The sequence below is a fragment of the Microbispora sitophila genome, assembly GCF_014892245.1.
GTDB lineage: Bacteria > Actinomycetota > Actinomycetes > Streptosporangiales > Streptosporangiaceae > Microbispora > Microbispora siamensis.
In genome coordinates, this window is record NZ_JADBGC010000015.1 from 14,301 (window position 1) to 238,170 (window position 223,870).

The window sequence follows — 223,870 nt, forward strand, 5'->3', positions numbered from 1 at the left end:
CCGCCCGGCCATGGCGGCGGCGCTGGCGGGGGGGCTCGATTTGACGGGCGTCGGGGCGGCGCGCGCCGCCGCGACGTCCGCCAACGCCACCACCAGCGCGGGCGGCACATTTGGCCCGTACGGCTATGGAGGGGTGCGGCTCGGGATGACTCTCAAGCAGGCCGAGGCGACCCGCAAGATCGTGAAAAAGCTCGACGAGGGTCAATGCTCGGGGTGGGATCTCAAGGCGCACCCGACCGGCCGCGACGGTGTGGGCCTCTACATCTCCAAGGACCTGGGAGTTGCCCTCATCGAAGCACCCAAGGGCGTCAAGACGCCCGAGGGCATCAAGGTCGGCTCCACCCTGAAGCAGGTCAAGAAGGCCTACCCCCGACTCGACACCACGGGCAACTACCCCGTCGCTGTCGTTCCCGGTAACCCGAAGGCCCTGTACTACTTCCTGTCATACCGAGGCAAGGTCTACGAGTTGGCTCTGGCCCTGAAGAACCAGGACTGCACCAACTAGGCCCGGCCAGTCTCGCAGAACCCCCTCGCCCGGGGAGTTCTGCGAACGGCGACCTGCGCGAGCAGGGCTGCCCGGCGCGCGCTCGCCGGTCTTGCAGAACCGACCATCAGGAGAACGCCGAGTTCGACACGTCCTTGCCGCACTGGCTGGGCGGGCGCCGACGGCGGCGTGGTCGAGCTTCTCGTCCTGTTCGGCCTGTAAGGGGTGCGTTCGCACGTACGCACCGACCCTCATCGGTCGTCCCAGGCCGGGGGCCGGCGGTGAACTCAGCGACTCTGCGTTCGCCTCAGTAGCGAGCCCTGCCGCGCAAAAGATGATGACCCTGTCCGCGTATGAGCCCGTGGCTTCTCCGCCCCGACGGCAACCCGCCCCGCTGGTCCGCGCACGGCGGCTCGCCGACAGCCCGAGCCATCAGGGGGACCTGACCGCCCAGCGCGAACGCCCAGAGCCCGAGGGCGTCTGGAGTGGCGAGGCACGTGACCGTCAAACGATCCGAGATGCCGATCGATCGTGGTCAAGCTCGACCTCAAGGAAAAGCTAATGCTCAGCGCTCAGGTCACCGTGGGTTTCGAGATGGCTGTTCAGTTCAGCCGTTTGTGATCCGACACCCGTCCGGGTGGGTGTCGCCTGGGCCATGGAGGCGAGGAGGCGTAGTTTCTCGTCGCTCTCGCTGCCCTGATCGGCGTAGTAGAGGACCAGGAGCAGGTCGTCCACGGGGAGCTTGTCTCGGTGCAGGCGCAGCTCACCGACGACGGGATGGTTCACGGTAGTGGTGCCGCCCTCGATGTTGCGGATGTCGTGGCGCGCCCAGAGGGTTCGGAAGCGCTCGCTCGACAGGGCGAGCTCGCCCACCAGTTCCACGAACCGCGGGTTGTCGATGTCGTCCGCGACCGACTTCCTGAAGGCGGCGATGAATCCTTCCGCGGAGCGCGTCCAGTGCTGCTGGAACGCCTGCTCCTCGGGATCGAGCAGCAGCGACCGCAGACGGTTGTACCCGGGCTGGAGGCGCGGAGAGAACGCGACCGCGAGCCGGTTGGACGCGAGCACGTCGAACGCGCGCCCCTCCACGAAGGCGGGAACCTGCACGCTCGCCAGGAGCTGGTGCAACCGTGCGGGGACACGTTCGGGCTTCCTACGCCGTTGAGGCCTGGGGCGCGCGGCGGCCAGGCCAAGAAGGTATTCCTGTTCGAGCTCGTCGAGGTGCAGGACCCGCGCGAGCGATTCGAGGACCTGTGATGAGGGATTCTTGTCGCGGCCGCGCTCCAGCCGCAGGTAGTAGTCGGCGCTGATGCCCGCGAGCATGGCGACCTCTTCACGGCGAAGACCCGGAACCCGGCGGTTCGTACCCGGCGCAAGCCCGACCTGCTCCGGGGTGACCAGGGCCCGCCGGGCACGGAGGTAGCCGCCGAGCAGGTTGGTGCGGTCGTCGTCGCTCATATTCGCCATCGTATTTCGGGCTCTATCGGCCAAGGGGGGCCCTGACAGGACCCCGGAATACGGGGGCACTGCCTCCAGCCGGACAACGGCTCAACACTGAAGGTGTCGCCGCGCAGGAGAGGAGCCGGAAGCGGCGATGGCGAAACCGCGCTGGTCGCAGACCGCACCGCCCTGTCGACGCGTTGGTTCGGATCCGAGCCGCTGCGATACGGCTACGCGCTGCGCCCGGGCGTACGCGGCCCCGGCCGGGAAGCAGCCGTGTGTCCCCGATCGCGGCGCGCGCCCAGGCGGGCGGCGACGGCCTGTTTCCCGTCCGCGTGACGCGGCCGACGGGAACCGTGACCCAGAAGTTCACCGACCGCGCCCACCGGCTTGCCGCCGAGGGCGCGTCCTGAGCAGGAGCAATCAATGGACATCACCAACCGCACCGTTTTCATCGCCGGCGCTACCTCGGGAATCGGTCTCGAGCTCGCTCGCCGCTTCGCCGCGGCCGGCAGTTCTGTCGTCGTCGGCGGCCGACGAGCCGACCTGCTCGACCAACTCGCAGCTGAGGGGTTCGACACCGTTCCCATCGACGTGACCGACCAGGACAGCGTCGACCGTGCCCGCGACACGATCCTCCGCAGCCACCCGGGCCTCGACACGATCGTGACGATGTCCGGGATCGGGATCCCTGAGGACCTGCGCGATCCCGCGCACTTCGGTGCCGCACAGCAAATGATCGACACCAACCTCCTTGGCACCATACGCGTCATCGACGCATTCACCCCGCACCTGGTCGGGCGCGGCGCCGGCACCATCATCACGGTCACCTCGGGTATCGGGTTCCTGCCGTTCCCGGTCATGCCGACCTACGCAGCCTCGAAGGCCGGCGTGCACGCCTACTCCGAGGCGTTGCGCGCGCAACTGGACGGCACGGGCGTCGAGGTGTCCGAGCTGGTCCCCCCGGCTGTCGCCACCACGCCGGAGCAGGCTCAGCGCAACCCCCGCGCGCTCGACCTGGCCGAGTTCGCCACCGAGGTGATGGACCTGCTCCAGAGCAACCCCACTCCGCACGAGATCCTCGTCAAGGGCGTGCTGATGCACCGGTGGGCCGAGCGCGACGGCACCTACGCCGATCTGGTCGCCCAGCGGTCGCAGGCGCTCGCGATGCTCCCGGGCCGTCAGTAGGCGCGACAGCCGCTCGGAGCGTCGAGACGCGCCATCTGCCGGGTCAGGGTTCGGTGGCGAGGACGGTCACTGGGTCGCCGACCTGGATCTCGCCGTAGTCGCGGGGGACGAACCGGACACCGAACCAGGTCTTCCCGTCCCAGCGGCGGTGGCGGGCCAGGGTGCGGAGGGGTTCCTTGCCCTTCTTCAAGGTGGTGGGGTCGTAGGTTGGCACGGCGCAGCGGTCGCAGAGTTCGGACATGCGGAAGCGGAGGGCGCCGATGCGGATCTCGCGCCAGGTGTCCTCGACGTAGGGGGGAAAGCCGTCCACGACGAGGTTGGGGCGGAAGCGGGCCATGTCGAGGGGTGCGGGGACCTCCTCCTGACGTTCGAGGGCCCCCTCGGTGATCCAGTCGTCGAGCCGGCGGAGGGAGGAACGGGAGGTGAGCAGGAAGGGGGCGTCCCCGGCCAGGCTGACGACGTCGCCGGGGAGGCCGCCGTGGGAGGCCGGGAGGGTGCAGCGGCGGGGGTCGTCGAGCCAGACGAGGCGGGCGGGTTTCCCCAACAAGCGGGTGAACCAGGCGTGGGCCTCCGGATGGGCGAGGACCGCCGTGTCCAGTTCAAGGAAGTAGACAGGAAAGTGCTCACCGGTGGCCGGGGGGACCTTCAGCTGCGGCAGGCCGGGGGCCTCAAGCAGGAGGCCGCCCTCGGCGGTGGGTGTGGCCACGACGGAGAGTAGCCGCGGATTCTCCCCGACCCAGTGCAGGTTGCCCGATTCGTCCACCACGGCCCACCGGCGATCCCCCGCCAGCCCCCAGGGCTCCACGACCGCCGAATCAACAACCCATCCAGAAACCGACTTAACCGGATATCTATGGATCTCGGCCAGCTCCATTCCGCCAGCCTACGTCCGAGGATCACTGCTCGAAAGCCGTGAGTTCCGGCCGTTTCGCCGGCACATTTCCCCGACGACGTGCCGCGCCGCCGCCCCAGCCACGGCTCGAAACGCTCCCGCAGCCACGCCGCGGCCTCCCGGCGCTTGACCCGCGCGACCACCCGCGTCCTCCCGGGCCGGCCGCACGGGTGGAGGTCGCCGAGTTCCTCCGGGAGGCGCTCGCCGGAGGACGGGACGCCTCCTCAGGGGCGTCTTCCAGCGGCGTCCTCTCCGCAGCATCGCTCGCCGGCGAGGGGAAGACGCAGGACGAGGCGGGCTCCGCCGTGGTGTTCGGCGGCGTACAGCCGGCCGCCGTGCTCCTGGGCGATCTCCCGCGCGATGGACAGGCCGAGCCCGGACCCGCCGGGATCCTGTACGCGGGCCTCATCCCGGCGGTAGCGGCGCTCGAAGACGCGTTCGCGGTCCTCCGGCGGGATGCCGGGGCCGTCGTCGAGGACCTCCAGGACGGCGTCGGGAGGGTCGGCGGTGACCACGACCTCGATCTTGGTGTGGGTGTGCCGCTCGGCGTTGGCGATCAGGTTGCCCAGCAGGCGGGCCAGGCGGATCGCCGAGGCGCGTACGTACACCTGAGGATCGAGGCGGGTGAGGACGGCGGCGCACGGGGTGCGGCGGTCCAGTTCCTCGCTGACGAACTCGGCGAGGTCGATCAGGCGCTCGTCCTCGTGCGCCTCGCTGCCCAGGCGGGCGAGGTCGAGCAGGTCGGCCACGATGTCGTTGAGCCGTTCGGCGTCGCGCAACAGCTTCCGCAAAATCCTCTGCAGGTCGATGCCGGGTTCGGACAGCGCGACCTCCAGCTCGGTGAGCAGGCCGGTGATGGGGTTGCGCAGGTCGTGGGAGGCATCGCAGACCAGCCGCCGCTGCCGTTCGATGGCCTCGCGCAGGGCGGAGGTCGTCTCGCGCTGCTCCCGGTGCGCCCGCCTGAGCTGGTCGTTGAGGGTCTGCAGTTGCAGGGCCAGGGAGTCCTGCTCGCCGCCCACACCGGAGCGCCGCAGCGCACGGACGAATTCGGTGACCTCCTCGCTGCTGAGGACGATCCACTGGACCTCACCGTGCGGGCCGAGCACGGGCGTGTTGACCGTGCTCCAGTACCGCTCCTCGAACACGCCGGGCCGGCCCGCCGCCTCGATGTCGTACCTCTGCAGGGGCATGAAGTCCCGGCGGCGGGTGGTCACCACCTGCTCCAGGGAGTTCCGCAGCATCCGCGCACCCTGCTGCTCGGCTTCCTGCGGCGCCGCCGGGTTGGGCGGGAAGACGTCGAACAGGTTGCGGCCCAACATGTCCTGCGGGCTGCGCCCCGCCAATTCGAGACAGGCGTCGTTGACGGCGAGCACGACGAAATCGGCGGTCAGCAGCATCGACGGGGCCTGGCCGGCCCTGAACACCGCCTCATAGTCGATCTCGGACCTCATGACCACGGTGCCCTTCCCACACCCCGTCTTCCAGCCCCCGCAGTCGGCATGACTCCCGGCCGCCCGTTCCGCGGCCGGCTGTGTGTCCCATTCCCGCGAGGCCGCTGGTCAACGGGCTACGGCCCCGAAACGGCGAAGGAAAAGGAGATGAACGCGTCCACGGCCATCACGACGGCCGTCTATCGGCGGCGCCTCATCCGGCCGGGCGCCGCGCCGTCCGGGCGACGGCGACGGCCGCCGCGGCGCAGACCACGGCAGGCACGATCAGCGCGTACGCCGCGCCACGGTGTCCCTGATCGGGAACGCCGACGGTCACGAACGCGCCCGTCACGGCGACGCCGATCGTGGCGCCGCACTGCCGGGCCGCGTTGAGCAGCCCACCGGCCGCGCCGGCGGCCCCCTCGGGAGCCGCGGTCACGACCAGGGTGGCCAGGGCGGGCAGCGCGAACGACACGCCGAAGCCGGTGGCCACCAGCCCGGCCAGCAGGAACGGGTAGGAGGCGCTCGCCCAGACGGCCGCGCCGAACGCGACGCCGCCGGCCGCGAGCAGGCCGAGCCCCGCCAGCACCGGCGGCCTCGGCCCGGACCTGGCGACGATCCTGCCGGTCAGCAGCGGGTTGACGGCGAAGGGCAGTGTCATGGGCAGGAGCGCCGCCCCGATCTGCCCCGGCGTCAGGCCCAGCGCCTGCTGGAAGAGCAGCGGCAGCACGAACAGCACCCCGCTCATCGCGAAGTTGACCGCCGCGCCAGCCAGCAGCGCGCCGGGGACGCCGGGTGTCCGCAGCACGGCGGGCGCCAGCACCGGGGCGTGGCCGCGCCGCTCCCGTACGGCGAAGGCGCACACCGCCACGGCCGTGGCGCCCGCGGACCAGGCGGCGTGGACGAAGGAGTGGGCGCCGAGCGCGATCAGCGTGTCGGTCAGCAGCGCCACCGCCGCGCAGGCCAGGATCTGGGCGGCCCAGTCGATACGCCGGTCGCCGCGCGGGCAGCGTACGGCCGCTCCGGCCGTGAGCGCGAGGGTGACGGCGGCGAGTGGGACGTTGATCAGGAAGATCGCTCGCCAGCCTGCCAGGTCGGTCAGCGCTCCGCCGGCCACCGGACCGGCCACGAGCGCGGCGCCGCTGGTCGCCGCCCAGACGGCCACCGCCTTGGCCCGCTCGGCGGGCACCGGGTACAACCGGGCGATCATGGCCATCGACGCGGGGACGCAGCCCGCCGCCGCCAGGCCGAGCAGCGCCCGCAGCCCGACGAGCGCCCACAGCGACGGCGCGAGCGCGCTCAGCAGGCTGCCCAGGCCGAAGGCGGCGACGGCCACCCGGAACACGCGGTGCGCGCCGTACCGGTCGGCCGCCGACCCGGCCGTCAGCAGCGCGGCGCCGAACACGAGGGTGTAGCCGGTCACGGTCCACTGCAGCCCGGCGACGCCCGCGCCCCCGAAGGACCGGGCGAGCTCGGGCTCGGCGACCGACAGCACGGTGGTGTCGAGCAGCACCATGAAATAGCCGAGCGCGATCCCGGCCAGCGCGCGGGCCCGGGCGGGTGCGGGCCGTACGGGTGGCGCGGCCGGGGCAGAGACGGGGGACGTCATCAAGGGATCTCCAGAAGGTAGACAACCTGGGCCCACTGTGGAGTCCGCCGCCGTACGGCTCCACCGGCCCGGCCGCAGGGAGCGTTCGGAATAACCGAACGCTCGGGGCCCGTTCGGTCGGCATGGAACTGCGGCAGTTGCGCACCTTCGAGGCGGTTGTGACACATCGGACGGTCACCGACGCCGCCGTCGCCCTGGACCTCGCACCGTCGTCGGTATCGGAGCAGATCAGGACGCTGGAACGGGACCTCGGAGTCGCGCTGTTCGAGCGGGGTCCCCGGGGAATGCGCCTGACCGCCGCCGGCGAGCGCCTGCGCGGCTGGGCACGCCGCCTGCTGGACCAGGCCGACCAGGCCCGGCGCGACGTCGTGGAGACCCGCCCGGTGCTGCGGCTCGGCGCCCTCGAGACGATCGCGGCCATGTACGTGCCCGCCGTCCTGGCCCGGCTGGCCGAGCGCCGTCCCGACCTCGTGGTGGAGGTGCGGTCGGCCGGGGCCCGCGACCGTCTCCTTGACGCGGTCGCCGCCGCGGACCTCGACGCGGCGCTGCTGCTCGACACCGGGCAGGACCTGGGCGGGCTCGGTTTCGGCGCGCCGGACGCACCGCTGGCCTTCCTCGACCTCGATCCCGTGCCGCTCGTGCTGGTCGCCGCGCCGGATCATCCGCTGGCCGCCGCGGCCCGGCTGCGGGAGGAGGACCTGTACGGCCAGCGGTTGCTGGTCAACGTGCCGGCCTGCTCGTTCTGGCTGGCGGGGGAGCGACTGCTGGGCGACCGGGTGGAGCGGGTGCGGGCGGGCGGCGTGCCGGTCATGCGGGCGTGGGCCGAGCGCGGCCTCGGGATCACGCTGCTACCGTGGTTCGCGGTCGCCGATCAGGTCGCCGCCGGTGCGCTCGCCCGGCTCGCGTTGGACGTCCCCGGCCTGAGCCTGCGCCTGGTGTGGCGGGCCGACCGTGAGACCCTCCCGGGCATGCGCGAGATCCTCTACGCGAGCGCCGCCTCCGAGGCGGTCAGCCTCCCCGCCGATCACGGCGCTGCGCGGCGGTGAGCCAGGCCGCCCCGGCGAGGCCGAGCGCGGAGGCGGCGGTGAGCCACCAGAAGGCGGTGTGGAAAGCGCCCTCCACGCCGTGGGGCAGTCGGCCGGCGAGGACCACGGCGAACACGGTCCCGCCGAGCGCGCCCCCGAGCCGTTGCAGGATGTTGACCTGCGTGGTGGCGTCCGGGAGTTGCTCGGGGGCGACCGCCTGATAGGCCGCGATACCCGCGGGCGTCACGGCGACCGCGAGGGCCATGCCACGCAATAGCAGCAGGCCTTCCACCGCGATCACGTTCATGTCCGTGTCGAGCAGTGCGAACGGCACGGTGGTGGCCACGGCGGCGAGCCCGCCGTACAGGCTGACGACGCCGCCGCCGAAGCGGTCCACGAGCCGGCCGCTGACCGGCAGCAGCAGAGCGGTGCCGAGGCCGAGCGGGATCAGCGCCAGCCCTGTCCCGGTCACGCCGGCGTCCCGGCCGACCTGGAAGTACAGCGGGAACAGCAGCGCGGCGCCGAACATCGCGGCCCCGGTGAGCGCGGCGGTCGCCGTGGCGGCGGCGTACGCCGGGTTGGCGAACAGCCGCAGGTCGAGCACCGGGTGGGCGGTGCGGCGGGCGTGCCAGGCGAACGCGGCGAGCGCGACGGCGCCGGCGGCGACCGGGCCGAGCGCGCCGCCGAGTCCACCTGAGGAGACGCCGCGCTCGCCCCAGGCGCTCAGGCCGTAGATCAGGAGCGGGACGCCGGTGGCGACGAGCACCAGCCCCGGCCAGTCGAGGCTCCCCGGGTGTACGGGCGGCCGCTCGCGCGGCACGTGACGCAGGCCGAGATACAGGCCGAGTGCGCCGAGGGGGAGGTTGACCAGGAACAGCCACGGCCAGGAGCCGACGTGCAGGACGAGGCCGCCGAGGGCGGGGCCGAGCGCGGGCGCGAGCGTGACCGCGATGCCGAGGGTCGCCATCACGCGGCCGAGGCGGTGTGCGCCGACCGCCTGGCCGAGCACGGTCTGCCCGGCGGGCAGGAGCAGGCCGGCGGTGAGCCCTTGTGCGACGCGGAAGGCCACCAGCCAGCCGATGTCGCCTGACAGGGCGCACAGTCCTGAGGTGAGCGTGAAACCGGCCAGTGAGGCGAGCCAGACCCGCCCGGCGCCGTACCGTCGCCCGAGCCAGCCGCACGCGGGCAGCGACAGCCCCAGGGCGATCAGGTACGCGTTCGCCGCCCATTGGGCGTCGGCGAGACCGGCACGCAGATCCGTCGCGATGGTGTCGAGGCCGACGTTGACGACCGAGGTGTCGAGCTGGCTCATGAACGCGCCGAACGCGATCACCAGGGCGAGCCGCCAGACGGGCCGGGGGATGGGTTCGCCGGTGGCCCTCACGCGGGCGCCGACGGGGCTGGTCATCGCGCCACCGCCGGACGACGCAGGGCCCGCAGCGCACCGCCCCAGGCGGTGAGCTGGTCGAGCAGGACGTCCAGCTCCCGGTCGCGCCCGGGTGTCGGGGTGAAGTCCTCACCGTCGAAGTCCGCCGACAGTGACAGCGCCACCTGCGCCCGGACGTCGGCGATCTGCAGCTCGCCCATGACCACGCGCAGGTGCTCGACCGCGCGGGCGCCGCCCGCGTCGATGCCGTAGCTGACGAAACCGGCGGCCTTGTTGTGCCACTCCCGGTACAGGTAGTCGATCGCGTTCTTCAACGGGCCGGGGATCGACCTGTTGTACTCGGGGGTCACGAAGACGTACGCGTCGAAGGGCTCGATCGCGTCCGCCCACGCCTTGGTGTGCGGCCTGTCGTAACGTCCGTAGGCAGCGGGCCAGGGCTCGTCCAGCACCGGCAGGTTGTAGTCGGCGATGTCGACGACCTCGGCCGCGAGGCCTTCGCGGCGCGCGGCGCGTCCCTGCACCCAGCGGGCGACGGCCTCGCCCCGGCGGCCCGGCCGGATGCTTCCCACGATGACGGCGAGAGTGAGTTCGGGCTGCATGGCGCTTCCTCCAGATGTAAAGTAAACCGTGTACGGCAAAAATTAGCGTAACTCGAACGGAGGGCACGTGGACGGGTCAGATCGGCCGGGCGGACCGAGGCGTGGAAGGCCGGCCAAGAACGAGGCCATCACGCGGGCCGCCCGCGCCGTCTTCGGCCGCGACGGGTACGCCCGCACCAGCACCGACGCCATCGCCCGCGAGGCGGGTGTCTCCACCCGCACGCTCTACAAGCATTTCGGCAGCAAAGAGCGGCTGTTCTCGGTGGTGCTCGCCGAAAGCGCGACCCGGGTCGCCGACGCCTTCGCCGAATACGTCGAACGCGGGCTGCGCGAGGCGAGCGGGCTGGAGGAGCGGCTCATCGCCGTCGGGCGCGCGCTGGTGGCCCATCGGGTCGACTTCCCCGAGCACTTCGCGCTCGTCGAAATGATCAACGTGGAGGGTCCGCACTTCCCCCGCCAACTGCTGGAGGAGTGGCGGGAGGCCGGACCGCTGCGTGTACGGGGCGAGGTCGCCCGCCGTCTGGGGGAGCTGGCCGCCGAGGGCCTGCTCAGGATCGCCGACGCGCGGCGCACGGCGCTGCACTTCATCGCTCTGGCGACGTTCGAGGCATCCAACCTGTCCGCCGAGGGACCGCTCACCGGCGAGCAGATCACGGACATGGTGACCGCAGGCGTACGGGCCTTCCTGGACGGTTACCGCAGGGGAGAGGACTGAACGGCGGACGACTCCGCGTCGGCCGCGGCCGCACCGGAAGGCGGACCTTCGCCGGTGAAGGCGTCGGGCCGGGTGCTGGTGCGGGTCGCCCAGGCCGCCCGGCTGTGCGCCTGTTGATCTCCGTGTGAAGTGCGTCACCTCCGTTCATGGGCTGCGACGGCATTTCGTCTCCAGGGGGTGAGCGCACTCTGGGGAGCGCGACGAACGGAGACGGCATGAGAATCTTCATCGCCGGAGCGTCCGGCGCGATCGGCGGCCATCTTGTCACCCAGCTCGTGGCGCGCGGGCATGAGGTCGTCGGCACGACCCGCTCAGCGGCCAAGACCGACGCGCTGCGCGCGCTGGGCGCCGAGCCGGTCGTCGTCGACGCGCTCGATCCCGACGCGGTGGCCGACGCTGTGGCCGACGCTGTGGCCAAGGCCGCGCCCGAGGTGATCGTCCACCAGCTCAGCGCCCTGAGCGGACCGTCGAGCATGCGCGACGTCAAGCGGATGGCGGCCGCCACCAACCGGCTGCGCACCGAGGGCCTCGGCGCGGGCACGGCGCGAGCGGTACGTCGGCGAGTGGCTCCCCGAACCACTGGCCAAGGATCCCTCACCCGGCGAGCACGCCGAGACCGCCGACGCGCTGTCACTGGCCGTCCTGATGCTGCTGGAGAACCTGTCGCCGCGACAGCGGGCCGCGTTCCTACTGCGCGAGGTGTTCCAGTACGCCTACCCGGAGGTCGGCCCGGCTGGCCGTTGACCTCGGTGCGGTGGAAGCGCACGCCACCGGCACGGGCCAGCATTGGCGCCGTCGCCGCCAGGACGCGCGCCACGTGCTGCCGTCCGTTGACCGGTTGCCCCAGCGCCGGCACCTTGCCGCCGCCGTCACCGTGCACGCCACGTCCTGCGCCAGCAGTTCTTCGCCGACCCGGCAGAAGTGCTGGAGTTTGTGGGGTTGACGATGGAGTGGATCGTCTGGACCTGATCATCGGCGATGTCCAGCGCCATCACCCCCACCAGCGGGTCGCGGGTATCGAACACCAGGGCCGGCGTGGCCGGAGGTTCTGCGGTCGTCGTCGGATCGGCGGCTTTGGCGCACCAGTGCGCCGAGGTTCGGCACATGACCAGTCGTCACCCTGCTATGCCGCAGCGCGAGCACCACGGCATTCCAGCGGCTGACCGCTTTCGGCGTCTGGCTCAGGTGCCCGGACGCGCCGCAGGTCAGACAACGAGTGCGGGTCGCCGGCACGCTGGAACTGTCGGTGGCGCGACGTACGATTCTCGCGTGAGCAGCAGACCCGCCTCGGCCCAGCATCTGCGCGACCTCGCGCTGCTGCGCCGGGTCCGTGACCGGATCGACCGGGAGTACGCGCAGCCGCTGGACGTCGAGGCGCTCGCCCGCGGCGTGAACATGTCCGCGGGGCACCTCAGCCGCCAGTTCCGGCTCGCCTACGGTGAGTCGCCGTACAGCTATCTCATGACGCGGCGGATCGAACGCGCGATGGCGCTGCTGCGCCGTGGCGACCTCAGTGTGACCGAGGTCTGCTTCGCGGTCGGCTGCTCGTCGCTGGGCACCTTCAGCACACGCTTCACCGAGTTGGTCGGTGTGCCGCCCAGCACCTACCGGCGCCAGGCGGCGGGTGCTACGGCCGGGATGCCGCCGTGTGTGGCGAAGCAGGTGACCAGGCCGGTCAGGAATCGAGAAGTGCCAGTCACCGAACCGCAGCTAGCGTGACTGCCATGGACGTCACCATTCACTCGGCCTTCCTCCCGCACGACGACCCGGACGCGGCCCTGGCCTTCTACCGCGACGTCCTCGGTTTCGAGGTCCGGGGCGACGCCGGTTACGGAGGCATGCGCTGGATCACGGTCGGCCCCGTCAACCAGCCCGGCACGTCCATCGTCCTGTACCCGCCTGGCGGCAACCCCGGGATCACCGAAGACGAGCGTCGGACCATCGCCGAGATGATGGCCAAGGGCACCTACGCCATGATCACCCTGGCCGCCGAGGACCTCGACGGATTCTTCGACCGGCTGCAGGCCGGCGGCGCCGAGGTCGTGCAGGAGCCGATCGAGCAGCCGTACGGGGTGCGCGACTGCGCCTTCCGCGATCCCGCCGGCAACCTGATCCGCGTCAACGAGCTGCGCTGAGCCGGCACGCCCCGACCGCTGACCCGCGTCCGCCCGCGCCGGCGAGAGAACCAGACGTACTGGTCGAAGCTGGTTAGATCGAGCCTGGCGACGCCGACGGGAACCGCGAAGGCGGCCCCACCCGATCAAATGGAGAACACGATAAGCATGGCCACGAGGACGGACGCGCAGTCCCCTGCGCTGCACGTTGCCGACACCCACGACCTGATTCGCGTGTACGGCGCGCGCGAGAACAACCTCAAGGACGTCAGCATCGAGATCCCGAAGCGCCGGCTCACGGTGTTCACCGGCGTCTCCGGCTCGGGCAAGAGCTCGCTGGTGTTCAGCACGATCGCCGCCGAATCGCAGCGGCTGATCAACGAGACCTACTCCGCGTTCGTGCAGGGCTTCATGCCGACGCTGTCCCGTCCCGAGGTCGACGTGCTCGACGGGCTGACGACCGCGATCGTCGTCGACCAGGAGCGGATGGGCCCCAACCCCCGCTCCACGGTCGGCACCGTCACCGACGCCAACGCGATGCTGCGCATCCTGTTCAGCCGGCTCGGGCGGCCGCACATCGGCTCGCCCCAGGCGTTCTCCTTCAACGTCGCCTCGATCAGCGGGGCGGGCGCGGTCAAACTCGAGCGCGGTGGCAAGACCGTGAAGGAGCGGCGCGAGTTCAGCATCACCGGCGGCATGTGCCCGCGCTGTGAGGGTATGGGCCGGACCTCCGACATCGACCTGTCCCAGCTGTACGACGACTCCAAGTCGCTCAACGAGGGCGCGCTCACGATCCCCGGCTACAGCGTCGACGGCTGGTACGGCCGCATCTTCAGCGGCTCCGGTTTCTTCGACCCGAACAAGCCGATCCGCGAGTTCACCAAGAAGGAACTCCACGACCTGCTCCACAAGGAGCCGACCAAGATCAAGGTCGACAACATCAACCTCACCTACGAGGGTCTGATCCCGCGGATCCAGAAGTCGATGCTGTCCAAGGACAAGGAGGCGTTGCAGCCGCACGTCCGGGCGTTCGTGGAGCGGGCGGTGAAGTTCATGACCTGCCCCGAGTGCGGCGGCACCCGGCTCAGCGAGGCCGCCCGGTCGTCCAAGATCAAGGGGATCAGCATCGCCGACGCCTGCGCGATGCAGATCAGCGACCTGGCCGACTGGATCCGCGGCCTCGACGAGCCGTCGGTCGCGCCGCTGCTCACCACGTTGCAGCAGCTCCTCGACTCGTTCGTGGAGATCGGGCTGGGCTACCTGTCACTCGATCGGGCGTCGGGCACGCTGTCGGGCGGCGAGGCGCAGCGCGTCAAGATGATCCGCCACCTCGGCTCCTCGCTCACCGACGTCACCTACGTCTTCGACGAGCCCACGACGGGCCTGCACCCTCATGACATCCAGCGGATGAACGATCTGCTGCTCCGGCTGCGGGACAAGGGCAACACGGTGCTGGTCGTGGAGCACAAGCCGGAGATGATCGCGATCGCCGACCACGTCGTCGACCTCGGTCCCGGCGCCGGTACGGCGGGCGGTACGGTCTGCTTCGAGGGCAGCGTCGAGGGGCTGCGGACCAGCGGCACCATCACCGGCCGCCATTTCGACGACCGGGCCGCTCTCAAGGAGACGGTGCGCAAGCCCACCGGCACGCTGGAGATCCGTGGCGCGACGTCGAACAACCTGCGAAACGTCGACGTCGACATCCCGCTCGGGGTGCTCGTCGTCGTCACCGGAGTCGCCGGGTCGGGCAAGAGCTCGCTCATCCACGGGTCGATCCCCGCCGGCGCGGGCGTGGTGTCGGTCGACCAGGGCGGCATCCGCGGCTCGCGGCGCAGCAACCCGGCGACCTACACCGGACTGCTCGACCCGATCCGTAAGGCGTTCGCGAAGGCCAACGGCGTGAAGCCGGCGTTGTTCAGCGCCAACTCCGAGGGCGCCTGCCCCACCTGCAACGGCGCCGGCGTCATCTACACCGACCTGGCGATGATGGCCGGAGTCTCCACCACCTGCGAGGAGTGCGAGGGGAAGCGGTTCCAGGCGGCGGTGCTGGAGCACCGGCTCGGCGGGCGCGACATCAGCGAGGTGCTCGCGATGCCGGTGACCGAAGCCCAGGAGTTCTTCGGCTCGGGCGAGGCGCGCACGCCCGCCGCGCGCGCCATCCTCGACCGGCTCGCCGACGTCGGGCTGGGCTACCTCACCCTCGGCCAGCCGCTCACCACGCTGTCCGGGGGGGAGCGGCAGCGGCTCAAGCTGGCCACTCATATGGCCGACAAGGGCGGCGTCTACGTCCTCGACGAGCCGACCGCCGGACTCCACCTCGCCGACGTCGAGCAGCTGCTCGGCCTGCTGGACCGGCTGGTCGACTCCGGCAAGTCGGTCATCGTGATCGAGCACCATCAGGCGGTCATGGCGCACGCCGACTGGATCATCGACCTCGGCCCCGGCGCCGGTCACGACGGCGGCCGGATCGTCTTCGAGGGCATTCCCGCCGACCTCGTCGCCGACCGCTCCACCCTCACCGGTGAGCACCTCGCGGCCTACGTCGGAGCCTGACCCAGGCTGTCGGGGGACACCGTGAAACGGCCGGCCATTTGAAGGAAAGCCGCCCCGGTGCCGGGGCGGAGGCCGGCCGTGGCGGGCGGAGCAGGTGCTGGGTCGTGCTCGGCGGCCCCAGACACTTCGGTAGGACCGGCGTCTTGCGCCAGCCTGCCCGGTCCACCGTCCGCGGCCGGACGCCGGAGGGAGAGAGGCTGATGTGACGTCTCCGCTCCTTGCTTCAGGCGGTACGGCTGTCATACGTCGCGCGGTTGGCGAGCACATCGTCCATGTGCATCTCGGCCCAGGTCTTGAGGCCGCGCATCATCTGGTGCAGTGAGAGACCGAGCTCGGTCAGCTCGTAGGAGACCGTTACGGGCACGGTCGGCGTCGCGGTGCGGGTGATCAGACCGTCACGCTCCAGGGAGCGCAGCGTCTGAGTGAGCATCTTCTGACTGACTCCGGCCAGCAGACGGGACAGCTCCGAGTAGCGCATCGACCGGGGCTCACCGGCGCAGTCGGCGCCTGGCTGGTTCGAGCCGTCGCCGCCCAGCGCGGCCAGGATCAACGTGACCCATTTGTCGGAGATCCGGTCGAGCAGCTTGCGGCTGGGACACGCCGCCAGGAAAGCGTCATATTCCGCCTTGGCCTGTGCCCTCTTCTGGGCCGCCGTCATCGTTGCCATCGACCGCTCCTCCAACCCGTGGGTGCCTTACGCACTCCGAAGTGCCTACTTCCCGTCAGGAAGTTACCTGTCAATACTGCAGCAAGGAGCCGTGAGGCACCACCACTCAGCTCAACACGAAAGACAGAGGCATGAGCACGCTCTCCACGTCGCTTCCCGGCGGCACCTGGACCCTGGGCGACCTGACCGTAACGCGGTTCGGCTACGGCGCCATGCAGCTCGCCGGCCCCGGGGTCATGGGCCCGCCCGCCGACCACGACGGCGCACTCGCAGTCCTCCGCGAGGCCATCGAGCTCGGAATCACGCACATCGACACCGCCAGCGCCTACGGGCCGCGCGTCACCAATCAGCTGATCCACGAAGCGCTGCACCCATACCCAGAATCGCTGCACATCGTGACCAAGGTCGGCGCGACCCGCGACGAGCACGGCGGCTGGCCCCCGGCCCGACAGCCCGAAGACCTGCGCCGCGCCGTCCACGAGAACCTTGAAACCCTCGGCCTCGAGGTGCTCGACCTGGTCAACCTCCGGCTCGGCAACGCCCAGGGACCCCAGCCCGGCTCGCTCGCCGAGCCCCTCGAGACGCTCGTCGAACTCCAGCAGCAGGGTCTGATCCGCCACCTCGGAGTCAGCAACGCGACGGCGGAACAGGTCGCCGAGGCACGCGCGATCGCGCCGATCGTGTGCGTGCAGAACATGTACAACCTCGCCTACCGCCAAGACGACGAGCTGATCGACGAGCTCGCCGAAGAGGGCATCGCCTACGTGCCCTTCTTCCCGCTCGGCGGCTTCAGCCCGCTGCAGTCCTCGGCGCTGTCGGCCGTAGCCGCCCGGTTGGACGCGACGCCGATGTCTGTCGCCCTGGCCTGGTTGCTGCAGCGGTCGCCGAATATCCTGCTGATTCCTGGCACGTCGTCGGTGGCGCATCTGCGCGAGAACCTCGCCGGCGCCCGGCTCTCGCTCTCCGACGAGGAACTCGCCGAGTTGGACAAGATCGGCCGCTAGCGGGGTAGCCGCGGGTCCACTGCTCGTGGCAGGCGTGCCCGACGCCCCGCGGCGCCCACCCTGCCGTGCCTGGTAATCAGGGTTTGATGAGGACCTTGAGGCTCTTGCGGTCGGCCATGTCCTGGTAGCCGGCCGGGACGCCGTCCAGGTCGGTGGTGGCGTCGAAGACCTTTCCCGGTTCGATGGTGCCGTTCAGGATGTCGGGCATCAGTTCGTCGATGTAGGCGCGGACCGGCGCGGGTCCTCCGGCGAGTCGGATGTTGTGGCGGAACAGGCCGCCCATGCCGATCGGCGCGTCTTCGTACTGCGGAACGCCGACGCGGCTGATGACGCCGCCCGGGCGGACGACGCCGAGAGCCTGCCGGTAGGCGGGCATGGTGCCGACGGCCTCCAGGACCACGTGCGTGCCGTGCCCGCCGGTGAGCTCGCGGACCGCCTCGATGCCTTCCTCTCCGCGGGCGGAGACGACGTCGGTGGCGCCGAACTCGCGGCCGAGGCCGGTGCGCACCTGGTGGCGTCCCATCAGGATGATCTGTTCGGCGCCCAGGCGCTTGGCCGACAGCACCGCCAGCAGGCCCACAGCGCCGTCACCGATGACGGTGACGCGGGTGCGCGGGGTGACACCGCCGGCCACGGCGGCGTGGTAGCCGGTGCCGAACACGTCCGAGAGTGTCAGCAGGGACGGCATGAGGGCCGAGTCCGCTTCTACGGGGAGCTTGACGAGGGTGCCGTCGGCGAGCGGGACACGGACCGCTTCGGCCTGCCCGCCCTCGTCGGGCAGGCCGTCGAAGAAGGTGGCCTGCGGGTGAGTGCAGGAGGTGTGCAGGCCCTCGCGGCAGAAGTCGCAGGTGTTGTCGGAGATGGCGAACGGCGCGACGACCAGGTCACCCCGCTTGAGGGTGGTCACCTCGGAGCCGGTGTCCTCGACGATGCCGATCAACTCGTGCCCCATCCGGGCAGGGCCGTCTTCTGACTTCATCGAGCCGTAGGGCCACAGGTCGCTGCCGCAGATACAGGACGCGGTGACGCGAACCAGCGCATCGGTGGGCAGCTTGATGACCGAGTCAGGCACCTCCTCGACCCGGACGTCACCGGCGCCGTACATCAAGGTTGCACGCATCAAAATGCTCCATTCACAGATGGTTGTGTTTCAGGTGGTGGCGGCAGGACAGCAGCCCCGGGCCGTGACCGCGAGCTGGTTTCAGCGTTGTGGCTCCTTGCCGCCTTCCCCCAGCTGACCTGGCCATACACCCGGTGGCGGGGACCTAGTGCGCGGGTGGCGCAGAGCGGCGGCGCTGGATGACGGCGATGATGATCGTGGGGATCAGGGTCAGCGCGGCGATGGCGGTTCCCACCCCGGCAGGACCGATGGCGCCGAGTGTGGAGCCGAGGGCGCGCCCGGCGATCCAGGACCCGGCCGCGGTGCCGAAATTGAACGCTGAGACGCTCAAGGCGGAGGCCAGGGTGGGCGCCTGACCGGCGAAGCGGACCGACAGGGAGATCAGCACGGGGTTGGCGCCGAGCCCGAAGAACCCCAGCAGCGCGACCAGAACGACGGCGGCCCAGGCATGGCCTGACAGCAGGCAGATCGCCAGCAGCAGGATTGTGGCGCCCGCGGCCGCCGCGATCGTCGTGGTGTGCGGACGGACATCCCCGAGCCGGCCCCCGACCAGCGAGCCCGCCAGGGCTCCGGTGCCGAAGCCGACGAGCACCAGCGGCACGAGCCCGGCCGCGATGCCCGCCCGGCCGGTCAGCAGCGGCGCGATGTAGGAGTAGGCGGACAGCACCCCGCCGGTCGTGGTCGCGCAGGCGGCCAGCACCAGCCACAGGCGCCCCGAGCGCAGGGCCGCCGCCTCCGACCGCACCGACACCGCCCGGTGATCACCGTCGTCGTGCGGGACGGTGCGGGCGATCAGGACGGCGGCCGCCACCGCCAGGACCGCCAGCGCCCAGAACGGGCCCCGCCAGCCCATCAGTTGCCCGGCGAACGCGCCGATCGGCACCCCGACGACGTTGGCGAGCATGCCTCCGGCACCCACCAAACCCAGGGCTCGGGAGCTTGCCCCAGGGCCCGCGGCGCGGCCGGCGGCCACGTTGGCCACCGCCCAGAACGCGCCGGTCGCCAGCGCCGTCACAAACCGTGCCGCCAGCAGCAGTGCGAAAACTGGAGCCGACGGCGACGACGAGGTGCCCGGCCGCGAACACGCCCAAGGCGAGCATCAGCGTCAACCGCCTGGACAGCCGCAGCGTCAGCATCGCCATCGACGGCGCACCGATGATCATCCCGACCGCGAACACCGTGATCAGCAGTCCCGCCTGGGGCACGCTCACTCGCAGGTCGCCCGCGATCTCCGGCAGCAGGCCCGCGACCACGAACTCGGTCGTGAGCATCAAGAAGGTGCCCACCGCCAGCGCATAGACCACCAGCGGGAGCCGCGCGGGCACTCGCCCGCGCTCGCGGAACGGGCCGGCGGCCCGCTCGGCGACTTCTCCACACGTACTCCTATCCGTCTCCGTATCGGGGGTCGCGTTCAACGTGCTGATCCAGGAAACCCGCGTGGCCGCGCGCGAGGCAGAGCGCGTTTATAGGGGGGACAAGCTCAACCCCCTTACCCCTGCCACCTGCGGAAACCCTGCGGCTACCGTGGAGGGCATGGATCACCGACCCGACAACCGCGACCAGATCCGGGATTTCCTCGCCACCCGGCGCGCGAAGCTCACACCGGAGCAGGTCGGGCTGCCCACCAGCGGCCGGCGCCGGGTCCCCGGGCTGCGCCGCGAAGAAGTCGCGGTTCTGGCCGGAGTGAGCACCGAGTGGTACACCCGGCTGGAGAAGGGTCACATCAGCGGCGTGTCCGAAGACGTGCTCGACGCGGTCGCCCACCGGTTCTTCGTCGACTGGGACGCCGCCGCCGTCGCCACCGCCGCGCTGCTACGCGCCGAAGCCGGACGCGAGCCCCGTGACCGGGCCCTACGTGATCTCGTCGGAGAACTGTCCACGCTCAGCTCCGAGTTCCGCAGCCAGTGGGCCGCCCACGACGTCCGGATCCGCCACGACGGCACCAAGCGGCTATGGCACCCACAGGTCGGCGATCTGGAGCTGACCTACCAGTCCCTCGATCTGCCCGTGTCCAACCGAACGGTGTACGACCTCACCATCTACACCGCCGAGCCGGGCACCGCCGCCGAGGACCGGCTCAAACTCCTCGCCAGCCTGGCAGCCACCCAGCCCCAGGCAACACACCCCACCAGCCAGCCGCGCTGAGCGTTCTCGCCGGCGGCCTGCTGGCGAGCCGGCCGGGATCATCCGCCACGCCGCCTGACGGGAGCCGTCGCATCCGGCACCCGCCGATTCACGGACGGGCGTCGTCCCGCAGGCGGCGCTCCCGCCTGCCGCGGGCGAGTTCGGTGCCCAGGGCGTCCAGGCGCTGGTTCCAGAAGCTGCGGAAGTGGTCGAGCCAGGTGTCGACCTCGCGCAGCGGCGCGGGATCGACGGCGTACAGGCGCCGGGTGCCCTCGGCCCGGACCGTCGTGAATCCGCTCTCCCGCAGCACGCGCAGGTGCTGGGACACCCCGGGCTGGGAGATCCCGAACTCCTCCTGAACGATCGCGCCGATCTCTCCGGCGGAGCGCTCGCCCTCGGCGAGCAGTTCCAGGATCCGGCGGCGCACCGGGTCGCCGAGGACGTCGAACGCGTGCATGCCGCCAGGCTCGCAGCTCACGCTCTTGTAGGTCAATTTGCGGCAGCCGGGCGACTTTCGGCGGGTACGGCGAAGCGCGCCGGGATCACCGGCGCGCTTCTGGGGCCGTCGTCCCTCAGGAGGAGGCGGTGGTGGACGCGGAGGTGTCCGCGGGGTACATCGGGTAGCCGTACCCGGCCACCTGCCAGGTGGGACGGGTGCGGGCCTCGACGGCGCCGCCGTCGCCGGTGTTGCCCTCGATGGTCCGGATCGTGCCGTCGCCGTTGTCCTTGACGACGAAACCGACGTGCTGGACGTCGTCGATGTCCTTGCTGCCGTTCCAGTTGAAGAACACCACCGCGCCCGGCTTGGGCGTGCGGCCCCAGCGGCCGTGGTCGGCGAACCACTGGGCGTGCTTCACGGTGTAGGCGTCGGAGCCCATGACCGGCCCGATGCCGAGCTGCTGGCCCACCCAGGAGACGAACATGTCGCACCAGGGGGCGTTCAGGTAGCCGTCGATCGTGCCGCCGTCGCGGGCGAGGGTCTCGCGGGCACGGGGCGTGGACATGTACCAATGCTGGAACTTGGTTCCGCCGCCGTTGGCGTTCTCGCTGATCCCGATCTGGCTCCTGGCCAGGTTCAGCACGTCGGCCGCGCTGACCTTGGGCAGCGTGGAGGCGATCTCGGCCATGGACTTCGCGGCCGCCGGGCCCTTGCCGGTGGTGGGGTTGTCTGCTGCGTGCGCGGCCGGCGACGCGATCAGCACGGCAGAGGCGAGGGCCCCGCCCGCGAGGGCAGCGCGAACACAGGTGTTGAGGACGTGCATGGTGGGGCGTACTCCCTTACTTCCATGCCGCCTACCGGGTTAGCTGACGGGTTCGGGCTGGAAGTCGCCCTACGGCAGGTATGCCGATTCACCCCAGGAGAGGTGGGTCCCCGGCTCCGCGCGGACGCGGACTCGGCGGCCGGGCGGCAGGCCGGGATGGCCGGCCGCGTCGGTCTGAGGAGGGCTTCTTGACCATTGAGATGAGCAAGTGCGCCCTGAGCTGCCTAAAACGTAATAGACCAGGTCAAACCGGTCAAGTTAGAACAACCCAGATTTTACTGGCCAGTAGGCAGCAAACCCGGCATAGCGGGTATCCGAGCCGCACTTCGATCATCGGCGGCAGGAGAACCCCGGCTCACCTCGGCAGGCGTACGGTCACCACCAGGCCGCCCTCCGGCCGGGCGAGCGCCTCCACCCCGCCGCCGTGCGCCACGGCGATGGCCCGGACGATGGACAGGCCGAGCCCCGCCCCCCGGGCGGAGCGGACGCGGTCGCCGCCGAGCCGCCGGAACGGCTCGAACAGGTCGTCCACCTCGTACGGCGGGACCAGGGGCCCGGTGTTCTCCACCGTCACGCTCACCCCGGCCTCGTCCTCCCGCACCCGGACCCAGACCTCTCCGTCGCGCACGTTGTACTTGATCGCGTTCTCCAGCAGGTTGACCAGGCAGCGTTCGAGGAACAGCGGGTCGCCGTGCGCGACCGCCGGGCACAGGTCCTCGTGGACGACCACCTTCCTGCGGCGCGGCTGCAGGTCGATCTGCTCCATCGCCATACGGACGACCTGCCGCACGTCGACCGGCTTGCGGGCGGTCAGCTCCTGCTCCGACTGCGCCAGCATGAGCAGGCCCTCGATCAGCCGTTCATACCTCGCGTTGGTGCCGAGCAGCGCGCGGGCCAGCGCCTTGAGGTCCTCCGACGCCGCGGGCTCCTCCAGCGACACCTCCAGGACCGTACGGTTGACCGCCAGCGGGGTGCGCAGCTCGTGGGAGGCGTTGGCGATGAACCGGCGCTGGGCGTCGAACACCCGGTGCAGCCGGTCGAGCATCGCGTCGAAGGTGTCGGCGAGGCGCTTGACCTCGTCCTGCGGGCCGCGCAGCGCGATCCGCTCGTGCAGCGTGCTCTCCGACAGCCGCTGCGCGGTCTCGGTCACCCGGTCCAGCGGGCGCAGCGCGCGGTCGGCCACGAGGTAGCCCAGCACCACCGCGACGGCCCCGACGAGGACCATGACCACCACCGACGAGCGGAGCACGTCGCTCAGCACGTCGGCCGCCCCCTGCTCGACGTTGGTGCGCACCCGCTGCGCGAGCATGTCGCTGTCGGGCAGCCTGCCCCCGAATACGGCATCGGGGGCACCGGTCACCTTCGACGCCACCGCCACCACGAACCGCTGGTTGAGCGCCCGCGCGGTCAGCAGGTGGGTGAACCACAGCAGCACCGATCCCGCCAGGAAGAACAGCCCGCCGTACAGCAGGGTGAGCCGCATCCGCAGGCCGAGCCGGCTCCACAAGGACAGGACGCGGGTCACAGCCGATACCCCCGGCCCGGCACGTTCTCGATCACCGCCGGCTCGCCGAGCTTGCGGCGCAGCGAGGTGATCGTGACGCGCAGCACGCCCGTGCCGGTGTCGGCGTGCTCGTCCCACACGCTCGCCCGCAGCCGGGCCGAGGTCACCAGCCCTCCGCCGGCGCGCATGAGCTCGTGCAGCACGTCGAACTCCTTACGGCCCAGCGCCACCTCCCGCCCGTCCCGCATCACCGTACGGCGGGCCGGGTCGAGCCGGATCCCGGCCCGCTCGATCACCGGAGGCACCGCCCGGGGCGAGCGCCGGGCCAGCGCCCGGATCCGGGCCACCAGCTCGGCGAACGCGAACGGCTTGACCAGGTAGTCGTCGGCGCCCAGGGACAGGCCCCCGACCCGGTCCCGCACCCGCCCGGCCGCCGTCAGCATGAGGATGCGGCTGGCCCCACTGGCCGTGACCAGTTCCCGGCACACCTCGTCGCCGTGCACCTCGGGCAGGTCGCGGTCGAGCACCACCACGTCGTAGTCGACGTAGGCAGCCAGCTCGAGCGCCTCCTGACCGTCGTAGGCCACGTCCACCGCGATGGCGTGCAGCCGCAGCCCCCGGGCGACGGCCTCGGCCAGCTGTTCCTCGTCCTCGACCACGAGCACCCGCATCCCGACCTCCCGCTCGCCTCCGAGAGTGGCGCAGGCGGTGTTAGCCGCGGATAAGCGGATCTCGCTTATCCGCGTTTAGCACCGCCTCCGCTGGAGTTGGGCCCCGTCCCGGGCGAACGCCCTGGATGAGAAGAGCGACAGAGGAGGAACGACCCATGCGCTTACGACCGCTGCGCGCCGTGGGCCCGGCACTGGGGCTCACACTGGGGCTCACATTGGGGCTCGCCCTGGCACTGACCGGCTGCGGCGCGGCCCCCGCGGACGACGGGATCGCCAGCGCGGGCGGCGCCACGTCGGGCACCGCGTCAGGCGCCGCGGCCAGGCCGTCCGCCACGAGCACGGTGGACCGCCAGGAGGCCCAGCTCAAGTTCGCCCAGTGCATGCGCGAGCACGGCGTGGACATGCCCGACCCCGATCCCGACGGCCGCGTCCGGATCATGAGCAAGAAGGGCGACGAGGCCTCGATGCAGAAGGCCATGCAGGCCTGCCAGCACTTCATGAAGGACGCGGTCGGCGACAAGCTCGGCGGCGACGATCCCCAGGCGCGCGACCGGATGCTCAAGTTCGCCCAGTGCATGCGCGAGCACGGCGTCGACATGCCCGACCCCGAACCCGGAAAGGGGCTCCAGGTCAAGATCAAACCGGGCCAGGAGAAGGCGATGGAAGAGGCGCAGAAGGCCTGCGAGGAGTTCGCGCCGGGGAGGAAGCCGTGAGGAAGGGCCTCGTGGTCGCGGGCGCCGGAGTCCTCGCCCTGGCCGCCGCGGGAACGGCTGTCGCCATGGCGGGCGGCGACGGCGCCGGCGCGGCTGAGCCGTCTTCGCCCCCAGTCCCCGCCACCGCGTCGATCACCCGCCAGGACCTGGTCGACACCAAGACCGTCGAGGGGTCGCTCACCTACTCCGGCGAGCGGCAGGTCAGCACCGACGCCTCCGGCACCGTGACCTGGGTGCCCCCCGAGGGCGCGGTCGTCCGGCGCGGCCGCGCGCTGCTCAGGGTCGACCGCAGGCCGGTGGTCCTCATGTACGGCTCGCTGCCGATGTACCGCCCGCTGCGCCAGGGCGTCGACGACGGCCCGGACGTCGAGCAGCTCGAACGCAACCTCAAGGTCCTCGGCTACGGCGACGACCTGACCGTGGACGACCACTTCAGCTACGCCACCTACCTGGCCGTCAAGGAGTGGCAGGACGACGCCGGGCTGCCCGAGACCGGGCAGGTGGACGCCTCCCAGGTGGTCTTCCTGCCCGCCGCCGCCCGGGTGACCGACGCCAAGGTCGAGCTCGGCGACAGGACCACCCCCGGTCGTCCGGCTCTCACCGTGTCGGGCGTACGGCGGCTGGTGCACGTGGACCTGTCCACCGACGACCAGTCGCTCGCCAGGAAGGGCGCCAAGGTCACCGTGGAACTCCCCGGCGGCGAGCGGGTCACCGGGAAGATCACCTCGGTCGGCACGGTGGCCGAGGCCGTCCCGTCCGGGCAGGGCCAGGACGAGGGCAGCACCATCGACGTCGACATCACCCTGAGCAAGACCCCCAAGACCCGCCTCGACAAGGCCCCGGTCGAGGTGGAACTGGTCAGCGAACGGCGCGAGAACGTGCTGGCCGTGCCGGTGGAGGCGTTGCTGGCCCTGCGCGAGGGCGGCTTCGGCGTCGAGGTGGTCGAGGGCCCCTCCACCCGCGTGGTCCCGGTGGAGCTCGGCGCCTTCGGCAGCGGCATGGTCGAGATCACCGGCGCCGGGCTCGCCGAGGGCATGAAGGTCGGGGTGCCCGCCACATGAGCATCCCGCGGCCCGAGCAGCCCTACGTGGTGGAGCTGCGCGAGGTGACCAAGGAGTACGGCGGCGGCGTGCGGGCCCTGCGCGGAGTGGACCTGCTGGTCGAACGCGGCGAACTGGTCGCCATCGCCGGGCCGTCAGGCTCCGGCAAGTCGACCCTGCTGCACCTGATCGGGACCCTGGACCGGCCCACCACGGGCACCGTACGGATCGCCGGGCACGACGTGGCAGGGCTTTCCGACCGCGAGCTGTCCGCGCTGCGCGCCCGCCACCTGGGCTTCGTCTTCCAGCAGTTCCACCTCGCGCCCGGGGTGAGCGCGCTGGACAACGTCGCCGACGGTCTGCTGTACACCGGCACGCCGCTGCGGGCGCGGCGGGAACGCGCCGCCGCCGCGCTGGAGCGGGTGGGCCTCGGCCACCGGCTGGGCCACCGCCCCAACCAGCTGTCCGGCGGCGAGCAGCAGCGGGTGGCGGTGGCCCGCGCCGTGGCGGGCGACCCGCCGCTGCTGCTGGCCGACGAGCCCACCGGCAACCTGGACTCGGCGGCGGGCGCCGAGGTGCTGGGCGTCCTGCGCGACCTGCATGCCGCCGGCACCACGATCGCGGTCATCACCCACGACTCCGAGATCGCCGAGTGGTGCCCCCGGCAGGTGCGCGTACGCGACGGCCGGGTCGTCGCCGACGCCGGGGCGGGCGCCGGACGCCGCCCTCCCGGAGCGAACCCCAAGCTCAACCCGGAAAAGGCGCCGAATGCCGAAACCGCGGGGGCGGCGAAGGGAGCACCACGATGACCCGTCAACGGCTGACCCCCGCCAGGCTCGGGCCGTCCGACGTCCTGCGGACCGGCGCGGCCGGGCTGCGCACCCGCCCCGCGCGGGTGGTGCTGTCCGCGCTCGGCATCGCCATCGGCATCGCCACGATGATCGCGGTGCTGGGGATCTCGTCCTCCTCCCGCGAGCAGTTGCTGCGCCAGCTCGACCGGCTCGGCACCAACCTGCTCACCGTCGCGCCGGGGCAGACGATGTTCGGCGAGGAGGCCAAGCTGCCCGTGGAGGCGCTCGGCATGGTCCGGCGCATCGGACCGGTCCGCACGGCCTCGGCCACCGGCACGATCGACACCACGATCCGCCGCACCGACCGCATCCCCAAGGCCGTGACCGGCGGCATCGCCGTCCAGGCCGCGACCGCCGACCTGCTCACCACCCTGGAGGGCCGGGTCGTCAAGGGCGCCTGGCTCAACGCCGCCACCGAGGCGCGGCCCGCCGTCGTGCTGGGCGCCAAGGCCGCCGAACGGCTCGGCATCACCAGGATCGGCGTACAGGTCTGGATGGGCGAACGGTGGTTCACCGTCGTCGGCGTCCTGGGCCCGATGCCGCTCGCCCCGGAGATCGAGCGCTCGGCGCTCGTCGGGTTCCCGGCCGCCGAGAAGTATCTGGGCTTCGACGGCCACCCGACGACCGTCTACGAGCGGTCCGCCGAGGAGTCGGTGGAGGCCGTACGGGCCGTGCTGCCGCGCACGGTCAACCCGGAGAACCCGGAGGAGGTCACGGTCAGCAGGCCCTCCGACGCGCTGGCGGCCCGGGCGGCGGCCGCGAGCGCGTTCACCAACCTGCTGCTCGGCCTGGGCGCGGTCGCGCTGCTGGTCGGCGGGGTCGGCGTGGCCAACACGATGGTGATCTCGGTGCTGGAGCGGCGCAAGGAGATCGGCCTGCGCCGCTCGCTGGGCGCCACCCGCGGGCAGGTGCGCCTGCAGTTCCTCGCGGAGTCGCTGCTGCTGTCGGCGCTCGGCGGGATCGCGGGCGCGGCGCTGGGCGCCCTGGCCACCGCCGGCTACGCGCTGTCGCGCGACTGGCCGCCGGTGGTCCCCGCCTGGGCGTTCGCGGGCGCCATCGGCGCCACGCTCGTCATCGGCACTCTCGCCGGTCTCTATCCGGCGATGCGCGCGGCCCGCCTGTCGCCGACGGTGGCGCTGGCCACCACCTGACCGGTCACGTGACGGGTCATCGCCAGCCGGCCGGGTCGACGCCGCCCGGCACCGGGGCCGCCGGGTCGTACGGCTCACGCGTGAAGATGAACGTGTTGAGGTCCAGATGAGTCACCCCGCCGGGGGAGCGGACCACCCGCAGGGTCTCCCCGGCGTAGTAGCCGTCGAGCCCCACCCAGGTGCCGTCGGCCCGGGCGGTGAACCGGGAGGCGCGGCCCTGCCCGCTCACCGGGGTCAGCGACAGGCCCCGGTTGGGCAGGACCCGCAGCACGTACGGCGTCGGCCCCCAGTACCACGGCCCGGTCAGCGCCAGCAGGTCCTCGTCCACGGGGGAGGGCGACCACTCGGCCGGCAGCGGCGGTTCGTGCTCGGCCAGGATGTCCAGCAGGGCGGTGTCGAGGTTGCGCACGCCCGAGGTGGTGTTGGCCATCCACAGCACGGCCACGCCATCGGCGGGGTCGGCCCACACGGTGGCGAGGAATCCGGGCATCGACCCGGTGTGGCCGGCCAGCCGCCGCGGGCCGCCGGGCCCGGTGTGCCGGGTGAGCTGCAGGCCGAGCCCGTAGCCGCGGGTCCAGGTGTCGCCGTCCTCCACGACGGCCGGCTCGCGCATCTCGGCGACCGTGGCCGGGCGCAGCACCTCGCCGGTGTCGCCGCCGACGAAGGCCGCCCAGCGGGCCAGGTCGGCGGCGGTGGACCACATCTGCCCCGCGGGGGCCATCGCGCCGTGGTCGTTTTCCGGCTCGGGCAGCAGCGTGTCGGCCCAGGGATGCACGGCGTACCCGGTGGCGTGCGGCGCACGGGGGCGCGGGGTGGTGTCGCGCATGCCGAGCGGCTCCAGGATCTCCTCACGTACGACCTGGTCCCACGGCGCCGACCGCTTGCGGGCGACCAGCTCTCCGAGCAGGGCGAACCCGAGGTTGGAGTAGTGGTAGCGGCGGCCGGGCCGGTGCCGGGCGGATTCGGGGCCGAGCGCGGCGACCAGCTCGCCCACCGGCACGCCCGGGGTGCGCTCCCACCACTGGCCGGGCGACTCGGCGGTCAGCCCGCCGCTGTGCGACAGCAGCTGGGCGACCGTGACGTCGCCCAGCGGTGTGCCGGGCACGTGCTTGTCCAGGGGGTCCAGCAGGTCGAGCCGGCCCTCGTCGCGCAGTCGCATGACGGCGGTCGCCACGAAGGTCTTGGTGATGGACCCGATACGGTACTGGGTGTCCCGGGTGGGCGGCTCTCCACCGACCCGGCCGCGCGTCCCGAACCAGGCGATCTCGCCGCCCCGCACGATCGCCGCCACCACCGACGGCAGCCGCGACTCCGCCTGCTCGGCCGCCAGCCTGCGCAGCAGTGCGCGGGCCGTCCCCTCCAGCACCATTCCGGTCGTCCCCTTTCCGTGATCCGCACCAGGCTAGCGTCCCGCCGTCCGCGCGGCCCCGGAGTCGGCCCAGGCCGCGGTTCGCCTTGGGGACGCGATGCGGGGGAGCGGGCTCTCATCCGCTCAACCATTGGTCGATCTCGGCGTTGACCTGTGCCTTCACCTCCGCAGGTGCGAAGCTGGCCTGGACCGAGGCGCGGGCCAGGTTCGCCAGTTCGGCGTCGCCGCAGCCGAAGGTCTCCCGAGCGCGCTGGTACTCCGCCGCCAGCGACGTCTCCCCGTCGGTGTTCACGGTGACCACCAGACCGGCCTCGACCAGGCGCGGCAGCGGATGCTCCGCCAGCGACGGGACCAGCCCGAGCAGGACGTTCGAGGAGGGGCAGACTTCCAGCGGCACGCGGCGTCTGCGCAGCTCGGCAACCAGATCCGGATCCTCCAGCACGCGGATGCCATGGCCGATCCGCTCCGCGTGCCCCACCGTCAAAACCTCCCAGACGCTGGCCGGGCCGGCCGTCTCCCCGGCGTGGTGCACCAGGTGCAGCCCTGCCTCGCGGGCGGCCTGGAACACCTCGGCGAACGGCGCCGCCGGATAGGACTCGTCTCCCGCCAGGCCGATGGCGATCACCTGCGGGTGCCGGGCGGCCAGCTTGAGGCTGCGCCACAGCCGCTCGGCAGAGCGACGGCGGGAGTGGTCCAGGATCACCCGCGTCTGGATGCCGTACCGCGCCGCGCCGGCGGCGAGTCCCTCCAACACGGCCTCCAGCGGCATGTCCGGATCGCCGAGACGCTCCCCGTGAGCCGCCGCCGTGAAGGTGACCTCCGCGTAGCGAACGCCTTGGGCCGCCTCGTCCTGGCAGAACTCCTCGGCGATACGACGGAAGTGCTCGTAATCGCGCAGCAGCGCGCGCACCGTGGCCCGTTGGTCGGCGAACTCCCTGAAACCGGTGAACGGCCGGTCCTGGACGGGCGGCTCGCCTCCCAGATCGCGGATCGTAGCGGGACGGACGGTGCTTTCCAGGTGGGTGTGCAGGTGAGCCTTGGGCAACAGGCGGAGGTCTCTCACGGCAGAACCCTAAGCAATCGGCGTCCGCGATACGGACATGATTTTGACCTGCGGTGACGGCGACCACGCACGGCTGGTGCGCGGAAGCCGGCGGTGCCGCTCAGCCGATGCTGTCTTCCTGTCCTTCCAGGCGGGTGCGGGCCGTGGGCGCACGACGCCGGCGACCGCGTGCGCCGTACGGCCATGGACCCGCGTGCCTGCGGGTGCAGCAGGCTGCCCGCCTCAGGGCCGAGCAGGTGGTTGCCCAGGGTGGCGGTGGGCACCATGCCGAGGGATCGATGGGCCTGATCCTCACAGGAGGAACGGCAGAGCCCGCTCGGCCACGACCGGGCCCGATCTCGGTTCTGTCGGCGAGAGATGGCCGAGACCGTCGACGGTTTCGAGGGTGGCGTCGGGAAGGGTGTCGCGGACCATGGCGAACTCCGCTCGGTGCTCGGGCTTGGAACGGCCGCCGACGAGGAGCAGCACCGGGGCGGTGACGTCCGCGAACTCGGCGAGCCGGCCATACTGGGCGGCGAGCTGCTCGTGCTCGGCCAGGCATTCCCCCAGAAGAGACCGCATGCGCTCCCAACTCGGCCCGCGCAACACCAGGCGCATCACCGTCCGCAGATACCAGTGCGGCAGCGTGGTCATGAAGGCCGGCGCGCCGCCGGAACCTCGGATGAAGTGGACGAACGCGCCGTAATGGTCGCCCGTAGCCAGCCGTTCCCGGAACGGGGCCATCCAGCCGGTCGGCACGGGGGAGCAGGGCACTCCGGGCTCGTAGACCGCTATGCGGTCGAACAGCGGGAACGTACGCGCGGTCTCGAGGACGACGAGCCCGCCGTAGCTGTGCCCGAACGCCAGTCGCGCCCCGGTCGCGGCCTGGACGGCCCGCAGATCCTCAACTTCCTTGGCCAGGCAGTAGTCGGGTCCCTGGGGGCCGCTGGCGCCACGTCCGCGCCGGTCGACGACGTGCACCGTGAACGAGCGGGCCAGCGTGGCGGCCAGCGGCAGGTAGTCCTCCGAGGTCCGCAGCGTGCCGCCGAGCACGATGAGATCCGGCCCGGCGCCCATCGTCCGATAACCGATCGCCGTGCCGTCGGCCGAACGGACCGTGCCCTGGTGTAAGGGCGGGATGTCGATGTTCCGGCTCACTTGCCCGCCTCCCGCTCCAGCCGGTCGAACGTCGTCAGCAGCCGCGCGGTGTGCTCGGCGTACTCGGCGTACGGCACGCCGCTCTCCGCGACGACCGCGGCCAGCCGGTCCTCGAACTCCCGCCGGATCGAAGTCACCCGCCGCTTTCCCTCGTCGGTGAGGCTCAGCCGCCGGCGGTTCCCCCCGGCGGGGTCGGGCTGCACGTCGAGAAGACCGTCGGCGGCGAGGACGGCCGTCATGCGGCTCACCGACGGCTCGGTCACGCCGAGGTATTCGGCGAGGGTCCGCTGCGTCGAGGCCCCCAGTTCTCCCACCAGGGTCAGCGCCAGGAAGCGGCTGTAGGAGATGTCGTGCTCGGCCCGGAGGATCCGGTCGGCGGCCCGGTCCAGCCGGGCGGTGAGCACATGCAGATTGAGGCTGAGGTTCCGTTCCATGCCTCACAACTTAGCTTTCTAACTTAGCTAAGGCAAGATGTAGTCATCGGCAAACGGTCGGTGACGGATCGACGGGGCGGCGGGCTCCGGTTCCGGCGGGGCGCGGTGTTCACCAGCTGATTCCGGCCGCCACCGGCAGGTGGTCGCTGCCGGTGGCCGGCAGCACTCTGGAGCTCTCCAGCTCAACGCCGCAGACCAGGATCTCGTCGGCCCGCACCACCGGGAAGGACGCCGGCCAGGTGAAGCCGAAGCCGCCCCCGGCCGCGTCCTGGGCCGAGTGCATCTGCGAGGTGATGTCGGCGAACGCGCGGTCGTCCATGGTGCCGTTCAGGTCGCCGAGCAACACCACCCGCTTGTTCTTCTCGGCGGCGATGGCCTCGCCGAGCGCCTGGACGCCGATGTTCCGCGAGGCCGTCCAAAAGCCCGCCTTGAGATTCACCCGTACGGACCCCAGGTGGGCCACATACACCCTCAGCGGCCCGTGGTCCGTGGCCACCGTGGTGCGCAGCGCCCGGTTCGGGGCCATCTTCTTGTCGGCCGGTATCGCTTCCGCCAGTGGCCCGTAGTTCATGATGTCGATCGGCTGGGTGTCCGACAGCGGCAGCTTGCTCCACAGCCCGACCGTGCCCAGCACAGTGTGGTAGGGGTAGGTTTTCGTCAGTTCCTTCTCGTACGTGCCCGTGGTCTGCGGGATCAGCTCCTCCAGCGCCAGCACGTCCGCCCCGAAGGCGGCCAGGTCGCGGGCGGTGCCGGCGGGGTCGGGGTTGGCGGCGCCGACGTTGTGGCTGGCCACGGTCAGGTCGGCACCTGGCTGGGACTTGTCGACGAACTGCCCGCCGAAGAGGTACACCCACACCACCACCGGCAGCACCAGCGCGGCCACCGCGGAGGCGGAGCGGCGCCACAGCGCCCCGGCCAGCAGCATCGGAATGCCCAGGCCGAACCATGGCAGGAAGGTCTCCACCAGGCTGCCGAGGTTCCCGGGCCGGTTCGGGATTTCCGCGTGCAGCAGCATGAGCAGGCCCAGCAGCAGCGCCAGCGCTGCAAGCACCAGGCCACGCCTCCAGGGCTCCGGCCGGGAACCGATCAGGATCGCCCGGCGGACGCCCGCGCGCCGGCGGCCGACGCCGCCCTGCCCTGACTCTGCCCTGCCCACCGGCGCCTGTCGTCGCATACTGTCAGTCACTTCCGCATCCGGGGGTCCTGGGTGGGGTCGGCGTACATGCGCGGGCAGCCGTGATCGATCGCTTCGGGGCGAAGTTCGTAGTGCCAGGTTTCGTTCCTGTAGATCTGGCACAGCCCGTACTCGGCCCCGTGTTTCGACAGCCACACCGTGGCATCGGAGTGCCCGATGTCGACCGCCTCCCCTTTCACGTGAAGCGAGGTGTCCGCGGTTGCCACCCATCGGGCGGCCTCTTTCTCAGAGCCGTACTTGGAGACCGCTTCGCGTAAAAGCTGATTCTGGTACGCCGGGGAACGCCAGCCGCTATTGACGTAGAATTCGATTCTGTCATTCGCGGCGTCCGTCGCGGCCCGGCGGAGCGCCGTGAGGAGATCGGGATCGAGGTTGGCCACGGCCGGAATCGCGTCGTCGAAAACGGTGACACCGTCGGGGACGACACCGTCGGCCTCGCCGAGCGGACCACGCTGTTCACCGCGAGGACCTTTCTCGCCGGGCGAACCACGGTGCGCACTGCGAGGAACATGTGACGGCGATGCGGTGGGGGAGGACCACGACGCGGCCGAGGAGGGCGAGGAATTCTGCGACTGACAGCCAAGGGCCGCGCCGATCATCGCAATGACGAATATCAGGCCGACGCCGAGAATCCAGTAATTCTTGCGAAACGCTTTCCGTGTCGAGGCTGGTATTCGAGACATGCTGCCAGTCAAGGCAGCGGGAAGTTGCCGGCACGTATGGAATTTTCCATACACCGACGATATGCGCCGGCCCGTAGCATCGATCGTATGCGTGTGTTGATCGTCGAGGACGAACCTTTTCTCGCGGAAGCCATCCGCGCCGGCCTGCGCCTGGAAGCGATCGCGTCCGACATCGCGGGCGACGGTGACACCGCTCTGGAACTGCTGAGCGTCAACGCCTACGACATCGCCGTCCTCGACCGTGACATCCCCGGGCCGTCCGGTGACGAGGTCGCCAAACGCATCGTCGCCTCCGGCAGCGGCATGCCGATCCTCATGCTCACCGCTGCCGACCGGCTCGACGACAAGGCCTCCGGGTTCGAGCTCGGCGCCGACGACTACCTCACCAAGCCCTTCGAGCTGCGGGAGCTCGTCCTCAGGCTCAGAGCACTCGACCGCAGACGTGCCCACAACAGGCCGCCTGTGCGGGAGATCGCCGGTCTGCGGCTGGACCCGTTCCGCAGAGAGGTCTACCGGGACGGCCGCTATGTCGCGCTGACCAGGAAGCAGTTCGCCGTGCTCGAAGTCCTCGTCGCCGCCGAAGGCGGTGTCGTCAGCGCCGAAGAACTCCTGGAGCGGGCGTGGGATGAGAACGCCGACCCGTTCACCAACGCCGTGCGCATCACGGTCTCGGCACTGCGCAAGCGACTCGGCGAACCCTGGATCATCGCCACCGTTCCCGGCGTCGGCTACCGCATCGACACGCAACCAGAGGCCGGGCACGAGGGAGGCGACCGTGGATAGAGCGCCCGGGCTGAGCGTTCGCCTCAAACTCACCCTCAGCTACGCCGGATTCCTCATGCTCGCCGGCGCTCTGCTGCTCGCGGCGGTGTGGATCTTCACCCTTCGCCACCTGCCCGACTACACAAGTGTCCCCGGGGGAGTGCTGGTCCGCTCGACCCTCCTGCGCGACTTCGCGTCGGCCGCGGGCGCGGTGCTGTTCTTCCTGCTGATGTTCGGCCTCGTCGGCGGGTGGATCCTCGCCGGCCGGATGCTCGCCCCGCTGACCCGCATCACGGACGCCACACGCATGGCCACGAAGGGGTCACTCTCCCACCGAATCCGGCTACCGGGCCACAAAGACGAGTTCCGCGAACTCGCCGACGTCTTCGACGGCATGCTCGAGCGGCTCGAAGCGCACGTCGCCGAACAGCGGAGATTCGCAGCCAACGCCTCTCACGAACTGCGCACCCCGCTGGCGATCTCGAAGGCACTTCTCGACGTGGCCCGCACCGATCCGAACCACGACACCGGCGAAGTCATCGAACGCCTCCACGCCGTCAACACCCGGGCGATCGACCTCACTGAAGCATTGCTCCTGCTCAGCCGCGCCGACCAGCGGTCCTTCACCCGGGAACAGGTCGACCTGTCTCTCCTGGCGGAAGAAGCCGCCGAGACGCTCCTCCCCCTGGCGGAAAAGCGCGGCGTCACCATCGAGACCTCCGGTGACATCACCCCCGCCATCGGATCGCAAGCGCTCCTGCTGCAGCTGACCATGAACCTCGTGCAGAACGCGATCGTCCACAACCTGCCTGAACAGGGCACCGTGTGGGTGAATACCAGCGTCCGCCCCAAGACTGTGGTGCTCACTGTCGAGAACACCGGCGAGAAGCTCACTCCACAGCTGGTCTCGACGCTCACCGAACCATTCCGGCGCGGCACCGAGCGCATACACACCGACCATGCGGGCGTCGGCCTCGGCCTGGCAATCGTCAAAACCATCACCCAGGCACACGACGGAACGCTCACCCTCACCCCGCGCTCTGCCGGCGGCATCCGCATCACTGTGGAACTACCCGCTCCGTGAACAGGTGCCAGGGCTGCTGGAGCGCTACCAGCTCCGCATCACCGGGCTCACCGGCCGGCTGGGAGCGATCACCTGCGGAAGCGGCGCCCGCCGCCCCGGTCCTCCAACGGCTTCGCCAACGGCCTCAAAGTCGCTAGTCGCGCTGCCAGGCGAGGTTCAGCCGAATCTCGATGTCGTCACACGCCGTCTCCGGCGCCGGCTCGGCGGTTACGCGGACCCGTATCGGGCGGCCGGTGTCGGCCTCGACGAACGACAGGGGCGGGCGGCCTTCCTGTAGGTACGTGTCGCCCCACTGCACCAGCGACAGAAACACCGGCAGCAGGTCCTCACCGGCCTCGGTCAGCCGGTACTCGTCGCGGGCCCGGCTCCCCGGCTCCCGATAGACGACAGGCGCGACGATGCCCGCGGCCTTCAGCTGTTTGAGTGCCCGCGACACCGCAGGCGCCGAGGCCCCGATCCGCGCCACGAAGTCGTCAAACCTGGTTGTGCCGTAAAAGCATTCGCGGACCACCAGGAACACCGTCTTGGTGCTGAGCAGGTCCAGCACCCGCCCCGCCGAGCATCCGTCGCCGATCGACCACGCATCCCGGTCGCGCAGCCGTTCCTCGAACTCCATCGTCACCCAACCATTGTAACTAACGCTTGCGTTATCCAGCCGGGCGTGCTTGAATCGTCTCACTAACGGAATCGTTACTCAGGGGGGCGGCTGTGGTCGCGGTAGCGGGCAAGGTGGTCGTGGTGACCGGGGGCCGACGTGGACTCGGCGCGGCGCTGGTCGACGAGGTGCTGGCGCGCGGGGCGCGAAAGGTGTATTCGACCGCGCGCTCGGCGTACACCGACGACCGTCCGGAGGTGGTCACCGCCGAGCTGGAGGTCCGCTCGGCGGCGTCGGTCGCCGCCCTCGCGGAGGTCGCCACCGACGTCGAGATCGTGTTCAACAACGCCGGGATCCTGCTGCCGGCTCCACTGCTGACGGGCGACTTCGAACGCGCCACCGAGACGTTCGACGTCAACGTCTTCGGGCCGCTGCGGATGGCACGGGCGTTCGCGCCGATCCTGGCCGCGAACGGCGGCGGCGCACTGGTGAACATGCACTCCGTGCTGTCCTGGCTGGCCGGCAGCGGCGCCTACGGGGCGTCCAAGGCGGCGGCGTGGTCCCTGACGAACTCGCTCCGGCTCGAGCTGGCGCGGCAGAACACCCAGGTCGTCGGAGTCCACGCGGGGTTCATCGACACCGAAATGGTCTCCGCCATCGAGCTGCCGAAGGCGACGCCGGCCGAGGTGGCCGCGCGGATCGTCGACGGCCTGGAGGCCGGGGCCACGGAGGTCCTCGCCGACGACGTCACCGTCACCGCCAAGGCGGCGCTGTCCGGCCCCGTGGAGCGCCTGACCATCTCGGCCGCCCGCTGACATCGCATCCCGACACCTGACGGAGTAGGGAACCGCCATGCCACTGTGGACCATTCATCACACGCCCGGAATCTTCACCGACGAGGAGAAGCACCAACTCGCCTCCCGTATCGCCGACCACTACGAACGGATCGGGCTGCCCCGGTTCTATGTGATCACGCTGTTCCACGAGACCCGGTCCGAGGATTTCTACGTCGGCGGGGAGCCCACTCCGGTGGGGGTCCGCATCGTCGTCGACCACATCGCCCGCCACAACCCCGATCGGGAGAGCCGGCGCAGGACCGCCCAGTGGATCAAGGGCATGCTGCAGCCTCACCTCGAACGGAACGCAGGGCTGCACTGGGAGTTCCACGTCGACGAGACCAGCGAGGACCTCTGGATGATCAATGGGATCGCGCCACCCCCGGCAGGCTCGGACGCCGAGTTGCTCTGGGCCCAGAGCAACTCGGCGTCCCCCTACTGACCGCGCCGCCGGTACCGCTCCCGGAACAGACGAGTAGATCTCCACGCCGGAGGTACGCAGGCTCTCCGTTCGGAGCGTGAGCTCGCCCGGTGAAAGTGCGCTCGGTGGTTTGTCAGGGATTCACCGTGATTCGATCCGGCCCAGCGGATCGCCGGCCTCCGCCAGAGCGGCACGCGCCGCAGGCCAGCTCGAATCCTCGAGGCCGAGCGCGGTGCGAAGGTAGGCCCACGTGAGCCGCCGGATCAGGGCGACTCGTCCGGGGTTCTCGTCCGTCGTCTCCGTGACGTTGTATCCGGAGATCCCGCCGAGCGAGTGTTCCGCTCCGAACAGCGTGAGCAGGCTCTTGCCGCCCGGGCTCAAGAAGTACGCGTCGGTGAACCAGTCCGGCCCCCGGACCGACAGCAGGGACTGGTCGCGATCTCCCGCGACCAGGAGGGCCGGTGTGGTCATCTCCGCGAAGCTCGGGTTCATGAACGGGAAGTGTTCGGCGGCGAACGGAGTCAGGTCCGCTCCGCCCAGCCCGGGAAGGGCGAGCAGCACACCCGCTTTGATCCGTGAATCGGACATGTCCTCTCCCGGCTCGCCCTCGGCATCGAGGACGCGCGCGCCCAGGAGCATGCTCGCCGTCTGGGCGCCCCAGGAGTGTCCGGCAACTGCGATGCGGCCTCGGTCGAAACGCCCGTTGAGGCCGGGAACGGAATCCTCGATGAGCTCCAGCCCGTCGAGGACGCGCTTCAGGTCCTCGACCCGGAAACGCCAGATCAGCGGCGTACGGGGATCGTCGGGAGCAAGGTCCAGCGTCCTCGAGTCGAGGTGGGTGGGCTGGATCACCACGAAGCCATGGGCGGTCCAGAAGTCGACCAGAGGGCCGTAGCCGTCCAGCGATCCGCCGAAGCCGTGCGAGAAGACGATGACCGGCAGCTCGCGCCCGATCGTCGGCGCGGACACGCGTACGCGCAGATCCTCGCCACGGCCGGGGGCCGGCAGCACCACCGGCTTCACCGAGACGACCGGATTGGGCGCGCTGACGGCCAGATCGGGAACCGCCAAGGTTGCTTCGCTCATGGATTGGTCTTCCTTTCAGGTAGTTCGCGAGGTGATGAGCTCGTCGGCGACCCACCGTGCGACGCCGTCGGGGTAGGGCGTCGGCAGTCCGAGCACGATGTGCCGGAAGCCCGCGTCGATCGCCTCGCCGATCGCTTCCCGGGTGGGGCCGGGCTGGTCGTAGGAGACGGGCAGGTGGATCGAACGGGTGATGGAGGCGGGGTCGCGGCCGATCTCGGCGCAGTAGCGGTCGAGCAGTGCGCTGCGGCGGACGACGTCGTCGATGTCGCCGCCGGGGATGTTCCACAGATCGGCGTGTTCGGCGACCACGCGCAGCGTCGCAGACGAGCGTCCGCCGATGAGGATCGGCGGATGGGGGCGCTGGACGGGTTTGGGGTTGCAGAACGCTCCGGTGAGCCGGACGTAGGTGCCGTTGAAGTCGAACGGTTCGGCCTCGGTCCACAGCCGCCTGATCACCGTGCAGGCCTCGGCGAGGCTTCCCACGGCGTGCGCGGCGTCGTGGAAGGGCAGGCCGTGTGCTTCGTACTCACGCCGGGCCAGCGGGTGGCCGGGCCGTGAGCCGGCGCCGATGCCGAAGTCGAGCCGTCCGCCGCAGATGTCGTCGACGGTCGCGGCGATCTTGGCCAGCATCGCGGGCGGCCGGAACCGGTTGCTGGTCACCATCACGCCGAGCCGCAGCCGCCGCGTCTGCGCGGCGAGGGCCGCGAGCAGCGTCCAGCCTTCGTAGGCCGGCCCGTCCGGGTCGCCGCCGATCGGCATGAGGTGATCGAACAGCCACGCGTGCTCGATCTCCGGGATCGTGTCCGCCTCGTGCCAGACCCGCAGGACGTCGTGGTAGCCGACCTGTTGCGGGGCGGTCATGATCCCGAAACTGGGGCGGAGGGTAAGCGGCATTGGGGTCGTCGGTCCTTTCGAACAGCGGCAGCGCCGGAGTGAGGTGCGCCACCGAGGTTCAAGCGGGAGGGGATGCGGAAGCGTGGTGGCCACGCACGGCTTGGTCGCCGGCCCCCTGCTCTGGCATCATGAGCAAACGGGACCGTGTCCCGTTTTGACAATACGGAACCATGTCCCGTTTAGCAACCCGGGTAGTGGAGGGAGCCGCGCGATGAACGACAGCGACCGGGGCGCGGGGCGTCCGGCCCGGCCCAGACGGGCGGACGCACGGCGCAACGAGAAGACCCTGCTCGACGCGGCCGCCGCGGTCTTCGTCGCCTCCGGCGTGGACGCGCCCGTACGCGACATCGCGGCCAAGGCCGGCGTCGGGACGGCCACGATCTACCGCCACTTCCCGACGCGAGCGGACCTCATCATCGCCGTCTACCGGCATCAGGTCGAGGCCTGCGCCGAGGCCGGGCCGGCCCTGCTGGAGACCAGCGCGACCCCTTACGCCGCGCTGGAGCAATGGATCGGCCTCTTCGTCGACTTCCTGGTCACCAAGCACGGGCTGGCCGCCGTGCTGCGCTCCGACGACGCCGGCTTCGACGCCCTGCACGCCTACTTCCTCGACCGGCTCGTGCCCGTGTGCACCCGGCTGCTCGACGCCGCGGCCGCCGCCGGCGAGATCCGCTCCGACATCCCGGCCATCGCACTCATGCGCGGCGTCGGAAACCTCTGCATCGGCGCGGAAAACGACCCGCACTACGACGCGCGCCGCCTGGCCGGACTCCTCATCGCAGGGCTGCGCCTGCCGTCGGTCACACGCGCGGAGTGAGTGTCTCCCGCCGTGGCCCCAGACGACGGCATGAATATTGGGGCCGGATGAACCGGGCTTGTGCAGCCCTCAGTGACAAGCCTGTCGTCTGTGCCTCGATGCACCCGCGATGCCTTCGCCGAGTAGCAGCGCAGTGGCCGCCTCCGGGGCCTCGTGCATTGTGTCGTGGCCGGTTCATCTCGGCTCCCGACGGTGGTCACATCCTCGGGGTGATTCGCACTCGCACCCGGGCGGGCGGCCCAGGGCACTCGGCGGGGTTTGAGCAGCTATGCATGCCGCCGGTGGGGTGAGACAGTTCGGGGGTGGCAACCGATCTCGAAGCGTGGACTCAGCGCTTGTTCGTCCTGCGGGACGACGGCGACTTCCCGGACGATCCCCTCGACAGCGTGCTCTCGCTGACGGAATTCCTCACCGCTGCCGGTCGGGTGGCGGAGACGTACTCGACCCAGCGGATCGCAGATGGCCTGTGGTTCCTCGCGGGCGACTCCGAGCTGTTCCGCGAGCTGTACAACCCGTCCGTGCCCGAGAACCTGCGAGTGCGGTGCGCCGCCGCGATCAGGCAGTTGTACGCCCAGTTGTTCGAACCTCTGTGTCAGAACATGTTGAGTCACGGCGATAACGGCGATGCAGTAGAAAATCCCCTGAATAGCATCTGCTACATGTGGTGGGACGTCTTTCCCACCTGGGGCAGGCCGGGTGACCCCGTCGCGGACAGGATCGACGAGGTGCTGCTCGGAGTCATGCGTGACACGCTGTCCAGTGAGAACGTCGCCTGCGTCGAGAGCGCTCTGCACGGGCTGGGCCACTGGCACATCACCTACTCCGACGTGACCGAGAGCATCGTCGACGAGTTCCTGCGTCAGCGGGCCACAATCGGGGTATCCCTGCGCGACTACGCCCGCGCCGCCAGGCGCGGCAGGGTGCTGTAAACCGGCACTGAGCAAGGTGTCCCAGGTTCGCTGCCGTCGTTTTCGCACGCTTCGGACATCGGCATGTGCCCGGCACCGGGCAGCAGGCCGAGGCCGGACTGCACGCCGCTGTCCAGGGCCCCGGCCTGCTCACAACCGGGTGCGGTGTCCGTCCCCTGCGGCGCCGGTTCCGGTCAGGAGTGTCCCGCCGGGTGGGAGACAATGCGACCCATGACGAATCCTCCCGGAGGCGCCGCGGGCAGGCCGCCCGGCGTGCAGCTCGACGCCGTGCTGGAGCGGATCACGTACGCCAACGAGGAGACCGGCTACACGATCGCCAGGGTCGCCACCGAACGGTCCGGCACCGAGCTGCTGACCGTCGTCGGCCCGCTGCTCGGGGCGCAGGTGGGCGAGTCGCTGCGGCTCACCGGCCGCTGGGGCTCCCACCCCAAGTACGGCAGGCAGTTCGAGGTCTGGTCGTACACCACGGTCCTGCCGGCGACGATCCAGGGCATCCAGCGCTACCTGGGATCCGGGCTGATCAAGGGCATCGGCCCGAAGATGGCCGAGCGGATCGTGGACCACTTCGGCACCGACACGCTGCGGGTCATCGAGGAGGAGCCCAAGCGCCTGGTCGAGGTGCCCGGCCTCGGGCCCAAGCGGACCAAGATGATCGCCGCCGCCTGGGAGGAACAGAAGATCATCAAAGAGGTGATGATCTTCCTGCAGGGCGTCGGGGTGTCCACCTCCATCGCCGTGCGCATCTTCAAGCAGTACGGCGAGGACTCCATCGACGTGGTTCGCAAGGAGCCCTACCGGCTCGCCGACGACGTGTGGGGCATCGGGTTCAAGACCGCCGACACGATCGCGCAGGCCGTGGGCATCCCGCACGACAGCCCCGAGCGGGTCAAGGCCGGGCTGCGCTACACGCTCTCCCAGGCCGCCGACGACGGCCACTGCTACCTGCCGGCCCCCAACCTGGTCGCCGACGCTGTCAAGATCCTGGAGGTGCCGCCCGACCTGACCTCCGCCTGCCTGGAGGAGCTGGTCGCCGAGGAGGGCGTGGTCCGCGAGGAGGTCCCGGCCAGAGGGAACGGCGAGAACGGCCAGGGCGACGAGAACGGCGAGAGCACCGTCCCCGCGATCTACCTCGTCCCCTTCCACCGCGCCGAGCTGTCGCTGGCCGGCACGTTGCGCACGCTGCTGACCTCCGGCCACGACCGGCTCGGGGCGTTCGCGGACGTGGACTGGCCGGCCGCCTTCGACTGGCTGCGCGGCCGGACCGGCGCCGACCTCGCGCCCGAGCAGGCCCAGGCCGTACGGCTCGCGCTGACGGAGAAAGTCGCCGTCCTGACCGGCGGCCCCGGCTGCGGCAAGAGCTTCACCGTCCGCTCGGTGGTGACACTCGCCCGCGCAAAGCGCGCCAAGGTCATCCTCGCCGCCCCGACCGGCCGGGCGGCCAAACGGCTGGCGGAGCTGACCGGTCACGAGGCCACCACCGTGCACCGGCTGCTCCAGCTGCGCCCCGGCGGGGACGCCACCTTCGACCGCGACAACCCCCTCGACGCCGACCTGGTCGTGGTGGACGAGGCGTCCATGCTCGACCTGCTGCTGGCCAACAAGCTCGCCAAGGCGGTCGCCCCGGGCGCGCACCTGCTGTTCGTCGGCGATGTCGACCAGCTTCCCTCGGTCGGCGCAGGAGAGGTGCTGCGCGACCTGCTGGCCGCCCCCGGCATCCCCCGGGTGCGCCTGACGCAGATCTTCCGCCAGGCGCAGGAGTCCGGGGTGGTCGTCAACGCCCACCGCGTCAACACCGGCCAGCACCCCCTGGTCCGGGAGTTCCCCGACTTCTTCCTGTTCCCCTGCGAGGAACCCGAGGAGATCGCCTCCCTGACCGTGGACGTGGTCGCCCGGCGCATCCCGAGGAAGTTCGGGCTCAACCCGCGCAGGGACGTCCAGGTGCTGGCGCCCATGCACCGCGGCGCGGCCGGCGCGGGCGCGCTCAACATCGCCCTGCAGGAGGCGCTGACCCCCGCCCGCGAGGGCATGCCTGAGCGCCGGTACGGCGGGCGGGTCTTCCGCGTCGGCGACAAGGTCACCCAGCTGCGCAACAACTACGACAAGGGCGCGGCCGGGGTGTTCAACGGCACGGTCGGCGTCGTCACCGCCATCACCCCCGAGGAGAGCAAGCTGACCGTGCTCACCGACGAGGACGAGAACGTCGACTACTCCTTCGACGAGCTCGACGAACTCGCCCACGCCTACGCGGTCAGCATCCACCGCTCCCAGGGCAGCGAGTATCCGGCCGTCGTCATCCCGCTGGCCACCAGCGCCTGGATGATGCTGCAGCGCAACCTGCTCTACACCGCCATCACCCGGGCCAAGAAGCTCGTGGTCATCGTCGGGTCGCGGCGGGCGCTCGGCCAGGCCGTGCGCACGCGGGGGGCGGGCCGCCGCCACACGGGGCTCACCCACCGCCTCCGCGTGCCCTGATCTTTCGTGTCCTGGCCGGCGCGCCCGCCCCCCCGTCCTGCCTCGTCAGTACACCGAGGTGTACGTCACGAACGACGCCTGGTTGACCCGGGTGGTGCCGTTGTAGCAGGCGACGTCGCGGACGTAGACGTCCGACCCCGAGGTCGTCCACAGGGTGAGCAGGTTGCAGAACTCCGGACCGGGACCGAACGCCGTGACCTGCACGTCGTTGGGCAGCGCCCCGACCGCGGGGAAGGTCACAAGGCGCAGGCCCGTCCCGGCCGACTGGATCTTGTTGATCGCGCCGGGGTAGTTGAAGTTGACCCCGGCGGGGAGGGGCGCGTACGGCCCGGGGTTGGCCGGAGTGTTGTCGAAGGTGTAGGCGAACAGCTTCGGCGGCGCGAACGCCCCGGTGATCGCGCGCTCACGCTGGTAGGTGAGGGTCCAGCCGGTGTCGCGCGGCAGGCTGGTCGCGTCGTGGCACAACACCTGGATCTTCTGCCCGTTGGGAGACCAGCCCCAGGCACCCACCTTGCACCGTGCCGGTGACCCCGAGTCGACCGCGGTGACCTGGATGTTCCCCGCCGCCGTGGTGGAACCGAGCCCCGGCAGCCAGACCGTCCAGTCTCCGGTGGCGTTGTGGAACACGGCGTTCACGCCGAGCGAGGAGTTGTAGTCGGAGGCTATGGACGAGCCGTCCCAGTAGACGTAGCCGAACGCCTGCGTCCCGGCGGGCAGCGCCCCGCTGCTGCTGGCGAAGACGATGGAGAACAGTGCCTTGGCCGGGCCTCCGCCATACCGGTAGCACCGCACCGCCACGATCTCGTCCGTGCCGACCTGACCCCACTTCTCGATCTGGCACCACTCGGCCGTCTGCGAGATCGCGGTCACGTGCGCGATCCCCCCCTTGGGGATTCCGATCTGCGGGAACCGTACGAAGTACTCCCCGGGGACGCCGGGGGTGACGGTGACCGTGCCGGACGTCCAGCTGCCCGCCTGGTAGGACAGGTTCGGCACGCCGGAGTTGGTGTTGACGTAGGCGAACCCCCACACGTCGGGGACAGCCGCGTTCGCGGCCCCCGCGCCGGCGGCGGCGCCCGCGGCGACCATCGCGCACAGCAGGAGTAATCGAGTGACCACGGTTCGTAACAGGCGCATGCCGTCCTCCATCGCGGTGGTGCCCAGCGGGCGTACGAGATGTCGACGCCGGGATGGCCCGGCGCGTGGTGCCCAGTCGTGGAGCCGTGGAACGCTCTTGGGAGGCGCGGGGATCACAATCGCCCTCCCGCCCTGTGATAACCCGCGCGCCGATCGTTGAGAAGGCCCAAATGCCTACGGGCCGCCGAGCCCCAGCCCGGCCGTGAAACGTTCATCGTTCGACCGGAGCCGAAGGATCGCGACCCTAGCCTGCCAGAGAGGCGACGACCACCCAGGGAAGGGGGAAGGGGGCAGGCCTCCGCGCGCCCCCGGCCACCGATGACAGCAGATCCGCCCGCCGGAGGGGACCGGCATCTCACCCGGCACGCGGACGTGCGCGCCGTGCTCGCCGATCCCCGCTTCCTCGTCCCTGCCGCCCCCGCCGCGCAACCGGGAACGGGGATGGCGTGGCTGCGGGGAGCGGTCAGCAGGTTCAGCAACGGGGACGAGCACGCCCGCCGCCGCGCGCGGGTTGTGGAGTTGCTCGACGCACTCGACCCCGTACGGCTGCGCCGCGAGGCCTGCGAGCGGACGAGCACCGAACTGGCGGGCGGGGCCCGCGTGGATGTGATGGCCAGGATCGCCCGCCGCGTCCCGGTCGGCGTCCTCGCCACGCGCCTCGGCGTTCCGGAGGACCGGCGGGAGGAGGTGGCCGTCGCGGTGACGGCCATGGCCGCCGCCTACCACCTCCCGCCCGCTCCCGGTGAGGCGTCCGCGGGGGACGCGGCGGTGGGCGTGCTGGCGGCGGCGCTTGGCGAAGGAGGGGAGGAGCCCGGGCCCGGCCTGCTGGCCGCGGTCGCGGGGATGCTCGTGCAGGCGTGCGACGCCACCGCCGGCCTGGTGGGCAACACCCTCGCCGCCGTGACCCGCCTGCCCGCCGACGTGGCCGTACGGTGGCCGGTCGAGGCGCTGCTCGCCGAGACCCTGCGGTGGGACCCGCCCGTACGGCTCACGCGCCGGGTGGCCGCCGAAGACGCCACGGCCGGGGGAGTTCCCGTGCCCGCGGGGGCCGTCCTCGTGCTGGACCTGGCAGCGGCCAACCGGGACCCCGAGGTTTTCCCCGACCCGCACCGCTTCGACCCTGCCCGTTTCCGGCAGGGACGCGGCGAGGGCGGCGGGCACCTGGGATTCGGCAGCGGGATCAGGCCCTGCCCGGGGGAGCAGGCCGCGCTCGCCCTGGCGGCGGGCGTCGTTGATGCCGCTCTCGGGCACCGCCTCGCCGATCCCGAGATCCCGTACGAGCCGTCGCCGAACCTGCGCGTGCCCGCCGGCCTCCACCTGGAGGGCGCCGAGACCATGGAAGGACCCCGATGAGCACACACGCCGAGAAGTTCCGCACACCACACGGTGCCGATTTCCGTGCGCTGCACCGTGCCGATTTCCGTGCGCTGCACTATGCCCAGAACCCGCTGGTGCTGCCCAACGCCTGGGACCACGCCTCGGCGGCCGTCCTGGCCGCCGCCGGGTTCGCCGCGATCGGGACCACGAGCCTCGGCGTCGCCGCGGCGGCGGGCAAACCCGACGCGACCGGCGACACCGCGGCGGAGACGCTGGCGCTGGCCCGGCGGCTGGCCGGACTGCCGTGCCCGGTGTCGGTGGACATCGAGGGCGGTTTCGCGGACACGCCGGAGGGGGTGGCCGAGATCGCCGCCGAACTGGCCGCCCTCGGCGTGGCCGGTATCAACATCGAGGACGGCCGGCCGGACGGGACGCTGGCGGACCTCGCCGAGCAGTGCGAGACGATCGCCGCGGTCAAGTCGAAGGCGCCGGGGCTGTTCGTCAACGCCCGCACCGACACCTACTGGCTGGGCGCCGGGGATCTGGGCACGACCATCGCCCGGCTGCGGGCCTTCGCCGAGGCCGGGGCCGACGGGGTGTTCGTCCCCGGGGTCGCCGCCGACGACGACGTGCGGACGCTGGTGGACGCGGTCGACCTGCCGCTCAACGTGCTGTTCCTGCCCGGCCGCCACACGGTCGCGGGTCTGGCCGCGCTCGGCGTCCGCCGGATCAGCACCGGGTCGCTGCTGCTGCGGGCCGCCCTGCACGCGGTGGCCGAGACCGCCCGGACGGTCGCGGCAGGCGGGCAGATCCCCGCAGGCCTCCCGTCGTACGGGGACGTCCAGGCTCTCGCGGTGAGATGAGCGCGTGTCATCGCCACCGCCTCCACGCCGTCCCGCCGCCGCCCGGCCCGCTCACTCGGCGCCGGCGTGGCGGTGTCCTCCCGACCCCGACGGCTACGCCGGGCGGATCCTGGGGGCCGACGACGGCGCGCCGGTGGACGTCGTCCTCGATTCGGTCGGCGGCCGGGTGTTCGCCGCCGCGCGCGCGTGCGCGCGCATGGGTCGCTCATGAGCGGAGACCCCGGGGCGCGCCTTACTCGCCGCTTGATCAGTCTTGACGCGCACCTTACCGTCTACAGAGACGAGTCCACCGGAGAAGCGACCGAAATGTGACCTAAGCACAGGAGAAAATGCCAACATAAGAGGCAACCCCGAATAAGGTCTTATGGTGCCCTTCGCGCTCATGGGGGAGTAGTTGTGCTGAGCACTGGAAGTCGTTCGAGGTGGCCGATCGCCGGAGTCGCCGTGGCGCTGACCGCGGCTCTGTCGGCATGCTCCGGCGGATCGGGCGCGCCAGGCTCGGCGGGCGGAGACTCCGGCGACGCCGCGCCCGCCGTCCCGGCTCCCGCGATCAAGATTAGTCCTGCGGCGAACACCACCAAGGTGCGCCCCGACAAGACCGTGGTCGTCACGGCCGCCAACGGCGAGCTGCAGGAGGTCACCGTTCAGGCGGGCGGCGAGACGATCGAGGGCGAGTTCGACTCCACCCACACCAAGTGGACTTCCAAGCAGCCGCTCAAGCCCTCCACCCGATACACGGTGTCGGCCAAGGCCGCAGGCAAGGGTGGCCCGGCCACCGCGACCAGCCGGTTCACCACCCTCAAGCCCAAGGTCGGGCTGGAGGTCGTGGACGTCACCCCCGGCATCAAGGGGGAGACCGTCGGCATCGGTATGCCGATCATGGTGCGGTTCAACGCGCCGGTGCAGGACAAGGCCGCCGTGGAGCAGGCTCTCGAGGTGGACGCGGAGAAGCCGGTCAAGGGCGCCTGGCGGTGGATCGACGACAAGTACGTGATCTACCGGACGGCCAAGTACTGGCCCGCCCACCAGAAGGTGAAGTTCACCGCGCACCTGACCGGCGTGAAGGCCGGCCCCGACACGTACGGCGTCGAGGACCACGCCACGACCATCAAGATCGGCGCGGCCTGGATCAGCTCGGTCAGCACCAGGACCCACATGATGGTGGTCCGGCGCGACGGCAAGGTCGTGCAGACCATGAAGATCAGCGCCGGCAAGGCGACCACCCGCGAATACACCACCACCAGCGGCATCCACCTGACCATGGAACGCGGCAACCCGGTCACGATGATCTCCCCGGGCAAGAAGGAGGGCGACCCCGGGTACTACAAGGAGGTCGTCAACCACGCGGTGCGCATCTCCAACAGCGGCGAGTACGTCCACAGCGCGCCGTGGTCGGTCGGCTCCCAGGGCCGGGCCAACGTGAGCCACGGGTGCGTCAACGCCAGCCCCGCCCAGGCCAAGTGGTTCTACGACAACTTCCACCGGGGCGACATCGTCAAGATCGTCGGCACCAACCGGCTCCTGGAGTGGGACAACGGCTGGGGCTTCTGGCAGATGCCGTTCAGCAAGTGGAAGCAGGGCAGCGCCCTGGAGTCGTGATCCCGAGGTCGGCGTGCGCGTGAGTCACCATCCAGGCCAGGGCGGGGCTCGCGCAGCCGACGGTGTCGGCGTACATGGCCGAGTTGCAGCGGGCGGGCCTGGTGAAGGCTGCGTGGGTGAGCAAGTGGACCCACTGCAAACGCGACGAGCAGCGCATCGTCCAGCTCGTCGCCACCTTGGGGGAGACGCTCCAGAAGGCCCACTCGGGTCGGCGTCATCACGGGCAAAGCAGCGCGAACCGCCGGTCATGACGGGACTGGGCGACGGCAGGCCGGCCGTACCCGGACGAAGAGCGCCGCTGGTTTGACCTTGACGTTGCGTCAACTTCTAGCATCGCGGCCATGTCGATCACTGTGCCGGCACTGGGGGCCCCGGACATCACCGTGCTGTTCGTACTCGGCGATCCGGGTGACGAGCACTTCATGGGTCCCTGCCAAGGAGTGACCGGGTTCGGCGGCATCTCGGGCCACATCGTGATCACGCTCTGGCCCTTCCCGGAGAACGTGGAGCGGCTGGAGGCCACCGCCGTGCACGAACTCCACCACAGCCTGCGGTTCGGCCCGGGCGGGGTTGTGCGGGACCCGATGACCGTCACGGTCGGCGATCACATCGTCAGCGGTGGCTGGGCAAGGGGCCGGTGGAGGCCTCGCCCGCGGCGGTGAAGGCCGAGATCGCGAAGCTGGAGTTCCTGCGCGGGATGGGCGCTCACGTGCTGGATCTGTCGGTGCTGCCGGCGGAGCGGCGCCGGTTTCTGGCCACCGTGGGCCGCCGGTTGACGGCGCAGGCGTTGCAGCGGCGTGAGCCGGAGCGCCGGTATCCGATCCTGTTGACGCCGGTGACCCAGTCGGCGACCGAGGTGTTGGACGAGGTCGTGCAGTTGTTCGATCAGGCGGTCTCGGCGCGGGAGAGCAAGGCCGCGCACCGGATGCGGGAGGCGCTAGCCGAGCGCGCCAAATCCAGAAAAGACCGGCAGACGCTGCTGGATGCGATCTTGGCTGTCGTCGCCGATCCGGCGGTGCCGGACGAGGAGGTCGGTGGGCTGCTTCGCGGGGAGCGGATCGGGTGGGAACGGCTGCGCTCGGCGCAGTCGACCGCGTTGCCTCCGCTGCCGCGCGATCATGGGCACCTGGCCGCGCTGGACGGCTCCTACGGGTATCTGCGGCAGTTCACCCCGCAGGTTCTCGACGCGGTAGCCTTCGCCGGCGGCATCGCCGCCACCGACCTGCTGAAGGCGGTGGAGATCCTGCGGGAGCTGAACGCCACCAGCGCCCGCAAGGTCCCCGGCAGACGCGCCGGCCACCTTCGTGCCGGCCCGCTCGCGGGGCTGCCTGGACACTGCGGCCACCAGCGGGTCCACGCTCGGCGCCGCGACCGCGGCGTTCCTGGCCACGATCGCCAACCCCAACACCGCGCGGGCGTACGGCATCGCGTTGCGCGCCCTGGTGGCCGAGTTCGGCCCGCAGCGCCGCTCGCGGCGTTGGAGGGCGAGGCCGGCGCCGACCGACTGGCCGCCTGGTTCACCGCCCGGTGGGCAGGCTCGGCGGCGGCCACGTTCAACGCGCGGCTGGACGCGCTCGGCTCGGCGTGCACCTGGTGGCGGGATCAGGACTGGCTGACGGGGGATCCGCTGCGTCGTATCCGCCGCCGGACCCGTATTCCGGACCGCACTCGGGCGCTGGCGCGGATCGACATCGAGGTGCTGCTCACCAGCTCGCGCCTGGGCTTGCGTGAGCGCACGCTGTTCCGGCTGCTGTACGAGAGCGCCGCCCGCGCTCAGGAGGTCCTGGCCCTCGACGTCGACGACCTCGATCTGCGCAACCGCCGTGCCCGGGTACGGCGCAAGGGCGGCACCGTCGACGTCGTCATCTGGCAGACCGCCACCGCCCGGCTGCTGCCCCGCCTGCTGGACGGCCGCCGCGGCGGACCCGTCTTCCTCACCGATCGCCGCGCCCGCGTCGAGCTGCCGTCCGGCGACCTCGACCCCGGCTCGGGCCGGGCCCGGTTGTCCTACCGGCGCGCCGCCGAACTGTTCGAGGCCGCCACCGCCGGCCTGCCCGGCGGGCCGTGGACACTGCACCAGCTACGCCACTCCGCTCTGACCCACGCCACCGAGGACGGCGCCAACACCTCCACCCTGCTGGCCTACTCCGGCCATACCTCCGTCGCCTCGCTGGCCCGCTACGCCCGCGTGTCCCCCGAGGCGCTCGCCCGCTGGCAGAGCAGCCGGGATCCGGCGACGCGACGCCGGTAACGCATACAGCGCATCAGGTCAGGGCCATATCCGCCCGATTTCCCGCGAGTACTACGGGGACCCCCAATGGTGAGCGCCAAGTTTCTGTCACTGCCCACGCCAGGTTTTGTCACCGGAAGCGACGAGTTTTGACAGTGGAGGCGCAGGGTTGGCCGAGCGTGCCGTGGCCACGCTCGTATGCGGGTGCCGCAACGAAACGGGCTCACGAGAGCTGTTGCAGCCCGTGTAGTAGCCGCCCTGTACAGGTGGCGCCGCACCGAGCCCGCTGGCCGCCGACGGGCGATGGCAAGGCCGTGTCAAGTCGGCGTGCCGATGCTCCCGACTATGAGACACCCTCGCCGGTTGCTCCTCATCGGCGCCACGATCGCCGCCAGTCTGGCCACCCTGCTCACCCCTGCGACCCCCGCGCTGGCCGAGCCGCCCGCGCCCTCCCCGACCCCACCGCCGCAGCATTTCGCATCGTCGTCCGTCCAGCCGGAGCAACGCGACCGCGTGCTCGGCGCGAACTGGCAGAATTCGGGCGACCTTGCCGTCACCACGGCCGGTGACGCGACCGGGTTCCACGTGTTCACGGCAACGGCCGCTTCGGGCTACCACTGGCGGACTGCCGCCACCCTCACCGAGCCCGGTATGGACACCGACCAGTGGATCGGCAACGCCTGCCTCACCGGGTCCGGCACCAGGATCGTGGCCGTCTACGCGCCGCGCCACTTCACCAACCGCGACTGGCTCTTCAGCCGGGGCGCCTTCGCCGCGATCATCGACGTCAAGACCGGCGCCGTCACCAAGCTCCGGGACCAGGTGACGCTCGCCTACTTCAACCCGGGCTGCGGCGCCGGCGACACGGTCACGCTCACCCAGGGCGTCAGCGAACAGCACGGCACCACCCGCCTGCTCACCGTCGACACCGCCGCCAAACGCGTGACCCGGGCCGTCGTGGCCACCGGCCAGCTCACCTCGGCCGTCCCCGTGGGGACCATGGTGGTGGCGGCCGACGGCGCCCGGCTCGTCGAGGTGCGGGCGGGCGGCGAGCTCGCGCAACTCGCCGCGACCGAATCGGTGCCCTTCGACCTACGGGCGACCGCCGACGGCGGCGTGGCCTTCGCTACCCGCGACGGCTCGTCGGTCAAGGTCCGCCAGTATCTGGCCGGGACGACCCGCGAACTGGCGTCGGGCCGCCTGGGCGAGCTGACGGTCAAGTCGGGCACGAACGGCCGCGTCTTCCTCGTCGGCCGGGCCGACCGGCAGGCCGCCCTGCCGCAGGGCGTGTCACTCCTGGACGCCCCGGCGGCGGCCGACGTCTCCTCCGAGGGCGGCCTCGCGGTCACCGGCGCGGCGATGCGGGGGCTGCGCGCGGGCCCTGGCGCCCCGCCCGTGGGACCGCCGGACGCGACGACCCTGGGCAATGACAAACCCGGTGTCAGCCCCGACGTGCCTGACGCCGAGCCCGTCGACATCACCGCACAGGTCGTCACGACCAAGGCCGACGTCGGCTTCGAGGTGCAGCCGGGCGAGGATCTGCTCCCGGCGGCGGCCTCGGGACGCGCCACCAACCCCAAGCTGGCGCTGGCCCTCAGACCGGTGGGCCCCGCCGTGACCACCGCCGTCAACGGGACCGTCGACACCGGCTACCGGTGCGCCATCCCGCGTAACGACCCGTCGATCCAGGTGTACCAGCCGCACTGGCGGCAGGTGGAGTGGGCGGTCGACCAGCTCGTCTTCAAGAACCGGCTGAACGTGACCCGGCCGCAGGGCTGGAAGGGGTCGAGTCAGCTGCCCGCGTGGAACCCGCAGACTGAGTTCCCGGTCCCGGACCTGCAGGGCGGCGGACGCATCCCAGTTTCGATCATGTTTGGCATCCTCGCGCAGGAGTCGAACCTCTGGCAGGCCCAGCGCAGCGTGTTGGAGGGCGAGACCGGCAACCCGCTGATCGGCAACTTCTACGGCGTCAACATCTACGACTCCAACCCCGCCAACGACTGGGACGTCGACTTCACCAAGGCCGACTGCGGCTACGGCATCTCCCAGCAGACCGACAACATGCGCGGCGACGCGACCCTGTGGAGCGCGAACACGCAGAGGCGGGTGGCGATCGACTACGTCACCAACATCGCGGCCGGCATGTCGACCCTGGCCCAGAAGTGGAACCAGATCTGGACCGACACCGACGGGCTGGCGAAGGTCAACGACGGTGACCCGGCGAAGATCGAGAACTGGTACTTGGCGGTGTGGGCGTACAACTCCGGCTGGCACGCCAAGGCCGACGCCTGGAAGATCGACAACAACGGCACGCCGAACAACGGCGCCTGGGGGGTGGGCTGGCTGAACAACCCCGCCAACCCGTCCTACCGGCAGGACCGCCGTCCCTTCCTCGACAACAACAGCTACGCCGACGCGGCGCACCCGCAGGACTGGCCCTACCAGGAGAAGGTGCTGGGCTGGGCGGCGTGGCCGATCACCAAGACCTACTTCGACGCCGCCCAGAACAAGAACGTCTCCGAGGGCGGCTACAACTACGCGTGGTGGAGCACCGAGGGCTACCGCACCATGATCGTGCCGACGGTCTCCAACACGGGGATCGTCGACAACAACGCCTTCTGCGTGCCCGGCAACGAGTGCCAGCCGCCGTCGTCGGGGAACGGGCGCGGCACCTGCCTGCGGTCCGACTCCAAGTGCTGGTGGCACTTCTCCAAGGTGTGGAAGGATTGCGCGTCGGCGTGCGGGCATGAGGCGGCTCTCCGGTACGACTCGACCTGGGCCTCGACCGAGCGCGCCGAACCCACCGACCAATGGACGCCCTGCAAGACGCCCGGGCTGCCCGCTGTCGGCGGAGACACGACGAAGGTCCTCATCGTCGACGACGTGACAGTCCCGGCGGTGCGCGGCAACTGCGACAACAGCCAGTGGACCAACAGCGGGACCCTGTCGTTCGAGTTCGCCCAGGACTCCGCCGGCCGGGTGCCCGCCCGGGCCGACTTCCAGCAGCTCGGCAACGGGTTCGGCGGCCACGAGTGGTTCGGGTACACCCGCACCAGCGCCAGGAACGGCAACGTCATGCGGGTGACCGGCACCTGGAAGCCGAACGAGGACATCAACGGGTGGGCCCGGGTCCTGGTCCACATCCCGAAACGGCGGGCGGAGACCCAGCAGGCCCCGTACACGGTCCATCTGGGCAACGGCGCGCAGGAGACCCGCTACCTGAACCAGAGCCGGGAGCAGAACCAGTGGTACAACCTGGGCGTCTTCCAGTTCGCCGGGCGGCCGCAGGTGTCGCTCACCAACCTGAACCTGGAGGGCGACGGGTCGGCGGCCATCTCCTGGGACGCGGTCGCCTTCCAGGTGCTGAAGCAGCGGCCCAAGCACTTCGTCGTCGCCATGGGCGACTCCATCACCTCGGGTGAAGGAGTTGGGAGCTACACCGCCGAGACCGACTTCGGCTACCAGACGCCACGCTGGAACGCCTGCCGGCGCAGCAACGACGCCTGGATCAGGCAGACCGTTCTCCCGGGCGAGACCCAGACCGTTGGCCAGCTCGCCGACTCCTTCGACCCTCGGCTGGACTTCGCGTTCGTGGCGTGTTCCGGTGCCACGGCGCAGGACCTGTCCGTGTCGCAGTACACGTACATGGACGAGCCGATCGGCGCCTGGTCTGACTATCGCGGGCGTGCGGAGGGCAGGTTCCGGGAGGCGGCCCAGATCGAGAGCGGCTTCCTGACCAAGAACACGACCCTGGTCGCCCTGTCGCTCGGAGCCAACGACGCCGCCTGGTCCGACGTCCTGGCCGGCTGTTACCTGATCAACTGCAAAGCTGGCGGCAGCCCCTACGAGGACCAGCTCAGGGCCCGCATCACCGACGTGCTAAACACCAAGACGGAGTACGGCCTCCCGGCCAACGTCGCCGACATCCTTCAGCGGATCGAGAGCAGGACGGAAAACAAGGACGGCAACCGGGGGAAGAAGGCGAAGATCGTCCTCATGGGCTATCCGAACGTGGTCGGCGGCACCGTCTGCCAGCGCTTCGACCAGGACGAGATCGGAATGCTGCAACGGCTCGGCGAGCATTTCGTCATCGAGGCGAAGAACACGGTGCGGGTGCTGCGGGACGCCGGGAACGAGGTGTCCTTCGCGGACTCCCTGCCGGCCTTCGCCGGTCACGGAGCGTGCGACGCCGACCCATGGATCAACCAAGTGATCTTCACCAAGACCGGCCCCGGCGACTTCACCGACATCCGGGACGGCTGCATCACCGACGGGGTCCGATGCGCGAGCCGCTCTGCCCTGCACCCCACCAAGAGAGGCGCCCAGGAGTTCGCCACCGTGTTCAAGAACCACCTCAGCAGCCCTGAGGTGAACTACACCGGCTGGTAGCGGCTTCTCAGCCGGTCGCCGGCCACGACCAGCGCCGCGCGGACGCCCTCGACGGCTTGAAGTCGAGCGAGGGGTCCGCGCGGGCCATCCGGTCGTGGAGCTCGTGGAGCTCCCTGGTCGGTTCCAGGCCGAGTTCCCGCACGAAGTCGCCGCGGGCCCGGCGATACCCCGCCAGCGCGTCGGGCCTGCGGCCGTCGCGATAGAGAGCGATCATGTAGGCCCGGATCAGCCGCTCCCTGAGCGGATGCAGCCGCACCAGATCGGCGAGGTCGGGCAGCAGCTCCCGGTGCCGCCCACACTCCAGCTCGGCCTCCGCGCGGGCCTCGATCGCGCCCAGCCGCAGCTCCTCCAGCCCGACCCCCAGCCGGTCACGCAGCCGATCGCTCGCGGCGTCGGCCAGCAGCGGCCCCCGCCAGCAGGCCAGGGCGTCTTTCAGCAGCCGCGACCGGACCCCCGGCGCGGCCGACCGGCGGGCCTGCCCGACCAGGTCCCGGAACCGGTGGACGTCGACCGCGCCGACATCGGTCTGGGCCAGATAGCCCTCACCCAGGCGCAACAGCCGGAACCCCCGTGACCCCGTCCGCTCGGGGTCGAGCGTGCCGCGCAGCCGGGCGACGTGGCTGTGCAGGATGCCGCGGGCGTTGGCCGGCGGGTCGTCGTCCCACAGCAGCTCCAGCAACCGGCCCACCGGGACGACCCGTCCCCCTTCGAGCAGCAGCAGGCCGAGCAGGCAGCGCTGGGCGCGCCTGGCGACCGTGATCGTCGTGTCCCCTTGCCCCACTTCGACCGGCCCCAGAAGCCGGAACTCCCAACCCCGATTCGACATGACCACGAGCATCCGACACCCCGGTATAGACGAGGTATACACGCAGGTGAAACCCCTTCCGCCGGTCACGATCGGCAGCGGCAAGGCCGTGTCAAGAGGGGCTGCCGAAGCTCTGGGTCGTGCTGCGAATTCATTTCACCGCCGACGACATCGCACGAACCCGCCTGGCGACCGCCCCACGCGCAGACCACCACGATGACCTGATTCGCGCCAGCGTCGAGGCCGACGTCGCGGCCCGCGTCGGCGCGCTGCTCGCCGGGGGTGTCGAGGCGCTGCTACGTGGCTTCGAACCGCTGATGCGCTGGCGTGCACCGGTGCTGGAGGTGCGCCACCCCGTCGATCACGACCTGCGCCTCCAGGGCCGGGGCCTGTGGCTGATGCCGTCGTTCTTCAGGGGCGCGACGCCCCTGCCGCTCGCCCACCAGGACCTGCCACCGGTCCTGGTCTACCCGATCGCGCCCGAACACCGCCGGAACACGATCACCGACCCGGCGGACTCACTCGCCGACCTCATGGGCGGCACCCGCGCCGCCGTCCTCGCCGCCCTCCGCGACAGCGCCTCGACGACGCAACTCGCCACCAGGCTCCACACCTCACTCGCCGCGATGAGCAGGCACACCAAGACCCTCAGGCAGGCGGGCCTGATCACCAGCACCCGGTGTGGTCCGGCCGTCCTGCACAGCCTCACGCCGCTGGGCCGCAGGCTCCTCGACGGACCCCTTTGCGTTACCGCGCAAAGGTCTTCTCCGAGGTAGGGCGCTGATCGACTCTTACGGCTATGCGACTCACACGATCAATGATCTCGACGGCGATCGCCCTCTTCATCGGCATCTCCATCCCGCTGGCCGTCAGCCAGCCCGCGAACGCGGCGTGCGGAACCGTGAACAGCGCCAGCAGCTACTGGGGCTGGGACGGCACCTGGAGCACGCACGTGGTCGGCACCAACTGTTCCACACGGTATGGACGCTTGGTCTGGGACACCAGCGACAGCTGCTGCAACCCGTGGTGGGTGAAGATCGAGCGGCAGCTGTGGGGCAGCTATGGCTGGCTGACCACGCACACGCAGTCCAAGCGGGTGGAGTTCGGCAACTTCGGCACGCACAACACCGGGACCGTTCCGTCGCGGCCCTCGGAGGGCAGCGAGCGGTTCCACGCCTGCTGGGGCATCGGCTACCAGTCGAACCCGCCCAGTTCCTGGACGTGCGGCGGCTGGGTCAGCTAGCGGGACGTCTCAGGTCAAGGCTCGGTCGCCGGTCGCGGCCGAGCCTTCTGCCTCTGTCGGAGGTACGGGGACAGGCGCTTCTCAGAAGGAGGCGTTCTGGCTGTTTCGTCTGCCATCGAGCGATCAGCACCTGCCTTTACTGCCCGCATGTGTCCTCACATGAGCGGATCTCGTACACGCGGCGCGCAGTTTGACAGGGCTCCGAAGCTCCCGCTGATCGCCAGGGGAGTCACCCAGTCGGTCGCCTTGCACCGCCGGGGCGACCACCTGTTCAGTACCTTGGCCGAGGTGTGCGGGTTCGTTCCCATGCAGGGTGAAGGGGCGCGGCCCGAGCAGATCGCGACGAGCGGCGCCTGCACGTCCGGCTCCGGTTCGAGCCAAGAAAAGTGCTCTCTGAACTGGGAGGATAGGGCTTGTCGAAGGTCATATCCGTGCCGAGTTCGAGCACTTTCCCGTGCAGACTACCGCTTCCAGCCACAAGATCGTCGTGTCATCGGACGGGCGGGGAATCCTCAGCCAGGCCGGTGGACTGCTTCTGATCGAGACCCTGCGGGTCTGAATGACGCAGGCAAGAGCCTCTTCGGCTCCCGGAGGGTACAGCGGCTGCCCCAGCCTGAATCCATTCGTGATGCGCATTCGTATGCTCCTCCTCTGGCCTGCGCGAACTGGACCAGCTGATCACCGAACTCGATACCCAGGTGGTGACCAGTGATCCCGTGCGGACACCCAGACCCGGCTGGAGCACGCCCTGACCCGCCTGCTGGCCGGCCGACCAACCTCCAGCGACGGAGCTTTGACTATCTCCAGCCTGTGCCGCGACCCGAGAACGACGGGCAGGGCCACGGCGGCAGGCGGAGCATCCCCGCGTGCGCGGGGCCGACACTTGCTGAGCTGGGAGTTCTCGGCTCCTAGTGTCGTTTCTCATTCAGTTCGATTCAGCTCTGCTCGGATCACCATGACCCTATCTGCTGCCCCGCCTGCTCGCCGGCCGCTCGCTGGCCCGCTACGCCCGTATCTGCCCTGAGGCACTGACCCATTGGCAGGACCCGAGCCCCGGCGACGCGACGCCGGTAACGCTTACAGCGCACCAGGTCATGGCCATATCCGCCCGATTTTCCGCGAGTACTACGGTGACCCCGAGATCTTCGGCAAGGTGCTCACCGGGCTCGACGTGACAGGCATGCAGAACTTCACTGCCTGGGTGCACGGCGACCCCAGCGCCGAGCGCTTCGGCCTCACCCCGGTGGGACTGCCGATGGGCGCCGGATACGCCGCGGGCAACCGGCTGGTCGACACCTACCTGGCGGCGACCGGGCAGACGGCGGCGCAGGCCCTGCACGCCGACAGCTCGGAGATCATCGCCGCCACGCTCCGCCGCGGCGACTGACCGTTTCGTTACTACTTGTCGCGCGCGGCGTACCGTTTGGTGATCAGGCGCCGGGAGGGGGCTGGGTCAGGCCGGTCAGGCGGGCCAGCGCGGCAAAGCCGTCGTCGGTGCCGGGCCAGTGCCGGCGTACGGCGTCCAGGCCGGCGCGGCGGACGACCGAGCGCAGGACGACGGTGACGATGATGGCGTCGTCGGCGTAGCCGAGGACGGGGATGACGTCGGGCACCAGGTCGATGGGGAAAGCCAGGTAGGCCAGCAGCAGCGCGAGCCGGATGCGGACGCCGCGGGGCAGGCCGGGATCGGCGGCCAGGCGGCGGACCAGGCGCAGCGTGTCGGGCAGCAGTCGCAGCGCCTCGCGCAGCAGCCCGTCGCGGGGGCGGGCGATGGCCAGCGCGGCGATCAGGGCCAGCCAGGTGACCACCAGCGCGGCCCCCAGACCGATGAGCAGGTCCCATCCCTGCGATCCGGTCATGCCTGCCCGCCTTGGGGACGGCCGGGCACCGCGGCGCGGGGTTCGATGGGGGGCGCCTCGGCCGCCAGCGCGGCCTGTTCGAAGGCGGCCAGGTCGGCGGCGGCGTCCTCGACCGCGGCGCGTGCCGCGACGCCGGCCGGGGCGGCGAAGTAATCGCGTGTGGCGATCTTGGCCAGCCAGGAACGGAAGCGCTCCAGGTCGGCCTCCGACTCCTCGACTTCGGCGTAGGTGGCCCGGCCGCGGGCGCGTTCACGGGCCAGTTCTTCGCGGAAGGCGGGCAGGCGCTCCAGGACCTCGGCGTACTCGGCGTCGCGGGCGGCGTTGAACTCGGCGATGATCTGCCGCTGCTCGGCCGGGTCGGTGAGGGTCAGGTGCAGCATCCGGCCGGCGCCGCCCTGCTGGTGGACCCGGTCCAGCAGGCGCCGCACCGGCCGCAGGGTCTGCTCACGCTCGGGCAGCAGGCACACCGACTGCTGCAGATACAGCGCGCCGAGCGAGCGCAGCTTGCGCCACACCTGCATGCGCAGGTTCGGGGCTGCCCCGGCGGTGGACACGCTGATCAGCAGCCAGTCCAGCTGGTCCGAATGGTGCGTCACGCGTGCATGTTACACCTGTAACATCAATTGACAATGCTGATCAGAGCGGGATCCGGGGAGGCGCGGTGACCGTGCATCAGCTGGCCGTGCTGCTGGCGGCGTCCGGCGCCGCGTTCGTGCTGGCGCTGCTGTCGGCCGTGGCCGGGTTCGGCGGCGGGGTGCTGCTGCTACCGGTGTTCACCGCCTTGTTCGGGCTGCGGGTGGCGGTGCCGATGCTGACGGTGACGCAGCTGTCCAGCAACGGCTCGCGGGTGTGGCTGAACCGCCGCGACTTGCGCTGGCCGTTGATCGGCTGGTTCGCCCTCGGCGCTGTCCCTTCGGCGGTGGCCGGCGGGCTGCTGCTGGCCCACGCCCCGCTCGGGCCGCTCAAGCGCCTGCTGGGGGTGTTCCTGATCGGTGTGGTGGTCTGGCGACGGCGCACCCCGCATCCTCGTACGCCCGGCGACCGGGCTTTCACCGCGGTCGGTGCCGCCTCCGGGCTCGGCTCGGCGCTGCTGGGATCGGTCGGCCCGCTCACCGTCCCGTTCTTCCTCGCCTACGGTCTGACCCGCGCCGCCTACATCGGTACCGAGGCCGCCGCGGCTTTGACCATGCATCTGTCGAAGATCGCCGCCTACGGCGCCGGGGACCTGCTCACGAGCCGGGTGCTGCTGTACGGCGCCGCGCTGACCCCCGCCACCCTGGCCGGGGCCTGGGCCGGTAAGCGGATCGTCGGGCGCATCGGCGACCGTGTGTTCGTCATCCTGGTCGAGATCGGGCTGGTCGCCGCCGGTGTGCTGTTCCTCATCGGCATGTGACCGTGCGCGGCGGCGAAGGCCGGGCCTCATACCGGCCGGCCACGGGACGCGGCAGAGGCGCAGGCGCGTCGCCAGGCGGCCTTTCGCAGCAGGCGCAGCCCGTTGAGGCCGACGATGACGGTGGAGCCTTCGTGCCCGGCGACGCCGAGCGGCAGCGGCAGCTCGCCGAGCAGGTCCCAGGCCACCAGCACGGCGATGAACGCGGCGGCGATGGCGAGGTTGGCGACGACCAGGCGGCGGGCGCGGCGGGCCAGGGCGATCACCGCGGGTACGGTGGCCAGCTCGTCACGGGTGATGACCGCATCGGCGGCGTCCAGGGTCAGGTCGGCGCCGGTGCGGCCCATGGCGATGCCGGTGTGTGCGGTGGCCAGGGCGGGGGCGTCGTTGACGCCGTCGCCGATCAGCGCCACCCGTGCCCCCTGCTGCTGCAGGTCGCGTACGGCGTCGACCTTGTGCTCGGGGAGCAGGCCGGCGCGTACGTCGCTGATGCCGGTCTGGGTGGCCAGCCGGGCGGCGGCGCGGGGGTTGTCGCCGGTCAGCAGCACCGGCGCGGCGTGTGTGAGGACGGTCAAGCGGGTCACGGCGTCGGCGGCACCGGGCCGGACGCGGTCGGCCAGGGCCAGTACCGCGGCCGGGCGGCGGTCCAGCAGCATCACCACGGCGGTGTGTCCGCCGCCTTCGAATTCGGCCACCAGGGCGCGGGCCGGGCCGCCGGTTCCTTCGGGTAGCAGGTGGGCGGGGCTGCCGATCTCGACCAGGTGTCCGCGGATGTGTGCCCGCACGCCCCGTCCGGGCACCGCCACGAACCCGGTGGCCGGGGGCAGGTGCAGGCCCTTGTCTCGGGCGGCGGCGACGACGGCACGGCCCAGCGGGTGTTCCGAGCCGTCCTCGGCCGCGGCGGCGAGCGTGAGCAGCTCGCCCTCGCCGAGGCCGCTGCCGGGCAGAGCGCGGATGTGGGTCAGGTGCGGGCGCCCCTCGGTGAGCGTGCCGGTCTTGTCGAAGGCCACCTGGGTGACGTCGGCGAGCTGTTCCATCACCACCGCCGACTTGACCAGCACGCCGTGGCGGCCGGCGGTGGCGATGGCGGCCAGCAGCGGCGGCATGGTGGCCAGCACCACCGCGCACGGCGAGGCGACGATCATGAACGTCATCGCCCGGAGCAGGCTGCCCTGCAGGTTCTGGCCCAAAGCCAGGGGGATCGCGAACAGCGCGAGGGTGGCGGCGACCATGACCACCGAGTAGCGCTGCTCGACCTTCTCGATGAACAGCTGGGTGCGTGCCTTGGTGGCGCTGGCTTGAGTGACCATGGCCACGATCCGGGCGATCACCGTCTCACCGGCCGGGCGGCCCACCCGCACCCGCAATACCCCGGCGCCGTTGACGGTGCCGGCGAACACCTCGTCCCCGGCCTGCTTGTCCGCCGGGAGGCTCTCCCCGGTGATGGACGCCTGGTCGACGTCACTGGCCCCGTCGATCACCTGGCCGTCGGCGCCGATGCGCTCCCCGGGCCGGACCACGATGACGTCGCCGACGGCCAGGGCGGCGGTCCCGACGACCTCCTCCTGTCCCGCCGGATCCAGGCGCGTCGCCGTGTCAGGGGCAAGGTTCAGCAGGGTGCGCACCGAGTCGGCGGTGCGCTTGGTCGCCACCGCCTCCAGCGCGCCCGAGGTGGCGAAGATGACGATCAGCAGCGCACCGTCGAACACCTGCCCGATCGCGGCGGCGCCGATCGCCGCGGCGACCATCAGCAGGTCGACATCCAGCGTCCGCTCAGCCAACGCCCGCAGCCCGGCCACCCCCGGCTCCCACCCGCCGACGGCGTAACAGGCCAGATACAGCCCCCACCACAACCAGGCGGGAGCCCCGGCCAGCTGGCAGATGCCACCGGCGGCGAACAGGACGGCCGCCGCAATCGCCCAGCGCATCTCGGGCAGCGAGCCGGCCCCCGACCGCCACCACGCCAATCGGCGGCCGGGTGCGGCTGCGACCCCGAGGGTGGGGCGTGCTGTCAGCTCTGTCGTCACCCTGGCAGCTTATATGCGCACCCATGCAGGTACGCAAATAGCAGGGTTCGAGGCTATGCTGGCGGCATGCACACCTCGCTGCCCGACTTCGAGATGCCGAACGAGGAACAGGTGCACCTGGCCGCCGAGTCGTTCCGGCTGCTGTCCGACCCCACCCGCATCAAGATCTTGTGGGCGCTGTTGCAGGGCGAGTCGTCGGTGGCCTGCCTGGCCGAGCTCGCGGGCGCCGCCCCGACCGCGGTCAGCCAGCACCTGGCCAAGCTGCGTCTGGCCGGACTGGTCAAGGGCCGGCGCGAAGGCACCTTCGTCTACTACAGCGCCGCCGACGAGCATGTGCGCCGCCTGCTGGCCGAAGGCCTGTTCCACGCCGACCACATCGACCGCGGCGACCACGACCAGGACTCCTCCGCCGCCACCGCCCAGCCCGCACGCGCCGCCTCCTGACACGCGCCGCGCCCGGCCTCTGTGATCAGCCGCAGCGCCGACACCGCGTTCCCGGCGCTCCGAAGCCGACCACCAGGGCCGACAACGGCTCAGCGCCGGTTTTCGTTCCGACGTTCCGCAACCCGCGGTAACACTGGAACATGGAGTGGACGATCCAGGAACTCGCAGCGAGGGCCGGCATCACCAGCCGCACCCTGCGTCACTACGACCGCGTCGGGCTCTTGACCCCGTCCCGGGCCGGCGCGAACGGGTACCGCTACTACGACCCCACCGCGGTCGCCCGCCTACAGCGGATCCTGCTCATGCGCCGGCTCGGCATGGGCTTGCCGGCCATCGCCGAGGTCCTGGCCGACGAGGTGGACACGTGCGACGGGCTCCGCGCCCACATCACCGCGCTGGAAGAGGAACGGGACCGCATCGAACGGCAGATCCGGTCTGTGCGTCACACGCTCGAGGCCCTGGAGGCGGGGGCGGAACCGCGGATGGACGTGATGTTGGCGGGGTTCAACGACCGCTACAAGGACGAGGTGATCTCACGCTGGGGCGAGCGCGCCTTCCAGGTGAGCAACGACTGGTGGCACGGCAAGACCCTTGACCAGCAGCGGGCCTGGAAGCAGGCCACCGAAGACCTCGTCGCCGCATGGGTCGCCGCAGCGAAGGCCGGGGTTTCTCCGACATCGGACCACGCTCAGTCGCTGGCTGCCCGGCACGTCCAGTGGCTGAGCCGGATCCCGGGTACCCCCACGGCCGAGGGCGACCGGGAGCGCTCGATCGAGATGGTGAAATGCCTGGGGGACATGTACGTCGAGGGCCCCCGCTTCGCCGCCATGTACGACGACGCCGCGGGGGCGACGTTCGTCCGCGACGCGCTGCAGGCGTACGCGCGGACCCGGATGTAGCTCGTGTGGTTCGCAGAAATGACCAGTTCAGGGCGCCGGTGTCCGATCCATGGCGTGCGAAGAGGCCACGGTCCTACTGGACACCCCACTTCATGAGGACGAAGGCGCCCAGGATCTTCAGCACGACGAGCGCGATGATCACACAGAACACGATCAGCGCGGGGCGGTGCTCGAAGTGCTTGCCCTCCTTCAGTGGAGGGCGCTTGGCGACGCGCTCGGCGATGCGCTCTTCGATCGGCTTGCGGTGGAACATGAACGCACACTACTGCCGGCGTCGCTCGGTCCGTCTGACGACCTTGGCCGCAGCGGCGCGTCGGCCAGCGTGACGGTCCGCGGGTCGTCGGGGTTCTTGTCGGCCGCGGCCTGGAACCGCCCGAAGATGTCGCGCGCCTCACGCTGCCGGCCCACGAGCAGCGTTCGCACGCCGGGGCGGGTGAACAGCAGCCAGAGGCTGTTCCGCTCCTCCTCCGGCAGGTCGTCCAGTCCACCGACGAGGTCGGCGTACGCGCGGTTGTACGCCAGCAGGTCCCGGCACGGGCTGATCACGTGAGCCTGTGGGGTCGAGTGTCTCCAGCGGTGTGCGTAGCGCCGGACTGACCGGCATCCGGCCCGCCGGTTCGGCCGGGAGGGGCGCGCCGGCGAGGGCGAACAGGTGACTGCGCTCGGCCGGTGTGAGCCTCGTGCGCACCCGGCCCGTTGGGCCGCTCACCGTATCCCGTGCAGGCCGGGTGCCGCCGGGCGACCGAGGCGATGCCCGTCAGCCTGTGGGTGTGCCGATCTGGTTGCCTTCGAGTAGGGAGCGCAGCTTCGAGATGGCCTGCAGGGCGGCCGATCCTGAGGAACCGTCGAGAGTGCCTCCGATCAGCTCGGCCAGCGCGTCGGTGACGGTCGCCTCCGCCGCGTCGGCGAGCCGCGAGCCGTCGTCGGTCAGGGCAAGCAGCGAGGACCGGCGATCGGACGGGTTCGGCTGCCGGACGGCCCATCCCCGCTTCTCCAGACGGTCGACGCTCTTGCTGGTCGCGCCGATGCCGATGGCGAACTCGGCGGCAAGGTCCGCCACGCGAGATCCGGGGTGGTCGCGCAGGTAGCGCAGGGCCTCGAACTGTGAGGTGACGATCCCATGCCGTTCGCGGAGACGGTCGTTGAGTGCGTTGTACAAACGCGTCTCGCATCGGACCAGATCGGCGAAGAAGCCCGGAAGGTCGGCTACGTCACCGCCGCTCGATTTAGATGCCACGGCATATAGTGTAGCGGCATCTACTTACGGCGGGAGCACAACCATGAGCAAGGAACAGCGCGCCCAGGTCGACACGATGCTGCGGCAGCCGCGGCCCGAGGGCCCCCGGTCGGTCGAGGCGATCCGATCCGGATTCAAGGCGCTGATGTCCCGGATGATCGTGCCCGGCGACATCCGCGTCAGGCAGACCACCCTGGGCGACCGACCCGCACTGCATGTCGAGCCGGACAACGGGCGACGAGGCGGGACGATCCTGTACTTCCACGGCGGCGGCTGGGTGTTCGGCTCTCCCGACACCGCTCTGTCGCTGACGGGAAACATGGTGGCCAAGACCGGTTTCGCGGCGTACTCGGTGGATTACCGGCTTGCCCCCGAGCATCCGTTCCCGGCCGCGATCGAAGACACCCTGGGCGCCTACCGCGCCCTCCTCGACAGCGGCACAGACCCCTCGGCCATCGCGTTCGTCGGCGACTCCGCCGGCGGCGGCCTCACCGTCACCACCTGCCTCGCCGCCCGCGACGCGGGCCTTCCGCTGCCCGCCGCCATCGTGGCGTTCTCCCCGGGCCTCGACGCCACCCGAACGGGCGAGAGCATGGACACCAAGGAAGGCATCGACCCGATCTTCACCCGCGAGACCGTGGGACACACCGGGGCCATGTACCTCGCGGGAGCCGACCCGCACCAGCCCCTGCTCAGCCCGGCCGTCCTCGCCGATCTGACCGGCTTCCCCCCGATGCTGCTCCAGGTGGGCACCAACGAGATCCTGCTGGACGACTCCACGCGCCTGGCCGCGCGCGCGAGGGCGGCCGGAGTGGATGTCATCCTGGACGTCACCGCCGACGTGCCGCACGTGTTCCAGTCGTTCGCCGGCGTCCTGGACGAGGCGGACGAGGCACTGGACCGCGCGGCTTTCTTCCTCGGCCAGCGCATCCGTGCCAGGGGCACGGCGCACCCGTCAGCGCCGGCCGCCACCACCCCGTCTCGCTGAGCAAGAGCGAGATCAATATCACCGCGGCTTCCCGCACCTTGGCTGCTCACGCCCGGCCACGTGAAGGGTCAGTCCCCGACCTGCCCGGTCAGGCTCGGGCCGCCGAGTCCGGCGAGCAGTTCGCGCAGCAGGCCGGCGAGCTGCTCGCGGCGTTCGGGCGAGAGATGGCCGACGAGGCGGTCCTCGGCCACGAGCAGGTCGGCGACGACACGGTCGAGCAGGGCGTTGCCCGCGTCGGTGAGGGCGACTGCGCGCGCGTGGTAGCCCGACCCGGCGGTGGTCCGTTCGACCAGCCCGGCCCTGGCCGCCCGCTCCACGCGCTGGGTGATCGCGCCGCGCGTCACCATGCACGCCTCGGCCAGCTCGCCCGGGCTCATCCGGTAGGGCGGGCCGGAGCGCCGCAGCGTGGACAGCAGATCCAGGGTCGCGACGTCCACGTCCAGGGTCGCGAGGAGACGGCGGCGCTCGTCCCCGAAGAACTTGGCGGCCCACCAGATCCGGGTGATGACCCCGATCGACTCCACCGGGACGCCCGGCAGCTCGCGCCGCCAGGCGTCCTGGATGGCGTCGGCGCCGTCGCGTGGCGGCTCAGCGGCCACGCTCGGCCCCGCCGTTCACCTGGATGATCTGCGCGGTGACGTGCCCGCCGCCGGGCGAGGCGAGCCAGTGCACGGTCTCGGCGATGTCCTGCGGCGACCCGGCCCGGCCGGTGTGGGTCTGCCCGACGAGCATCGTGCGGCGTTCGTCGTCCATGGTGCCGCGGAAGAACTCGGTGTCCTCGATGAACCCCGGGGCGATCACGTTCACCGTGATGCCGCGTGGCCCGAGGGCGGAGGCGAGGTCGAACGCGTAGGGGTGCAGGGCCGCCTTCATCGGGCCGTAGGAGGTGCCGCCCGACCCGCGGAAGGCCGCGATCGAGCTGATGAACACCACTCGCCCGTGCGGGTTCAGCAGATCGCGCAACGCCTCGGTCGGCAGCACCGCCGTCAGCACGTTGGCCCGGAAGTTGCCGGTCCACCGCTCCGCGACGCCGCCCGAGTCGCCGTGCCTCTCGATGTTGCCGCCCGCGTTGTTGACCAGCACGTCGATCGCGCCGAAGCGCTCGGCCAGGTCGGTGCGCACCCGTTCGACCTCCGCGGGCTCGCTCAGGTCGGCCACCAGTGCGGTGCCGCCGATCTCCTTGGCCGCCTTCTCCAGGACGTCGGCGCGGCGGCCGATGATCGCCACCCGGTCCCCGTCGGCCGCGAAGCGCGCCGCCACGGCCTTGCCGATGCCGGTGCCGCCGCCGCTGACCACTATCGTGCGCGTCATTGCGATCCCCTCTGAGTTTAGCCCTAAACTCAGCCTAGCTCGCCGGAGGAACCGGATCGCAACGGTGGGCTGAAACCATCGTCGCGGAGGCGCGGCCGGTCAGCCGCCGAGCCCGAGCCGTACGGCCCGGGCAAGGGGGGTGGCGTCGCCGGGGGCCAGCGCCTCGGTCAGGAAGAGCGGAATCTGGGACATGAAGCGAGGCCGGGCACCATGGTGGGGCTGCGCGGCGTGGACGAGGTGCGGGTGGCACAGGTAGACGTCGCCGGGCAGTCCCGTGGCGTGGGTCTCGGGCCGGTGCGCGGTCGCCTCGTCCAGTACCGGGCCCGAGGCGAAGAACTCCAGCCCCTGCTCGCCGTACGGTTCCAGGACGCGGACGGCGTCGAGGTGGGAACCGGCCCTGATGCGGGTCGGCGCGTCGTCGGGGCCGACCTCCGACAGCAGCACCAGCACGAGCATCGTGCGGGACGCGAGGGTGACGGTCCCCCAGGCACCGGCGGGTCCGGGGTCGTTCTGGTCGATGTGCCAGCCGGTGTCCCCGGCGTCGGAGGGGTGGGGGAACCGGACGGGCGTGTTGCCGATGGTGCCGCGCGGCACCCATCCGCCCTTGCCCGCGACGAGGTCCAGTGCCTCGGTCAGGCGCGGGGCGCGCATCGCCTCCCCGAACGGGCCCCGCCCCGCAGGGTCGGGGGCGGCCCACACCACCGGCTGCGTCCAGTCGTCCGGCCGGTCGGGGGACAGCCCGATCTGCCGCCACAGCAGATCCCTGATCCGGTCCCCGGTCTCGCGAGGGAACGCCTCCTCCACCTTGAGGAAGCCCTCGGTGACGAACCGGTCGAGGTCGGCGTCGGTGAAAACAGCCATGGCCGGACGCTAGCGACCTCCCGCGCGGGTGTCGATCGAATTAACCCCGGCACGGCCGGCCCCTGATGCCGATGAAAGGCGGTCGTGGTGTCCCTGTGGCACGGCCCAGCCGCCATGCCCCGTGCCGGGCGAGCCCGAGGGCCGCGACGAGTTCGCGTACCGTCAGCGCGCCGTCGCGCAGGGGCAAGGCACCCGCCGCCGCCCCGGCGTACACGATGGGCGGGGCAGGCCGCGGAGAACGCCCGCAGGTGACCGTTTGGCGCCCCGTTCGGCGAGCAGGAGGCCGCAGGCTCCGTTCGCGAGGCCGATGCGCGCTGCGTCGGCGATGTCGGCCATCGCGTCATCGAGCAGACGCCGTTCCCGGGCGTCGGGGAACAGGTGAGGGCCGCGGGGCGTCATCCCGTGATCACGCGGATGAGTCCGGGGATGACGCCCCGCCCGGTTCACCAGGTCTTGCCGGCCTGCTCCCGGATCGTGCGGTTGATTCGGTTGAAGAAGTTGGTCATCGCGATGTTGAGGATGATCGCGGACAGCTGCTTGTCGTCGAAGTGGGCGGCGGCGGCGTCCCAGATCTCGTCGGTCACGCCCGGCGCGCCGTCCTGGATCCGGGTGGCGGCCTCGGTCAGCGCGAGCGCCGCCCGCTCCGCCTCGGTGAAGAACGGCGTCTCGCGCCATGTGACCACGTTGTGCAGCCGCTCGTCGGTCTCTCCGTGCTTCTTCGCCGACGCGACCCCGGCGAAGACGCACGGGCTACAGCCGTTGATCTGGCTGGCGCGCAGGTGGACCAGCTCGAGGACGCGCGGGTCGGCGCCACCGGAGTGAATCGCCTTGTAGAGGTGCTGGATCGCCGTGGTCACGTCGGGATTCGCCGGGCTTTTCATGCGTGCTTCCATTGGTGCGGCTCCTTCATCGGTTACCTCGGCCCGTCCGGGCCCGTCATTCCCATGACGGAGCAGATTCGAGGAAGGTAACAAACATGTCCGACACCAGCCCGGCGGACCTGGTGACCACGACGTTCGAGGCCCAGCGCGACCGGCTGCGCGCGGTCGCCTACCGCATGCTCGGATCGCACGCCGACGCCGAGGACGTGGTCCAGGAGGCCTGGCTGCGGCTGTCGCGCCAGGACACGGCGGCCATCCACAACCTCGCCGGCTGGCTGACCACGGTGGTCGGCCGGATCAGCCTCGACGTCCTGCGATCGCGTCAGGCCCACCCCGAGGCGTCCTACGACGACCGGCTGCCCGAGTTCGTCGTGACGGTCGACGACGGCCCCGCGCCCGAGGACGATGTGGCGCTCGCCGACACGGTCGGGCTCGCGCTTCTCGTCGTCCTGGAGTCGCTCGGGCCGAGCGAGCGGCTGGCGTTCGTGCTGCACGACCTGTTCGCGGTCTCGTTCGACGAGATCGGCCAGATCCTCGGCAAGTCCGCCGCCGCCGCCAAGATGCTCGCCAGCCGCGCCCGCAGGAAGGTGCAGGCGGCCGAGCACCCGACGGCCGCCGGACGGGAGCAGCGCGAGGTGATCCAGGCCTTCCTGTCGGCGGCTCGCCGCGGCGACTTCGAGGGGTTGCTGCGCGTGCTCGACCCCGAGGTGAAGCTGACCGCCGACACACCCGGCGGTGTGGTCGTCGTCCTCGGCGCCACCGAGGTCGCCGCCGGCGCGCAGCTCCGTCTGCGCGCGGGCGCGGCCGCGCGAGGCCGAGCGGTGCTCGTCAACGGCCTTCCCGGGTTCGTGGCGTGGCGCGAGGACGGCACCCCGCTGTCGGTCATGGCGTTCACCGTCGCCGACGGCCGGATCGCCCACATCGCGGTCGTGGCCGACCCGGCCAGGCTCGCGGCGATGGACCTGCCGGACCCGGAGTGAGTCACCGACGGAACCGGCTTCGTCCGTGGTCCGCGACCTTCAGCTTCCGCAGCCCTGCGTGGTGGGTAGTTGCTCGAACTCCGCGGCGAACGCGGGATCCGCCACGCCCGGCGCTGGGCGGCTGGCAAGGGAAGCGTGCACGGGGGGTGCCGGACCAGCGCATCCCGTTCACCTGACCAGCCTCGGCACCAAGCACGTACCGCACGTTGCGCCCGAGCACACGCCGCGCGGGGGCACGGCAGCCGCGCGGCCGGCGCCCAGGGGCGAGGCGGATGGCGATGGACACAGCGGGAAGGAACCGGGACCGGGCCACGGCCGGGCCACGGTGGCGCCGCCACCCCCAGACCGCCACCGGCAAGACGACGACCACCCTGACGATCGACGACCGTCAGTCCCCGCGGTGTCTCTGCCGTCTTTGCGGCCGCGCCCTACTGGGTTCTCACCTTCCGGAAGAAGTCCCGGATGTCGGTGACCAGGAGGTCCGGAGCCTGCAGCGAGGCGAAGTGCCCGCCGCGGGAGAACCGCGACCAGTGAACGACCGTGTTCGACAGCTCCGCCAGCCCGCGGATCGCCCGGTCGCCGAGGAAGTTCGCCACCCCCGTCGGCACCGGCGAAGGCGCGGGGCGCCGGCCCCACGCCTGCGACCCGATCTCCAGGTACAGCCGCGCGGCCGATCCCGCCGTCGCGGTCAGCCAGAAGATCGTGACGTTGGTCAGGACGGTGTCGCGGTCTATGGGGGTTCGCTCGGTACGGGTGGGGTCCCAGTCCACGAACCACTCCAGATTCCAGGCCAGTTGCCCGGCCGGGGAGTCGTTGAGCGCGTACGCCAGGGTCTGCGGCCGGGTGGACATCTGGGTGGCGTAGCCGGAGTGGGCATACCACCACGTCTTGTTCTGCTCGGCCTGTTCGCGCTCGTCGTCGGAAAGCCTGTCCAGCTCGCCGGGGTCGATCGGCGTCGAGGCGGTGGCCAGCGCGTTGACATGGACGCCGATCACGCGTTCCGGCGCGATCCGGCCGAGTTCCGGGGAGACGATGCTGCCGAAGTCGCCCCCCTGGGCGCCGTAACGCTCATACCCCAGGCGCCGCATGAGCTCGGCCCAGGCCCGCGCCACGCGTCCGGCGCCCCAGCCGGTCTCGCGGGTCGGGCCGGAGAACGCGAAGCCCGGCACCGAGGGCGCGACGACATGGAAGGCGTCCGCCGGGTCCCCGCCGTACGACCGCGGGTCGGTCAGCGGCCCGAGGATGTCCAGGAAGTCGTACACCGTGCTCGGCCAGCCGTGCGTGAGGATCAGCGGTGTGGCGTCGGGCTCAGGGGAGCGTACGTGCAGGAAATGGATGTTCTGGCCGTCGATCTCGGTGGTGAACTGCGGGACCTTGTTGAGGCGGGCCTCGTACTCGCGCCAGTCGTAGGCGGTGCGCCAGTGTTCGACCAGCTCCATCAGGTAGTCCTTGTTCACCCCGTAGGACCAGCCGACACCGGGGAGTTCGTCGGGCCAGCGGGTGCGGGCCAGTCGGCCGGCCAAGTCGTCGAGATCGGCCTGCGGGATGTCGATGCGAAACGGTTCTAATGTGCTCACGCCAGTCAGCCTCCCGTCCGTGTAGGACAGGTCCGGTCCTACACATCCGTCACCATGGACAGAATGTTGGATACCCCGGGCCGCCTGCTCCGGCTGCTGTCGTTGCTGCAGACCCACCGCGACTGGTCGGGCACCGAGCTCGCCGAACGCCTGAACGTCACGACCAGAACGGTGCGGCGCGACGTCGAAAGGCTGCGCGAGCTGGGATATCCGGTGCACGCCACGGGGTCCAGTCGGCCCGGACAGCCGAACCCCATCGCCTGGTCTCCTGGGGCCGCAGGTGGTACCTGATCGCCTGGGACGCCGGCCGGGGCGACTGGCGCACCTTCCGCGCCGACCGCATGTCGCTGCGCACACCCAACGGGCCCCGCTTCACCCACCGCGAGCCACCCGACGGCGATGTGGCGACCTACCTCCGCAGGACGATCGGCCGTGACATCTGGCCGTACCGCTCCCGGCTGAGGGTGCACGCCCCCGCGGCGCGGATCGCCGGGCGCGTCGACGGCGTCGTCACCCCCATCGACGACGACACCTGTCTGCTGGAACTGGCCTCCGACTCATTCGACCTGGTCGCGCTCGTGGCAGGCATGCTCGACGTCGACTTCGACGTCGACTTCGACGTCGAATCGCCGCCGGAACTCGCCCGGCACCTTCGCAAGCTGTCCGACCGCTTCGCCAGTGCGGCCGGACAGCGGTGACAGGAGTTCCGCCGCAGCGGCTCCGGTCAGACGAGGGCGAGCTGGCGGTCGGGGGAGCGGCGCCGCCGCCAGCGCCGCGCGTCCCTGCCGATGCCGTAGGTCTCGGCGAGCGCACGCACCTGCTCGGCGATCCGCCGCCGGTAGCCGTCCTCGGCGACCTGGCCCCTGCCGTACAGCGCCTGGTAGCGCGGCACGAGACCGGGATGCTCGCGCTCCAGCCACCCCATGTACCACTCCCGCGCGCCGGCGGGCAGGCGCAGCACGACGGGCGTCACGCTGACCGCGCCCGCCTCGGCCGCCCGCCGTACGGTCGCCAGCAGGTGATCGGTGGAGTCGGTGATGAGCGGCAGGATCGGCGCCATCAGCACACCGCAGGGAATGCCGGCCTCGTTCAGCGCGGCGCAGATCTCCAGGCGCCGCTGCGGTGTCGCCGCTCCCGGCTCCACCGCGCGTCGCAGGCGGTCGTCGACGAAACCGACCGATACCAGGGCGCCGACCTGGGTCACCTTCGCGGCCTCGCGTAACAGCTCCAGGTCGCGCAGGACGAGGGGGCTCTTGGTGAGCACGGTGAACGGGTTGGCCGCGTCGGCCAGGGCCCGGATGACGCCGGGCATCAGGCGGTAGATCTCCTCGGCCGGCTGGTAGCAGTCGCCGGTGAGGCCCAGCGCGACCGGCTCGCCGCTCCAGCGGGGGGAGCCCAGCTCGCGCCGCAGGCGCCGGGCCAGGTCGGTCTTGACGACGATCTTCGTGGAGAAGTCGCGGCCCGGGTCCAGGCCGAGGTAGCGGTGGCCGCGCCGGGCGGTGCAGTAGCCGCAGCCCGCCTCGCAGCCGCGATAGGGGCTCGCACCCCACGTGAAGGGCAGCTCGGCGGCTTCGGGCACCCGCTCGAGCGCCGCGCGGGCCGGCACCTCGAAGCAGGTGATGCCGTCGAAGACGCGCGTGACGGCCTGCCGCTCGATACGCGGGCGGGTGGGGCCCTCACCGACGAGCGACTGCTGCACGGACTCTCCGGGCTGCCTGGGCTGCCGCACGGGCTGTCCAGGCCGCCGCGCCTGCTCTTGCTCGGGCTGCCGCGCCTGCTGCTGCCCCTGGGGCCGCGCAGCGGGCTGGTCCTCCGCACGGGAAGTGGCGTCGCGACGCATGAGGTTCAGTAGAACACGCATTCGACCCCTGCGCCAAGTGTCCACGCCCGCGCGCGTCCCCGCCCGTACAGGGCCCCGCGGCGGTCAGGGCACGACGGCGGTCAGGGCTCGATGGAGGCGGCGGCGTGACAGGCGCCGTACCCGTCGGCGCGCGCGACCACGCGGCCCGACCGCACCCGGACGGCCGCCTCGGTCCCGTCGCTCACGGCGGTCACCCCGGCCGCCGCCGCGACGGCCCCCTCGTCGTCGTGCACCACGCACAGGCGCGGCCAGGCCTGCGCGGGCAACGCCTGCCGCAGGCAGGCGCGCAGCTCGGCGAGGGTCAGCCGGGCGAGCGGCCCCAGTTCGCCGGGGTCGCCGGTGACCAGGACCGCGGTGACCTCGCCGCCGGGCGGCGCGGCCCGCACCGCCTCCTCCACGGCCCCCAGGTGGTGCAGCCCGAGGACCGCCACCACACCGTCACGTGTGAGCGGGGCCGGCCCGCCCCGCAGCGCGTCCACCGCGGGCGGCGGCGACCAGGGCTCGCCGGCGGGCCGTGCGCGGGGGACGAAGGGCAGGTGCGGGGCGTCCCACCGGTCGCCGAGATCGAGGTCCGCCAGCGCGGCGCAGGCCGCGACGATGTCGAACGGCTCGGCGAACCCGGGCGCCGCGTCGGCCATCTGGCTCGCGCCGTGCAAAGTGGTCAGGGCCGTCTCCGCGATCCGCACCCGGCGCCGCGCGGAGGCGTCCCCGTCCAGCCGTTCGAGCGCGAGCCCGAGCACGATCGCGTTCAGCTTCATGAGCTGCGCGAACGGCTGGCGGACCCGCTGGTCGGCGAGCACCTCCGGCATCAGATCCATGCCGAGCCTGGCCGGGCCGTCGGTGGCCAGCGGAAGCCGGGAGACCCACGCGCGGGCGAACGCCGCGAGCGCCTCCCGGGCCGTGGCCGCGCCGGGTGTCCGGGCATGGAGTGTCTCGGCATCGGGCGTCCCGGGATCGGGTGTCTCGCCGGACGTGGGGGAGGGCCGCCGCCCGCCGTCCGGCCCGGCCTCCCGCTCGGCCAGGTCGGCCAGCACCGAGAAGTACAGGGCCCGCTTGCCCGGGAAGTTGGAGTAGACCGCGCCGCGGGTGAGCCCGGCCCGGTCGGCGATCGCGTCCACCTTGGCGTCGCGGAACCCCCGCTCGGCGAACTCGTCGCGGGCGGCGGCCAGCACCCTGGCCCGGTTTCGCGCCTGAAGCTCGGCCCTGGTGAGGCGTTCCATCCCTCTCCTCGTCCCCGTACGCCCGCTTGCCGTACGGCGGGACCCAAGATACCGTCACCACTCAGATGACAAGAACATCTGGGATGAACATCTGGAGCTGCCCGTGATCACCCTGCCCGAGGTGGACCTCACCGACCCCGAGGTCCTGAGCGACCCCTTCACCGCGTACGGACGCGTGCGCGAACGCGCGCCGCTCGCGCGGCTGCTGATCCCCGGCCTCGGCCCGATATGGGCCGTGACCAGGCACGACGGCGCGCGGGCGATGCTCGGTGACGCCCGATTCGAGCTCACCGCCGACAGCTTCATGCGCCCGCAGGTCCCCGACGACTGCCTGCCGTACATGCGGACCATGAGCGAGATGAACGGCCCCGACCACGCGCGGCTGCGCAAACTGGTCGCCCCGGCCTTCACCCCCCGTCGCGCCGCCGAGTTCCGGCCCCGGATCGAAGCCATCGTCGACGCCCTGCTCGACGACCTGCCCGCCCGGGCCGACGGCGGGCAGGTGGACCTGCTGCGGCACTTCGCCCGGCCGCTGCCGATGGACGTCATCTGCGCGCTGGTCGGCATCCCCGATGAGGACCGCCCGCGCTGGCGTGAATGGGGCGCCACCGTCGCCGCCGGGGCGGGCCAGGACTTCGCGCGGGCCATTCCGGGCATCATGGCGGGGGCCAGGGACGCCGTCGCCGCCGCCCGCGCCGGTCATTCCGGCGAGCCCGGGGGCGTGCTGGACGAGTTGGTGCGCGTCCAGGCCGAGGACGGCGACCGGCTGAGCGACACCGAGATCGTCACCCTTGTCTGGCACCTGGTCCTCGCCGGACAGACGCCGACCAACCTCATCGCCAACGCCGTGGCCGCCCTGCTGTCCCACCCCGACCAGCTCGCCGCCGTACGCTCCGACCCCGCGCTGATGCCGGGGGCCGTCGAGGAGCTCATCCGCTGGTGCGGCCCCACACTGCTGGCGATCCCGCGCCACGCCCGCCAGGACGTCGAACTGCACGGCGCGACCGTGCCCCGGGGCGCCAAGGTCACCGCCCTGGTCGCGGCGGCCAACCGCGACCCACGGGTGTTCACCGACCCCGACCGGCTCGACGTCACCCGGGCCCCCGGCGCCGGCCACCTGGGGTTCGCCCACGGCCCGCACTTCTGCCTCGGCGCCTCCATCGCCCGCGTGCAGACCCAGGCCGCGCTCACCGCGCTGCTGCGCCGCTTCCCCGGCCTGGCCATGGCCGCTCCGCCCGGCGAACTGCGCGCCCCCGACCCCGGCACCTGGCGGCTGACCGCGCTTTCGGTGACCCTGTAGACACGGCCCGCGGCGCGGCGCCCACTCTGCGCCCGCTCGGCGGCCGGGAGCGGGCGGCGCTCGGGCTCACCAGCGGGTCAGGCGACGGGGATCCAGGTGAACCTGCCGTCGGAGCGGCGCTCGGCGCGCCCGAAGACCACGTCGGCGAAGTGACCGCCGTAGCCGACGGTGTCCGGGCGGCTCAGCTCTTCGACCAGGCGGCGGCGGTGCTCGGCGGACTCGCCGGGGTCGTGGTCGATGCCGCAGGACCATTCGGGGTGGGTCACCTGGACGGGGGAGTGGAGTGCGTCGCCGAACGCGATGAGCCGCCGGCCGCCGCCGGTGATGGTGTAGGTGGTGTGGCCGACGGTATGCCCCGCCGCGAACGAGGCCCGGACGCCGGGGAAGATCTCCTCGCCGTCCGCGGCCGGGTGAACGCGGGCGGCGAAAACGGCCAGGCGTTCCTCGGTCGCCCCGCCCGCGGCGGCGAGGTCGCGCCGCTCCCACTCGGGCGCCGCGACGAAGTGGGTGGCGTGCGCGAAGGGCGGTGTGCCGGTGCCGGGCGCGGCGCTCCAGGCCCAGCCCAGGTGGTCGGTGTGCAGGTGGGTGATGGCGACGGCGTCGATCTGGCGCGGCTCCCGGCCCAGCCGCCGCAGGCTGTCCAGCAGCCGCCCGCCGTACAGGTCGCCCAGGAAGGGGTTGGCCGGGTCGTCGGGGTGGGACTCGGGGCCGAATCCGGTGTCGATGAGCAGCGCGCGCTCGCCTCGCTCGACCAGCAGCGCGCCGATGCCCGCGACCAGGAAGCCGCCGTCGTCGAGGTGGTCGCGGTGGGCCGCCCAGTCGGCGGCGGTGGCGGCGGGCAGCCAGCCGCGCGGCTTGAGCCGGACCAGCCCGTCGGGGACGTAGCTGATCGTCAGCTCGCCCAGGCGGAGCGTACGGGTGCGCGGCGCGCTGCTCAGCCGTGCCCGGTCGAAAACGGTGGTCGTGGTCATGGACCCTGCCTTGCGCTCGGTGGATCGCCGCCGGGCGGCGACGCGAAGCAAAAGCTACAACTAGAACGATTCTAATTGCAATCATTCGAACTGCAGTAGACTCCTGCCGTGACCACCGAGCGCGAGACCCGGGCCCAGACCGATCGAGAGCTGTGCGGGCTGATCAACGGTCTCGCCAAGCAGATCGAGGCCCACCTGCGGGTCCGCGCGGCCACCCTCGGCCTGACCGCCTCGCAGGGCGCCGCGTTGCGCGAGCTGACCCGTCCCATGACCCTGCGCGAGCTCGCCGAGCGGATGAGCTGCGAGCCCTCCAACGCCACCTTCGTCGCCGACCGGCTCGAAGAGCAGGGCTATCTCGAACGTCACCCGCACCCCGGCAACCGCCGCGCCAAGCAGCTCGTCCTCACCCCCGAGGGCGCCGAGCTCCGTGAACGCCTCCTCGGCCTGCTCTCCGAGGACTCCCCGCTGGCCCCTCTGGCCTCCGAAGAGCAGGACGTCCTTCGGCGCCTGCTCGCCCGTGCCGTCATCCGCTGAACCCGCGTCGCCGGCATGATCGATTACAAGCCTGGAGCGCCTGGTCGGCCCGCGCATGGCTTTGCGGAGCCTTGCCGCGTAAAATTGGGACAAGCGTTCAGTTTTCATCGAAGAGGTTCCCATGGCCTGGCTCCTGCTCGTCGCCGCGATCGCCTCGGAGGTCCTGGCCACCTCCGCGCTCAAACTCAGCGACGGCCTGACCCGCTGGGGCTGGACCATCGTGGTCGCCGCCGGGTACATCGCCTCGTTCATCCTGCTGGCCTGGGCGCTGAAGCTCCGCATGCCCGTCGGCATCGCGTACGCGGTGTGGGCGGGCACCGGGACCGCCGCGATCGCGCTGATCGGCGCGCTGTTCCTCGGCGAGCACATGAACCTCGTCAAGGCCGCCGGCATCGCCCTGATCATCACCGGGGTCGCCGTGCTCAACCTCTCCGGCGCGCACTGATCGATCGGCCCGGCGCCGCCCGCCGGCACCCGCGCGATCGGCACGGTCGGCGAGCCGGCCTCAGGGGGCTGTGCCCGGGCCGAATCGATGCCGGTACTCCATCGGAGTGAGCCCGATCTTGCGACGCATCAGCGCACGCAGATTGGCGGCGGTGCCCAGCCCGCTGTGCCGCGCGACCTTCTCGAAGCGCGACTCGCCCCGCTCGATCAACCGGCAGGCCAAGGCAAGCCGTTCCCCTGTGAGCCACGCCAGCGGCGTGGTGCCCAGCTGCGCACGGAAGCGGCGATGCAGTGTCGCCGGACTGACCGAGGCGCGCGCCGCGAGGTCGGACACCGTGAGCGGCGCGTCCAGCCGCTCCTGCGCCCAGGCGAGGACGGGCGCCAACGACTCATCCGGCACATCGGGCACAGGCCGCTCCACGAACTGCCGCTGCCCGCCGTCGCGGTGCGCCGCGAAGACGAGCCGCCGGCTCACGGAGTTGGCGACCTCCGTGCCGTGGTCGCGGCGGACGATGTACAGGCCGAGATCGAGCGCGGCGGCGCTCCCCGCGGATGTGAGGATGTCACCGTCGTCCACGAACAACACGTCCGTCTCCAGGCGGACGGAAGGGAAGCGGGCCCGGAAGGAATCGGCCCACTGCCAGTGCGCGGTGGCCCGGCGCCCGTCGAGAACCCCGGCCTCGGCCAGAGTGAACGCACCGCTGCAGAAGCCGACCAGGCGGGCACCGCGCGCATGCGCCCGCCGGACCGCGTCGAGCACGGCGGGGCGGCGGGGCACCTCGACGTCGGGACGGTTGGGGACGATCAACGTGTCCGCCGATTCGGCCGCCTCCAGGCCGGCGACACCCGCGAGCGTGAAGAACCCGTCCCGCATCGGCGTGCGCGGTTCAGGGGCGCACAGGCGGAAGTCGTAGAGATCACGCCCGAGCTCGGGCCGGCGCAGGCCGAAGATCTCGGTCGCGCAGCCCAGCTCGAAGGGGTTGGAGTTCGCGTCGACGATCACGACGACCCGGTGTGGGCCCGCCGTACGAGCCGTATGCGAGGATCCTTGCGCCATGTGCTATTCCTAGCACTCACGCCGATCGTGCCCGGCGGGCCAGGATTCACTCGTGAGCAACGAACCCATCGCCCTCGGCGAGGCCCTGGCCTCCTTCGACGCCCTGTGGAGCCCGCGCATCGTCACCCGGGTCAACGACTACGACGTACGCGTCGCCAAGGTCGAGGGCGAGCACATCTGGCACGTCCACAACGACACCGACGAGTTCTTCCTGGTGCTCGACGGGGAGCTGCACATCTCCTTGCGTGAGCCCGGCGGGGAGCGCACGGTCCGGCTCCCTCGGGGCGCGGTGTTCACCGTCCCCCGCGGGACGGAGCACAAGCCGTCCGCTCCCACCGGAGCCTCGATCCTCATGTTCGAGCCCACCGGGACATCGACGGTCGGCGACCGCCACGCCGAGGTTCCCGACCACATCGACGCGACGACCGGGCACGCGCTCGGCTCACAGTGAGGCGCCACCTGGGCCGGCCACAGCAGGGCATGATTTGTCAGACGACTCAGGAGTGATCCGGACGGCTCCGCGGCCGACGGCGGAGCCCCGACGATCCAGGGGAGGATCACGGCGTGCCCGATCAGGACCGGCCCGCACCCGTCCCGGCGGCGGCCCCCGCACGCGGGGTCGCCGTGCGGGCCGCCTCACCCCAGCCGCGGCGCCCGCAGGAGCGCGCCGTACGCCGCAGGGAGGCGCTGCTGGACGCGGCCGTCGACCTGCTCGGCGACGGCGGCTTCGCCGCCGTGACGCACCGCGCCGTCGCCCGCCGGGCAGGTCTGCCCCTCGCCGCCACCTCCTACTACTTCACCAGCCGCGACCAGTTGCTGGCCGAGGCGTTCGCCCTGCTCGTCGAGCGCGAACTCGCCCGCATGCGGGCGACGGTGGACCACCTCACGGGCCGTACGCCGCCGGCGGTCGCCGAGACGCTCACCGGTGTGTACGCCTCCGACCGGCTGCGCCAGCTCGGCCTGTGGGAGCTGTACCTGCAGGCGGGCCGCGACCCGGCGCTGCAGGCCATCGCCCGTGCCTGGACCGACGGCTGCGACGGCATCGTCGCCGCGGTGCTGGACGGCGCGGGCTACCCCTGCGGGCCCGGGGAGGTTCGCTTCGTCGCCGGTCTGCTGTCGGGACTGTGGGTGGAAGAGGTCGTCGAGGCCCGCCCCGACGGCAGGCAGCGGGCCCGGGAGGCGGTGGCCCGCGCGCTGACCGCGCTCGGACCGCCCGCTAGGGTCGGCCCATGATCTTCCATCTCGCGCTGGCCGCCGACTGGGACGCGGCCGTCACTGCGGGCGAGTACCGCGTCTCGACCCTCGGCCGGACCCTGGAGGAGGAGGGCTACATCCACGCCTCGGCGGACCTGGCCCAGGCGCGCGGCGTGGCGGACCGCTACTACGGACACGTCACCGAGCCCCTGGTGCTGCTGGAGATCGACGTGGACCGGCTCGGCTGCCCGGTGAGGCTGGAGGTGCCCGAGGGGGCGGACGAGGCGTTCCCCCACATCTACGGGCCGATCCCGGTGACCGCCGTGACGGCCGTCACGCGCTTCTCCCTGTAAGTGTCGGGCGCTGAGTGTCCGATACGTTCAAGACGGCGGACCCGCCCGCCTCCTACCGTTGCCGTCATGGCTCCTGCGTTCGATCTCATCGGCCTGGTCGTGACCGACATGGCCGCTTCCCTGTCCTTCTACCGCCGGCTCGGGCTGGACATCCCGCCCTCCGCCGACACCGAGCCCCACGTGGAGGTGACTCTTCCCGGCGGGCTGCGCCTGGCCTGGGACACCGTCGCGACCGTCCGTTCGTTCGACCCTTCCTGGTCACCCGCGTACGGCGGGCCGCGCATGGGGCTCGCCTTCCGCTGCGACAGCCCGGAGGAGGTCGACCGTCTGTATGAGGACCTGGTCAAGGCCGGATACGAGGGACACCTGCCGCCGTGGGACGCGTTCTGGGGGCAGCGCTACGCGACGGTGCACGACCCGGACGGCAACGGCGTCGACCTGTTCGCCGCCCTGCCCACCGGCTGACGGGGGTCAGGCGGTCAGCGCGCCGAGGGTCACGCCGGTCAGCGACCTCACCTCACGAGACAGGTGGGCCTGGTCGGCGTACCCGGCCACGGCGGCCACCGTGGCGAACGGCATACCCCCGCGGGCCAGGTCCACCGCCCGGTTCATCCGCAGGATGCGGCCGAGCGTCCGCGGCCCGTACCCGAACGCCTCCAGGCAGCGCCGGTGCAGCCGCCGCTCGCCGATCCCCGCGTCGGCGGCGATCCGCGCCACCGGCAGGCCCGCGCGCACGCCGTCCACGACGGCGCCGACGAGAGCGGCGTCCACAGGTCGGGGCGCAGCGCCCAGCCGGCGCGCCGCCTCCTCTTCCAGCACCGCACCCAGACAAGGGCCCGAATCGGCGGCCTCGCCCGCCCGCTCCGTCAGCCGCCGCGCCTCGGCGCCCGGCCACAGGTCGGCCAGCGGCACCCGCCGGTCGCGCAGTTCGTGCGCCGGAACCCCGAAGACCACCGGGCCGGTGCCCGGGCCGAAGCGCAGCCCCACGTAGCGGGCGCCGGGACGGTCGGCCACCACATGCGCGGCGGTGTCCGGCCCCGCCACCAGCAGCGCGCCGTCCGCCCAGATCACGTCCATGCACCCGTCCGGCAGCACGCGCCGCTCGGCGGCTCCCGAGCCGGGGGAGGTGCTCCACCACAGCACCGCGTCCGGCACACGCGACGCCCTCTCCCCGTACATGCCCGGCATTATCCCGCGCGTGGCGACAGCGGGGGTTGCGGGGCGTGACGAGATCCGAAGATTTCCAAGACGTCGCCTCACCGGGCCTATCGACCCCACGCCATAACGGCTGACCTGGGACCTGTCGTGCTTCTACTGCGGCGGCAACGCCAGGATCGGGCTCAGCGGGTCACGACGGTCTCCCGCTCCACACGCGACAGCTTCTCGGGATTGCGCACGTGGTAGGCACCGGTGACGTAGCCGTTCTCCACGCGCACCGCCACCACTCCGTCGATCTCCCCGTCGACTCGCACGAGCAGCCCAGGGCCGCCATTGATCTGAACCAGCTCGACCGACCTTTCCGCGTCGCGTTTCCACCAGCCGACGGCCAGCAAGCGAGCCACGTTGTCGATCCCCACAACGGGCCGCAGCAGGGCATGCCTGACTCCGCCGCCGTCGCTCAGAGCGACGACATCCGGCGCGAGGACGTCGAGCAGGCTCTGCAGGTCGCCGGTTTCGACCGCTCGCTGGAAGGCCTGAAGTGCGGCTCGGGTCTCGGCCGGGGAGGCGATGCCGCGCGGCCGGCGCGCGGCGACGTATGCCCGCGCCCGGTAGGCGATCTGGCGGACCGCGGCCTGGCTTTTGCCGACGGCTTCGGCGATCTCGTCGTAGTCCAGGTCGAACACCTCGCGCAGCACGAACACCGCCCGCTCGGTCGGCTGAAGCGTCTCCAGCACCAGGAGCATCGCCATCGAGACGCTGTCGGCCAGCTCGACGTCCTCGGCCACGTCGGGTGTGGTCAGCAGCGGCTCGGGCAGCCACGGCCCGACGTAGGACTCCCTGCGCCGACCGAGCGTACGCAGCCGGTCCAGCGCCTGCCGGGTGACGATCCGCACCAGATAGGCACGCTCCTCCCGCACGGTGTCGAGGTCGACGTCCACCCAGCGCAGCCAGGTCTCCTGCAGGACGTCCTCGGCGTCCGCGGCCGAACCGAGCATCTCGTAGGCCACGGTGAACAGCAGGTTGCGGTGGGCGACGAACGCCTCGGTGGCAGAGTCCACGGAGTCCACGGAGTCCACGGAGTCCACGGAGTCCACGGAGTCCACGGAGTCCACGGGGTCGACGCGGTTGGCACGATCGAGCGGCTCGGCTGGGTCCGCACCTCGTTCGCTGCGCTCGCTCACGCCCGGCTCCTGCCTGTTCGCTCTTGGCACCGCCACACGCACAAGACGCCGGCCCCCACCGCTTTGTAACACCCACGGTAGGTGGCCTATGTCACATGGCCGCTCTGTTACAGGGCTCGTGGCGCCGGCGTCTCGTGTTCGTCAGGACGCCGCGCGAACGATCCATACGGCACTGCGGCACGCGCCGTCACGAGTTGAGATTGAGAAGGGAAGACCTCGCCATGCCCACACCCGCGACGACCGACGCGACGACCAAGCGGGAGGACCTGCGGTCGCGTATGCCCACCCCCTTCGGTTCGTCCCCGAGATGGCGGTAGTCGGCGAAGGCCTGCACAAGGTCATCAAGAACGGCTCGATTCCACAGGTCACCATCCACCTGCTGCAGCTGCGCGCCGGGCAGATGCTCGGCAGCACGTACTTCACGATCAGGGAAACCGGCAACCTCCGCAGGATCGGTGAATCAGAAGAGCGCATCACCGCCGTGGCCACCTGGCACGACACCACCTACTTCACCGACGCCGAACGGGTCGCGCTGGAGCTCGTGGAGGCGGTCCTCACCCCGAACCCGTCCGGCGAGCGTGTCCCCGATGAGCTGTACGCCAAGGCGTCGGCGCACTACGACGACAAGGCGCTCTGGACGCTCATCATGGCGATCGCCCACATCGACTTCTTCACTCCCGCCGCTCTCATCGCCAAGCCGATCCCCGGCATGCCTCCCGGCCAGAACTACAGCGAGTAGGAAAGGCATACAGCATGAGGATCACCACGTTCGCGGTGGCAGGAGCGACCGGTCGGCTGGGCCGCCACGTCGTCGACGTCCTGGCTGAGAGGGGACACCAGGTCGTGCCGATGTCCCGAGCCACCGGCGTGGACATCATCACCGGTGAGGGTCTCGCCGAGGCCCTGACCGAGGTGGATGTCATCATCGACGTCGCCTCCTGGCACGCCTCGGACCAGGAGGCGGCGACGGAGTTCTTCCGCACGTCGGCCCGCAATCTGCACGAGTACGGTCAGAAGGCGGGTGTCGCCCAGATCGCCGTGGCGTCCATCATCGGCGTCGACAAGGCCACCGCCGGTTTCCTCGCCGCCAAGAAGGTGCACGAGGAACTCCTCCTGTCCGGCCCGATCCCCGTCCGCATTCTGCGGGCGGCGCAGTTCCACGAGTTCGTCGGTCAGCTCCTGGACTGGCAGCAGGGCGACGTCGCCTACATCCCGGCCCTGCCCGCCCAGCTCGTAGCCTGCCGCGCGGTGGCCGAGGAACTGGTCGACCTGGCCCTCGACCCGGGCGAGCCCACTCCAGGAACGCCGATCCCCGAGATCGCCGGACCCCGGAAGGAGACCTTGGCGGAGGCGGCCGCACTCCTCGGCGCCCGCCGAGGCATCAAGGTCGTAGGCGTTGACGGCTCGGGCATGCCCGATGCCGAGATCGCCGCCGAGGGCGGGTTCCTGCCCAGCCCGCACGCCAAGCTCGCAGGACCCACCTTCCAGGAGTGGCTCGGCACCCAACCCTGAGCAGGCCGTACGGCACGGCTTTGCCCTTGTTCTCGACGCTCCAGAGCCTCGAGAACAAGGGACTTCCCCCTCGACGCCCCCTGCACCGACTCTGAGGTGGTGGCCCCTGCGGTCGAACTGGCTGACAACTTTCCCCACCACGGTGCTCCGGTTGTCCTGGTCCGGCTCACGACCGGCGCGGACGGATCAGATGCCGCGCCAGGACGCACCGAGATCCCGCATCCGCCCGGCTCCCTGCCCGCCGGCTGGGACGTCATCGCCGATTGCCCGCCCGCAGCCAGCCGACGTAGTCGGTCACGGCCCGGTCGAGGTCGTACTCGGGGGCGTAGCCGGTGTCCTCCCGCAGCCGGGAGATGTCGAGACAGGCGTCCACGGCGGGCGCTCCCGGGGAGCGCCCAGGAAGCAGCACGGGCCCCGCCTCCGGCACGGCCCTGCCGATGGCGGCGGCGACCTCCTGGTTGGCGACGGCCCGTCCGCCGCCGACGTTGTAGGTGCGGTGGCGCAGCGTCGCGGTGGTCTGCAGGAGCGCGAGGGCCCGCCCGCAGTCGCGCGCGTAGCACATGTCGATCGCGTCCCCCGCATAGGAGGGCGCCGCCTCGCCTGGTGTGCCGCCCTCGCCGGGGGCGGCGGGGGAGACGCTCGCGCCGCCGGCCGCCGCGTGGCGCGCGGCGGCGTGGACGAGCCGGGGAGCGGCGAAGAACGGCGAGGACGGCCTGCCCAGCGGGCCCCAGATCGCCCCGATCCGGGCGGTGACCACGTCCAGCCCGGATGACGCGGCGACGTCGGCGACGACTTCGGCGATCTTCTTGCCGGCCGGGATCGGATGCGGGCTCGCGATCGGCAACGGCCCGTCCTCGCGGAGGGAGGGGCCCGCGACCCCCGCGTACACGCCGATCGTGCTCGCGACGACGACGCGGCCGACGCCCCACTCCCGCGCGGCGCGCAGCACGGTGAACAGCCCGGCCGTGTTCGCCGACAGTTCGTCCAGCGGCGCCGAGGCGCCCATCCCCGCCGCGGCCAGGTGCACGATGCCGGTGACGCGGTGACGCCTGCCGGCCGCCAGGACGGTGCCGAGGTCGGTGCAGTCCATCGGCTCCACCACGGCCCGCCCGTCCCGCACCTCCCGCTCACTCACAAGGGGCGGCGGCGGTCCCGCCGCCCGCTGGCCGAGCACGCAGCGTTCGCCGAGGTCGAGCAGGGCCCGCACGGTGTGCGCGCCGATGAAGCCGCGGCCGCCCGTCACGAGGATCATCAGGATCCCTCCTAATCGATAGCAAGCTAATGATCAGCATAACGGCGAGGTCATTAGCAGGCAAACGAATCGTAGGATGGCCAGGTGACCGAAGTGCTGAGACTGCTCACACGGGCGCAGAAGCTGTTACGGGCGGCGGCGGACGAGGCCATGAGCCGCCACGGCGTGCGCGTGGGGCAGAACCTCGTGCTGGAGGTCCTGTGGGAGACCGACGGGCTGACGCCGGGGGAGCTGGCGGCCCGCCTGCAGGTCACCACGCCGACCGTCGTCAACACCGCCACCCGAATGGAGGCGGCCGGACTGCTCGTACGGCGCCGTGATCCGGCGGACGGCAGGCTCGTCCGGCTGCACCTGACCCCGAAGGCCCGCGCCGCCGAACAACCGATCGCCGAGGCCAGGCGCCTGCTGGCGGAACACGCCACCGCCACCCTCACCGACGAGGAGCGGCGCCACCTGCACAGCGCACTGGAAAAGATCATCGAACGGATGACCGCCTCCACACCACCTCCCGGCCCCGGTGAGGACGAGGATCCGCCGCGCGCCGGTGACGCTCTTGACGAGTGAGCGGCTGAGGCGTGCGGGTGATTCGTGGAGGCCGGAACGAGACAGCCCTGTCCGGCCGCCACCGCAAGAAGGCCGACGAACAGGTCACAGGGGTCCTTGGCCCGTGAGGAACCTCCGCGAGAAATCCGGCGTTAAGCGACTACCGCGTGAGGGGCGACCTGGCACGATGATCTCGTCCGGCCGGGGGGACTCCGGAAACTATCTGCGGTAGCGCGGGAGGCGGGTCGGATGGCCACGGTGCGGACGCTTCCGGTGCCGGCGGCGAGCGTGCGGCTGGCGGACGCGGTGGCCACGTTCCTGGACACGATCGCGGTGGCGAACACCCGCCGCGGCTACGAGGTCCCGCTGGACAGAATGGTGCGTGACTTCGGCGCGGACACCAACGTGGCGCAGCTGGACCCGGACCGGGTGGCCGGCTGGTTCACCTTCGCAGGGGGCGGCTGCTCGGCGAAGACGTTCAACACCCGGCTGACCGCACTGGGCTCGGCGTGCGGCCACTGGCGCCAGCAGGAGTGGCTGGCCGGGGATCCGTTGGTGCGGCTGCGGCCCCGGCCGGTGCCGCCGGACAACAGCAAGGCGCTGACCCGCCCGCAGGTGGCCACGGTGCTCGAACTGGACGTGCCGCTGCGGGAGCGGGTGCTGTGGACGCTGCTGTACGAGTCCACCGCCCGCACCGAGGAGGTACTGCTGCGAGGGTGAAATCGAGATCCGGTCGGTGGTGCTCGAGCCCGCCGAGTACGCCGTGCTGAGTCCGGAACGCGAGGACTACCTGCGGACGCAGATCGCGCACCGATTAGGTTTCCGCGCCGCGCCCGTCTGTATGTGTGAGATCGACTCACGGGAGGCTGGCACGATGCGGAAACTGATCTTCGGCATGAACGTGACCCTGGACGGCTACATCGCCGCGATCGGTGACGACATCGGCTGGAGTGGAGGGGAGGGACCGGACTCATCGCCGAGCGCCGAGCTGTTCCAGTGGTGGTACGACCAGATGCGGGCGAGCGAGCTGTCGCTGTACGGGCGCAAGCTGTGGGAGGCGATGAGCTCCTACTGGCCGGCCGGCGACCAGCAGCCCAACGCTACCCCGGCGGAGATCGAGTTCGCGCGCCTCTGGCGGGACATGCCGAAGGTGGTGTTCTCGTCGACGATCGACAAGGTCGACTGGAACTCCCGCCTGGTCACGGGCGACGCGGTCGCCGAGATCGCCCGGCTCAGGGCCGAGGACGGCGGCCCGATGGACATCGGCGGCGCGACGCTCGCCGGGGCGGCCATGCGGGCCGGGCTGATCGACGAGTACGCGCTGGTCACCGTGCCGGTCCTGGTGGGCGGCGGCACGCCGTTCTTCACCGCGCTGGACAGCTGGGTGAACCTGAACCTGGTCGAGACGCGGACATTTCCCGGCGGCGTGGTGCTGACCCGATACGAGACGAGGCGATGAGCACGGGCCACATGCTCGGCTCGTAAGGCCAGGTCGAAATCCTTCCTGGCGTGCTTACCGTGACCCTCGGCGAGCGTTCGAGTGAGCTGTGGACCGCCTCGCTGAAGATGAGGACGACGGTGACGCCGGCCCGTGCGCTGGACTCGTCGACGATGGGGACTTGTCTGATCACAGCGTCGCGGGCAGGCTCAGCCATGGTTTGTCGGTGGCGTCGAATCCGGTGAGCTCGGCGATCTTCCCGTCGACGATGTGCAGGACCGCGATGGTGAACAAACGGTATTCCGGGTCGTCGGGGGTGCGGAGGTACAGCGCGGCGGCAGGCATGCGGTTGACCGTGGTGGCGGTGCAGCGCCAGTCGTCGTGGCCGCGCTGGAAGAGCCCGCCGGAGACCCAGCCGTCCACTGCGTCCTTGGCCGTGACGATCAAGGTGCCCGGCTCGGGCAGCATCGCGAAGCGCAGGTCGTCGCGCAGCAGGGCCATCAGCCCGTTGAGGTCGTTGCGCTCATGGGCGTCCATATACGACTTCACCACGCCGCGCTCGTCATCCGACAGCTCGTGCGGGGCAGGGCTCCGCCAGTCGAGGCGGCGGTCGGGCAGCTGCTCGCGCATCGTCACGCGCGCCCGCTGCAGTGCGCTGGTCACCGATGCGACGGTCAGCTCGAGGGCGTTGGCGGCCTTCGACGCCGGCCAGCCGAGGACGTCGCGCAAGATGAACACCGCCCGCTGCCGCGGCGGAAGGTGCTGGACGGCGACGATGAACGCCAGCTCGATCGTCTCCCGCGCCACCACCGATTCCTGCGGGTCCTCCGGGAGCATCCGGTCCGGGTAGGGCTGCAGGTAGCGCAATTCCGAGCCCGCGCCCGGCAGCTCGGCAGGCACGGGTGTGCGGTCGTTGCGCTTGTCCAGGAAGTCGAGGCAGGCGTTCGTGGCGATCCGGTACAGCCAGGTCCGCAGCGCAGCGTGGCCCTTGAACGACTCCCGCTTGTTCCACACCCGCAGGAACGTCTCCTGCGTCATGTCCTGGGCGTCCTCGTAGTTCGCGAGCATCCGGTAGCAGTGCACCTGCAGCTCACGCCGGTAGCGCTCCGTGATGAGCGCGAACTGTGCCGCGTCATTCGAGCGGGCCGCCGCGATGAACGCGGCCTCGTCGTCGCCTAGCAGTCTGGCGTCGGTCATGGTCGTCAATCCTTCCACCGGTGGCGAGGGGCTACCGGAACTGACGACGTGGCGGAGGATTTCTGAGCGGTGAAGCCGCTGAAACCGGGCCGTTCGTCAGGCCGGATGGGTCGGGTCGATCCAGGGGACGTGCTCGGGTCGGGCACACCCTCGATGTCGAGGTGGGGTCCCCGTAGTACTGGGGAAAAGATCGGGCGGATATGGCTGGTCTGGCTGATCGCCCAGTGCAGCGGCCGATCCCGGCCGGCCAGCGGCAAGCCCTATGCGTCACCGTGACCCGGCGCATGTCCTCCCAGTGCTGGGTAATCCGGTCGAGGTCGATGCGGCCGCGGGCGGCGCGGTCTGTAGGACCCGGTATCGGTGATGATCGCCTCCGGCGCTACGCCGCCCTGCTGGCCTAGCACCACATCGACGGCGTGCAGTGAGTCGCGCGGGGGTACCGGACAGCACCTTCGCCGTGAGACCAGCGGCCTGGTCGTTGATCATGTTGGGCCAGGTGATGCCGCGTTTGCGGCCGAAGTACTTCGGGTTCGGCCAGGCGTAGAGGGTCCGGACCGGGACGACGAACCGCAGCCCGTCCACCGAGGCAACCAGCCCACCACCCCACGCCTGCGCCAGCTCGATTTCCGCCTGGGCCTCAACCAGGGGCACGTTCGCGGCGGCCATGGTCTCGAATCGCACGTAGTTCTGGTCGACGTGATGCAGCCGGTCACGGGTGAGGGCCGTGGCGTGGCCGGTGAGCATCGGCGCCGGTTGCTCGGGCAGGCCGAGCGCGTTCATCCCCGGCCCGCGGGCGGTATCCCATGCCGCGCCGGACAGCAGATGAGCGCGCGGGTCGCGCCAGCGGGAGGACGCGGCGGCGAAGATGTTGCGGTGCTTGATGTGCCGGCGGCCCGCGCCGACAACGCCACCACCGTGGCCACGAGCACCGCGAGCTTGTGCTCCAGCGGCAGCCGGCGCAGCAGCGTCGCCTTTCCGGACATGCCGTGCGTGGCCAGGGCGAGCAGCCTCCGCGGCGGCACCGCCGACACGTTCAACCGGGCCGCGCCCAACGCCTCGATGTCGCCGAGCCGGCGCGGCGCGGCCACCATGCCCTTCGACGACGAGCGGAACACGCCGCGCCGCGGCCGTTCCAGCTCGCTCACTCGGCGCCGCTTGTCCTTGCCCTCCGGCACATCCAGCAGCGCGAGCAGTGCCCCGGCCACCTCCGGTATCACCTGGTCGGCCAGCGTCCGCCACAACCGCCGCTCGGCGGCCTGCCGTCCCTCGGCGACCAACCGCTCCAGTGTGGTGATGCCGGGCAGCAGCGCGTGCCGGTCCCGCAGCCACACGATCGCACCCTCCAGGATCGCCTTCGGCCCGTCCCCGGTCACCTACGCCTGGTCGGCGATCCACGCGGACAGCTCGGACTCCACTGCGGCGAACGAGCTCAGCCCGTACTCCTGCTGAATTTCCCAGGCGTGTTCGAGCTTGGTCTTCTCCCGTTCGGTCAGCTCGACCGGCACGTCCAACGGATCGGCCAGGAACATGCCCAGGTGCCGAACCGTGACGATCTGGAGGCCGAAGCCCAGGCGCGGGTGATCACCACGTCGTTTGCCGATCAGCCGCCGATCCTCGTCATCGAGATGGAAGAACCGCTCCACGTTCCACCCGCGACAGCGACCCGAACCGGCCGTAGCCCTCCAGCCCCTGGCTGATCACGGCGACATGATCGCAGACCTGCCTGAATAGCCCACAACGAGGGCCCTTACCGCCGGATCTCGCGGACTTGTTCCTCACGGGCCCCCTTGGGCGGTGATGCGCGGACAGGTGGTGGCCTGCCCGCGCGGATCGCGACGGGTGAGACCGTCCCTCACTTGATCACACGGTAGGTCAGGTGCTCGGCGGCCGGGGTGGACACGGAGTCGAGCGGCTCCAGACGCAGCGACTCCGGCATCCCCTCGGGGAACAGCGACGTGCCGCCGCCGAGGATGATCGGGGCGAGGTGGATCTTGAGAATGTCCACCAGGCCGGCCCGCAGGAACTCGTGCGCGATCGTGCCGCCTCCCATGATCACGATGTCTTTGCCGCCGGCGGCAGCGCGCGCCTTGTCCACAGCACTGTCGAGGCCGTCGGTGACGAAGATGAACCGGTCGCTCAGCCGTACCTTCTCGGGCCGTGCATGGGTGACGACGAAGGCGGGCGGAGCGGCGGTCTGGTCCTGGTCGTGGCCGTAGCCCACCTCGTCGTTCCATCCGTGCGGCCCGTCGACGATGTCGAAGGTGCGCCGGCCCATGATGACGGCTCCGGTGTCGGCGAAGGACGCCCGGAGGATCTCCGCGTCGCGCGGCGTACGTTCGTCCGTCACCCAGGCGTGCAGCGGTTCGCCGCCCACCCCCAGGCCGCGTTCGAGGTCGACGTCCGGTCCGCTGACGTACCCGTCCAGCGACATCGAGATGTCGACGACGACCCGGCTCGCCTCCGGGCGGCCGGCGGCGGGGCTGTGAGCCAGCTCGTCGAGGCGGTCCATTGAGTCGAGGATGCCGCGTTCCATCCCGTAGGCGATCATGGCGTCACGTGCGTCGACGGTCGGGAACACGGAACGAGTCCGCAGCCGGGTACGTCCGCCGAGGTCCTCGAACGTCGTGTAATCGATGCTGACGACATCGGGCGTGCCCTCGTGCTCGAAGGTCTGGATGATCCGCTCGTCGGGGGTGACGGTGTGGAAGACGCCGTGGAAGCCGTGCTCGTTGCCCTCGGTGTCGCGGTGCACGTAGCGGTACGCCCCGCCCGAGCGCGCGTCGTATTCGATGAGGCGCATCTCGAGCTCGCGCGGGCCGAGCCAGCGGGTGACCAGCTCGGGGTCGGTGTACGCGCGGAAGAGCTGCGCGGGTGTCGCGTCGAAGTCGCGGATGACCTCGATGAACGGGTTGCCGGGCTGGGCCGTGATGGTGGTCGGGTTCTCGGTCATCGTTCCTGCTCCCTTATCTCGTCGAGTACGTCGTCGAGGCGCCGGAACTGTCCCTCGCGTATCAGACGGTAGGTGTCGATCCAGCTCGTCAGCTCCTCGAGCGCCGCCGGATTCAGGTGACATGGACGGCGCTGGCCGTCACGGCTTCGCGTGATCAGCCCGGCCGCCTCCAGCACCTGGATGTGCCGCGAGATGGCCTGCTTGGTGATCGAGAACGGCTCGGCGAGCTCGTTCACGGTCGCCTCACCTCGCGACAGCCGGGCGATCAGCGCACGCCGAACCGGGTCGCCCAATGCGGTGAACGCCCGGTCCAGGCGGTCCTCCGCGTCATCAAGCGGCATCTTTATCAACCAACCTCTTTATCAACTGATTCATTGACAATAGGGCGAGGGTGTCGCCGGGGGCAAGGGGCGGCAATGGCTACCCGCGGGCGTCAGGGGCAGGTGCAACGAGATGATCCTCCTGTGGCGGAGGTGGTTTTCTTCGATCCGGACGGCACCCCGGTCGATCACCGAGGCGCAGTCTTGGAAGCGATCGGCCAGATCGTCCAGGCCGCGCCGAAGGCGACGGCTCCACCGGACGAGCTGGTGACGTTGTGGTGGACGCTGAAGGGGCGGCACATGCAGGAATACCTTGCTGGCCAGTGCTCCTTCGCTGAGCACCACCGGCGCAGGCTCCGTTCCTTCCTGCCAATGCTCGGCGAGCCGGTTCCTGAAAGTCCCGGCCTTCTGGACGCCTGGTTCGCCGAGCGCTACCTCACAGCGTTCGAGGAGTCCTGGCGGAGCTATCCCGATGTCCAGCCTTGCATGGAGACCCTGAAACGGCTTCCCCGAGGACCGCGTCTGGCCGTTCTCACCAACGGGGACCCCGAGCAGCAGCGCGCCAAACTCGCCCGCTTCGGCCTCCTCGAATACTTCGACGCCGTCCTGACCCCGACCGAGCTCGGTGCGGCCAAGCCCGACCCCGTCGCCTTCGCCACCGCCTGCCGGTGGATGCGGACGGACCCCGCGCAGGCGGTCAACGTGGGCGACATGCTGAAAAGCGACGTGAACGCAGCCCCCCTCGCCGGGCTCACCGGCATCCGGCTGGACCGCGGCATCGACTTCGTCACCGGCGGGCCATCGCCAACGGCAGACGAGACGGTGCTCCGCATCGAACGGCTAACCGACCTCCCCGACCAGCTATCACGGACGAACGCCCGACCGGCTCTCACGCCCGTCGTAACGCCGTCGATCAGCGCGGCGGCGTGACGAGCCCCAGCTCATAGGCGGTGATCACGAGCTGGACCCGGTCGCGGGCGCCCAGTTTGGTGAGCAGCCGTGACACGTGCGACTTGGCGGTGGCCACCGTGATGAAGAGGTCCTCCGCGATCTCGGTGTTCGACCGGCCGCGTCCGACCAGGGTCAGCACTTCGCGTTCCCGCTCGGTGATGCCCTCGATCGGCCGCGGGGAGCGCTCCGGGGCAGCTCCGGGGCGCCGGACGAAGTCCGCGATCAGCCGGCGCGTCACACTCGGCGCGATCAGTGCGTCTCCGGCGGCGACCACGCGGATCGCCGCGAGGATGTCGTCCAGCGCCATGTCCTTGACCACGAAGCCGCTCGCGCCGGCCCGGAGCGCGCCGTACACGTGGTCGTCCTCATCGAAGGTGGTCAGGACGAGGACGCGGGTCGTCGCCGGGCCGGCCGTGATCCGGCGGGTGGCCTCGATCCCGTCCATGCCGGGCATCCTGATGTCCATCACCACGACGTCGGGGCCGAGGTCGCCGACGAGCCGAACCGCTTCCGAGCCTGTGGCGGCCTCACCGACGACCTCCATGTCGGGGTGGTCGGCGATGAGCACGCGCAGCCCGGACCGCACCAGCGGCTGGTCGTCGGCGAGCAGGATCCGGACGGTCATCGGGCCTCCACCGCGACTGTGGCGGGTTCGGGCAGCGGCAGCCGGGCTGCCACCCGGAAGCCGCCCTCGGGGCGCAGCCCGGCGCTGAGGTGGCCGTCGAGCAGGCCGGCCCGCTCCCGCATGCCGACGATGCCGAAGCCGTGCGCCGATCCGTTTCCGGTGGTGCCGCGCCCGTCGTCGACGACCTCCACAAACAGCTCCTCATCCCCGAAGTCGATGGCCACCCGGCAGTGGCCGATGCCCGCGTGGCGGACCACGTTGGTCAGCGCCTCCTGCACGATGCGGTAGGCGGCCAGATCGACATCGGCCGGCAACGAACGCTGCTCCCCACTGCGGCGCACGTCGACGCGCACCCCCGCGTCCGCGGTCGCCGCCGCCAGTTGTTCGACGTCCGCCAGGCCCGGCGAGGGTGCGAGCGGTGACCGCTCCGAGCCGATCGCGCCCCCGTCGGCCTGACGGAGCGCCACGAGCGTGCGCCGTAGGCTCGACAGGGTCTGCCTGCTGGTGGCCTCGATGGTGCGCAGCGCCTCGCCGGCCTCCGCCGGCTGCGTCTGGATGACCCGGCTCCCCACACCGGCCTGGATGGCGATGATGCCGATGCTGTGCGCGACCATGTCGTGCAGTTCCCGTGCGATCCGCAGCCGTTCCGCGGTCACGGCCTCGGCCACCTCCTGCGAACGCAGCGCCGCCGCGTGCTCGCGGCGCTCGCGAATCAGCAGACCGGCCATGCATGACGCGGCCATCGCCAGGAGGGCGATCACCCCGTTGACGGTCAGGTCGTTCCCCTGCGAAAAGCCGCCGATCACCAGGAGTTGCACAGTGAAGGACACGGCTACGGCGACGATCGAAGCCCGGCGTGCGCACGTGGCGACGACGAAGCCCAGGACGAGGTCCACCGCCAGATACGACAGGAACCGGCCCTGATACGCCGCTGCCAGGCTCTCGGCGACGGGGCTCGCAGCGCCCACCACCACGGCGGTGGATCCGAACAATGCCATTGCCAGAGCCGACAGCGGAGTCCGCCGCACCACACCGACGAGCAGGCCCACGGCAAGCAGGGAACCGGCACCCTGGACCGTGCCCGGCGCCCCCGCCGTGCCCCCCACCAGCAGGCCCACCATGAGGAGGTAGGAGGCGCTCCCCGCCCAGGCCGCGGCCTTCGTTCTCGTCATCGGCGGCGTGCCCTCGCGCGAACAAGGACGCGGCACGCGACGCGCGCAGGCCACGGGATGGTCGTCACGGAGTCCATGCCGCGAGATTAACCGGCCACCGCCCACGCGGCATCGGCCCGGGGACGTACGCCCGCAGGCGAACCCCGGCTGCGCGATGGCCGCCCACGGCTCCGGGGCTCGGTCACCTCGACCGGTTCCCGGCCCGGACGGGGGTCCTGTCGGCGGCATCGCCAGCTCACCCGTGCGCGAGCCACCGGGGGATCGGCCGTCACCGTTCGCCGACGCCCTTGGCCATGACGTACTTGCGCAGGCCCGGGTCGAAGGGATGGAGTTCGTACTCGCCCGTGTCGTGGAATCCGAGCCGCCGGTAGACGCGTTCGGCGGATTCGTTGCCGGAGACGACCCACAGCTCCACCCGGGAACGTTCCGTCTCCCGCGCCCAGGCCACCACCTCCAGTGCCAGACGCTCGGCGATCCGCCCGCCTCTGACCTCGGGACGCACCCACATGCCGAAAAGTTCCACGGCCCCGGCCCGGTCCGCCGGGACACGCCCCGCGGCCACACCCACCGGCATGTCCGCGTCGAACGCGGCCACCTTGACACCGTCCTCGGTCCATGCGCGCCACCGCGCCTCGTCGTAGGCCCGTTCCTCATCCAGGTCTCCGTGGAAGACGCCGGGCGCGTCGGCGAGTGCCGCCAGTCGCAGCCGGCGCCAGGTAGGCCAGTCCTCGCCGCCGAGACGGCGTATGACAACCGGGTTCATGCGGGCGATCCCTGCCTCTTCCTCGAAAGATCCTCCTTCTGCCATGGTCGGGATCCGTACCGGCCTGGACAACGGGTCCAGCCACGATCAATCGGTACGCCGAGAGGGAAGAATGAGCATTCGCCTGGGTGGCGTGGTCATCGACGCCAACGACCTCGACGGGCTCGCCGGGTTCTGGAGCCGGCTGCTGGAGCGGGACATCACTCGCCGAGAGGACGACTGGATCAGTCTCGGCCCCGGCCTGGCCCTGCAATCCCCGAACCCAAGACAGTGAAGAACCGCATCCACCTGGATCTGGTCACCGATGACTTCGCCGGCGCCGTCGCCCGCGCCGCCGCGCTCGGAGCCACCCCGGTAGGGGAGATGCACGAGAACCTCTGGCAGGTCTGGCGGGATCCCGAAGGCAACGAGTTCTGCGTCTGCGTCTCCTGAGCGCATCACGCCCGTGCCCCGCCCCCGGCTCCCGCGCCCGGGACGCCGCGCGGTCAGTGGCCACGCCTGACCCGGGCCTCGTCCCACACCGGCTCGGCGCTCTCGTACACGGTCCCGTCGGCGCCGAAGACGAGGAAGCGGTCGAAGTCGGCGGCGAACCAGCGGTCGTGCGTGACGGCCAGGACCGTGCCGGAGAAGGACGCCAGCCCCTGCTGCAGGGCCTCCGCACTGGCCAGGTCGAGATTGTCGGTCGGTTCGTCGAGCAGCAGCAGGGTCGCACCGGACAGCTCCAGCAGCAGGATCTGCAACCGCGCCTGCTGCCCGCCGGACAGGGTTTCGAACCGCTGCCCGGCGGCCGGCGCGAGCTCGTAGCGGGCCAGCGCGGCCATCGCGTCGTTCAGCGTGAGCGCATATCCGGACGTCACCAGTTCGGCGGGAGTGCGTCCGTGCAGCTCGGGCCGGGCATGGGTCTGTACGAAGTGGCCGGGCACCACCCGCGCGCCCAGCCGTACGGAACCGCTGTAGCGGACCGGGGTGGCCGTGCCTTTGGGGACCGCGCTGCCGGCGGCCTCGGCCAGCAGCCGCAGGAAGTGCGACTTGCCCGAGCCGTTAGATCCGAGGACGCCCACGCGCTCGCCGTACCAGATCTCCACGTCGAACGGCCGCATCAGCCCGGTGAGCTCCAGGCCCTCGCAGACCACGGCGCGTTTGCCGGTCCGGCCGCCGCGCAACCGTATCCGCACGTTCTGCCGCCTCGGCGGGCGCTCGGGCGGGCCCGCCTCCTCGAACCGCTCCAGCCGGGTGCGGGCGGCCCGGTAGGCGGACGACAGCGCGTCGTTGTTGGCCGCCGTCTGCCGGAGGGTTTGCACCAGGCGCCTGAGCTTGGCGTGCTCCTCGTCCCAGCGGCGGCGCCGCTCCTCCAGCCGGTCGATGCGGTCACGGCGGCCCTGGGCGTAGGTGGCGAAACCCCCGCCGTGCACCCACACGCCGCGCGACTCCACCGTGACGATGCGGTCCGCGGCCTCGGCCAGCAACCGCCGGTCGTGGGAGACCAGCAGCACCGTCTTCGAGGTGGCACGCAGCCACCCTTCCAGCCATTGCTTGGCGGGCACGTCCAGGTAGTTGTCCGGCTCGTCCAGCAGCAGCACCTGGTCCGGGCCGCGCAGCAGCGCCTCCAGCACGACCCGCTTCTGCTCCCCGCCCGACAGGGTGCTCACCGGCCGCCGCCGTACCGCGTCGTAGGGCAGGCCCAGCGCCGCCGTCGCGCAGGTGTCCCACACCACCTCCATGTCGTAGCCGCCGGCGTCGGCGTAGTCGCCGATCGCCTGCGCGTAGGCCAGCTGCGCCGCCTCGTCGTCACACGCCGCCAGCGCCGACTCCGCCCGCAGCAGGGCCGCCGCGGCGGCCCTGACCCGCTCCGGAGCCACGGACAGCAGCAGGTCGTGCAGGGTCCTGTCGTCGCGGACACCACCGATGAACTGCCGCATCACCCCCAGCCCGCCCGAGTGGCGCACCCGGCCGTCGTCCGGGCGCAGGTCTCCGGCGATCAGCCGTAGCAGGGTCGTCTTGCCCGCGCCGTTCGGCCCCACCAGCCCGGCCTTGACGCCGTCGCCGACGCGGAACGACACCTCGTGCAGGAGCAGCCGCCCGTCCGGCAGCACGTAGGTGAGCCGGTCCACCTCCACATGTCCCGCCACCGTCGTTCCTCCCCGCCTCCGGACCGACGTTCCAGTGACTAGATCAATGGTCCAGTGCTCGATCACCATACTAGACTCGCCTCCGGACGAGGAGGAGGACAGAAGTGGCGGGGAAAGGCTCGGGATCGGCCGGGGACGTGTGGCTGCGGCCGCCCGCGCGGGCGGCGCGCGAGGCGCCCCCGCTCAGCCGGGACCGGATCGTGGCGGAGGCCGTCGCGCTCCTGGACGAGGAGGGCGCCGACCGGCTGACCATGCGCCGGCTCGCCGAGCGCCTCGGCACCGGTTCGACCACCTTGTACTGGCACCTGAAGACCAAGGACGACGTCCTCGACCTCGCCCTCGACGCGATCTTCGCGGCGGTCGAGATCCCCGGGGACGACGGCCGCGACTGGCGCGCCGCCGTCACCGCACTCATCACCGGGTGGCGCACCGTCCTCCTGGACCACCCCTGGTCGGCGGCGCTGCTGGGCCGCCCGATGCTCGGCCCCAACGTGCTCGCCCGCAGCGAGTTCCTGTACGCCACCCTCGTGAAGGCCGGGGTCGCCGAACCCCACCTGACCGCCGCGGCGTACGGGCTGTCCAACTACGTCATCGGGTCCGCGCTGATGCAGGAGACCTGGACGGCCGGGGGAGAGCAGGCCACAGGACAGGCCGCCCGTGAGCGGTTCCGTGCCGAGAGCGACCGGTATCCCGTCCTCGCCGCCCATGGTCCCCTGGTCGCGGACGGCGACTGGGACACCAGCTTCACTCTCGGCCTCCAGTGGCTCCTGGACGGCATCCAGGCGAGCGCGGCCACCGCCGGCGAGGCGTCCACGGAGTCCCGGCGCGAGTAGCCGGAGCGATCATCCCCGGAACGAGGCCCGCGCCGACCCCGGTCGTACCGCCATCACCATGGCCGCGCCGAATCGCGGCGATCGGGGGGCGGGGCGGCGGGCGCGCCGCTCGCGGCCTTGGCGTAGCGGCGGGCCAGATGCGCGAAAGCCTCCCTGAGCTCGGCCGGGCCGACGACCTCGATGTCGGCGTCGAACCTGCCGACGGCGGCGGCCAGGCCGACCCATGACCACGAGCCCAGGACGAGCCGGCAGCGGTCCGGGTCGAGCTCCTCCACGACCCCGTCGCGCGTGTATCGGGACACGTCGGCGGCGGGCAGGCCGAGGATCACCTCACCGCGGCAGAGCCAGTCACCGGAGCCGTCGAAGCCCCGGAACCTGCCGGTCACGAAGGCGGCCACATCACCTCCGGGCAGCTCGCGGGGGGTGAAACGCGGCCCCGTAGGGGAGCGCGGGGTGATCCGATCGGCGCGGAAGGTGCGCCAATCCTCGCGGTCGAGGTCCCAGGCGACGAGATACCAGCGCCCGCCCCAGGTGACCAGATGATGAGGCTCCACCCGGCGCGGCGGCGTCAGCACGCCGCCGTCGTCCGACTCCGGCGGTGATGCGGCCGCGTAGTCGAAGCGCAGCACCTCACCGGCGTGGACGGCGGCGCTGAGCGCCATGAGCACGCGGCTGTCGACCTGTGCGTCCGGCCGCGTCGCGGGCCGCTCGACGGCGGTGACCTGGAAAGTGTCGATCCGGCGGCGCAGCCGTGCGGGCATGACCTGCCGGACGGTGTTCAGCGCACGCGCCGCGGCTTCCTCGATGCCGACACCGGTCGCGGTGGCTGTTTGGAGAGCCACGGCGAGGGCGACGGCCTGGTCGTCGTCGAACAGCAGCGGAGGCAGCTGCGAACCGGCATCGAGCCGATATCCGCCGTCGGGGCCTTTGAAGGTTGTGATCGGGTAACCGAGCTCGCGGAGACGGTCCACGTCACGGCGCACCGTGCGCGCACTGATCTGCAGCCGCGCGGCCAGGTCCTCGCCCGACCAGTTACGACGGGTCTGCAGCAGCGAGAGAAGCGCGAGCAGTCGCGCGGACGTCTTCGGCATGAGACCCATCCTGCTCCGGTAGAGGACACATCCTGTCCTCTACGCATGCAAATGTGAGGTCATCGACGCCGACCGAGGTCGAACACAAGCACGATCACCGCAGGTCACCATCCTCCCGGACAGAGGGCGCCCGTCCGCCACTCCGGGGTGGTGACGCCAACGGGGATCACCCGGAGCACCATCGCCGCAGCGGGCAGCCGCCGCGGCGGCGCACGCCCGGCCGCTTCCGACGCGAGCTCGTCCGGCGCTTGTCCGAGTGATCGAATGCTGGGAGTCATCATGTCCATCACCACCACGACCCACCTGAACTTCCGCGGCGACGCCCGCGCAGCGCTCGACTTCTATCACTCCGTCTTCGGCGGAGACGTCGTCGCCGTCACCTACAAGGACGCGGGCAACGTGCAGAACCCGGACGAGGCGGACTGGGTGATGTGGGGCCAGGTGGTCGCGGGCAACGGCTTCCACGTCATGGCCTACGACGTGCCCTCCCACACTCCGTGGAACCCGGGCGAGAACGCCGTCTTCGTCTCCGTACGCGGCGAGGACACCGACGAGATCACCGCCCTCTGGGGCAAGCTGGCCGTCGGCGCGACCATCGTGCAGCCGCTGGGCCCCGCGCAGTGGGCGCCGCTCTACGGCATGGTCAAGGACCGCTTCGGCGTCGTCTGGGTCCTGGACGTCGCGGCCCCCTACAACGGCTGACCCCACGGAGGGGTGCGGCGGACATCCGCCTGCCCGCCGCACCCCTCTCCCTTCCCGCCCCCGAATCGAAGAGGAATCGGACCACTGTGAGAATGCGCGAGCTGGGGCGAACCGGCATCGAGGTCAGTGCCTACTGCCTGGGCACCATGATGTTCGGCCCAGTCGGCAACCCCGACCACGACGACTGCGTCCGCATGACCCACCGGGCGCTGGACGCCGGCATCAACTTCGTCGACACCGCCGACGTGTACGGCTACAGCGAAACCGAGGTGATCGTCGGCAAGGCCCTCAAAGGCCGGCGTGACGACGTCGTGCTGGCCACCAAGGTCAACGGCCGGATGGGCGACGGTCCCAACCGCCACGGCAGCTCACGTCGCTGGATCACCGCCGAGGTCGAGCACTCGCTGCGGCGCCTGCAGACCGACTACATCGACCTCTACCAGATCCATCACCCCGACCCCCGCACCGACATCGAGGAGACCCTGTCCGCGCTGACCGATCTGGTGCGCAGCGGCAAGGTCCGCGCCATCGGCTCCTCGAACCTGCCACCCTCGGAGATCGTCGAGGCGCAGTGGGTGGCCGAGCGGCGCGCTCTGCACCGGCTGCGCACCGAGCAGCCGACGTACTCCATTCTCAACCGCGGGATCGAACGAGAGGTCCTGCCCGTCTGCCGGCGCTACGGCCTGGGCGTGCTGGTATGGGGCCCGCTGTCGTCGGGCCTGCTGAGCGGCCGCTACCGCAAGGGCGCCCCCCGGGAGGAGAACGCCAGGATGCACTGGGTGCCCAAGCACCTGACCGACGAGCGCAAGCTCGACGCCGTCGAACAGCTCATCACCGTGGCCGAAGAAGCCGGCATGTCCCTGGCCCACATGGCGATGGCCTTCGCCACCACCCACCCCGACATCAGCGCAGCCATCATCGGCCCCCGCACCATGGAACAGCTCGATGACCTGCTGGCGGGCGCCGCCGTCACGCTCGGCGACGACATCCTCGACAAGATCGACGAGATCGTCCCGCCCGGGACCGACGTCGGCCCCCTCGACATCTCCTACGACCCGCCGGCCGTCACGCACCCGGCGCTGCGCAGGCGCCCGGCCGGTGACCGGGCCGCGGCCTGACACCATGACGGTCCTCGACAGCCGCGCCCTCAACCGCGCCACGCTCGCCCGTCAGTTCCTGCTCGCCCGTGCCGACGCACCGGTCCTCGACGTCGTCGCGCACCTGTGCGGCCTGCAGGCACAGGAACCGCAGGAGCCGTTCGTCGGGCTGTGGTCGCGGGTGCGAGCCTTCCACCCCGCGGCCTTGGACGGCCTGCTGACCGGACGGGACGTGGTGCGCACCCACCTGATGCGCCGCACCGTCCACCTCGTCACCGCCGACGACGCACTGGCCTGGCGTGCCCGGCACGACACCATGCTGCGCGGGCGGGTGCTGACCACCTACCGCCGTGAACTGGCCGGACTCGATCCCGATGAGGTGGCGGCGGCCGGCAGGGAGGTCATGGCCGACGGCCGGCCCCGCACGATGGCCGAACTCGTCGACGCGCTCACCGACCGCTGGCCCGCGCCGCCGCGCCGGGCGCTGGGTGAGCTGCTCGTCGCCGCGCTCATCCCGATGGCCCAGCTGCCCCCGCGCGGACTGTGGCGCACCAAGGCAGGGGTACGCAACGTGCCCCTCGCCACATGGCTGGGACGCGACGTCACCCCGCTCCCTCCGGACGGCCCCGACGAGGCCGGCCAAGCTCTGGTGCGCCGCTATCTGACCGCCTACGGGCCCGCCGCGTCCGCCGACCTGCGCGCCTGGTGCGGTCTGGCCGGGCTGCCCGCCGCGGTCGAAGCCCTACGCGAAGAACTCGTCACCTTCCGCGACGAACGGGGCCGGCAACTGCTGGACCTGCCCGACGCACCGCGTCCCGACCCGGACACCCCCGCGCCCGTGAGGTTCCTGCCGGCGTTCGACAACGCGCTTCTCGGCTACCACGACCGCAGCCGCATCGTCGACGACGCCCACCGCGGCCTGTCGGTCACCGGCACCCGCGTCGTCCTGGTGGACGGCCGGGTCGCGGCGACCTGGACCGCCACGGCCGGCACCGTGATCGTCACCCCGCTGCGCCGCCTGTCCCGATCAGACCGCGCCGCCGTGGCCGAGGAGGGGCGGTCACTGGCGTCGTTCCTGTCGGACGACGACAGCGACCGCGTACAGATCGATTCGTCTCCCGCCTGAGCGCCGAGACGCCGGCGCGGGTGAGGGTCGGTCGCGCCGTCAGTCACACAGTCAGTCGCACAGGACCCGGCTCAGGCGCCGGGAGGCGAACCAGACCCCCGCCCCGGCCAGCACGACCAGGTAGGCCGCATGCCCCAGCAGCCCCCACCCCAGCACGCCCATGCACAGGCCGCGCACCAGCTCCACCGCGTGATAGAGCGGCGTGAGCTGGATCAACACCTCGACCCCGACCGGATAGTCCTGCACGGGGGAGAACGTCCCGGAGAACAGGAACAACGCGAACTGCCCGGTGCCCATCAGGTCGAAGTCCTGCCAGCCGCGCATCAGCGTGCTGACGGCCATCCCCAGCCCGCCGAAGGCCAGCCCCACCAGCGCGGTCGCCGGGAACGCGGCCAGCGCCCAGCCGGGCTCCGTCAGCCCCATCGCCACCATCACGACCAGGAAGATCGCGGTGTAGAGCGAACCCCGGACGATCGACCAGACCAGCTCGCCCACCGCGATCTCGATAGGCCGCACCGGCGTCGCCAGCACCGCCTCGAACGTCTTCATGTATTTCAACTTGAAAAAGAAGTTGAACGTCGTCTCGGCCAACGCCCCCGACATCGCCGACACCGCGAGCATCGCCGGCGCGACGAACGACGCGTACGACATGGTCCGCCCGTCCACCGTCAGCGCACCGATCAGCGCGCCGACGCCGACACCGATCGACAGCAGATACAGCAGCGGCTCGAAGAAGCCCGACAGCAGGACGATCCAGTACGACGGCCCGGAGCGCAGCGCCCCCACGTTGCGGCCGATGACGGCGCCCACCCGGCCGGGGGAGAGCCGGGACGCCACCAGCGTCGTCACCATCAGTCCTCCAGCTTCCGGCGGAACGCCCGCACCGCCAGGAAAAGACCCGCCACCGCCCACACCAGCAGATATCCGGCATGCACCGGAACCGGCCAGGCCGGAGCCGTGCCGAGCGTCGCCGCCCGGCACAGCTCCACCGCATGCCACAGCGGCGAGGCGTACGCCAGCGGACGCAGCACCGCCGTGAGCTGCTCGACCGGGAAGAACACCCCCGCGAACAACGTCGAAGGGATCACCACGAACCGGAACAGCAGCGAGAAATAACTGTCGTGGTCGATCGTGGCGGCGAACGCCGTCACCGGCGCCGCCACCGACACCGTCAGCACCGCGCACACCAGCGGAGTGACCAGCGCCCACGGCGAATGCAGCCCGCCGAAGAACACCACCACGACCAGGAAGGCCACGACCGCGATCGTCACCCGGAAGACCAGGTAGAGCAGATGACCCCGGACCATGTCCGCCGGCCCCACCGGCGTCGCCCGCATCGCGTGATAGGCCCGGACCCACTTGAAGTCACCCAGCACCGCGTAGGTCGACTCGCCCACCGCGATCTGGAAGGCCGTCGACGCCAGCACGCCCGGCACGATCCACGACAGGTAATCGACCCCCTGCACCCTTCCGACATAACCCCCCACGCCGATGCCGATGCTCAGCAGGAACAACACCGGCAGCACGAACGAGGAGAACACCGACGCCTGCCACAACCGCCGGTAGAGGGTCAGGTGCCGCTCCAGCACCGCGATCGTCGGATGCACCGCGTGGGTCACAGCCATCTCAGTCCACCAACGTCCGGCCCGTCAGGTGGAGGAACACATCCTCCAGCGTCGACCTCCGCACCAGCACGCTCGACGGCTCCAGCCCGCGCCGCTGGATCTCGTTCAGCGCGGCGTCGCCGTCGTCCACGTAGACCAGCACCCGGTCGGGCAGCGGATCGACCCGCTTGCCCACCCCCTCCAGCGCCGCCGCGTACCGCGACCCCGCCTCGGGCATGCCGGGGAAACGCAACTCGACCACCTCGGCCGTCGAATAGGTCTCGATCAACGACCTCGGCGACCCCTCCGCCACGATCCTGCCGCCGTCCATCACGACCAGCCGGTCGCACAACTGCTCGGCCTCGTCCATATAGTGCGTCGTCAGCACCAGCGTCGTGCCCCGCTGCTTGAGCCGGAACAGCCGCTCCCACAACAGGTGGCGGGCCTGCGGGTCCAGCCCCGTCGTCGGCTCGTCGAGCAGCACGAGATCAGGCTCGTTCACCATCGCCCGCGCGATCGTCAGCCGCCGCTTCATGCCGCCCGACAGCGGCTCCACCTTCCCGCCCGCACGATCGCCGAGCTGCACGAACTCCAGCAACTCGTCGGCCCGCCTGCGGCTCTCCGCCCGCGACAACCCGAAATAACGAGCGTATGTCACCAGGTTCTCCCGCACCGTCAGGTCGGGATCGAGATTGTCGAGCTGAGGACACACCCCCAGACGCGCGCGGATCCTCGGCCCGTCGTGCACCGCGTCCATGCCCAGGATCCGCAGCTCCCCGGCGGTCGGCGTGGACACGCACCCGATCATCCGCATGGTCGAGGACTTGCCGGCCCCGTTGGGCCCGAGGAAACCGAACGCCTCTCCCGGCGCCACCTCAAGGTCGATCCCGTCGACGGCGGTGAACTCCCCGAAGCGTTTGACCAGGCCGCGCGCGTAGATCAGAGGTTGATCAGCCACGATCCGAGACCTTAACCAACGGCCCCGACATTTCCGCAACAGGTTATCCGCGCCCCCCGACCGGGCCTCGCCCCGCCTCCCCGGCGGCCCCGCAGAAGACCTCACACCGCCACCTGGCCCGGCAAGCCCCGCCCCCGGCCCGGGGCCCGTGTCCGGACGCCCCCCGGTGGCCGTACGCTGACTTGCGTGAACACGTTCGAGCTGGGCACCGACGGCCCGCGAGTGATCCTCGTCGGCATCGACGGCTCGGAGACCTCCCTGCGCGCCGCCGCGTACGCCTGGGGGCTCGCCCGCCGCCAGGGCTCGCACGTCGTCCTCGTCTACGTCACCAATCCCGGAACGATCAGCACGATGATGCCGGCCGCGTCGGCCTCGGTGATCGAAGCGGGGGAGGAGATCGCCGCCGACCTACGCGCACAAGTGGAGCGCTTCGCCCAGACCACCCACTCGCGGGTCGACTACACCTTCCGCACCGAGTACGGCGACGCCGCCGGCGTCCTCGCCAAGATCGCCGATGAGATCAGGGCGGACGCGGTCGTGGTGGGAGCCTCCACACAGGCCGGCCACCGCTTCATCGGCTCGGTCGCGCTCCGCCTGGTCCGCGCCGGCCGCTGGCCGGTCACCGTCGTCCCCTGACCCACCGAGCATCCTCGGCCGGGCCGGCTCATCGGTCCGGGCCCGACACGTCCAGCGCCCGCAGGCCCTCCAGCACCCGCAGCAACGTCGCCTCGTCCGGGCCGTCCGCCCGTGCGCCCACCGGATGCCGCCGCACCCGCCGCGGCAGCGCCGCCGCCGACGCCCCCGGCCGCCCGCGCGGTCCGGGACCGGCGGCCGGAACACCCGCCCCCGATGGACGCGCCCCCTCCGCCGGCGAGATGGCCAGCTCACACCACACGATCTTGCCCCGATCCGGCGCCGAATAGTGGCCCCAGCGCCGGGCCAGGCTGCCCACCAGCACGAGCCCCCGGCCGCTCTCGCCCAGCTCGCCCCCCACCTCACCACGCGGCACCGGCTCACGGTCGCTGACGTCCCACACCTCGATGAACAGGCTGCGCCGCCCCGGCCCCACCCGGACCCGCAACGCCACCGTACGCAGGGCCACCGGGAACATCGACGAGGCCACCGGCGGGCTGACCACGGCGTCCGTCGCCCGCACCGCGTTCGTCACCAGCTCGGAGACCACCAGCTCCGCCGTCTCGGCCAGATCCGCGAGCTCCCACCCCCGCAACTGGCACCGTACGAACGCGCGCGCCCGGCGCGGGGCGGTCGCGGCCGACCCGAACACCTTGTACGCGGTCCTGCGGCCCTCCTGCGAAGGGAAGGGAGAGATCAGCATCGCGCCGGCCGGGCCTGGACAAACCGGCCGGCGAGGACCGGGACGGCCGGTCGGGGAAAACCCATGCCTCCGATCATCTGTCATGAACGGCTGCAAAGTGGCCGGCTTCACGGCATTCGCCTAACTTTCTCCTTCCCCTCACCCAGCAGACACCGCCATACCTGACAGAGGATGACAGGAACACGGGGCACGCTGGACACATGAACGGACACGCCACCGGCACCTTCGACATCACCAACTGGACCGACCTGGCCACCGAGGACAAGGAAGGCGCCACCTTCGGCCGCAACCACATCGCCAAGACCTTCCACGGCGACCTCGTCGGCACCAGCACCACCGAGATCCTCACCGTCGTCACCCCCGAAGGCCCCGCCGCCTACGTCGGCGTCGAACACTTCGAAGGCACCCTCCACGGCCGCAAGGGCACCTTCGCACTCCAGCACAGCGCCGCCAGCCACAACGGCGAACAGTGGATGAAATGGCAGATCGTCCCCACCAGCGGCACCGGCGAACTGGCCGGCCTCACCGGCGAAGGCACCATCCGCGCGGAGGACGGCCACCACTACCTCCTCGACTACACCCTCCCCGACGCCTAACCGGCCGCCATCCGGGTAGCCGCCGTGCATGGTGAAATCCGCTGACCGGCCGCCCACGGACGAGGCCGCCGCCCCGGCAGAGCCCGCCACCGCCGCGCCTGCCACCCCCCGAACCCCGGCCCCCCGCGTCGCCGTCATCGCGCACCGCAAGAAGACCGTCGGCGGCGGCCTCGACGAGCTCCGCAAGCTCATCACGGGCTACGACGTCGACGACCTGCTCTGGTATGAGGTCCCCAAGAGCAAAAAGGCCCCCAAGAAGGTCCGCCAGGCACTCAAGGACGGCGCGGAGCTGTTCTTCCTCTGGGGCGGCGACGGCACCGTGCAACGCTGCGTCGACGCCCTCGCCGGCAGCGACGCCACCGTCGCCATCATCCCCGCCGGGACCGCCAACCTCCTCGCCCGCAACCTCGGCATCCCCGAAGACCTCCCCGAGGCCGTACGGATCGGCTTCGAGGGCCGCCGCGCCAAACTCGACCTCGGCAAGATCAACGGCGAGCACTTCGCGGTCATGGCAGGCGTCGGCTTCGACGCCGAGATGATCGCCGACGCCGACCGCGGCCTCAAGGACCGCCTCGGCCGATTCGCCTACATCTGGACCGGCCTGCGCCACGTCGGCGGCGCCGTCACCCCCATGACCATCACAATCGACGGCAACGACTGGTTCGAAGGCGACGCCAGCTGCGTACTCGTCGGCAACGTCGGCACCGTCACCGGCGGAATCGACGTCTTCGAAGACGCCCGCTACGACGACGGCTGGCTCGAAGTCGGCGTCTCCACCGCCGAAGGCCCCATCCAATGGGCCCGCACCCTCGGTCGCATGAGCGCAGGCAACGCCGAGAAATCCCCCTTCGTCCGCATCACCCGCGCCAGGAAGGTATCGGTCAAGCTCCGCACCCCCATGGCGTACGAACTGGACGGGGGAGCCCGCGACCGGGTCAAGCGCATCACGGTCAAAGTCGTGCCCCAGGCCGTCACCGTCTGCCTGCCCGACACCACCTCCTGACCACCGCGGCCCCGGAATCCAACGCCCCGCGCCCGGTCCGGGGACGACGTCACCGGCCGGGCGCCTCGGACGGCTTCGCCGGTCCGCACGACCTACGCAGGCCGCACGTTGTGATTGCGGGCGAACAGATTGCCGGGGTCCCACTGGCGCTTCACCGCCGCGAGCCGCCGGTAGGTCCGCGCCGGATAGACGGCGGCGACATCCTCCTCGGTGGCGGAAGCGAGGAAGTTGGCGTAGGCACCGTCGACGTGAGGCGCGAGCCTGCTCCAGATCGTCTCCAGACCGGGCCGAGCGGCCTGGATGACCGGCATCGGCCCCGCGACGGTGGTCACCACCATCAACTCCGCCTGGCGATGCGCGTACGCGGTGGCGTCCTGGGGGACTCGGGATACCGCGCCGCCGACGCTGCGAACGGCGATGAACGGCGTCCCCTCCGCCGCCCCGGCCTCGGCAAGGATCCGAAGGACCTCGGGCACCGACTCCTTGCCGACGAACGCGCTTCGAGTGACCAGGTGAATGCCCGGCGGCGCGATGGCGCCGTCCACGAGCGTGTCGGCGTAGGGTTTCAACGCGACATCGTCGCCGATCACCGTGCCGAGCCGGCGGATCGGATCGACGGCCTGGGCCGCGAGCCGCGGGTCATCGCCGTCGAAGGCGACCTGGATCTCGATCGGCGCCTGGGGGCCGCCGGCGAACGGATTGGCGAGGTTCGCGATGGAGGTGAGTTCCTCCGGGGCGGTGCGGAGGTGTTCCGCCCACCCCTGGAGCACGGCGGCCGCCTCCGACGCCGGGAAGGCGACCCTGCCGAAGAAGACGTCCGTCGTCGGGTGGGCCGCGAACGTGAAGGCGGTCACGATGCCGAAATTGCCCCCGCCACCGCGAATCGCCCAGAACAGCTCGGGGTTCTCCTCCGCACCGGCACGCACGACCTGCCCGTCCGCGGTGACCACCTCGGCCGCGACCACGCTGTCCAACGCGAGTCCGTACCTCCTGACCTTCCAGCCGATGCCGCCGGACAACGTCAGCCCGCCGACACCGACGCTCTTGGTGTCGCCCGAAGAGATCGCCAGCCCATGCGGGGCCAGGACGGCGGCGACCTGGCCCCAGGTGGCGCCGCCGCCGATCCGTACGAGATGACGCTCCTTGTCGATGATCTCGACGTTCGCGAGCCCGCTGAGGTCGATCACGACGCCGTCGTCGTTGGTGCCGAAGCCGGCGAAGGCGTGGCCGCCGCCTCGCACCGACAGCGCAAGCCCTGTGTCGGCGGCGAATCTGACACCTGCTTGCACGTCCCCGACGCTCCTGGGCCGTAGAACACAGGCCGGACTGCCCGAGGCCACTACCGAGCGACTGGCCGATGCGTACCCCGGTGCTCCCGGTTCGACGATGTCGCCGCCGAAGTCACGGCGAAGGATTTCAAGCGCTGAGTTCATGACATTCCTCTCAGTTCGCCATGCCGGCGAACATGCCGGGCTCGTAGGAGCCCCCAGGGTTACGCACGATCACGTTGAGCCGGTTGTTGGCGTTGATCATGGCGATCAGGGAGACCAGCGCGACGATCTGGTCGTCGTCGTAGTGCTCGCGCACCCCGGCCCAGGTCTCGTCGGACACACCGCGATGGGCGTCGGCGATCCGGGTGCCCTCCTCGGTGAGCGCCAGCGCGGCCTGCTCGGCCTCGGTGAACACGGTGGACTCGCGCCAGGCGGCCACCAGGTGGAGCCGGACCGCGCGCTCTCCGGCGGCCGCGGCGTCCTTGGTGTGGTAATCGACGCAGAAACCGCAGCCGTTGATCTGACTGGCGCGCAGCATCACCAGGTCCTGGGTGGCCCGGGGGAGCGGCGACTGCTGGATCGCCAGGGCGACGTTATAGATCCGCTTGGCGATCCTTGCGCCGAGCTCGTTGGCCATCAGGTCGATACGGGGTTCCATGAAGGGGTCCTCACTCGTGACGTCGCGTACCGCGCCGATCGCCGGCGCGGCGTCCTGACGAGCAAGAGATCCCGGCGGCCCGGCCCTTGTGACAGCGGGATCGTGTGACGTGCGTCACCGGCTGTGGGTGTCACAAAGCGATGGGGACCGGGATCGTATGCACAGCACGGTCGAGAACCAACAGACAGGAAACGGCGAATGAGCGACAGACACATGGACGCGACCGAGCCGCTCGCCGGCGGCGGCCGGATGGACTCCACCACGAATCCGGCCACGGAAGCGTTCGTCGCCCACCGCAACCTGCTGTTCACCGTCGCCTACGAGATGCTCGGCTCGGTCGCCGACGCCGAGGACGTCCTGCAGGAGACCTGGCTGCTCTGGGCGGGCGTCGACCTCGACACCGTGCGGGATCAGCGTGCCTATCTGGTGCGGATCGTCACCCGCCAGGCGCTGAAACGGCTCCGCACGCTCGGCCGCCGCAAGGAGTCCTACGTCGGGCCGTGGCTGCCCGAGCCGCTGCTGACCACACCCGACGTGGCCGAGGACGTCGAGCTGGCCGACAGCGTCTCGATGGCGATGCTGCTGGTGCTGGAGACGCTCACCCCAACCGAGCGGGCGGTGTTCGTGCTGCGCGAGGTGTTCGACCTGGACTACGACGAGATCGCCGAAGCCGTCGGCAAAAGCCAGGCCGCGGTCCGCCAGATCGCCCACCGCGCCCGCTCACACGTCGCCGCCCGGCGCCCCCGCGAGACCGTCTCCCCAGCCGAGACCCGCGACGCCCTCCAGGCCTTCCAACAGGCGGTCGAAACCGGCGACCTGCAACGCCTGCTCGACATCCTCGCCCCCGACGTCGTCCTCCTGGCAGACGGTGGCGGACTCAAGCAGGCCGCGCTGGCACCTCTCGTGGGAGCCGACCAGGTGGCCTACGTGCTGAGCAGGATCACCCCGGGGATGTCGCTGCAGCCGGCACAGGTCAACGGCCACCCGGCACTGATCGTCCGGATCGACGGCGACATCGACACCGTCATCACTCTGCGCATCGACGACGGCCTCATCACCGCGCTCTACGCCGTACGCAACCCCGAGAAGCTGTCACACATGGAGCGGGAGACCACCGTCACCCGCTGAGCCGCGGCTCACGCACGCGGGCGCGAGCGGCTGATCTGCGGGGGAGAGGGGAGTGGTCGCTGTCTGTAACCGACGGCGTAGGCCGCGCAACGCCGGCCAGGGCGAGCAGGAGCAGCGCGACCAGCCCGGCCTGTCCCGGCCGGGCGAGGGCAGACACGACCGCTCTCAGTCCCAGTGGTGGAACAGCAGCTGGCCGAGGGTCTCGGGCCGCCAGTAGGCGATCTGCCGGAGCTCCGCCTTGTCAAGATCCGACACGTCGTACGAACACAGGGGAGTGTCCAGCTCACGTCTGGTCAGCAGGCGTACCGACGGCCGGTGCCGCAGGCACTGCGCGAGAGCGGCGTCGTCGTCCGCGAAGATCACGGGAATGGTCACCGGAACCCGTGCGAGTGCGATGATCGGCAGATCCCCGTGGCCCAGCACCGCCACGTCGAGCGGCCCGCCGCTCAGCACGGCCACGTGGAAATTCGGCGTGACATTCCGCGGCGTCATGTCCACGACCCGGCGGCGGGTGAGCCGCGCCGCCTCGTGGCACAGCGACACGAAAGCCCGCCAGTCCATCGCCGCCGGGCGCTCGGCTCGGGCATCCGCGAAACCCGTCACGCCCCGCGGCAAACGGATCCCGCTGAACGAAAATGGCACAGCCTCCATGACGACCCGAGGGTACGGACCTGCGGGAGGAGCGAGCCACGTTGGGTTACTTGACATAATGTTCATTATCGAGCAACGCCGGAAGGGGGTTCGAAGGGCGGATGGCCTGGAGTTTCGGAACGCCCTTCGAGGTGCACATGACACCAATCTCTGCGCTGTTGCCGCGACGAGGTCGTCAGCCGATCTGCTCGGCCAGCGCGACGACGATGCCCTCGGGGCCGCGGATGTAGCAGAGCCGGTAGGCGTCCTCGTACTGCACCACCTCGCCGACGAGTTCGGCGCCGTGGGTGCGCAGGCGGGCGATGACGTCGTCGATGTCGTCGACGGCGAACATGATGCGGCGAATGCCCAGCGTGTTCGCCGGGGCGTCCTCCGGCACGCCGCTGATCGCCGTCGGCGCGTGGTACTTCGCCAGCTCGATCCGCCCGTGGCCGTCCGGGGTCCGCATCATCGCGATGTCGACTCGTTGGTCGTCGAGCCCGACGAGACGTGCCGCCCAAGGCCCCTCGATCAGCGCCTTACCCTCCAGCTCCATGCCGAGTTCTACGAAGAACGCAATGGCGGCCTCAAGGTCGTCGACGACAATGCCGACGTTGTCCATCCGCTGAATCGTCATGGTGATCCTCCTTTGTCGCACGGCCCGTCGTGGCCACTGGCGTACCTGAGACGGAGCCGGTGCCGCGTTATCGACACCCGGATCCCGAGATTTTCCTTCTGGGCGCCCACATCGCCGAACGAGAACGCTCTCGCCCCTCCTCTGGTACGAGAAAGGGCTCCCTGCGGGCCAAAGACTCCTATTCAGTCCTATACCGGACAGAAGGCGAATTCTGTCCGGTATAGGTAATACCGTCCAATCTCTCCCCGGCGATGTCCCATGTGGTCCTAACCGAGGTGCCGTTCGAAGAACCGTAGCGAGCTGTCGGTCTCGAACTCGGGGATCTCCCCGTGTTTGCCGGGGTTGGCGTGCAGGGTCTTCTCGGTCGAGGCCAAGGCGTCGAACAGCGCCAAGCCCTGGGCTCGCGGCACCCGCTCGTCGTCCCACTGCAGCAGGAACTCCACCGGGACGGTGATCCGCGCGGCGGTCTCGGCCGATGCCGGCACCCCGCCCAGCCCCAGCACCGCCGCGCGGACCCGGGGCTCGGCGGCGACGAAAGGGACGCCGAGACCGCACCCCAACGACACACCCCAGTAGCCCACCGGGCCGGCGCCGACGTGCTCGAGTCGCTGGAGCGCCTTCAGCACCGCCCGCCACTCCGGGACGGTCTGGCGGGCCACGAGCGCCTGGAAACCGGCGATCAGCGGAGCCGGCTCCTCCCCTGCCGCCACGCGCGCCTGATTCTCGGTCGCGATCTTGTCGTACCTCTCGTCCTTCGGCCGGTCGCCGTGGCCGGGCACGTCCACCGCCGCCACCGCGAAACCACACTCGGCCACGAAGCGGCGCGCACGGGTCACGACGTCGGGGGCCTTCTTGTGCCGGCCGCCGCCGTGTCCCATCAGGATGAGGGGCCGAGCGCCGACGGCGCCTTCCGGCGTCCAGAGCGCGCCGGGGATCTCGTCGAGGGTGAAGAGTTGTTCGCGGACGTCGTCGGATGACGTCTCAGAGATGAAGCGCAATGCGATGTACGCCTTTCGGGATGCCTTCTGCGGGCACTCCCCTAGGCCATGTGAGGGAGGGAGCCCCGACCTGCCACAGCGTTGATCGGTCTCACCTCCTCAGTTCGCAGCGATGCGCAGTGACGGCGACATTATCACGGATCTCGTGAGGCAGGGCTCGCCCCCATCACGTCACGAATAGGCACAGATGTGGTGTTGCCACATTCTTGAGGTGACGATAACGTGAAAACCGTGACTGCCGGGTCGGCCATGGGCCACAAGCGAGTGAGGCACCCGGCCCCGGCGTGAGGGCCGGGCGGGCGCGAGGCCCGCCGTATCTCTGACCTCCTGATTCGGAATTCTCCTTACCGCGTATCGGCGCGGCCTGCGGCATCGGCGAAATCACCGCCACGCCGCTCCTTTACTGCCGCGCGTTTTCGCCATTCCTTCGCAACCGCCGGCCCTCATGCGGCGAGGCGGTCGATTCGCCATGCCCGAAACCAGAAAGCAGAGAATGCCGTACGACTTCAACCAGCAGGTCATTCAGGAATTCCGCGCGAACCGCGGAAAAGTAGGCGGCCCTTTCGAGGGAGCCAGGCTGCTCCTCCTGACCACCATCGGTGCCCGCTCGGGGGTCCGCCACACCGTCCCCCTCGGCTACCTGCATGACGAGGGGGGCCGCATGCTGGTCATCGCCTCGGCCGGCGGTGCGCCGCACCACCCGGCCTGGTATCACAATCTGCGTGCCAACCCTCACGTCACCGTAGAGAGCGGCGTCTTCACGATCGAGGCCGAGGCCGCCGTTCTGGAAGGCGAGGAACGTGAGCGGCTCTTCGCCCGTGCTGTGGAGGCCGACTCCGGTTGGGCCGACTATCAGGCGAAGTCCGGCCGTGTCCTGCCCGTCGTCGCGTTGACTCCGCGCTCCGGTTCCTTCCCTGACCTGCCGGAAGGCGAGGTGCTGAAGGCGCTTCACGACGCCTTCCGGCGGGAACTGGCTCTGATCCGCGCCGAAGCCGCCACCGCGGGCCCGCGTGTGGGCGCGCAGCTGCGCGTCAACTGCCTGGCCGTGTGCGGCGGGCTGCACCACCACCACACCGCGGAAAGCAACCAGTTGTTTCCGTACCTGCGTGACCGCCATCCCGAGCTCGACGTGGTCCTCGATCGTCTGCACGCCGAGCACACCGTCCTGGCCCGCCTCCTCGACGACCTGCGGCGGCTGCTCTCGGAGGGACCGGCCGGCCTGCTGACCGAGGTGGACCGGCTCATCGAGCGGATCGAAAACCATCTCTCCTATGAGGAACGGCACCTGGTCCCCCTGTTGAACGCACTACCGCCCCGGCACGAGAATCATCTGAACGTCACGCGCGTCCCCGCCACCTCCGACGACCACGCTGCCGTGATGGCCACGATCCGGGCGCTGGTCACCCGCGCTCCGGCGCTCGCCGCCGACGTGACGCCCGCACTCGCTCATACCGGAGGCGTACCGGGACAGTGGGTCAGCGCCGCCGCAGGCTCGGCCACCGCGGACGGTGTCACGCTGTACGTGCACGGGGGTGGCTTCGAGCACACCCAGCCGGTGCTGGAGCCTCTCATGGCGTGCCGCCTGTCCCAGGCCACCCGGCGTCCGGCGTTCAGGGTGGACCAGCGTCTGGCCCCCGCCCATCCGTACCCTGCCGCCTTGGACGACGTCGTCGCCGTCTACCGGAGCCTGCTCCTGCAAGGCGTTCCCGCCGATCGCATCATCGTGTGCGGCGAGTCGTCGGGCGGCACGCTCGTCCTGTCGGCGCTGCTGGCGCTCAGACAAGCGGGCGATCCCCTGCCCGGCGCGGCCGTCGCGATCTCCCCGCTCACCGACCTGACCCTGTCCGGCCGGTCCCTGGACACCAACGACGGCCGGGATGTGATCAATCGCCGTATCGCAGAACACGTGATCGCCCAGTATCTGGCCGGGGCTCGCGCCGATCAGGCTCCTCAGTCTCCATTGCACGGCGATCTGCGCGGCCTGCCTCCGCTCCTGCTCGTGGCCGGGACCGCTGAGGTGCTGTTGGATGACACCCGTCGCTTCGCCGCAGCCGCCTCGGCCGCCGGTGTCAACGTGACCCTCGACCTGTACGAGGGCATGCCGCACGCGTTTCACGCGAGCGTGATGGCGCAGGACCCACCCCGCGTCGCCATGACGTTCCTGCGCCGCCTCACCGACTGGATCGAAAGAAGTCACTGAGCGCGTTCCGAATGCTTTTCCCCGAATCTGTGAGGTCGCCGCCTTCCGAAGATGCGACGATAAGCTCTCTGATCAGCAAGGCGTCCGCGTCGGCCGTCGCTCAGGGGCCGCTCTGGACGGGCGATACGCGGGTCGGAGGGATCGGCTGCGTCGCGGCGAGAGATTTTTTCCGGGGCCGTGTCGATCCGCGGGCCGCTCGTTCGACGTGTGGGTGCGAGGGCCGAGAGGCGGCCCCGCCGGACGAGGAGAACGCGATGCCGAAGTACCTGCTGATCATGCGAGGCACCGACGAGTCGAACGCGGCCATGATGGCCAACATCGACGAGATGATGGCCACGACCCGCCGGTTCATCGAGGAGATGGTCAAGGCCGGCGTTCTCCTGGCGGCGGAAGGGCTGGACGATCCGGGCCAGGGCGTTGTGGTCGACTTCAGCGGCGAGGCCCCGGTGGTCACGGACGGGCCGTACGGGGAGACCAAGGAACTGTTCGGGGGCTTCTTCCTGCTCGACGTCGCCTCGAAACAGGAGGCGGTCGAGTGGGCCAAGCGGGTCCCGGCGGCCCCCGGGGCCAAGATCGAGGTCCGGCGGGTGCCCGGGAGCGACGAGGTCCCGCAGGTCGGCAAGTGATCAGCAAGGACTGGGCCGGGCGCGAGAGCGACGGACAGATCTGATGGGTACGGCCGATGTCGAGGCCGTCTGGCGGATCGAGTCGGCGCGGATCGTCGCCGCGCTGACCCGGTTCACCGGCGATTTCGGGCTGGCCGAGGACGCGGCCCAGGAGGCGGTGGCCGAGGCGCTGGTGTCGTGGCCGCTCGCCTCTCCGGCGAATCCGGCCGGCTGGCTGATGGCCACGGCCCGGCGGCGGGCGATCGACGCGATCCGCCGCCGGACCGCCCTCCAGGACCGATACGCCCTGCTGGCGGCGGACTTGGCGACCGGCTCGGCGGTTGACGAGGAAATCGATCCCGACAAGATCGATGACGACGTGCTGGCGCTGATGTTCGTCAGCTGCCACCCGGTGCTCTCCCCCGAGGCCCGGGTGGCGCTGACTCTGCGCGTGGTCGGCGGCCTGTCCAGCGAGGAGATCGCCCGCGCGTTCCTCGTACCCGTGCCGACCGTGCAGGCCCGCATCACCCGGGGCAAGAAGACGATCGCGGCGGCCGGGGTGCCGTTCGAGCTGCCGCCGGCCGCCGAGCGCCGGGAGCGGCTGGGCGGCGTGCTCAGCGTCCTCTATGTGATCTTCACCGAGGGGTCGACGGCCACGTCGGGCGACCGGCTGCTGCGCCCCGATGTCGCGTACGAGGCGATCCGGCTGGCCCGCACGCTGGCCGCGCTGCAGCCGGACGAGCCGGAGGTGCACGGCCTGCTGGCGTTGTGCGAGCTGACGGCCGCGCGTTTCCCGGCCCGGACCGGCCCGGACGGTTCACCGGTTCTGCTCGACGAGCAGGACCGGCGGCTGTGGGACTTCTCGGCGATCCGCCGTGGGCTGGCCGCGCTGGCCAAGGCATCCACTCGCGGCCTCGGCCCCTACGGCCTGCAGGCCGCGATCGCCGCCACCCACGCGTCGGCGCCCTCGGTAGAGGCGACCGACTGGGACCGGATCGTGGTGCTCTACGAGGCGCTCGGCCGGGTCGCGCCCTCGCCGGTGGTCGAGCTCAACCGGGCCGTCGCCGTTGCCATGGCCTCGGGCCCGGCGCAAGCCCTGGTCATCGTGGACGAGCTGATCGCCTCGGACCGGCTCCCCGGTTCGCATCTGGTCCCGACCGTACGCGGTGAGCTGCTGGCCCGACTCGGACGGCGAGCGGAAGCGCACGCCGAGCTGGAGCTGGCGGCCCGGCTGTGTGCCAACCAGCGCGAACGCTCAGTGCTGCTGCGTAAGGCGGCCTCGCTGAGCTGACTTCTCCAGCTCGGCCGGCCGGGACTCGAGCGCGGCCCGGATGCCGTCGATCGCATCGCGTCAACCCGGGCGGACGCCGAGCGCGACTTTTCGTTCCGATGCTGGTCGAGCCGCGAGGAGCAGTGAGGCCGCTGTCAGCGCCACACCGAACCAGACGACACTTGTGACGCCCAGGTGATCGGCGAACAGTCCGCCGACAAGTGCCCCGATGGCGATGGACGTGTTGTATGCCATGGTGTTGAGCGACATCGCGGCTTCGAAGGTGTCGGGTGCGGCGGCTTGCGTCATGTTGACCTGGGAGAGCTGGACGACGCCGAAGGAAACGCCCCAGAGAATCAGCGTGACGATTGTTCCGGCGTGGCCGTGAGCGATCGTGAGCAGCGACAGCAGGGACGTCACGAGTCCCACGCAGCCGACGATGAAGCTGCCCCTCAGATTTCTGTTCACTGTGTATCCGGCGATGAAGTTCCCGGCCGCGCCTCCTGCGCCGTAGACCATCAGCGCCACGGTGATGAAGAAGGGCGTGGCGGATGCGCTTTGCTCCAGGTAAGGGCGTACGAATGTGTACGCGCCGAAATGGCCGAGCACGAAGAGCACGACGGTGAGCAGCACCAGTCGTAGCGGCGCGTTCTTCAGCGTGAGCCCGAAGACTTCCCGCACCGAGACCGCGTTCGTCGACGGCAGCGATGGAATGACGGCGACGACCGCGAGGAACACCAGCGCACCGAGGCCGGCCCAGATCAGGAACGTGGTTCGCCAGCTGGTGAGGCTTTCCAGGACTGTTCCCAGTGGTATGCCCACGACCGCGGCGATCGAGATGCCGGACATCACGATCGCGGCCGCCCTGCTCGCGTGGCGTTCCGGAACGAGGCGCATCGCCATGCTCACGCCTATGGCCCAGAACACGCCGCTGGCGAAGCCCATGATGAGCCGTGTCGTCAGGACCAGCGGATAGTTCGGCGAGATGGCGGTGATCGTGTTTCCCAGGGTCAGTATCACCAGGAGCGCGGACAGCAGGACGCGCCGGTTGACGCGCCTGGTCCATGCCACGATGAAGGGGACGCCGAGCCCGGCTGACACGCCGTACAGGGTGACCATCAGCCCGGCGGTGCCCACGGATATGCGCAGGCTTGCGCTTACCGGAGTAAGCAGGCCGACGGGCATCAGCTCGGTCGTGAGGAAGACGAAGAGGCTGGCGGTGATGGCCGCGACGCCCAGCCATGATCTCAAGGCCGCATGCGGGTGTGTGTCGTAGGTGACCATTTCGTTCTTTCTGATGGTTGATCGTCCGCAGGTCGGCAGCACCTGGCCGCCCGGCGTCGGGGAGGTAGTCATCGGCGGCCGAGAGCCCGGTGGCCGCCGACGTCAAGGGTGCGCGACGACCGATCGATGAGTCCAACGCATACTTTTCATCGATATCGATCGTGGTTCACTATGGTTGGGTGGAGCTGCAGCAGCTGAGGTATGTCGTCGCGGTCGCGGAGACCAGGAACTTCACCCGGGCGGCCGAGCGCTGCCGTGTGGTGCAGTCGGCGCTCAGTCATCAGATCGCTGTTCTGGAGCGGGAGCTGGGCGCGCGGTTGTTCGAGCGGACCAGCCGGCGTGTACGGCTGACGCCGGCCGGAGAGGCGTTCCTCGCCGCGGCGCGGGAGTGTCTGGAGGCGGCGGACCGCGCGCGGGCCGAGGTGGCGGCCGCCGCCGGGGAGATTCGCGGGCGGCTTGCCGTCGGCACCATCCCGACGGTGGCGGCGGTCGATGTGCCGGTCGCCTTGAGGGACTATCGGCGGCGCTATCCGCGGGTGCATATCACGCTTGTCGCGGCGGGCAGTGGAGAGCTGATCGAGCGGGTTCGGCAGGGCGGTGTCGACGTCGCGTTCCTCGGCCTGCCTCCGCGCACGGAACCCAAGGGCGTCCAGAGTCGCCGCCTCGGCGGAGGCGATCTGGTCGCCGTGGTCGCGCCTGATTACCACCGGGCGGAGAACGAGGTGGACCTGCGGAGCCTGGCGGACGAACCGTTCATCGACTTCCGCGTCGGTGCTGCCGGTCGAGCACAGTCGGACGAGGCCTTCGCGGCAGCGGGGGTGCGACGTGAGGTGCCCTTCGAGGTGTCGTCCGCCGACCTCATGGTCGATCTGGTACGGCAGGGCCTCGGGGTGGGCATGCTGCCTGCCGCGTACGCGCCGCGATTTCCTGATCTGCGTGTCATTCGTCTTCGCGATGCTCCCACGCGGGTGGAGCACCTGATCTGGGACAACCGGCCGTCCCCGGCGGCCACAGCCTTCCTTGAGCTGATCCGCGCTGATCGTGCCGACTCCGCGTGAGCGGTCACGTGTAGCGGGGCCGGGCTGGTCGGCGTCGTCGGCCTGCGGCTTCGTAAGGGGAATTACATTATTACAATGAATCGTGATCTTATTTTCCGATGGTGCGGCCCCTGGGGTGGTGCTCACATGATCGTCGAGTACATCCGTTACCGCATCGACCAGCAGGACGCGGAAGAGTTCGAAGCCGCCTACGAACGCGCCGCGGTGCCCTTGGCGGCCGCGCCGCAGTGCGTGGACTACGAGTTGTCCCGATGCGTCGACGAGCCCGAGTGGTACATCCTGCGCATCACGTGGACCTCGGCCGAGGATCACCTGCAGGGTTTCCGTGGTGGCGAGCACTTCGGGGCGTTCTTCTCCGCGATCGAACCGTACGTCCGGCAGATCGAGGAGATGCGGCACTACGGGCGCACCGCCGTGCGTGGCGCCGGCTCCTCGGTCCCGAGCCTGTACGACTGGGCGGGCGGCACCGAGGCGTTCGAGCGGCTCACCGAGACGTTCTACGAGCAGGTTCTCAAGGACGACCTGATCGGCCCCCTCTTCGCCCACATGGACCCGGGACACCCCAGGTACGTCGCGATGTGGCTGGCGGAGGTCTTCGGGGGTCCGTCCCGCTACAGCGACGAGCGGGGCGGCTACCACCACATGCTCGTGCAGCACCTCGGTAAGGCGATCACCGAACCTCAGCGCCGCCGCTGGGTCGATCTCCTCATGGACGCCGCCGACGTGGTCGGCCTGCCGGCAGACCCCGAGTTCCGCGCCGCCTTCGCGAGTTACATCGAGTGGGGCACGCGGCTCGCCTTCGCCAACTCCCAGCCCGGTGCCCGACCGCCGCAGCAGGCTCCCGTCCCCCGGTGGGGTTGGGGTGTGGCCCCGCCCTACCTCCCTACCTCGTGATCGTCAGGGCCCGTGTCCTGGTCTCGTACGGTGAAGCCGCCCTGGTCGTCGAAGGTCACCGTGTGGACCGCGTCGAATCCGTCCGACAGCCGGGGGCGGCGGAGGCGTTTCATCGTGGCGTGGATGCCGATCTCGGGCACCCGCGCACGGCCGGGTCGCCGCGCGTTGCGGTCCAGGGAGGCGGGAAGGTCGGGAGGGAACCAGTAGGCCACGACCCGGGCACCGTGTTCCTTGGCTGCGACGATGATCGGGCCCCACTCCTCCGGGGAGGGGTTGGTGTTGTCCACGGCCACGTTCCGCCCCTCCCCCAGCGTCTCGGCGATGACCCGGATCTGGCGTCGCTGCCGGTGGCGGGCGTTCGGCCAGTTGTCCTTGCTGACGTGGGCGTGCGTCGCCGCCAGGCGCTGCAGGTAGAAGGTGGTCTTGCCCGATGCCTGCAGCCCGACGAGGACGGCGACCTCCCGGCTCGTCATGGCCGTGGGTTTCGTGCCGGGGTCATACCTCATCCTCCCGCTGCGACGTCCCCGTGGGAGCCGCGCACCGGTCAGGCGTCGTGGTCGGCCAGGACCTCGTCGATCACACGGAGCTGGTCGGCGGCCTGCGCCCCGTCCGTGTCGACGACCCCGGCGAGGACGATCAACGCCTTCCACAACGCCCATCCCCTGGCCCGGGCCCAGGTGGCCGGGTCCTGGCGTACGGCCGCGCGGAAGGCCTTCCTGCTCTCCCCCGCGAACATCGTCCACGCGATGACCAGATCGCATGCGGGGTCGCCCACGCCCGAGGTTCCGAAGTCGATGACGGCGGTCAGCCGCCCCTCCCTGACCAGCAGGTTTCCGCTCGCGACGTCGCCGTGGAACCATACCGGCGTGCCCTGCCAGGTCGCCTCCAGCGCGGCGTCCCAGACGGCCGTGGCCCGCGCGGTATCGACACGGCCGTCGAGCGCGGCGAGGGTGCGGCGGGTCTCGTCGTCGTAGTGGGCCGGGGACGCGCCGCGATAGAAGCTGTGCGCACCGGCCCGCGGCCCGTCCGTCGCGTCGGCACTCTGCAGGGCGAGGAGGAATTCGGCCACGGCGACGGCGAACGCGGGCAGGTCGTCGATGCGGCCGGCGGAGGCGGTCTCGCCCTCCAGCCACCTGCGGACGGACCACTCGAACGGATATCCCGCCCCCGGCGTGCCCTTGGCCAGTGGCTCGGGCACGGCGACAGGCAACGACGGTGCGAGGACCGGCAGCCACCGATGTTCCTTGTCCACGGCCGGTGCGTAGCCGGCGGCGGTCGGGAGCCTGACCGTCATCTTCTCGCCGAGGCGGTAGGTGCGGTTGTCCCAGCCGTCGACCTGGACCGGTGTCACGGGCAGGTCGCGCCACTGCGGGAACTGGTCCGCGATCAGTCGCTTCACCAGTGCCGCGTCGATTCCGGCGCGTCCGTCCGGGGGGAGATGATCGGTCATCTCGGGAGTGTCGCCGCCGCTCCCGTGGCCGTGCAACGGGATTTCCCCGCGCCGGGTCTCGTACGATCACGGCATGGCGGAGCTCGACCGGCACCATCCTCAGGGGTGTGGGCAGGAGGGGCGCGAGCAGGATGGGCCGCTCCCCTACCCGAGGGAAGACTTCGATGTCGCCGCGTACGCGCGGCGTGTCAGGGGCGGTTCCTGCGCGGTGGTGGGGGGCGACCCCGCGTACGACGAGGAGGAGCTGACCGGGGGCGGGGTCAACCGTGTCGTACGCGTCGGCGGTACGGTGCGCCGGCCCGCCCGCCGGTGGACGCCGGCGGTGCACGCTTTGCTGGATCATCTGGCGGCGGCGGGGTTCGAGGGCGCGCCGAGGGCTCACGGGTGTGACGGCGAGGGGCGGGAGGTGCTGGATTTCCTCCCGGGTGAGGTGCCGGACTATCCCCTGCCGCCGTACGCGATGGCGGATGAGGCGCTGGCGGGTGTGGGGGCGTTGCTGAGTGACTACCACGACGCGACGGTGGGCTTCACGCCTCCGGAGGGCGCCGAGTGGTACTTTCCGCCGCGTGCTCCGGCCGAGGTCGTGTGCCATGGTGACGTGGCGCCGTACAACTGCGTCTTCCGGGAGGGGCGGCCGGTGGCGTTCATCGACTTCGACACCGCGCATCCGGGGCCGCGGGTGTGGGATGTGGCCTACGCCGCCTACCGGTTCGTGCCGTTGCATGATCCCGGCCGTGACGGGAGCGCTCCCGGGGTGGAGGAGCAGGCGCGGCGGCTGCGCGTGTTCGCCGACGCCTACCGGCTCGGCGCGGCGGACCGGCAGGTGCTGGCGGAGACGGCGCGGGCCCGGCTGGGGCATCTGGTCGCCCATATGCGTGCGGAGGCCGCGGCGGGTCATGAGGCGTTCGCCGCTCATGTGGCGGAGGGGCACGATCTGCTGTATCTCACCGACAGCGCGCACATCGCGCGTCATGAGGCGCTGTTCCTGGCGGCGCTTTCGTCGGAGGGGCAGGGCGGCAGGGTGGGGATGTCGGCGGGGTAGAGCGAGAGCAGCAGCCCGTACGGCTCGCCGCCGGGGGGTGGGGTGCGGCCGGGAGGGGGCAGGAGGTCGCGGAGACGGGCGATGAGCGCGTGGGCCTCCTGCTGGGTGAGCCAGAGGTGGTTCAGCAGGGTCTGTTCGGCCTGGCCGGGCCGGGCGGGAAGCATCTCGGCGAGGGCGGCCCTGACGAGGAAGTCGGGGCCGGCCGCGGCCTCTTCGTGCAGCCGGAAGCCCCGGCTGACCAGGGCGAGGGTCTGTTCGGTGCCGCCGCGTACGTGCCGGGTGCCGGCGAGGCAGACGATGCCGGCTTCGCGCAGGACGCGGACGTGGTAGGCGATGGTGCCCTTGGCGGCCCGCAGTGCCGCGGCCAGTTCCCCCAGTGTCGCGGGGCGCTGGCGGAGCAGGTTGACGATGCGGTGACGGACGGGGTGGCCGAGAGCCTTGAACTGGGCGGGGGTACGTAGCTCCAGTAGGTCGGGGTCGTGCGGGGGTGTGGCAGGGCGCTCCCCCGTCGTCGTCTCGTCGGTCACGGGAGAAAGTGTCGAGGATGGTCGACGCTTTGACAAACGGGTGAGCGGGCCAGCAGAATCGCCGCGCCGGAAGCGTCGAAAAGTCTCGACGCTTGATGTGTCAGATGGAGGAAGCCGATGCCTCATTCGACGGCGTACGTCGTCACCGACAGGCCCGAGCGCTACATCAGGCAGCTCGTGTCGCACATGGGCCACAAGGTGGAGACCGTGCTCGGCGGCGACGGCCGGGCGGTGATCGAGCTGCGGTCCGGGCGTTGCGTGCTGCGGCCGTGCGCCGGCGGGTTCGAGATGATCGCTACCGCGGCCGTCGAGGAGGACCTGCAGGGCGTGCGGGACGTGGTCACCCGTCACCTGCTGCGGTTCGCCACCCAGGAGGAGCTCGTGGTCGACTGGTCGCCGCCGGTCGGGGGTGACGCGGCGTGGACCCTGTCCCCCGTCGTGGACGACTACCTGCTCACGCACTGCTCTCCGGTGGACGAGGTGCTGCGGGATCTGGTGGTCAGGACGCGGGAGGAGACGGGCGGCGCGGCCGGGATGCAGGTCTCGCACGACGAGGGCGCCCTGCTGACGATGCTGGCGCGCATGTCGGGCGCCCGCCTGGCCCTGGAGGTGGGGGTGTTCACCGGCTACTCCTCCATCTGCATCGCCCGCGGGCTGCCGCCGGACGGGCGGCTGCTGGCGTGCGACGTGAGCAGGGAGTGGACGTCGATCGCCAGGAACTACTGGGAGCGCGCGGGGGTGGCCGACCGCATCGACCTGCGGATCGGGCCGGCGCTGGAGACGCTGCGCGCGCTTCCGGCCGAGCCGGTCGTCGGGTTCGCCTTCATCGACGCCGACAAGGAGAGCTACCCGGACTACTACGAGGAGGTGGTCACGCGGCTGAGCCCCGGCGGCCTGGTGGTGCTCGACAACGTGTTCCAGGGCGGGCGCGTGTTCGACCCGGCCTTCCAGGGCGACGCGCAGGTGGCCGTACGCCGCCTGAACGAGACGATCGCGCGGGACAGCCGGGTGGAGTCGGTGATGCTGCCGGTGCGCGACGGCGTCACGATCGCCCGGCGGGTGGGCTGACCGGGAAAGGCCGCCCGGTCGCCCGGCATGGTCGCCCGGCATGGTCACCCTGCCCGGTCAGGCGCGCGGGGCGACCGGCGCGGGCAGGCCCATGCCGAACAGGCGGGCGTCCACCTCGTCGAGGGCCAGGCGCAGCGCGCCCAGGGCGACGCTCTCGGCGCCGAGGGTGGAGGCGCGGATCTCGGGGACGCGCAGGCAGGTGCGGCCGAGTTCGCGGGCCAGCGGGCCGAGGATGAGGTCGGCGGAGCGGGAGAAGCCGCCGCCGAGGACGACGACCTGCGGGTCGAGGGTGAGGACCAGGGCGGCGGTGCCGACGGCGAGGTCGCGGGTGTAGCGGCGGACGGCGGTCCTGGCCGCCTTGTCTCCGGAGCGGGCGGCGTTGAACACCCAGGCGGCCGCGTCGTCGGTGTCGATGCCGGCGGGCAGGCTGGCGCAGTTCTCCAGGTGGGAGGGCGCGGTGAGCCAGCGGACGGCGCGCAGCGCGCCGATCTCGCCGGCCGCGCCGCCGTAGCCGCGGCGCAGGGTGCCGTCGATGATCAGTCCGGCGCCGGTGCGCATGCCCGCCAGCAGGTAGACGATGTCGTCGGCGTCGCGGGCCGCCCCCTGCCAGCGCTCGGCGAGCGCGGCCAGTTTGCAGTCGTTCTCCACCTGGATGGGGCAGGAGAAGCGGGCGGCCAGGTGCTCGGCCGGGTTGACGCTGGCCCAGCCGGGCAGCGGTGTGAACAGTGTGGTGCGGCCGCTGGCGTCGACCGGCCCGGTCACCCCGACGGTGATTCCCCAGATGTCCTCCGGGCGCAGGCCGGACGCGGCCAGGCACTCGTCGACGGCCGCGTCGGCGACGGCGAGCCGCGCCGCCGGGTCGGCGCCGGGATCGACCGGCAGCCGGGTGGTCCACATGACGGAGCCGTCGAGGTCGGCGAGCATGGCCAGCACCTTGTGCGCGCCGACGTCGACGCCGATCACGTGCCCGGCGCCTGCGTTGAACCGGTAGCGGCGGGCGGGGCGCCCGACGACGCTGCTGCCGTCGGGCTCCACGACGGTGAGCCAGCCGTCGGCGACCAGGCCCTGCACGATGACGTCCGTGCCCGGCCTGGACAGTCCGGTGCGGGTGGCCAGCTCGGTGACGGTGGACGGCGGGTTGCCCCGCAGCGCCCGGACGATGCCGAGCGCGTTGAGCTCCCGCATCCGGGTCACGTCCGTCCCGGTCGTGACCAGCGTCCCGGTCGTGACCTGTTCCGTCACCGCCGCCCCCTCGATCCCCTGGATGCGATCCCCTGAATGATGCTGCGCGGAATAATGCTGCGCTCTTTACAAAAGAGTAGTGGGAAGTCAGGAGATCGGATACAACTGGCCGCCGGGTGCGACGGCGGGGCCGAAGTCCACCTCGCGCCCGTCGACGGCGAACACGTAGCGGCCCTTCCGCTCGACGGCGGGCCGGGCCGACAGGTACGCCGTCATGTCCGCCAGTTCCTCCGCGCGCAGCCATCCCGGCGGGTCGGACACCGCCCGGAAGCCGCACACGTCGGCCAGGTCGCGCAGCCAGCCGAGCTGCTGGTCGGTGAGCAGGTTGAGGCGGCTGCGGAAGTAGACGACGTCGGGGTCGACCTCGGCCAGCGGGGCGTGCCACAGCCGGTGCAGCGTGTTGACCACGGCGTTGCGCGCCATCGCGTCGGACGGGTCGTCGCTGGCGTAGTTCTGCCACATCGGCGCCACGTCGGGCCCGCTGCGCAGCCCGTCGAGCAGGCCGAGCGAGGGCAGCAGGATCGCGCCGCTGCCCAGCAGGTACACCTCCTGTCCCGCCGTCCGCCTGATCAGCTCCAGCGCCTGCCGGTAGGCCTGCTCGCGCCCGATCCCGCCCTGCCGTACGCCGGGGGCGGCGCCCGCGTTGACGAAGTCGAGCTTGAGGTAGCCGAAGCCCCACTCGTGCACGACCTTACGGATGAGCCGCTCCACGTGGTCGAGCGCGTCGGCGCGGGACAGGTCCAGCGCCCAGTAGCCGCTCCCCCAGTTGTAGCCGGCGACCACGGGTTCGCCCCGTTCGTCGCGCAGCAGCAGTTCGGGCCTCTCGCGGGCGGTGCGCGAGCCGGGCAGGACGATGAACGGCGCCAGCCACAGCCCCGGTGTCATCCCGGCGTCGGCGATCCGGCCGGCGAGCGCGAGCATCCCGGACGGGAACTTGGCGTTCGGCTCCCAGTCGCCGACCATCTCCTCCCAGCCGTCGTCGACCTGCACCACGTCGAAGGGCAGCCCCTTCAGCGTGGCGATGTCCTCGGCCAGCCCCGCCTCGGTGATGCCCTCGTAGTAGGCGTACCAGCTGCACCAGACGTTGCCGGCACGCCGGTCGCGGCTGCCGAGGCGGGCGGCGAGCGCGCGGGTGTAGGCGCCGAAGACCTCTTCCTCTTCGCCGTAGGCGAGGAACCACGGCGCCCCGTCGTCTTCGTACCAGCCGGCGAGAGTGTCGTGGTCGGCGGCCAGGCGCGGGGTGCCGATGCCGAGCGCGCCGAGCAGCAGCACCCGCCCGTCGCCGCCCTGCAGGGCGGCGACGGCCGAGGAGTGGTGGCGGGACGGGTCGTCCCAGGCGGGGTCGTCGGCGGTGACCCGGCGCCGCGGGTCGGCGATGCGCAGCGGCGGCTCCGACAGCCGCCGCCAGCCGCACGGGCTCCAGGAGTTCTGCCCGTGCCGATAGAACAGCGCGTCGCCGAGGCCGTGCAGCACGGCCACCCGGCCCGGCGGCAGCACGACCCCGCCCTCGATCTTCTGGGGTGGCTCGGAGCCGGTCGGCTCAACGGCTACGGTACGGCCTGCCAGCTCGACGAGCAGCGGCATGATGCTCCTTTTTCGGTAGGTGCGGGGGTCTCAGGTGAACAGCGCGTTGACCTGGTCGTTGGCCTTCTTCAGGGCGTCCGCGGCGCCGGCCTGGCCGAGGATGACCGACTGAATGGCGTCCTGCACGATCTGGCTCACCTCGTTGCCGTGGTCGGTGATGGGCAGCAGGAAGGTGCCGCCCGGCGTCTTGGTCGGGTCGAGGTAGGCGTGCACGTCACGTCCCTTGGCCTGGTGGGCGGCCGCGGCCTTGTCGCTGGCCGTCTTGATCGCGGGGAAGACGACGGCGTTGCCGGCGACGATGTCCTGGCAGCCGGCCGAGCCGAGGAACTTCACCCACTTCCAGGCCTCTTCCTTATGCGGCGTGCCGGCGAAGATCGCGTCCGACAGGCCGTTGATGGCGGTCGTGCGCGTGCCGGCCGGGCCGACGGGCACCGGGGCGAGGGCGAACTTCTGCTTGGCGTCGGTGCCGAGGTAGGTGTTGATGGTCCAGGATCCGGCGAAGGTCATCGCGCCCTTGCCGGCGGTCATCACCGCGTCGCGGCCGAGGGTGGACTGCTTGTCGAACTTCGGCGCGTAGCCCTTGTCGATGAGCCGCTTGAACCAGTCGATGGTCTCGGCGAGCTTGGGGTCGTCGTATTTGTAGTGCGTTCCCCAGGGGTTCTTGTCCAGGTACGTCCAGCCGTTGGCCACGGCCAGGTCGCCCCAGCCGTTCTGGCCCTGCGACCCGTCGGCCCACTCCGGCAGGAAGCCGTACACCTTGACGTGGTTCTTGTCGAACGCCGGATCGAGGCCGTTGTGCCCCTTCTCGTCGACGGTGAGCTTGGCGATGACCTGCTGGAGTGTGCCGCCGTCGGCCGGATTCCAGGTGAGGTTCGCCATCTCGTCCGGCTTGATGCCCTGGTCGGCGAGCATGGCGCTGTTGTAGACGAGCGCCTCGGTGTCCCAGTCCTTGGGCAGGCCGAACCGCTTGCCGTCCTTCACCCACAGGTCGGGCAGGCCGTCCTGATACCGGGTCAGGTCCACCTTGTCGCGGCTGACGTACGGCTGGATGTCGAGGATCTGCCCGCTGGCGACGAACTGGGGGTAGTAGGAGACGTGGTCGGTCCACACGTCCGGGGCCTGGCCGGCGGCGAGCTGGGTGGTGAGGTTCTGCCAGTACTGGTCCCAGGCCGTCTGGGTGATCTTGACGGTGATGTTCGGGTTGGCCGTGTGGAAGGCGTCCGCGCAGGCCTGGTAGGACGCCTGCTGGTTGTCGTCCCAGAGCCAGTAGTCGATCGTGACGTTGCCGCCGGCCGCGTCGTCCTGCGCCTGGCCGCCGCCGGACCCGCAGGCGGCGAGCGTTCCGGCGAGCGCCAGCGACAGCAGTGCCGTGCCTGCCCGCTTGGTGGTGTTCATGGGTTGGTGCCTCTCTTGCAGGGGGGTTATTTGATCCCGGAGAAGTTGAGCGACTGGACCAGCCGCCGGCCGAGGAAGACCAGCAGGAGCAGGACCGGCAGGACCGAGAGGGTCGACCCGGCCATGAGCCCGGTCCAGTCGGGGCGGGTGTTGGGCGACTGCTGCAGGAAGACGCCGAGCGCGACGGTCAGGACGCGGGTCTGCTCCTCACGCCCGACCAGCAGCGGCCACAGGTAGTCCTTCCACGCCCACACGGTGGTGGTGAGCCCGATGGTGATCAGCGGCCCGCGGCTCATCGGCAGCACGATGCGCCAGAACACGCCCCAGGGGCCGTTGCCGTCCAGCCGGGCCGCCTCCTCCACCTCGCGCGGGATGGACAGGAAGAACTGCCGCAGGAAGAAGACCGCGAACGGGGTCATCAGGATCGTGGGGGCCACCATCCCGGCGAAGGTGCCGACCAGGTCGAGGTTCTTCACCAGCACGAAGTTGGGCAGCAACGTGAAGATCGGCGGCACCATGAGCGCGGCGATCATGACACCGAAGACGACCTCCCGCCCGGGGAAGCGCAGCCGGGCGAACGCGTACCCGGCCATGGCGCAGAAGAAGGTCTGCAGCGTCGCGATCAGGCCGCTGTAGACGACCGAGTTGAGCAGGTAGCGGGCGAAGTCGAGCCGCGCACCCGATCCGCCCGCCGCGCGGGCCTCCTCCTGGCTGGTGAGCCCGAGGATGCGCAGGAAGTTCACCGTCGTCGGGTGCCGCGGGAACAGGGCGCCGCTGTCGGCGTAGAGGTCGGCGGCCGGGGTGAGGGCCGTACGGACCATCCAGTAGAAGGGGAACAGGGTGAGCACGAGGGCCACGGCCAGGATTGCCCAGGCCGGCAGCCGGCCGATGTTCGAGTTGCGCCGCAACGTGTCGCCTCCTCAGGCCAGGTCCGAGCGGGAGGCCCGCAGCAGCCGCATCTGCACGACCGTGAGCACGCCGAGGACGAGTGCGAGCGCGAGTGCGGCCGCCGAGGCGTAGCCCATGTGGAAGTACTGGAAGGCCTGCTGGTAGATGAAGTAGTAGATGACCCTGATCGCGCTGCCGGCTCCGCTGCCCTTGGACGCCACCGCGATCGTGTCGAAGATCTGGAACGAGCCGATCAGTGACACCACCAGCACCAGGGCGAGGACGGGCCGCAGCATCGGCAGGGTGATCGAGCGGAACATGCGCAGCTCGCCGGCGCCGTCGAGGGCGGCACTCTCGTACAGGTGCGACGGGATCTGCAGCATGCCGGCGTACAGCAGGAGCGCGGTGTAGCCGGTGTACGCCCAGGTGTTGACCATCGCGATCGTCGGCATGGCCCAGTCGGGTGAGACGAAGAAGCCGACCGTGCCGAGGCCGAGCGTCTTGAGCAGGTGGTTGACGAAGCCGAGGTCGGCGTCGAGCAGCCAGATCCAGATCAGGCCGACGGTGACGTTCGGCACCAGCCACGGCAGCAGCAGCATCGCGCGGAGCATCACCGACCGGGTGAGGCGGTGCATGAGCGCGGCCAGGACCAGCGCGAGCAGCATCTGCGAGCCGATGTTGAGCACGACGTAGTACACGGTGACCGCGAGCGAGTGCCAGAACTGCGGGTCGCGCACGAGCTGGGCGTAGTTGTCCCCGCCGACGAACGCGGGGGCGCTGAGCAGGTTGTAGTCGGTCAGGGAGTACCAGAATCCCCGGACGGCCGGATAGCCGAAGAAGATCAGGAAGCCGGCGAGCGCGGGGATCAGGAACAGCCACGCCGCCCGGCGGTCGTCACGCGGCCGGGCCCGTTCTCGCCCGGGTGCGCCGGTATCGCTCGGCTCGGCGACCTGCGACCGTTCCTCGGCCCGCATCGTTTTCATCATCGTCCTCGGCGATCGGTGAAATTGACCTCTTGTCACGGGGTGACTCCCGAATAATGATGTGGGGCATCGGAAGTTTGTCAATAGCTCCTCATATCTTGGCGAGCGTACGGCAGCGTCCCCGAACCCTTCCGTTCCACGTCAACCCCCATGTGGCGGGGCCCTCGCCGGCCCGCCGCAGGCTCCTGCCGCCCACGTATCCCGGAGGTTCCTCAGTCATGCCTGCCCTTGTCCTGCCAATGAGGCGGGCCCTCGCGACCCTCGCCGCCGTCGCGCTGGCCCTATCAACGGCGCTATCAACGGCCCTGTCGCCGGCCGCTCAGGCGCGGGCGCTCGCGCCGGTCGCGGCCGGGGCGCCGCCCCGGCCGCCGGCTCCCGCCTCACCCGACCCGTCGCTGCAGGCGCATCCACTGGCGTCCGCGCCCGCGCCGCTGGACAACCCGCTCAAGGGGTTCGCCCGCTTCTACTGGCCCGGCAGCGACGAGAACACCGGCTACCCGCACTCCCTCATGTGGAGCTACTTCGGCCTGTCAGAGGTGATGACCGACCCGGCCGACTGCTCGAAGTACAACTGGTCGATCCTCGACAACGCGCTGAACGAGATCGCCTCGTACGGCAACCAGGCGGCCGTGCGGTTCTATCTGGAGTATCCCGGCGGCAGCGGTAGCCACCCCGGCAACGCCATCCCCCACTGCTTCGACGGGCACGTCACCTACCGGACCAACACCTTCTGGGGCACCACCAGCCCGGACTACGACAGCCCCTACCTGCTCACCGCGCTGAAGGACTTCATCGCGGCGTTCGGCGCCCGGTACGACGGCGACCCGCGCGTCGGGTTCATCCACCTGGGCCTGATCGGGCTGTGGGGCGAGTGGCACACCTGGCCGTTCGACACCGACACCAGCGGCGACACCTACCCGAACTTCATGCCGACCGACGCGCACGCCGCGCAGATCGTCCAGGCGTACGACGACGCGTTCGCCAAGACCAAGCTGGAGATCCGCTACCCCGACTCGGCGGCGAGCGCGGCCACCAACCGGGACATCGGATACCACGACGACTCCTTCTGCTACAGGGAAGGCTCGCCGCTGGCCGGCGTCACGCTGCCGCGGTCGCTCGGCGGGGCCGGCTACGCCCAGCTCCAGCGGGCCCTCGACCAAGGCGCCGAGAACAAGTGGATCACCGACTCGATGGGCGGCGAGGTCCGGCCGGAGATCCAGTCCTCGGCGTTCGCGTCCTGGCCCGGCGGCTCCGGGCAGGTCGACGACATGAAGGCCTGCGTCGAGCTGGAACACACGACCTGGAAGATCAACGAAGGCAGCCAGAGCTACGCGCCGGGTGACCCGAACGTCGCGGCCGCTGTCCGGCTCATGGGCTACGACCTCACCGTCGACAACGCGTACTTCACCAGCACCGCGAGCGGGACCGCGAACGTGGGCGTGCGCATCCGCAACAACGGCGTGGCGCCGTTCTACTACCCGTGGACGGTCACCCTCGGCGTGAAGAACGGCGCCGGGACCGTGGTCAAGACCTTCGACACGTCCTGGGACCTCCGCACGGTCATGCCGCTCAAGATCCGCGCGTTCCCCGACTGGGGCAAGGGGCCGGACCCCACCTATCTGGACTACGGCTACCCGCAGTACTTCCAGACCGGGGTGAACCTGTCCGGCGTGCCCAGCGGGAGCTACCAGTGGGTCCTGCGGGTGAAGAACCCCCTGGAAGCCGTCTCCGCGAACGCCAAGAAGCTGCGCTTCGCCAACGCCGCCCAGGGCGCCGACGGCTGGCTCGGCCTCGGCGCGGTCACCGTCGGCACCGGTGGCGGGCAGGACACCACGGCGCCCAGCGCGCCCACCGGGCTGGCCTCCCCGTCGCGCACCGCGAACTCGGTCACGCTGTCCTGGACGGCGTCCACCGACAACGTCGGCGTGGCCGGATACCGGATCTACCGCGGCTCCACCCAGGCCGGGACGGCGCAGACGACGTCCTTCACCGACACCGGGCTGAACCCCGCGACCTCCTACACCTACACCGTGAAGGCGTACGACGCCGCGGGCAACACCTCTGCCGCGTCGGCGCCGGTCACCGTCGTCACCCTCCCGTCATCGACCGCGGGCCTCGTGCTGGACGACTTCGACGGCGACCCCGCGTACCCGTCCGCCGCGCGCAACGACCTCGGCAAATGGACCGGAGGCAACTGCTTCCTCAACGGCGGCGGCTCCGGCACCGTGTCCGGCGGGGCGCTCAGCCTGAGGTACGACAACTGCGGCTGGTTCGGCAGCGACGTGAACACCGACCTGTCCGCGTACACCTATCTCGTCATCCGCATCAAGGGCGCGGCGGGAGGCGAGCAGGGCCACTTCAACGTCAGTCTCGGCGGGGTGACCAAGGTCTTCGGCGACTTCACGCTCGACGGCGGCGGCCACCCGGCCGTCACCGCGGCGTACCAGGACATCAAGATCCCGATGTCCGCCAACGGGGTCAACCGCGCGTCCCCCGGGCAGTTCGCGATGGGCTTCTGGTACGGCGGCAGCAGCACCGTCACGATCGACTCGATCTCGTTCCAGTGACGCACAGGAGCCAGTGACGCAGGAGAGGCCGTGATCGGGAGTGGAGGACTCCCGATCACGGCCTCCCCGGTGGGCGCGGGACGCGGGCTCAAGCGCCGCGACTCCGCCGAGGACGTCCGGGACTTCTTCCTTGCCCACATCGGGAGATCGGCGGCCTCGGCGCGTTCTTGTGCGGGCGCGTCAGTCGATCACGCGGGCGAGGAACTCCTCGAAGGTCGCCGGCGTCGCGGTTTCGGCGTCACGCGGCTGAGTCATCGCGATCCGGCGTTCGGCGACGTCGATGGTCATGGCGGTGGTGCCGTCTGCCATGTGGGTGGAGAACCCGCAGCGAGGAGACCCTCGCGCATGTAGCAGCAGGCCAATGTGTCCGATCGCCGTGCGCGCCGTGGGGGCGCCCTGATCACTGGTCGGGGTGGCCGGCGCCGGTCAGCCGCGTCGGGGAATCGCGGGCGGAGGCTTCACGCACGCTCAGGCGACGGAGTGGGTGACGGTGCCGGTGTAGAGGCCCGGGGCGGTGGTGGAGGGGATGGTAACGACGAGCGTCGGGGCCCAGCCGGTGGACGTGGGATATGCCCACCAACTTCGCGAGGAGAACGCAGTCACCGCCGAGGGCAGGGGCACCCGCTGATCCTCCTCGCGGCCGGGGGGATTCGGTGCGCGGCTTTCGGCTGCTGTCCCCGTCAGGCCGGTGGTCGTTGTGGGCGGCGTTGCAGGGTGAACCGGGAGGCCATGAAGCGCCACATGAGGTACAGCGTGGCCAGCGCCGCGATGAGCCCGCCGGCCGGGTAGACGGGGAAGCGGACCACGGTGGCCTGCAGGGCGTGCGGCGGGAGGCCTTCGCGTGTGATGGCCACCGTGATGTGGCAGATGCATGCCAGCGGCGGATCGGCCCACTGGGTGGTCACGGTGCGGGTGGAGCCGCGAAGGACGGTGAAGTCCGGGAAGGCGATCGCGTGGCCTTCGGCGTGGGCGAGCAGGTTGTGGTCGGGGGCGAAGAAGTCGTGGTGCACGGTGCCGCTGTCTTTGACCACTGCGGTGAGGGTGATCGGCCCGCCGGGGCTGAACCCTTGGGTGTGCAGATCGGCCAGGGTGACGGTGTCGTTCACCGGACCGGGCACGGTGACCAGCAGCGGCACCGCGACCCCTCGGTTGAGTCGCACGGGTCCGTGTTGCTGCTCGGCGGGCACCAGGGACACCAATGCCACCGCGTGCTCGCCGGGTTCGGGCTGGGCGGGCATGGTGAGCCGGACCGTGACTGTGCGTGCGGCGCCGGGGGCCAGGTGGAAGTGCTGTGGAGTCATGCCGACCCAGTGCGCGGCCGAGTACGGCGCGGCGGGTGGATAGGACAGCGACCCGTCGGGATGTTGCTCCAGCGATCTGGTGGTCACATCCACATCCACCCCGGCCCGGCCGGTGTTGGCCACCTGGAAATGCTGCGGGTCGCCGGCCTGTGACGGGGTGATGACCAGCCGCGTGGGACTCACCTTGAGCGAGAACGCCGGAGCCGCCGACGGGGAGGGCTCGGGCTGCGCCCGCGCCGGCGCGGCGGTGCCGAAGGTGGTGAGCGACCACAGGACGCTCACCACCAGGCCCGCGGCTCGCAGAGCCCGGATGGCGGCCATCACTGGTTGAGGCACGAGCCCGCCTGCCTACAGCGTCGCGGCGATGTAGTCCAGCGTGGTGCGGTAGGTGTCGGGCTGCACCACGGGGATGTTGACCATGTAGTCGTTGCTCAGGTTGTCTCCGCCGGGCGCGGAGGGGGTGTGCTGGGTGTGGACGGTCACCGGCGTGGTGTTGGACATCTGGTAGAACAGCGGCCCGCTGCCGGTCTCCCGCACATACAGGTTGCCGATGGGGATGGAGTCGGGGTTGCCCGCCGAGCCGGTCAGCGTCGGTGTGGTCGCCTGCACCGTGACCTGGTACCCGGCGGGGTTGTTGGTCGTCACCGTCATCGTGACCGCGCCGTTCAGCGTGACCGTGGTACCGGGGTCACCGGTCAAAGTGAATGAGCCGGTCAGGTCGGACAGGGTGATGGACCCGGTGACCGAGACGTTCGCGGTCGTGCTCCCGGAGGAGGTGTCGGCGTGAGCCGGAACGGCGGGCCCGGCCGCGGCGACCCCCAGGATCATCGCAGCGGCCAGAGCTCCAAGCAGCGGTGCCCGCGACGACGAGACGGCCATGTCGGCCATGTGACCTGATCTGCTACCCACAGGTTCCCCCCGAAACCGATCCAGTGGTGAAGATGACCCCAGATGATCCGCCGGGACCTTCGAGGGGGGTTGCCCGGTGATCTGCTGCATTTCTAGCAGGCTCAGGCGATCTTGCAGCAGCGACATGCCGATCATCGTCATCGTCAATAAGCGCAGCTCGCCTGCGATCCCCCTGCTGCACCGGGCCAGGGACGGTGCCTTGCTGGTCGGTGCGAGCGAGCCGGGCGAACACAGGGCTCGCTAACTCATCCACACCGTCGGCGAGGCGTTGCTGCTGGCCATCCTCATCGCCGCGGGACTCGCCTACGCCGCGACGGTGAGCTGGCGCGACCACCACCGCACCGGATGAAGACCGAACCGGTGCTCGCTCGCCCTTACTCGTCGCCGGCGTCGGGCTTGCACAGGGGCCGCAGACCCCCGGGCAGCTCGGGCAGCGGGAAGGAGTAGCGGCCCAGCATGTTGATGTGGTGGCGGACGAACGGCGACAGCCGGGCCGCGCCCTCGTCGCGAACGTCGAAGCCTTCGGCCTGCAGCTGCGCCAGGGCGGCGTCCATGTAGCGGGTGTTAGACAGCACCACGGCGTTGAGGACCAGGTCGAGCGCGCCGACTAGGTCTTCCATGCCTTCGTGGTAGCTCTGATACAGCTGCCCGTTCTTGCCGTGGAAGATCTTCCGGGCCAGAGCGTGGCGGCCTTCTTGCAGGTTGGTCTGGGCCTTGATCTGCCGCCGGTAGCCGGGTTCGTCGGCCAGGCGCAGGATGGCACGCGACGGCGGCATGGCGCTCACCCGGAAGGGCTGACTGTTGCGTGGGGCGGGGTTTACGATCACCGCATGCCCAACATAGGTCCGTTCGAGCTGTTGGTCCTCGCCGTCATCGTGATCGCGCTTCTCGGTGTGGGGCTCGCCGCCGTGCGGGCCGGTGCCCGCCCCGCCGGGCCGCTGGCATGGCGCAGCCCCGGGCTGCTGCCGCCGGTCTCGGCCGAGCTGCAGCACCGGGTGCGAGAGCTGTACGCCGACAACAAGAAGATCGAAGCGATCAAGCTGATCCGCGAACAGACCGGGCTGGGATTGAAGGAGGCCAAGGACCTGGCCGAGGCCCTGGCCTCCGGGCGGCCGCTGCCGGTGGCCCCGGGCCACGCGCGGCCGGATCTGGCGTCGCGGGTGCGAGAGCTGAAGGCGGCCGGACGCGGCGAGCAGGCGGTGTTCCTGGTGCGCGGCGAGACGGGGATGGGCCAGGCGGAGGCCGAACGGTTCGTCGACGCGATCGACGCCGTCGACGTGGAGGGCGGCGAGGCGTAGGAGGCCGTCGCCGCGCGGCGTTCGCTGTCGGTGCGGCTCGGTACGGTGTCGATCATGCTGCCCGTACAGGTGAACAGGCTGACCGTGCAGGAGGCCGGGGACCGCTATGTGGAGCTGGTCCGGGCCAAAACGGTGACCGGTGCGCTGTCGCCCGCCACGGCCGAGGTGTACGCGCGGGACGTGGCGACGTTCGTACGGCTTGCCGGGCCGGACCGGGTGCTGGACGACCTGACCGGCGAGGACGTGGACGCGGTGCTGCTGGCCTTCGCGCGCAAGCCGGACGAGCGCAAGAAGAGCGACGTCCAGGGGAAGGACTCGGGGAAAGAGACGGGGCAGAGCGCGGCGTCGCAGGCGAGGTTCCGCCGGTCGGTGTCGGCGTTGTTCCGGCATGCCGCGTCGGCGGGATGGGTGCATCTGGATCCGATGGCGGCCTCGTCGGTGCGGGCGCGGGAGCGGGGCGGGCTGCGGCCGGAGCGCCGGGCGCTGACACGGGAGCAGGCCGAGGGCCTGATCGAGGCGGCGGGCTCCCCCGCCGCCCCCTCCGGAGAGGCGACCGGTTCCGGCGCGGGGCGCCGCCGGCGGTCCGACCAGCGGACGGAGGTGCGTGACGCGCTGGTGGTGCTGCTGCTGACCACGCTGGGCCCGCGGGTGTCGGAGCTGGTGCGGGCCAACGTGGAGGACTTCTACACCAACGACGGGGTGCGTTACTGGCGGATCTTCGGTAAGGGCGGGCGGACCAGGGACGTTCCGCTGCCCGATGCCGTGGCGGCGGCGCTCGATGCGTACCTGGCGGTGCGGGCGGGCGCGGACGGCGAGAAGGCGCTGTTGCTGTCGTGGCGGGGCAGGCGGCTGGCGCGGGGGGATGTGCAGGCGGTCATCGACCGGGTGCAGCGGCGGGTGGATCCCGGGCGGCGCCGGGCGGTGACGCCGCACGGGCTGCGGCACACGACGGCGACGCACCTGCTCGCGGACGGCACGGACATGGACGCGGTGCGGCGGGTGCTGGGGCACAGCGATCTGTCGACGCTGGGCCGTTACCGGGATGACCTGCCCGGGGAGCTGGAGGTGGCGATGGGGTCGCATCCGCTGCTGCGCCGCCGGCGCGGCCAAGCCGGGCGCGACGGCCAGGCCGCGCCGGACTCCTAGTTCCGCGCGGTGCGTACGGGCTGGCGCAGGATGGTGCGCAGGGCCGCGGGGTCGGTCTCCTGGACGCCGCTCAGGTAGATCTCGTGGTGGAGGCCGGCCGGGACGAGGCCGCGGGCGCGCATGAACTCGTCCATGAGCGCGAGCGATTTCGGTTCCTCGGCGAAGGAGCCGTGGTGGGTCATCTGGACGCACCGCCCGTCGGTGAAGGTGACGAGCAGGACGGTGTCGACGCCGGGGGCGGGGCGGGCGGCCTCGCGGGCCTGATCGGCGAGGGCGGGGTCGAGGTCGTCGGGCAGGCGGAGGAACAGGTGCCAGTGCCATTCGTCCCTGGGCACGTCGAGGGGGTGGCGGGTGGTGTCCTCGACCCACCAGCGGCCTTCGAGCACCGGCATGGGCAGTCCTCCGGCGAGGCCGGTGAGGGGTCCCGCGACGGCGTACAGGGCGGTGATCGCGGCGAGGTGCGCGGGCCCGCCGGGCGCGCCGCGCCCGGTGACGCCGAGTCCCGTGACGGGGCCGAAGTCGGCGAGTTCGGGGGTGTCGGCGGCGGAATACCAGTTCATTCTTCGTCCTCGAGTCGGATCATCAGGTGGGTGACCAGCCGCTCGGGCGGAGTGGTCGCGGGGTCGGAGACGTAGGCCTCGCGGAGCGGGCCGGTGGGGGCGTGCCCGCGTTCGGCGCACCAGGCGATCAGGGCGTGGGCGGTGAGCGAGATCTGGTCGTAGGGGCCGACGTGGGCGGCGACGGCGAACGTGCCGCCGGGCAGGATCGCGGGTTCGGCGCCGGGCACCTGCGGCAGGCCGGTGCCGGTGAGGGCGACGGCGACGGGGATGGACTCGCCGTAGTCGAGCGGGAACAGTCCGACCAGCGCGGGTGCGGGTGGCGCGGCGGCCATCAGGCGGGCGACGCAGGTGGAGGTGGCCCGGCCGATGTCCTCGGGGGTGGCAGCCAGGTCGCGGACGACGATCGCGGGGCGCGGTGGTTCGGTGACGAGGGTGACCTCGGCGCCGGGCAGGCCGGTGGCGAGGATGCGTTCGAGGCTCTTGAGGGTGCGCCTGCGGCGAGCGAGTTCGGCTTCCAGGTCGTCCCTGACCCGGGCGAGCGCGGCGGCGGCGGAGTCCCCTCCCTCGGTTTCCCCTGTGTCCCGGGCGCCGGACAGGACGGCCGCGACGACGGGCAGGGGAACGTCGAGGGAACGCAGCAGGCCGATGGCGAGCGCGTCGCGGGCCTGGGCGGCCCGGTAGTAGCGGTAGCCGCTGGCTGGGTCGGTCCAGGCGGGTTCGAGCAGCCCGAGCGTGGCGTAGTGGCGCAGTTGCTTGACGCTGAGCCGGGCGAGGCGGGCGAACTGCCCGATCGACAGGAGGTCGTCGTTCACGTGCCTCAGGATGGCCTCTCCCCCAGTGGGAGAGTCCACCGCCTACTCGGGGATTGAGGAACATCGGAACTGTGATTCTTGGTCTATGGCCCGGCTGAGCCTGCCACGCTCGACGTCGATACCGGGTATGACCCCGCATTCGGCTCGAAAAGTCGCGGGAGGCGGTCGCCTGGATTGACGCTGGCGTGGCTTCTCGTTCTGATGCGTCCGGGGCTCCGGCGTTTCGAGGCTGATGTGGCAGGCGAACGAATGTCCCGCCAAGGGCGCCGGGTGGTCTGCCTTTGGGGGCAGATCGTTCTGCGTGCCTGGTAAGGGGGCCTCGGGATGCGACGCGGCGTGGTCTGAGGGCTTTCAGTCCAGCAGGGCGCGCAGCGCCAAGTCACCGATCTGCCGCAGATCGTCGTGGCTGCGGCCAGCTGCCGCCTGGACGGCGATGCCGTCGGAGATCGTGTGGAGGAGTGCACCCAGGACGGCCGGTTCTAGCGGGAGGGCAGATCGGTGCCCGACGTAGTGGACCCGCTGGGCACGTCGAGGCACCGGCCGCTGTTGACGTTGACCAGGGTGTAGATCCCCGACCCGGCGGAGTTGAGGGTGAACTGCTGCCAGGCGGCGCCGGTGGTGCAGCCCCACTGCTGCACCAGCGCGCCGTTGTCCTTGGATCCGGACACGATGTCCAGGCACATGCCGCTCTTGGTGACGCTGATCTGGTACGTACCGCCCGCCGCGGGCACCGCCGCCTGGGCGGGCACCGCGTGCAACGCCACGGCGGCCAGAGGCACGGCCGCGGCGGCGGCGATTCCGCGTGGCGTGCGGCGGCGGGTCCGGGGCGGGCTCGGGACTGTTTCAGGGGGTGTGGGAGGCATCTGCGCTCCTTCGGACGCGCGTGGTGTGAACGGGAGGACCGCTGCCCGCCCCGGGATTGCCTGCGTCGGCGCGAGAGTCCCCGCACCGTAGAATTAAGTTCGGGAATATGTCAATCACCCAAACTAAATCGTCCTCGTTCCTTCTGGTCAATCGTGTGAATCCGCTGGAAACTTTCATCGCGGCGCACGCGGGTTGACCCTCACGCCGGGTGAGGCCGCGGTCGGCCAGCATGCGGCCGACCATCCCAGACCATGGCGTCGACGAAGGAGTCGCCATCGCCGGGGCAGTCCCCGCGGCCGGTGGCGGCGGTAGCCGGCTGAGGGAAAATGCGCGCACGGTGGTGCCGACCGCAGCGCCGGAACGCGGACGTCCCCCCGCGGGTCACCGCTGGGACCGCACGGCCTCGTCGACGGCGCCCAGCGCACGCAGTGTCCCCCGCTGCGCGTCGGTGAGCCCGTGCGCCCCCGTGATGTCCATCTCCTCGTAAGGACGGTCCGGAACGAGCATCGACACCTGCCGCCCTCCCTCGTCCCAAAGCCTCGCGGTGCCATCCAGGCTGGCGCTGGCCAGGGCCATCCCGTCCGGAGTGTACGCCAGGGCCTGCACCGGTCCGGAGTGGCCCACGATCACCATGGGGTCGGACAGGTCCTCCACCCGCCAGACCCGGATAAGCCGATCGTCGCCGCCGGTCGCGACCGTGCGGCCGTCTGGGTGGCAAGCGACCGCCCGCCAGTAACCCTCGTGGCCGTGCAGCCTGGCGAGAAGACGCCGTTCTCCGAGGTCCCAGACTTCCACCGGGCCCTGCGCGACCGCCGCGAAGAGACGGCCGCCGTCGGGAGTGACGGCCAGTGCGATCACTCCGCCGGGAGTGCCGCCGCGCAGGGTCGCCACCGGAGTCCCGTCCCGGGCATCCCAAAGCTTCACCGGATCATAGTGGTCGCCGCCACCGGTGATGAGCAGGCGCCCGTCCGGGGTGTAGGTCACCGGCCCTGCCGCCGACTCCACCGCGGGGACCGAGAACAGGATGTTCCCCGTCGTGAGATCCCAGATGTGGACGAGCTGGTGCTGCCCGCCGCTGGCCAATCGCTGCCCGTCCGGGCTGAAGGCGAGGTCGGACACGTAGCCGCGGTGACCGGTCAGCACCCGGATGGCACGGCCGGTAGCAACATCCCACACCCGCACCGTGCGATCGTCCCCGCAGGACGCGAGCCATGTGCCGTCGCCGTTGAACGCGAGCGGACCCACCTTGGCGGCGTGCCCGGCAAGGATCCGCAGGCAGTGGCCGTCCCGGTCCCACAGCCGAATCAGGGTGTCCATGCCTCCCGTCGCGATGATCCCGGCGGGCGAGCACGCCACGGAGTTGATGGGCTGCTCCTGACCCTCCAGTGACGTCTGGCAGGCGCCCGTGTCGATGTCCCAGATGCGCAGGCTCTGGTCGCCGCCGCCGCTGACGGCCAGCGGACCGGCGCCGAGCAGGGCGACGGAGTTGACAGTCCGCTGGTGCCCCTCCAGCCTGCGGAGCAGCCGACCGGTCGTCATGTCCCAGACCCGGACGAGACTGTCGTCCCCGCTGCTGAGTAGCCGTTCGCCTGCAGGTGTGAAGGCCAGGGAGCGAACCCGGTCTGAATGTCCGAGCCCGAGGTCGCGTGGCACCCCGGTGGCCCGCTTCCATATCCTGATGTCGCCGTCAGGGTTGCCGGCTGCCACGAGCTCGGCCGACACTGCCACGTTCCAGTACGCCTCGTCGCCGCCGAGGATGCGCAGGCACCGCCAGTCATCGGTGTCCCACAGCCGGACGGTACCGTCCAAACTCGCGCTGACCAGAAGCGTTCCGTCGTCGGCGAAGCGTACGGCTCGGACCCAGTTCGTGTGGTCGGTGAGGATTCGGATCGGGTCGCCGGTGAGGGCGTGCCACACCCGCACCCTGTTGTCGTAGCCCGCAGTCGCGAGGAGGGGGCGGGACGGATGCCAGGCGACGTCGGCGACGATGTGCTCGTGGCCCCGTAGCACCCGGACGGCACGCCCGGTGCGCAGTTCCCACACACGGATGGTCTGGTCAACGCTGGCGCTGGCCAGCCACCGTCCGTCCGGGCTGAACGCCACCGCGGTCACGGCGTTCATGTGCTCACGCCAGACGGCGACGGGCTGGCTGTCGGACATCCGCCATAGTCGCACGTCGCCGCCCGCGGTTCCCGCTGCGGCGAGTTCCCCGCCGGGCGCGCCCGCGACGGCGTTGACGATGCCGAACGTGTCGGCGAACGACGTCCCGACGAAGCGGGTCCCGCGGAACGACACGTGGCTCAGGCGCGCGCTCTGAAGCGCGGCGTGCCTGATCGTGAGCCCCGAGAAGTCGAAGGACGACAGGTCCGCGCCGATGGCGAGAGCGAGGTGGAGCGCGTTGGCGGCGGCGTAACCGTTCGCCGCCTCCGGCCTGTCGCGCAGCCCCCGCACGAAGGAGCGCAGCAGCTCGCGGCTCCCATCGGGGCCGTAGACGTCCAGCAACCGCGCGGCGAGCGGTGCCAGCAGGACCCGCCGCTGTGCTTGCTGAACGTACTCGCGGAACGACGACCGCAGCAGGCCGTGGAGGGACAGCACCTGTGGCTCGCCCGCGACGAGTTCCGAGAAGGCCAGGTCGAGAAGGTCTTCGATCATGTACTCGGCGATCACCGGGATGACCGTGAACCGCCCGGGATCCGTGCGCACCGCCAGTGCCCGCGTGAGGAGCGTGCCCATGGCGTCGAGGACCCTGCTCTTGGCGATCACCGACGGCGTCAGGCAGTGGATCAGGTCGTCGAGACCGAGCGGCTCGCGCCCGAGGGACAGCCATCGCAGGACGGCGAGCGCCAGCGGGTTCAGCCGGGCGATCTGACCGGCCAGTAGGCCCCTGACATCCCCGGTTACCGCCACCTCCTCCCGTAGGAACGCACCGGCGTCGCCGCCGTACAGGTCATGGACGACGCCGATCGCGAGGGTCATCTCCCACGGATTGCCCGAGTACACCTCCGCCATGCGCGCGGCCGCCGCGGCGTCGGCGTGGATCTCCCGAACGGTCAGCAGTTCGGCGCATGCGGCGGTGTCGAGACCGCCCAACTGGAGCGTGCACACCTGCCGACCGGGGCGATCCAGCAGTTCGGCCGGCGCCTCGCGTGTGGTGATCAGCACGGTCCCGTCATGCTCGGCGTCCGCGAGCGCGTGCAGAAGGCGCAGGTGAGCGCGCTCCTGTGGCGACGGCATGGACGTTCCAGGCGGGAGAACGGATTCCATGTTGTCAAGGACGACCAGGCAGCGCCGCGCCCGCAGTACCCGGATGAACTCGGCGATCAACCGGTCGGTCACGCCCTCGGACACCGCCTCGGGCGCCCGGGCGGGCAGCAGGACGCCGACGAGGTCGCGCAGCAGTTCCTCCGGCGACTGCCGGTCGGCGAGCGATCGCCAGACCACCACGTCGAACAGGTCCCGGCTGTCGCGGGCGACCCGGGCCGCGAGGGTCGTCTTCCCCATCCCGCCCCGCGCGACGATGACGCCGAGCCGGGCCCGGCCCCGGATCCAGTCCGTCAGTGTGGCGACCTCCTCATGCCGGCCGAAGAAGGCGGCGGGCGCGGGCGCCGGCCCCCAGTCGGTCAGCGTACGGACGGGCTCGACCGAAGGTGTCCTGGCGGCCTCGGGTTCGTCGGTCCCCCATAGGGCTGTCGGCTGCGGCGGGGGCTCGGCGGGCGGTGCCGGCACGCCGGTCCTCTGCTCCGGGGGCGGCGCGGGGAGGCGTGGCTGGCGGGGCCGCAGCCACTGGAGCGTGGCGACGGCAAGGCCCACGAGTGTGACGGCGGCGGCACCGAGAGACTGCGCCGTGAGGGCGCCGCCCGCGACCCCAAGGCCGACGCCGCCGAGCGCGAGGAGCGCGAGCGAGACGATCCCCAGCCGGGAAAGAACGGGCGGCCGGGCGATTCGCCGGGCGATCCTCCCGAGCCCCGTCACCGCCCGGAACAACGACTTGCCGACCAGCGTGAACCTGCGTAGAGCGCGCTTCACCGACGTCTCCTCGCCGTGATCCCTCAGAGCGGCGCCCCGACACCCGGCTCACGAGAATCCTAACGACGGGCACCGCCGCCGCAACGGCGCCGACTGCGGCCCCGTCTACCGGGGGTGCCACCGGAATACGGCAGAAACGGACCGCGGGATTGATCGCTGATCGTACGAGCAGGACCTGGCCGCACAGCTGAACGCTCTCGCTGAGCTCGGCGTTGACGCCGACCGGATCTATGTCGACAAGGGGTTGACCGGTGCCAACCGCGACGGCCAGGCCTTGCGCAGGCTCTGGTGGCACGCCGGGCCCCCGACTAGGGGTTTGCGTAGCGGGTGGTCATAGTGTGGAAGACCTTTCTGGGCTTCCAGGTGGTCGGATCCAGCATTTCGACGACGCCGTAGGAGCCCAGGGCGGCACGCCCTGCGCGGTTGTAGGTGGCGAAAGTGAACCAGAAGGAGGCGTCGACGCCTGCCTCCTCGAAGGCGTCCGTTAGCTCGGTGAAATAGCGGACCTGCTCGGTCTCGTCGCGGACGGTCCCCGCGGGGACCTCCCAGGCCACGCCGCCGCGGTCTCCGGATCCCGCGTAAGGACAGGTGCCGAACTCCGTTACGGCCATCGGCTTGCCGTGGCTATCTCAGAAGCGCCCAGGTCGACGGGGAAGGGTGAGAACCACACTTCGAGACCCGCCGCGGCGGCGAGCGAGAGCCGCTCGGGCGTGCCGCCGGTGATGCGCACGCGGTGCAGTGCAGCTCGTCGGCGATGACCCGGATGTCGCGCTCGACCGCCTCCGTGTGCAACTCGGGGCGGCCGACGTTGCCGGGCAGGAAGCCGGTTTCTTAGGTGACTCCTCATGCGCGCATCACTTCTCCTCTCCGCCGACGAGCCTGCCCGCGGCCAGCGGGGGCATGCCGTCCGTCAGGCGCTGGAAGAACGTCTCCTGGATGGTGTACTGGCCGCGGTGACGATGTGCGCGGCCATCAGCCGGACGCGCATGTGGTCCGGTTCGCCCGCCTCGACGAGGGCCTTGACCAGGGCCGCGGCCTGCTCGCCGCGGAAGCGGCTGACGCCAGGCGATCAGTGCGGGGCTCCGCTGGATGACCCCCACCATGGTGCGCAGGTGGTTCTTTCCAGGTCTTGGTGCCCTGGAAGGTGACCCCGCGCCGGGCCAGCAGGGTGCGTAACGCCGGACCGCAAGGGCGGAGAAAGGCTCGTCTCACTCAACTGTCACTTGCAATGTGTAATCAGAACATCACTATGAGTGATATAGGCAGTTCGCGGCCCCTAGAAGAACCTCACCCGCCCAGGAGATGTGCCGAAGGGACCCGCGCCCCCGGCAGGAAAGGCCCGGTCATGAGCCACTACCAGACCCCGGACGACATCAACCAGCCCCACAACGACGACATCAGCCTCCCCAGCACGACGGAGACCGGTGCCGTCCCCGCCGCGCAGCCGGAACCCCCAGGCCAGCAGTGCAAATGCAACTTCGCCGACTCGACGTGCATCGCGTTCAACGGCACCGGACACAAAAACGACCCAATCACCGCCGAACCGGTGATCGACCCCGCCCCGTGCAACGCGCTGAGCTGCACGCCAACCGGTCTCCTCGTCCCGACAGTGCTCCTCGAAGCCGGACAAGGCCTGCAGGTCACAGCCCCACAACAGGGCGCCTGCCCGCAGACGTGGCGGATCGAGCTGTCCGGCACCTGGTCCCAGACCCCCGCCACGCTGGCCTTCCGGCACGACCTCACCGAGGCTGCCCGCGAATGGGAGGCCGTCTCCGAGGTTCCCACTCTCACCATCCCGCGGAGCGGCGAGTGGGAGGTCAACTTCCAAGTACGCGGCGCGGTCACGATACCGCCGAACCCGGGACCCGCTCAGCAGGCGACCGGAGTCACCGCCGCCATCTACAAAAACGGCGTGCTGGTCAACGGGACCGAACTCATGGTCGTCCACATCAGCGAACCAGGCAACGGGCCGGGCAACCACGTCCAGGCGACCGGCTCGCGCCAGTTCATGCACCGATTTGACGCCGGCGACACAATCGAACTCGTGGCGCGCCGGACCACCACGAACGGATCTGCGGCCGTGGTGAGCAATATCGACGGCCGTACCTACGTGACCGCCCACTGGCTCGCACCCCACGACGTCACCCCGTGACGGCAGGAGAGACGGAGCCGCCATCTGCCGGCTCGTCACACCGTGCCCAGCGGTGATGCCCAGGCGGCGGATCCAGGCCGGTCCGGGACTCCCAACAGCTACAGCCAGGGCAAAGGAGCGGTGCGATGCCCGCGTACGCGCGCGATAGCAGCCGGGTTTCGTAGCATCAGCGTGAACAAGGAGGGCAAGGTGGCGCCGAGGGCATCCTGACGAACGGCGCGACCGCTCCAGCTCCGCCTGCGACGGAGCGCCGGGAACTGGCCGTACGAGGCCACCTCGGCATCGCTTAAGAACTCGACTGGCATAGGCCCAGAAGTTGGGCATTTCCCTCACACCGAGGAGCGGTTCGAGGTGTTCGGCGACTTCGATCCCGAGCAGTACGCCGAGGAGGCGGAGGAGCGGTGGGGCGGCGGCGACGCTTTCGAGCAGAGCCGCCGCCGCACCGCCCGCTACACCAAGGACGACTGGCGGGCCATCACGGCGGAGGCCGGCGAGGTGCTGGAGGCGTTCGCGGCGGCCTTCGCCGAGGGTGCCCCGGCGGACGGCGAGCGGGCGATGAACGTGGCCGAACGGCACCGCGCGCACATCACCCGCTGGTTCTACGACTGCACCTACGAGATCCACGAGGGTCTCGGGGAGATGTACGTCACCGATCCGCGCTTCGCGGCGAACTACGAACGGGTCTCCGAGGGGCTGAGCCGGTATGTCCGCGACGCGGTCCACGCCAACGCGGCGCGGCACGCCTGACCCCGGCTGGTCCACGCAAGGGGGTCACAGTACGGCGGCGAGCGAGCTCGTCATCAGGTGCCGCCATCCGCCGTCCATGATGGAGCGGGCCCGCCGCTGCATCTCGTTGCCGGGGTCGAAACCCTCGTGGGTCAGGAACAGCCGGGTGCCACGGCCTTCGGGTTCGAGCGTCCAGGTGATCGTCCAGTCGGCGGCGCTGGGGCTGCCGGGGTCGGCGTCGCGCCAGCCCAGGCGGAGCATGCGCTCGGGTTCGAAGGCCAGCACCTCGGCCTGGACGGTGCCGGAGAACCCGGTGCCGGGCATGGCCGTCCCGCGCATCGTGTATCGGTGGCCCACGCTCAGGCGGAAGTCGCCCGGCATGAACCACTGGGCGAGCAGGTCGGGGTCGGTCAGGGCCTGCCATACGCGGGCGGGCGGGTGCGCCAGGTATTCGTCCAGGCGCAGCACGGTCGGGTCGTCGGGGTCGGTCATGGCCTCTCCTCGTCCTGGTCCGTCCGGGGGCCGCTGCCGCTGTCGTGCGGGTGGCCGCCGGCGTCGTCGGTGGTTTGGGTGTCGCTGGTGGTTTCCGTGTCGTCGAGCAGGTGGCGCAGGGCGGACAGCCTGTCGCGCCAGAACCGCTCGTAGGGGTCCAGCCAGTCGCGGACGTGGACGAGCGGGACGGGCTCCAGGCGGTAGAGCCGGCGTCTGCCGTCCCTGCGTTCGCTGACCAGGCCCGCCTCGCGCAGCACCCGCAGGTGCTCGGAGAAGCTGGGCCGGGCCATGGAGAAGCAGGAGGCCAGGTCCTGCACGGACTGGGGGCCGCGCTCGCGGAGCAGGCGCAGCACCTCGCGCCGCACCGGGCTGGCGAGTGCGGCGAAGATCTCGTCTTCCGCCGGTGGCGGCGACTGCCGTACGGCGGTGGGGGTGACGTCCACGACCCCATAATAGGTAGGAAATTTCCTACCTGTCACCTGCGGGGGCTTCACAACCTGGAAACGCGGCGGAAACAGGGCTCTGTCAAGATGAGGACTCGTGATCAGGGCCATTCTGTTCGACCTCGACGAGACCCTTTTCGATCATCGCCGGGCGGTCGCGCACGCCGCGACCCGCTGGACCGAGTCGGTCTGCCCCGGGCACGAGCTGCTGCCGGAGACGCCGGCGCTCTGGCTCGACCTGGAGGACAAGCACCTGCCCGCCTGGCACGCCGGGGAGTGCTCGTTCGCCGAGCAGCGGCGCAGGCGGCTGCTCGAGTTCTGCCGGCGACTCGGGCTGCCCGAGCCGGCCGACCCGGGCGCGGCGTTCGCCGCCTTCCTGACCCACTACGAGTCGGCCTGGGCCGCCTTCGCCGACGTGCCCGAGACACTGGACGCGCTGGCGGCCCTCGACGACGCACCCGTGCTGGGCGTGCTGACCAACGGCGTGGCCGTGCAGCAGGAGGCCAAGCTGCGCCGCATCGGGCTGATGGACCGCATGGAGGTGGTCCTGACGCCCGACGCGCTCGGCGCGTTCAAACCCGCCCCGCAGTGCTACCGGGAGGCGGCGGCGAAGCTCGGCCTGCGCCCGCAGGAGGTGCTCATGGTGGGCGACAACCTCCTGCTCGACGCGGTCGCCCCCACCCGGGTGGGGATGCACGGGGTGTGGCTCGACCGCTACCGCGCCGAGCCCTGCACCTCCTCCCCCGCCGTGCCGAGGATCACCACACTGCGCGATCTGCCCGATGTGCTGGACGCGCAGAGCCCGCACCTGATCGGACCGTCACGCGCCGCCTGACCAGCGAAAAGGATCAGGTACGCAGACCGGCGGCGGCGACGCGGCGGCGGGCGAAGCCGAGCCGTTCGTAGACGGCGACGGCCGCCCGGTTCCAGTCGTCCACCATCAGCGCCGCGCGGCCGTGCTCTGCCAGCAGCGCGGACGCCACGAACCGGCACACCCGCTCCCCCAGCCCGCGTCCCCGCGCCGGTACGGCGGTCGCGACGCCGGCGAGCAGGCCCACCGTCGGCGCGGACCACGCGTCGGCCGCGACCGCCAGCAGGGTGCCCGAACCGTCCCGTACGCCGGCCCAGCGGCGTACGCGCGGCAGGCCCGGCACGGCGTAGGAGTCGGGGTTGGCGGCGGCGAGCAGCTCGGCCACCTCGGGAGCGGCGGACTCCACCAGCCAGGAGGCCGCCCCCTCCTGGCCTGCCCCCTCCCGGCTCGTCGTCTCCTGGCGGGGCGGGGCGAGTTTCTCGGTGCCCATCCAGGAGAAGTGGCCGGCGAGCTCCAGCTCCGGCGCCGCCTCGACGACCTGTTGGATCAGCGCGGCGTCGCCGAGGGGCCGATACGACGGCCCGGCCTCGGCCAGGGCGTGCCGCACGAGCGGGACGACCTGGGTGGCCGTGCCCCGCACCGCCAGGCGGTCGCGCCGGGACGCCTCGGGGCTGGCCACCGCCACCGCGTCCCTGTACGCCCAGGCGCGCACGCCGGGCCGCATGCCCTGCGCCGCCCACACGACGAGGTCGTCGTCTCCCGAGGCGGCGACGACCTCGGCCTCGCTCACCAGCTCACGCACCCGCGTCCCTACAGGATCGCGCCCGGCGCGTAGGCGGCGTCGCCGGGATGGCGTGCGGTGATCTCGCCGATCCGCGTGGTCACGGCCGCCACCTGACCGGCGGCCGCGCCGGCGAAGGAGGCCCGGTCGGCGAGCAGCGCGTCGAGCTCGGCCCGGCCGAGCGGGAAACGATCGTCGGCGGCCAGCCGGTCGAGCAGCTCGTTGGCGGCGCCGCGCGACCGCATGGCCAGCGCCGAGGCGACCGCGTGCTCCTTTATGATCTCGTGGGCGGTCTCGCGGCCGACCCCGGCCCGCACGGCCGCCATGAGCATCTTGGTCGTGGCGAGGAACGGCAGGTAGCGGCCCAGCTCGGCCTCGATGACCGCCGGGAACGCGCCGAACTCGTCCAGCACGGTCAGCATGGTCTCCACCAGGCCGTCGAAGGCGAAGAACGCGTCGGGCAGGGCGACCCGGCGGACGACCGAGCAGGACACGTCGCCCTCGTTCCACTGGTCGCCGGCGAGCTCCCCTGCCATCGAGGCGTACCCCCGCAGGATCACGGTGAGGCCGTTGACGCGCTCGCAGGAGCGGGTGTTCATCTTGTGCGGCATCGCCGACGAGCCGACCTGGCCTTCTTTGAAGCCCTCGGTGACCAGCTCGTGCCCGGCCATCAGGCGGATGGTCTTGGCCAGGGAGGACGGCGCGGCGGCCAGCTGCACCAGCGCGGTCAGCACGTCGTAGTCGAGCGAGCGGGGGTAGACCTGGCCGACGCTGGTGAAGCGGCGGGCGAACCCGAGGTGCGCGGCGACGCGGTCCTCCAGCGCGGCCAGCCGGTCGGCGCCGCCGAGCAGGTCGAGCATGTCCTGCGCGGTGCCGACCGGGCCCTTGATCCCGCGCAGCGGATAGCGCTCCAGCAGGTCCTCCAGCCGCTCATAAGCCACCAGCAGCTCGTCGGCGGCGGTCGCGAAGCGCTTGCCGAGCGTGGTCGCCTGTGCGGCGACGTTGTGCGAGCGCCCCGCCATGACCGTCGAGGAGTGCTCGGCGGCCAGGCGGCCCAGGCGGGCCAGCAGCGCCACGACCCGGCCGCGCACCAGCAGCAGGCTGTCGCGGATCTGCAGCTGCTCGACGTTCTCGGTCAGGTCGCGGGAGGTCATGCCCTTGTGGACGTGCTCGTGCCCGGCCAGGGCGTTGAACTCCTCGATGCGGGCCTTCACGTCGTGTCGGGTGACCTTCTCCCGCTCGGCGATGGAGGCCAGGTCGACCTGCTCGGCGACCTTCTCGTAGTCGGCGATCGCCTGCTCGGGCACCTCGATCCCGAGGTCGGCCTGGGCCTTCAGCACGGCGAGCCACAGCCTGCGCTCCAGCACCACCTTGTGCTCGGGAGACCACAGGCGGGCCAGCTCCGGCGAAGCGTAACGAGCGGCCAGGACATTCGGGATACGCGGCTTGGCATTCACGTTGGCCCAGTCTATTGAGCCCGCTCCTGCCGGCTGCCCGCAGGTGCCGGGCACGGCGAGGCACGGTCACGCGACCAGGCGCAGCCAGGCCGCCGCGAGTGCGGCGTGACCGGCCGGCGTCGGGTGCGCGCCGTCCGCGGCCCAGTACTCCGGCCCGGTCGTCGCGGCGAGCTCGGCGAACATGCCGTCGGCGGCGAGCAGGTGCGCGCCGTACTCGCGGGCGAGCTCGCGCACGACCTGGATCTTCGGGTCCAGGTCGGCGCGCCACTCCTTGCGCACCTCTTCGCCGACGTGCACGTCGCCGACCTCGACAAGGCCGCGAATCGGCAGGAGGAACGGCTCGATGAGGATCAGCTGCGTGCCCGCCTCGGCGAGGGGCGCGAGCAGGCGGTCGTAACCCGCCGCGTAGTCCTCCGCGGGGATCACGTAGCCGTCCGGGTCGTACGTGTGCCAGCCCATGTCGTTGCCGCCGACGAGGATCGACACCACGTCGGGGCGCGCGTCGAGCACGTCCGCCTGCCAGCGGGCTTCGAGGTCCATCACCTTGTCGCCCGCGATCCCGGTGTTCAGCCAGGTCACGGGCCGGTCGGGGTGCCGGAATCCCCACTCGCCCGCAACGTAAAGCGGGTAGCCGAAGCCGAGACCCTGTTCGCTCTCCGACCGCCGGCAGTCGGTGATCGAATCGCCGGTGAACATCACGGTGCTTCCCGGACGGAGGGTGATGGTCATGGTGGCTCCTGGAATCTGGTTGAAGAGAGAAAAGGGTCATATCGGTCACGGGGTGTCAGCGTTGACCTTCGGGCGGGGCGTGGAAAGCCGGCACTGGCCGCGCCGGCGCCGTGAAAACGGCCTTCGCGCCCTTGGGGGCCCGCAGCAGCTTCAGATCGCCGGGCTGCCGAACCAATGGCCGGCGGCCCGCTCGAACGCTTCACGATCGGGGTCGTCGTGGTTACCTGCCCAGGCGACGACGCCGTCGGGTCGGACAAGCACGACACCCAATCCGAGGTTGTTTCCGGCCGGCCCTGCTGCGTACCGAATCCGACGCTCCCACCCCATCGCTGACGCGTGGAGGAGCCGGTCGGTGCTGAAGTCGAGCGCGACGCCTCGTCCGTCCCGCATCAGGTCGCCGAGGCGGGTGCCGTCCTCGAGACGAAGGTCCGGGGCGTTGCGGCCGACCAGCGGCTGCTCGCTGCCGAGGTCGTAGCGGATCGACGATCCCGATGTCTTGCCGAACACGTAGGTCGTTCCGTCACGGGTTCCGATCAGGTCGCGAATCACTGTCTGGATCGCCTGCGCATGCGGGTCCGGTCTCATGACCGCCGCCTGGGCGCGTGTCCAGTCGAGCACCCATGCGCCGATCGGATGGCGCTCGCGGGTGTAGGTGTCGAGAAGCCCGTCCGGCGCGTACCCGTGCACGGTCGCCGCGAGCTTCCATCCCAGGTTCATGGCGTCACCGATGCCGAGGTTGAGTCCCTGCGCTCCGAGGGGAGAGTGGATGTGAGCGGCGTCGCCGGCGAGCAGTACGCGCCCCTGCCGGTAGGTCGTCGTCTGCATCGCCCGATCGGTGAAGCTCGAGGCGAGATGGACGTCGCTCAGTGTCACGTCGGTGCCGGATACACGGCGCAGGACCGCCTGGAGATGGTCGTGAGTCGGCCGCTGCGAGCGATCGAACGCGCCGCCGTCGAACTCCAGCATGCCGATGTGGCCTTCGGCGAGCGTCCGCAGGTACATGCCCGTCGGCGTCAGGGTGAACCCGGGGCGCAGCTTCTCGGGATCGGCGATGGCGGCGAGCACGGCGTAGCCGGTGAACTGCGGCTCGGTGCCGACGAAGTCGAAGCCCGCGAGTCCGCGCACCGTGCTGCGTCCGCCGTCGCAGCCGACGAGCCAGCGCGCCGCGTACTCGTGCTCGCCGGCGTGCGCGACCACGATCTCGTCGTCCTGCGCGATGGCAGAGACGGTGACGCCGCGCCTTACCTCCACGCCGAGCGCGGATGCCCGCTCGGACAGCACCGCCTCGACCGCTTCGAGGTTCGTCATCACGCCCTCCATCGCCGGGCTGGGAAGCCGGAAGGGCAGGGCGGCGACGTCGACCTTGGCCGGATCGAGCATCATGCCGGCGAAGTGGCCCACGCCACGAGGGGGTGCCGGTTCGTCCGCGCCGGGGTAGTCGTCGACGCCCGACGCCTTCAGCAGCGGGTGCAGCATCCCGCGGCGGTAGAACGCCTCGGCCGACGTGGCCGACAGGCCCCGCATCCCGAGCGGGTCCGCCTTCCACGGGGAGCGGGGTTCCGGCTCCCGCTCGAGCACCAGGACGGAGCAGCCCGCGAGGCCAAGCTCGCAGGCGAGGAACAGACCGACAGGGCCGGCGCCCACGATCACTACGTCATGCACGAGAACTTCCCTTCCGAAGCTCGCCTTCCTGTTCTTTCAGGCACCCAAGACTGACGCGGGCCGCTCACACGAGGCACACACGAGGCGCACACGGGCACACACGGCGCTCACACTCCCGCCCTGCGACGCGCCGGCGCTGTCCAGGGACGGCCGGAATACGGCGGAAAGACACCGCGTGCTGGTGCCGTCGCCCGAATGGACGATCGCCGATCCGGGATTGCGCGGACAGGTGGCAGCGGACACCGCCTGGCTGCGCGACTTCGTACGCCGGGGCAACGACGCGTGGGGCGCCGAGCTGCGCCAGGGGTTGTACGCGTGGCCGTCAACGCGAGCAAGGCCGGGCTCGACGTACGCATCGCATCAAGGACGCGGCGCCGGCCGACCCGGCGGCGCTCACGCGGGTGCCGCTGCCAGTCCAGCGGGAACTCACGTCGACCGCGCCCGCGGCGGCTTCGGCGGGATTTCACGGGGAATTTCTCCGGGAGCGATCCTCAATATGAGAAAAGTGCCTTCGGGCTGGGGAACGGCCTTGTACGAGGGCCTGTCCGCATCAGTTCGAAGGCACTTTTCAGCTGGGGATCATCGCTTGGCGGTGCGAGATCGTGGCCCCGCCGGCGGTGCGGGGCGCGCCTCGCAGGCCGGTGGTTGTCGCTCGGGGGACGTGCGGGGAGCAGCGCCGGGGCCGGGTAACGGCCCGCGATGAGGGCGACGAGCGAGCGGTCGGCGCCCTCACGCGGACCGGCTCAGCACTTGCCGCGCAGTCCCACCCGCTTGATCAGCGGGTAGAGGCCGGGGTCGAACGTGCCGGAGGCGAACCAGTGGTACTGATCCCGGTGGTTGGGCAGGTTCTTGACGAACTTGGTGCTGTCGCCGGGGACCGGGTCGTCGTTGTGGACGGATCCGAGCACGGCCCCGTTGCGGTCCTTGAGCGTCAGCCACATGAGCCAGGCGTCGTTGTCGTCGCTGCTGGTGACCACACCCTCGAAGTTGGCCCTGCCATCCGAGGTCAGAACCAACTTGGCCTGCTGGAACAGCGTGCAGTCGCCCCGGTGGATGTCGTAGGGCCAGACGGTCGTCTTGGCCGCGCTCGCGGACGCGTTGGCCGCTCCGGCGGTGGGCAGTGTCACGCCCACGGCCAGGGCGGCGAGAACCGAGACCATGCCGGCCTTCCGGCGAATCCTGTTCATGGGAATCCCGTCCTTCCTTTTCTTTTCGGATACCGAGGTATTCGATTCGGTGAATCCTCGATCGACAATCAGAAAGGTAAGGACGGACGGGTTTCCGGGTCGATGATGTCAGCTTGCGGATCACGGGGGTGCCAGCACCCCTCCGCGTTCCGGCATCCCATCATCGCGTCACCGGTCGCGGCCTGCGCCCGCGACGAAGCCGGCCGAACGCCCGGCCGCGGGCGGCGGGGCTAGGGCCTGTGTGGAGTTCGGATCTTCAGGCGGGTTGGAGGCTGCGGAGACCGACCCGGAGAGAATGGCGAGCAGCCTTCGCATGTATGGCGGCATGTTGACGAGGCGAAGCCGGCAGCGCGACGTGGAGCCGGGTGCCAGGCCGAGGGCGCGCACCACGAGCAGCGCCGCACCGGAGCAGGTCCGGCGCGATCGCAGTGAACTTCCGGCCGATCAGGTCCCTGGCGGGTCAGCGACCGCCGCTTCTTCACCGGCCGTGGCGAGCACCGATGTAAGGGCCGAGGCGCCCCGGCTCAGTCACGTTGGGCATGCCTCGACCAGACCGAGTCGCGCATTCGAGTGAATGATCTGGTGGTTTCATGGTTACCGCGATGTCGCACGCCTTGCCCTCACGACGGAGGGAGGACAATGCCGCCGTGGAGGCGCTGGGCCAGCTACCATGCCTGCGCCCAGTGAGGGGAGGGCGCCGGGGCCGGGGTGAGGTCGCACAGGTTCTGGGACCATATCTGCGTCCATGAGCCCGATCGCCGGTCGTTGATCATTACGACGCCGCCGCGGGTGGCCATGAGCAGTCGTCCCTTGCTGTCCCAATCGGCCCAGACCGCCTCGGACAGCGGCGTGAGAATTCCGTCGTCATCCTCTCGCAGATAACTGACCTGGACACCCTCGATGCCGTGCCGCTGAAAGTCGGTGCCTGTGTGGGCCAGTACCAGCGCGCGGTCGTCGCCCGGCCGGATGCGCTCGATGAGCACGGCTTGGCGTAACTCCAGGGGCAGCTGCTTGGCTACTTCCTGGGACAGGGGGCGCCAGCCGCGTTTGAACTCGTTCCGTAAGTCCCGGCGGACCCAGTCGAGGTCGAGCCTCTGCACCGTTACCCGATACGGATAGTTGCCGTGGAAGGGCTGCTTGTCCATCGAAGCGGAGATCGTCAGGCTGTTGTCCGGGGCGAATTCGCAACCACCAGCCCAAGTGCCGTTCGTATGCCAAGCCGTGAGTGCGGTCAGCCACGGCGTCTTGGATACAGCGAAATAGGTGTCCCACGGAGGCTGCCCGTGCCCGAGTGCGAAGTAACCAAGAAGCGTGCCGTCGGGCGAAGCAGCACACCGACGTGGGTAGAGAGCTCCACGAAACCAGGCACCGGGTGTCACCTCACAACGGAGAAGGTCCCACTTCATCAGGTGCCACCAGCCGGCCGGACCCCGGCGCATGATCAGAGCGACAGGCGCGGCGGTGGCGAGGAGCACATAGAGACGGCAGGACGGCGCAGGGACGGTCATCGGACGGCTCCCGGTGGATGTGGATCTCGACGCTAGCTCGCCAACACCCCAAACGCGAGGGGTTTCATTGCCCAACGATCCCGGCGCGGCCCGTCACGGAGGCCGTCTTCTGCCGGGGCCGTGGCTATGGCCCCGCTGCCGCGTAGATCCGGTCCGCTCCTCTTCTGAGGCCGGCATTGGTTCACTACTCAGTGATACTGTATAGTGGTACTCGCTGATACAAAGTACCGGGAGACCGAAGTGGATCCACTATGGACGACCTGACGGAGATGCTGAAGGGCACGCTTGAGGGCTGCGTGCTTGAAATCATCGGCCGCGAGGAGACCTATGGGTACGCCATCACGCGTCGATTGAACGAACTGGGCTTCGCCGACGTCGTCGAGGGGACGGTTTACACCATCCTGCTGCGGCTGGAGAAGAACGGGCTCGTCCAGGTGACGAAACGACCGTCCGCGCAGGGCCCGCCGCGCAAGTTCTACGCACTCAACGACGAGGGACGCGAAGAACTCGCGACGTTCTGGGCTAAATGGGAGTACATCACATCACGGATCGACAAGCTCAAGGAGGGCGGGAGATGAACTTCTGGGAGACCATGACAGGCAGCGATCTCACCAGGGAATGGAAGGCGTTCGAAGCCCGGGCCGAGGTATTGCCGGCCGACTACTGGGCGGCATGGGAAGAGATCAAGAGGCATCTTTCTCCCTATTCCGACTTCGCAGGCCGAAACCTGATGCCGATTCTCGACAATGCTCTGGGGCTGCTCGAAGAGACGGCGTCCGATGGGCAGAGCATTCACGAAGTGCTGGGTGACGACGTCGAGGGCTTCTGCGCGGCGCTGGCCGGCAGAGAAGGGGCTCGGAGCTATCGCGACCGGTGGCGCGAGCAGTTGAACAGGAACGTCGCAAAGAAATTGGGCCGGCTAGGAGGCTGACGTGGGCATCCAAGACATCATCGAGGGCAAGAAGCAGTGGCGGGCGCACATGGCGCGGGTCAAGGCGCTCCCGCCGGACTATCAGATCGTCTACAAGGAGATTCAGAGGTACATCTTCAAGGTTGGACCGATCGACTTGCTCGACGGGCCCCTGCTCTCAGGGATCATCGATTTCTTCGAGGAGGGCGTCGCGGCCAACAGGGGAGTCCTGAAACTCATCGGCAACGATGTCGCCGCCTTCTGCGACGACCTGATCAAAGACTCGCGCACCTACGCGGACGTCTATCAGGAGTCCATCAGCGGGAAACCCGGAACGGCCGAGAAGTAACACCCGTCGACGGGTGTTGGAGGAATTCTTCAATGGGTGAACCGAAGGAGAACCTCGGGCCCCTGACCGTCGACAGCCTGCTTGCCGCTGCGCGCGCCGAGTTGCGCCGGTTCTCCCGACGAAGCCGCCGTCGCGGTCGCTCGCGGCGCTCGACTGGTGGACACCCGCCCGCGCTTCCAGCGGGCGGCGGCCGACGGTGAAACCCCAGGCGCGATCATCATCGAACGCAGCCATCTGGACTGACGTCTCGCCCCTGCCGGCTAGCCCGCATCCCCGAGGCGACCTTCCACAACGCCGGCATCACCTGGGACGAGCTCGCGCCGGTGCTGCGGGTCGGCGACCGCATACGGATCGCCGAGGCCATCGCGTCCAGCGTGGGTGTAGCCCGGCAGCTCGCACCGGGGCGCGCACCAGCTCCTCCAGCGCAACGTTGACAAGATCGGCCGGTTGTCCGTGGCCTGCACCGCCTTACGAATAGCGTCCTCGGCGACCTGCCGGACCGGAGCCGCCTCGTAGGTCACCCCCAGCCGCTTACGCACGAACGCTCGATGCCGACTGGCCGACATCCCGCGGTGCGGCGCAACTCCACGCGGTGTCTTTCTGCCGTATTCCGGCCGTCCCTCCTGTTGGGAAAGCCAGAGTCCTGTCGTGATTTGGGGACTCGACGGTGCGTGCGCGACGATCGGGAGATGGACGGGGATGCGCGGCTTCGCGTCACGCTGCTCGGCGCCTTTCAGGTGGCTCGCGGTGGCGCGGCCCTGCCCATTGCTGGTGCGCGGTTGCAGGGTCTGGTCGTACGGCTGGCGCTCGCCGGCGGGCGCGCGGTCGAGCAGGGCGTCCTGGTCGAGGCGATCTGGGCCGAGGACCCGCCCGCCGGCCCCGCCCACGCCCTGCAGGCCCTCGTCTCGCGGCTGCGCCGGGCCCTCGGCACGGCCGGCGACGTCGCGCAGGACGCGGGCGGCTACCGGCTGGACGTGGACGCGGCCGACGTTGACGTGCTGCGGTTCGAGCGGCTCGCCGCCGCCGGCCGTGACCGCCTGCGCGCAGGCGACCCCATCACCGCGGCGGCCGTGCTCGGCGAGGCCGTGGCGCTGTGGGGCGAGCGCCCCGGCGCCGAGCCCGCGGTCGTCGCCGCGGTGGCGCCCGCCGCCGCGACCCGGCTGGCCCACGCCTCGGTCGAGGCCGTCGCCGACCTCGCCGTCGCCGAGCTGTCCCTGGACCGTGCAGGCGAGGCCGCCGCCCGCCTGACCGCCCTGCTCGCCGAGCACCCCGTCCACGAGCGGGCGGCCGCGCTGCTCATGGACGCGCTCGCCGTCCAGGGGCGCCAGGCCGAGGCCCTGGCCCTGTACGAGCGGGTCCGCGACACCCTGGCCGACGTCCTCGGCACCGATCCGGGCGCCGCCCTGCGCGAGCGCCACCTGCGCCTGCTGCGTGCCGAGCGGCCCGCCTCGGCCGCCGACGCCGCGCAGACCGGGTCGAGCAACCTGCCCGCGCCGCTGACCAGCTTCATCGGGCGCGACGACGACCTCGCCCGGATCGGCGCGCTGCTCGCCGCCGGGCGCCTGGTCACCGTGCTCGGTCCCGGCGGCGCGGGCAAGACGCGTCTCGCCGTCGAGGCCGCCCGCCGCCACCGCCCCGAGTACCGCGACGGCGCCTGGATGATCGACCTCGCCTCGGTCGCCGAGCCGGCCAAGGTCGGCGCGGCCGTGCTCGCCGGGATCGGGCTGCGCGGCGTCGGCGGCAGGGGCGCGATGTTCGAGGCCCGGAACCGGGTCGAGGGCGACGAGCTGGACATACTCGTCGGGCGGCGTCGGTACGCCTGTTCACCGAGCGGGCCGCCGCCGTGCGCCCGGGTTTCGACGTGGACGAGACGACGCTGCCCGAGGTCCGGCGGGTGGTCCGCGGCCTGGACGGGATGCCGCTGGCGCTGGAGCTGGCCGCGGCCCGGCTGCGGACGCTGTCGCTGCCCGAGCTGGCCGACGGCCTGTCCGACCGGTTCCGGCTGCTCACCACCGGCAGCCGCACCGCGCTCCCCCGGCACCGCACGCTGCGCGCGGTCATCGCCTGGAGCTGGGAGCTGCTGAGCGAGCACGAGCGCACGGTCGCCGAACGCGTCTCGGTCCTGCCCGGCGGCGTCACGGTGGCCTCGGCCACCGCGGTCTGCGCCGGCACCGCCGTGCCGTCCACCGAGATCGCCGAGCTGCTCGCCGGCCTGGTCGACCGGTCGCTGCTGCAGCTCGCGCCCGACCCGGGCCGCTACCGCATGCTGGAGACGCTGCGCGAGTACGGCACCGATCGCCTGGCCGAGACGGGCGACCTCGGCGCCGTCCGCGACCTGGCCGCCGGCTACTTCGCCGCGCTGATGGCCCGGTACGACCCGCAGCTGCGCGGGCCCGGCCAGCTCGCGGCCATGAGAGCCATCGCCGCCGAGTACGACAACGCGCTGGCCGCCCTGCGCCGGCGGTGCGACACCGGCGACGCCTCCGGCGCGGTCGCTCTCGCCCTGAACCTGACCTGGTACTGGCAGATGCTCGGCCGGCGCTCCGACTCGGCCTACTGGCTGGGCGAGGCGCTGGCGGTGCCCGGCGGCGCGCCGACGCCCGACCGCGACTGCGCCCACGCGATCTACCTGATCAACCGCGTCGGCACCCGGTCAGGGACGACCGCCGAGGAGACCGCGGACGACCAGGCGCGGATGCGCGAGCTGGCCGACCGGCTGCTCGCGTACCCGGAGCTGCCGGGCCCGTACGGCGCGCTCACCGCGCTCCCGCTCGCGTTCCGGCAGGAGGAGAAGACCACGCTCGCGATCATCGAGCGCCTGGCCGGCGGCGACGACGTGTGGCTGTCCGGACTGGCCCGCATGTTCCGGGCACAGTTCGCCGAGAACGCCGGCGAGCTCGACGAGATGCGCAGCGACGTGGAGGCGGCCCTGGCCTGTTTCCGGCAGGTCGGCGACCGCTGGGGTCAGGCCAATGTGCTGCCGCTGCGCGCCCAGCTGCGGCAGTACGACGACGACCTCGACGGCGCGCTGGCCGACCTGCGCGAGGCCCGGTCACTGGCCGGTGAGTTCGGCTCGCTCGGCCTCGGCGACGAGGTGTTCGGCGATCTGCGCTGGATCGACCTGCACCTGCGGCGCGGCGACACCGACCTGGCCATTGCGATGATCGACTCGGCCCGGGAGCGGGCGCTGCGCGCGGCCTCGCCGGAGATGCTGTTCCTTGTCGACGCGTGGGAGGCCGCCTTCCGGGTGCGGCTCGACGACCTGGACCGGGCGCGGGAGCTGCTCGACCACGCCGAACGGGGTCTGCACGGCGACACCACATTCCCCGGTGACCACGTGCGGACGCTGGTCGGCAGCGTACGAGCCTCGCTGTGCCTGGAGACGGGTGACCTGGCCAGCGCGGAGACGGCGCTGGAGAAGGCGTACGCGGCGGCGCTGGTGACCCGGGACCTGCCGGTCCTGTCGCTGGTGGCGGTGAACGCGGCGGCGCTCGCCGAGGCGCACGGGCGGCATCACGAGTCGGCCGTCCTGCTCGGCGCCGCCTCCCGGCTGCGCGGCGCTCACGACCGCACCGATCGGCAGGCTCGCGAGCTCACCCGCCGGGGGCGGGCCACGCTGGGCGAGGAGGCCTTCGCCGCGGCGTACGGGAAGGGTTGGGAGCTGGACGGGAAGACGGCCGTGACCGAAGTCGACCCGGCCCGGCTGCGCCGGGGACTCAGGACGGGTCACCCAGACCGCGGGTGATCCAGCCGGGGCGTGCGGACCCGGGCGGCCCGGCGAAGTGCCCGATCGGGACGGTTACGCGGCGGCTACGTGGTGAGCGGGTGGATCGCGGTGATGCCGGCGAGGATGAGAGCGATTCCGGCGAGGAACTGTTCGCGGTCGTCGTGCCCGCGCACCTGCTTCGCGACGGCACGGGTGAACGGGTAGTCGTCGGGGTCGAGCTCTTCCCACGCCGCCGATACGGCGTCGAGGAACTCGGCGCGGTCCACGTCGGGCCTGGCGGTGCCGGCACTCGCGGTGTTCGCGGCGTTCTGGCCGGCGGCGCCGAGGATGTAGTGCATCAGCGCGGAGGTCGCCGTGAACCAGCTGCCCTCGGGCACGCCCAGCGCGCGGACCTGCCGGCCGATGCTTTCGAAGATCCGCGGCGCCACCGTCCCCCAGGGGCTGCGGGAGAGCTGCGTTGCGAGCTGCGCGGCAAGCCACGGGTGTTCCTCGATCGCGTCGAACAGGCCGAGCGCGACGGCGCGGATCCCGTCCTGCGGCGAGTCCGCAGACTCGGCGGGCCCGCTGGTCACAGCGGCGGCGACGACGGCGTCGGTGGCGGCGGCGAGGAGTTCGGTCTTGCCCCTGACATGCCAGTAGATCGCCCCGGGGCCGGTCGCGAGGCGCTCGGCCAGCGCGCGGAACGTGAGACCGTCCTCGCCCACCGCGTCGAGGAGTTCGACGGCGGCGCCGACGATGCGTTCCGGTGAGAGCGGTTCCTGCCGTCGTTCCGGGCGACGCGTCCTGGTTGCCATGTGCCCATCTTAGACGTCGTGGAACGCCATTCCAGCTTGACAAGCCATGGAACGGCGTTCCACACTGCGGCTGCTGGAACGGCGTTCCAGACCTCGCGGTCCGCGATCAGGAAGGAAGCACCATGACCACCCACGTCACGATCATCGGCGCCGGACTCGGCGGCCTCACGCTCGCCCGCGTCCTGCACGTCCACGGAATCCCGGCCACCGTCTACGAGGCGGAGCCCTCCCCGGCGGCGCGCGCCCAGGGCGGGATGCTCGACATCCACGACCACAACGGCCAACCGGCTCTCCAGGCGGCGGGCCTGATCGAGGAGTTCCGCGGCCTCGTCCTGGAGGGCCGTCAGGCGGCACGGGCCCTCGCCCCGGACGGGACCGTCCTGTTCGAAGAACCCGACGACGGCACGGGCGGACGTCCCGAGGTGATGCGCGGCGAGCTGCGGCGGATGCTGCTCGGCTCGCTCCCGGCCGGCACCGTCCGGTGGGGTCACAAGGCCGGCGACGTCCGCGCCCTCGGCGACAGCCGCCACGAGGTGACCTTCGCCGACGGCACCTCCGTCGTCACGAGCCTGCTGGTCGGCGCGGACGGCGCGTGGTCACGGGTCCGGCCGCTGCTCTCCGACGCCACACCCGAGTACGTCGGCATGTCGTTCATCGAGACCTACCTGTTCGACGCCGACACCCGGCACCCGGCCGGCGCGAAAGCGGTCGGCGACGGGGCGATGTACGCGCTTGCGCCGGGCAAGGCGATCCAGGCTCATCGGGAGAGAGGCGGGACCCTCCACACCTACGTGGCGCTCCGCAAACCGCAGGAATGGTTCGCCGCCATCGATTTCACCGATACAAGAGCGGCCACCGCACGGATCGCGCAGGAGTTCGACGGCTGGGCGCCGGAGCTCACCACGCTGATCACCGACAGTGACACCGCACCGGTCCTGCGCCCCCTCAACACCCTGCCCAGCGGGCACCGGTGGGATCGCGTGCCGGGCGTGACTCTGCTCGGCGACGCCGCCCACCTCATGCCCCCGTCCGGCGAAGGCGCCAACCTGGCCATGTACGACGGCGCCGAACTCGGCAGGGCCATCGCCGCGCACCCCGGCGACGTCGAGGCCGCGCTCACCGAATACGAGCAGGCCCTGTTCCCCCGCAGCGCCGCGGAGGCCGCCGACGCCGCCCACCTCCACGAGCTCATGTTCGGCGACGACGCACCCCACAGCCTGATCAGCATGTTCACCGCACACAAGTAGGACATCGATCCCGGCCGCCGCCGCGTACGAGGTCATCTCACAGGACGTCGCCACCGACGGAAGCCGGATCGGCCGCCCGGGACTCCCGGGCGCCCCGGCCGCGCAGGCGGTCCATCTCACGCCACTGCGGCAGCAGCGCGGCCAGGTTGGTGGTCAGGAAGTACGCCGCGCCCGCCGCCAGCAACACCGGTGCGAGCCCGGACCACGCGACCGCCGCCCCGGCGATCAGCCCGCCCAGAGGGATGCCCGCCCACGCCATCGCGTCACCCAGCGCGTTGACCCGGCCGCGCAGGCCGTGCGGCACCCGCTCGAAGGTGATCGCCCCCAGGATCGGATTCAGGAAGCCCCCACCGGCCCCGCTCACCGCGAACACCCCCAGCACCGCCCACATCGGCGCGTCGGCGGCCAGCACCAGGAACCGCGGCGCCCCGGCCAGCAGGAATCCCGCGAAGAACACGACCCGGCGCGGCATCCGGTGCGCGACGGCCGCGGCGACCAGGCTTCCCGCGACCGCCGTAACGCTCCAGACGCCGTTGCTCAGGCCGATCGCAGTCGGGCCGTTACCGGACCGCTCAGCCCACACGGGCAGCAGGACGGTGTTGAACGCCGCGTCCAGCAGGTTGGTGATTCCGACCATGACGATGATGGTGAGCAGCAGCGGCTCGCCGCGTAGGAAGGCGAAGCCCTCGCCGAAACGCCGCCAGTAGCCGGAAGCGGGCGGAGCGCCGTCCGCCGGGTGCCCCATGCCGCGTGGCAGGGCCAGCGAGATGATCAGCGACCCGAGGGCGAAGCACGCGGCGTTGAGCGCGAGACCGGTCATCGGACCCAGCAACGCCACGAGAAGGCCGCCGACCGCCGGTCCGACGGTGGAGGCCAGCCGCTCGGTCACCCCGGACAGGCCGGTCGCCCGCTCCAGCGGCACGCCGGCGCGCTCGGCCGCGTCCGGGACCATCACATGCTTGGCCAGGTCGCCGGGGCCGCGTACGGCGCCGATCACCGCGACCAGGGCCAGCAGCGCGGGGAAGGACAGCAGGCCCACGGCGTGCAGCAGGGGAATCGCGCCGGCCGCGGCCGCGCTGACCGCGTCGGTGCTCCAGGAGACGACCCGCGGGCCCGCCCGGTCCACCAGCGGCCCGGTCAGCGCCTTGACCACCACGTACGGAGTCATCTCGCAGAAGGCCACCAGCCCGGTCTGGGTGGCGCTGCCGGTCGTGACCAGCACGAACCACGGCAGCGCGATGGCCGACACCCGGGTGCCGGTCAACGCGACCGCCATGGCCGCGAGCAGCCCGCCCAGCGGCCGCAGCCTGCGAGCGCGGGAGGAACCGCCGCTGATCGCGTCCTGGTGCGTCATCGGGCGTCGTCTTCCCGGGCGGCGGGCGCGTCCAGTTCGGGCAGGATCTGCACGATCACCGACACCCGTTCCGCGTCCTCCGGCGCGCCGGCCGCCTCCGGTACGTCGCGGCGGTGGCGCGTGATGACCGCCCACAACTCCTCCCGCAGGGCGGTGGCCTCCTGCGGGGTCAGCCGCAGCGCCCAGTCGCTCATGTCGCACGCGGCGCGCCACGCGCGCGGCATCGTCTGGAGCTCGTTGATCGCCCGCTGGGTGCGCATGGTGTAGGTGGCGGCGACGGACTGCAGGTAGGCCACCGTGGCCTCGGGCTCCCGCTCGGCCAGGTCCAGGTCGTCGAGAAAGGTGGACCGGTGAACCGCGCGCCACCATCGCTCCCGCGCGTTCCCGCGCGCGGTGTCCTCCTGCACGAAACCCGCGGCGGCGAGCCGGCGCAGGTGATAGCTGGCCGCACCGGAGTTGATGTTCAGCAGCTCGGCGAGCCGGGTGGCCGTCGATGGGCCGTGCTTGCGCAGCAGGCCCACCACCTGCACGCGCACCGGATGCGCGAGGGCGCGGAGCCCCTTCGCGTCCAGGACGACCGCGTCCTCCGGGTCCGGGGAGTAAAGGGTGTCGCCATGATCGGTCATGGCCCCACCATAGACCGCAAACAGTTCTTCGCGAAGACTTCTTCGCGAAGAACTGTTTGCGGTTATATCTGTGTGGCGGCCGCGCTCACTTGGCCGGTTCGAGGGCCTCCTTGCCGTACACGGTCAGGTCCCCGTCGCCGTCGCCCGAGGCGGGCTGCTTCGACGTACGGCGCATGCGCTCCTTCAGCCGCTCCACCATCGTGTACAGCGTCGGCACCAGCACCAGCGTCAGCAGCGTCGAGGAGATCAGGCCGCCGATCACGACGATGGCCAGCGGCTGGGAGATGAACCCACCGGAACCGGTCACGCCCAGCGCCATCGGGGTGAGCGCGCAGATCGTCGCGATCGCGGTCATCAGGATCGGGCGAAGCCGCCGCCGGCCGCCCTCCATGACCGCCTCCACCACACCCAGCCCCTGCTCGCGGTACTGGTTGATCAGGTCGATCAGCACGATCGCGTTGGTGACGACGATGCCGATCAGCATCAGCATGCCGATCAGCGCGGGCACGCCGAGCGCCGTGTCGGTGGCCAGCAGCAGCCCGATCGCGCCGGTCGCCGCGAACGGGATCGACACCAGCAGGATCAGCGGCTGTACCAGGCTACGGAACGTCGCCACCATGATCATGAAGACGATCGCCACCGCGAGCAGCATGGCCACCCCGAGGTCGGCGAACGCGTCCTGCTGGTCGGAGCTCGCACCACCGATCTTGTACGTCACCCCCGCCGGCAGCGTCAGCGTCTTCAGCTTGTCGGTGACCTTCGTGGTGATCGCGCCCAGGTCGGACGCGGCGGCGGTGCCCGACACCGTCGCGGTGCGGTCGCCGTCCTGCCGGGTGATCTGGGTCGGCCCGCCGGCCTTCACCACGTCGGCGACGTCGCCGAGCTTCACCATGCCCGTCGCCGTGGGAATCGCGAGCTTCCTGATCGCCGCGATGTCGTCGGGCGCGTCACCGCCGGCGCGCAGGATCACGTCGCTGGAGCGACCGTCGACGTCGATCGAGCCGACCGGCGCGCCGCGGAACGCCTGCGCGACCAGCTGCCCGATCCCGGCCTCGGTCAGGCCCCTGGCGGCGGCCTTCTCCCGGTCCACGTGCACCTCGACCCGCGGAACGCTGTCTTCGAGATTGGAAGCGACGTCCCGCAGCCCGTTCACCCCGGCCATGGCGTCGCGCACCGTGGTCGCCGCCGTCTTCAGCGCGGCCTGGTCCGAGCCCTGCACGATGACCTGCACCTGGTCGGAGTTGAACCCGCCGCCGCTGCCGCCGACCGTGATGTCGCCGACCCCCGTCAGCCCCTTCAGCCTCTCCCTCAGCCGGTCCTCCAGGGCGGACGTCTCCACGCCCTCCTTGAGGGTCACCGAGAACGACGCGCGGTCGGAGCCACCGCCCACTCCGCCGAGGAAGCGGTTCCCGCCGCCGACCGTCACCTGGTAGGACTTCACGCCCCCGTCGGCCGCGAGCACCGCCTCGACCTTCTTGGCCGCCGCGTCGGTGGTCGCCAGGTCGGTCCCGGCCGGCATCCGCTGGCTGATCTGCGTGGTGTCGTTGCCCGAGCTGTCGAGGAAATTCGTCTTCAGGTTGGGCGCCAGCGCCATCGTGGCGACGAACACCACCACCCCGATCAGCACCGTGATCAGGCGCCGCCGCGTCGCGAAACGCAGCACCGGCAGGTAGATCCGCTGCAGCGGGCTGCGCAGCTCCTTGCGCTCGGCGTCCTCGCGTACGGCCTGCGCCTCCTGCGGCGTGAGCACCGGCGCCTTGAGGAACCAGTACGCCAGCACCGGGATGACGGTCAGCGCGACCAGCAGCGACGCGAGCAGCGCCACGGTCACCGTGATCGCGAACGGGCTGAACAGCTGCCCCACCATCCCGCCGACGAAGGCGATCGGGAGGAACACCGCGACCGTCGTGAGCGTCGAGGCGGTCACCGCGCCGGACACCTCGCGCACCGCGCCGAGGATCGCCCGGCGCTTCTCCTCGCCGTAGGCGAGATGGCGCTTGATGTTCTCCAGCACCACGATCGAGTCGTCGACCACCCGGCCCACGGCGATCGTCAGCGCCCCCAGCGTCAGCAGGTTCAGCGAGTAGTCGCCGATCCACAGCGCGATCAGCGCGATCACCACCGACAGCGGGATCGACACGGCCGTGACCAGGGTCGAGCGCACCGACAGCAGGAACACCAGGATCACGACCACGGCGAACGCCAGGCCAAGCAGGCCCTCGGTGGTCAGGTCCTCGATGGACCGCTCGACGTACGGTGCCTGGTCGAACACCACCGTCAACTCGGCGCTGTCACCGAGGGCGCGCGTCAAGTCCGGCAGGGCGTCGTTCACGTCGTGGGAGATCTGCACGGCGTTGCCGTCGGGCACCATCGTGATCGACACGCCGAGGCTCGGAGTGCCGTTGGTGCGGGTGAGCGTGGTCGCGGAAGCGTCCTCGACCTTGATGTCGGCCACGTCGCCGAGCTTGACCGGCTTCGGCCGGGCCGCGGCGGCCCGTGCCTGCGTCTGTGCCGTCGCCGCGCTCTGCGACGCACCCCGCCCGGCGGCCGCGCTCTGTCCCGCACCCTGTCCTGCGCTCTGTCCCGCGCCGGCGCCGCCGCGCTGTCCGGCCGCGACGCCCTGGCCCGCCGCGGGCGCGGCAGGGGTCAGGTACAGGTTCTCGAGGTCCTTCACCGTACGCACCGGGTCGCCGATCTGCACGGTCAGCGACTTTCCGTCCTCGGTCAGCGTGCCGGCCGGGATGGACACCCCGTTGGCCCGCAGGAGGTCGGGGATGGCCGCGGCCGACAGCCCCAGCAGGGCGAGCCTGCTCTGATCGGGGATGATGACGACCTGCTCATCCCGGGCGCCGCTGACGGTGACGTCCCGGACGCCCTCGATCGACTGCAGCTCCGGCACCATGATCTTCTCGATCTTGTCAACCATGGCGTGCTGGTCGCCGCCGTCGCCCACCGCGATCGCCATCACCGGAATGTCGTCGGTGCCGCCCGCGACCACCTGCGGATCGACGTCGGCCGGAAGCTGCGCCTTGATCCGGCTCACGGCCTGCTGCATCTTCCCGATCATCTGGTCGATGTCGGTGCCGTACTCATAGGCCACCTGCACCTGGGACATCCCCTCCCGCGAGGTGGAGGTGATGTCCGTGACACCGGCGATACCCTGGAACGCGCTCTCGATCGGCTTGGTGACCTGCTCCTCCACGATCTCGGGAGCGGCACCCGGATAACTCGCAACCGTGAACGCCGCCGGGAACTCCAGCGACGGGAAAAGCTGTTGCTTCAGCGAGGGAATCGCGAACAAGCCGAAACCCGCGAGCACCAGCGTGATCATGATCACAAGAGTGCGGTTGGCAAGGCTCAGCCTGGCCAAGGAGGTCATCCGAGCTCCTGACATCGGGGGAAGTGTTCGCCTCAGCCTAACACTTCGCCTCATCCGAAGATTCAGCTGTCGCATTAACGGCTGGTAACCTCTTGACCCGAGAGGTGACAGTGAACGACAGCCCAGCCGAGCGGCGCACCGGAACCGGCGCGGCGGCCGCCCCCCACCCGCAGGACGACCCCGCCACCCTCGGGGAGGACACTGAGCGCGGGTGCATCATCGCCCGCCTCGCGGAACTGCAGCGCAGCATGGGCCGGTTCTTCGCCCGCGACCGCTCGATGCCGCTGCTGGCCTCCACCCTCACGATGCAGCAGCTCAAGGTCGTCATGTTCCTGTCGTTCGCCGGGTCCGCCTCCGGGCAGGAACTCGCCCGCCACCTCGGCGTCGGCCTGGCCACCGTCACCGGCATCGTCGACCGCGTGGTCGCCCAGGGCCTGGCCGACCGTCATGAGGACCCCCACGACCGCCGCGTACGCCGCGTCGAGCTCACCGAGGCCGGGCGGCGGCTCACCAGCGAGATCATCGAAGCCGGGACCGGCGGCTACATCCGCCTCCTGCGGCGCCTCGACACCGAGACCCTGCGCACCATGGAGACGGTGATGCGCAAGATCGAGGACGTGATGCGCGAGATGCACGCCGAAGACGCCGACCCCGCCTGACCCGTCCGCCGGGCCCGCCCCGGCCTCCTGCTACCTTCCGGCGATATGCCGATCTACATCGAGGAACTCTTCTCACTCACCGGCCGGGTCGCCCTCGTCACCGGTGGCAGCTCCGGCATCGGATACGCCATGGCGGAGGCACTCGGACGCGCCGGGGCGGCCGTGGTCCTGGTCGCCCGGCGGCGCAAGGAACTCGCCGAGGCCGTCGGCGAACTCGAAAGTCACGGCGTGCGCGCGGCCGCGATCAGCGCCGACCTCGGCGACCGCGCCGAAGTCGCCCGCGTGTGCGAGGAGGCGGACGGGTTCTTCGGCGAGATCGACATCCTCGTCAACGACGCAGCCAACAACATCCGCAGGCCCATGGCCGAACTCACCGTCGGCGACTACGACCAGACCATCGCCGTCAACCTCACCGCGCCGTTCCTCCTCGGGCAGCACTTCGGCCCCCGCATGGCCGCCCGGGGCCGGGGGCGCATCATCAACATCGGCTCCCAGCAGTCCATCAGCGCCTTCGGCGACAGCGGCGTCTACGGCGCGGCCAAGGCCGCCGTCTGCGGGCTGACCCGCTCCCAGGCCGAGGCGTGGTCGGCGCACGGGGTCACCAGCAACACGATCATCCCCGGCTTCGTCCTGACGCCGCTGACCGCGCCCGCCCAGGCCGTCCCCGGGCGGGTGGAGCAACTGGCCGCCCGCTCCATGACCGGGCGCAACGGCGTCCCCGACGACTTCCGCGGCGTGGCCGTCTTCCTCGCCTCCGACGCCTCGTCGTACGTCACCGGCCAGGCCATCTGCGTCGACGGCGGCTTCAGCGTCCACTAAGAAGCGCCCGCCGGCGGCTCGGTAAGCGCCGACCCTCGATCCACCCGGAGGTTTCCCGGTCCGTGGATGACACCTGATCGCTACTTGGCCCCCCGCCGCAGCTACGGAGTTCGAGGCCGGGTATGAGCGTCACGTCCCGGCGGAACCGGACGAGCGACAGCGAACGCCGGGGCAGGAACAGGAAGGCACGTACCGAGATGTCCCGCTCCCGCGCGCGCGACCCGCGCGACACCAAGCTCCTCGCGATGGTCCTCGCGCCCCGGCGGCTGGCCATGGCCGCGCTCATGATCACGGCGGTGGGGATCGCGGCCGCGCAGCCCGCGATCGCCCGCGTAGCCCCGCATCACACGCGCCCGGGCCACGCAGCGCTCGGCAATCCCCGGCCGGGAGGTGGCGGCGGCCAGGTGATCAAAGGGGGACGCGCGGGCGGTGGCCAGGGGCGCTCCGGCGCGGGCCGGTTCAACCAGAACCTGACTGGCGTCATCGCCCCCACCTTCGTCAAGGGACAGGCGCAGCAGGCCATCACCGACCAGGGCGGTTTCGAGGTGCAGTCCGCCTTCTGCGGATCCCAGCCGGACATCTGCCTGCTCGGCCAGAACATGCCGGTCCGTCACGGTCACGGGTCCTGACATCCCCATCCGTCCGCCGCCCGGCCGCGATCCTCGGCGGTCAACGGCGGCCTTCATCACGGCTCCAGGCGGGTGAGGTTGAGCTGGGCCAGCCTGCCGGGATCGGACAGGATGTCGATTCCGGTGTCATCGGCGTCGACGGCGGGCTGTCGGCGGCCGAACTGGCCGACGACGCGGTGATCGCCCGCCGCCCCACTTCACCGATGCCGAACGGGCCGCCCTGGCGCCGGCCGAAGCGGCAACCCACCTGAACGACCAGTCCGACGACGCCGTCCCCGACGCAGTTGTGGGACGAACTCGTCGAGCACTACGACGAACGACAGCGCGCCACCCTGATCCTGCGGATGGCACCAGCAGCTGCCTCCTCGAAGGCGATTCCGGATGAAAGTTGCACGTCCCACCTAACTCTGCCGCAGCTCACGGCCACACCCGAGGGCGCGTGCTTGACCGCTCCATACGTCCTGATCACGATCGCACGGCAAGATCCTCCAGAAAAAAGGGACGTAATGAGCACCCTGCGCATCGCCAGGCCGGCCATCGCACTCCTCATGGGCGCAGCGGTGGCCGCCCAATTCCTCACCGGCGTACCCGCCGCGACCGCCGACACCGCGCCCGTCAACGTCACCGTCAACACCCGCGCGGGCCTGGCCGCCGCGTCCGACACCGCCGTCGGCACCAACCACGCGATCTGGGACAGCAATCTCGGCACGAACGAGACCGCCGACCTCCTCAAGGCCGCCGGCGTGAAAATGCTGCGCTACCCGGGCGGGTCGTACGGCGACATCTACCACTGGAAGACCCACACCGCCCCGGGCGGCTACGTCGCCCCCGGCACCGACTTCGACACCTTCATCAGCGGGGCCAAGCGCACCGGCGCCCAACCGATCATCATCGCCAACTACGGCACCGGCACCGCCCAGGAAGCCGCCGACTGGGTGAAGTACGCCAACGTCACCAAGAAGTACGGCGTGAAGTACTGGGAGATCGGCAACGAGAACTACGGCAACGGCCACTACGGCGCCGACTGGGAGGCCGACGACCACGCCGACAAGAGCCCCGGCGAGTACGCCAGGAACCTCGTGCAGTACGCGGACGCGATGAAGGCCGTCGATCCGACCATCAAGATCGGCGCGGTGCTGACCACCCCCGCCAACTGGCCCGACGGCATCGTCGCCAGCGGCGACCAGGCCACATGGAACGACACCGTCCTGTCGATCGCCGCCTCGAAGATCGACTTCGTCATCCTGCACTGGTACCCGCCGTACAACAACGCGGCCGACGTCCTCACCAAGACCGCCCACATCCCCGACATGATCTACTTGGTCCGCAAGCAGATCGCCAAGCACGCGGGCGCCCGCGCCGGCGACATCGGCATCGCGGTGACCGAGATCAACAGCGGGATCGCGCCGAACACCCAGCCCGGCGCGCTGTTCGCCGCCGACGCCTACGCCGGCCTCATGGAACAGGGCGTCTTCACCATCGACTGGTGGAACGTCCACAACGGCATCGGCACCGTCAGCACCGTCGCCGGCCAGACCGACTACGGCGACCTCGGCATGCTGTCCAGCGGCACGTGCTCGGGCGACACCTGCGAACCCCCGCTGAACACGCCCTTCGCCCCCTACCACGCGCTCTCCATGATCAGCACGTTCGCCCGCCCCGGCGACCGGTTCGTCCGCGCGGCGACCGACGAGCCGCTGGTCGTCGCGCACGCGGCCCGGCGCCCCAACGGCGACCTCGCCGTCCTGCTGATCAACCGCGACCCGGACGGCGAACACCAGGTGAAGATCGACTACCAGGGGTTCTCCCCCGCCGACGAAGCGCCCACGGTGCAGACCCTCACCAACGGCGCCACCTCGGTCAGCACCGGCCACGCCGGCACCGCCACCACCCAGACCCTCCCGCCGTACTCGCTGACCACGCTGGTGCTGCACCCGGCCACCGCCACCACGGGCGCCCCCGCGGCCCCCGGGCAGCCCACCGCGAGCGGCGTCACCGACAAGACCGCCACCATCTCCTGGCCCGCCGCCGCGCCCGGCGCGAGCCCCGTCGCCAAGTACGAGATCCACCGCCAGAACGGCGCCGTCACCGAACAGCTCGGCGAGACCTCCGGCACCTCCTTCACGGTGCGCAACCTCGTCCCCGGCTCCCGTTACACGGTCAACGTCATCGCCCGCGACACCGCCGGCCGCGTCTCCTGGGCCTCCGCGCCGCTCACCTTCACCACCGGCACCCCCGACAAGAGCTCCTGCTCGGTACGCCTGAGGGACACCAGCGACTGGGGCAACGGGTTCGTCGCCACCGTGGACATCACCAACACCGGCACGGCCGCCGTCGACGGCTGGACCCTCCACTACACCTGGCCCACCGGATGGCAGACCGTCAGCAGCGGATGGAGCGCAAACTGGACGCAGAACGGGACCTCGGTGACCGTCACCAGCACCCCGGACAACGGTAAGCTCGCCCCCGGCGCGAGCACCTCGATCGGCTTCGTCGGCGCCTACAGCGGCCCCAACGTGCTGCCGACCGCCTTCACCCTGAACGGCGCCCTCTGCACCGCCCAATGAGCCGCATCCAGTGATCATGGGCTTGACTTAGAGCGCGCTCTAACTCCCAGACTGGTCCCCATGGACGAGGGGATGACCATCGCGCAGGTAGCGCAGCGTACCGGCCTCTCCGCCCACACGCTGCGCTACTACGAACGCGCCGGCCTCATGCTGGAGCCGCCACCACGCGGCGACAACGGCCACCGGCGCTACACCGAGCGGGACGCCGACTGGATCGCGCTGCTCACCCGCCTGCGGGCGAGCGGCATGCCCGTCGCCGCGATGCGCAGGTACGCCGAACTCGTCCGCAGGGGCCAGAACACCTACGTGGCCCGCAAGGAGCTGCTCGAGGCCCACAGAGCCGACATGATCGCCAAAATCGAGCAGCTCCGAAGCGATCTCGAGATCGTCGACTACAAGATCGATCTCTACAGCCGCAGAATCACGGGAGAAGAATGAAGCAGCACACGCTCGGCCAGGGCCTCCGCACCTCGGCGCTCGGCCTGGGCTGCATGGGAATGAGCGACTTCTACGGTCCGGGCGACGAGTCCGAATCGATCAGGACCCTTCACCGCGCGCTCGACCTGGGGGTCACCCTCCTTGACACCTCCGACGCGTACGGGCCTTTCACCAACGAGAGGCTCGTCGGCAAGGCCGTCGCCGACCGGCGCGACCAGGTGGTGCTGGCGACCAAGTTCGGCATCGAGCGCCTGCCCGACGGCACCCGCGTGGGCGTCAACGGCCGCCCCGACTACGTGCGCCGCTGCTGCGACGCCTCGCTCGAACGGCTCGGGGTCGACCACATCGACCTGTACTACCAGCACCGCATCGACCCCGGCGTCCCCGTCGAGGAGACCTGGGGCGCCATGAAGGAGCTGGTCGAGGCCGGCAAGGTCCGCCACCTCGGCATCTCCGAGGCCGCGCCCGCCACCGTGCGCCGCGCCCACGCCGTCCACCCCGTCACCGCCGGGCAGTACGAGTACTCCCTGTTCACCCGGGACATCGAGAACGAACTGCTGCCCACGCTCCGGGAGCTCGGCATCGGCCTGGTCGCCTACAGCCCGCTCGGCCGCGGCCTCCTGACCGGCGCGATCACGAACACCGGGGAGCTGTCCGACGACGACTTCCGCCACCACAACCCCCGCTGGCAGGGTGACAACTTCGCCAGCAACCAGGCTCTGGTGGCCAAGGTCGGCGAGATCGCCGCCGCGCTCGGCGCGACCCCGGCCCAGGTGGCCCTCGCCTGGGTGCTTACCCGGGGCGGGGACGACGTCGTGCCGATCCCCGGCACCAAGCGGGTCACCCGGCTGGAGGAGAACGTCGCGGCCCTGGAGATCAAGTTCGAGGCGGACCACCTCGACGCGCTCGACTCTCTCGCCGGTCAGGTCGCCGGCGACCGGTACAACCCGGCCGGAATGAGTACCGTCAACCACTGACCAGTCCATGAAAGCCCGGCACGAGGTTCGTGCCGGGCTTTCCCCTTTGTCGGGGGTTCTATGAATTTGATCTTGGTTTTCTCATCAACCGGGCCCCTTTACAAAGTAGATTAGGAAAGGAACCCGATCAGCAGACGAGTGATCTCGACGGGGCGCTCCAGGCTCGGCAGGTGACCGGCCCAGTCGAGTTCGAGCAGCGTCGCGTCCGGCAGCGCCTCCGCCATGTGCCGTCCGCTCTCCCGGAAATACGGCAGGTCATGGCCGCCGGTGACCACCAGCGTGGGCGCGGTGACCACCGCCAGGTCGATCGGTTCTCTGCGCCGCTCGGGCTCGGGGTCGGCGGCCAGTTGCACCTCGAACGCGTGCCGCTGCATCGCCGCCAGCCGCGCCCTGACCGGCTCGTCCGCCTCGGGCCCCAGCCACGTGCGGACGTTGAGGTCCACCGCTCCCCCGACGTCGCCCGCCTCGATCAGCCGGTCCTCCTCCGCCCCGAACGCCTCAAGATCGGGAGTAGGCGGCAGGCCGCAGCCCGCGTTCAGCAGCACGAGCCGTGAGACGAGATCGGGATGCCCGGTCGCGAGCTCCAGCGCGACCCGCCCGCCGTACGACGACCCGACGAGCCCGACCCGGCGCAGCCCGAGCGCCGCGAGCAGGTCCGCGACGTCGCCGGCGTCCGAGTACGGCCCCTCCGCGACGCACGGCGTGCGCCCGTGCCCCCGGAAGTCGAGCCGGATGACGCGGAACCGCTCCCCCAGCGGCTGCCACTGAGGATCCCACATGCCCGAGTCGGCGACGCTGGAGTGCAGCAGGACAATGGGCTCGCCGGAGCCCCGCTCCTCGTGCCAGACCGTCATCGGGCCTCCAGTGCGACGCGGACGCCGAGGGCGACCAGGACCGTCCCCGACACCTGTTCCAGACGGCGGCGGACCGCGGGCCTGCCGAGCACGGCACCGGCGCGGCCGACCAGCCAGATCACCCCGACGTACCAGATCACGTCCACGGCCACCCAGATCACCGCGAGCATCGTCAGCGTCAGCGGCACGTGCGCGCCCTGCGGCACGAACTGCGGCAGGAACGACATCGCGAACACGGCGGCCTTGGGGTTGGCGCCGCACGTCGCGAGCCCCAGGCCGTACGAGCGGCGCCAGCCGCCCGCACTCCGCGCCTCGCCCCCGTCGTACGGAGTGGACGCGTCGAGGGCTGCCGGCGCGCGCCTGGCCTTCCACAGCGACTGGACGCCCATCACGATCAGGAGCGCCGCGCCCACCGCCTTCATCGCGCCGTACGCGACCTCCGAGGCCAGGACCAGCGCGGACAGACCGAACACGGCGGCCATCGCCCACAGGAAGATGCCGGTTTCGTTGCCGAGGAGAGCGGCCACCCCGGACGAGCGCCCAGCCCTGAGCGTCTGCCGCAGAATCACCGCGGTGCTGACACCCGGGATCATCGCGAGCAGAAGACAGGAACCGAGGAAAGCGAGCCAGATCACGCGCTCATCGTCCCGGCCCATGCCCGAGCGCCGCAACGGAATTCCTGCCCCGCTCCGCAGGCGACCAGGCGGGTTACCGGTGACCGGCGGTGTCGCCCGTCACGGCCGCCGAGCCGACCGACTCGCTCATGGTCCTCCGCCCGCGCGCCGTGCCCTCTAAGAAAGCACTGCTAGGGGGCTGGCCAACCTATGGGCACGCACATCGCGTAAAGCTCGACGCTGATCTTCTCGCTCGTAGGGTTCACCACGACGAAGTCCCATGCGTTCTGAACAGCACCAGGAGTGTCGCTCGTGCTGCCGGGCGCGCTTACCGGAAACGCCACCGGCTTGCTCACGTCATGGGCTCCGCGAAAAGCATGACCTCCGCCCACGGCCCGCAGATCCTTTCCACACACCACGTTCGTCGACAGGATCCCCCGGCCGCTGACCCCTCGCGTCTCCCTCACCACGGTCACCTCTGACCCGTGGGACTGGTTCGCCGCAGCGACGCCGCCCAACGCGATCGCCACTAATGCCAGCGCTCCGACCCCGGCCAGTGCGATCTTCCCGCCCAGCTTTCCGGGAGATGCCATGACGCTCCGCCTCTGTTGACCATCCCGTTGATCAAACCACGTAAGGCGGGAAAGTGGTCTCGAGACCGCCTACTGGGACGCCGGCACCGCTCACTTGCTTCGGGGATGAGTGACGAACACCGGGCCGCGCGTACCACCTTCGACAGCCGAGGGACCGTACCACCGACCCTCGCGCGACCCTCGCGCCAGGCTCAGCCCGGAGCATCACACGGCACGCCGCAGATGAAGGGAAAGGGAAAGGGGATCATCCGCTCCTTTCCATTTTCAACGTATAGCGCACAGGGGGGCTTGCGGCAAGACCCCGGTCGTGCCGCAGAATCGTCGGCCGGAAGCAGCGCCTGCGGAAAACGGGGGACGGGACGTGCGTGTGTCGTTGTCGACGTTCGGGTCGCGCCGACCGCGTCGAGCCCGTGACGGGGCTCGACGCGGTCGGCGGGGAAAGGCCGGTGGTTCAGGCAAGCCCCGTGGTTCAGGCAAGCCCCGTGGTTCAGCAAGCCCAGTGCCCGCCTGAACCACGCGGGATCGTCGCGCCAGAACCCAGGAACACGAGAACCTGCGCACCCTGGCGACCTGAACCGGCAACAGCAACAGGTGTCCACGTCTGCTCGTCATGGCCACCGGTTTCGTCACAGCGGTTCGGGCGCCTTGGTGCGCGTGATGGTCGCAAGCGACCCAGATCGGAGCTGATGACGTGAACCCGCTGCCCACCAGCGCGTTCGATCTTCCCGACCACCTCTCCCACAAGGCCGATCCGAGGCTGATCGCCGCCGATGAGCGGCACTTCTCGGCCATCGCCGAAAGCCTCGGACAGTCGATCGCCGAGCTGTCCGACCGCCTCGACGCCGAACTCAAGGCACCCGGCGGGACAGGCCGGCAGGCGCTGGACCGGGACCTGGAGGTCCACCGGCTGACCGCTCGCCTGCGCGTGCTGCGGCGCTTCGGCCTCGACCTGTGCCTCGGACATATGGTCGGCGAGGACAACTCCGAGCCCGTGTACATCGGACGGCTGGGCCTCACCGACAGCGCGGGCCGCCGGCTGCTGCTCGACTGGCGCTCCCCCGCGGCCGAGCCGTTCTTCGGAGCCACCCACGCCAACCCGATGGGGCTGACCAGCCGCCGCAGGTATCGCTGGACCCGCGGCCGGATCAGCGACTACTGGGACGAGGTGTTCACCCCGGACAGGTTCGAAGGGCACGCCGCGCTCGACGACCAGTCCGCCTTCATCGCCAGCCTGGGCAGCAGCCGGTCGCCACGGATGCGCGACGTGCTCGGCACCATCCAGGCCGACCAGGACGCCATCATCCGCGCGGGATCCGAGGGCGCTCTCGTCGTCGACGGCGGCCCCGGCACGGGGAAGACCGTCGTCGCTCTGCACCGCTCCGCCTACCTCCTCTACTCCGACCCTCGTCTCGGTCAGCGCCGGGGCGGCGTGCTGTTCGTCGGTCCGCACCAGCCCTACCTGGCCTATGTCGCCGACGTACTGCCCAGCCTCGGAGAGGAGGGCGTGCAGATCTGCACCCTGCGGGACCTCGTCCCCGAGGGAGCCACGGCAGCGATCGAGACCGATCCCGACGTGGCCCGCCTGAAATCGTCCGCGGATCTGGTGAAGGCCATCGAGCCGGCCGTCAGGTTCTACGAGAACCCGCCCACAAAGGAGATGACGGTCACGACCCCCTGGTCCGACATCCGGCTGAGCGCCGACGATTGGGCCGAGGCGTTCGAAGCACCGGAACCCGGCACTCCGCACAACGAGGCGCGCGACCAGATCTGGGACGAGCTGCTCACGATCCTGGTGGACAAGCACGACGGCGACGTCCCGGCCGAACTGGTCCGCAGGTCGCTGCTGCGGGACAGGGAACTGCTCACGACCTTCAACCGCGCGTGGCCGCTGATCGAAGCGACCGACCTCGTCGGCGACCTGTGGTCGGTGCCCGCATACCTGCGGATGTGCGCTCCGTGGCTCAGCGTGGACGACGTACGGAAGCTGCAGCGTGCGGACGCCCAGGCGTGGACGGTGTCCGACCTGCCGCTCCTGGACGCGGCGCGGCAGCGGCTCGGCGACCCGGAGGCCTCACGACGCAGGCGCCGCCATGACGCCGCTGTCGCGGCCCAGCGCGAGGGCATGGCGCGGGTCGTCGACGACCTGATCGAGGCCGACGACTCCGAGATGCTCGTGATGTCGATGCTGCGCGGACAGGACCTGCAGGAAGCCCTGGTCGACGAGTCCGCACTGCCCGCCGCCGACCCGGACCGGCTCGCCGGCCCGTTCGCGCACATCGTCGTGGACGAGGCTCAGGAGCTCACCGACGCGGAGTGGCAGATGCTGCTGCTGCGCTGCCCGTCCCGGAGCTTCACCATCGTCGGGGACCGCGCCCAGGCCAGGCACGGGTTCACCGAGTCGTGGCACGAACGGCTGAAGCGGATCGGGCTCGACCGGATCACCCTGGCCTCCCTGAGTGTCAACTACCGGACGCCGGAAGAGGTCATGGCGGAGGCCGAGCCGGTCATCCGGGCCGTTCTCCCGGACGCCAACGTGCCGACCTCCATCCGTAGCAGCGGCCTCCCCGTCGTACACGGATCAGTTTCGGATCTCAGCGCGCTTCTCAACACCTGGCTCGCCGAGCATGCCGATGGGACCGCCTGCGTCATCGGCGACCCCTCGTTCGAGGAGACCTCCCGCGTCCGGTCGCTGACCCCCGAGCTGTCGAAGGGGCTCGAGTTCGACCTGGTCGTCCTCATCGACCCGGAGAGGTTCGGCGAGGGCGCCGAGGGGGCGGTCGACCGCTACGTCGCCATGACCCGGGCGACCCAGCGACTCGTCATACTCACCGGCTCCTGACGCCGGCCGGCGGCGGTCACCACCCGACGGGGCCGAGGCGGTCGATGAAGATCCCGCTCGGCCCGTCGGGGCCGAGCGTCGCGAGTCTGACGATCGAGTCGGTGCCCTCGGTGACCGTCAGCTGGCCGGTGTGGTTGTTCATGTCGGTGGCGGCGAACTTGCGGTTCGCGACCTCTCCGGGAGTGGCGACGTTGAACTTGATCTCCGGGAGCGCCTGGGCGTACCGAACGGTGATCATGTTCAGCGCCGCCTTCGACGAGCTGTAGGCGAGCTCGTGCATTCTCGAGACGGGCTGCTCCGGATCGGTCACCACCGCGAAGGAGCCGCCGCCGCTGGACACCATCACCACCCGCGGATTGTCCGCCGCCCGCAGCAGGGGAAGGAACGCGTGCGTGACCCTGATCGGTCCGTACACGTTGGTCTCGTAGACGGAATGGATCTCGTCCACCGTCGCGTCCGCGGGCGCGACGACCCTTCCCGGCGTGCCGGCGTTGTTGATCAGTACGTCCAGGCGGTCGGTGTGCTCGCGGACGAGCCGTACGGCGTCGGCCACCGACTCGTCCGAGGTCACGTCCAGCGGGACCATGACCACCTCGACGCCACCGGCGGTCAGCTTGCCGGCGGCCGCGCGCCCGCGGTCCTCGTCACGCGAGCCGAGAAAGACCGTCCACCCCTCTTCCCCGAGCCGCCGGGCCGTCTCGAAACCGAGTCCCTTGTTGCCTCCGGTGATCAGCACCGAGGTCCGCTCCGAGTTCGTCATCCGTCCTCACTCCGTGGAGTCGCGTGCCACGCGGATCGTCCGCGCGGCGTCCTGACGAACACGAGATGCCGGTGCCCCGCCGCCTGTGACAGCGCGGTTGTGTGACGTACGCCACCAGTCACCGGAGTCACAGAACCTCGAAGATAGGCATCTTGTGCGTGTGGCCCAATAGGTGTGGCCCAGTCGAGCGCGATAAGGCAGGAGCCGGTGATGAGCGAGGGACAGGTGGACGCGGCCGAGCCGTTCACTCAGGGGGAACCCCTGGACGTCGCCACGGAGACGTTCGTCGCCCACCGCAACCTGCTGTTCACCGTGGCCTACGAGATGCTCGGTTCGGCCGCGGACGCCGAGGACGTCCTGCAGGAGACCTGGCTGCGCTGGGCGGGTGTCGACCTCGGCACGGTAAGGGATCATCGTGCCTACCTGGTGCGGATCGTCACCCGCGAGGCGCTGATCCGGCTGCGTACGCTCGGCCGCCGCAAGGAGTCGTACGTCGGGCCGTGGCTGCCCGAGCCGTTGCTGACCGCGCCTGATGTGGCCGAGGACGTCGAGCTGGCCGACAGCGTCTCGATGGCGATGCTGCTGGTGCTGGAGACGCTTCAGCCGACCGAGCGGGCGGTGTTCGTGCTGCGCGAGGTGTTCGACCTGGACTACGACGAGATCGCCGAAGCCGTCGGCAAGAGCCAGGCCGCGGTCCGCCAGATCGCCCACCGCGCCCGCTCACACGTCGCCGCCCGGCGCCCCCGCGACGTCGTGTCCCCGAACGTGACCCGCGACGCCCTCCAGGCCTTCCAACGGGCAGTCGAGACCGGCGACCTGCAACGCCTGCTCGACATCCTCGCCCCCGACGTCGTCCTCCTGAGCGACGGCGGCGGAATCAAGAAGGCCCTGGCGCAGCCCATCCTGGGGGCCGGCAAGGTGGCTCGCCTGCTGGCCGCCGGCCTGGACAGGTTCGGCACCGAGGTGTCGGTCGAGCCGGTGCAGGTCAACGGCCACCCGGGTCTCGTCATGCGGATCGACGGGGAGATCGACGGCGTCGTGGCGATGCGGATCGAGGACGGGCTCATCGCCGGGATCTACTTCATCCGCAATCCCGACAAGCTGTCGCGCGTGGAACGAGAGACCGCGCTGAGCCGCTGAGACCGGAACGACCGGGCAGTCCGCGCCGGGACCCTGTGCCGTCCGCTTCAGCGTCCGGCACCGGGCTCGTCCTCCGGCGCCGCGCCGTACATACGGGAAAGGTCCGCGACGGCCTCGGTCATCAGCGCGCGGAGGTCGGCCGGCTCCAGCACCTCGACGAGGACGCCCATGCGCAGGAACAGCCACCGAGCGTGCGTGAGGGACTCGATCGGCAGCGTCAGCCGGGTCCAGCCGCCGGGCTCCGGCCGTCCGTCAGCCAGCGCCTTGTCGACGACGTCTCCTCCCAGGGTGAACCGGAGCAGGTCCTCCGCACCGGGCGCGAGCCGCACCACCGCCTCGGCCGTGTACATGCGTGAGGCGAACTCCGCGGCGAAATCGCGCCAGAACTCGGCGAGGTCGAAGTCCTGCGGCCGTTCGAAGCGCTCCGACAGCACCTCGGCCTCGATGATCCGGCCCACTCGGTAGGTCCGCACGGTGCCCGAGCAGGCGGCGGCGAGATACCAGGAACCACCCTTGAGGACCAGCCCATAGGGGTGCACCAGCCGCTCCACCTCGGCCGGCCCCCACCGGCGGTAGCGCAGCCGGAGCACCCGCTCCTCCCACACCGCCTCGGCGACCTCCGTGAGGAACGGCGCCTCGTCGGCGCCGCGATACCAGCCCGGCACGTCGAGGTGGAACCTCTCCCGCATCCTGGCCGCGTGGGAACGCGGCTCGGGCGGCAGCGCGGCCAGCAGCTTCAGCTCCGCCGCCGCGGCGAAGTCGGCGAGACCGAGTTCGGCGGCCGGCCCCGGCAGGCCGGTCAGGAACAGGGAGGACGCCTCCTCCACCGTGAGCCCGTTCAGGCGGGTACGGTAGCCGTCGAGCAGCTGGTAACCGCCGAGCGGCCCACGGTCGGCGTAGACGGGCACACCGGCGGCCGACAGGGCCTCGACGTCCCTGTAGACGGTGCGGACCGAAACCTCCAGCTCTTCGGCGATTTCGGTGGCGGTCATCCTGCCGCGTGTCTGTAGCAGGAGCAGCAGGGACAGCAACCGGCTCGCGCGCATATAACCAGTCTGCCACCTTTACAACGTAGATTTATTTGCTTTCGCACATAGACTATGTTCAAATGAACGCGTGGAAAGTGCCGAACGGATCCGGGCCATCATGAACGCGCTGCGTACGTCCGACAGCGTCTCCGTGTCCGAACTGGCGCTGGCATACGGCGTCTCGGAGATGACCATCCGCCGTGACCTGGACGAACTCGCCCAGCAAGGGGTGGTGCGGCGCGTTCGCGGCGGCGCCCTGAGCCTGCTGCTGCGTGGCGAGGAGCCGCCGTTCGGCGTGCGCGAGCGGGAGGCGATCGACGCCAAGCGCCGCATCGGCGCCGAGGTCGCGGGCCTGCTGGCCGACGGCGAGGCCGTGCTGCTCGACGGCGGCACGACCGCGCTCGAAGTCGCCCGAGCCGTACGCGAGCGCCGCCTGACCATCCTGCCGCTGGCGCTGCAGGCGGCGCAGGAACTGGCGGGCGCACCCCGCGTCCGCCTCGTCCTGCCCGGCGGGGAGGTGCGGCACGGGGAGATGAACTTCGTGGGGCCGCTCACCGAGACGTCGATCAAGGCCCTCCGGTTCGACACCGCGGTGATCGGCTGCTGCGGTCTGTCGGCCGAACACGGCCTGACCGCGCACGACCTGCCCGAGGTGGCCATCAAACAGGCCGCGATCGCTTCGGCCCGCCGCGTCGTCGTCGCGTGCGACTCGGGGAAGTTCACCCGTACGGCGTTCGGCGCGGTCTGCGGGCTCGACCGGCTCGACGTGGTCGTCACCGACGAGAACATCCCCCGGGACCAGCACGACGCTCTCACCGCCGCCGGCGTCGCCGTACGCACCGTCCCCGCCTCCGTCCCCGTCACCTGAGCACCACCTCTCCCCTGCTGGAGCCGGGGACGTCCGTGTCGAAAGAGTGGCGTCGCCCGGGGATCACCCCCCGCGTCGGACCTGGGCCGGGCGGATACGCGAGACAGGAGTCCTCCCCCGACCCCGAGTTGCGCCCTCAGACTCCACTCCGGGCGGTCGCCACGCCGGGCGGTTTCCCCGGGCGGGTGGCGCGAACACCTGCCTTGATCGTTCGCACACCTCGCCGGCACAGCCGGTTGGCACAACCCGGCCATACAACTCCATCGGACGACACGAGCAGACTTCTGCGGCAGTACGCCGGCCGGATGCCCCGCCACTTCGCACCGGGCACTCCCGCGACAGCATGTCGCGTCGACATTCGCGACCACACCCGCGACCACACCCGCGACCACACCCGCGACCACACAGACGAACCTTCCGGTATGAACCTCCCAGCGCCCCCGAGGAGCACCACATGGCTCTGTCCGCCCCCGCCCGCCCGGCGCTTCTGCGCGCTCGCGTGGCCGTCTACGGACTGTTCCTGCTGTCCGGCATGGCCATGGGCACGTGGACCAGCCGGATCCCCGCCATCAAGGCGGGCCTGGGGTTGAGCGACGGCGCGCTCAGCCTGGGACTGCTCGGCATCGCGGCCGGCGCCATCACCGGCATGCAGGTCGTCGGCAGGTTGGTGGACCGCTACGGCAGCTACCGGACCATGCTGCCGGTGGCCATCGCCCAGGGCCTCGTCCTCGTGCTTCCCGCCTACATGCCGAACCTGCCGGCGCTCGCGCTCTCCCTGTTCGCGTTCGGCGCGGTCTGCGGCACGCTCGACGTCGCGATGAACGCCAACGCCGTGGTGGTGGAGCGGGCGTCCGGAAAGTCGATCATGTCGTCCTTCCACGCGGTGTTCAGCGTCGGAGGGTTCGTGGGGGCATCCGCCGGCGGCATGTTCGCCCACGCCGGGGTGAGTCCCGGCGTCACCTTCGCGGCGATGGGTGCGGCGATCCTCCTCATCGCCCTGCTGAGCGCCCGCTGGGCGACGCGCGACGACCCGGCACAAGAGGCGGCGCAGGCGGGCTCCCCCGAGGCGCGACCCGCACGCCGGCGCGTCGGCGGCACCGTGCTGCTCCTCGGCGTCCTCGCGTTCTGCTGCATGATCGGCGAAGGCGCCGCGGCCGACTGGGGCTCGGTCTACCTTCGTGACAACCTGGGCTCCTCCCCCGGTTTCGCCGCTGCCGCGTACGCCGCCTTCTCGATCATGATGACGGCGGGCCGGTTCGCCGGGGACCGCCTCGCCGCCTGGCTGGGGCAGGTCACGCTGGTGCGCTGCTGCGGGGGGCTCGCCGGGGCAGGTCTCGCGGCCGGGATCCTCGTCGGCGAACCGGTCGCCGGGGTCGTCGGATTCGGTCTGTTCGGCGCGGGCCTTTCGTGCATCATCCCGCAGGTGTTCTCGGCCGCCGGGCACCGCGACCCGGCCCAGTCGGGCCGCGCGCTCGCCGCCGTGGCGAGCCTCGGCTACACCGGTTTCCTCGCCGGTCCCGTTCTGATCGGCGGCCTGGCCGAGGTCGTCACCCTTCCGCACGCGTTGCTGGTGCCCGCCGTACTGGCGTTGTTCGTGGCCCTCACCGCTCCGGCGCTGCGTTCGCCCCGTCCGGAACCCACGACCGATCGTCACGCGGAGCCCGCTCGCGACTGAGGCGGCGGGGAACGACGAGCCGCGGCGGAGGGCAAGGGTTGGATCGGGCGGGGCCGGGCAGTGGTGGGGCGTGGCCGTCACCAACGATCCCGAGGAACCGGTCCCCGCGCACCGGCGGCTCGCGGCGATGCTTCGCGAGGAGATAGTGCGCGGCCGGATCGAGCCCGACCGTCCCTTGCCGTCCGAGGAGCGCCTCGTTCGTGAGCACGGGTTCGCCCCCGAGGACGTACGCCGCGCCGTCGAGGTGCTCAGCGGCGAGGGCCTCGTCTACACGATCGAGGGGCAGGGGGCGTACGTGTCCACCCGGGCCGAGGAGACGGGCGGCGGCTGAGCGGTCAGCAGGCCGTCCCGTCCCCCACCGGTACGGCTATCCGGCCTGCGCGGACGAGCGGGGCTCGCGCCACATGGGGTACATGACCGGGCCGCCGGGAAGCCGGAGCAACTCGGGCATGTCGACGTAGCCGTGGCGGCGATAGAGCCGCCGGCTCGCCTCGCTGCTCGCCTCCAGGTAGGCCGGGATCCCCTCGGCGTCGAGCCTGCGGTGATGCTCCTCCAGCAGCAGGGTGCCCAGGCCGCGGCCGGTCCTCCCCCGTTCCAGCGCGATGAACGCCAGGTAGTGATGGGGCTCCTGGGGGTGGAGCTTCTCCGTCAGCTGCCCGAAGACGCCGTAGCGTTCGGCGTTGTCCCCCGCGAAGGACGCGATCGCCTCCTGCTCTCCGGGGATCTCGGGGAACGGCGCGGCGAACCAGACCGCCACACCGGCCAGCTCGCCCGACTCGTGGATGCCGTAGACGTCGCCGTGCTCCAGCGCGTGCCCGGCCCACATCGTGAAGAACCGCCGCTGCATCGGCAGCCGGTCTTCCACCCGCGGGATGAGCCACCTGGTGATCTCGTCGGTGTGGAAGGTGTCGGCGATGAGCCCGCCGGCCGCGGCCGCGTCCGTCATCCGGGTGATCTCGATCGTCACTTGACGCCCCCGTTGAGGGCCTGGGCGCCCAGGCCGATGTTGGCGTACACCTCGGGCCGGGTCGACTTCAGCACCCGCCCCCAGATGAGGCCGAAGACGATCGCCACAACGAAGATGCCGGGCAGGATCCAGCGGAGGATCGAGTCGGGCTCGACGCCGAGAACCGTGTCGAAGTTGATCAGGGTGAGGCCGATGATCACGCAGAGCGCCAGGATCGCCAGGGCCGGGGCTATGCGGGTGCGCCAGGTCGTCTCCCCCCGCGAATCGCGGGCGAAGAACACGATCACCGAGATCGAGGTGACGGTGAGCAGGGTCAGCAGCCCGAGACCGCCGAAGGTGCCGAAGATGAAGAACATCTTGGTCACCGGGTCGAGGCCGGAGATCGCGTAGACGATGATCACGATCAGCCCGAGCACCGTCTGCAGCAGCGACCCGGCGATCGGAGCGGCGGTGCGGGCCGAGGTGCGGCCGAAGATCGAGGGCAGAACGTTCTCCCGGCCCAGGGCGAAGATGTAGCGGGCCGTCGTGTTGTGGAAGGCGATCATGCAGGCGATGCTGCTGGTCACGAACAGCACCGAGCCGATCGTCGATACGGCGGAGCCCAGGTGGGTGGCGGCCTGGTTGAAGATGAGCTCGGTCCCCTGCTCCGAGGCGGCCTTGACGATCCCGTCCGGCCCGGTCGGCACCGTCTGCGCCCACGCGGAGAACGCGTACAGCACGGCGATGATCGCGATGCCCAGGTAGGTGGCGATGGGCACGGTCCTGTGGCGGTCCTTGGACTCCTCGGCGAAGACCACCGACGACTCGATGCCGGCGAACCCCGCGACGACGGTGGCGAGCGCGGCACCCACGCCGGGCACGAACAGCGCGCCGGGGGTGAAGCCCTCGAGGCTGAGACCGCCCGGGGCGGCGTGGGTCAGGTCGCCGAGGTCGAACAGCAGCACGATGGCGATCTCACTGACCAGCAGGACGGACAGGATCTTTCCGTTGACGTCCACCCGCAGCAGGCCGAGCACGCCGGTCAGCACCCAGGCCACGAGCGCGATCACCCACCACGGGGGCGAGCCGCCGAACCATTCGACGAGCAGCGGCTCGGCCGCCGATCCGATGATTCCGTAGAGGCCGAGCTGCAGCGCGTTGTACGCCAGCAGCGCCACCCAGGCGGTCGCGACTCCCTGGGTCCGGCCGAGCCCCTGGGCGGCATAGGCATAAAAAGCGCCCGCGTTCACCACGTGCCTGGCCATCGTCACGTATCCGACAGCGAATAGCGCGAAAATAGCGCCCAGCATCAGGAATGCGAACGGGACGCCGATGACGCCCGTCACCGTGTACGCCGTCGGGACCGACCCCGCGACGACCATCAGCGGCGCCGCCGCGGAGATGACGAAGAAAACGATGGACGGCACGCCGAGCCGGTCCTCGGCCAGTGCGGCGGTGACGGCGCTGGGCCGTTGCTGTGTGAGGGACACCTGCAACTCCGTGTGAGGGGGGTTGGAGGTCACCGGCGGCTGATGACGGCCTGGCCGACGGCGACCTTGGTCTGGGCGATGAGTCTCCGCAGGGGTACGGGGAGCATGGCGGTCGCGGCGGCCACGAACCGGGGATCGTGCTCGGACAGGACCCGCTGGGCGCAGCCGGCCGCGTCCAGGAGCCCCAGGAGGACGCAGTCCCCGGTCACCGGCGGCTTGCGCCGCTGCACGGCGAGATTCAGGCGGGCGAGCGGCCACGCGGCCGTGTTCATGTCCGCGGGGGCGGGGGGCTGCTGCTTCAGCAGGTGCCTGACCGGCGGCTTGAGCAGGTTCGCGGCGATCATCCTGGCGGTGACGTCGGCGTAGATCGTACGGGCGAAGAAGAGGAGCCACGTGCCGACCGGGTGCTGCGGTTCGGCGATGACGTGCCCGAGCACCGCGCGGGTGAGCGGATCGCCGGTGGCGTCCCGGGTCGTCGGGTAGAGGCGTTCCGGGTTCGACGCGAAGTCGAGCGCCACGCGCTCGGCGAGCATCAGTTCGCCGAGGACCCCGCCGGCCAGCGCCAGCCCCGTGAGCCGGGAATGAAGCAACGGATGACCCGTCACATTGTCGTGCAGGACAAAGTACAGGTCATCGACAAGGGACGGGCTCGAAAGATCGCTTTCAGCCACGGTCGGCGATGATATAGGCGAAATGTTCCATCTGTCATCGCACACATTCACGGCCGGGCGTTCTCCACGTGGAATGCGAGAATTGTGCCAACCGGAACATACTTTTCGGCTAATGCAATTACGGCCCGTCTCACGGATGGCCACAAGGGGCAGTGCACCGTCCGCGATGAGCGTGCCGGGCCCGTCAGCGGATCAGGGCGTTGGCCAGGATCGTGAGCAGGATCGACGCGACGACCGAGATGACGATCATCAGGAGACAGCCCGCCGCTCCCCCGAGTGGCCGAATCTTGAAATTTCCGGGCATGGCGTCCTCCCCCATGGCTGCTCGATATGCGCCTACCCCCGGCCCTCCTGGCGAACCGAGTGCGGTTTGTCCGTTTTACGGCCGGGCATCGTCGGCCTATGACCACCCAGGACGACAGGGGCGCGGCGGCCCTGGCCCGCGCCCACGGGCTCTTCAACATCGCCGGCGGGCTGTGGCCGCTGCTGCACCTGCCGAGCTTCGAGAAGGTGTTCGGCGCGAAGACCGACCGGTGGCTGGAGCGCACCGTCGCCGGTCTGCTCGTGGGGATCGGATGGACGCAGATCCGCGCCGCGTCCACTCCCGACGGCGCCGACCACGCGCGCCGGCTCGGCATGGCCACGGCGGCGACGCTGCTCGCCGTCGACCTGGTCTACGTGCCCACGGGCCGCATCCGGCCCACCTATCTGCTCGACGCGGCCGCCGAGGCGATGTGGCTGCGCGCCTGGCGGGCCCGCGCCGTACGGCCGGAGCCTCCGTCCACCCGCGCCGGCTCGATGTTCGCCGCGGCGGCGGCGCTGGCCGCCGGATGCGCCACGGGCGGCGTGCTGGCCGCGCGGATGCTGCGGCGGCGACGGGCGGAGCCGGGCGATTCGGAGCTCACCCGGGCCCGGTACATCCGCCACCCCGCGGCGCGGTGAGCCCAGGTTACGGACCACGACGGCGGGTAGAGCGAACGACAGTTCGACAATGGAGGAGTCATGGACCGAGGACCTGTGGAGAAGGACCCCGAGGAGTGGGCGACCGGGGACGAGCCGATGACCGCGCCGCAGGAGTCCTACCTGCGCACGCTGGCCAGGGAGGCCGGGCGGGACGTGCCGGAAGGGCTCAGCAAGGCCGAGGCCTCCAAGCTGATCGACGAGCTGCAGGACCAGAGCCGCCGTCTGAACGAGAACCGGTGAAGCAGGCCCAGGGAATCAAGCACAGGGCCCCCGGGACGACCCCGGGCGGCCCTGTGACGTCAACCCGCGCCATCGGCGCCGCCGGTCGTCGGCGCCGCCATCTCATCCGGGCAGCGTCTCGCCGCCGATCGGGGCGAGAACCTCGCCCGTGTAGTACGACGACAGCCGGTTGGCGGCGAAGAACACATACGAGGGAGCGATCTCGTCCGGGTCGGCCGGCCGGCCCATCGGCACCTGCTCACCGAACTTGTCCACCTTCTCCTCGGGGAACGTGGACGGGATGAGCGGCGTCCAGACCGGGCCGGGAGCCACGGCGTTTATCCTGATCCCCCGTTCGACCAGCACCTGGGCCATCGAATAGGTGAACGCGTTGATCGCGCCCTTGGTCGCGGAGTAGTCGATCAGAGTCTTGTTGCCGCGCAGCCCGTTGATCGACGAGGTGTTGACGATCGAGCCGCCCTCGGGCATGTGCCGCAGCGCGGCCTTCGTGACCCAGAAGTAGCTGTGGATGTTCACCGCGAAGGTGCGTTCCCACTGATCATTGGACAGCTCTTCCAGTGACTGCACCGGGGACTGCGTGGCCACGTTGTTCACGAGCACGTCGATCCCGCCGAGCTCGCGGACCGTGCGTTCCACGACCTCCTCGCAGTGGCGGGGATCGGCGAGGTCCCCCGGGATGATCAGACAGCGGCGGCCCTCCTGCTCCACCAGCTTCCTGGTGTGCTCGGCGTCCTCGTGCTCGGTCAGGTACGCGATCGCGACGTCCGCCCCCTCCTTGGCGAACGCCACCGCGACGGCCCGCCCGATGCCGGAGTCGCCGCCGGTGACGAGGGCACGCTTGCCCGCCAGCAGGTCACGTCCGGTGTAGTCGCGCATCTCGTCCCTGGGCTCGGGCGTCATCTCGCCCGTCCGGCCGGGGTACGGCTGCGTCTGCGGTGGCGGTGTGGAGTTCGGCTGCTCAGACATGCACGTCGGGTACCCCTGCCCGTCCAGGGCAAACGACCGGCGAGAAGCCCTGGGGCGATCGCCTGATGGATACACACTGTTACCTATCCATCACGCTTTAACGTCCCGAGACGGGACATCGGGTATGACGTTGCCATGACACCCCGGTCGCGGATCACTCCGCTCGACGTGGTCTGGAGAACGTGTGACGCCGTGCCCGAGTGCCTCGGCGTCGCCCACGAGCCCTACGGCAGATGCCTGGCACACCTCACGCCGGCCGAGGCGGCCGAACTCCTGCGGGGCCTGACGCCCGGCCAGGCCCTCGACCTGCGCGGCACCGTCCTGGCGGAGGACCTGCTCACGCGGGTCCTCGACGGCGTGGAGCACCGTGTCGGCAGGGCGAGGTTCGACCGCGCGGTCTTCACCGGTCCGGCCCGCTTCGGCGAGGTCGTCTTCGCCGGCGACGCGACCTTCGACCACGCGAGGTTCGACCGTCTCGCCTCGTTCTACGGCGCCCGGTTCCTCCGCAACGTCTCCTTCCGCGAGGCCCGGTGCCTGCGCGAGTTCTCCCTGCACGACGCGCGGGTGTGCGGCCACGCCGCGTTCGACCACGTCACGGTGCGCGGCGACGCCCTGTTCGGCGCCGCGCGGTTCGGCACCCCGCCACCCGGAGGCACGGCGAACGCGTCATTCCAGAAGGCGCAATTCCATGGGTTCGCCACGTTCGACGCGGCCACCTTCCACGGGGACGCCTGCTTCCGCGGCGCCCGGTTCCACCGGGCCGTCTCCTTCCGCGGTTCGGACTGCGGGGCGAGCGCCGAGTTCCAGGGCGCCCGCTTCGAGGGGGCGGCCTACCTCGGTCCGATGCGGATCGTGCGGCGCCTGTCGCTCGCGGGCGTACGGGCCTGCGCGCCGTTGCACATCGACACCGGCGGGTGCCGTGTGGTGCTTCGCGCGGCGGCCGTCCTCGGGCGGCTCGCCGCACGGCTGTCCGACGCCGAGGTCGACCTGCGGGACGCGACGCTCGCCGGGCTGTCCGCCGTCACCCGGCGCTCCGGCCGGCTGCGCGTGACCTCGCTCGACGGCCTCGACGCGGGCGCGCTCACGCTGACCGGGGCGGACCTGCGGGCGTGTGGCCTCGGCGGGCTGCGCCATCCCGAGGGCCTGCGCCTGCGGGAGTGCGTGTTCGCCGCGCCCCCGGGCGGGCTCGGGCTGCGCCTGGGATGGCCGCCCGTACGGTGGTGGAGCCGCCGCCGGGTCATCGCCGACGAGCACCTGTGGCGCGGATGGCCGGCACCGGGCGCCGACGAGCACGCGGCCGGTCCGGCCGGGGAGCGGGAACCCGACCCGGCGCGCCTGGCGGTTCTGTACGAGCGGCTGCGGCCGGGCGTCGACGACGCGCGCGTGGCGGCCGACTTCGCGTTCGGGGCCATGGAGATGCGGCGGCTGGGCAGCCCGCGCGGCCGGATGAGACTGCTGCTGTCGCTGTACTGGCTGGCCTGCGGATACGGTCTGCGCGCGGGGCGGGCCCTCGGATGGCTCGCGCTGGTGGCGGCCGTCGCCGCGGGCGCGGTGTGCTGGGCCGCCGGGGCGCGCCCGGCGGGCAAGCCCGCCGTCCACCGTGCCCGGGTCGCGGTCGTACGGCCCGCGGTCTCGGTCTCCCGCCCGGCGCCCGGGCTCGGGGGCTGATGAATACCGGACTCCGGGGATCAGCTCCAGGTGGCGTTCTTCAGCACGCCGGACAGTTCCCTGTGCTCATACACGTCCGCCACCAGGATCTTGGAGGTCGTCAGGAACCACTCTCGCTGGGTGAAGCGCACCTTCCGCCCCGAGCCGCCCTGCGGCTCGCAGTGATTGGGCCAGGTCACGTATTTGGCCGTGTGCCCCCGTCCGACGTGCCGGAGCCCCCTCGAACCCGCCCGGTCGCCGAACACCACGGGAGTGGGTCCTCCGAGGGGGCACAACGGCTCGGAGAGCGTGGGGGCGTACTGGGTCTTCCCGGTGTAGCCCCAATACCCCAGGGTTTTGGGGCCGACCAGCCAGAAGCCCCTGCAGTCGCCGTAGAAGTACTCGGGGTCGCTGCACCGGCCGGCGTTCTCGTCGTCATGCTCCGAACGTAGTGATCACTACTTGCGGGCCGCGTGGAACCGGCTTGCCGCATCTCACCGAAGAGCATCGAAGAGTTCGATGCTGAGGACCACAAGCGTTCACGATTGTTACGCCCGTTACCTCCTGTCGCCAACATAAGCTCAATCGTTCGCAAAACAGGAGGTTCCATGACAAAGCGCCTATGTGTGGCCATAGTTGGCGCGCTGGTCGTGTCGGCGCTCGCCGGCGGCTGCGGGCGTTCGTCGTCGGGGACCGCCGCGGGCGAGAACGCGGCGGCGACGACGGGCAAGACCGCGAAGGACCTGGTTCCCGAGGACGTGCGCAAGACGGGCACGCTGCGGGTCGCGACGTCGGAGGGCTACCCCCCGATGGAGATGTACAAGAAGGGCACTCAGGAGCTCACCGGTGTCGACCCCGACCTCGGCGCCGCCATCGCGGCCAAGCTCGGGCTGAAGTTCTCGATCACCAACGCGGCCTTCGACGGCCTCATCCCCGGCCTCCAGGGCGGGCGCTGGGACATCGTGATGTCCTCGATGAGCGACACCGAGGAGCGGCGCGCGGCGGTCGACTTCATCGACTACTTCAACGCCGGCGGCGCGATCATGGTGAAGAAGGGCAACCCGGAGGGCATCAAGACCCTCGATGATCTGTGCGGCCGCACGGTGGTGCTGGCCAAGGGCAGCTCCAACCTCGCCATCGGCGAGAAGCAGAACGAGAAGTGCGCCACGAAGATGAAGATCATGCAGAGCGAGGACGCGCCCACCGGCCTGCTCTCGATCGACTCCGGGCGCGCGGTGGCCACGATCGTGGACTACCCCGTCGCCGTGATGTACGCCAAGGACACCGGCAAGTACGACGTGCTGTCCGAACAGTACGAGGCCGGGCCGTGGGGCATCGCCGTCGACAAGCGCAAGACGGCGCTGCGCGACGCGGTCGCCAAGGCGATGGAGGAGCTCCAGGCCGACGGCGGCTACACGTCCGTGCTGGACAAGTACGGCGTGACGGCCAACGCCGTCGACGGCGTGCTGGTCAACACCCAGCCGTGGAAGTGACCCGAGAGGAGGCGGCCGACGCCGAGCTGCCGATCGAGGCCGTACGCCCCGTACGGCCCGGCCGGTGGCTGGGGGCGGCCGTCGCCCTCCTCTTCCTCGCCTGGCTGGCCTACACGATCACCGTCAACGAGAACCTGCACTGGGACGTCATCGTCGCCTACCTGGCCGACGGCAGGATCCTCGGCGGTCTGTGGGTCACGATCCAGCTCACCGTGCTGTCCATGGCCATCGGCCTGGCGCTGGGCGTGCTGGCCGCCGTCATGCAGCTGTCGGACAACCCCGTGCTGCGCGGCACCTCCGCCCTCTACACGTGGTTCTTCCGCGGCACGCCGCTGCTGGTGCAGCTCATCTTCTGGTTCAACATCGGGCTGGTCTTCCCCACCTTCGCGATCGGCGTGCCGTTCGGCGGGCCCAAGCTGATCGAGTGGCAGGCGAACGCGGTCATCACGCCGTTCACCGCGGCGCTGCTCGGCCTGGCGATCAACGAGGGCGCGTACATGGCGGAGATCGTCCGCGCGGGCATCCGCTCGGTCGACCCGGGCCAGCGGGAGGCGGCCGAGTCGCTCGGCATGTCGCACCGGCAGGTGCTGCGCCGCGTGGTGCTCCCGCAGGCCATGCGGGTGATCATCCCGCCGACCGGCAACCAGTTCATCTCGATGCTGAAGACCACCTCGATGGTCTCCGTGATCGCCGGGGCCGAGCTGCTGACCGTGGCACAGCGCATCTACCTCGGCAACTTCGAGGTCATCGCGATGCTCGTGGTCGCCTCGATCTGGTACGTCGTGCTCACCACGATCGCGAGCGTCGGGCAGCACTTCATCGAGAAGCGGTTCGAGCGCGGCCACGTGAGGCTGTCCTCCCGGGTCCGCCGCAACCTGTCGCCGCTGCCGTCCAAGGAGCCCCCACCGTCCAACGAGCCCCCACCGTCCAACGAGCCCCCACCATCCAACGAGCCCCCACCATCCAACGAGCCCCTACCGTCCAACGAGCCCCCACCATCCAACGAGCCCCCACCATCCAACGAGCCCCCGCCGTCGAAGGAGCTCTCGTGAACGCCGATCAGCCGATGGTGCGTATCCGCGCCGTCCGCAAGCGCTTCGGGTCGCTCGAGGTGCTCAAGGGCATCGACCTCGACGTCCCCGCCGGCGAGGTGGTGTGCGTGGTGGGCCCGTCGGGGTCGGGCAAGTCGACCCTGCTGCGCTGCGTCAACCGGCTGGAGACCATCGACTCGGGCCGGATCTGGGTGAACGGCGAGCTGATGGGCTACGCCGAGCGCGGCGGCCGGCTGCACGCGCTGCGCCCTCACGAGCTGTCCCGGCAGCGGCGCGGCATCGGCATGGTGTTCCAGCGTTTCCACCTGTTCCCGCACCGCACCGCGATCGAGAACGTGATGGAGGGGCCCGTCACCGTGCTGGGGACGTCCGCGGCCCAGGCCAGGCGGCAGGCGCGGGAGCTGCTCGACCGGGTCGGCCTGGCCGACCGGGCCCACCACTACCCGGCCCAGCTGTCCGGCGGCCAGCAGCAGCGGGTGGCCATAGCCCGCAGCCTGGCCATGCGGCCCAGCCTGATGCTGTTCGACGAGCCGACCAGCGCGCTCGACCCCGAGCTCGTGCAGGAGGTGCTGGCCGTCATGCGGGACCTCGCGGCGACCGGCATGACCATGATGGTCGTCACCCATGAGATGAACTTCGCCCGCGAGGTCGGCGACCAGCTCGTGTTCATGGACGACGGCGTCATCGTCGAGCGCGGCGACCCGCGCGAGGTGCTCGCGGCGCCGCGCCACGAGCGGCTGCGCACCTTCCTCGGGCAGGTCCAGTGAGCGGCTTCGACCTGCTCGTTCGGGGCGGCCTGCTGGTCGACGGCACCGGCCGCCCCGGCAGGCCCGCCGACGTCGGGGTCGCCGCCGGGCGGCTGACCGTGCTGGCCCCGGGCGAGGCCCCCCGTACGGGCGCGGCCGAGGTGATCGACGCGGCCGGACGGGTGGTCTCCCCCGGCTTCATCGACGTCCACACGCACTCCGACGGCGTCACACTGCTCGGGCCGTCCGGCGGCTCCAGGCTGGTGCGGGCGTCGGTGCTGCAGGGCGTGACCACCGAGATCTGCGGCAACTGCGGGTCCAGTCTCTTCCCGGCCCTGCCGGAGCGGCTGCCCGCCATGCGGGCCGAGACGCGGATCACCTTCGGCGGCGGCGTCGGCGCGTACGCCGACTTCGCGGGCTTCGCCGCCGCCCACGCGCGGGTGCCCCGGGCCAACCACCTGGCCTCGCTCGTCGGCCACGGCACGCTCCGGGCGGGCGTGCTCGGCCCCGTGGACCGGCCCGCCCGGCCCGACGAGCTGCGCACGATGTGCGCGCTGCTCGACGCCTCCCTGGCGCAGGGCGCGGCCGGGCTGTCCACCGGGCTGATCTACACCCCCGGCTCGTACGCCGGCACCGGCGAGGTGGTGGCGCTGGCGGCGGTGGCCGCCCGGCACGGCAAGCCGTACGTCACCCACCTGCGCGACGAGATGTCACGCGTCGAGGAGGCGCTGGAGGAGGCGATCGAGATCTCCCGGCGCAGCGGCGCGGCGCTGCACGTCTCGCACCACAAGACCGCGGGCCGGTACGCCTGGGGCCGCACCGAGCGCACGCTGCCGCGCATCGCCGCGCTGCGTGCCGAGGGCATGGACGTCACCTGCGACGTCTACCCCTACACGGCGGGCAGCACGGCGCTGGCCGCCATGCTGCCCCCCTGGGCGAACGACGGCGGTCTGGGGGCGCTGACGGCCCGGCTCGGCGATCCCGCCCAGCGCGACCGGATGCGCCGCGCCATCGCGGAGGGCGTGCCCGGCTGGGAGAACACGGTGGGCAACGGCGGCTGGGACCGCATCTCGGTGGCGTGCGCGCCCCGCCACCCCCAGGCGGAGGGCAGGACCATCGCCGACCTCGCGGCCTCGGCGGACGCCGACCCCCTCGACATGGCCGCCGATCTGCTGGTGGCCGAGGCCGGCGAGGTGACGATCATCAGTCACTCGATGGTCGAGGAGGACGTGCGGCGGGTGCTGGCCGCGCCGTACGCGATGATCGGTTCGGACGGCGTGCCGAAGCCGGGCGGGCGTCCGCACCCGCGCTGGGCCGGGACGTTCCCGCGGGTGCTCGGCCGGTACGTCCGGGAACTTGGGCTGCTGCGACTGGAGGAGGCGGTGCACAAGATGACCGGGATGGCCGCGGCGCGCTTCGGGCTGACCGGACGCGGTGTGATCCGCGACGGCGCGCACGCCGACCTGGTGGTCTTCGACCCCGCGACGGTGGCCGACCGGGCGACGTTCACCGAGCCGCTGCTGCCGCCCGCCGGCATCGACGCGGTCGTCTCCGGTGGCCGGGTCGTGGTGCGCGGCGGCGAGGAGACCGGCGCCCGGCCGGGCCGGGTGCTCGCGCTGTGACCTCGTGCAAGTCCGGCGAGAGCGGAAAGGAACGGACGCGATGAATTCCGGCGGGCCGGAAACGCTGCGGCTGGAGGAGGTGGCGGCCTCCTGTCCGGGCACGCTGGCCGTCTGCGTGCCCGGGGCGCTCGGCCTGAACGAGGACGTGGTGCTGCCGCTGGCGAGCACCGGCAAGGTGCTGCTGCTCGCGGCGCTCGCGCAGGACGTGGCGGCGGGCGTCGTGGACCCGGGCGAGCGCGTAACGCTGCTCGACGAGGACTACGCGGGTGGGTCGGGCCTGCTGACCGGCCTGTCGGCCCGCGACTGGACGGCCGGCGATCTCGCGCTGCTCACCGCCGCCGTCAGCGACAACACCGCGACGAACGCGCTGCTGCGGTGGCTCGGGCTCGGCCGGGTGGACGCGGCCGCCGCCGCGCTCGGGCTGGCCAGGACCCGGATCCACGACAGGATCCGCGAGCCCCGGCTTCCCGGGCATCCGCCGGCCTTCGCCACCGGGACGGCCCGTGAGCTGGCCGGACTCATGCGGTCGCTGGCGTACGGGCGCGAGCCGTGGCAGCGGCTGCTGCTCGGCTGGATGGCGCACAACACCGACCGCGCGCTGGTGCCCGCGCTGCTCCCGCACGAGCCCGAGGACCGCGACCCGCCGGCGGCCCTGCCGTACGCCGCCGGGGTCTGGGTGGCGAACAAGACCGGCACGGACGCCGGGACGCGGGCAGACGTGGGCGTCATGGCCGGGGCGCGGTGGGAGGGCTACGCCGTGCTCGCGCACGGGCCGGCGGGCCGCGAGCACGCCCTGGTCGAGGCGATCCGGCAGGCGGGTCTCGCCGTCGCCGCCGCCGTCCTCCCGGCTGGATGACTGGGGCGTGTCGGGGAGTAGGTGTCAGGCATGGACCGCCGCGGATCGGAGGTAGGCGCGCCACCCCCCGTGCGCGGTGATGTCGGCCGCGTCCCGCAGCCCTTCCGGAGCGCAGAGGAAGCCGGGCGCGTTCGTGCCGTCGGCCAGTTCGACCTGGCCGAGCGTCATCGGGCGGGGAAGGGCCGCGAGCAGGTCACCCAGCCCTTCGGCGGGAAGATCCCACACCTCGCACTCGATGGCCGCGCCGTTCTCGGAGACCCGGACGAGTCCGGGTTTGGGCGGGTCGGTGGTCAAGGCGTGCAGCCGGTATCGCGAGGCGGTCCTGGTGGTGGCGAGCAGACGGGCGCCCCGCGTGGTGAGCTCGTGGTTGAGCGGCTGTCCTGACAGGTGCGCGCCGACCACCGCCAGGCGGACGGACGGCCGGAGCAGCCGGGCGATGGCGGCCAGATCGTCGTCGGCGTGAGCCCGGCCGACCAGCATGACCGCGTACGGCAGCCCGTCCACCTGCCCGGCGGGTACGGCGAGTGCGCACATGTCGAAGAGGTTGACGAAGTTGGTGAAGCGGCCGAGATCGCTGTTGACGCCGACGGGGTCGGCCGCGACCTGCGCCAGGGTGGGATGGCGGGGAGTGACCGGCAGGAGCAGGGCGTCGCGGTCGCCGAGCAGGGACAAGGCTCGCTCGCGCAGCGCCGCGAGCCGTTCCCGATCGGCGAACAGGCGGTGGGCGGGCAGGTCACGGGCCGCGGTGATGACGGAGGCGACGACGGGATCCAGGTCCGGGCCGCCCCTCTCGATCAACGCGTCGACGAACGCGCCGACGGCGGTGTAACGCTCGGCGACGAACGTCCCCTGATAGAGCAACGCGGCGGCCTCCAGGAAGGGGGCGGGGTCGATCGGGCGGATCTCCACGCCCGCCGAGGCCAGCCCGGCGGCCGTCGCCTCGAACCCCTCGGCCCAGCCCGGCGCCAGCGACCCGAGATCAGTCGTGGCGGGCACCGCCACCCGCCACGGCCCCGGGCGGCGGGCCGGACGGGACACGGGCGATGCGGAAGGGCCGGTCATGAGGGCCAAGGCCCGCTGGGCCTCGGGGAGTGTGCGGGCGAAGACGCTGACGCAGTCCAGGCTGCGGCAGGCCGGGACCACGCCTTCGGCCGGGATCAGGCCGCGGGTGGGCTTGAGCCCGACGATGCCGTTGAAGGCGGCGGGCACCCGGCCCGAGCCCGCGGTGTCGGTGCCGAGCGCCAGGTCGGCCAGGCCGAGCGCGACGGCGACCGCCGAGCCCGAGCTGGACCCTCCGGAGATCCGGGCCGGGTCGGTGGCGGCGCGCACCGCGCCGTAGGGGCTACGGGTGCCGACCAGCCCGGTGGCGAACTGGTCCATGTTGGTGGTGCCGAGCACGACCGCGCCGGCCGCGCGGAGCCGGGCCACGGCGGGGGCGTCGGCGTCCGGAAGGTAGGCGTAGGAGGGGCAGCCGGCGGTGGTCGGCAGCCCGGCCACGTCGATGTTGCCTTTGACGGCCAGCAGGCGGCCCGCGAGAGGGAGGTGTTCGCCGCCCGTCGCCCGGGCGTCCACGGCGGCGGCCTCGGCCTCCACGTCGGCCTGTGGCCGCAGGTCGATCCAGATCTCCGGACGGTCCGTCTCGGTGATCCGGGCATAGGCCCTGCGGACTCGTTGCAGCGCCGTCTCAGCCACGATCACTCCTCAGCACCACCAGCGGGGTGCCCGCCTCCACCTGGTCACCGGGGCCGACCAGGACTCGTTCGACCACGCCGTCGGCGGGGGCCAGGACGGCGGACTCCATCTTCATCGCCTCCAGCACGATCAGCGGCTGCCCGGCGGCGATCCGCCGGCCGGGCGTGACGCTGATCTGCCACACACTCGCGGTGAACTCCGCTTCCACCGCTTCGCAGCCCGGTGGCAGCTCCAGCTCGGTCTCGGCCGGCCCTTGGGGCTGCTCCGCCCGGTCGAACTCGCCCGACGCCTGCCAGGCCGCGCGTTCGGCGGCGAAGGCGGCGGCCTGCCGTTCGCGGAAGGCCGCGATGGAGCCGGCGTGCTCGGCCAGGAAGCGACGGTAGTCGGCGAGCCGGAACACCCCTTCTTCGATCTTGGGTTCGAGGCGCCCCGCCGCCAGGTCGGCGCGTAGTTCCAGCAGCTCTTCCGCCGTGACCGGATACCAGCGGATGCGGTCGAAGAAACGCAGCAGCCAGGGCGATCCGGGCTGGAACGCGCCGCGCTGCTGCCAGCTCGACCACACCTGCGTGGTACGGCCCACGAACTGGTAGCCGCCCGGTCCTTCCATCCCGTAGACGCACAGGTAGGCGCCGCCGATGCCGACGGAGTTCTCGGCGGTCCAGGTGCGGGCGGGGTTGTACTTGGTGGTGACCAGACGGTGCCGGGGATCGAGCGGGGTGGCCACGGGAGCGCCGAGATACACGTCGCCGAGCCCGAGTACGAGATATTCGGCGTCGAAGACGATGCGGTGGACCTCGGCCACGTCGTCCAGGCCGTTCACCCGGCGGATGAACTCGATGTTCGACGGGCACCAGGGCGCGTCGTCGCGCACTCCCGCCATGTAGCGGGCGATGGCCTCCCGGGTGGCGGGGTCGTCCCAGGACAGGGGCAGGTGGACGACGCGGCTGGGCACCTCCAGCTCTCCGGTGGGCGGCAGACCGGCCTCGATGCGGAGCAGTTCGGCCAGCAGGTCGCGCTGGGAGAGCGCGGCCGGGTCGAGATGGATCTGGAGCGAGCGGATGCCGGGGGTGAGGTCGACGACGCCGGGCAGGCCGCGGGCGGTGAGCGCCTCCGCCAGGGCGTGCACGCGCATGCGCAGGCCCAGGTCGAGTTCCATCGGCCCGTACTCGACGAGGATGTTGTCGTCCCCGCTGCGCCGATAGGTGACGCAGGGCCGCTCGCCGGTCTCGGGGAGGCGGTGGAGCACGCCGCCGTCGCCGGGAACGCCGATCGCGGGGGGCACGGGGACGAAGGTGACCGTGTCTCCGGGCCGGAGCTGGCCGAGTTTCCAGCGTTCGGAGGTGACGACGGTGGCCGGGCAGACGAACCCGCCGAGCGAGGGGCCGTCGGGACCGAGCACGACCGGCATGTCACCGGTGTAGTCCACGGCGCCCACCGAGTAGGGGGTGTCGTGGATGTTGGAGGGGTGCAGTCCCGCCTCGCCGCCGTCGAGGCGGCCCCAGCGCGGTTTGGGGCCGATCAGGCGGACGCCGGTGCGGGCGGAGTTGTGGTGGACCTTCCACTGGGCGCCGTAGAAGTCGTGAATGTCGTCGTCGGTGAAGAACTCGGGGTTGGCGTGCGGGCCCTCGACCACGCCGATCCGCCAGGCGTGCCCGAACTCGGGCCGCTCACCGGGATCGGCACTGCCCTCCGCGAGGCGCCCGCCATGCAGGACGTCCCCGGCGCGCAGGGCCCGGCCGCCGTGTCCGCCGAACCCGCCGAGCGTGAACGTCGCGGCGCTGCCCAGGTAGGCGGGAACGTCGAACCCGCCCGCCATCAGCAGGTAGACGCGCAGTCCCGGCCCTTCGGCGGCGCCGATGTCCAGCACGCCGCCGGCGGGCACGGTGACCGGCTCCCACTGGGGGACGGGCGTGCCGTCCACGGTGACGGGCGCGGGCGCGCCGGTGACGCAGACGGTGGTGGCGTGGCTGAAGCGCAGCGCAGGGCCGCGCAGCGTGCACTCCAGGCCGGGGGCGCCGGGGTCGTTGCCCAGGGCGGTGTTGCCGTACCTGAAGGAGCGGTCGTCCATCGGTCCCGACGGCGGCACGCCCACCTGCCAGTAGCCGGTCCGTCCCGGCCAGTCCTGGACGGTGGTGAGGGTGCCGGGCCGCACCACCTCGATGCGGCGGGAGCCGTCGGTGAGCCCGGCCAGGGTGGCGGTGCCGTGCGTGGCCGCCCGCACGGAAGGATCGCCCACGGCGGCGCGCAGCAGGCCGAGGTTGGTCTCGACGCCGTCGATCCCGGTCTCGGCCAGCGCCGCGGCCAACCGGTCCAGGGCCTGGTCGCGGTCGGCGCCGTGCGCGACGACCTTGGCGAGCAATGGGTCGTACGCGCTGCTGACCTGGGTGCCCGTCTCCACCCAGCCGTCGACCCGCACGCCCGCGGGGAACGCGACGCGGGTGAGCAGGCCCGCGCTGGGCCGGTGGTCGCGGCTCGGATCCTCGGCGTACACCCGCGCCTCGACGGCGTGGCCGGTGGCCGCGGGCGGGTTCCGCAGGGCGGCGTGCACGTGGCTCACGTCGCCCTGAGCCAGGCGCAGCATCCATTCGACCAGGTCGACCCCGTAGATCGCCTCGGTGACCGGGTGCTCAACCTGCAGGCGGGTGTTGACCTCCAGGAAGTACGGCTCGGCGCGCGCCGGGTCGTAGATGAACTCGACGGTTCCCGCCGACCGGTAGCGCACCGAGGCGCACAGGCCGGCGGCGCTGTCGGCGAGCCTGGCCCGCACCAGCGGCGGCAGGCCGGGAGCGGGGGCCTCCTCCAGCACCTTCTGGTGACGCCGCTGGAGCGAGCAGTCGCGGTCGCCGAAGGTGACGACGTCGCCCATGCCGTCGCCGAAGACCTGGACCTCGACGTGCCGGCCGCCCTCGACGAGGCGTTCCAGGAACAGCCCGGCCGAGGCGAAGCTGGCGGCGGCCGTCCGCTGGACGCTGTGCCACGCCTGGGCCAGCTCGCCGGCGTCCCGGCAGGCGCGCATGCCGATGCCGCCGCCTCCGCCGGTGGCCTTGAGCATGACCGGGTAGCCGATGTCCTGCGCGGCGCTCAGGGCCGCGTCCAGGTCGGGGAGCAGGCCGGTGCCGGGGAGCAGGGGCACCCCGGCCCGCTCGGCGGCGGCGCGGGCGGTGTGCTTGGCGCCGAACAGGTCGAGCTGCTCGGGGGTGGGACCGACGAAGGCCAGCCCGGCGGCTTCGACCCGGCGCGCGAAGGCGGCGTCTTCGGACAGGAAACCGTAGCCGGGGTGGACGGCGTCCGCGCCGCTGTCCAGGGCGGCGCGGAGCACCCGGTCGGCGTCCAGGTAGCTCTCCCGGGCGGGGGCGGGGCCGAGCCGTACGGCGTGGTCGGCCAGGCGGACGTGGGCGGCGCCCCGGTCGGCGTCGGAGTAGACGGCGACCGTGCGCAGGCCCAGGCGGCGGGCGGTGGCGATGACGCGGACGGCGATCTCGCCCCGGTTGGCGATGAGGAGGGTGTTCATCGGACCGTCATCCGCACCGGCGTGGGGTCGAAGCCGTTGCACGGGTTGTTGATCTGCGGGCAGTTGGAGACGAGGACCAGCACGTCGGTCTCGGCCCGCAGGGTGACGGCGAGGCCGGGAGCGGAGATGCCGTCCACGATGCCGAGCGTGCCGTCGGGTTCGACCGGGACGTTCATGAACCAGTTGATGTTGCTGACCAGGTCGCGTTTGCCGAGCCCGTGGCGGCTGCCCTCGATGAGGAAGTTCTCCACGCAGGCGTGCTGGGAGTAGGTGTGGTGTCCGTAGCGCAGCGTGTTGGACTCCTTCGAGCAGGCGCCGCCGACGGTGTCGTGGCGGCCGCAGGTGTCGGCGACGACGGTCATCAGCGGGGTGTGCTCGTTGGAGAGCAGCACGCTGCCGGTGGTGAGGAAGATGGTGCCCTGGGCGTGGATGGTGTCGGGGGCGCTGTAGCGGACGGCGGTGTCGTGCGCGTCGTACAGCAGGCAGTCGACGGCCTGGTTGCCGCCGAGGTCGGTGATGGTCAGCTCCTGCCCTGTGCGGATGATCGCCGACCAGGGGGCGCGGGCGGGCACGGTCATGTCCAGCACGGTCATCGGGTCACCTCGGCGGTGTTGAGGAATGCGCGGCGGCCTTCGGGGACGGCCTGCCAGAGGGGGTCGCCGGGGCCGGTGGGCCGGGCGCGCCAGGCCAGGACCTCCAGCGGGGTGCAGGTGTAGGCGGGGCGGGGGTCGATGGGGTGGGCGGTGTTGGCGATGAGCACGGTCAGCGGCATTTCGGCGCGCAGGGTGACGGACGCGCCGGGCCCGGCGGAGCCGGTGAAGGTCAGGCCGCCGTCGGGGCCGACCCTGACCCCCTGGAAGAAGGAGATCGACGGGGGCAGGTCCCGCGACTGGAGCCCGTGCTTGGCGGCGGCCAGCTTGAACAGCTCGCGCCCGGCGGGCGCGGGGCCGTGCGGGGAGCCGTCGCCGTAGCGTTCGGTGTTGCGCCGCAGGGTGGAGGCCCCGCACATGGTGTCGTGCCGGCCGGAGGTGTCGGCGACCACCGAGGCCAGCACGCGGCCCTGGTCCGACAGCAGCAGGTGGCCTTCGCCGAGGTAGGCGTTCCACAGCACCTTGACGGTGTCTGCGACGTTAAGCCGTTCCCAGGGGCGGCCCTCGACGTAGAGCAGCAGGTGCGCGCAGGCGTCGCCGGCCAGGTCGGTGAGGCGCAGTTCGGTGCCCCGGGCCAGCACCTTGTGGGTGTAGCCGCCCCCGGCGACGGTCTCGGCCCACACGAGGTCGGCGGGGTCGACGCCGCCGGGCGGGGTGGGCCAGTCCGAGGCCGGGAGCACCGGCATGGTGTCGCTTGTGGTGCCCTCCTGGGCTCGGGCGTGCTCTCGCGCGCCGTACGTCGTGCTGGTCGCCATGACGCGTTCTCCTCCGGGGGGGTGAATTTCTATCGCACGACAGAAATTAGGCGGCCTGTGTTTCCGCTCACGCGCCCCTGGGTTTCCCGCCTGTTACCGGAAGCGCACAGCCGCGGCGGCCGGTCGGAGGTGTGCGAGGATCGTGCGGTGAGTGCCCGTTCCACCGTGCCCAGTTCCACCGTGCCCAGTTCCACCGTGCCCGGTTCCAGCGTGCGAAGGGTCGGCAGGCCGCGAGCCGTCGCGCGGCCGCGAAGTGAGCTGAGCCCGCGGGAGGAGATCCTGACGGCGGCGGCGGAGTTGTTCACGACGCACGGCTACGCCGCGACCTCGACGAGGGCGATGGCCGAGCGGGCCGGGATCAGGCAGGCGTCGATCTACCACTATTTCGACGGCAAGGAGGACATCCTCGCCGAACTGCTGGAAAGCACGGTGCGGCCCTCGCTGGAGACCGCCCGTGCCCTGACCGGCGGCACGCCGGAACAGCGGCTGTGGGAGCTGTGCCACTGCGACGCGAGGCTGTTGTGCTCGGGCCCGCACAACCTGGGCGCGCTCTACCTCCTGCCCGAGGTGCACACCGAGCGGTTCGCCGCCTTCCGGCGCATGCGCGGCGAACTCAAGGACGCCTACGCGCGGCTGCTGGCGGCCACCTCCGCCGGTGGGGCGCTGACCCCCGCCGACCGGGCGCTGCGCACCGATCTGCTGTTCGCGCTGATCGAGGGCGTCATCCTGATCCGCAGGGACGCCCCGGGCGAGATGGCCGCCGACGTCCTCGAGACGCTGGCGGCCGCCACCGCCGACGCGGCGCTACGCCTGGCCGGGGTTCCCGACCGGGATCTGCCCGCCCTGCGCAAGACGGGCCGCGGGCCGGCGTAGCCGCCGGTAGAGCGCGCCCAGCGTCACGACCGCCGCCAGGAAGAGCAGGGTGAACCACTGGAAGAACCAGTGGCCGGTGATCGGGGCGTACACCTCGGCCCTCGGCCAGGCCAGGTTGACCATCATCGCCAGGCCGTAGCAGAAGGCCAGCGCGTTGACCGGCAGGCCCCAGCGGCCCATGCTGAACAGCCGGCTGCCGTCCTCGGCGAACCCGGCCGGCGCTCCGCCCCGCCAGCCGCCGCGCAGGCGCTGGAGCAGCAGGGGGCCCGTCACCATCGCGTACGCCAGGTAGAGCAGCGCGATGCAGGTAGTGCCGATGGCCAGGAACGCCTCGGGAGAGGCGAAGTCGAGCAGCAGGATGCCCGCCGCGGCCACCCCGGTGACCAGCGCGGGCCCGGTCGGCATCCCGGTACGGGCCGAGACCCTGGACAGCGCGCCCGACAAGGGCATCATCCCGTCGCGCGCCATGGAGAACAGCATCCTGGTGGCGGCGGTCTGGATCGCCATGGTCGCCACGGTGATCGCCAGCACCACGTCGGCCAGCAGCAGCTTGCCCACCCAGTCGCCCAGCCTGCTGGTGAGCACGTACGACAGGCCCTCGGCGGCCAGCCTCCCGTCGGTCAGGCTGGGAGCGGCGAGCAGACCGGCGAACAGGATGAGCCCCCCGAGCACCCCGGCCGCCGTGAGCGCGGTCAGGATGGTGCGCGGAGCGACCCGCCGGGGGCTGCGGGTCTCCTCGCTCAGCTCGCCCGCGCTGTCGAACCCGATGAGGACGTAGGCGGCGGCGAACGAGCCGACCAGCAGCGCGCCGATGGCTCCGCCCTGCCCGCCGGTGCTGAAGGTGACGCCGGGACCGTGCTCGGCATGGGTGAGCAGCAGCACGACGATGAGCACCGCGCCGGCGATCTCGGCGGTGACGCCGATGCTGTTGATCCGCGCCAGGACGCGATTGTCGACGATGTTCACGGTCGTGGTGAGCGCGAGCAGGACAAGGCCGAGGACCGCGGCGTTGGCCGCTCCCGTGGCGGTGGTGGGCGCGGGGTCGCCGCCGACGAGCTGGAAGCCCGGCCAGATCGCGGGCAGCACCACCTGCAGAGCGAGCGCCGCGGCGGCGATCACGACGATCTGCCCGAGAATCATGATCCACCCGGCGAACCAGCCGAACGTCGCCGTGCTGAGCCGGGTGGACCACTGATAGATGGCGCCGGAGATCGGGTAGCGGGCGGCCAGTTCGGCGAAGCAGAGGGCGACCAGGATCTGTCCGGCCAGCACGACGGGCCAGGTCCAGAAGAACGCCGGGCCGCCGAAGGCGTACCCGAAGGCGAAGAACTGGAAGACCGTGGTCAGCACGGAGATGAAGGAGAAGCCGGCGGCGAAGGAGGCATACCTGCCCATGCTGCGGTGCAGCTCCTGGCGGTAGCCGAACGTCTGCAGGGCGCTCTCGTCGGTGGGGGGCGAGGGAGGGACGGTGACGGCCATCGGGGCTCCGGGCGCTGGGGGGAATTTCTATCGGTTGACAGTTATGTACGGGGCGGTCGTTTCCGCGTCGTCACGGGCGCGTTCATCCGCCGTAACGCATCCCTCACCGCTCGCCGCAGAGAGGGAGGCATCCGCCGGAAGCAGCCGCACGACCGCCTGCACGGCCGCATATGACCAGGTCCGATGCCGGGTCACCGATACTGAGTCACCGATACTGGGGGGATGCTCAGCAGCCACCGCCTCAAGGTGCTCCTGGAGGTCTTCAGGACCGGGAGCATCGCCGGAGCCGCCAAGTCCCTGCGGCTGTCGCCCTCCGCCGTCTCCCACCAGCTCGCCCGGCTGGAGGAGGAGGCGGGGGTCGGGCTGGTGGAGCGGGCCGCGCACAGCCTGCGGCTGACCGCGGCGGGCCACCGCCTGGCGGGGCGGGCCCAGGAGGTGCTCGACCTCATCGAATCCGCCGAGAAGGACCTGCTCGCCCAGGCGCGGGCGGACGCCGGGCAGCTGCGCATCGGGTTCTTCGCCTCGGCGGGCTACCGCCTGCTGCCGATGGCGTTGTCGTCCTTCACCGCACGCCACCCGGGGGTCGAGCTCGACCTGGTGCTCGGCCAGCCACACGAGCTGCTGCCCGACGTGGAACGCGGCGAGCTGGACGTGCTGGTCGTGTTCGAGCACGCGCTGGATCCCTGGAAGGCGCCGAAGGGCGTCGAGGTCGTCCACCTGTTCGACGAGCCGCAGCTCCTCGTCATGCCGCTCGGCCATCCCGCGAGTCACCGGCCCCGCGTACGGTTGACCGACCTGGCCGACGAGCCGTGGATCACCACGTTCGGCACCGAGACCCCGGTGTCGGTGCTGGAGCGGGCCGGCGCGCTGGAAGGGATCACACCCACCATCCGCTGCCGCAGCGACCACTACGAGGTGACGCTCGGCCTGGTGCGGGCCGGGCTCGGCGTGGCCCTCGTGCCGAGCCTCGGCGTGCAGGGCGCGGCGGGCATCCAGGTGTGCCAGGTGGAGGGGCCCAAGCTCTACCGGCGGGTCGGCGCCGCCCTCCGCCCGACCAATCCCAATCCCGCGCTGCGCGCGTTCGTCGACTACCTCAGGGACGCCTCGGCCCGCCTCAGCGTCACCCTCCGGTGAGCCGGGATCCCTGACGGGCGATCGTTCAGGCCGGCCCGTTGACATAGTGTCACGGTTGTCCGCCTTTTGTGGCCATGAGTGGGGCTGGCGGTTCGACGCGCGTCACGGACATGCTCGTCAGCGGCGGGGAACAGCCGGACGAACGGGGGTCGAGGAACGTGCGGTGCACGGTAGTCGGGGCCGGTGCCTGGGGCCTGTCCGCCGCGGCCGAACTGTCCGCGCGGGGCCACCGGGTCACGCTGGTGGAGCGCCACGGGATAGGCAACACGCTGTCCTCCTCGCGTGGACCGACGCGGTTGTGGCGGCTGGCCGACCCCGACCCGCTGAAGATCCGGCTGTCCCTGCGTGCCCGGCACGCCATGCGGCGGCTGGAGCGCCTGACGGCGACGACGGTGCACCTGCGCCGGGGGCTGCTGTGGCGGGACACGGAGTCACTGGTCCGTCTCACGGCCGCGCTGCGCGCCGCGAGCGTGCCCTTCACCGAGGTGGAGGCGGCCGACGTCGGCCGGTTCTTCCCCGGGCTGGCGGGCGACGGCCGCGACGCGGTGTTCCAGGCGGACGCCGGTGTGGTGCTCGCCGAGGCGTACCTGGCGGCTCAGGCGGAGCGGTTCCGGGCCGGCGGCGGACGCCTGCTCACGGGTGAGGTGGTCGCCGTGGACGCCGCCGCCCGGCAGCCGGAGGTGCGCCTGGCCGACGGCACCACGCTGACCGGTGACGCGGTCGTGGTCGCCGCGGGCCCCGGCACTCCCCCGCTGCTCCCCTCCCTGGGCGTGACGGTGCGGCTCAGGCCGTACCTCGAACAGGTGGTCCACTACGCGGGCATCGAGCCGTCCGGGCGGGTGCCCGGCCTGATCGACGGGCCCGTCCCGGACGGCCCGGCCGTGTACGCCATGCCCACCCCGGGCGTCGGCTACAAGGCCGGGCTGGACGCGCCGCTGCGGCCGCTCGAGCCGGGCGACGACGACCGCACTCCGGACCCGGGGCGGACGGCCCAGCTGACCCGCCGCATCGCGGCCATGTTCCCCGGTGTGACGCCGAGGGTCGTGGACGAGCAGGTGTGCAGCTGGACCGACTCCCCGGACGGCCGCTTCGTCATCGACCGGGTCGCCCCCGCGACGGTCCTGGCCTGCGGCGACAGCGGCGAGGGCTTCAAGTACGCCGCACTCGTCGGCGACGTGCTCGCCGACCTGGCGGAGGGCCGGCGGCCGGACGACGACATCGCGGCCCTCTCACTCACGCGCCTTGCGGCGGTTCCGGACGATCCCCACCGTGCGCCGACCGCCCTCGGGCGGACATCCGTCCCGGACGTCTAGAAGCCGCGCCCGGCCCACCTTCCAGGTGGGCCGGGCGTCCGTTCGTCACCAGTTGCCGAGCCTGCGCGCGCTGCGCTCGCCCCGCTCGTGCCGGCGGAACGCCTGCGCCATCGCCAGCGCGGCGGCTCCCAGCGCGAAGATCACGATGCCGATCGCGACGTTGTTCCAGAGAGTCGTCGCCGTGGCCTCAGCTCCCGCGCGCAGCACAAGCGGCGAGATGACGGCCCACACGCCGAGCAGCGGGAGAAGCCACCCCATGCCGTAGGTGCGCCCGAAGGCGGACGCGAGCCCGAGAGCGAGGGCGCTGATCACAAGCCCGGTGATCAGGTTGTTGACGGTCATGCCCCGGAATCCGAAGAACCCGATGATCCACGGAGAGAGGGCCAGATACAGGCCGGCCAGGAAGGCTAGCCCCTCCAATACCTGGGCGGGGGCCGTCGAGCCCGCCCGATCGTACGTCTGGCGCAGTTCACTGACGTCGGGATGACGCTCGAGGCCGGTGGGTCCAACCATGTCTGGTTCCGCCTTTCCTGCTGCGTGCGTTTGTGCCGACGGCCATACCCCCAAAAATCTCGGCATTCTCGATTTTGGTTAATATTCGCGTATTTATTCAGCAATAGGTGGATAAATACGTTTCGGAGCGTCCAAGGCGACATGCGGCGGGCATGGCCGGGGAGGGTACCGGTAAGGGCCTGGAAGGGATGGCCCACAACGAGAGTCCGGAGACGGGGCGCGGGGGGTCATGATCGCTGTTGTCCTGGCGTTGCTCGCCGCGGCGGCCAACGCCGTAGCGTCCGTACTGCAGCGCCGGGCCGCTCGCAGCGCCCCGGCCGACGAGGCGTTCCGGCTCGGCCTGATCTGGGACCTCGTACGGCGGCCCGCCTGGCTGGGCGGCATCGCGGCGCTCATCGCGGGCTTCCTGTTGCAGGCGGCCGCACTGACGTCCGGAGGGCTCGCGCTCGTCCAGCCCCTGCTCGTCGCGGAACTGCCGATCACGATGCTCGTGGCGGGCTGGATGTTCCGGATGCGCGTCACCCCGCAGACATGGCTGGCCGTCGGCGCGCTGACGGCCGGCCTGGCCGGGTTCCTCGCGGCGGCCTCACCCACCCCAGGTCACCGGCTTCCCGGCCTGCTGACCTGGGTGATCTCGGCGGGCGTGACCGCCGGGCTCCTCGCGTGCTGCGTGGCCGTCGCGATCGCCAGCGGCGGACCCGCCCGCGCGGTGCTGCTCGGGGTCGCCGCCGGCCTCGGCTTCGCTTACACCGCCGTCCTCATGAAGCGCACGGTGGAGGAGCTGCCGGGGGGCGCGCGGACGCTCGCCGGCTCCTGGTCGCTGTGGGCCATGGTGGCCGCGGGTCTGTGCAGCCTGTTCCTGCTGCAGAACGCCCTGCACAGCGGTCCGCTCGTCGCCGTGCAGCCCGCGCTGACCGTGACCGACCCCGTGGCGAGCACGGCGTACGGCGTGGCGATGTTCGGCGAGGACATCCGCATCGGCCCGTGGGTGCTGCCCGAGCTGACGGGCATGGCCCTCATCCTGTACGGCAGCGTGCTGCTGTCGAGGCACGCGCCGATCAGGGAGCAGGCTCGCATGGCCGGAGCATGGCATGACCGGGAAGCAGGAGGTCCGGGAGGAGAAGGGACTCGGCCCGCGCCGAGGTGAACAGGGCGGCCGCCCGCTCGGTGAGCGCGGCCCGCCCGGGCAGGCCGGGTTCGAGCCGGTCGAGCGCCCGCAGCAGGTCACCCCGGCGGCGCGCGTGCACACTCACCCCGGCGCGCGCCATCGCGAGCACGCCGTCCCTGCCGTGGCCCGCGATGGGCCGGTGGGTGACGACCGGCACTCCCGCCGCGAACGCCTCCCTGCAGGTGAGCCCACCCGCGTTGTCGACCAGCGCGTAGGCGGAGGCGAGCAGGTCCGCCAGGTCGTCCCGCCAGCCGAGCGCGGCCCCCGCTCCGGCGCGGCCGAGCATGCGCCCGAGGCGGCGGCGCAGCCGCTCGTTGCGCCCGCACAGCACGACGGGCGCGTACCGGCCCGAACGCGCCAGGAGCCGGGCGGTCGCCGCGACCCGGCCGACCCCCCAGGACCCCGCGCAGACGAGCACGATCCGGTCACCCTCCCGCAGGCCGATCCGGGCCCGGACGTCCGCCGCCGCACCCGCGCTCTCCGTCGCACCGGCACTCTCCGTCGTACCGGCACCCTGGGCCGCGAACCCGGGACGGACGATCGGGGCGCAGCGGAAGGCCGGACGGCCGACGGCGGCCGTCACGGCGAGGGCCGTGGCCGTGTCGGGGCACAGGTAGCGGTCGTTGCCGGGGTGCAGCCAGAGCCGGTGCACGGCGAAGTCGGTCAGCACGACCACGCTCGGCACGGCCAGCCGCCCCCGCGCCCGCAGGTGCCCGGCGGCCTGCGCCGCCACGTGGAAGACCGGCACCACCAGGGAGGGCCGGACACGGCGCACCACCCGGGCCAGCCCGGCCGCGGCCACGACCGTCAGCGGCGAGGTCGAGGGGGCCCGACGGGAGACGAAGAAGACGCGGTAGACCAGCGCGTACAGCCACGGCGCCCGCAGCATCACCCCGCGATACCACCACCGCAGGAGCGCGCCCAGCCGCAGCGGCAGCAGGGCGAGCACGTCCACGACCTCCACGCGCGCGCCGGCGGCGGCCAGGCGACGGGCCAGTTCGGCGGCCACGGCGTCGTGGCCCGCTCCCATCGAGGCGCTGACGATCAATGCCCTGTCCCTCATGACCCTCCTTCCCGGATAGGGGTCGGCGTGACGGACACTGGAAGACGATGAGACCTCACGCGCTCGTCGTCGCCGGGCCGGCCCTGCTGGCCGCCCTGGTGCATGCCGGGCCGGGGGCCACCTGGCTGCCTCCGGTCCGCCGCCTGCTGCCGTCCCTCGCGGGCGAGGGCGATCCCGGGCACGTGGCACTGACATTCGACGACGGGCCCGACCCGCGGTCGACCCCGCTGTTCCTCGACGAACTGGACCGGCTCGGGTGCCGGGCGACCTTCTTCCTCCTCGGCGAGATGCTCGACCGCCACCCCGAGGTCGGGCGGAGCATCGCGCGGGCCGGTCACGAGGTGGCCGTGCACGGCTGGCGGCACGACAACGCCCTGGTCACCCGGCCGGGCAGGGTCGCGGCGGAGATGGGCAGGACCGCGCGCCTCGTCACCGCCGTCACCGGCGCACGCCCCTCCTGGTATCGCCCGCCGTACGGCGTGCTGAGCGCCGAGGCGCTGCTCGCGGCCCGATGGCACGGCCTGCGGCCGGTGCTGTGGACGGCCTGGGGCGAGGACTGGACGGATCGGGCCACGCCCGGCTCGGTGCTGAGCACCCTGGAGCCCGGCCTGCGCGGCGGGGCGACGCTGCTGCTGCACGATTGCGACCACACCTCCGCCCCGGGTTCCTGGCGCTCCGCGCTGGGCGCGCTCGCCGGCGTGGTCGGCCGCTGCCGCGCCGCAGGGCTTCGTGTCGGACCGCTCGGCGCCCACGGCGTGGGTGTACCCGGTGGCGTGCGGCCCCATCGGCTCCCGGTCCCGGCAAGCTTTTACCTGACACCGGAAGCATAAAAAGCGGGGAAAAGGGCGGCTCGCTCTCTGCGTGCTTCTCGACCACGTTTTTGCCGATTTTTCCGAGCGTCGCCCGACGGTGGACGCCGCTTTTCCCGTCGGGTTGCCCGTGTAAAAGCGCCCGCCCGGTCTGTCGGGTTTTGTGGTGAATTGCGGTGGAGATTCTTCAGGCATGTCCGCAGCGGACGTACGTGACGCCGCGCGCCGGGAGAACTTCCCGGTGGCCTCCCGCCTGCTTCCGCGCGCGTACCGCCGCGACCTGATGGCGGTATACGGCTTCGCCCGCTACGTGGACGACGTCGGCGACGAGGCGGACCCCGCCGAGCGGCCCGCGCTGCTCGACGCGGTGGAGGCCGACCTCGGCCGCCTGTACGCCGGGGGGAGCCCGCGGCTGCCCGCCGTACGGGCGCTGGCGCCGCTGGTCACCGGGCGGGGCGTGCCGCGGACGCCCTTCCTCCACCTGGTGGAGGCCAACCGGCGCGACCAGGTGGTGCGGCGCTACGACACCTTCGCGCAACTGCTGGCCTATTGCGAGCTGTCGGCCAACCCGGTCGGCCGGATCGTCCTGCACGTCTTCGGCGTGGCCACCCCGGAGCGGGCGCGGCTGTCGGACCGCATCTGCTCCGCCCTGCAGGTGATCGAGCACTGCCAGGACGTGGGCGAGGACCACGCCCGCGGCCGGGTCTACCTCCCCGGCGAGGACCTGCGCAGGTTCGGCTGCCGCGAGACCGACCTGGACGCCCCGCGCACCTCCCCGCGGCTGCGCCGGGCCGTCGCGCTGCAGGCCCGCCGCGCCGCCACCCTGCTGGACGAGGGCATGCCGCTGCTGGAGACGCTGAACGGGTTCGCGCGTGCCGCGGTCGCCGGGTACGTCGCGGGCGGCCGGGCGGCGCTGGCGGCGCTGGAGCGCGGCCGGCACGACGTCCTCGGCGGGGCGGTCCGTGCGCGCCGCCGCGCGGTCCTGAGCGAGTGGGTGCGCGTGCTGAAGGAGGTGAACGGTGACGGTTCCCGGCGCGATTCCTGATCCCGTTCCCGATCGCCCGCCCGGCCCCGCCCCGCGTCGCGTGGGCGACGACCCGTCCGGCCCCCCGCTGCGCCCCGTCACGCCCATATCCGTGCCGGCGTCCGTGCCCGTGCCGGCGTCCGTGCCCGTGCCGGCGTCCGTGCCTGTGCCTGTGCCTGTGCCGGTCGCCTACCGGTACTGCGAGCGCGTCGTCCGCACCCGGGCCCGCAACTTCGCCTACGGCATCCGCCTGCTCGCCCCGCCCAAGCGCCGCGCGCTCAGCGCGCTCTACGCCTTCGCCCGGCGGATCGACGACATCGGCGACGCGGCGGGGCCGGTGAACGCGCGGCTGTCGGCGCTGGAGGAGGCGCGGGCGGGACTGCGGGCCCCGCGGCCGGACCCCGCCGACCCCGTGCTGGTGGCCCTGCGCGACACCGCCGGGCGCTTCCCCGTCCCGCTGGAGGCGTTCGAGGAACTGATCGACGGATGCGCCGCCGACGTCGCGGGCGCGCGTTATCAGTCCTACGAGGACCTGGTCGGCTACTGCCGGGAGGTCGCCGGGTCGATCGGGCGGCTGTCCCTCGGCGTGTTCGGCCTCGCCGACGGGGCGGCGACCGTGGACGGGGCGCTGCGGCGGGCGGCGCGGCTCGCGGACTCCCTGGGGGTGGCGCTCCAGCTCACCAACGTGCTCAGGGACCTGCGGGAGGACCGGTGCGCGGGCCGGGTGTACCTGCCCGCCGACGACCTCCGCAGGTTCGGCTGCACGCTCGACCTGGACGCGTCGGGGGCGTTCACCGACCCGCCCGAGCGGCTGGCGCGGCTCATCCGGTACGAGGCAGGCCTGGCGCTCGCCTGGTACGCCGAGGGGATGCGCCTGATCCCGCTGCTCGACCGGCGCAGCGCGGCCTGCACCGCGGCGATGGCGGGCATCTACCGGCGCCTGCTCGCCCGCATCGCCGCCGATCCGGGCCGGGCGCTGGCCGGGCGGGTGTCGCTCACGCCGTGGGCGAAGGCGATGGTCGCGGCGCGGGCGATCGCGGGAGCGGCCCGATGAACGGCGTGGAGGACACGCTGGTCCCGCCGGTGGCGGTGGTGGGCGGCGGCCTCGCCGGCATCACCACGACCCTCGCGCTCGCGGAGGCCGGGTGGCCGGTGACCCTGTACGAGGCGAGGCCGCGGCTCGGCGGGGCCACCCACTCCTTCGCCCGGGGCGGCCTGACGGCCGACAACGGGCAGCACGTCTTCCTGCGCTGCTGCACGGCGTACCGCGGGCTGCTGGACCGGCTCGGCGGCACCGGGCGGGTGCGCCTGCAGGAGCGCTTCGATGTGTGCGTACTGACCCCGGACGGCGGGCGGGGACGGCTGCGCAGGGCCGCGCTGCCCGGGCCGTTCCACCTGCTGCCCGCGCTCGCGGGCTACCGCCTGCTGTCCCCCGCCGACCGGCTGCGCGCGGTGCGCGGCGCGCTCGCGCTGCGCGGGCTCGACCCCGCGGAGCCCGCCCTCGACCGGGCCGCGCTCGGCGGCTGGCTGGCCGACAACGGCCAGCGCGAGACCGTACGGCGGGCGCTGTGGGACCTGTTCGCGGTGGCCGCGCTCAACATCCCGTCCGACGAGGCGGCGCTGGGGCCGGCGGCGATGGTCTTCAGGACGGCCCTGCTCGGCCGCGCCGACGCGGCCGACATCGGCGTGCCGTCTGTCCCGCTCGGCGACCTGCACGGCGGCGCCGCGCTGTCGGCGATCGCCCGGCTGGGCGGCGAGGTGCGGCTGGCGGCGAAGGTCGCCCGAGTGCTGCCGGGTCTGCCGGGCCTGAGCGGACCCTCGATCCTCGTGGGCGGCGCGCGGGTGGGCGCGTCGGCCGTCGTCGTCGCCACCCCGCACGGCCAGGCCGCGCGGCTCGTGCCCGCGGAGGCCGCGCCGGACCGGGACGCCTGGGCGGGCCTCGGAGCGAGCCCGATCGTCAACGTGCACGTCGTCTACGACCGGCCCGTCACCCGGCTGCCGTTCGCCGCCGTCGTCGGCTCGCCGGTGCAGTGGATCTTCGACAGGACCGCCTCGGGCGGGCTCACCCGGGGCCAGTACCTGACGGTCTCGGTGTCGGCGGCGCGGCACTGGATCGACGTGCCCACGGCCGTGATGCGGGAGGTGTTCCTGCCCGAGCTGGAGCGGCTGCTCCCGGCCGCGCGGGCGGCGCGGGTCGTGGACCTGTTCATCACCAGGGAGCGGCGGGCGACCTTCCGACAGGTCCCGGGGAGCGGAGGCCTGCGCCCCGGCGCGGCCACCCGCTGGCCCGGGCTGTTCCTCGCCGGCGCGTGGACCGACACGGGCTGGCCCGACACGATGGAGGGAGCCGTGCGCAGCGGACTCCAGGCGGCCCGCCTCGTCAGGCGGCATCTCGAACGGGAGCAGGCGCGGTGACCGCCGTCGCCACCAGCGCCGCCCGCGCCGCGACCGCCTTGAAGGCGGCGCGCGACCACCTGCTCGGCCTGCAGTCGCCCGAGGGGTGGTGGAAGGGCGAGCTGCAGACCAACGTGACCATGGACGCCGAGGACCTCCTGCTGCGCGAGTTCCTGGGCGTGCGGACCGCGCAGGAGACCGCCGAGGCCGCCCGGTGGATCCGGTCCCAGCAGCGCCCAGACGGCACTTGGGCCAACTTCCACGACGGGCCCGCCGACCTGTCCACCACCGTCGAGGCGTACGCGGCGCTGCGGCTCGCGGGCCACCCGCCCTCGGCTCCGCACATGCGCGCCGCGGCGGCGTACGTGCGCGGGGCCGGCGGCATCGAGTCGACCAGGGTCTTCACCCGGATCTGGCTCGCCCTGTTCGGCCAGTGGCGGTGGGAGGACCTTCCGGTCATCCCACCGGAGATCATGTTCCTGCCGCCCTGGTGCCCGCTGAACGTGTACGACTGGGCCTGCTGGGCGCGGCAGACGATCGTCCCGCTCACGATGGTGACCGCGCACCGGCCGGTCCGGCCGCTGCCGTTCGGTCTGCCGGAACTGCGCAGTGACATCAGCGGTGACATCACCGGTGGAAAGCCAGCGCGACGGGCCGCGCGCACCGGCTGGGACGCGGCGTTCGCGGCCCTCGACCGCGCCCTGCACCGGTACGAACGGCGCCCGATCGCCGGGCTCCGCCGCGCCGCGCTGCGGCGGGCCGCCGAGTGGGTCGTGGCCCGGCAGGAGGCCGACGGCTCGTGGGGCGGCATTCAGCCTCCCTGGGTCTACTCGCTGATCGCGTTGCATCTCAGCGGGTACGGCATCGATCACCCCGTCATGCGCGCCGGCCTGGCCGGGCTGGACAGGTTCACCATCAGGGAGGACGGCACGCGCAGGCTGGAGGCGTGCCAGTCGCCGGTCTGGGACACCGCGCTCGCGATGACCGCCCTCCTCGACGCCGGCCTGCCCCGCGACCACCCCGCGCTGGCCCGGGCGGGCGAGTGGCTGCTGCGCGAGGAGATCCGGGGGCCGGGCGACTGGATGGTGCGGCGCCCCGGTCTCGCGCCGGGCGGCTGGGCGTTCGAGTTCGACAACGACGGCTACCCCGACGTCGACGACACGGCCGAGGTCATCCTCGCGCTGCGCCGGTTGGGCCGTCCCGACGCCCGGCCGGCGCTGGAGCGGGGGCTGCGCTGGATGGCCGGGATGGCCTCCCGCGACGGGGGCTTCGCCGCCTTCGACGCCGACAACACGCGGGAGCTGTGCCTGCGGCTGCCGTTCTGCGACTTCGGCGCGGTCATCGACCCGCCGTCGGCCGACGTGACCGCGCACGTGGTCGAGGCGCTCGCCGTCGAGGGCATGGCCCGCTCCCCCGTCGTACGGCGGGCCGTGGTGTGGCTGCTGCGGGCGCAGGAGCCCGACGGCTCGTGGTTCGGCAGGTGGGGGGCCAACCACGTGTACGGCACCGGGGCGGTGCTTCCCGCCCTCGCGGCGGCCGGGGTGCGGCCCGGCACCCCCTGGGTACGGCGGGCCGTGGCGTGGCTGGAGGCGCACCAGCACCCCTGCGGCGGCTGGGGCGAGGACATGCGTTCCTACCGCGACCCCGCCTGGATCGGGCGGGGCGAGCCGACCGCCTCACAGACGGCGTGGGCACTCATCGGCCTGCTCGCGGCCGGGGAGCGAGGCCTGTCCGTGGACAGGGGGGTGGCCTGGCTGGCCGACAGCCAGCGCCCCGACGGCACCTGGGACGAGCCCTACTACACCGGGACGGGCTTCCCCGGCGACTTCTTCATCAACTACCACCTCTACCGCCTCGTCTTCCCGGTCAGCGCGCTCGGCCGCTACCTGCGCCTGCACGAGACGGCCGGATCGGAGGCGACGCCATGACCGATCTGATCGTGTGCACCGCGCTGGGGATGGAGGCCCGGGCCGTCGCCCGCGGCCTGCGGGCTCGGCCGGAGCCCGGGAGCGACCATCCGCGCGTCCGGGTCGTCCGGATCGGCATGGGGCCCGACCGGGCGGCGCGCGCGGCGGCCCTGCTCCCGCCCGCCGCCGCCCTCGCCGTCACCGGCTTCGGCGGGGCACTCCACGACGGCCTGCGCCCCGGGGACGTGCTCGTCGCCACCGAGGTCCGCTCCGGCGGCCGGGTCTGGCCGTGCCCGTCGGCCCCGCTGCTCGCCGGCGAACTCGTCCGCGCCGGACTGCCCGCCCGTGTCGGCCCGCTCGTCACCGCCCCTCACATCGTCACGGGGCGCGCCCGCCACGCGCTGGCCCGCGAGGGCGCGTACGCCGTCGACATGGAGAGCGCTCCGCTGGCCGCCGCCGCGGGGGCTCGGCCGTTCGCCGCCGTGCGGGTCATCGTGGACACCCCCGACGCTCCCCTGCTGAACCTCGCCACGATGGGCGGCGCGGTCGCCGCGCGGCGCACGCTCGCCCGGATCGGTCCGGTCCTCGCGCGGTGGGCGGCGGCCACGGGCCCGCGGCGGGTCCTGCTGGCCTCGCCCCGCTCGTTCTGCGCCGGGGTCGAGCGGGCCATCGAGATCGTGGAGCGCGCGCTGGGCCGGTTCGGCGCGCCCGTGTACGTGCGCAAGCAGATCGTGCACAACATCCACGTCGTACGCGACCTGGAGCGGCGCGGCGCGGTGTTCGTCGACGACCTGGCCGAGGTGCCGGAGGGCGCGGTCACCGTCTTCTCCGCGCACGGGGTCGCGCCCGCCGTGCGGGAGGAGGCAGGGCGGCGCGGGCTGCGCGTCGTCGACGCGACGTGCCCGCTGGTCGCGAAGGTCCACGCGGAGGCCCGCAGGTTCGCCGCGCGGGGCGACCTCGTCGTGCTGATCGGCCACGCCGGGCACGAGGAGGTCGAGGGCGTGCTCGGGGAGGTGCCCGGCGCGGGCGCGCTGGTCGAGGACGAGGCCGGGGTCGCGGGCCTGCGACCGGGGCGGGGGGTCGCCTACCTGACCCAGACCACGCTGGCGGCCGACGAGGCCGGGCGGGTGGCGGCGGCGATACGGCGGCGCTTCCCCGACGCCGAGGGCCCGCGCGGCGACGACATCTGCTACGCGACGACCAACCGGCAGCACGCGGTGCGGGCCGTCGCCGCGGAGGCCGACCTGGTGCTGGTCGTCGGCTCGGCGAACTCCTCCAACGCCCTGCGCCTCACGGAGGTCGCGGCGCGATCCGATCACGACGGCGCCCCGCTCGCCCGCCTTGTCGACGGCCCCGGCGACGTCGCGCTCGACTGGCTGCGCGGCGTGCGGACGGTGGGGCTGACCGCCGGGGCTTCCACCCCCGGCGCGATGGTGGACGCCGTCGTGGCCGCCCTCGGCGGGCTCGGCCCGCTCGAGGTGGAGGAACGGCGGGTGACCGAGGAGAACGTCGAGTTCACGTTGCCGAAGGAGGTGCGGCCCTGATGCCGATGCCCGTACGCCAGAGTCTGCGCGTCGGCGCGTACATCCTGGCCCAGCGGCTGCGCCGGCGGGAGAGGTTCCCGCTGCTGCTCGAGCTTGAGCCGTTGTTCGCGTGCAACCTGAAATGCGCGGGCTGCGGGAAGATCCAGCACCCGGCCGGCGTGCTGAAGCAGCGCATGCCGGTCGAGCAGGCCGTGGCCGCCGTCGAGGAGTGCGGCGCCCCGATGGTGTCGATCGCCGGCGGGGAACCGCTCATGCACCCCCAGATCGGGGAGATGGTCGAGGAACTGGTGGCGCGCAGGAAGTACGTCTTCCTGTGCACCAACGCGCTGCTGATCCCGCGCAAGATCGACGAGTTCACGCCCTCGCCGTACTTCGCCTGGGCGGTCCACATCGACGGCCTGCGCGAGCGGCACGACGCGTCGGTCTGCAAGGAGGGCGTGTTCGACGAGGCGGTCGCGGCGGTGCGCGAGTGCCGGCGGCGCGGCTTCCGCGTCACCACCAACACCACGTTCTTCGCCGGGGACAGCCCGCGCACCGTGATCGAGGTGCTCGACTTCCTGAACGACGACCTGTGCGTCGACCAGATGATGATCTCGCCGGGGTACGCCTACGAGAAGGCGCCCGACCAGGACTGCTTCCTGGGAGTACGGCAGACGCGGGAGCTGTTCCGCGCCGCGTTCGCGGGCGGCAACCGCAGGCGCTGGCGGTTCAACCACTCGCCGTTGTTCCTCGACTTCCTGGAGGGGAAGACCGACTTTCCCTGCACGGCCTGGGCGATCCCGTCGTATTCGGTGTTCGGCTGGCAGCGGCCCTGCTACCTGATGGCCGACGGGTACGCGAAGACCTACCGGGAGTTGGTCGAGGAGACCGACTGGAGCGCCTACGGCCGAGGGCGGGACCCCCGCTGCGCCAACTGCATGGCGCACTGCGGCTACGAGCCGACGGCGGTCTTCGCCACCCTCGGCTCGCTGCGCGAGTCCCTGCGCGCCCTGCGCGGCACCTGATCCTGTCGGCGAGCATGGGCGGGTCAGCCCGCCGCGACGATGTTCCACTGCTGGTTGGTGCTGCCGCTGTCGCTGTCCTGAGCCAGGCCGGCGCCGTTGGACGTGCGGCCCATGCCGTCGAGATAGAGACCGGTCGCGCGGTTCTTGATTCGCACGTAGCTGCCGGCGGGCTCGATGATCCATTGCGGGGTCGTGCCGCCGGTGTCGCCCGACTGTGCGGCGGTGGACCCGTTGGTGGTGCTGCGATGTGGTTCGCCCACGTGGTCTCGTCGTAGGGCGGGGTGACGAACATCGTGCAGTCGTGCACCGCGAGCAGCGTGCCGTTGAGGCGGCTGTCGCCGCCGACCGCGGCGACATCGGTGGCGAGGCCGGCGCCGTCGAGGATCACCCTGCCGCGGGGCACGCCGGAGTACCTGGTCAGCCAGGCGCTGTACATGGTGTTCAGGTCCGCGGCGCTGTAGCCGTACGCCCTTCCCGGGGGTCGGCGGCGGCCGCGCCACTCGGTCAGGGACGGCCGAAGCGGCGGGCGAGGACGCGGAACGCGCCGGGCGCGGCACCGTGCAGGCGGGCGGGCAGCCGCAGCCAGGCCGGCACGTACACCTCGGCGCGGTCACGCTCGACGGCGACCGCGATGGCGCGGGCCACCCGCTCCGGGGGGACGGGCGCCGGCCTGCGGCGCGTGTACGGCCTGCCGCGCCGGGCGAAGAACGGCGTGTCGACCACCCCGGGCACCACGGCGGTCACGCCGACCCCGGGCACCTCATAGCGCAGGCTCTCGGCGAAGGCCAGCAGGCCCGCCTTGGTCGCGGCGTACACCGCCTCCTCCCGCACGCCCACCACGCCGGCGATCGAGGCGACATAGACGAGGTGACCCCGGCCGCGCTCCAGCATCCCGGGCAGCAGCAGCCGGGTGAGCTGCACATGGGCCGTCAGGTTGACGGCGATCATGCGTTCGGCCGTGCCGCCGGACATCCGCGCGAGCGGCCCGCTCCAGCCCTCGCCCGCGCACGCCACCAGCATGTCCACCCGCCCTGCGCGTACGGCGAGGTCGGCCGAGGGATCGGACAGGTCGGCGGGCAGGACCTCTCCGCCGGTCCGGGCTGCGACGCCCGCGAGCGCCTCCTGGTCGCGCCCGGACAGCACCAGCCGCGCACCGCGCGCCGACAGCTCCAGCGCCGTGGCGGCGCCGATACCCGACGACGCGCCCGTGACGAGCACCCGTGCCCCCGCCAGCCGCATGCGCCTCACCCCCTCGCCCCAGGGTTGTACCCCGTCGTCTGCCGCGAAGTGGTTTCCGCGAACCGGTGGACCGCCGACGGTATGACTGGGTAGCCTCCCAAGTATGACCAAGAAGATTACGATCTCTTTGCCGGACGAACTCGCCGACGAGGCGCAGGCGTCCGGCAACGCCTCGGCCTACATCGCCGCGGCGCTGCGGGAGCGGCGGCGCATCCAGGGCGACCTGGCCATCATGGCCGATTTATGGGGGCCGGGCTGGCAGGACGGAATCACCGATGACGACAGCGCCCGCGCGGCGCGCCTGGTGACCGGCGACGCCAAGGCGGACGCCGCGTGACCGACCCCGTCCCACCGGCCGGTGTCCTGTCCGGCCACGTGCTGGACCTCGACGCCGTCGTCCACCTGATCGAGGGCAAGAGCATGTACGGCAGGGCCGTCGTGCGGCAGTCCTCGGCCCACGGCGTCACCCTCCTCGTCCCCGCGCTCGCCGTCCAGGTGCTGTCGCTGGGCCCCATCCAGCCCCGGCTCGAACGCTTCCTGCGCATGTCGATGGTGGTCACCGGCGCGCTCTCCCCCGACGACGCCGTCGAAGGCGGGCCGTACGCGCAGGCGGTCATGACGAGCCTGCGGCGCCACCGGCCGTCCGCCGCCGACGCGCTCCTGCCCGACGTCCTGGTGGCCGCCCACGCGGTCGTCCACGCCACCCGCCGCAACTGGCGGATCATCACCGCGACCCCCTACCTGTACGAGGGCCTCGACGTCCGCCTGGAGATCCTCCCTTAGATGAGCCCGCGCTCCATGGCGACGACGACGGCCGCGGCCCTGCTGTCGACACCGAGCTTGGCGAAGACGTGCTTGAGATGCGTCTTCACCGTCGTCTCACTGATCAGCAGGGCCCTGGCGATCTCCTTGTTCGCCGAGCCCCGCGCCACCAGGCGGAGCACCTCCAGCTCGCGCGGGCTCGGCTCCTGGGCCGCGGGCCTGCTCATCAGAGCGGACGCGACCGATGGCGCCAGGACCGCTCCGCCGGCGGCGGCCGTACGGACCGCTCTGTGCAGTTCCTCGCGTGGCGCGTCCTTCAGCAGGTAGCCCGCCACCCCGGCGGCCATGGCCCGCGCCACGTCCGCATCCGTGTCGTACGTGGTGAGCACGACCACCTTGATCTCCGGGTGGTCCGCCCGGAGTCGTTGGATCGCCCCGACACCGTCCAGGCCCGGCATGCGAAGGTCCATCAGCACCACATGCGGCCGCGCCCTCCTGGCCATGGCCAGCGCCTCGAACCCGTCGGACGCCTCCGCCACCACCTCGATGTCCGCCACATGGTCGAACATGCCGCGCAGTCCGTCGCGGACCACCGGATGGTCATCGACGATCATCAGCTTGAGGGGATCCGCAGGCACAGCGCCGTCCCCTCTCCCGGAGCGGACTCCACGGTCAGCGTTCCCCCGACGCCGCCGACCCGCTCCCGCATGGCCGCCAGCCCGTAACCCGCGCCGCGCACGTCCGGATCGAAACCCACCCCGTCGTCGAACACGTCGAGCGTCACCTCATCGTCCATGTAGGTCAGCGTGATCGCGACCCTGCCCGCCCGGGCGTGCTTGGCCGCGTTCGACAGCCCTTCCTGCGCCGCCCGCAACAGCGTCGCTCCTGCCTCACCGGACAGCGGCCGGGGCGTCCCCTCCACCGACACGGTCGCCGTCACCCCCGACGTCCGCGACCACCGGGCGGTCACCTCCGCGAGCGCCGCGTCGAGACCCGCGCCGGCGAGAGGGCCCGGCCGCAGCGCGTCGACCGAGCGCCGCGCCTCCTGGAGGTTGTCGCGCGCCAGCTCCTTGGCCAGCGCGATCCTCTTCTGTACGGCGCGCAGGTCGGGCATCGCCTGCTCGGCCGCCTCCAGTTGGGTGACGATCCCGCTCAACCCCTGCGCGAGGGTGTCGTGGATCTCCCTGGCCAGCCTCGCCCGCTCCTCCAGCATCCCGAGCGTCCGGTTCTGTGCGCTCTGCCGGGACACGTAGTCCACGAACAATCCGATCGCCACGACGAGACCGGAACTCCCGACGAGCCGCCACAACGCGTTCGGATCGTCCAGATAGCCTCTGGCGGCGAACGTGCTGAGGACCGTCGCCACGGCCCCCACGTAGGACCAGGGCCTCGCCAGCATCAGATACGGCTGGGGCATCAGCCCG

The 223,870-nt window shown here is 71.3% G+C and carries 224 protein-coding genes, 5 pseudogenes and 1 riboswitch (1 of these 230 running past the window's edge); of the genes and pseudogenes, 115 read left to right on the forward strand and 114 right to left on the reverse strand.

The features are described 5' to 3' along the window. A partial coding sequence (locus tag IL992_RS26320) for a hypothetical protein (RefSeq protein ID WP_319018831.1) occupies positions 1–505 on the forward strand: 505 nt, incomplete at its 5' end. 537 nt (positions 506–1,042) lie between these two features. On the opposite strand, the gene IL992_RS26325 is transcribed toward IL992_RS26320, so the two are convergent. Continuing rightward, positions 1,043–1,942 (reverse strand): helix-turn-helix domain-containing protein, encoded by a 900-nt coding sequence (locus IL992_RS26325; protein WP_193206063.1) that lies wholly within the window; start codon positions 1,940–1,942, stop codon positions 1,043–1,045. Positions 1,943–2,202: 260 nt separating this feature from the next. On the opposite strand from IL992_RS26325, the gene IL992_RS47800 reads away from it, so the two are divergent. Together IL992_RS47800 and IL992_RS26330 are read left to right on the forward strand one after the other, a co-directional pair. Then, entirely contained in the window at positions 2,203–2,337 is a 135-nt protein-coding gene (locus IL992_RS47800; protein ID WP_264295090.1) for a hypothetical protein, read from the forward strand. A 13-nt stretch (positions 2,338–2,350) separates the two neighbouring features. Beyond that, on the forward strand, positions 2,351–3,112 hold the full coding sequence (locus IL992_RS26330; RefSeq protein WP_193206064.1) for an SDR family oxidoreductase: 762 nt from the start codon (positions 2,351–2,353) through the stop codon (positions 3,110–3,112). A 43-nt stretch (positions 3,113–3,155) separates the two neighbouring features. Here IL992_RS26330 and IL992_RS26335 read toward each other — a convergent pair whose 3' ends face one another. The 3 genes from IL992_RS26335 to IL992_RS26345 all read right to left on the reverse strand — a co-directional run bounded on the left by IL992_RS26335 (position 3,156) and on the right by IL992_RS26345 (position 7,043). Then, positions 3,156–3,986, reverse strand: a complete 831-nt coding sequence (locus tag IL992_RS26335) for an MOSC domain-containing protein (RefSeq protein ID WP_193206065.1) — start codon at positions 3,984–3,986, stop codon at positions 3,156–3,158. 242 nt (positions 3,987–4,228) lie between these two features. Next, positions 4,229–5,455 (reverse strand): PAS domain-containing sensor histidine kinase, encoded by a 1,227-nt coding sequence (locus tag IL992_RS26340; protein ID WP_193206066.1) that lies wholly within the window; start codon positions 5,453–5,455, stop codon positions 4,229–4,231. A gap of 193 nt (positions 5,456–5,648) precedes the next feature. Continuing rightward, positions 5,649–7,043, reverse strand: coding sequence for an MFS transporter (locus IL992_RS26345; RefSeq protein WP_193206067.1), 1,395 nt, complete (start codon positions 7,041–7,043; stop codon positions 5,649–5,651). Between the two features lie 122 nt (positions 7,044–7,165). On the opposite strand from IL992_RS26345, the gene IL992_RS26350 reads away from it, so the two are divergent. Then, positions 7,166–8,089, forward strand: coding sequence for a LysR family transcriptional regulator (locus IL992_RS26350; protein ID WP_193206068.1), 924 nt, complete (start codon positions 7,166–7,168; stop codon positions 8,087–8,089). Here IL992_RS26350 and IL992_RS26355 read toward each other — a convergent pair. Further along, positions 8,052–9,476, reverse strand: coding sequence for a DHA2 family efflux MFS transporter permease subunit (locus IL992_RS26355; protein ID WP_193206069.1), 1,425 nt, complete (start codon positions 9,474–9,476; stop codon positions 8,052–8,054). The two genes, IL992_RS26350 and IL992_RS26355, sit on opposite strands and share 38 nt — an antisense overlap. After that, complete coding sequence (locus tag IL992_RS26360; protein WP_193206070.1) at positions 9,473–10,054, reverse strand: NADPH-dependent FMN reductase; 582 nt, start codon at positions 10,052–10,054, stop codon at positions 9,473–9,475. The genes IL992_RS26355 and IL992_RS26360 overlap by 4 nt, the downstream gene beginning before the upstream one ends. A 67-nt stretch (positions 10,055–10,121) precedes the next feature. Between IL992_RS26360 and IL992_RS48530 the strand changes: the two genes are divergently transcribed. The 3 genes and pseudogenes from IL992_RS48530 (at position 10,122) to IL992_RS46530 (ending at position 11,513) form a co-directional block, all read left to right on the forward strand. Continuing rightward, positions 10,122–10,769, forward strand: a complete 648-nt coding sequence (locus IL992_RS48530; protein ID WP_193206071.1) for a TetR/AcrR family transcriptional regulator — start codon at positions 10,122–10,124, stop codon at positions 10,767–10,769. Between the two features lie 215 nt (positions 10,770–10,984). Next, positions 10,985–11,176 (forward strand): annotated as a pseudogene (locus IL992_RS49005) (NAD(P)H-binding protein); the annotation flags it as partial. Between the two features lie 238 nt (positions 11,177–11,414). Next, positions 11,415–11,513, forward strand: a complete 99-nt coding sequence (locus IL992_RS46530; protein WP_226873826.1) for a sigma factor-like helix-turn-helix DNA-binding protein — start codon at positions 11,415–11,417, stop codon at positions 11,511–11,513. Positions 11,514–11,638: 125 nt separating this feature from the next. Here the strand turns inward: IL992_RS46530 and IL992_RS26380 are convergent, their stop codons facing one another. After that, a complete protein-coding gene (locus IL992_RS26380) occupies positions 11,639–11,875 on the reverse strand; it encodes a hypothetical protein (protein WP_193206284.1) in 237 nt (78 codons plus the stop codon). A 163-nt stretch (positions 11,876–12,038) separates the two neighbouring features. On the opposite strand from IL992_RS26380, the gene IL992_RS26385 reads away from it, so the two are divergent. The 3 genes from IL992_RS26385 (at position 12,039) to IL992_RS26395 (ending at position 15,436) form a co-directional block, all read left to right on the forward strand. Beyond that, complete coding sequence (locus IL992_RS26385) at positions 12,039–12,488, forward strand: helix-turn-helix transcriptional regulator (RefSeq protein ID WP_079313987.1); 450 nt, start codon at positions 12,039–12,041, stop codon at positions 12,486–12,488. 5 nt (positions 12,489–12,493) lie between these two features. Continuing rightward, on the forward strand, positions 12,494–12,904 hold the full coding sequence (locus IL992_RS26390; protein WP_193206072.1) for a VOC family protein: 411 nt from the start codon (positions 12,494–12,496) through the stop codon (positions 12,902–12,904). Between the two features lie 147 nt (positions 12,905–13,051). Continuing rightward, a complete protein-coding gene (locus IL992_RS26395) occupies positions 13,052–15,436 on the forward strand; it encodes an ATP-binding cassette domain-containing protein (protein ID WP_193206073.1) in 2,385 nt (794 codons plus the stop codon). 223 nt (positions 15,437–15,659) lie between these two features. Here the strand turns inward: IL992_RS26395 and IL992_RS26400 are convergent, their stop codons facing one another. Then, positions 15,660–16,103, reverse strand: coding sequence for a winged helix-turn-helix transcriptional regulator (locus tag IL992_RS26400; protein ID WP_193206074.1), 444 nt, complete (start codon positions 16,101–16,103; stop codon positions 15,660–15,662). Between the two features lie 131 nt (positions 16,104–16,234). Between IL992_RS26400 and IL992_RS26405 the strand changes: the two genes are divergently transcribed. Continuing rightward, complete coding sequence (locus tag IL992_RS26405; protein ID WP_193206075.1) at positions 16,235–17,107, forward strand: aldo/keto reductase family oxidoreductase; 873 nt, start codon at positions 16,235–16,237, stop codon at positions 17,105–17,107. A gap of 76 nt (positions 17,108–17,183) precedes the next feature. Here the strand turns inward: IL992_RS26405 and IL992_RS26410 are convergent, their stop codons facing one another. Together IL992_RS26410 and IL992_RS26415 are read right to left on the reverse strand one after the other, a co-directional pair. After that, a complete protein-coding gene (locus IL992_RS26410) occupies positions 17,184–18,227 on the reverse strand; it encodes a zinc-binding dehydrogenase (protein ID WP_193206076.1) in 1,044 nt (347 codons plus the stop codon). A gap of 145 nt (positions 18,228–18,372) precedes the next feature. After that, positions 18,373–19,498: pseudogene (locus tag IL992_RS26415) on the reverse strand (MFS transporter). 262 nt (positions 19,499–19,760) lie between these two features. Here IL992_RS26415 and IL992_RS26420 point away from each other — a divergent pair. After that, positions 19,761–20,372 carry a helix-turn-helix domain-containing protein gene (locus IL992_RS26420; protein WP_193206077.1) on the forward strand — a complete coding sequence of 204 codons (612 nt, stop codon included), beginning with the start codon at positions 19,761–19,763 and terminating at the stop codon, positions 20,370–20,372. Between the two features lie 88 nt (positions 20,373–20,460). On the opposite strand, the gene IL992_RS26425 is transcribed toward IL992_RS26420, so the two are convergent. From IL992_RS26425 to IL992_RS26440, 4 genes are all read right to left on the reverse strand, one after another. Beyond that, on the reverse strand, positions 20,461–20,808 hold the full coding sequence (locus IL992_RS26425) for an ArsR/SmtB family transcription factor (protein ID WP_193206078.1): 348 nt from the start codon (positions 20,806–20,808) through the stop codon (positions 20,461–20,463). Positions 20,809–20,923: 115 nt separating this feature from the next. After that, complete coding sequence (locus IL992_RS26430; protein WP_193206079.1) at positions 20,924–21,613, reverse strand: CHAP domain-containing protein; 690 nt, start codon at positions 21,611–21,613, stop codon at positions 20,924–20,926. A 14-nt stretch (positions 21,614–21,627) separates the two neighbouring features. Continuing rightward, a riboswitch (cyclic di-AMP (ydaO/yuaA leader) is annotated at positions 21,628–21,761 on the reverse strand. Between the two features lie 207 nt (positions 21,762–21,968). Further along, positions 21,969–23,138, reverse strand: a complete 1,170-nt coding sequence (locus tag IL992_RS26435; RefSeq protein WP_319018834.1) for a sensor histidine kinase — start codon at positions 23,136–23,138, stop codon at positions 21,969–21,971. Beyond that, a complete protein-coding gene (locus IL992_RS26440; RefSeq protein WP_193206080.1) occupies positions 23,135–23,788 on the reverse strand; it encodes a response regulator transcription factor in 654 nt (217 codons plus the stop codon). Before IL992_RS26440 ends, IL992_RS26435 begins: the two co-directional genes overlap by 4 nt. Positions 23,789–23,943: 155 nt before the next feature. Here IL992_RS26440 and IL992_RS26445 point away from each other — a divergent pair, with 155 nt between their 5' ends. From IL992_RS26445 to IL992_RS26460, 4 genes are read left to right on the forward strand one after another with little or no spacing between them, the layout of a single operon-like run. Beyond that, positions 23,944–24,501: a hypothetical protein gene (locus IL992_RS26445; protein ID WP_193206081.1), complete on the forward strand. Its 558-nt coding sequence runs from the start codon at positions 23,944–23,946 to the stop codon at positions 24,499–24,501. Next, entirely contained in the window at positions 24,498–25,562 is a 1,065-nt protein-coding gene (locus tag IL992_RS26450; RefSeq protein ID WP_319018835.1) for an efflux RND transporter periplasmic adaptor subunit, read from the forward strand. The genes IL992_RS26445 and IL992_RS26450 overlap by 4 nt, the downstream gene beginning before the upstream one ends. Beyond that, positions 25,559–26,350, forward strand: a complete 792-nt coding sequence (locus tag IL992_RS26455; RefSeq protein WP_193206082.1) for an ABC transporter ATP-binding protein — start codon at positions 25,559–25,561, stop codon at positions 26,348–26,350. The genes IL992_RS26450 and IL992_RS26455 overlap by 4 nt, the downstream gene beginning before the upstream one ends. Then, positions 26,347–27,543 (forward strand): ABC transporter permease, encoded by a 1,197-nt coding sequence (locus IL992_RS26460; protein WP_193206083.1) that lies wholly within the window; start codon positions 26,347–26,349, stop codon positions 27,541–27,543. The genes IL992_RS26455 and IL992_RS26460 overlap by 4 nt, the downstream gene beginning before the upstream one ends. 16 nt (positions 27,544–27,559) lie before the next feature. On the opposite strand, the gene IL992_RS26465 is transcribed toward IL992_RS26460, so the two are convergent. The 6 genes from IL992_RS26465 to IL992_RS26490 form a co-directional block, all read right to left on the reverse strand. Further along, a complete protein-coding gene (locus IL992_RS26465) occupies positions 27,560–28,912 on the reverse strand; it encodes a serine hydrolase domain-containing protein (RefSeq protein ID WP_193206084.1) in 1,353 nt (450 codons plus the stop codon). Positions 28,913–29,027: 115 nt separating this feature from the next. Next, entirely contained in the window at positions 29,028–29,975 is a 948-nt protein-coding gene (add, locus tag IL992_RS26470; protein WP_193206085.1) for an adenosine deaminase, read from the reverse strand. A 291-nt stretch (positions 29,976–30,266) separates the two neighbouring features. Continuing rightward, positions 30,267–31,112 carry an alpha/beta fold hydrolase gene (locus IL992_RS26475; RefSeq protein WP_193206086.1) on the reverse strand — a complete coding sequence of 282 codons (846 nt, stop codon included), beginning with the start codon at positions 31,110–31,112 and terminating at the stop codon, positions 30,267–30,269. Continuing rightward, positions 31,109–31,546, reverse strand: coding sequence for a MarR family winged helix-turn-helix transcriptional regulator (locus IL992_RS26480; RefSeq protein ID WP_193206087.1), 438 nt, complete (start codon positions 31,544–31,546; stop codon positions 31,109–31,111). The genes IL992_RS26475 and IL992_RS26480 overlap by 4 nt, the downstream gene beginning before the upstream one ends. A 109-nt stretch (positions 31,547–31,655) precedes the next feature. Continuing rightward, positions 31,656–32,732 carry an endonuclease/exonuclease/phosphatase family protein gene (locus IL992_RS26485; RefSeq protein WP_193206088.1) on the reverse strand — a complete coding sequence of 359 codons (1,077 nt, stop codon included), beginning with the start codon at positions 32,730–32,732 and terminating at the stop codon, positions 31,656–31,658. Next, on the reverse strand, positions 32,729–33,424 hold the full coding sequence (locus IL992_RS26490) for a M15 family metallopeptidase (RefSeq protein ID WP_193206089.1): 696 nt from the start codon (positions 33,422–33,424) through the stop codon (positions 32,729–32,731). The genes IL992_RS26485 and IL992_RS26490 overlap by 4 nt, the downstream gene beginning before the upstream one ends. Before the next feature lie 87 nt (positions 33,425–33,511). On the opposite strand from IL992_RS26490, the gene IL992_RS26495 reads away from it, so the two are divergent. Together IL992_RS26495 and IL992_RS26500 are read left to right on the forward strand one after the other, a co-directional pair. Next, positions 33,512–34,207: a response regulator transcription factor gene (locus IL992_RS26495; protein WP_193206090.1), complete on the forward strand. Its 696-nt coding sequence runs from the start codon at positions 33,512–33,514 to the stop codon at positions 34,205–34,207. A 55-nt stretch (positions 34,208–34,262) separates the two neighbouring features. Continuing rightward, entirely contained in the window at positions 34,263–35,270 is a 1,008-nt protein-coding gene (locus IL992_RS26500) for a sensor histidine kinase (RefSeq protein WP_319018837.1), read from the forward strand. 133 nt (positions 35,271–35,403) lie between these two features. Here IL992_RS26500 and IL992_RS26505 read toward each other — a convergent pair whose 3' ends face one another. Continuing rightward, a complete protein-coding gene (locus tag IL992_RS26505) occupies positions 35,404–35,886 on the reverse strand; it encodes a winged helix-turn-helix transcriptional regulator (RefSeq protein ID WP_193206263.1) in 483 nt (160 codons plus the stop codon). A 92-nt stretch (positions 35,887–35,978) separates the two neighbouring features. Here IL992_RS26505 and IL992_RS26510 point away from each other — a divergent pair, with 92 nt between their 5' ends. Further along, positions 35,979–36,680: an SDR family oxidoreductase gene (locus tag IL992_RS26510; protein WP_193206092.1), complete on the forward strand. Its 702-nt coding sequence runs from the start codon at positions 35,979–35,981 to the stop codon at positions 36,678–36,680. Between the two features lie 37 nt (positions 36,681–36,717). Beyond that, entirely contained in the window at positions 36,718–37,143 is a 426-nt protein-coding gene (locus IL992_RS26515; RefSeq protein ID WP_193206093.1) for a tautomerase family protein, read from the forward strand. A 120-nt stretch (positions 37,144–37,263) separates the two neighbouring features. On the opposite strand, the gene IL992_RS26520 is transcribed toward IL992_RS26515, so the two are convergent. Then, positions 37,264–38,208 carry an alpha/beta hydrolase family protein gene (locus tag IL992_RS26520; protein WP_226873828.1) on the reverse strand — a complete coding sequence of 315 codons (945 nt, stop codon included), beginning with the start codon at positions 38,206–38,208 and terminating at the stop codon, positions 37,264–37,266. Positions 38,209–38,223: 15 nt separating this feature from the next. Beyond that, positions 38,224–39,069, reverse strand: coding sequence for an LLM class flavin-dependent oxidoreductase (locus IL992_RS26525; RefSeq protein ID WP_226873829.1), 846 nt, complete (start codon positions 39,067–39,069; stop codon positions 38,224–38,226). A gap of 244 nt (positions 39,070–39,313) precedes the next feature. Between IL992_RS26525 and IL992_RS26530 the strand changes: the two genes are divergently transcribed. The 3 genes from IL992_RS26530 (at position 39,314) to recD2 (ending at position 43,320) form a co-directional block, all read left to right on the forward strand. After that, the gene (locus IL992_RS26530) at positions 39,314–39,919 is read left to right on the forward strand and encodes a TetR/AcrR family transcriptional regulator (RefSeq protein ID WP_193206095.1); all 606 of its coding nucleotides are present in this window, start codon (positions 39,314–39,316) and stop codon (positions 39,917–39,919) included. A 302-nt stretch (positions 39,920–40,221) separates the two neighbouring features. Next, entirely contained in the window at positions 40,222–40,848 is a 627-nt protein-coding gene (locus IL992_RS26535; RefSeq protein ID WP_193206096.1) for a hypothetical protein, read from the forward strand. A gap of 210 nt (positions 40,849–41,058) precedes the next feature. Next, on the forward strand, positions 41,059–43,320 hold the full coding sequence (recD2, locus tag IL992_RS26540) for an SF1B family DNA helicase RecD2 (protein ID WP_193206097.1): 2,262 nt from the start codon (positions 41,059–41,061) through the stop codon (positions 43,318–43,320). A gap of 45 nt (positions 43,321–43,365) precedes the next feature. On the opposite strand, the gene IL992_RS26545 is transcribed toward recD2, so the two are convergent. Beyond that, positions 43,366–44,457, reverse strand: coding sequence for a hypothetical protein (locus IL992_RS26545; protein ID WP_193206098.1), 1,092 nt, complete (start codon positions 44,455–44,457; stop codon positions 43,366–43,368). 318 nt (positions 44,458–44,775) lie between these two features. Here IL992_RS26545 and IL992_RS26550 point away from each other — a divergent pair, with 318 nt between their 5' ends. From IL992_RS26550 to IL992_RS26590, 8 genes are all read left to right on the forward strand, one after another. Then, positions 44,776–45,810, forward strand: coding sequence for a cytochrome P450 (locus IL992_RS26550; RefSeq protein WP_226873830.1), 1,035 nt, complete (start codon positions 44,776–44,778; stop codon positions 45,808–45,810). Further along, positions 45,807–46,637, forward strand: a complete 831-nt coding sequence (locus tag IL992_RS26555; protein WP_193206099.1) for an isocitrate lyase/PEP mutase family protein — start codon at positions 45,807–45,809, stop codon at positions 46,635–46,637. The genes IL992_RS26550 and IL992_RS26555 overlap by 4 nt, the downstream gene beginning before the upstream one ends. A 4-nt stretch (positions 46,638–46,641) precedes the next feature. After that, the gene (locus IL992_RS26560) at positions 46,642–46,848 is read left to right on the forward strand and encodes a hypothetical protein (protein WP_193206100.1); all 207 of its coding nucleotides are present in this window, start codon (positions 46,642–46,644) and stop codon (positions 46,846–46,848) included. Positions 46,849–47,081: 233 nt separating this feature from the next. Beyond that, complete coding sequence (locus tag IL992_RS26565) at positions 47,082–48,236, forward strand: L,D-transpeptidase (RefSeq protein WP_319018838.1); 1,155 nt, start codon at positions 47,082–47,084, stop codon at positions 48,234–48,236. Between the two features lie 74 nt (positions 48,237–48,310). Next, a complete protein-coding gene (locus IL992_RS26570) occupies positions 48,311–48,487 on the forward strand; it encodes a hypothetical protein (RefSeq protein WP_226873831.1) in 177 nt (58 codons plus the stop codon). 90 nt (positions 48,488–48,577) lie between these two features. Then, the gene (locus tag IL992_RS26575) at positions 48,578–48,898 is read left to right on the forward strand and encodes a DUF2268 domain-containing putative Zn-dependent protease (RefSeq protein ID WP_226873832.1); all 321 of its coding nucleotides are present in this window, start codon (positions 48,578–48,580) and stop codon (positions 48,896–48,898) included. Further along, entirely contained in the window at positions 48,874–50,487 is a 1,614-nt protein-coding gene (locus tag IL992_RS26585) for a tyrosine-type recombinase/integrase (RefSeq protein WP_319018839.1), read from the forward strand. Before IL992_RS26575 ends, IL992_RS26585 begins: the two co-directional genes overlap by 25 nt. A 324-nt stretch (positions 50,488–50,811) precedes the next feature. Continuing rightward, a complete protein-coding gene (locus IL992_RS26590; RefSeq protein ID WP_193206101.1) occupies positions 50,812–54,855 on the forward strand; it encodes a golvesin C-terminal-like domain-containing protein in 4,044 nt (1,347 codons plus the stop codon). 7 nt (positions 54,856–54,862) lie between these two features. On the opposite strand, the gene IL992_RS26595 is transcribed toward IL992_RS26590, so the two are convergent. Continuing rightward, entirely contained in the window at positions 54,863–55,681 is an 819-nt protein-coding gene (locus IL992_RS26595) for an AfsR/SARP family transcriptional regulator (protein ID WP_193206102.1), read from the reverse strand. A gap of 119 nt (positions 55,682–55,800) precedes the next feature. Here IL992_RS26595 and IL992_RS26600 point away from each other — a divergent pair, with 119 nt between their 5' ends. The 3 genes from IL992_RS26600 to IL992_RS47815 all read left to right on the forward strand — a co-directional run bounded on the left by IL992_RS26600 (position 55,801) and on the right by IL992_RS47815 (position 58,290). Continuing rightward, positions 55,801–56,436: an ArsR/SmtB family transcription factor gene (locus IL992_RS26600; RefSeq protein WP_193206103.1), complete on the forward strand. Its 636-nt coding sequence runs from the start codon at positions 55,801–55,803 to the stop codon at positions 56,434–56,436. 23 nt (positions 56,437–56,459) lie between these two features. Continuing rightward, positions 56,460–56,903, forward strand: coding sequence for a hypothetical protein (locus IL992_RS26605; protein ID WP_193206104.1), 444 nt, complete (start codon positions 56,460–56,462; stop codon positions 56,901–56,903). Between the two features lie 1,153 nt (positions 56,904–58,056). Continuing rightward, on the forward strand, positions 58,057–58,290 hold the full coding sequence (locus IL992_RS47815; protein WP_319018840.1) for a DUF2268 domain-containing putative Zn-dependent protease: 234 nt from the start codon (positions 58,057–58,059) through the stop codon (positions 58,288–58,290). Between the two features lie 43 nt (positions 58,291–58,333). Here the strand turns inward: IL992_RS47815 and IL992_RS26615 are convergent, their stop codons facing one another. Further along, positions 58,334–58,762 (reverse strand): YkvA family protein, encoded by a 429-nt coding sequence (locus IL992_RS26615; RefSeq protein ID WP_193206105.1) that lies wholly within the window; start codon positions 58,760–58,762, stop codon positions 58,334–58,336. After that, complete coding sequence (locus IL992_RS26620; RefSeq protein WP_193206106.1) at positions 58,759–59,358, reverse strand: Chromate resistance protein ChrB; 600 nt, start codon at positions 59,356–59,358, stop codon at positions 58,759–58,761. Before IL992_RS26620 ends, IL992_RS26615 begins: the two co-directional genes overlap by 4 nt. 65 nt (positions 59,359–59,423) lie before the next feature. Between IL992_RS26620 and IL992_RS26625 the strand changes: the two genes are divergently transcribed. Further along, the gene (locus tag IL992_RS26625) at positions 59,424–60,155 is read left to right on the forward strand and encodes a sulfite exporter TauE/SafE family protein (protein WP_193206107.1); all 732 of its coding nucleotides are present in this window, start codon (positions 59,424–59,426) and stop codon (positions 60,153–60,155) included. A 26-nt stretch (positions 60,156–60,181) separates the two neighbouring features. Here the strand turns inward: IL992_RS26625 and IL992_RS26630 are convergent, their stop codons facing one another. Continuing rightward, entirely contained in the window at positions 60,182–62,179 is a 1,998-nt protein-coding gene (locus IL992_RS26630) for a heavy metal translocating P-type ATPase (RefSeq protein ID WP_319018841.1), read from the reverse strand. A gap of 66 nt (positions 62,180–62,245) precedes the next feature. Between IL992_RS26630 and IL992_RS26635 the strand changes: the two genes are divergently transcribed. Together IL992_RS26635 and IL992_RS26640 are read left to right on the forward strand one after the other, a co-directional pair. Beyond that, a complete protein-coding gene (locus IL992_RS26635; protein WP_193206108.1) occupies positions 62,246–62,623 on the forward strand; it encodes an ArsR/SmtB family transcription factor in 378 nt (125 codons plus the stop codon). Positions 62,624–62,763: 140 nt separating this feature from the next. Then, positions 62,764–63,522: a MerR family transcriptional regulator gene (locus IL992_RS26640; protein WP_193206109.1), complete on the forward strand. Its 759-nt coding sequence runs from the start codon at positions 62,764–62,766 to the stop codon at positions 63,520–63,522. Between the two features lie 73 nt (positions 63,523–63,595). On the opposite strand, the gene IL992_RS26645 is transcribed toward IL992_RS26640, so the two are convergent. The 3 genes from IL992_RS26645 to IL992_RS26655 form a co-directional block, all read right to left on the reverse strand. Beyond that, positions 63,596–63,775, reverse strand: coding sequence for a hypothetical protein (locus IL992_RS26645; protein WP_193206110.1), 180 nt, complete (start codon positions 63,773–63,775; stop codon positions 63,596–63,598). Continuing rightward, complete coding sequence (locus IL992_RS49010; RefSeq protein WP_193206111.1) at positions 63,712–64,068, reverse strand: MmyB family transcriptional regulator; 357 nt, start codon at positions 64,066–64,068, stop codon at positions 63,712–63,714. Before IL992_RS49010 ends, IL992_RS26645 begins: the two co-directional genes overlap by 64 nt. Before the next feature lie 211 nt (positions 64,069–64,279). Then, positions 64,280–64,759 carry a MarR family winged helix-turn-helix transcriptional regulator gene (locus tag IL992_RS26655; RefSeq protein WP_193206112.1) on the reverse strand — a complete coding sequence of 160 codons (480 nt, stop codon included), beginning with the start codon at positions 64,757–64,759 and terminating at the stop codon, positions 64,280–64,282. Positions 64,760–64,802: 43 nt separating this feature from the next. Here IL992_RS26655 and IL992_RS26660 point away from each other — a divergent pair, with 43 nt between their 5' ends. After that, complete coding sequence (locus IL992_RS26660) at positions 64,803–65,747, forward strand: alpha/beta hydrolase (protein WP_193206113.1); 945 nt, start codon at positions 64,803–64,805, stop codon at positions 65,745–65,747. A 68-nt stretch (positions 65,748–65,815) separates the two neighbouring features. Here the strand turns inward: IL992_RS26660 and IL992_RS26665 are convergent, their stop codons facing one another. The 4 genes from IL992_RS26665 to IL992_RS26680 all read right to left on the reverse strand — a co-directional run bounded on the left by IL992_RS26665 (position 65,816) and on the right by IL992_RS26680 (position 68,800). Further along, a complete protein-coding gene (locus IL992_RS26665; RefSeq protein ID WP_193206114.1) occupies positions 65,816–66,346 on the reverse strand; it encodes a MarR family winged helix-turn-helix transcriptional regulator in 531 nt (176 codons plus the stop codon). Beyond that, positions 66,336–67,058, reverse strand: a complete 723-nt coding sequence (locus tag IL992_RS26670) for an SDR family NAD(P)-dependent oxidoreductase (RefSeq protein ID WP_193206115.1) — start codon at positions 67,056–67,058, stop codon at positions 66,336–66,338. The genes IL992_RS26665 and IL992_RS26670 overlap by 11 nt, the downstream gene beginning before the upstream one ends. 99 nt (positions 67,059–67,157) lie before the next feature. Further along, complete coding sequence (locus IL992_RS26675) at positions 67,158–67,919, reverse strand: phytanoyl-CoA dioxygenase family protein (protein ID WP_193206116.1); 762 nt, start codon at positions 67,917–67,919, stop codon at positions 67,158–67,160. Positions 67,920–68,362: 443 nt separating this feature from the next. Further along, complete coding sequence (locus tag IL992_RS26680; protein WP_404804788.1) at positions 68,363–68,800, reverse strand: carboxymuconolactone decarboxylase family protein; 438 nt, start codon at positions 68,798–68,800, stop codon at positions 68,363–68,365. 95 nt (positions 68,801–68,895) lie between these two features. Here IL992_RS26680 and IL992_RS26685 point away from each other — a divergent pair, with 95 nt between their 5' ends. Further along, entirely contained in the window at positions 68,896–69,780 is an 885-nt protein-coding gene (locus IL992_RS26685; protein ID WP_193206117.1) for a sigma-70 family RNA polymerase sigma factor, read from the forward strand. A gap of 1 nt (position 69,781) precedes the next feature. Here IL992_RS26685 and trpM read toward each other — a convergent pair whose 3' ends face one another. Both trpM and IL992_RS26690 read right to left on the reverse strand, forming a co-directional pair. Next, positions 69,782–70,150: a tryptophan biosynthesis modulator TrpM gene (gene trpM / locus IL992_RS49015; RefSeq protein WP_404804789.1), complete on the reverse strand. Its 369-nt coding sequence runs from the start codon at positions 70,148–70,150 to the stop codon at positions 69,782–69,784. A gap of 58 nt (positions 70,151–70,208) precedes the next feature. After that, positions 70,209–71,357, reverse strand: a complete 1,149-nt coding sequence (locus tag IL992_RS26690; RefSeq protein ID WP_193206118.1) for an epoxide hydrolase family protein — start codon at positions 71,355–71,357, stop codon at positions 70,209–70,211. Between the two features lie 63 nt (positions 71,358–71,420). On the opposite strand from IL992_RS26690, the pseudogene IL992_RS26695 reads away from it, so the two are divergent. Beyond that, positions 71,421–72,055: pseudogene (locus IL992_RS26695) on the forward strand (helix-turn-helix transcriptional regulator). 26 nt (positions 72,056–72,081) lie between these two features. Here the strand turns inward: IL992_RS26695 and IL992_RS26700 are convergent. Together IL992_RS26700 and IL992_RS26705 are read right to left on the reverse strand one after the other, a co-directional pair. Next, positions 72,082–73,197 (reverse strand): radical SAM protein, encoded by a 1,116-nt coding sequence (locus IL992_RS26700; RefSeq protein WP_193206119.1) that lies wholly within the window; start codon positions 73,195–73,197, stop codon positions 72,082–72,084. Positions 73,198–73,298: 101 nt separating this feature from the next. Next, positions 73,299–74,438 (reverse strand): TetR/AcrR family transcriptional regulator, encoded by a 1,140-nt coding sequence (locus IL992_RS26705; RefSeq protein ID WP_193206120.1) that lies wholly within the window; start codon positions 74,436–74,438, stop codon positions 73,299–73,301. 103 nt (positions 74,439–74,541) lie between these two features. On the opposite strand from IL992_RS26705, the gene IL992_RS26710 reads away from it, so the two are divergent. Further along, positions 74,542–75,738, forward strand: coding sequence for a cytochrome P450 family protein (locus IL992_RS26710; RefSeq protein WP_193206121.1), 1,197 nt, complete (start codon positions 74,542–74,544; stop codon positions 75,736–75,738). A gap of 77 nt (positions 75,739–75,815) precedes the next feature. On the opposite strand, the gene IL992_RS26715 is transcribed toward IL992_RS26710, so the two are convergent. Then, on the reverse strand, positions 75,816–76,709 hold the full coding sequence (locus IL992_RS26715) for an MBL fold metallo-hydrolase (RefSeq protein WP_193206122.1): 894 nt from the start codon (positions 76,707–76,709) through the stop codon (positions 75,816–75,818). 108 nt (positions 76,710–76,817) lie between these two features. On the opposite strand from IL992_RS26715, the gene IL992_RS26720 reads away from it, so the two are divergent. Beyond that, entirely contained in the window at positions 76,818–77,243 is a 426-nt protein-coding gene (locus IL992_RS26720) for a MarR family winged helix-turn-helix transcriptional regulator (RefSeq protein ID WP_193206123.1), read from the forward strand. Between the two features lie 121 nt (positions 77,244–77,364). Beyond that, positions 77,365–77,688: a DMT family transporter gene (locus IL992_RS26725; RefSeq protein ID WP_193206124.1), complete on the forward strand. Its 324-nt coding sequence runs from the start codon at positions 77,365–77,367 to the stop codon at positions 77,686–77,688. Between the two features lie 60 nt (positions 77,689–77,748). On the opposite strand, the gene IL992_RS26730 is transcribed toward IL992_RS26725, so the two are convergent. Further along, the gene (locus IL992_RS26730; RefSeq protein WP_193206125.1) at positions 77,749–78,744 is read right to left on the reverse strand and encodes a helix-turn-helix domain-containing protein; all 996 of its coding nucleotides are present in this window, start codon (positions 78,742–78,744) and stop codon (positions 77,749–77,751) included. A 52-nt stretch (positions 78,745–78,796) separates the two neighbouring features. Here IL992_RS26730 and IL992_RS26735 point away from each other — a divergent pair, with 52 nt between their 5' ends. The 4 genes from IL992_RS26735 to IL992_RS26750 all read left to right on the forward strand — a co-directional run bounded on the left by IL992_RS26735 (position 78,797) and on the right by IL992_RS26750 (position 80,756). Continuing rightward, a complete protein-coding gene (locus tag IL992_RS26735; RefSeq protein ID WP_193206126.1) occupies positions 78,797–79,195 on the forward strand; it encodes a cupin domain-containing protein in 399 nt (132 codons plus the stop codon). A 113-nt stretch (positions 79,196–79,308) separates the two neighbouring features. Beyond that, positions 79,309–79,977 (forward strand): TetR/AcrR family transcriptional regulator, encoded by a 669-nt coding sequence (locus tag IL992_RS26740; protein WP_193206127.1) that lies wholly within the window; start codon positions 79,309–79,311, stop codon positions 79,975–79,977. Then, positions 79,974–80,291 carry a DUF952 domain-containing protein gene (locus IL992_RS26745; protein WP_193206128.1) on the forward strand — a complete coding sequence of 106 codons (318 nt, stop codon included), beginning with the start codon at positions 79,974–79,976 and terminating at the stop codon, positions 80,289–80,291. Before IL992_RS26740 ends, IL992_RS26745 begins: the two co-directional genes overlap by 4 nt. A gap of 66 nt (positions 80,292–80,357) precedes the next feature. Further along, positions 80,358–80,756: a VOC family protein gene (locus IL992_RS26750; protein WP_193206129.1), complete on the forward strand. Its 399-nt coding sequence runs from the start codon at positions 80,358–80,360 to the stop codon at positions 80,754–80,756. A gap of 6 nt (positions 80,757–80,762) precedes the next feature. Here IL992_RS26750 and IL992_RS26755 read toward each other — a convergent pair whose 3' ends face one another. Both IL992_RS26755 and IL992_RS26760 read right to left on the reverse strand, forming a co-directional pair. Next, on the reverse strand, positions 80,763–81,470 hold the full coding sequence (locus IL992_RS26755) for a helix-turn-helix transcriptional regulator (RefSeq protein ID WP_193206130.1): 708 nt from the start codon (positions 81,468–81,470) through the stop codon (positions 80,763–80,765). 161 nt (positions 81,471–81,631) lie between these two features. Further along, positions 81,632–82,528, reverse strand: coding sequence for an RNA polymerase sigma-70 factor (locus IL992_RS26760; protein ID WP_404804792.1), 897 nt, complete (start codon positions 82,526–82,528; stop codon positions 81,632–81,634). 412 nt (positions 82,529–82,940) lie between these two features. Here IL992_RS26760 and IL992_RS26765 point away from each other — a divergent pair, with 412 nt between their 5' ends. After that, complete coding sequence (locus IL992_RS26765) at positions 82,941–83,372, forward strand: carboxymuconolactone decarboxylase family protein (RefSeq protein WP_226873833.1); 432 nt, start codon at positions 82,941–82,943, stop codon at positions 83,370–83,372. A 14-nt stretch (positions 83,373–83,386) separates the two neighbouring features. Then, a complete protein-coding gene (locus IL992_RS26770; protein ID WP_193206132.1) occupies positions 83,387–84,145 on the forward strand; it encodes an SDR family oxidoreductase in 759 nt (252 codons plus the stop codon). A 253-nt stretch (positions 84,146–84,398) separates the two neighbouring features. Here the strand turns inward: IL992_RS26770 and IL992_RS26775 are convergent, their stop codons facing one another. Then, positions 84,399–85,397, reverse strand: coding sequence for an NAD-dependent epimerase/dehydratase family protein (locus tag IL992_RS26775; RefSeq protein ID WP_193206133.1), 999 nt, complete (start codon positions 85,395–85,397; stop codon positions 84,399–84,401). Positions 85,398–85,481: 84 nt separating this feature from the next. Here IL992_RS26775 and IL992_RS26780 point away from each other — a divergent pair, with 84 nt between their 5' ends. From IL992_RS26780 to IL992_RS26790, 3 genes are all read left to right on the forward strand, one after another. Further along, positions 85,482–85,961, forward strand: a complete 480-nt coding sequence (locus tag IL992_RS26780) for a MarR family winged helix-turn-helix transcriptional regulator (RefSeq protein WP_193206134.1) — start codon at positions 85,482–85,484, stop codon at positions 85,959–85,961. 228 nt (positions 85,962–86,189) lie between these two features. Further along, on the forward strand, positions 86,190–86,660 hold the full coding sequence (locus tag IL992_RS26785; RefSeq protein WP_193206135.1) for a hypothetical protein: 471 nt from the start codon (positions 86,190–86,192) through the stop codon (positions 86,658–86,660). 154 nt (positions 86,661–86,814) lie between these two features. Next, positions 86,815–87,399 (forward strand): dihydrofolate reductase family protein, encoded by a 585-nt coding sequence (locus IL992_RS26790; RefSeq protein ID WP_193206136.1) that lies wholly within the window; start codon positions 86,815–86,817, stop codon positions 87,397–87,399. 168 nt (positions 87,400–87,567) lie between these two features. Here the strand turns inward: IL992_RS26790 and IL992_RS26795 are convergent, their stop codons facing one another. The 6 genes and pseudogenes from IL992_RS26795 to IL992_RS26820 form a co-directional block, all read right to left on the reverse strand. Further along, positions 87,568–88,575, reverse strand: a complete 1,008-nt coding sequence (locus IL992_RS26795; protein ID WP_193206137.1) for an RNA polymerase subunit sigma-70 — start codon at positions 88,573–88,575, stop codon at positions 87,568–87,570. A gap of 344 nt (positions 88,576–88,919) precedes the next feature. Beyond that, positions 88,920–89,322, reverse strand: a pseudogene (locus tag IL992_RS26800) (Tn3 family transposase); the annotation flags it as partial. Between the two features lie 29 nt (positions 89,323–89,351). Further along, positions 89,352–89,948 carry a DUF4158 domain-containing protein gene (locus tag IL992_RS26805; RefSeq protein WP_193206139.1) on the reverse strand — a complete coding sequence of 199 codons (597 nt, stop codon included), beginning with the start codon at positions 89,946–89,948 and terminating at the stop codon, positions 89,352–89,354. Continuing rightward, the gene (locus IL992_RS26810) at positions 89,949–90,218 is read right to left on the reverse strand and encodes a DUF4158 domain-containing protein (protein WP_193206140.1); all 270 of its coding nucleotides are present in this window, start codon (positions 90,216–90,218) and stop codon (positions 89,949–89,951) included. A 209-nt stretch (positions 90,219–90,427) separates the two neighbouring features. Continuing rightward, the gene (locus IL992_RS26815; RefSeq protein WP_193206141.1) at positions 90,428–91,525 is read right to left on the reverse strand and encodes an SRPBCC domain-containing protein; all 1,098 of its coding nucleotides are present in this window, start codon (positions 91,523–91,525) and stop codon (positions 90,428–90,430) included. After that, complete coding sequence (locus IL992_RS26820; protein ID WP_193206142.1) at positions 91,522–91,866, reverse strand: ArsR/SmtB family transcription factor; 345 nt, start codon at positions 91,864–91,866, stop codon at positions 91,522–91,524. Before IL992_RS26820 ends, IL992_RS26815 begins: the two co-directional genes overlap by 4 nt. A 75-nt stretch (positions 91,867–91,941) precedes the next feature. Here IL992_RS26820 and IL992_RS26825 point away from each other — a divergent pair, with 75 nt between their 5' ends. Continuing rightward, positions 91,942–92,775, forward strand: coding sequence for an HAD family hydrolase (locus IL992_RS26825; RefSeq protein ID WP_193206143.1), 834 nt, complete (start codon positions 91,942–91,944; stop codon positions 92,773–92,775). Here IL992_RS26825 and IL992_RS26830 read toward each other — a convergent pair. The 3 genes from IL992_RS26830 to IL992_RS26840 form a co-directional block, all read right to left on the reverse strand. Next, positions 92,759–93,421 (reverse strand): response regulator, encoded by a 663-nt coding sequence (locus IL992_RS26830; RefSeq protein WP_193206144.1) that lies wholly within the window; start codon positions 93,419–93,421, stop codon positions 92,759–92,761. The two genes, IL992_RS26825 and IL992_RS26830, sit on opposite strands and share 17 nt — an antisense overlap. Then, complete coding sequence (locus IL992_RS26835; RefSeq protein WP_193206145.1) at positions 93,418–94,593, reverse strand: sensor histidine kinase; 1,176 nt, start codon at positions 94,591–94,593, stop codon at positions 93,418–93,420. The genes IL992_RS26830 and IL992_RS26835 overlap by 4 nt, the downstream gene beginning before the upstream one ends. Positions 94,594–94,861: 268 nt before the next feature. Then, positions 94,862–95,356 (reverse strand): GNAT family N-acetyltransferase, encoded by a 495-nt coding sequence (locus IL992_RS26840; RefSeq protein WP_193206146.1) that lies wholly within the window; start codon positions 95,354–95,356, stop codon positions 94,862–94,864. A 112-nt stretch (positions 95,357–95,468) separates the two neighbouring features. Between IL992_RS26840 and IL992_RS46535 the strand changes: the two genes are divergently transcribed. Both IL992_RS46535 and IL992_RS46540 read left to right on the forward strand, forming a co-directional pair. Further along, complete coding sequence (locus IL992_RS46535; RefSeq protein WP_226873834.1) at positions 95,469–95,630, forward strand: VOC family protein; 162 nt, start codon at positions 95,469–95,471, stop codon at positions 95,628–95,630. Further along, the gene (locus IL992_RS46540; protein WP_404804793.1) at positions 95,576–95,788 is read left to right on the forward strand and encodes a VOC family protein; all 213 of its coding nucleotides are present in this window, start codon (positions 95,576–95,578) and stop codon (positions 95,786–95,788) included. Before IL992_RS46535 ends, IL992_RS46540 begins: the two co-directional genes overlap by 55 nt. Positions 95,789–95,841: 53 nt before the next feature. Here the strand turns inward: IL992_RS46540 and IL992_RS26850 are convergent, their stop codons facing one another. Further along, entirely contained in the window at positions 95,842–97,485 is a 1,644-nt protein-coding gene (locus IL992_RS26850; RefSeq protein ID WP_319018844.1) for an ABC-F family ATP-binding cassette domain-containing protein, read from the reverse strand. Positions 97,486–97,589: 104 nt separating this feature from the next. Here IL992_RS26850 and IL992_RS26855 point away from each other — a divergent pair, with 104 nt between their 5' ends. Further along, entirely contained in the window at positions 97,590–98,318 is a 729-nt protein-coding gene (locus IL992_RS26855; protein WP_193206148.1) for a TetR/AcrR family transcriptional regulator, read from the forward strand. Between the two features lie 53 nt (positions 98,319–98,371). Here the strand turns inward: IL992_RS26855 and IL992_RS26860 are convergent, their stop codons facing one another. Further along, a complete protein-coding gene (locus IL992_RS26860; RefSeq protein ID WP_193206149.1) occupies positions 98,372–99,409 on the reverse strand; it encodes a helix-turn-helix transcriptional regulator in 1,038 nt (345 codons plus the stop codon). Between the two features lie 279 nt (positions 99,410–99,688). Between IL992_RS26860 and IL992_RS26865 the strand changes: the two genes are divergently transcribed. From IL992_RS26865 to IL992_RS26875, 3 genes are all read left to right on the forward strand, one after another. Continuing rightward, positions 99,689–100,111, forward strand: coding sequence for a VOC family protein (locus IL992_RS26865; RefSeq protein WP_193206150.1), 423 nt, complete (start codon positions 99,689–99,691; stop codon positions 100,109–100,111). 92 nt (positions 100,112–100,203) lie between these two features. Beyond that, positions 100,204–101,229 (forward strand): aldo/keto reductase, encoded by a 1,026-nt coding sequence (locus tag IL992_RS26870; RefSeq protein WP_226873868.1) that lies wholly within the window; start codon positions 100,204–100,206, stop codon positions 101,227–101,229. Between the two features lie 4 nt (positions 101,230–101,233). Further along, positions 101,234–102,334, forward strand: coding sequence for a winged helix DNA-binding domain-containing protein (locus IL992_RS26875; RefSeq protein ID WP_193206152.1), 1,101 nt, complete (start codon positions 101,234–101,236; stop codon positions 102,332–102,334). Between the two features lie 51 nt (positions 102,335–102,385). Here IL992_RS26875 and IL992_RS26880 read toward each other — a convergent pair whose 3' ends face one another. From IL992_RS26880 to IL992_RS26890, 3 genes are read right to left on the reverse strand one after another with little or no spacing between them, the layout of a single operon-like run. After that, the gene (locus tag IL992_RS26880; protein WP_193206153.1) at positions 102,386–103,186 is read right to left on the reverse strand and encodes an ABC transporter permease; all 801 of its coding nucleotides are present in this window, start codon (positions 103,184–103,186) and stop codon (positions 102,386–102,388) included. Continuing rightward, positions 103,186–103,959 carry an ABC transporter permease gene (locus tag IL992_RS26885; RefSeq protein ID WP_193206155.1) on the reverse strand — a complete coding sequence of 258 codons (774 nt, stop codon included), beginning with the start codon at positions 103,957–103,959 and terminating at the stop codon, positions 103,186–103,188. The genes IL992_RS26880 and IL992_RS26885 overlap by 1 nt, the downstream gene beginning before the upstream one ends. 1 nt (position 103,960) lies before the next feature. Next, positions 103,961–104,896, reverse strand: coding sequence for an ABC transporter ATP-binding protein (locus IL992_RS26890; protein WP_319018845.1), 936 nt, complete (start codon positions 104,894–104,896; stop codon positions 103,961–103,963). 186 nt (positions 104,897–105,082) lie between these two features. Between IL992_RS26890 and IL992_RS26895 the strand changes: the two genes are divergently transcribed. Continuing rightward, entirely contained in the window at positions 105,083–105,532 is a 450-nt protein-coding gene (locus tag IL992_RS26895) for a universal stress protein (protein ID WP_193206156.1), read from the forward strand. Positions 105,533–105,560: 28 nt separating this feature from the next. Here IL992_RS26895 and IL992_RS47820 read toward each other — a convergent pair whose 3' ends face one another. After that, a complete protein-coding gene (locus IL992_RS47820) occupies positions 105,561–106,232 on the reverse strand; it encodes an ATP-binding protein (protein WP_193206158.1) in 672 nt (223 codons plus the stop codon). A 200-nt stretch (positions 106,233–106,432) separates the two neighbouring features. Between IL992_RS47820 and IL992_RS26905 the strand changes: the two genes are divergently transcribed. Beyond that, positions 106,433–106,828, forward strand: coding sequence for a DUF3224 domain-containing protein (locus IL992_RS26905; protein WP_193206159.1), 396 nt, complete (start codon positions 106,433–106,435; stop codon positions 106,826–106,828). 28 nt (positions 106,829–106,856) lie between these two features. Continuing rightward, positions 106,857–107,831 carry a diacylglycerol/lipid kinase family protein gene (locus IL992_RS26910; RefSeq protein WP_193206161.1) on the forward strand — a complete coding sequence of 325 codons (975 nt, stop codon included), beginning with the start codon at positions 106,857–106,859 and terminating at the stop codon, positions 107,829–107,831. A gap of 92 nt (positions 107,832–107,923) precedes the next feature. On the opposite strand, the gene IL992_RS26915 is transcribed toward IL992_RS26910, so the two are convergent. Together IL992_RS26915 and IL992_RS26920 are read right to left on the reverse strand one after the other, a co-directional pair. After that, positions 107,924–109,264, reverse strand: coding sequence for an FAD-binding oxidoreductase (locus IL992_RS26915; protein WP_193206162.1), 1,341 nt, complete (start codon positions 109,262–109,264; stop codon positions 107,924–107,926). Between the two features lie 10 nt (positions 109,265–109,274). Then, entirely contained in the window at positions 109,275–109,760 is a 486-nt protein-coding gene (locus IL992_RS26920; protein ID WP_193206163.1) for a carboxymuconolactone decarboxylase family protein, read from the reverse strand. Between the two features lie 198 nt (positions 109,761–109,958). Between IL992_RS26920 and IL992_RS26925 the strand changes: the two genes are divergently transcribed. Continuing rightward, positions 109,959–110,888: an RNA polymerase sigma-70 factor gene (locus tag IL992_RS26925; protein ID WP_404804790.1), complete on the forward strand. Its 930-nt coding sequence runs from the start codon at positions 109,959–109,961 to the stop codon at positions 110,886–110,888. A gap of 165 nt (positions 110,889–111,053) precedes the next feature. Here the strand turns inward: IL992_RS26925 and IL992_RS26930 are convergent, their stop codons facing one another. The 3 genes from IL992_RS26930 to IL992_RS26940 all read right to left on the reverse strand — a co-directional run bounded on the left by IL992_RS26930 (position 111,054) and on the right by IL992_RS26940 (position 113,153). Then, on the reverse strand, positions 111,054–111,491 hold the full coding sequence (locus IL992_RS26930; protein WP_193206164.1) for a hypothetical protein: 438 nt from the start codon (positions 111,489–111,491) through the stop codon (positions 111,054–111,056). Positions 111,492–111,714: 223 nt separating this feature from the next. Continuing rightward, positions 111,715–112,140, reverse strand: a complete 426-nt coding sequence (locus IL992_RS26935; protein WP_226873872.1) for a VOC family protein — start codon at positions 112,138–112,140, stop codon at positions 111,715–111,717. Positions 112,141–112,421: 281 nt separating this feature from the next. Then, complete coding sequence (locus IL992_RS26940; protein WP_193206166.1) at positions 112,422–113,153, reverse strand: dienelactone hydrolase family protein; 732 nt, start codon at positions 113,151–113,153, stop codon at positions 112,422–112,424. 469 nt (positions 113,154–113,622) lie between these two features. On the opposite strand from IL992_RS26940, the gene IL992_RS46550 reads away from it, so the two are divergent. From IL992_RS46550 to IL992_RS26960, 3 genes and pseudogenes are all read left to right on the forward strand, one after another. Further along, the gene (locus IL992_RS46550; RefSeq protein ID WP_226873835.1) at positions 113,623–115,353 is read left to right on the forward strand and encodes a nitroreductase/quinone reductase family protein; all 1,731 of its coding nucleotides are present in this window, start codon (positions 113,623–113,625) and stop codon (positions 115,351–115,353) included. A gap of 254 nt (positions 115,354–115,607) precedes the next feature. Further along, positions 115,608–116,023: pseudogene (locus IL992_RS26955) on the forward strand (YciI family protein). Continuing rightward, entirely contained in the window at positions 116,023–117,249 is a 1,227-nt protein-coding gene (locus IL992_RS26960) for an RNA polymerase sigma factor (RefSeq protein ID WP_193206168.1), read from the forward strand. The pseudogene IL992_RS26955 and the gene IL992_RS26960 overlap by 1 nt, the downstream one beginning before the upstream one ends. Before the next feature lie 60 nt (positions 117,250–117,309). Here the strand turns inward: IL992_RS26960 and IL992_RS26965 are convergent, their stop codons facing one another. Further along, the gene (locus IL992_RS26965) at positions 117,310–118,512 is read right to left on the reverse strand and encodes an MFS transporter (protein WP_193206169.1); all 1,203 of its coding nucleotides are present in this window, start codon (positions 118,510–118,512) and stop codon (positions 117,310–117,312) included. 89 nt (positions 118,513–118,601) lie between these two features. Here IL992_RS26965 and IL992_RS26970 point away from each other — a divergent pair, with 89 nt between their 5' ends. Both IL992_RS26970 and IL992_RS26975 read left to right on the forward strand, forming a co-directional pair. Next, positions 118,602–119,570 carry a LysR family transcriptional regulator gene (locus IL992_RS26970; protein ID WP_319018846.1) on the forward strand — a complete coding sequence of 323 codons (969 nt, stop codon included), beginning with the start codon at positions 118,602–118,604 and terminating at the stop codon, positions 119,568–119,570. A gap of 126 nt (positions 119,571–119,696) precedes the next feature. Next, positions 119,697–120,464: a group II truncated hemoglobin gene (locus tag IL992_RS26975; RefSeq protein WP_193206170.1), complete on the forward strand. Its 768-nt coding sequence runs from the start codon at positions 119,697–119,699 to the stop codon at positions 120,462–120,464. Here the strand turns inward: IL992_RS26975 and IL992_RS26980 are convergent. Beyond that, positions 120,446–120,937, reverse strand: coding sequence for an ATP-binding protein (locus IL992_RS26980; protein WP_193206171.1), 492 nt, complete (start codon positions 120,935–120,937; stop codon positions 120,446–120,448). The genes IL992_RS26975 and IL992_RS26980 overlap by 19 nt on opposite strands. A gap of 71 nt (positions 120,938–121,008) precedes the next feature. Further along, complete coding sequence (locus IL992_RS26985; protein WP_193206172.1) at positions 121,009–121,914, reverse strand: aminoglycoside phosphotransferase family protein; 906 nt, start codon at positions 121,912–121,914, stop codon at positions 121,009–121,011. 73 nt (positions 121,915–121,987) lie between these two features. On the opposite strand from IL992_RS26985, the gene IL992_RS26990 reads away from it, so the two are divergent. Then, complete coding sequence (locus IL992_RS26990; RefSeq protein WP_193206173.1) at positions 121,988–122,956, forward strand: phosphotransferase enzyme family protein; 969 nt, start codon at positions 121,988–121,990, stop codon at positions 122,954–122,956. Here IL992_RS26990 and IL992_RS26995 read toward each other — a convergent pair. Further along, positions 122,884–123,483, reverse strand: coding sequence for an ArsR/SmtB family transcription factor (locus tag IL992_RS26995; protein WP_193206174.1), 600 nt, complete (start codon positions 123,481–123,483; stop codon positions 122,884–122,886). The genes IL992_RS26990 and IL992_RS26995 overlap by 73 nt on opposite strands. A gap of 117 nt (positions 123,484–123,600) precedes the next feature. On the opposite strand from IL992_RS26995, the gene IL992_RS27000 reads away from it, so the two are divergent. After that, positions 123,601–124,551 (forward strand): DUF2218 domain-containing protein, encoded by a 951-nt coding sequence (locus IL992_RS27000; RefSeq protein ID WP_319018847.1) that lies wholly within the window; start codon positions 123,601–123,603, stop codon positions 124,549–124,551. 57 nt (positions 124,552–124,608) lie between these two features. Here the strand turns inward: IL992_RS27000 and IL992_RS27005 are convergent, their stop codons facing one another. From IL992_RS27005 to IL992_RS27025, 5 genes are all read right to left on the reverse strand, one after another. Next, positions 124,609–125,793, reverse strand: coding sequence for an ROK family transcriptional regulator (locus IL992_RS27005; protein ID WP_319018848.1), 1,185 nt, complete (start codon positions 125,791–125,793; stop codon positions 124,609–124,611). An 87-nt stretch (positions 125,794–125,880) separates the two neighbouring features. Next, on the reverse strand, positions 125,881–127,377 hold the full coding sequence (locus IL992_RS27010) for a glycoside hydrolase family 36 protein (protein WP_193206175.1): 1,497 nt from the start codon (positions 127,375–127,377) through the stop codon (positions 125,881–125,883). Between the two features lie 30 nt (positions 127,378–127,407). After that, positions 127,408–128,772: an ABC transporter substrate-binding protein gene (locus IL992_RS27015; protein ID WP_193206176.1), complete on the reverse strand. Its 1,365-nt coding sequence runs from the start codon at positions 128,770–128,772 to the stop codon at positions 127,408–127,410. Positions 128,773–128,798: 26 nt separating this feature from the next. Beyond that, complete coding sequence (locus IL992_RS27020; RefSeq protein ID WP_193206177.1) at positions 128,799–129,680, reverse strand: carbohydrate ABC transporter permease; 882 nt, start codon at positions 129,678–129,680, stop codon at positions 128,799–128,801. 12 nt (positions 129,681–129,692) lie between these two features. Further along, the gene (locus tag IL992_RS27025; protein ID WP_193206178.1) at positions 129,693–130,634 is read right to left on the reverse strand and encodes a carbohydrate ABC transporter permease; all 942 of its coding nucleotides are present in this window, start codon (positions 130,632–130,634) and stop codon (positions 129,693–129,695) included. 248 nt (positions 130,635–130,882) lie between these two features. Between IL992_RS27025 and IL992_RS27030 the strand changes: the two genes are divergently transcribed. Next, the gene (locus IL992_RS27030) at positions 130,883–133,210 is read left to right on the forward strand and encodes a fibronectin type III domain-containing protein (protein ID WP_193206179.1); all 2,328 of its coding nucleotides are present in this window, start codon (positions 130,883–130,885) and stop codon (positions 133,208–133,210) included. 180 nt (positions 133,211–133,390) lie between these two features. Here the strand turns inward: IL992_RS27030 and IL992_RS47825 are convergent, their stop codons facing one another. From IL992_RS47825 to IL992_RS27045, 4 genes are all read right to left on the reverse strand, one after another. Then, positions 133,391–133,519: a hypothetical protein gene (locus IL992_RS47825; RefSeq protein ID WP_264295093.1), complete on the reverse strand. Its 129-nt coding sequence runs from the start codon at positions 133,517–133,519 to the stop codon at positions 133,391–133,393. Between the two features lie 371 nt (positions 133,520–133,890). After that, on the reverse strand, positions 133,891–134,847 hold the full coding sequence (locus IL992_RS27035; RefSeq protein WP_193206180.1) for a COG1470 family protein: 957 nt from the start codon (positions 134,845–134,847) through the stop codon (positions 133,891–133,893). Between the two features lie 12 nt (positions 134,848–134,859). Next, positions 134,860–135,420 (reverse strand): hypothetical protein, encoded by a 561-nt coding sequence (locus IL992_RS27040; protein WP_226873837.1) that lies wholly within the window; start codon positions 135,418–135,420, stop codon positions 134,860–134,862. A gap of 374 nt (positions 135,421–135,794) precedes the next feature. Next, complete coding sequence (locus IL992_RS27045; protein WP_404804791.1) at positions 135,795–136,196, reverse strand: Tn3 family transposase; 402 nt, start codon at positions 136,194–136,196, stop codon at positions 135,795–135,797. Between the two features lie 54 nt (positions 136,197–136,250). On the opposite strand from IL992_RS27045, the gene IL992_RS27050 reads away from it, so the two are divergent. Together IL992_RS27050 and IL992_RS27055 are read left to right on the forward strand one after the other, a co-directional pair. Then, the gene (locus tag IL992_RS27050; protein WP_193206181.1) at positions 136,251–136,718 is read left to right on the forward strand and encodes a ribosomal protein L7/L12; all 468 of its coding nucleotides are present in this window, start codon (positions 136,251–136,253) and stop codon (positions 136,716–136,718) included. Positions 136,719–136,772: 54 nt separating this feature from the next. Beyond that, positions 136,773–137,864 (forward strand): tyrosine-type recombinase/integrase, encoded by a 1,092-nt coding sequence (locus IL992_RS27055; protein ID WP_193206182.1) that lies wholly within the window; start codon positions 136,773–136,775, stop codon positions 137,862–137,864. On the opposite strand, the gene IL992_RS27060 is transcribed toward IL992_RS27055, so the two are convergent. The 5 genes from IL992_RS27060 to IL992_RS46565 all read right to left on the reverse strand — a co-directional run bounded on the left by IL992_RS27060 (position 137,861) and on the right by IL992_RS46565 (position 144,737). Beyond that, a complete protein-coding gene (locus IL992_RS27060; RefSeq protein WP_193206183.1) occupies positions 137,861–138,424 on the reverse strand; it encodes a GyrI-like domain-containing protein in 564 nt (187 codons plus the stop codon). The genes IL992_RS27055 and IL992_RS27060 overlap by 4 nt on opposite strands. After that, complete coding sequence (locus tag IL992_RS27065) at positions 138,421–139,236, reverse strand: MerR family transcriptional regulator (protein WP_193206184.1); 816 nt, start codon at positions 139,234–139,236, stop codon at positions 138,421–138,423. The genes IL992_RS27060 and IL992_RS27065 overlap by 4 nt, the downstream gene beginning before the upstream one ends. A 479-nt stretch (positions 139,237–139,715) precedes the next feature. After that, a complete protein-coding gene (locus IL992_RS27070; RefSeq protein ID WP_193206185.1) occupies positions 139,716–140,099 on the reverse strand; it encodes an RICIN domain-containing protein in 384 nt (127 codons plus the stop codon). 382 nt (positions 140,100–140,481) lie between these two features. Beyond that, a complete protein-coding gene (locus IL992_RS27075; protein ID WP_193206186.1) occupies positions 140,482–144,126 on the reverse strand; it encodes a WD40 domain-containing protein in 3,645 nt (1,214 codons plus the stop codon). A 308-nt stretch (positions 144,127–144,434) separates the two neighbouring features. After that, positions 144,435–144,737: a hypothetical protein gene (locus tag IL992_RS46565; RefSeq protein WP_226873838.1), complete on the reverse strand. Its 303-nt coding sequence runs from the start codon at positions 144,735–144,737 to the stop codon at positions 144,435–144,437. Between the two features lie 734 nt (positions 144,738–145,471). Here IL992_RS46565 and IL992_RS27085 point away from each other — a divergent pair. After that, positions 145,472–146,278: a hypothetical protein gene (locus IL992_RS27085; protein ID WP_193206187.1), complete on the forward strand. Its 807-nt coding sequence runs from the start codon at positions 145,472–145,474 to the stop codon at positions 146,276–146,278. A 351-nt stretch (positions 146,279–146,629) separates the two neighbouring features. Further along, positions 146,630–147,025 (forward strand): TipAS antibiotic-recognition domain-containing protein, encoded by a 396-nt coding sequence (locus IL992_RS27090; RefSeq protein WP_319018850.1) that lies wholly within the window; start codon positions 146,630–146,632, stop codon positions 147,023–147,025. Between the two features lie 24 nt (positions 147,026–147,049). Here the strand turns inward: IL992_RS27090 and IL992_RS27095 are convergent, their stop codons facing one another. Next, the gene (locus IL992_RS27095; protein WP_193206188.1) at positions 147,050–147,496 is read right to left on the reverse strand and encodes an SRPBCC family protein; all 447 of its coding nucleotides are present in this window, start codon (positions 147,494–147,496) and stop codon (positions 147,050–147,052) included. Beyond that, positions 147,493–147,939 carry an ArsR/SmtB family transcription factor gene (locus IL992_RS27100; RefSeq protein WP_319018851.1) on the reverse strand — a complete coding sequence of 149 codons (447 nt, stop codon included), beginning with the start codon at positions 147,937–147,939 and terminating at the stop codon, positions 147,493–147,495. The genes IL992_RS27095 and IL992_RS27100 overlap by 4 nt, the downstream gene beginning before the upstream one ends. 97 nt (positions 147,940–148,036) lie before the next feature. Here IL992_RS27100 and IL992_RS27105 point away from each other — a divergent pair, with 97 nt between their 5' ends. Further along, a complete protein-coding gene (locus IL992_RS27105) occupies positions 148,037–148,774 on the forward strand; it encodes an HAD family hydrolase (protein ID WP_193206190.1) in 738 nt (245 codons plus the stop codon). A gap of 13 nt (positions 148,775–148,787) precedes the next feature. On the opposite strand, the gene IL992_RS27110 is transcribed toward IL992_RS27105, so the two are convergent. From IL992_RS27110 to IL992_RS27135, 6 genes are all read right to left on the reverse strand, one after another. Further along, positions 148,788–149,552, reverse strand: a complete 765-nt coding sequence (locus IL992_RS27110) for a GNAT family N-acetyltransferase (protein ID WP_319018852.1) — start codon at positions 149,550–149,552, stop codon at positions 148,788–148,790. An 8-nt stretch (positions 149,553–149,560) separates the two neighbouring features. Continuing rightward, positions 149,561–150,988, reverse strand: a complete 1,428-nt coding sequence (purB, locus tag IL992_RS27115) for an adenylosuccinate lyase (protein ID WP_193206191.1) — start codon at positions 150,986–150,988, stop codon at positions 149,561–149,563. A 66-nt stretch (positions 150,989–151,054) separates the two neighbouring features. Continuing rightward, entirely contained in the window at positions 151,055–151,717 is a 663-nt protein-coding gene (locus IL992_RS27120; RefSeq protein WP_193206192.1) for an SGNH/GDSL hydrolase family protein, read from the reverse strand. Positions 151,718–151,867: 150 nt separating this feature from the next. Then, a complete protein-coding gene (locus tag IL992_RS27125; RefSeq protein WP_193206193.1) occupies positions 151,868–153,379 on the reverse strand; it encodes an FAD-dependent monooxygenase in 1,512 nt (503 codons plus the stop codon). A 743-nt stretch (positions 153,380–154,122) separates the two neighbouring features. After that, positions 154,123–154,566 (reverse strand): DUF6294 family protein, encoded by a 444-nt coding sequence (locus IL992_RS27130; protein WP_193206194.1) that lies wholly within the window; start codon positions 154,564–154,566, stop codon positions 154,123–154,125. Positions 154,567–155,231: 665 nt separating this feature from the next. Further along, positions 155,232–156,074 carry a hypothetical protein gene (locus tag IL992_RS27135; protein ID WP_193206195.1) on the reverse strand — a complete coding sequence of 281 codons (843 nt, stop codon included), beginning with the start codon at positions 156,072–156,074 and terminating at the stop codon, positions 155,232–155,234. Positions 156,075–156,325: 251 nt separating this feature from the next. Between IL992_RS27135 and IL992_RS27140 the strand changes: the two genes are divergently transcribed. The 5 genes from IL992_RS27140 (at position 156,326) to IL992_RS46570 (ending at position 159,417) form a co-directional block, all read left to right on the forward strand. Next, positions 156,326–156,652: a PadR family transcriptional regulator gene (locus IL992_RS27140; RefSeq protein ID WP_193206196.1), complete on the forward strand. Its 327-nt coding sequence runs from the start codon at positions 156,326–156,328 to the stop codon at positions 156,650–156,652. Then, a complete protein-coding gene (locus IL992_RS27145) occupies positions 156,649–157,005 on the forward strand; it encodes a DUF1048 domain-containing protein (protein ID WP_193206197.1) in 357 nt (118 codons plus the stop codon). Before IL992_RS27140 ends, IL992_RS27145 begins: the two co-directional genes overlap by 4 nt. Before the next feature lies 1 nt (position 157,006). Further along, positions 157,007–157,333 (forward strand): DUF1048 domain-containing protein, encoded by a 327-nt coding sequence (locus IL992_RS27150; RefSeq protein WP_193206198.1) that lies wholly within the window; start codon positions 157,007–157,009, stop codon positions 157,331–157,333. Between the two features lie 81 nt (positions 157,334–157,414). Beyond that, positions 157,415–157,576, forward strand: coding sequence for a hypothetical protein (locus IL992_RS27155; protein ID WP_193206199.1), 162 nt, complete (start codon positions 157,415–157,417; stop codon positions 157,574–157,576). Between the two features lie 446 nt (positions 157,577–158,022). Beyond that, a complete protein-coding gene (locus IL992_RS46570) occupies positions 158,023–159,417 on the forward strand; it encodes an AfsR/SARP family transcriptional regulator (protein WP_226873839.1) in 1,395 nt (464 codons plus the stop codon). A 1,726-nt stretch (positions 159,418–161,143) separates the two neighbouring features. Here IL992_RS46570 and IL992_RS27165 read toward each other — a convergent pair. Further along, positions 161,144–161,854, reverse strand: a complete 711-nt coding sequence (locus tag IL992_RS27165) for a TetR/AcrR family transcriptional regulator (RefSeq protein WP_193206200.1) — start codon at positions 161,852–161,854, stop codon at positions 161,144–161,146. 122 nt (positions 161,855–161,976) lie between these two features. On the opposite strand from IL992_RS27165, the gene IL992_RS27170 reads away from it, so the two are divergent. Beyond that, positions 161,977–163,101, forward strand: a complete 1,125-nt coding sequence (locus IL992_RS27170) for an FAD-dependent oxidoreductase (protein WP_193206201.1) — start codon at positions 161,977–161,979, stop codon at positions 163,099–163,101. Between the two features lie 37 nt (positions 163,102–163,138). Here the strand turns inward: IL992_RS27170 and IL992_RS27175 are convergent, their stop codons facing one another. From IL992_RS27175 to IL992_RS27185, 3 genes are all read right to left on the reverse strand, one after another. Next, complete coding sequence (locus IL992_RS27175) at positions 163,139–164,455, reverse strand: MFS transporter (RefSeq protein ID WP_193206202.1); 1,317 nt, start codon at positions 164,453–164,455, stop codon at positions 163,139–163,141. Beyond that, positions 164,452–165,081 (reverse strand): winged helix-turn-helix domain-containing protein, encoded by a 630-nt coding sequence (locus IL992_RS27180; RefSeq protein ID WP_193206203.1) that lies wholly within the window; start codon positions 165,079–165,081, stop codon positions 164,452–164,454. Before IL992_RS27180 ends, IL992_RS27175 begins: the two co-directional genes overlap by 4 nt. A gap of 85 nt (positions 165,082–165,166) precedes the next feature. Continuing rightward, positions 165,167–168,460: an efflux RND transporter permease subunit gene (locus IL992_RS27185; protein ID WP_193206204.1), complete on the reverse strand. Its 3,294-nt coding sequence runs from the start codon at positions 168,458–168,460 to the stop codon at positions 165,167–165,169. A gap of 110 nt (positions 168,461–168,570) precedes the next feature. On the opposite strand from IL992_RS27185, the gene IL992_RS27190 reads away from it, so the two are divergent. The 6 genes from IL992_RS27190 to IL992_RS27215 all read left to right on the forward strand — a co-directional run bounded on the left by IL992_RS27190 (position 168,571) and on the right by IL992_RS27215 (position 174,549). Further along, positions 168,571–169,119, forward strand: coding sequence for a MarR family winged helix-turn-helix transcriptional regulator (locus tag IL992_RS27190; protein ID WP_319018853.1), 549 nt, complete (start codon positions 168,571–168,573; stop codon positions 169,117–169,119). 45 nt (positions 169,120–169,164) lie between these two features. Beyond that, entirely contained in the window at positions 169,165–169,938 is a 774-nt protein-coding gene (locus tag IL992_RS27195; RefSeq protein ID WP_193206205.1) for an SDR family NAD(P)-dependent oxidoreductase, read from the forward strand. 197 nt (positions 169,939–170,135) lie between these two features. Continuing rightward, positions 170,136–170,567: a hypothetical protein gene (locus tag IL992_RS27200; protein WP_193206206.1), complete on the forward strand. Its 432-nt coding sequence runs from the start codon at positions 170,136–170,138 to the stop codon at positions 170,565–170,567. 506 nt (positions 170,568–171,073) lie between these two features. Next, entirely contained in the window at positions 171,074–173,134 is a 2,061-nt protein-coding gene (locus IL992_RS47830; RefSeq protein WP_264295094.1) for a cellulose binding domain-containing protein, read from the forward strand. Between the two features lie 60 nt (positions 173,135–173,194). Continuing rightward, positions 173,195–173,572, forward strand: coding sequence for a MerR family transcriptional regulator (locus tag IL992_RS27210; protein WP_193206207.1), 378 nt, complete (start codon positions 173,195–173,197; stop codon positions 173,570–173,572). Next, the gene (locus IL992_RS27215; RefSeq protein WP_193206208.1) at positions 173,569–174,549 is read left to right on the forward strand and encodes an aldo/keto reductase; all 981 of its coding nucleotides are present in this window, start codon (positions 173,569–173,571) and stop codon (positions 174,547–174,549) included. The genes IL992_RS27210 and IL992_RS27215 overlap by 4 nt, the downstream gene beginning before the upstream one ends. A 110-nt stretch (positions 174,550–174,659) precedes the next feature. Here the strand turns inward: IL992_RS27215 and IL992_RS27220 are convergent, their stop codons facing one another. Together IL992_RS27220 and IL992_RS27225 are read right to left on the reverse strand one after the other, a co-directional pair. Further along, the gene (locus tag IL992_RS27220; RefSeq protein ID WP_193206209.1) at positions 174,660–175,403 is read right to left on the reverse strand and encodes an alpha/beta fold hydrolase; all 744 of its coding nucleotides are present in this window, start codon (positions 175,401–175,403) and stop codon (positions 174,660–174,662) included. Continuing rightward, on the reverse strand, positions 175,400–176,038 hold the full coding sequence (locus IL992_RS27225) for a LysE family translocator (RefSeq protein WP_319018854.1): 639 nt from the start codon (positions 176,036–176,038) through the stop codon (positions 175,400–175,402). Before IL992_RS27225 ends, IL992_RS27220 begins: the two co-directional genes overlap by 4 nt. 1,263 nt (positions 176,039–177,301) lie before the next feature. Here IL992_RS27225 and helR point away from each other — a divergent pair. After that, on the forward strand, positions 177,302–179,449 hold the full coding sequence (gene helR / locus IL992_RS27230) for an RNA polymerase recycling motor ATPase HelR (RefSeq protein WP_193206211.1): 2,148 nt from the start codon (positions 177,302–177,304) through the stop codon (positions 179,447–179,449). A gap of 16 nt (positions 179,450–179,465) precedes the next feature. Here the strand turns inward: helR and IL992_RS27235 are convergent, their stop codons facing one another. Beyond that, positions 179,466–180,209, reverse strand: coding sequence for an SDR family oxidoreductase (locus IL992_RS27235; protein ID WP_193206212.1), 744 nt, complete (start codon positions 180,207–180,209; stop codon positions 179,466–179,468). Positions 180,210–180,419: 210 nt separating this feature from the next. Here IL992_RS27235 and IL992_RS27240 point away from each other — a divergent pair, with 210 nt between their 5' ends. Further along, entirely contained in the window at positions 180,420–181,349 is a 930-nt protein-coding gene (locus IL992_RS27240) for an RNA polymerase sigma-70 factor (RefSeq protein WP_193206213.1), read from the forward strand. A gap of 47 nt (positions 181,350–181,396) precedes the next feature. On the opposite strand, the gene IL992_RS27245 is transcribed toward IL992_RS27240, so the two are convergent. Continuing rightward, complete coding sequence (locus IL992_RS27245; protein WP_193206214.1) at positions 181,397–182,395, reverse strand: helix-turn-helix transcriptional regulator; 999 nt, start codon at positions 182,393–182,395, stop codon at positions 181,397–181,399. Positions 182,396–182,465: 70 nt separating this feature from the next. Here IL992_RS27245 and IL992_RS27250 point away from each other — a divergent pair, with 70 nt between their 5' ends. The 3 genes from IL992_RS27250 (at position 182,466) to IL992_RS27260 (ending at position 185,251) form a co-directional block, all read left to right on the forward strand. Next, entirely contained in the window at positions 182,466–183,245 is a 780-nt protein-coding gene (locus tag IL992_RS27250) for a DeoR/GlpR family DNA-binding transcription regulator (RefSeq protein WP_193206215.1), read from the forward strand. Between the two features lie 454 nt (positions 183,246–183,699). Then, positions 183,700–184,920 carry an MFS transporter gene (locus tag IL992_RS27255; protein ID WP_193206216.1) on the forward strand — a complete coding sequence of 407 codons (1,221 nt, stop codon included), beginning with the start codon at positions 183,700–183,702 and terminating at the stop codon, positions 184,918–184,920. A gap of 70 nt (positions 184,921–184,990) precedes the next feature. Continuing rightward, complete coding sequence (locus IL992_RS27260) at positions 184,991–185,251, forward strand: winged helix-turn-helix domain-containing protein (protein ID WP_204048552.1); 261 nt, start codon at positions 184,991–184,993, stop codon at positions 185,249–185,251. A gap of 36 nt (positions 185,252–185,287) precedes the next feature. Here IL992_RS27260 and IL992_RS27265 read toward each other — a convergent pair whose 3' ends face one another. The 3 genes from IL992_RS27265 to IL992_RS27275 are packed head-to-tail and all read right to left on the reverse strand — an operon-like array spanning position 185,288 to position 188,027. Further along, positions 185,288–185,887, reverse strand: coding sequence for a GNAT family N-acetyltransferase (locus tag IL992_RS27265; protein WP_193206217.1), 600 nt, complete (start codon positions 185,885–185,887; stop codon positions 185,288–185,290). Next, a complete protein-coding gene (locus IL992_RS27270) occupies positions 185,884–187,356 on the reverse strand; it encodes an APC family permease (RefSeq protein ID WP_193206218.1) in 1,473 nt (490 codons plus the stop codon). Before IL992_RS27270 ends, IL992_RS27265 begins: the two co-directional genes overlap by 4 nt. Before the next feature lie 29 nt (positions 187,357–187,385). Then, complete coding sequence (locus tag IL992_RS27275) at positions 187,386–188,027, reverse strand: GOLPH3/VPS74 family protein (protein ID WP_193206219.1); 642 nt, start codon at positions 188,025–188,027, stop codon at positions 187,386–187,388. 402 nt (positions 188,028–188,429) lie between these two features. On the opposite strand from IL992_RS27275, the gene IL992_RS27280 reads away from it, so the two are divergent. Together IL992_RS27280 and IL992_RS27285 are read left to right on the forward strand one after the other, a co-directional pair. Further along, positions 188,430–188,969 carry a hypothetical protein gene (locus IL992_RS27280; RefSeq protein ID WP_226873840.1) on the forward strand — a complete coding sequence of 180 codons (540 nt, stop codon included), beginning with the start codon at positions 188,430–188,432 and terminating at the stop codon, positions 188,967–188,969. Positions 188,970–189,029: 60 nt separating this feature from the next. Next, on the forward strand, positions 189,030–189,230 hold the full coding sequence (locus IL992_RS27285; RefSeq protein WP_030508076.1) for a DUF3072 domain-containing protein: 201 nt from the start codon (positions 189,030–189,032) through the stop codon (positions 189,228–189,230). 102 nt (positions 189,231–189,332) lie between these two features. Here the strand turns inward: IL992_RS27285 and IL992_RS27290 are convergent, their stop codons facing one another. Continuing rightward, entirely contained in the window at positions 189,333–190,196 is an 864-nt protein-coding gene (locus tag IL992_RS27290) for an SDR family oxidoreductase (protein WP_193206220.1), read from the reverse strand. 135 nt (positions 190,197–190,331) lie between these two features. On the opposite strand from IL992_RS27290, the gene IL992_RS27295 reads away from it, so the two are divergent. Further along, complete coding sequence (locus IL992_RS27295; RefSeq protein WP_193206221.1) at positions 190,332–191,864, forward strand: pentapeptide repeat-containing protein; 1,533 nt, start codon at positions 190,332–190,334, stop codon at positions 191,862–191,864. Between the two features lie 20 nt (positions 191,865–191,884). Here IL992_RS27295 and IL992_RS27300 read toward each other — a convergent pair whose 3' ends face one another. After that, positions 191,885–192,043, reverse strand: coding sequence for a hypothetical protein (locus IL992_RS27300; RefSeq protein WP_193206222.1), 159 nt, complete (start codon positions 192,041–192,043; stop codon positions 191,885–191,887). 408 nt (positions 192,044–192,451) lie between these two features. Between IL992_RS27300 and IL992_RS27305 the strand changes: the two genes are divergently transcribed. From IL992_RS27305 to IL992_RS27325, 5 genes are read left to right on the forward strand one after another with little or no spacing between them, the layout of a single operon-like run. Then, positions 192,452–193,336, forward strand: a complete 885-nt coding sequence (locus IL992_RS27305) for an ABC transporter substrate-binding protein (protein WP_193206223.1) — start codon at positions 192,452–192,454, stop codon at positions 193,334–193,336. Continuing rightward, positions 193,327–194,388: an amino acid ABC transporter permease gene (locus IL992_RS27310; protein ID WP_319018857.1), complete on the forward strand. Its 1,062-nt coding sequence runs from the start codon at positions 193,327–193,329 to the stop codon at positions 194,386–194,388. Before IL992_RS27305 ends, IL992_RS27310 begins: the two co-directional genes overlap by 10 nt. Positions 194,389–194,402: 14 nt before the next feature. Further along, entirely contained in the window at positions 194,403–195,155 is a 753-nt protein-coding gene (locus IL992_RS27315) for an amino acid ABC transporter ATP-binding protein (RefSeq protein WP_193206282.1), read from the forward strand. Beyond that, positions 195,152–196,756 (forward strand): N-acyl-D-amino-acid deacylase family protein, encoded by a 1,605-nt coding sequence (locus IL992_RS27320; protein ID WP_193206224.1) that lies wholly within the window; start codon positions 195,152–195,154, stop codon positions 196,754–196,756. The genes IL992_RS27315 and IL992_RS27320 overlap by 4 nt, the downstream gene beginning before the upstream one ends. 40 nt (positions 196,757–196,796) lie before the next feature. After that, positions 196,797–197,612 (forward strand): serine hydrolase, encoded by an 816-nt coding sequence (locus IL992_RS27325; RefSeq protein WP_193206225.1) that lies wholly within the window; start codon positions 196,797–196,799, stop codon positions 197,610–197,612. A 24-nt stretch (positions 197,613–197,636) separates the two neighbouring features. Here IL992_RS27325 and atzF read toward each other — a convergent pair whose 3' ends face one another. From atzF to IL992_RS27345, 4 genes are read right to left on the reverse strand one after another with little or no spacing between them, the layout of a single operon-like run. Continuing rightward, positions 197,637–199,304: an allophanate hydrolase gene (gene atzF / locus IL992_RS27330; RefSeq protein WP_193206226.1), complete on the reverse strand. Its 1,668-nt coding sequence runs from the start codon at positions 199,302–199,304 to the stop codon at positions 197,637–197,639. Continuing rightward, positions 199,297–202,815, reverse strand: a complete 3,519-nt coding sequence (locus tag IL992_RS27335) for a 5-oxoprolinase/urea amidolyase family protein (protein ID WP_193206227.1) — start codon at positions 202,813–202,815, stop codon at positions 199,297–199,299. Before IL992_RS27335 ends, atzF begins: the two co-directional genes overlap by 8 nt. Beyond that, positions 202,812–203,408 carry an urea amidolyase associated protein UAAP2 gene (locus tag IL992_RS27340; RefSeq protein WP_193206228.1) on the reverse strand — a complete coding sequence of 199 codons (597 nt, stop codon included), beginning with the start codon at positions 203,406–203,408 and terminating at the stop codon, positions 202,812–202,814. Before IL992_RS27340 ends, IL992_RS27335 begins: the two co-directional genes overlap by 4 nt. Beyond that, positions 203,405–204,220 carry an urea amidolyase associated protein UAAP1 gene (locus IL992_RS27345; protein ID WP_193206229.1) on the reverse strand — a complete coding sequence of 272 codons (816 nt, stop codon included), beginning with the start codon at positions 204,218–204,220 and terminating at the stop codon, positions 203,405–203,407. Before IL992_RS27345 ends, IL992_RS27340 begins: the two co-directional genes overlap by 4 nt. 147 nt (positions 204,221–204,367) lie before the next feature. Between IL992_RS27345 and IL992_RS27350 the strand changes: the two genes are divergently transcribed. After that, positions 204,368–205,093, forward strand: a complete 726-nt coding sequence (locus IL992_RS27350; protein WP_319018859.1) for a TetR/AcrR family transcriptional regulator — start codon at positions 204,368–204,370, stop codon at positions 205,091–205,093. On the opposite strand, the gene IL992_RS27355 is transcribed toward IL992_RS27350, so the two are convergent. Next, positions 205,025–206,572, reverse strand: coding sequence for an amino acid permease (locus tag IL992_RS27355; protein ID WP_193206230.1), 1,548 nt, complete (start codon positions 206,570–206,572; stop codon positions 205,025–205,027). The genes IL992_RS27350 and IL992_RS27355 overlap by 69 nt on opposite strands. Before the next feature lie 222 nt (positions 206,573–206,794). On the opposite strand from IL992_RS27355, the gene IL992_RS27360 reads away from it, so the two are divergent. Beyond that, the gene (locus IL992_RS27360; protein WP_193206231.1) at positions 206,795–207,706 is read left to right on the forward strand and encodes a LysR family transcriptional regulator; all 912 of its coding nucleotides are present in this window, start codon (positions 206,795–206,797) and stop codon (positions 207,704–207,706) included. A 158-nt stretch (positions 207,707–207,864) separates the two neighbouring features. Further along, the gene (locus IL992_RS27365; protein WP_319018860.1) at positions 207,865–209,019 is read left to right on the forward strand and encodes an NAD(P)/FAD-dependent oxidoreductase; all 1,155 of its coding nucleotides are present in this window, start codon (positions 207,865–207,867) and stop codon (positions 209,017–209,019) included. A gap of 45 nt (positions 209,020–209,064) precedes the next feature. On the opposite strand, the gene IL992_RS27370 is transcribed toward IL992_RS27365, so the two are convergent. After that, positions 209,065–209,532, reverse strand: coding sequence for an SPW repeat protein (locus IL992_RS27370; RefSeq protein WP_193206233.1), 468 nt, complete (start codon positions 209,530–209,532; stop codon positions 209,065–209,067). A 229-nt stretch (positions 209,533–209,761) separates the two neighbouring features. Between IL992_RS27370 and IL992_RS27375 the strand changes: the two genes are divergently transcribed. Further along, positions 209,762–210,679 (forward strand): DMT family transporter, encoded by a 918-nt coding sequence (locus tag IL992_RS27375; protein WP_193206234.1) that lies wholly within the window; start codon positions 209,762–209,764, stop codon positions 210,677–210,679. Here IL992_RS27375 and IL992_RS27380 read toward each other — a convergent pair. Beyond that, complete coding sequence (locus IL992_RS27380) at positions 210,591–211,763, reverse strand: MGDG synthase family glycosyltransferase (RefSeq protein ID WP_193206235.1); 1,173 nt, start codon at positions 211,761–211,763, stop codon at positions 210,591–210,593. The genes IL992_RS27375 and IL992_RS27380 overlap by 89 nt on opposite strands. Positions 211,764–211,810: 47 nt before the next feature. Between IL992_RS27380 and IL992_RS27385 the strand changes: the two genes are divergently transcribed. The 7 genes from IL992_RS27385 (at position 211,811) to hpnH (ending at position 220,445) form a co-directional block, all read left to right on the forward strand. Next, positions 211,811–212,593, forward strand: coding sequence for a polysaccharide deacetylase family protein (locus IL992_RS27385; protein ID WP_193206236.1), 783 nt, complete (start codon positions 211,811–211,813; stop codon positions 212,591–212,593). Positions 212,594–212,765: 172 nt separating this feature from the next. Next, entirely contained in the window at positions 212,766–213,617 is an 852-nt protein-coding gene (gene hpnC / locus IL992_RS27390) for a squalene synthase HpnC (protein WP_193206237.1), read from the forward strand. A 151-nt stretch (positions 213,618–213,768) separates the two neighbouring features. Then, on the forward strand, positions 213,769–214,650 hold the full coding sequence (locus IL992_RS27395; RefSeq protein WP_193206238.1) for a phytoene/squalene synthase family protein: 882 nt from the start codon (positions 213,769–213,771) through the stop codon (positions 214,648–214,650). Next, on the forward strand, positions 214,647–216,011 hold the full coding sequence (gene hpnE, locus IL992_RS27400; RefSeq protein WP_193206239.1) for a hydroxysqualene dehydroxylase HpnE: 1,365 nt from the start codon (positions 214,647–214,649) through the stop codon (positions 216,009–216,011). The genes IL992_RS27395 and hpnE overlap by 4 nt, the downstream gene beginning before the upstream one ends. Further along, positions 216,008–217,918 carry a squalene--hopene cyclase gene (gene shc / locus IL992_RS27405; protein ID WP_193206240.1) on the forward strand — a complete coding sequence of 637 codons (1,911 nt, stop codon included), beginning with the start codon at positions 216,008–216,010 and terminating at the stop codon, positions 217,916–217,918. Before hpnE ends, shc begins: the two co-directional genes overlap by 4 nt. Continuing rightward, on the forward strand, positions 217,915–219,441 hold the full coding sequence (gene ispH, locus IL992_RS27410; RefSeq protein WP_193206241.1) for a 4-hydroxy-3-methylbut-2-enyl diphosphate reductase: 1,527 nt from the start codon (positions 217,915–217,917) through the stop codon (positions 219,439–219,441). The genes shc and ispH overlap by 4 nt, the downstream gene beginning before the upstream one ends. Continuing rightward, positions 219,441–220,445 carry an adenosyl-hopene transferase HpnH gene (gene hpnH, locus IL992_RS27415; RefSeq protein ID WP_193206242.1) on the forward strand — a complete coding sequence of 335 codons (1,005 nt, stop codon included), beginning with the start codon at positions 219,441–219,443 and terminating at the stop codon, positions 220,443–220,445. Before ispH ends, hpnH begins: the two co-directional genes overlap by 1 nt. A gap of 23 nt (positions 220,446–220,468) precedes the next feature. On the opposite strand, the gene IL992_RS27420 is transcribed toward hpnH, so the two are convergent. Further along, positions 220,469–220,705, reverse strand: a complete 237-nt coding sequence (locus IL992_RS27420; RefSeq protein ID WP_319018862.1) for an RICIN domain-containing protein — start codon at positions 220,703–220,705, stop codon at positions 220,469–220,471. Positions 220,706–220,726: 21 nt separating this feature from the next. Between IL992_RS27420 and IL992_RS46590 the strand changes: the two genes are divergently transcribed. Next, positions 220,727–220,906: a hypothetical protein gene (locus IL992_RS46590; protein WP_226873899.1), complete on the forward strand. Its 180-nt coding sequence runs from the start codon at positions 220,727–220,729 to the stop codon at positions 220,904–220,906. Between the two features lie 43 nt (positions 220,907–220,949). On the opposite strand, the gene IL992_RS27425 is transcribed toward IL992_RS46590, so the two are convergent. Continuing rightward, complete coding sequence (locus tag IL992_RS27425) at positions 220,950–221,684, reverse strand: SDR family NAD(P)-dependent oxidoreductase (protein WP_193206243.1); 735 nt, start codon at positions 221,682–221,684, stop codon at positions 220,950–220,952. 103 nt (positions 221,685–221,787) lie between these two features. On the opposite strand from IL992_RS27425, the gene IL992_RS27430 reads away from it, so the two are divergent. Together IL992_RS27430 and IL992_RS27435 are read left to right on the forward strand one after the other, a co-directional pair. Next, positions 221,788–222,021: a ribbon-helix-helix domain-containing protein gene (locus IL992_RS27430; RefSeq protein WP_142648514.1), complete on the forward strand. Its 234-nt coding sequence runs from the start codon at positions 221,788–221,790 to the stop codon at positions 222,019–222,021. Further along, a complete protein-coding gene (locus IL992_RS27435) occupies positions 222,018–222,467 on the forward strand; it encodes a hypothetical protein (RefSeq protein WP_193206244.1) in 450 nt (149 codons plus the stop codon). The genes IL992_RS27430 and IL992_RS27435 overlap by 4 nt, the downstream gene beginning before the upstream one ends. On the opposite strand, the gene IL992_RS27440 is transcribed toward IL992_RS27435, so the two are convergent. Together IL992_RS27440 and IL992_RS27445 are read right to left on the reverse strand one after the other, a co-directional pair. Further along, entirely contained in the window at positions 222,464–223,060 is a 597-nt protein-coding gene (locus IL992_RS27440; protein WP_193206245.1) for a response regulator, read from the reverse strand. The genes IL992_RS27435 and IL992_RS27440 overlap by 4 nt on opposite strands. Continuing rightward, positions 223,060–223,870, reverse strand: partial view of a sensor histidine kinase gene (locus IL992_RS27445; RefSeq protein WP_193206246.1) — the 3' portion only. Its footprint extends 275 nt past the window's final position; the window shows 811 of its 1,086 coding nt (coding positions 276–1,086); the start codon falls outside the window, past its right edge — the gene reads right to left on this strand; it ends in the stop codon at positions 223,060–223,062. The genes IL992_RS27440 and IL992_RS27445 overlap by 1 nt, the downstream gene beginning before the upstream one ends.

Coding starts and splice junctions, on each gene's coding strand:
- IL992_RS26325 (WP_193206063.1), bottom strand. CDS start 1,942: ATGAGCGACGACGACCGCACCAACCTGCTCGGCGGCTACCTCCGTGCC.
- IL992_RS26330 (WP_193206064.1), top strand. CDS start 2,351: ATGGACATCACCAACCGCACCGTTTTCATCGCCGGCGCTACCTCGGGA.
- IL992_RS26335 (WP_193206065.1), bottom strand. CDS start 3,986: ATGGAGCTGGCCGAGATCCATAGATATCCGGTTAAGTCGGTTTCTGGA.
- IL992_RS26340 (WP_193206066.1), bottom strand. CDS start 5,455: ATGAGGTCCGAGATCGACTATGAGGCGGTGTTCAGGGCCGGCCAGGCC.
- IL992_RS26345 (WP_193206067.1), bottom strand. CDS start 7,043: ATGACGTCCCCCGTCTCTGCCCCGGCCGCGCCACCCGTACGGCCCGCA.
- IL992_RS26350 (WP_193206068.1), top strand. CDS start 7,166: ATGGAACTGCGGCAGTTGCGCACCTTCGAGGCGGTTGTGACACATCGG.
- IL992_RS26355 (WP_193206069.1), bottom strand. CDS start 9,476: ATGACCAGCCCCGTCGGCGCCCGCGTGAGGGCCACCGGCGAACCCATC.
- IL992_RS26360 (WP_193206070.1), bottom strand. CDS start 10,054: ATGCAGCCCGAACTCACTCTCGCCGTCATCGTGGGAAGCATCCGGCCG.
- IL992_RS46530 (WP_226873826.1), top strand. CDS start 11,415: ATGCTGCTGGAGAACCTGTCGCCGCGACAGCGGGCCGCGTTCCTACTG.
- IL992_RS26380 (WP_193206284.1), bottom strand. CDS start 11,875: ATGTGCCGAACCTCGGCGCACTGGTGCGCCAAAGCCGCCGATCCGACG.
- IL992_RS26390 (WP_193206072.1), top strand. CDS start 12,494: ATGGACGTCACCATTCACTCGGCCTTCCTCCCGCACGACGACCCGGAC.
- IL992_RS26395 (WP_193206073.1), top strand. CDS start 13,052: ATGGCCACGAGGACGGACGCGCAGTCCCCTGCGCTGCACGTTGCCGAC.
- IL992_RS26400 (WP_193206074.1), bottom strand. CDS start 16,103: ATGGCAACGATGACGGCGGCCCAGAAGAGGGCACAGGCCAAGGCGGAA.
- IL992_RS26405 (WP_193206075.1), top strand. CDS start 16,235: ATGAGCACGCTCTCCACGTCGCTTCCCGGCGGCACCTGGACCCTGGGC.
- IL992_RS26410 (WP_193206076.1), bottom strand. CDS start 18,227: ATGCGTGCAACCTTGATGTACGGCGCCGGTGACGTCCGGGTCGAGGAG.
- IL992_RS26420 (WP_193206077.1), top strand. CDS start 19,761: ATGGATCACCGACCCGACAACCGCGACCAGATCCGGGATTTCCTCGCC.
- IL992_RS26425 (WP_193206078.1), bottom strand. CDS start 20,808: ATGCACGCGTTCGACGTCCTCGGCGACCCGGTGCGCCGCCGGATCCTG.
- IL992_RS26430 (WP_193206079.1), bottom strand. CDS start 21,613: ATGCACGTCCTCAACACCTGTGTTCGCGCTGCCCTCGCGGGCGGGGCC.
- IL992_RS26440 (WP_193206080.1), bottom strand. CDS start 23,788: ATGCGGGTGCTCGTGGTCGAGGACGAGGAACAGCTGGCCGAGGCCGTC.
- IL992_RS26445 (WP_193206081.1), top strand. CDS start 23,944: ATGCGCTTACGACCGCTGCGCGCCGTGGGCCCGGCACTGGGGCTCACA.
- IL992_RS26455 (WP_193206082.1), top strand. CDS start 25,559: ATGAGCATCCCGCGGCCCGAGCAGCCCTACGTGGTGGAGCTGCGCGAG.
- IL992_RS26460 (WP_193206083.1), top strand. CDS start 26,347: ATGACCCGTCAACGGCTGACCCCCGCCAGGCTCGGGCCGTCCGACGTC.
- IL992_RS26465 (WP_193206084.1), bottom strand. CDS start 28,912: ATGGTGCTGGAGGGGACGGCCCGCGCACTGCTGCGCAGGCTGGCGGCC.
- IL992_RS26480 (WP_193206087.1), bottom strand. CDS start 31,546: ATGGAACGGAACCTCAGCCTCAATCTGCATGTGCTCACCGCCCGGCTG.
- IL992_RS26490 (WP_193206089.1), bottom strand. CDS start 33,424: ATGTCTCGAATACCAGCCTCGACACGGAAAGCGTTTCGCAAGAATTAC.
- IL992_RS26495 (WP_193206090.1), top strand. CDS start 33,512: ATGCGTGTGTTGATCGTCGAGGACGAACCTTTTCTCGCGGAAGCCATC.
- IL992_RS26500 (WP_319018837.1), top strand. CDS start 34,263: ATGCTCGCCGGCGCTCTGCTGCTCGCGGCGGTGTGGATCTTCACCCTT.
- IL992_RS26505 (WP_193206263.1), bottom strand. CDS start 35,886: ATGGAGTTCGAGGAACGGCTGCGCGACCGGGATGCGTGGTCGATCGGC.
- IL992_RS26515 (WP_193206093.1), top strand. CDS start 36,718: ATGCCACTGTGGACCATTCATCACACGCCCGGAATCTTCACCGACGAG.
- IL992_RS26520 (WP_226873828.1), bottom strand. CDS start 38,208: ATGAGCGAAGCAACCTTGGCGGTTCCCGATCTGGCCGTCAGCGCGCCC.
- IL992_RS26525 (WP_226873829.1), bottom strand. CDS start 39,069: ATGACCGCCCCGCAACAGGTCGGCTACCACGACGTCCTGCGGGTCTGG.
- IL992_RS26530 (WP_193206095.1), top strand. CDS start 39,314: ATGAACGACAGCGACCGGGGCGCGGGGCGTCCGGCCCGGCCCAGACGG.
- recD2 (WP_193206097.1), top strand. CDS start 41,059: ATGACGAATCCTCCCGGAGGCGCCGCGGGCAGGCCGCCCGGCGTGCAG.
- IL992_RS26545 (WP_193206098.1), bottom strand. CDS start 44,457: ATGCGCCTGTTACGAACCGTGGTCACTCGATTACTCCTGCTGTGCGCG.
- IL992_RS26550 (WP_226873830.1), top strand. CDS start 44,776: ATGACAGCAGATCCGCCCGCCGGAGGGGACCGGCATCTCACCCGGCAC.
- IL992_RS26555 (WP_193206099.1), top strand. CDS start 45,807: ATGAGCACACACGCCGAGAAGTTCCGCACACCACACGGTGCCGATTTC.
- IL992_RS26570 (WP_226873831.1), top strand. CDS start 48,311: ATGGCCGAGTTGCAGCGGGCGGGCCTGGTGAAGGCTGCGTGGGTGAGC.
- IL992_RS26575 (WP_226873832.1), top strand. CDS start 48,578: ATGTCGATCACTGTGCCGGCACTGGGGGCCCCGGACATCACCGTGCTG.
- IL992_RS26590 (WP_193206101.1), top strand. CDS start 50,812: ATGAGACACCCTCGCCGGTTGCTCCTCATCGGCGCCACGATCGCCGCC.
- IL992_RS26595 (WP_193206102.1), bottom strand. CDS start 55,681: ATGTCGAATCGGGGTTGGGAGTTCCGGCTTCTGGGGCCGGTCGAAGTG.
- IL992_RS26605 (WP_193206104.1), top strand. CDS start 56,460: ATGCGACTCACACGATCAATGATCTCGACGGCGATCGCCCTCTTCATC.
- IL992_RS26615 (WP_193206105.1), bottom strand. CDS start 58,762: ATGACCGGATCGCAGGGATGGGACCTGCTCATCGGTCTGGGGGCCGCG.
- IL992_RS26635 (WP_193206108.1), top strand. CDS start 62,246: ATGCACACCTCGCTGCCCGACTTCGAGATGCCGAACGAGGAACAGGTG.
- IL992_RS26640 (WP_193206109.1), top strand. CDS start 62,764: ATGGAGTGGACGATCCAGGAACTCGCAGCGAGGGCCGGCATCACCAGC.
- IL992_RS26645 (WP_193206110.1), bottom strand. CDS start 63,775: ATGTTCCACCGCAAGCCGATCGAAGAGCGCATCGCCGAGCGCGTCGCC.
- IL992_RS26660 (WP_193206113.1), top strand. CDS start 64,803: ATGAGCAAGGAACAGCGCGCCCAGGTCGACACGATGCTGCGGCAGCCG.
- IL992_RS26670 (WP_193206115.1), bottom strand. CDS start 67,058: ATGACGCGCACGATAGTGGTCAGCGGCGGCGGCACCGGCATCGGCAAG.
- IL992_RS26675 (WP_193206116.1), bottom strand. CDS start 67,919: ATGGCTGTTTTCACCGACGCCGACCTCGACCGGTTCGTCACCGAGGGC.
- IL992_RS26680 (WP_404804788.1), bottom strand. CDS start 68,800: ATGAAAAGCCCGGCGAATCCCGACGTGACCACGGCGATCCAGCACCTC.
- IL992_RS26685 (WP_193206117.1), top strand. CDS start 68,896: ATGTCCGACACCAGCCCGGCGGACCTGGTGACCACGACGTTCGAGGCC.
- IL992_RS26700 (WP_193206119.1), bottom strand. CDS start 73,197: ATGCGTCGCGACGCCACTTCCCGTGCGGAGGACCAGCCCGCTGCGCGG.
- IL992_RS26705 (WP_193206120.1), bottom strand. CDS start 74,438: ATGGAACGCCTCACCAGGGCCGAGCTTCAGGCGCGAAACCGGGCCAGG.
- IL992_RS26715 (WP_193206122.1), bottom strand. CDS start 76,709: ATGACCACGACCACCGTTTTCGACCGGGCACGGCTGAGCAGCGCGCCG.
- IL992_RS26725 (WP_193206124.1), top strand. CDS start 77,365: ATGGCCTGGCTCCTGCTCGTCGCCGCGATCGCCTCGGAGGTCCTGGCC.
- IL992_RS26730 (WP_193206125.1), bottom strand. CDS start 78,744: ATGGCGCAAGGATCCTCGCATACGGCTCGTACGGCGGGCCCACACCGG.
- IL992_RS26745 (WP_193206128.1), top strand. CDS start 79,974: ATGATCTTCCATCTCGCGCTGGCCGCCGACTGGGACGCGGCCGTCACT.
- IL992_RS26750 (WP_193206129.1), top strand. CDS start 80,358: ATGGCTCCTGCGTTCGATCTCATCGGCCTGGTCGTGACCGACATGGCC.
- IL992_RS26755 (WP_193206130.1), bottom strand. CDS start 81,470: ATGTACGGGGAGAGGGCGTCGCGTGTGCCGGACGCGGTGCTGTGGTGG.
- IL992_RS26765 (WP_226873833.1), top strand. CDS start 82,941: ATGGCGGTAGTCGGCGAAGGCCTGCACAAGGTCATCAAGAACGGCTCG.
- IL992_RS26770 (WP_193206132.1), top strand. CDS start 83,387: ATGAGGATCACCACGTTCGCGGTGGCAGGAGCGACCGGTCGGCTGGGC.
- IL992_RS26775 (WP_193206133.1), bottom strand. CDS start 85,397: ATGATCCTCGTGACGGGCGGCCGCGGCTTCATCGGCGCGCACACCGTG.
- IL992_RS26785 (WP_193206135.1), top strand. CDS start 86,190: ATGGCCACGGTGCGGACGCTTCCGGTGCCGGCGGCGAGCGTGCGGCTG.
- IL992_RS26790 (WP_193206136.1), top strand. CDS start 86,815: ATGCGGAAACTGATCTTCGGCATGAACGTGACCCTGGACGGCTACATC.
- IL992_RS26795 (WP_193206137.1), bottom strand. CDS start 88,575: ATGACCGACGCCAGACTGCTAGGCGACGACGAGGCCGCGTTCATCGCG.
- IL992_RS26815 (WP_193206141.1), bottom strand. CDS start 91,525: ATGACCGAGAACCCGACCACCATCACGGCCCAGCCCGGCAACCCGTTC.
- IL992_RS26820 (WP_193206142.1), bottom strand. CDS start 91,866: ATGCCGCTTGATGACGCGGAGGACCGCCTGGACCGGGCGTTCACCGCA.
- IL992_RS26825 (WP_193206143.1), top strand. CDS start 91,942: ATGGCTACCCGCGGGCGTCAGGGGCAGGTGCAACGAGATGATCCTCCT.
- IL992_RS26830 (WP_193206144.1), bottom strand. CDS start 93,421: ATGACCGTCCGGATCCTGCTCGCCGACGACCAGCCGCTGGTGCGGTCC.
- IL992_RS26835 (WP_193206145.1), bottom strand. CDS start 94,593: ATGACGAGAACGAAGGCCGCGGCCTGGGCGGGGAGCGCCTCCTACCTC.
- IL992_RS26840 (WP_193206146.1), bottom strand. CDS start 95,356: ATGAACCCGGTTGTCATACGCCGTCTCGGCGGCGAGGACTGGCCTACC.
- IL992_RS46535 (WP_226873834.1), top strand. CDS start 95,469: ATGAGCATTCGCCTGGGTGGCGTGGTCATCGACGCCAACGACCTCGAC.
- IL992_RS26860 (WP_193206149.1), bottom strand. CDS start 99,409: ATGCCGAAGACGTCCGCGCGACTGCTCGCGCTTCTCTCGCTGCTGCAG.
- IL992_RS26865 (WP_193206150.1), top strand. CDS start 99,689: ATGTCCATCACCACCACGACCCACCTGAACTTCCGCGGCGACGCCCGC.
- IL992_RS26870 (WP_226873868.1), top strand. CDS start 100,204: ATGCGCGAGCTGGGGCGAACCGGCATCGAGGTCAGTGCCTACTGCCTG.
- IL992_RS26875 (WP_193206152.1), top strand. CDS start 101,234: ATGACGGTCCTCGACAGCCGCGCCCTCAACCGCGCCACGCTCGCCCGT.
- IL992_RS26880 (WP_193206153.1), bottom strand. CDS start 103,186: ATGGTGACGACGCTGGTGGCGTCCCGGCTCTCCCCCGGCCGGGTGGGC.
- IL992_RS26885 (WP_193206155.1), bottom strand. CDS start 103,959: ATGGCTGTGACCCACGCGGTGCATCCGACGATCGCGGTGCTGGAGCGG.
- IL992_RS47820 (WP_193206158.1), bottom strand. CDS start 106,232: ATGCTGATCTCTCCCTTCCCTTCGCAGGAGGGCCGCAGGACCGCGTAC.
- IL992_RS26905 (WP_193206159.1), top strand. CDS start 106,433: ATGAACGGACACGCCACCGGCACCTTCGACATCACCAACTGGACCGAC.
- IL992_RS26910 (WP_193206161.1), top strand. CDS start 106,857: ATGGTGAAATCCGCTGACCGGCCGCCCACGGACGAGGCCGCCGCCCCG.
- IL992_RS26915 (WP_193206162.1), bottom strand. CDS start 109,264: ATGAACTCAGCGCTTGAAATCCTTCGCCGTGACTTCGGCGGCGACATC.
- IL992_RS26920 (WP_193206163.1), bottom strand. CDS start 109,760: ATGGAACCCCGTATCGACCTGATGGCCAACGAGCTCGGCGCAAGGATC.
- IL992_RS26925 (WP_404804790.1), top strand. CDS start 109,959: ATGAGCGACAGACACATGGACGCGACCGAGCCGCTCGCCGGCGGCGGC.
- IL992_RS26935 (WP_226873872.1), bottom strand. CDS start 112,140: ATGGACAACGTCGGCATTGTCGTCGACGACCTTGAGGCCGCCATTGCG.
- IL992_RS46550 (WP_226873835.1), top strand. CDS start 113,623: ATGCCCGAAACCAGAAAGCAGAGAATGCCGTACGACTTCAACCAGCAG.
- IL992_RS26960 (WP_193206168.1), top strand. CDS start 116,023: ATGGGTACGGCCGATGTCGAGGCCGTCTGGCGGATCGAGTCGGCGCGG.
- IL992_RS26965 (WP_193206169.1), bottom strand. CDS start 118,512: ATGGTCACCTACGACACACACCCGCATGCGGCCTTGAGATCATGGCTG.
- IL992_RS26975 (WP_193206170.1), top strand. CDS start 119,697: ATGATCGTCGAGTACATCCGTTACCGCATCGACCAGCAGGACGCGGAA.
- IL992_RS26980 (WP_193206171.1), bottom strand. CDS start 120,937: ATGACGAGCCGGGAGGTCGCCGTCCTCGTCGGGCTGCAGGCATCGGGC.
- IL992_RS26985 (WP_193206172.1), bottom strand. CDS start 121,914: ATGACCGATCATCTCCCCCCGGACGGACGCGCCGGAATCGACGCGGCA.
- IL992_RS26990 (WP_193206173.1), top strand. CDS start 121,988: ATGGCGGAGCTCGACCGGCACCATCCTCAGGGGTGTGGGCAGGAGGGG.
- IL992_RS27000 (WP_319018847.1), top strand. CDS start 123,601: ATGCCTCATTCGACGGCGTACGTCGTCACCGACAGGCCCGAGCGCTAC.
- IL992_RS27010 (WP_193206175.1), bottom strand. CDS start 127,377: ATGCCGCTGCTCGTCGAGCTGGCAGGCCGTACCGTAGCCGTTGAGCCG.
- IL992_RS27015 (WP_193206176.1), bottom strand. CDS start 128,772: ATGAACACCACCAAGCGGGCAGGCACGGCACTGCTGTCGCTGGCGCTC.
- IL992_RS27025 (WP_193206178.1), bottom strand. CDS start 130,634: ATGCGGGCCGAGGAACGGTCGCAGGTCGCCGAGCCGAGCGATACCGGC.
- IL992_RS27030 (WP_193206179.1), top strand. CDS start 130,883: ATGAGGCGGGCCCTCGCGACCCTCGCCGCCGTCGCGCTGGCCCTATCA.
- IL992_RS47825 (WP_264295093.1), bottom strand. CDS start 133,519: ATGGCAGACGGCACCACCGCCATGACCATCGACGTCGCCGAACGCCGG.
- IL992_RS27045 (WP_404804791.1), bottom strand. CDS start 136,196: ATGCCGCCGTCGCGTGCCATCCTGCGCCTGGCCGACGAACCCGGCTAC.
- IL992_RS27050 (WP_193206181.1), top strand. CDS start 136,251: ATGCCCAACATAGGTCCGTTCGAGCTGTTGGTCCTCGCCGTCATCGTG.
- IL992_RS27055 (WP_193206182.1), top strand. CDS start 136,773: ATGCTGCCCGTACAGGTGAACAGGCTGACCGTGCAGGAGGCCGGGGAC.
- IL992_RS27060 (WP_193206183.1), bottom strand. CDS start 138,424: ATGAACTGGTATTCCGCCGCCGACACCCCCGAACTCGCCGACTTCGGC.
- IL992_RS27070 (WP_193206185.1), bottom strand. CDS start 140,099: ATGCCTCCCACACCCCCTGAAACAGTCCCGAGCCCGCCCCGGACCCGC.
- IL992_RS46565 (WP_226873838.1), bottom strand. CDS start 144,737: ATGGCCGTAACGGAGTTCGGCACCTGTCCTTACGCGGGATCCGGAGAC.
- IL992_RS27085 (WP_193206187.1), top strand. CDS start 145,472: ATGAGCCACTACCAGACCCCGGACGACATCAACCAGCCCCACAACGAC.
- IL992_RS27095 (WP_193206188.1), bottom strand. CDS start 147,496: ATGACCGACCCCGACGACCCGACCGTGCTGCGCCTGGACGAATACCTG.
- IL992_RS27120 (WP_193206192.1), bottom strand. CDS start 151,717: ATGACCATCACCCTCCGTCCGGGAAGCACCGTGATGTTCACCGGCGAT.
- IL992_RS27130 (WP_193206194.1), bottom strand. CDS start 154,566: ATGAACAGGATTCGCCGGAAGGCCGGCATGGTCTCGGTTCTCGCCGCC.
- IL992_RS27135 (WP_193206195.1), bottom strand. CDS start 156,074: ATGACCGTCCCTGCGCCGTCCTGCCGTCTCTATGTGCTCCTCGCCACC.
- IL992_RS27140 (WP_193206196.1), top strand. CDS start 156,326: ATGGACGACCTGACGGAGATGCTGAAGGGCACGCTTGAGGGCTGCGTG.
- IL992_RS27145 (WP_193206197.1), top strand. CDS start 156,649: ATGAACTTCTGGGAGACCATGACAGGCAGCGATCTCACCAGGGAATGG.
- IL992_RS46570 (WP_226873839.1), top strand. CDS start 158,023: ATGGACGGGGATGCGCGGCTTCGCGTCACGCTGCTCGGCGCCTTTCAG.
- IL992_RS27165 (WP_193206200.1), bottom strand. CDS start 161,854: ATGGCAACCAGGACGCGTCGCCCGGAACGACGGCAGGAACCGCTCTCA.
- IL992_RS27170 (WP_193206201.1), top strand. CDS start 161,977: ATGACCACCCACGTCACGATCATCGGCGCCGGACTCGGCGGCCTCACG.
- IL992_RS27175 (WP_193206202.1), bottom strand. CDS start 164,455: ATGACGCACCAGGACGCGATCAGCGGCGGTTCCTCCCGCGCTCGCAGG.
- IL992_RS27180 (WP_193206203.1), bottom strand. CDS start 165,081: ATGACCGATCATGGCGACACCCTTTACTCCCCGGACCCGGAGGACGCG.
- IL992_RS27185 (WP_193206204.1), bottom strand. CDS start 168,460: ATGACCTCCTTGGCCAGGCTGAGCCTTGCCAACCGCACTCTTGTGATC.
- IL992_RS27195 (WP_193206205.1), top strand. CDS start 169,165: ATGCCGATCTACATCGAGGAACTCTTCTCACTCACCGGCCGGGTCGCC.
- IL992_RS27200 (WP_193206206.1), top strand. CDS start 170,136: ATGTCCCGCTCCCGCGCGCGCGACCCGCGCGACACCAAGCTCCTCGCG.
- IL992_RS47830 (WP_264295094.1), top strand. CDS start 171,074: ATGAGCACCCTGCGCATCGCCAGGCCGGCCATCGCACTCCTCATGGGC.
- IL992_RS27210 (WP_193206207.1), top strand. CDS start 173,195: ATGGACGAGGGGATGACCATCGCGCAGGTAGCGCAGCGTACCGGCCTC.
- IL992_RS27215 (WP_193206208.1), top strand. CDS start 173,569: ATGAAGCAGCACACGCTCGGCCAGGGCCTCCGCACCTCGGCGCTCGGC.
- IL992_RS27220 (WP_193206209.1), bottom strand. CDS start 175,403: ATGACGGTCTGGCACGAGGAGCGGGGCTCCGGCGAGCCCATTGTCCTG.
- IL992_RS27235 (WP_193206212.1), bottom strand. CDS start 180,209: ATGACGAACTCGGAGCGGACCTCGGTGCTGATCACCGGAGGCAACAAG.
- IL992_RS27240 (WP_193206213.1), top strand. CDS start 180,420: ATGAGCGAGGGACAGGTGGACGCGGCCGAGCCGTTCACTCAGGGGGAA.
- IL992_RS27245 (WP_193206214.1), bottom strand. CDS start 182,395: ATGCGCGCGAGCCGGTTGCTGTCCCTGCTGCTCCTGCTACAGACACGC.
- IL992_RS27255 (WP_193206216.1), top strand. CDS start 183,700: ATGGCTCTGTCCGCCCCCGCCCGCCCGGCGCTTCTGCGCGCTCGCGTG.
- IL992_RS27280 (WP_226873840.1), top strand. CDS start 188,430: ATGACCACCCAGGACGACAGGGGCGCGGCGGCCCTGGCCCGCGCCCAC.
- IL992_RS27285 (WP_030508076.1), top strand. CDS start 189,030: ATGGACCGAGGACCTGTGGAGAAGGACCCCGAGGAGTGGGCGACCGGG.
- IL992_RS27290 (WP_193206220.1), bottom strand. CDS start 190,196: ATGTCTGAGCAGCCGAACTCCACACCGCCACCGCAGACGCAGCCGTAC.
- IL992_RS27295 (WP_193206221.1), top strand. CDS start 190,332: ATGACACCCCGGTCGCGGATCACTCCGCTCGACGTGGTCTGGAGAACG.
- IL992_RS27305 (WP_193206223.1), top strand. CDS start 192,452: ATGACAAAGCGCCTATGTGTGGCCATAGTTGGCGCGCTGGTCGTGTCG.
- IL992_RS27315 (WP_193206282.1), top strand. CDS start 194,403: ATGGTGCGTATCCGCGCCGTCCGCAAGCGCTTCGGGTCGCTCGAGGTG.
- IL992_RS27325 (WP_193206225.1), top strand. CDS start 196,797: ATGAATTCCGGCGGGCCGGAAACGCTGCGGCTGGAGGAGGTGGCGGCC.
- IL992_RS27335 (WP_193206227.1), bottom strand. CDS start 202,815: ATGAACACCCTCCTCATCGCCAACCGGGGCGAGATCGCCGTCCGCGTC.
- IL992_RS27340 (WP_193206228.1), bottom strand. CDS start 203,408: ATGACCGTGCTGGACATGACCGTGCCCGCCCGCGCCCCCTGGTCGGCG.
- IL992_RS27345 (WP_193206229.1), bottom strand. CDS start 204,220: ATGGCGACCAGCACGACGTACGGCGCGCGAGAGCACGCCCGAGCCCAG.
- IL992_RS27355 (WP_193206230.1), bottom strand. CDS start 206,572: ATGGCCGTCACCGTCCCTCCCTCGCCCCCCACCGACGAGAGCGCCCTG.
- IL992_RS27360 (WP_193206231.1), top strand. CDS start 206,795: ATGCTCAGCAGCCACCGCCTCAAGGTGCTCCTGGAGGTCTTCAGGACC.
- IL992_RS27370 (WP_193206233.1), bottom strand. CDS start 209,532: ATGGTTGGACCCACCGGCCTCGAGCGTCATCCCGACGTCAGTGAACTG.
- IL992_RS27375 (WP_193206234.1), top strand. CDS start 209,762: ATGATCGCTGTTGTCCTGGCGTTGCTCGCCGCGGCGGCCAACGCCGTA.
- IL992_RS27380 (WP_193206235.1), bottom strand. CDS start 211,763: ATGAGGGACAGGGCATTGATCGTCAGCGCCTCGATGGGAGCGGGCCAC.
- IL992_RS27385 (WP_193206236.1), top strand. CDS start 211,811: ATGAGACCTCACGCGCTCGTCGTCGCCGGGCCGGCCCTGCTGGCCGCC.
- hpnC (WP_193206237.1), top strand. CDS start 212,766: ATGTCCGCAGCGGACGTACGTGACGCCGCGCGCCGGGAGAACTTCCCG.
- hpnE (WP_193206239.1), top strand. CDS start 214,647: ATGAACGGCGTGGAGGACACGCTGGTCCCGCCGGTGGCGGTGGTGGGC.
- ispH (WP_193206241.1), top strand. CDS start 217,915: ATGACCGATCTGATCGTGTGCACCGCGCTGGGGATGGAGGCCCGGGCC.
- hpnH (WP_193206242.1), top strand. CDS start 219,441: ATGCCGATGCCCGTACGCCAGAGTCTGCGCGTCGGCGCGTACATCCTG.
- IL992_RS27425 (WP_193206243.1), bottom strand. CDS start 221,684: ATGCGGCTGGCGGGGGCACGGGTGCTCGTCACGGGCGCGTCGTCGGGT.
- IL992_RS27430 (WP_142648514.1), top strand. CDS start 221,788: ATGACCAAGAAGATTACGATCTCTTTGCCGGACGAACTCGCCGACGAG.
- IL992_RS27440 (WP_193206245.1), bottom strand. CDS start 223,060: ATGATCGTCGATGACCATCCGGTGGTCCGCGACGGACTGCGCGGCATG.